The sequence below is a fragment of the Pseudomonas sp. GOM6 genome (genome assembly GCF_029537485.1).
Lineage (GTDB): Bacteria > Pseudomonadota > Gammaproteobacteria > Pseudomonadales > Pseudomonadaceae > Aquipseudomonas.
In genome coordinates this window covers 54,042-281,220 of record NZ_JARPUS010000003.1, presented here as the reverse complement: position 1 = coordinate 281,220, position 227,179 = coordinate 54,042, and the positions used below count along the sequence as shown (strand labels likewise).

207 protein-coding genes, 4 tRNA genes and 1 pseudogene (2 of these 212 only partly in view) are annotated in these 227,179 nt (G+C 62.9%); 140 read left to right on the top strand and 72 right to left on the bottom strand.

Annotated features, from left to right (window positions below):
* Positions 1–576, bottom strand: the beginning of a protein-coding gene (locus tag P7A97_RS05910; protein WP_277689009.1) for a ribonucleoside-diphosphate reductase subunit alpha. Its footprint begins 2,301 nt before the window's first position; 576 of the gene's 2,877 nt are visible here — the first part of the coding sequence; the start codon lies at positions 574–576; the stop codon falls past the left edge of the window.
* A 733-nt stretch (positions 577–1,309) separates the two neighbouring features.
* Here P7A97_RS05910 and P7A97_RS05905 point away from each other — a divergent pair.
* The 3 genes from P7A97_RS05905 to P7A97_RS05895 all read left to right on the top strand — a co-directional run bounded on the left by P7A97_RS05905 (position 1,310) and on the right by P7A97_RS05895 (position 4,774).
* Entirely contained in the window at positions 1,310–2,026 is a 717-nt protein-coding gene (locus P7A97_RS05905; protein WP_277689008.1) for a response regulator, read from the top strand.
* A complete protein-coding gene (locus P7A97_RS05900; protein WP_277689007.1) occupies positions 2,023–3,627 on the top strand; it encodes an ATP-binding protein in 1,605 nt (534 codons plus the stop codon). Before P7A97_RS05905 ends, P7A97_RS05900 begins: the two co-directional genes overlap by 4 nt.
* 121 nt (positions 3,628–3,748) lie before the next feature.
* The gene (locus tag P7A97_RS05895) at positions 3,749–4,774 is read left to right on the top strand and encodes an alpha/beta hydrolase (RefSeq protein WP_277689006.1); all 1,026 of its coding nucleotides are present in this window, start codon (positions 3,749–3,751) and stop codon (positions 4,772–4,774) included.
* Positions 4,775–4,781: 7 nt separating this feature from the next.
* Here P7A97_RS05895 and glpD read toward each other — a convergent pair whose 3' ends face one another.
* Complete coding sequence (glpD, locus tag P7A97_RS05890; protein WP_277689005.1) at positions 4,782–6,317, bottom strand: glycerol-3-phosphate dehydrogenase; 1,536 nt, start codon at positions 6,315–6,317, stop codon at positions 4,782–4,784.
* 225 nt (positions 6,318–6,542) lie between these two features.
* Positions 6,543–7,301, bottom strand: a complete 759-nt coding sequence (locus P7A97_RS05885) for a DeoR family transcriptional regulator (protein ID WP_277689004.1) — start codon at positions 7,299–7,301, stop codon at positions 6,543–6,545.
* Between the two features lie 262 nt (positions 7,302–7,563).
* Here P7A97_RS05885 and ybaK point away from each other — a divergent pair, with 262 nt between their 5' ends.
* From ybaK to P7A97_RS05870, 3 genes are all read left to right on the top strand, one after another.
* Positions 7,564–8,034, top strand: coding sequence for a Cys-tRNA(Pro) deacylase (ybaK, locus tag P7A97_RS05880; protein WP_277689003.1), 471 nt, complete (start codon positions 7,564–7,566; stop codon positions 8,032–8,034).
* Positions 8,035–8,122: 88 nt separating this feature from the next.
* A complete protein-coding gene (gene glpK, locus P7A97_RS05875; RefSeq protein ID WP_277689002.1) occupies positions 8,123–9,610 on the top strand; it encodes a glycerol kinase GlpK in 1,488 nt (495 codons plus the stop codon).
* Between the two features lie 41 nt (positions 9,611–9,651).
* Positions 9,652–10,437, top strand: coding sequence for a transporter substrate-binding domain-containing protein (locus P7A97_RS05870; RefSeq protein WP_277689001.1), 786 nt, complete (start codon positions 9,652–9,654; stop codon positions 10,435–10,437).
* 55 nt (positions 10,438–10,492) lie between these two features.
* Here the strand turns inward: P7A97_RS05870 and P7A97_RS05865 are convergent, their stop codons facing one another.
* A complete protein-coding gene (locus P7A97_RS05865) occupies positions 10,493–11,275 on the bottom strand; it encodes a type IV pili methyl-accepting chemotaxis transducer N-terminal domain-containing protein (RefSeq protein WP_277689000.1) in 783 nt (260 codons plus the stop codon).
* Between the two features lie 93 nt (positions 11,276–11,368).
* Complete coding sequence (locus tag P7A97_RS05860; RefSeq protein WP_277688999.1) at positions 11,369–12,622, bottom strand: hypothetical protein; 1,254 nt, start codon at positions 12,620–12,622, stop codon at positions 11,369–11,371.
* A gap of 339 nt (positions 12,623–12,961) precedes the next feature.
* Between P7A97_RS05860 and P7A97_RS05855 the strand changes: the two genes are divergently transcribed.
* Entirely contained in the window at positions 12,962–13,741 is a 780-nt protein-coding gene (locus tag P7A97_RS05855) for a PhzF family phenazine biosynthesis protein (protein WP_277688998.1), read from the top strand.
* A 24-nt stretch (positions 13,742–13,765) separates the two neighbouring features.
* Here the strand turns inward: P7A97_RS05855 and P7A97_RS05850 are convergent, their stop codons facing one another.
* Both P7A97_RS05850 and argF read right to left on the bottom strand, forming a co-directional pair.
* Positions 13,766–14,869, bottom strand: coding sequence for an ABC transporter ATP-binding protein (locus P7A97_RS05850; protein ID WP_277688997.1), 1,104 nt, complete (start codon positions 14,867–14,869; stop codon positions 13,766–13,768).
* Positions 14,866–15,783: an ornithine carbamoyltransferase gene (argF, locus tag P7A97_RS05845; RefSeq protein WP_277688996.1), complete on the bottom strand. Its 918-nt coding sequence runs from the start codon at positions 15,781–15,783 to the stop codon at positions 14,866–14,868. Before argF ends, P7A97_RS05850 begins: the two co-directional genes overlap by 4 nt.
* A gap of 325 nt (positions 15,784–16,108) precedes the next feature.
* Here argF and P7A97_RS05840 point away from each other — a divergent pair, with 325 nt between their 5' ends.
* Both P7A97_RS05840 and P7A97_RS05835 read left to right on the top strand, forming a co-directional pair.
* The gene (locus P7A97_RS05840; protein WP_277688995.1) at positions 16,109–16,540 is read left to right on the top strand and encodes a hypothetical protein; all 432 of its coding nucleotides are present in this window, start codon (positions 16,109–16,111) and stop codon (positions 16,538–16,540) included.
* Between the two features lie 180 nt (positions 16,541–16,720).
* The gene (locus tag P7A97_RS05835) at positions 16,721–18,829 is read left to right on the top strand and encodes a molybdopterin oxidoreductase family protein (RefSeq protein WP_277688994.1); all 2,109 of its coding nucleotides are present in this window, start codon (positions 16,721–16,723) and stop codon (positions 18,827–18,829) included.
* Here P7A97_RS05835 and P7A97_RS05830 read toward each other — a convergent pair.
* Positions 18,826–19,560, bottom strand: coding sequence for a transporter substrate-binding domain-containing protein (locus tag P7A97_RS05830; RefSeq protein ID WP_277688993.1), 735 nt, complete (start codon positions 19,558–19,560; stop codon positions 18,826–18,828). The genes P7A97_RS05835 and P7A97_RS05830 overlap by 4 nt on opposite strands.
* Before the next feature lie 181 nt (positions 19,561–19,741).
* Here P7A97_RS05830 and grxD point away from each other — a divergent pair, with 181 nt between their 5' ends.
* The 17 genes from grxD (at position 19,742) to P7A97_RS05745 (ending at position 37,707) form a co-directional block, all read left to right on the top strand.
* A complete protein-coding gene (gene grxD, locus P7A97_RS05825) occupies positions 19,742–20,071 on the top strand; it encodes a Grx4 family monothiol glutaredoxin (RefSeq protein ID WP_277688992.1) in 330 nt (109 codons plus the stop codon).
* A 256-nt stretch (positions 20,072–20,327) separates the two neighbouring features.
* Positions 20,328–21,059, top strand: a complete 732-nt coding sequence (locus P7A97_RS05820) for a type 1 glutamine amidotransferase (RefSeq protein WP_277688991.1) — start codon at positions 20,328–20,330, stop codon at positions 21,057–21,059.
* Positions 21,060–21,612: 553 nt separating this feature from the next.
* Positions 21,613–23,022 carry a circularly permuted type 2 ATP-grasp protein gene (locus P7A97_RS05815; RefSeq protein WP_277688990.1) on the top strand — a complete coding sequence of 470 codons (1,410 nt, stop codon included), beginning with the start codon at positions 21,613–21,615 and terminating at the stop codon, positions 23,020–23,022.
* An 11-nt stretch (positions 23,023–23,033) separates the two neighbouring features.
* A complete protein-coding gene (locus tag P7A97_RS05810; RefSeq protein WP_277688989.1) occupies positions 23,034–23,984 on the top strand; it encodes an alpha-E domain-containing protein in 951 nt (316 codons plus the stop codon).
* Complete coding sequence (locus tag P7A97_RS05805; protein WP_277688988.1) at positions 23,981–24,784, top strand: transglutaminase family protein; 804 nt, start codon at positions 23,981–23,983, stop codon at positions 24,782–24,784. The genes P7A97_RS05810 and P7A97_RS05805 overlap by 4 nt, the downstream gene beginning before the upstream one ends.
* Positions 24,785–25,212: 428 nt before the next feature.
* Positions 25,213–26,433 (top strand): aspartate aminotransferase family protein, encoded by a 1,221-nt coding sequence (locus P7A97_RS05800; RefSeq protein ID WP_277688987.1) that lies wholly within the window; start codon positions 25,213–25,215, stop codon positions 26,431–26,433.
* 173 nt (positions 26,434–26,606) lie between these two features.
* Entirely contained in the window at positions 26,607–27,623 is a 1,017-nt protein-coding gene (gene aruF / locus P7A97_RS05795) for an arginine/ornithine succinyltransferase subunit alpha (protein WP_277688986.1), read from the top strand.
* Between the two features lie 96 nt (positions 27,624–27,719).
* Positions 27,720–28,745 (top strand): arginine N-succinyltransferase, encoded by a 1,026-nt coding sequence (gene astA, locus P7A97_RS05790; protein ID WP_277688985.1) that lies wholly within the window; start codon positions 27,720–27,722, stop codon positions 28,743–28,745.
* Positions 28,742–30,205 carry a succinylglutamate-semialdehyde dehydrogenase gene (astD, locus tag P7A97_RS05785; protein ID WP_277688984.1) on the top strand — a complete coding sequence of 488 codons (1,464 nt, stop codon included), beginning with the start codon at positions 28,742–28,744 and terminating at the stop codon, positions 30,203–30,205. The genes astA and astD overlap by 4 nt, the downstream gene beginning before the upstream one ends.
* Complete coding sequence (gene astB / locus P7A97_RS05780; RefSeq protein WP_277688983.1) at positions 30,205–31,551, top strand: N-succinylarginine dihydrolase; 1,347 nt, start codon at positions 30,205–30,207, stop codon at positions 31,549–31,551. The genes astD and astB overlap by 1 nt, the downstream gene beginning before the upstream one ends.
* Before the next feature lie 11 nt (positions 31,552–31,562).
* Positions 31,563–31,847, top strand: a complete 285-nt coding sequence (locus P7A97_RS05775; RefSeq protein WP_277688982.1) for a topoisomerase II — start codon at positions 31,563–31,565, stop codon at positions 31,845–31,847.
* A gap of 9 nt (positions 31,848–31,856) precedes the next feature.
* Positions 31,857–32,849: a succinylglutamate desuccinylase gene (gene astE, locus P7A97_RS05770; RefSeq protein WP_277688981.1), complete on the top strand. Its 993-nt coding sequence runs from the start codon at positions 31,857–31,859 to the stop codon at positions 32,847–32,849.
* A gap of 186 nt (positions 32,850–33,035) precedes the next feature.
* Positions 33,036–35,660, top strand: a complete 2,625-nt coding sequence (gene alaS / locus P7A97_RS05765; RefSeq protein ID WP_277688980.1) for an alanine--tRNA ligase — start codon at positions 33,036–33,038, stop codon at positions 35,658–35,660.
* A 101-nt stretch (positions 35,661–35,761) separates the two neighbouring features.
* Positions 35,762–37,000, top strand: a complete 1,239-nt coding sequence (locus P7A97_RS05760) for an aspartate kinase (RefSeq protein ID WP_277688979.1) — start codon at positions 35,762–35,764, stop codon at positions 36,998–37,000.
* Positions 37,001–37,188: 188 nt separating this feature from the next.
* A complete protein-coding gene (gene csrA, locus P7A97_RS05755) occupies positions 37,189–37,374 on the top strand; it encodes a carbon storage regulator CsrA (RefSeq protein WP_003244478.1) in 186 nt (61 codons plus the stop codon).
* 61 nt (positions 37,375–37,435) lie between these two features.
* A tRNA-Ser gene (locus P7A97_RS05750) sits at positions 37,436–37,526 on the top strand.
* 104 nt (positions 37,527–37,630) lie between these two features.
* Positions 37,631–37,707 (top strand) — tRNA-Arg (locus tag P7A97_RS05745).
* A gap of 39 nt (positions 37,708–37,746) precedes the next feature.
* Here the strand turns inward: P7A97_RS05745 and P7A97_RS05740 are convergent.
* The gene (locus P7A97_RS05740) at positions 37,747–38,247 is read right to left on the bottom strand and encodes a hypothetical protein (RefSeq protein ID WP_277688978.1); all 501 of its coding nucleotides are present in this window, start codon (positions 38,245–38,247) and stop codon (positions 37,747–37,749) included.
* A 306-nt stretch (positions 38,248–38,553) separates the two neighbouring features.
* On the opposite strand from P7A97_RS05740, the gene mgtE reads away from it, so the two are divergent.
* Entirely contained in the window at positions 38,554–39,996 is a 1,443-nt protein-coding gene (gene mgtE / locus P7A97_RS05735) for a magnesium transporter (RefSeq protein ID WP_277688977.1), read from the top strand.
* Between the two features lie 54 nt (positions 39,997–40,050).
* On the opposite strand, the gene P7A97_RS05730 is transcribed toward mgtE, so the two are convergent.
* Positions 40,051–40,380, bottom strand: coding sequence for an Arc family DNA-binding protein (locus P7A97_RS05730; protein WP_277689021.1), 330 nt, complete (start codon positions 40,378–40,380; stop codon positions 40,051–40,053).
* Between the two features lie 356 nt (positions 40,381–40,736).
* Between P7A97_RS05730 and P7A97_RS05725 the strand changes: the two genes are divergently transcribed.
* A tRNA-Arg gene (locus P7A97_RS05725) sits at positions 40,737–40,813 on the top strand.
* 106 nt (positions 40,814–40,919) lie between these two features.
* On the opposite strand, the gene P7A97_RS05720 is transcribed toward P7A97_RS05725, so the two are convergent.
* The 3 genes from P7A97_RS05720 to mobA form a co-directional block, all read right to left on the bottom strand.
* Positions 40,920–40,996: transfer RNA gene (locus P7A97_RS05720), tRNA-Pro, on the bottom strand.
* A gap of 100 nt (positions 40,997–41,096) precedes the next feature.
* Positions 41,097–41,318: a YgdI/YgdR family lipoprotein gene (locus tag P7A97_RS05715; RefSeq protein WP_277688976.1), complete on the bottom strand. Its 222-nt coding sequence runs from the start codon at positions 41,316–41,318 to the stop codon at positions 41,097–41,099.
* Between the two features lie 60 nt (positions 41,319–41,378).
* Positions 41,379–41,978 (bottom strand): molybdenum cofactor guanylyltransferase MobA, encoded by a 600-nt coding sequence (gene mobA, locus P7A97_RS05710; protein WP_277688975.1) that lies wholly within the window; start codon positions 41,976–41,978, stop codon positions 41,379–41,381.
* A gap of 65 nt (positions 41,979–42,043) precedes the next feature.
* Between mobA and moaB the strand changes: the two genes are divergently transcribed.
* Both moaB and glp read left to right on the top strand, forming a co-directional pair.
* Positions 42,044–42,583, top strand: a complete 540-nt coding sequence (gene moaB, locus P7A97_RS05705; RefSeq protein WP_277688974.1) for a molybdenum cofactor biosynthesis protein B — start codon at positions 42,044–42,046, stop codon at positions 42,581–42,583.
* Positions 42,580–43,776, top strand: coding sequence for a gephyrin-like molybdotransferase Glp (gene glp, locus P7A97_RS05700; protein ID WP_277688973.1), 1,197 nt, complete (start codon positions 42,580–42,582; stop codon positions 43,774–43,776). Before moaB ends, glp begins: the two co-directional genes overlap by 4 nt.
* A gap of 9 nt (positions 43,777–43,785) precedes the next feature.
* Here the strand turns inward: glp and P7A97_RS05695 are convergent, their stop codons facing one another.
* Entirely contained in the window at positions 43,786–44,814 is a 1,029-nt protein-coding gene (locus P7A97_RS05695) for an AraC family transcriptional regulator (protein ID WP_277688972.1), read from the bottom strand.
* 123 nt (positions 44,815–44,937) lie between these two features.
* Here P7A97_RS05695 and P7A97_RS05690 point away from each other — a divergent pair, with 123 nt between their 5' ends.
* The 5 genes from P7A97_RS05690 (at position 44,938) to P7A97_RS05670 (ending at position 51,707) form a co-directional block, all read left to right on the top strand.
* Positions 44,938–46,536 carry an FAD-binding oxidoreductase gene (locus P7A97_RS05690; RefSeq protein WP_277688971.1) on the top strand — a complete coding sequence of 533 codons (1,599 nt, stop codon included), beginning with the start codon at positions 44,938–44,940 and terminating at the stop codon, positions 46,534–46,536.
* A 1-nt stretch (position 46,537) separates the two neighbouring features.
* Positions 46,538–48,124, top strand: coding sequence for a glycerol-3-phosphate dehydrogenase/oxidase (locus P7A97_RS05685; protein ID WP_277688970.1), 1,587 nt, complete (start codon positions 46,538–46,540; stop codon positions 48,122–48,124).
* Positions 48,121–49,680 (top strand): FGGY-family carbohydrate kinase, encoded by a 1,560-nt coding sequence (locus P7A97_RS05680; protein ID WP_277688969.1) that lies wholly within the window; start codon positions 48,121–48,123, stop codon positions 49,678–49,680. Before P7A97_RS05685 ends, P7A97_RS05680 begins: the two co-directional genes overlap by 4 nt.
* 71 nt (positions 49,681–49,751) lie before the next feature.
* Positions 49,752–50,651, top strand: a complete 900-nt coding sequence (gene yegS / locus P7A97_RS05675; RefSeq protein ID WP_277688968.1) for a lipid kinase YegS — start codon at positions 49,752–49,754, stop codon at positions 50,649–50,651.
* Between the two features lie 129 nt (positions 50,652–50,780).
* Positions 50,781–51,707, top strand: a complete 927-nt coding sequence (locus tag P7A97_RS05670; RefSeq protein ID WP_277688967.1) for a chemotaxis protein CheV — start codon at positions 50,781–50,783, stop codon at positions 51,705–51,707.
* Between the two features lie 15 nt (positions 51,708–51,722).
* On the opposite strand, the gene P7A97_RS05665 is transcribed toward P7A97_RS05670, so the two are convergent.
* On the bottom strand, positions 51,723–53,414 hold the full coding sequence (locus tag P7A97_RS05665) for a methyl-accepting chemotaxis protein (RefSeq protein WP_277688966.1): 1,692 nt from the start codon (positions 53,412–53,414) through the stop codon (positions 51,723–51,725).
* Between the two features lie 125 nt (positions 53,415–53,539).
* Between P7A97_RS05665 and P7A97_RS05660 the strand changes: the two genes are divergently transcribed.
* A complete protein-coding gene (locus P7A97_RS05660) occupies positions 53,540–54,343 on the top strand; it encodes an MOSC domain-containing protein (protein ID WP_277688965.1) in 804 nt (267 codons plus the stop codon).
* An 81-nt stretch (positions 54,344–54,424) separates the two neighbouring features.
* Here P7A97_RS05660 and P7A97_RS05655 read toward each other — a convergent pair whose 3' ends face one another.
* On the bottom strand, positions 54,425–56,353 hold the full coding sequence (locus P7A97_RS05655) for a transglycosylase SLT domain-containing protein (protein WP_277688964.1): 1,929 nt from the start codon (positions 56,351–56,353) through the stop codon (positions 54,425–54,427).
* A gap of 164 nt (positions 56,354–56,517) precedes the next feature.
* Between P7A97_RS05655 and P7A97_RS05650 the strand changes: the two genes are divergently transcribed.
* Both P7A97_RS05650 and P7A97_RS05645 read left to right on the top strand, forming a co-directional pair.
* Positions 56,518–58,437, top strand: coding sequence for an ATP-binding cassette domain-containing protein (locus P7A97_RS05650; RefSeq protein ID WP_277688963.1), 1,920 nt, complete (start codon positions 56,518–56,520; stop codon positions 58,435–58,437).
* Positions 58,438–58,457: 20 nt separating this feature from the next.
* The gene (locus P7A97_RS05645) at positions 58,458–59,144 is read left to right on the top strand and encodes a hypothetical protein (protein WP_277688962.1); all 687 of its coding nucleotides are present in this window, start codon (positions 58,458–58,460) and stop codon (positions 59,142–59,144) included.
* 4 nt (positions 59,145–59,148) lie between these two features.
* Here P7A97_RS05645 and P7A97_RS05640 read toward each other — a convergent pair whose 3' ends face one another.
* Positions 59,149–59,592, bottom strand: a complete 444-nt coding sequence (locus P7A97_RS05640; protein WP_277688961.1) for a universal stress protein — start codon at positions 59,590–59,592, stop codon at positions 59,149–59,151.
* A gap of 84 nt (positions 59,593–59,676) precedes the next feature.
* Here P7A97_RS05640 and P7A97_RS05635 point away from each other — a divergent pair, with 84 nt between their 5' ends.
* The 7 genes from P7A97_RS05635 to P7A97_RS05605 all read left to right on the top strand — a co-directional run bounded on the left by P7A97_RS05635 (position 59,677) and on the right by P7A97_RS05605 (position 67,736).
* Positions 59,677–60,114 (top strand): hypothetical protein, encoded by a 438-nt coding sequence (locus P7A97_RS05635; RefSeq protein WP_277688960.1) that lies wholly within the window; start codon positions 59,677–59,679, stop codon positions 60,112–60,114.
* A 340-nt stretch (positions 60,115–60,454) separates the two neighbouring features.
* Positions 60,455–62,602 (top strand): fatty acid oxidation complex subunit alpha FadB, encoded by a 2,148-nt coding sequence (gene fadB, locus P7A97_RS05630; protein WP_277688959.1) that lies wholly within the window; start codon positions 60,455–60,457, stop codon positions 62,600–62,602.
* A 30-nt stretch (positions 62,603–62,632) separates the two neighbouring features.
* Positions 62,633–63,808 carry an acetyl-CoA C-acyltransferase FadA gene (gene fadA, locus P7A97_RS05625; RefSeq protein ID WP_068826336.1) on the top strand — a complete coding sequence of 392 codons (1,176 nt, stop codon included), beginning with the start codon at positions 62,633–62,635 and terminating at the stop codon, positions 63,806–63,808.
* A 60-nt stretch (positions 63,809–63,868) separates the two neighbouring features.
* A complete protein-coding gene (locus P7A97_RS05620) occupies positions 63,869–64,123 on the top strand; it encodes a DUF1653 domain-containing protein (protein WP_277688958.1) in 255 nt (84 codons plus the stop codon).
* A gap of 90 nt (positions 64,124–64,213) precedes the next feature.
* Positions 64,214–66,823, top strand: coding sequence for a type I DNA topoisomerase (gene topA, locus P7A97_RS05615; protein ID WP_277688957.1), 2,610 nt, complete (start codon positions 64,214–64,216; stop codon positions 66,821–66,823).
* A 92-nt stretch (positions 66,824–66,915) separates the two neighbouring features.
* On the top strand, positions 66,916–67,434 hold the full coding sequence (locus tag P7A97_RS05610; protein WP_277688956.1) for a DUF6586 family protein: 519 nt from the start codon (positions 66,916–66,918) through the stop codon (positions 67,432–67,434).
* A gap of 68 nt (positions 67,435–67,502) precedes the next feature.
* The gene (locus P7A97_RS05605) at positions 67,503–67,736 is read left to right on the top strand and encodes a hypothetical protein (RefSeq protein ID WP_277688955.1); all 234 of its coding nucleotides are present in this window, start codon (positions 67,503–67,505) and stop codon (positions 67,734–67,736) included.
* A 52-nt stretch (positions 67,737–67,788) separates the two neighbouring features.
* On the opposite strand, the gene sulA is transcribed toward P7A97_RS05605, so the two are convergent.
* Positions 67,789–68,259: an SOS-induced cell division inhibitor SulA gene (sulA, locus tag P7A97_RS05600; protein ID WP_277688954.1), complete on the bottom strand. Its 471-nt coding sequence runs from the start codon at positions 68,257–68,259 to the stop codon at positions 67,789–67,791.
* Between the two features lie 15 nt (positions 68,260–68,274).
* Positions 68,275–68,886 carry a transcriptional repressor LexA gene (lexA, locus tag P7A97_RS05595; protein WP_277688953.1) on the bottom strand — a complete coding sequence of 204 codons (612 nt, stop codon included), beginning with the start codon at positions 68,884–68,886 and terminating at the stop codon, positions 68,275–68,277.
* A gap of 242 nt (positions 68,887–69,128) precedes the next feature.
* Between lexA and P7A97_RS05590 the strand changes: the two genes are divergently transcribed.
* The 4 genes from P7A97_RS05590 to P7A97_RS05575 are packed head-to-tail and all read left to right on the top strand — an operon-like array spanning position 69,129 to position 72,169.
* The gene (locus P7A97_RS05590; RefSeq protein ID WP_277688952.1) at positions 69,129–69,833 is read left to right on the top strand and encodes a TetR/AcrR family transcriptional regulator; all 705 of its coding nucleotides are present in this window, start codon (positions 69,129–69,131) and stop codon (positions 69,831–69,833) included.
* A gap of 40 nt (positions 69,834–69,873) precedes the next feature.
* A complete protein-coding gene (locus P7A97_RS05585; RefSeq protein ID WP_277688951.1) occupies positions 69,874–70,398 on the top strand; it encodes a L,D-transpeptidase in 525 nt (174 codons plus the stop codon).
* 22 nt (positions 70,399–70,420) lie between these two features.
* Positions 70,421–71,419 carry a beta-N-acetylhexosaminidase gene (nagZ, locus tag P7A97_RS05580; RefSeq protein ID WP_277689020.1) on the top strand — a complete coding sequence of 333 codons (999 nt, stop codon included), beginning with the start codon at positions 70,421–70,423 and terminating at the stop codon, positions 71,417–71,419.
* 9 nt (positions 71,420–71,428) lie between these two features.
* Entirely contained in the window at positions 71,429–72,169 is a 741-nt protein-coding gene (locus P7A97_RS05575; protein ID WP_277688950.1) for an S-methyl-5'-thioinosine phosphorylase, read from the top strand.
* A 3-nt stretch (positions 72,170–72,172) separates the two neighbouring features.
* Here the strand turns inward: P7A97_RS05575 and P7A97_RS05570 are convergent, their stop codons facing one another.
* From P7A97_RS05570 to mfd, 3 genes are read right to left on the bottom strand one after another with little or no spacing between them, the layout of a single operon-like run.
* Complete coding sequence (locus tag P7A97_RS05570; protein WP_277688949.1) at positions 72,173–74,779, bottom strand: DEAD/DEAH box helicase; 2,607 nt, start codon at positions 74,777–74,779, stop codon at positions 72,173–72,175.
* A gap of 1 nt (position 74,780) precedes the next feature.
* On the bottom strand, positions 74,781–75,305 hold the full coding sequence (locus P7A97_RS05565; RefSeq protein WP_277688948.1) for a CsiV family protein: 525 nt from the start codon (positions 75,303–75,305) through the stop codon (positions 74,781–74,783).
* A gap of 11 nt (positions 75,306–75,316) precedes the next feature.
* Positions 75,317–78,757, bottom strand: coding sequence for a transcription-repair coupling factor (gene mfd / locus P7A97_RS05560; protein ID WP_277688947.1), 3,441 nt, complete (start codon positions 78,755–78,757; stop codon positions 75,317–75,319).
* Between the two features lie 133 nt (positions 78,758–78,890).
* Here mfd and P7A97_RS05555 point away from each other — a divergent pair, with 133 nt between their 5' ends.
* From P7A97_RS05555 to sthA, 10 genes are all read left to right on the top strand, one after another.
* Complete coding sequence (locus P7A97_RS05555) at positions 78,891–80,357, top strand: glyceraldehyde-3-phosphate dehydrogenase (RefSeq protein ID WP_277689019.1); 1,467 nt, start codon at positions 78,891–78,893, stop codon at positions 80,355–80,357.
* A 344-nt stretch (positions 80,358–80,701) separates the two neighbouring features.
* The gene (locus P7A97_RS05550) at positions 80,702–82,039 is read left to right on the top strand and encodes a Na(+)-translocating NADH-quinone reductase subunit A (RefSeq protein ID WP_277688946.1); all 1,338 of its coding nucleotides are present in this window, start codon (positions 80,702–80,704) and stop codon (positions 82,037–82,039) included.
* 3 nt (positions 82,040–82,042) lie between these two features.
* Positions 82,043–83,251, top strand: a complete 1,209-nt coding sequence (locus tag P7A97_RS05545; RefSeq protein WP_277688945.1) for an NADH:ubiquinone reductase (Na(+)-transporting) subunit B — start codon at positions 82,043–82,045, stop codon at positions 83,249–83,251.
* Positions 83,244–84,029 carry a Na(+)-translocating NADH-quinone reductase subunit C gene (locus P7A97_RS05540; RefSeq protein WP_277688944.1) on the top strand — a complete coding sequence of 262 codons (786 nt, stop codon included), beginning with the start codon at positions 83,244–83,246 and terminating at the stop codon, positions 84,027–84,029. The genes P7A97_RS05545 and P7A97_RS05540 overlap by 8 nt, the downstream gene beginning before the upstream one ends.
* Before the next feature lie 3 nt (positions 84,030–84,032).
* Positions 84,033–84,701, top strand: a complete 669-nt coding sequence (locus tag P7A97_RS05535) for an NADH:ubiquinone reductase (Na(+)-transporting) subunit D (RefSeq protein ID WP_277688943.1) — start codon at positions 84,033–84,035, stop codon at positions 84,699–84,701.
* The gene (gene nqrE, locus P7A97_RS05530) at positions 84,701–85,309 is read left to right on the top strand and encodes an NADH:ubiquinone reductase (Na(+)-transporting) subunit E (protein WP_277688942.1); all 609 of its coding nucleotides are present in this window, start codon (positions 84,701–84,703) and stop codon (positions 85,307–85,309) included. The genes P7A97_RS05535 and nqrE overlap by 1 nt, the downstream gene beginning before the upstream one ends.
* A 7-nt stretch (positions 85,310–85,316) precedes the next feature.
* Entirely contained in the window at positions 85,317–86,543 is a 1,227-nt protein-coding gene (gene nqrF, locus P7A97_RS05525; protein WP_277689018.1) for an NADH:ubiquinone reductase (Na(+)-transporting) subunit F, read from the top strand.
* The gene (locus P7A97_RS05520; protein ID WP_277689017.1) at positions 86,530–87,546 is read left to right on the top strand and encodes an FAD:protein FMN transferase; all 1,017 of its coding nucleotides are present in this window, start codon (positions 86,530–86,532) and stop codon (positions 87,544–87,546) included. The genes nqrF and P7A97_RS05520 overlap by 14 nt, the downstream gene beginning before the upstream one ends.
* Positions 87,543–87,776, top strand: a complete 234-nt coding sequence (nqrM, locus tag P7A97_RS05515) for a (Na+)-NQR maturation NqrM (RefSeq protein WP_277688941.1) — start codon at positions 87,543–87,545, stop codon at positions 87,774–87,776. The genes P7A97_RS05520 and nqrM overlap by 4 nt, the downstream gene beginning before the upstream one ends.
* Before the next feature lie 106 nt (positions 87,777–87,882).
* Positions 87,883–89,277 carry a Si-specific NAD(P)(+) transhydrogenase gene (gene sthA / locus P7A97_RS05510; protein WP_277688940.1) on the top strand — a complete coding sequence of 465 codons (1,395 nt, stop codon included), beginning with the start codon at positions 87,883–87,885 and terminating at the stop codon, positions 89,275–89,277.
* A gap of 222 nt (positions 89,278–89,499) precedes the next feature.
* Here the strand turns inward: sthA and P7A97_RS05505 are convergent, their stop codons facing one another.
* The 3 genes from P7A97_RS05505 to P7A97_RS05495 are packed head-to-tail and all read right to left on the bottom strand — an operon-like array spanning position 89,500 to position 91,087.
* Entirely contained in the window at positions 89,500–90,219 is a 720-nt protein-coding gene (locus P7A97_RS05505) for a glycerophosphodiester phosphodiesterase (RefSeq protein ID WP_277688939.1), read from the bottom strand.
* On the bottom strand, positions 90,216–90,515 hold the full coding sequence (locus tag P7A97_RS05500; RefSeq protein WP_277688938.1) for a phosphodiesterase: 300 nt from the start codon (positions 90,513–90,515) through the stop codon (positions 90,216–90,218). Before P7A97_RS05500 ends, P7A97_RS05505 begins: the two co-directional genes overlap by 4 nt.
* Entirely contained in the window at positions 90,512–91,087 is a 576-nt protein-coding gene (locus P7A97_RS05495; RefSeq protein WP_277688937.1) for a PilZ domain-containing protein, read from the bottom strand. The genes P7A97_RS05500 and P7A97_RS05495 overlap by 4 nt, the downstream gene beginning before the upstream one ends.
* 96 nt (positions 91,088–91,183) lie before the next feature.
* On the opposite strand from P7A97_RS05495, the gene P7A97_RS05490 reads away from it, so the two are divergent.
* From P7A97_RS05490 to P7A97_RS05480, 3 genes are read left to right on the top strand one after another with little or no spacing between them, the layout of a single operon-like run.
* The gene (locus P7A97_RS05490; RefSeq protein ID WP_277688936.1) at positions 91,184–92,440 is read left to right on the top strand and encodes a lipoprotein-releasing ABC transporter permease subunit; all 1,257 of its coding nucleotides are present in this window, start codon (positions 91,184–91,186) and stop codon (positions 92,438–92,440) included.
* The gene (gene lolD / locus P7A97_RS05485; protein ID WP_277688935.1) at positions 92,433–93,116 is read left to right on the top strand and encodes a lipoprotein-releasing ABC transporter ATP-binding protein LolD; all 684 of its coding nucleotides are present in this window, start codon (positions 92,433–92,435) and stop codon (positions 93,114–93,116) included. The genes P7A97_RS05490 and lolD overlap by 8 nt, the downstream gene beginning before the upstream one ends.
* Before the next feature lies 1 nt (position 93,117).
* On the top strand, positions 93,118–94,362 hold the full coding sequence (locus tag P7A97_RS05480) for a lipoprotein-releasing ABC transporter permease subunit (RefSeq protein ID WP_277688934.1): 1,245 nt from the start codon (positions 93,118–93,120) through the stop codon (positions 94,360–94,362).
* A gap of 18 nt (positions 94,363–94,380) precedes the next feature.
* Here the strand turns inward: P7A97_RS05480 and P7A97_RS05475 are convergent, their stop codons facing one another.
* Positions 94,381–94,914, bottom strand: a complete 534-nt coding sequence (locus P7A97_RS05475; RefSeq protein WP_277688933.1) for a DUF2062 domain-containing protein — start codon at positions 94,912–94,914, stop codon at positions 94,381–94,383.
* A gap of 99 nt (positions 94,915–95,013) precedes the next feature.
* Between P7A97_RS05475 and P7A97_RS05470 the strand changes: the two genes are divergently transcribed.
* From P7A97_RS05470 to murB, 8 genes are all read left to right on the top strand, one after another.
* Positions 95,014–97,239: a DNA internalization-related competence protein ComEC/Rec2 gene (locus tag P7A97_RS05470; RefSeq protein ID WP_277688932.1), complete on the top strand. Its 2,226-nt coding sequence runs from the start codon at positions 95,014–95,016 to the stop codon at positions 97,237–97,239.
* A 72-nt stretch (positions 97,240–97,311) separates the two neighbouring features.
* Positions 97,312–97,983, top strand: a complete 672-nt coding sequence (locus P7A97_RS05465; RefSeq protein WP_277688931.1) for a MotA/TolQ/ExbB proton channel family protein — start codon at positions 97,312–97,314, stop codon at positions 97,981–97,983.
* Positions 97,980–98,408 (top strand): biopolymer transporter ExbD, encoded by a 429-nt coding sequence (locus tag P7A97_RS05460; protein WP_277688930.1) that lies wholly within the window; start codon positions 97,980–97,982, stop codon positions 98,406–98,408. The genes P7A97_RS05465 and P7A97_RS05460 overlap by 4 nt, the downstream gene beginning before the upstream one ends.
* Entirely contained in the window at positions 98,405–99,409 is a 1,005-nt protein-coding gene (gene lpxK / locus P7A97_RS05455) for a tetraacyldisaccharide 4'-kinase (protein WP_277688929.1), read from the top strand. The genes P7A97_RS05460 and lpxK overlap by 4 nt, the downstream gene beginning before the upstream one ends.
* Before the next feature lie 38 nt (positions 99,410–99,447).
* Complete coding sequence (locus P7A97_RS05450) at positions 99,448–99,633, top strand: Trm112 family protein (protein ID WP_068826273.1); 186 nt, start codon at positions 99,448–99,450, stop codon at positions 99,631–99,633.
* Positions 99,634–100,398: a 3-deoxy-manno-octulosonate cytidylyltransferase gene (kdsB, locus tag P7A97_RS05445; protein ID WP_277688928.1), complete on the top strand. Its 765-nt coding sequence runs from the start codon at positions 99,634–99,636 to the stop codon at positions 100,396–100,398.
* On the top strand, positions 100,398–100,862 hold the full coding sequence (locus P7A97_RS05440) for a low molecular weight protein-tyrosine-phosphatase (RefSeq protein ID WP_277688927.1): 465 nt from the start codon (positions 100,398–100,400) through the stop codon (positions 100,860–100,862). The genes kdsB and P7A97_RS05440 overlap by 1 nt, the downstream gene beginning before the upstream one ends.
* Complete coding sequence (gene murB / locus P7A97_RS05435) at positions 100,859–101,878, top strand: UDP-N-acetylmuramate dehydrogenase (RefSeq protein WP_277688926.1); 1,020 nt, start codon at positions 100,859–100,861, stop codon at positions 101,876–101,878. Before P7A97_RS05440 ends, murB begins: the two co-directional genes overlap by 4 nt.
* A gap of 121 nt (positions 101,879–101,999) precedes the next feature.
* Here the strand turns inward: murB and acnB are convergent, their stop codons facing one another.
* Positions 102,000–104,609, bottom strand: coding sequence for a bifunctional aconitate hydratase 2/2-methylisocitrate dehydratase (gene acnB / locus P7A97_RS05430; RefSeq protein WP_277688925.1), 2,610 nt, complete (start codon positions 104,607–104,609; stop codon positions 102,000–102,002).
* 428 nt (positions 104,610–105,037) lie between these two features.
* On the opposite strand from acnB, the gene P7A97_RS05425 reads away from it, so the two are divergent.
* Positions 105,038–105,514, top strand: a complete 477-nt coding sequence (locus tag P7A97_RS05425) for a DUF1289 domain-containing protein (protein ID WP_277688924.1) — start codon at positions 105,038–105,040, stop codon at positions 105,512–105,514.
* 54 nt (positions 105,515–105,568) lie between these two features.
* Here P7A97_RS05425 and P7A97_RS05420 read toward each other — a convergent pair whose 3' ends face one another.
* The gene (locus P7A97_RS05420) at positions 105,569–106,432 is read right to left on the bottom strand and encodes a universal stress protein (RefSeq protein ID WP_277688923.1); all 864 of its coding nucleotides are present in this window, start codon (positions 106,430–106,432) and stop codon (positions 105,569–105,571) included.
* A gap of 147 nt (positions 106,433–106,579) precedes the next feature.
* On the opposite strand from P7A97_RS05420, the gene miaE reads away from it, so the two are divergent.
* Entirely contained in the window at positions 106,580–107,188 is a 609-nt protein-coding gene (gene miaE, locus P7A97_RS05415) for a tRNA isopentenyl-2-thiomethyl-A-37 hydroxylase MiaE (protein ID WP_277688922.1), read from the top strand.
* A 61-nt stretch (positions 107,189–107,249) separates the two neighbouring features.
* Here miaE and P7A97_RS05410 read toward each other — a convergent pair whose 3' ends face one another.
* The 3 genes from P7A97_RS05410 to pyrC all read right to left on the bottom strand — a co-directional run bounded on the left by P7A97_RS05410 (position 107,250) and on the right by pyrC (position 109,377).
* Entirely contained in the window at positions 107,250–107,468 is a 219-nt protein-coding gene (locus tag P7A97_RS05410; RefSeq protein ID WP_277688921.1) for a bacterioferritin-associated ferredoxin, read from the bottom strand.
* Between the two features lie 191 nt (positions 107,469–107,659).
* Positions 107,660–108,334 (bottom strand): ribonuclease T, encoded by a 675-nt coding sequence (gene rnt / locus P7A97_RS05405; RefSeq protein WP_277688920.1) that lies wholly within the window; start codon positions 108,332–108,334, stop codon positions 107,660–107,662.
* Positions 108,331–109,377 (bottom strand): dihydroorotase, encoded by a 1,047-nt coding sequence (gene pyrC / locus P7A97_RS05400; protein WP_277688919.1) that lies wholly within the window; start codon positions 109,375–109,377, stop codon positions 108,331–108,333. The genes rnt and pyrC overlap by 4 nt, the downstream gene beginning before the upstream one ends.
* 177 nt (positions 109,378–109,554) lie before the next feature.
* On the opposite strand from pyrC, the gene P7A97_RS05395 reads away from it, so the two are divergent.
* The 4 genes from P7A97_RS05395 (at position 109,555) to gloA (ending at position 112,651) form a co-directional block, all read left to right on the top strand.
* Entirely contained in the window at positions 109,555–110,445 is an 891-nt protein-coding gene (locus tag P7A97_RS05395; RefSeq protein WP_277689016.1) for an OmpA family protein, read from the top strand.
* 116 nt (positions 110,446–110,561) lie between these two features.
* Positions 110,562–111,779, top strand: a complete 1,218-nt coding sequence (locus tag P7A97_RS05390; RefSeq protein WP_277688918.1) for an argininosuccinate synthase — start codon at positions 110,562–110,564, stop codon at positions 111,777–111,779.
* Positions 111,780–111,895: 116 nt separating this feature from the next.
* Positions 111,896–112,183: a hypothetical protein gene (locus P7A97_RS05385; protein ID WP_277688917.1), complete on the top strand. Its 288-nt coding sequence runs from the start codon at positions 111,896–111,898 to the stop codon at positions 112,181–112,183.
* Positions 112,184–112,258: 75 nt separating this feature from the next.
* Positions 112,259–112,651: a lactoylglutathione lyase gene (gene gloA, locus P7A97_RS05380; protein ID WP_277688916.1), complete on the top strand. Its 393-nt coding sequence runs from the start codon at positions 112,259–112,261 to the stop codon at positions 112,649–112,651.
* 48 nt (positions 112,652–112,699) lie between these two features.
* Here the strand turns inward: gloA and P7A97_RS05375 are convergent, their stop codons facing one another.
* The 9 genes from P7A97_RS05375 to metG all read right to left on the bottom strand — a co-directional run bounded on the left by P7A97_RS05375 (position 112,700) and on the right by metG (position 121,870).
* Entirely contained in the window at positions 112,700–112,882 is a 183-nt protein-coding gene (locus tag P7A97_RS05375) for a hypothetical protein (RefSeq protein WP_277688915.1), read from the bottom strand.
* 107 nt (positions 112,883–112,989) lie between these two features.
* Positions 112,990–113,628 (bottom strand): endonuclease III, encoded by a 639-nt coding sequence (gene nth / locus P7A97_RS05370; protein WP_003245598.1) that lies wholly within the window; start codon positions 113,626–113,628, stop codon positions 112,990–112,992.
* Positions 113,625–114,332 carry an electron transport complex subunit E gene (locus P7A97_RS05365; RefSeq protein ID WP_277688914.1) on the bottom strand — a complete coding sequence of 236 codons (708 nt, stop codon included), beginning with the start codon at positions 114,330–114,332 and terminating at the stop codon, positions 113,625–113,627. The genes nth and P7A97_RS05365 overlap by 4 nt, the downstream gene beginning before the upstream one ends.
* Complete coding sequence (gene rsxG, locus P7A97_RS05360; protein WP_277689015.1) at positions 114,325–114,960, bottom strand: electron transport complex subunit RsxG; 636 nt, start codon at positions 114,958–114,960, stop codon at positions 114,325–114,327. Before rsxG ends, P7A97_RS05365 begins: the two co-directional genes overlap by 8 nt.
* A gap of 2 nt (positions 114,961–114,962) precedes the next feature.
* Positions 114,963–115,994, bottom strand: a complete 1,032-nt coding sequence (locus P7A97_RS05355; protein ID WP_277688913.1) for an RnfABCDGE type electron transport complex subunit D — start codon at positions 115,992–115,994, stop codon at positions 114,963–114,965.
* 109 nt (positions 115,995–116,103) lie between these two features.
* The gene (gene rsxC / locus P7A97_RS05350; protein WP_277688912.1) at positions 116,104–118,563 is read right to left on the bottom strand and encodes an electron transport complex subunit RsxC; all 2,460 of its coding nucleotides are present in this window, start codon (positions 118,561–118,563) and stop codon (positions 116,104–116,106) included.
* Positions 118,560–119,135 (bottom strand): electron transport complex subunit RsxB, encoded by a 576-nt coding sequence (rsxB, locus tag P7A97_RS05345; RefSeq protein WP_277688911.1) that lies wholly within the window; start codon positions 119,133–119,135, stop codon positions 118,560–118,562. The genes rsxC and rsxB overlap by 4 nt, the downstream gene beginning before the upstream one ends.
* Entirely contained in the window at positions 119,132–119,716 is a 585-nt protein-coding gene (gene rsxA, locus P7A97_RS05340; protein WP_068826236.1) for an electron transport complex subunit RsxA, read from the bottom strand. Before rsxA ends, rsxB begins: the two co-directional genes overlap by 4 nt.
* Positions 119,717–119,833: 117 nt before the next feature.
* Entirely contained in the window at positions 119,834–121,870 is a 2,037-nt protein-coding gene (gene metG, locus P7A97_RS05335) for a methionine--tRNA ligase (protein ID WP_277688910.1), read from the bottom strand.
* A 130-nt stretch (positions 121,871–122,000) separates the two neighbouring features.
* Here metG and apbC point away from each other — a divergent pair, with 130 nt between their 5' ends.
* Positions 122,001–123,095 carry an iron-sulfur cluster carrier protein ApbC gene (apbC, locus tag P7A97_RS05330; RefSeq protein ID WP_277688909.1) on the top strand — a complete coding sequence of 365 codons (1,095 nt, stop codon included), beginning with the start codon at positions 122,001–122,003 and terminating at the stop codon, positions 123,093–123,095.
* Positions 123,096–123,303: 208 nt separating this feature from the next.
* On the top strand, positions 123,304–123,870 hold the full coding sequence (gene dcd, locus P7A97_RS05325) for a dCTP deaminase (RefSeq protein ID WP_017521037.1): 567 nt from the start codon (positions 123,304–123,306) through the stop codon (positions 123,868–123,870).
* A gap of 76 nt (positions 123,871–123,946) precedes the next feature.
* Here the strand turns inward: dcd and osmE are convergent, their stop codons facing one another.
* From osmE to metH, 5 genes are all read right to left on the bottom strand, one after another.
* Positions 123,947–124,279 (bottom strand): osmotically-inducible lipoprotein OsmE, encoded by a 333-nt coding sequence (gene osmE, locus P7A97_RS05320; protein ID WP_277688908.1) that lies wholly within the window; start codon positions 124,277–124,279, stop codon positions 123,947–123,949.
* Positions 124,280–124,355: 76 nt separating this feature from the next.
* Complete coding sequence (locus P7A97_RS05315; protein WP_277688907.1) at positions 124,356–124,877, bottom strand: AAA family ATPase; 522 nt, start codon at positions 124,875–124,877, stop codon at positions 124,356–124,358.
* On the bottom strand, positions 124,874–125,437 hold the full coding sequence (gene pnuC / locus P7A97_RS05310) for a nicotinamide riboside transporter PnuC (protein WP_277688906.1): 564 nt from the start codon (positions 125,435–125,437) through the stop codon (positions 124,874–124,876). Before pnuC ends, P7A97_RS05315 begins: the two co-directional genes overlap by 4 nt.
* 474 nt (positions 125,438–125,911) lie before the next feature.
* Entirely contained in the window at positions 125,912–126,265 is a 354-nt protein-coding gene (locus tag P7A97_RS05305) for a hypothetical protein (RefSeq protein ID WP_277688905.1), read from the bottom strand.
* A gap of 58 nt (positions 126,266–126,323) precedes the next feature.
* Positions 126,324–130,034: a methionine synthase gene (gene metH / locus P7A97_RS05300; RefSeq protein ID WP_277688904.1), complete on the bottom strand. Its 3,711-nt coding sequence runs from the start codon at positions 130,032–130,034 to the stop codon at positions 126,324–126,326.
* Between the two features lie 155 nt (positions 130,035–130,189).
* Between metH and P7A97_RS05295 the strand changes: the two genes are divergently transcribed.
* Both P7A97_RS05295 and nfuA read left to right on the top strand, forming a co-directional pair.
* Positions 130,190–132,466: a fatty acid cis/trans isomerase gene (locus P7A97_RS05295; protein WP_277688903.1), complete on the top strand. Its 2,277-nt coding sequence runs from the start codon at positions 130,190–130,192 to the stop codon at positions 132,464–132,466.
* A gap of 97 nt (positions 132,467–132,563) precedes the next feature.
* Positions 132,564–133,148: a Fe-S biogenesis protein NfuA gene (gene nfuA / locus P7A97_RS05290; protein WP_277688902.1), complete on the top strand. Its 585-nt coding sequence runs from the start codon at positions 132,564–132,566 to the stop codon at positions 133,146–133,148.
* Between the two features lie 78 nt (positions 133,149–133,226).
* Here nfuA and P7A97_RS05285 read toward each other — a convergent pair whose 3' ends face one another.
* The 4 genes from P7A97_RS05285 to P7A97_RS05270 form a co-directional block, all read right to left on the bottom strand.
* Positions 133,227–134,393: an MFS transporter gene (locus tag P7A97_RS05285; protein ID WP_277689014.1), complete on the bottom strand. Its 1,167-nt coding sequence runs from the start codon at positions 134,391–134,393 to the stop codon at positions 133,227–133,229.
* Positions 134,394–134,406: 13 nt separating this feature from the next.
* Entirely contained in the window at positions 134,407–134,646 is a 240-nt protein-coding gene (locus P7A97_RS05280; RefSeq protein ID WP_277688901.1) for a DUF1272 domain-containing protein, read from the bottom strand.
* Positions 134,647–134,679: 33 nt separating this feature from the next.
* Positions 134,680–135,663: a DJ-1/PfpI family protein gene (locus tag P7A97_RS05275; protein WP_277688900.1), complete on the bottom strand. Its 984-nt coding sequence runs from the start codon at positions 135,661–135,663 to the stop codon at positions 134,680–134,682.
* Positions 135,664–135,824: 161 nt separating this feature from the next.
* Complete coding sequence (locus tag P7A97_RS05270; RefSeq protein ID WP_277688899.1) at positions 135,825–136,088, bottom strand: hypothetical protein; 264 nt, start codon at positions 136,086–136,088, stop codon at positions 135,825–135,827.
* Positions 136,089–136,315: 227 nt separating this feature from the next.
* Between P7A97_RS05270 and P7A97_RS05265 the strand changes: the two genes are divergently transcribed.
* Positions 136,316–136,507: a PLDc N-terminal domain-containing protein gene (locus P7A97_RS05265; protein WP_277688898.1), complete on the top strand. Its 192-nt coding sequence runs from the start codon at positions 136,316–136,318 to the stop codon at positions 136,505–136,507.
* A 62-nt stretch (positions 136,508–136,569) separates the two neighbouring features.
* Here P7A97_RS05265 and P7A97_RS05260 read toward each other — a convergent pair whose 3' ends face one another.
* Together P7A97_RS05260 and P7A97_RS05255 are read right to left on the bottom strand one after the other, a co-directional pair.
* Positions 136,570–137,574: an alpha/beta hydrolase gene (locus P7A97_RS05260; protein WP_277688897.1), complete on the bottom strand. Its 1,005-nt coding sequence runs from the start codon at positions 137,572–137,574 to the stop codon at positions 136,570–136,572.
* A gap of 82 nt (positions 137,575–137,656) precedes the next feature.
* Positions 137,657–139,102, bottom strand: coding sequence for a methyl-accepting chemotaxis protein (locus P7A97_RS05255; protein ID WP_277688896.1), 1,446 nt, complete (start codon positions 139,100–139,102; stop codon positions 137,657–137,659).
* Positions 139,103–139,479: 377 nt separating this feature from the next.
* Here P7A97_RS05255 and P7A97_RS05250 point away from each other — a divergent pair, with 377 nt between their 5' ends.
* The 10 genes from P7A97_RS05250 to P7A97_RS05205 all read left to right on the top strand — a co-directional run bounded on the left by P7A97_RS05250 (position 139,480) and on the right by P7A97_RS05205 (position 150,845).
* A complete protein-coding gene (locus P7A97_RS05250; RefSeq protein WP_277688895.1) occupies positions 139,480–140,460 on the top strand; it encodes a quinone oxidoreductase in 981 nt (326 codons plus the stop codon).
* Between the two features lie 10 nt (positions 140,461–140,470).
* Positions 140,471–141,319 carry a TauD/TfdA family dioxygenase gene (locus P7A97_RS05245; RefSeq protein WP_277688894.1) on the top strand — a complete coding sequence of 283 codons (849 nt, stop codon included), beginning with the start codon at positions 140,471–140,473 and terminating at the stop codon, positions 141,317–141,319.
* A 51-nt stretch (positions 141,320–141,370) separates the two neighbouring features.
* A complete protein-coding gene (locus P7A97_RS05240; protein ID WP_277688893.1) occupies positions 141,371–142,420 on the top strand; it encodes a 3-keto-5-aminohexanoate cleavage protein in 1,050 nt (349 codons plus the stop codon).
* Positions 142,421–142,671: 251 nt separating this feature from the next.
* Positions 142,672–144,000, top strand: coding sequence for an MFS transporter (locus P7A97_RS05235; protein WP_277688892.1), 1,329 nt, complete (start codon positions 142,672–142,674; stop codon positions 143,998–144,000).
* Positions 143,997–144,659, top strand: coding sequence for a DsbA family oxidoreductase (locus P7A97_RS05230; RefSeq protein WP_277688891.1), 663 nt, complete (start codon positions 143,997–143,999; stop codon positions 144,657–144,659). Before P7A97_RS05235 ends, P7A97_RS05230 begins: the two co-directional genes overlap by 4 nt.
* Before the next feature lie 172 nt (positions 144,660–144,831).
* The gene (locus P7A97_RS05225; RefSeq protein ID WP_277688890.1) at positions 144,832–145,842 is read left to right on the top strand and encodes a putative sulfate exporter family transporter; all 1,011 of its coding nucleotides are present in this window, start codon (positions 144,832–144,834) and stop codon (positions 145,840–145,842) included.
* A 34-nt stretch (positions 145,843–145,876) separates the two neighbouring features.
* Positions 145,877–147,772, top strand: a complete 1,896-nt coding sequence (locus tag P7A97_RS05220) for an alpha/beta fold hydrolase (RefSeq protein ID WP_277688889.1) — start codon at positions 145,877–145,879, stop codon at positions 147,770–147,772.
* Positions 147,773–148,017: 245 nt separating this feature from the next.
* Entirely contained in the window at positions 148,018–149,220 is a 1,203-nt protein-coding gene (locus tag P7A97_RS05215) for a multidrug effflux MFS transporter (RefSeq protein WP_277688888.1), read from the top strand.
* A gap of 35 nt (positions 149,221–149,255) precedes the next feature.
* A complete protein-coding gene (locus P7A97_RS05210) occupies positions 149,256–149,996 on the top strand; it encodes a hypothetical protein (protein ID WP_277688887.1) in 741 nt (246 codons plus the stop codon).
* 15 nt (positions 149,997–150,011) lie between these two features.
* The gene (locus P7A97_RS05205; RefSeq protein WP_277688886.1) at positions 150,012–150,845 is read left to right on the top strand and encodes an SDR family oxidoreductase; all 834 of its coding nucleotides are present in this window, start codon (positions 150,012–150,014) and stop codon (positions 150,843–150,845) included.
* Positions 150,846–150,851: 6 nt separating this feature from the next.
* Here P7A97_RS05205 and P7A97_RS05200 read toward each other — a convergent pair whose 3' ends face one another.
* Positions 150,852–151,871, bottom strand: a complete 1,020-nt coding sequence (locus P7A97_RS05200; protein ID WP_277688885.1) for an AraC family transcriptional regulator — start codon at positions 151,869–151,871, stop codon at positions 150,852–150,854.
* A 206-nt stretch (positions 151,872–152,077) separates the two neighbouring features.
* On the opposite strand from P7A97_RS05200, the gene P7A97_RS05195 reads away from it, so the two are divergent.
* From P7A97_RS05195 to P7A97_RS05160, 8 genes are all read left to right on the top strand, one after another.
* A complete protein-coding gene (locus P7A97_RS05195; RefSeq protein ID WP_277688884.1) occupies positions 152,078–153,643 on the top strand; it encodes a methyl-accepting chemotaxis protein in 1,566 nt (521 codons plus the stop codon).
* Between the two features lie 161 nt (positions 153,644–153,804).
* Positions 153,805–154,359 carry an alpha/beta fold hydrolase gene (locus tag P7A97_RS05190; RefSeq protein WP_277688883.1) on the top strand — a complete coding sequence of 185 codons (555 nt, stop codon included), beginning with the start codon at positions 153,805–153,807 and terminating at the stop codon, positions 154,357–154,359.
* A gap of 84 nt (positions 154,360–154,443) precedes the next feature.
* Positions 154,444–156,432: a DUF1302 domain-containing protein gene (locus P7A97_RS05185; RefSeq protein ID WP_277688882.1), complete on the top strand. Its 1,989-nt coding sequence runs from the start codon at positions 154,444–154,446 to the stop codon at positions 156,430–156,432.
* A gap of 37 nt (positions 156,433–156,469) precedes the next feature.
* Complete coding sequence (locus P7A97_RS05180; RefSeq protein ID WP_277688881.1) at positions 156,470–157,828, top strand: DUF1329 domain-containing protein; 1,359 nt, start codon at positions 156,470–156,472, stop codon at positions 157,826–157,828.
* Positions 157,829–157,975: 147 nt separating this feature from the next.
* On the top strand, positions 157,976–159,043 hold the full coding sequence (locus P7A97_RS05175; protein ID WP_277688880.1) for a YCF48-related protein: 1,068 nt from the start codon (positions 157,976–157,978) through the stop codon (positions 159,041–159,043).
* 27 nt (positions 159,044–159,070) lie between these two features.
* On the top strand, positions 159,071–161,590 hold the full coding sequence (locus P7A97_RS05170; protein WP_277688879.1) for an MMPL family transporter: 2,520 nt from the start codon (positions 159,071–159,073) through the stop codon (positions 161,588–161,590).
* A 4-nt stretch (positions 161,591–161,594) separates the two neighbouring features.
* Positions 161,595–163,181, top strand: coding sequence for a SulP family inorganic anion transporter (locus P7A97_RS05165; RefSeq protein ID WP_277688878.1), 1,587 nt, complete (start codon positions 161,595–161,597; stop codon positions 163,179–163,181).
* A 62-nt stretch (positions 163,182–163,243) separates the two neighbouring features.
* Entirely contained in the window at positions 163,244–165,304 is a 2,061-nt protein-coding gene (locus tag P7A97_RS05160; protein ID WP_277688877.1) for an LTA synthase family protein, read from the top strand.
* A gap of 4 nt (positions 165,305–165,308) precedes the next feature.
* On the opposite strand, the gene P7A97_RS05155 is transcribed toward P7A97_RS05160, so the two are convergent.
* Entirely contained in the window at positions 165,309–166,334 is a 1,026-nt protein-coding gene (locus P7A97_RS05155) for an AraC family transcriptional regulator (RefSeq protein WP_277688876.1), read from the bottom strand.
* 110 nt (positions 166,335–166,444) lie between these two features.
* Between P7A97_RS05155 and P7A97_RS05150 the strand changes: the two genes are divergently transcribed.
* From P7A97_RS05150 to P7A97_RS05135, 4 genes are all read left to right on the top strand, one after another.
* Positions 166,445–167,917: an NAD(P)/FAD-dependent oxidoreductase gene (locus tag P7A97_RS05150; protein ID WP_277688875.1), complete on the top strand. Its 1,473-nt coding sequence runs from the start codon at positions 166,445–166,447 to the stop codon at positions 167,915–167,917.
* Entirely contained in the window at positions 167,901–168,836 is a 936-nt protein-coding gene (locus tag P7A97_RS05145) for an alpha/beta hydrolase (RefSeq protein ID WP_277688874.1), read from the top strand. The genes P7A97_RS05150 and P7A97_RS05145 overlap by 17 nt, the downstream gene beginning before the upstream one ends.
* Positions 168,833–169,594 carry an SDR family oxidoreductase gene (locus tag P7A97_RS05140; protein ID WP_277688873.1) on the top strand — a complete coding sequence of 254 codons (762 nt, stop codon included), beginning with the start codon at positions 168,833–168,835 and terminating at the stop codon, positions 169,592–169,594. The genes P7A97_RS05145 and P7A97_RS05140 overlap by 4 nt, the downstream gene beginning before the upstream one ends.
* A gap of 256 nt (positions 169,595–169,850) precedes the next feature.
* Entirely contained in the window at positions 169,851–170,207 is a 357-nt protein-coding gene (locus tag P7A97_RS05135; RefSeq protein WP_277688872.1) for a ribonuclease E inhibitor RraB, read from the top strand.
* Positions 170,208–170,271: 64 nt separating this feature from the next.
* On the opposite strand, the gene P7A97_RS05130 is transcribed toward P7A97_RS05135, so the two are convergent.
* Positions 170,272–171,165, bottom strand: coding sequence for a DUF6685 family protein (locus tag P7A97_RS05130; RefSeq protein ID WP_277688871.1), 894 nt, complete (start codon positions 171,163–171,165; stop codon positions 170,272–170,274).
* 150 nt (positions 171,166–171,315) lie between these two features.
* Between P7A97_RS05130 and P7A97_RS05125 the strand changes: the two genes are divergently transcribed.
* Together P7A97_RS05125 and P7A97_RS05120 are read left to right on the top strand one after the other, a co-directional pair.
* Positions 171,316–171,537, top strand: coding sequence for a DUF2835 domain-containing protein (locus P7A97_RS05125; protein ID WP_277689013.1), 222 nt, complete (start codon positions 171,316–171,318; stop codon positions 171,535–171,537).
* 106 nt (positions 171,538–171,643) lie between these two features.
* Positions 171,644–172,669, top strand: a complete 1,026-nt coding sequence (locus tag P7A97_RS05120) for a quinone-dependent dihydroorotate dehydrogenase (protein WP_277688870.1) — start codon at positions 171,644–171,646, stop codon at positions 172,667–172,669.
* A gap of 96 nt (positions 172,670–172,765) precedes the next feature.
* Here the strand turns inward: P7A97_RS05120 and P7A97_RS05115 are convergent, their stop codons facing one another.
* Positions 172,766–172,981, bottom strand: coding sequence for a ribosome modulation factor (locus P7A97_RS05115; protein ID WP_277688869.1), 216 nt, complete (start codon positions 172,979–172,981; stop codon positions 172,766–172,768).
* Between the two features lie 392 nt (positions 172,982–173,373).
* Here P7A97_RS05115 and rlmKL point away from each other — a divergent pair, with 392 nt between their 5' ends.
* Positions 173,374–175,566 (top strand): bifunctional 23S rRNA (guanine(2069)-N(7))-methyltransferase RlmK/23S rRNA (guanine(2445)-N(2))-methyltransferase RlmL, encoded by a 2,193-nt coding sequence (rlmKL, locus tag P7A97_RS05110; RefSeq protein ID WP_277688868.1) that lies wholly within the window; start codon positions 173,374–173,376, stop codon positions 175,564–175,566.
* Positions 175,567–175,619: 53 nt separating this feature from the next.
* Here rlmKL and dacB read toward each other — a convergent pair whose 3' ends face one another.
* Positions 175,620–177,053 carry a D-alanyl-D-alanine carboxypeptidase/D-alanyl-D-alanine-endopeptidase gene (gene dacB / locus P7A97_RS05105; RefSeq protein ID WP_277688867.1) on the bottom strand — a complete coding sequence of 478 codons (1,434 nt, stop codon included), beginning with the start codon at positions 177,051–177,053 and terminating at the stop codon, positions 175,620–175,622.
* A 168-nt stretch (positions 177,054–177,221) separates the two neighbouring features.
* Between dacB and P7A97_RS05100 the strand changes: the two genes are divergently transcribed.
* Positions 177,222–177,563, top strand: coding sequence for a 50S ribosome-binding protein YggL (locus P7A97_RS05100; protein WP_277688866.1), 342 nt, complete (start codon positions 177,222–177,224; stop codon positions 177,561–177,563).
* 56 nt (positions 177,564–177,619) lie between these two features.
* On the opposite strand, the pseudogene P7A97_RS05095 reads toward P7A97_RS05100, so the two are convergent.
* The 3 genes and pseudogenes from P7A97_RS05095 to P7A97_RS05085 form a co-directional block, all read right to left on the bottom strand.
* Positions 177,620–180,574 (bottom strand): annotated as a pseudogene (locus P7A97_RS05095) (HD domain-containing phosphohydrolase).
* A gap of 81 nt (positions 180,575–180,655) precedes the next feature.
* On the bottom strand, positions 180,656–181,696 hold the full coding sequence (locus P7A97_RS05090) for an FUSC family protein (RefSeq protein ID WP_277688865.1): 1,041 nt from the start codon (positions 181,694–181,696) through the stop codon (positions 180,656–180,658).
* 4 nt (positions 181,697–181,700) lie between these two features.
* The gene (locus tag P7A97_RS05085; protein WP_277688864.1) at positions 181,701–183,032 is read right to left on the bottom strand and encodes a deoxyguanosinetriphosphate triphosphohydrolase; all 1,332 of its coding nucleotides are present in this window, start codon (positions 183,030–183,032) and stop codon (positions 181,701–181,703) included.
* Positions 183,033–183,229: 197 nt separating this feature from the next.
* Between P7A97_RS05085 and P7A97_RS05080 the strand changes: the two genes are divergently transcribed.
* Positions 183,230–184,345, top strand: coding sequence for a GGDEF domain-containing protein (locus P7A97_RS05080; RefSeq protein WP_277688863.1), 1,116 nt, complete (start codon positions 183,230–183,232; stop codon positions 184,343–184,345).
* Here P7A97_RS05080 and P7A97_RS05075 read toward each other — a convergent pair.
* From P7A97_RS05075 to P7A97_RS05060, 4 genes are all read right to left on the bottom strand, one after another.
* Positions 184,342–185,505: an EAL domain-containing protein gene (locus tag P7A97_RS05075; protein ID WP_277688862.1), complete on the bottom strand. Its 1,164-nt coding sequence runs from the start codon at positions 185,503–185,505 to the stop codon at positions 184,342–184,344. The genes P7A97_RS05080 and P7A97_RS05075 overlap by 4 nt on opposite strands.
* Before the next feature lie 87 nt (positions 185,506–185,592).
* On the bottom strand, positions 185,593–185,898 hold the full coding sequence (locus P7A97_RS05070) for a hypothetical protein (RefSeq protein ID WP_277688861.1): 306 nt from the start codon (positions 185,896–185,898) through the stop codon (positions 185,593–185,595).
* The gene (locus P7A97_RS05065) at positions 185,895–186,284 is read right to left on the bottom strand and encodes a phage holin family protein (protein ID WP_277688860.1); all 390 of its coding nucleotides are present in this window, start codon (positions 186,282–186,284) and stop codon (positions 185,895–185,897) included. The genes P7A97_RS05070 and P7A97_RS05065 overlap by 4 nt, the downstream gene beginning before the upstream one ends.
* Before the next feature lie 10 nt (positions 186,285–186,294).
* Entirely contained in the window at positions 186,295–186,651 is a 357-nt protein-coding gene (locus P7A97_RS05060) for a DUF883 family protein (RefSeq protein ID WP_277688859.1), read from the bottom strand.
* Positions 186,652–186,996: 345 nt separating this feature from the next.
* Between P7A97_RS05060 and P7A97_RS05055 the strand changes: the two genes are divergently transcribed.
* On the top strand, positions 186,997–188,205 hold the full coding sequence (locus P7A97_RS05055; RefSeq protein ID WP_277688858.1) for an ammonium transporter: 1,209 nt from the start codon (positions 186,997–186,999) through the stop codon (positions 188,203–188,205).
* 61 nt (positions 188,206–188,266) lie between these two features.
* Here the strand turns inward: P7A97_RS05055 and P7A97_RS05050 are convergent, their stop codons facing one another.
* The 4 genes from P7A97_RS05050 to P7A97_RS05035 form a co-directional block, all read right to left on the bottom strand.
* Positions 188,267–189,538: an OprD family porin gene (locus P7A97_RS05050; protein ID WP_277688857.1), complete on the bottom strand. Its 1,272-nt coding sequence runs from the start codon at positions 189,536–189,538 to the stop codon at positions 188,267–188,269.
* A gap of 113 nt (positions 189,539–189,651) precedes the next feature.
* Positions 189,652–190,506: an MBL fold metallo-hydrolase gene (locus P7A97_RS05045; RefSeq protein ID WP_277688856.1), complete on the bottom strand. Its 855-nt coding sequence runs from the start codon at positions 190,504–190,506 to the stop codon at positions 189,652–189,654.
* Between the two features lie 2 nt (positions 190,507–190,508).
* Complete coding sequence (locus P7A97_RS05040; RefSeq protein WP_277688855.1) at positions 190,509–191,417, bottom strand: pyridoxamine 5'-phosphate oxidase family protein; 909 nt, start codon at positions 191,415–191,417, stop codon at positions 190,509–190,511.
* A 10-nt stretch (positions 191,418–191,427) separates the two neighbouring features.
* Positions 191,428–192,024, bottom strand: a complete 597-nt coding sequence (locus P7A97_RS05035) for a glutathione S-transferase family protein (RefSeq protein WP_277688854.1) — start codon at positions 192,022–192,024, stop codon at positions 191,428–191,430.
* A 127-nt stretch (positions 192,025–192,151) separates the two neighbouring features.
* On the opposite strand from P7A97_RS05035, the gene P7A97_RS05030 reads away from it, so the two are divergent.
* Positions 192,152–192,709 carry a TetR/AcrR family transcriptional regulator gene (locus P7A97_RS05030; protein ID WP_277688853.1) on the top strand — a complete coding sequence of 186 codons (558 nt, stop codon included), beginning with the start codon at positions 192,152–192,154 and terminating at the stop codon, positions 192,707–192,709.
* Here P7A97_RS05030 and P7A97_RS05025 read toward each other — a convergent pair whose 3' ends face one another.
* Positions 192,710–194,668: a monovalent cation:proton antiporter-2 (CPA2) family protein gene (locus tag P7A97_RS05025; protein ID WP_277688852.1), complete on the bottom strand. Its 1,959-nt coding sequence runs from the start codon at positions 194,666–194,668 to the stop codon at positions 192,710–192,712.
* Positions 194,669–194,829: 161 nt separating this feature from the next.
* Here P7A97_RS05025 and P7A97_RS05020 point away from each other — a divergent pair, with 161 nt between their 5' ends.
* The 3 genes from P7A97_RS05020 (at position 194,830) to P7A97_RS05010 (ending at position 197,707) form a co-directional block, all read left to right on the top strand.
* Positions 194,830–195,957, top strand: a complete 1,128-nt coding sequence (locus P7A97_RS05020) for a DUF5610 domain-containing protein (RefSeq protein ID WP_277688851.1) — start codon at positions 194,830–194,832, stop codon at positions 195,955–195,957.
* Between the two features lie 46 nt (positions 195,958–196,003).
* Positions 196,004–196,240, top strand: coding sequence for a glutaredoxin family protein (locus P7A97_RS05015; protein WP_277688850.1), 237 nt, complete (start codon positions 196,004–196,006; stop codon positions 196,238–196,240).
* 225 nt (positions 196,241–196,465) lie between these two features.
* Positions 196,466–197,707, top strand: coding sequence for a glutamine synthetase family protein (locus tag P7A97_RS05010; protein WP_277689012.1), 1,242 nt, complete (start codon positions 196,466–196,468; stop codon positions 197,705–197,707).
* Between the two features lie 32 nt (positions 197,708–197,739).
* Here the strand turns inward: P7A97_RS05010 and P7A97_RS05005 are convergent, their stop codons facing one another.
* The 4 genes from P7A97_RS05005 to flgA all read right to left on the bottom strand — a co-directional run bounded on the left by P7A97_RS05005 (position 197,740) and on the right by flgA (position 200,314).
* A complete protein-coding gene (locus P7A97_RS05005; RefSeq protein WP_277688849.1) occupies positions 197,740–198,480 on the bottom strand; it encodes a flagellar brake protein in 741 nt (246 codons plus the stop codon).
* An 82-nt stretch (positions 198,481–198,562) separates the two neighbouring features.
* The gene (gene flgN / locus P7A97_RS05000; RefSeq protein WP_277688848.1) at positions 198,563–199,030 is read right to left on the bottom strand and encodes a flagellar export chaperone FlgN; all 468 of its coding nucleotides are present in this window, start codon (positions 199,028–199,030) and stop codon (positions 198,563–198,565) included.
* A gap of 50 nt (positions 199,031–199,080) precedes the next feature.
* Complete coding sequence (flgM, locus tag P7A97_RS04995; RefSeq protein ID WP_277688847.1) at positions 199,081–199,422, bottom strand: flagellar biosynthesis anti-sigma factor FlgM; 342 nt, start codon at positions 199,420–199,422, stop codon at positions 199,081–199,083.
* 133 nt (positions 199,423–199,555) lie between these two features.
* On the bottom strand, positions 199,556–200,314 hold the full coding sequence (gene flgA / locus P7A97_RS04990) for a flagellar basal body P-ring formation chaperone FlgA (RefSeq protein ID WP_277688846.1): 759 nt from the start codon (positions 200,312–200,314) through the stop codon (positions 199,556–199,558).
* An 80-nt stretch (positions 200,315–200,394) separates the two neighbouring features.
* On the opposite strand from flgA, the gene P7A97_RS04985 reads away from it, so the two are divergent.
* From P7A97_RS04985 to fliI, 27 genes are all read left to right on the top strand, one after another.
* Positions 200,395–201,327 (top strand): chemotaxis protein CheV, encoded by a 933-nt coding sequence (locus tag P7A97_RS04985; protein WP_277688845.1) that lies wholly within the window; start codon positions 200,395–200,397, stop codon positions 201,325–201,327.
* A gap of 45 nt (positions 201,328–201,372) precedes the next feature.
* Entirely contained in the window at positions 201,373–202,200 is an 828-nt protein-coding gene (cheR, locus tag P7A97_RS04980) for a protein-glutamate O-methyltransferase CheR (RefSeq protein WP_277688844.1), read from the top strand.
* Positions 202,201–202,433: 233 nt separating this feature from the next.
* On the top strand, positions 202,434–202,841 hold the full coding sequence (gene flgB, locus P7A97_RS04975; RefSeq protein WP_277688843.1) for a flagellar basal body rod protein FlgB: 408 nt from the start codon (positions 202,434–202,436) through the stop codon (positions 202,839–202,841).
* 13 nt (positions 202,842–202,854) lie between these two features.
* On the top strand, positions 202,855–203,298 hold the full coding sequence (gene flgC, locus P7A97_RS04970) for a flagellar basal body rod protein FlgC (protein ID WP_277688842.1): 444 nt from the start codon (positions 202,855–202,857) through the stop codon (positions 203,296–203,298).
* 22 nt (positions 203,299–203,320) lie between these two features.
* The gene (gene flgD, locus P7A97_RS04965) at positions 203,321–203,989 is read left to right on the top strand and encodes a flagellar hook assembly protein FlgD (RefSeq protein WP_277688841.1); all 669 of its coding nucleotides are present in this window, start codon (positions 203,321–203,323) and stop codon (positions 203,987–203,989) included.
* A gap of 43 nt (positions 203,990–204,032) precedes the next feature.
* Positions 204,033–205,367: a flagellar hook protein FlgE gene (gene flgE / locus P7A97_RS04960; RefSeq protein ID WP_277688840.1), complete on the top strand. Its 1,335-nt coding sequence runs from the start codon at positions 204,033–204,035 to the stop codon at positions 205,365–205,367.
* 198 nt (positions 205,368–205,565) lie between these two features.
* Positions 205,566–206,309, top strand: coding sequence for a flagellar basal body rod protein FlgF (locus tag P7A97_RS04955; RefSeq protein ID WP_277688839.1), 744 nt, complete (start codon positions 205,566–205,568; stop codon positions 206,307–206,309).
* A gap of 46 nt (positions 206,310–206,355) precedes the next feature.
* Positions 206,356–207,141 (top strand): flagellar basal-body rod protein FlgG, encoded by a 786-nt coding sequence (gene flgG / locus P7A97_RS04950; RefSeq protein ID WP_277688838.1) that lies wholly within the window; start codon positions 206,356–206,358, stop codon positions 207,139–207,141.
* 57 nt (positions 207,142–207,198) lie between these two features.
* Positions 207,199–207,912, top strand: a complete 714-nt coding sequence (gene flgH, locus P7A97_RS04945; RefSeq protein WP_277688837.1) for a flagellar basal body L-ring protein FlgH — start codon at positions 207,199–207,201, stop codon at positions 207,910–207,912.
* 14 nt (positions 207,913–207,926) lie between these two features.
* Entirely contained in the window at positions 207,927–209,027 is a 1,101-nt protein-coding gene (locus tag P7A97_RS04940) for a flagellar basal body P-ring protein FlgI (RefSeq protein ID WP_277688836.1), read from the top strand.
* 11 nt (positions 209,028–209,038) lie between these two features.
* Positions 209,039–210,211, top strand: a complete 1,173-nt coding sequence (flgJ, locus tag P7A97_RS04935) for a flagellar assembly peptidoglycan hydrolase FlgJ (RefSeq protein ID WP_277688835.1) — start codon at positions 209,039–209,041, stop codon at positions 210,209–210,211.
* 10 nt (positions 210,212–210,221) lie between these two features.
* Positions 210,222–212,279 carry a flagellar hook-associated protein FlgK gene (flgK, locus tag P7A97_RS04930; RefSeq protein WP_277688834.1) on the top strand — a complete coding sequence of 686 codons (2,058 nt, stop codon included), beginning with the start codon at positions 210,222–210,224 and terminating at the stop codon, positions 212,277–212,279.
* A 38-nt stretch (positions 212,280–212,317) separates the two neighbouring features.
* Entirely contained in the window at positions 212,318–213,625 is a 1,308-nt protein-coding gene (gene flgL / locus P7A97_RS04925) for a flagellar hook-associated protein FlgL (RefSeq protein ID WP_277688833.1), read from the top strand.
* Between the two features lie 261 nt (positions 213,626–213,886).
* Positions 213,887–215,371, top strand: coding sequence for a flagellin (locus tag P7A97_RS04920; RefSeq protein ID WP_277688832.1), 1,485 nt, complete (start codon positions 213,887–213,889; stop codon positions 215,369–215,371).
* Between the two features lie 77 nt (positions 215,372–215,448).
* Positions 215,449–215,823, top strand: coding sequence for a flagellar protein FlaG (locus tag P7A97_RS04915; RefSeq protein ID WP_277688831.1), 375 nt, complete (start codon positions 215,449–215,451; stop codon positions 215,821–215,823).
* A gap of 67 nt (positions 215,824–215,890) precedes the next feature.
* Positions 215,891–217,318 (top strand): flagellar filament capping protein FliD, encoded by a 1,428-nt coding sequence (fliD, locus tag P7A97_RS04910; protein ID WP_277688830.1) that lies wholly within the window; start codon positions 215,891–215,893, stop codon positions 217,316–217,318.
* A 3-nt stretch (positions 217,319–217,321) separates the two neighbouring features.
* On the top strand, positions 217,322–217,717 hold the full coding sequence (fliS, locus tag P7A97_RS04905) for a flagellar export chaperone FliS (RefSeq protein WP_277688829.1): 396 nt from the start codon (positions 217,322–217,324) through the stop codon (positions 217,715–217,717).
* A gap of 71 nt (positions 217,718–217,788) precedes the next feature.
* Positions 217,789–218,169: a flagellar export chaperone FliS gene (fliS, locus tag P7A97_RS04900; RefSeq protein WP_277688828.1), complete on the top strand. Its 381-nt coding sequence runs from the start codon at positions 217,789–217,791 to the stop codon at positions 218,167–218,169.
* Between the two features lie 28 nt (positions 218,170–218,197).
* Positions 218,198–218,494, top strand: coding sequence for a flagellar protein FliT (locus P7A97_RS04895; RefSeq protein ID WP_277688827.1), 297 nt, complete (start codon positions 218,198–218,200; stop codon positions 218,492–218,494).
* A 170-nt stretch (positions 218,495–218,664) separates the two neighbouring features.
* Positions 218,665–220,140 (top strand): sigma-54 dependent transcriptional regulator, encoded by a 1,476-nt coding sequence (locus tag P7A97_RS04890; protein WP_277688826.1) that lies wholly within the window; start codon positions 218,665–218,667, stop codon positions 220,138–220,140.
* Between the two features lie 158 nt (positions 220,141–220,298).
* Entirely contained in the window at positions 220,299–221,525 is a 1,227-nt protein-coding gene (locus P7A97_RS04885; RefSeq protein ID WP_277688825.1) for an ATP-binding protein, read from the top strand.
* The gene (gene fleR / locus P7A97_RS04880) at positions 221,522–222,931 is read left to right on the top strand and encodes a sigma-54-dependent response regulator transcription factor FleR (RefSeq protein WP_277688824.1); all 1,410 of its coding nucleotides are present in this window, start codon (positions 221,522–221,524) and stop codon (positions 222,929–222,931) included. Before P7A97_RS04885 ends, fleR begins: the two co-directional genes overlap by 4 nt.
* 121 nt (positions 222,932–223,052) lie before the next feature.
* On the top strand, positions 223,053–223,382 hold the full coding sequence (fliE, locus tag P7A97_RS04875; RefSeq protein WP_277688823.1) for a flagellar hook-basal body complex protein FliE: 330 nt from the start codon (positions 223,053–223,055) through the stop codon (positions 223,380–223,382).
* Between the two features lie 17 nt (positions 223,383–223,399).
* Entirely contained in the window at positions 223,400–225,187 is a 1,788-nt protein-coding gene (fliF, locus tag P7A97_RS04870; protein ID WP_277688822.1) for a flagellar basal-body MS-ring/collar protein FliF, read from the top strand.
* Positions 225,180–226,196, top strand: coding sequence for a flagellar motor switch protein FliG (fliG, locus tag P7A97_RS04865; RefSeq protein WP_277688821.1), 1,017 nt, complete (start codon positions 225,180–225,182; stop codon positions 226,194–226,196). Before fliF ends, fliG begins: the two co-directional genes overlap by 8 nt.
* A 13-nt stretch (positions 226,197–226,209) precedes the next feature.
* Positions 226,210–226,989: a flagellar assembly protein FliH gene (fliH, locus tag P7A97_RS04860; protein ID WP_277688820.1), complete on the top strand. Its 780-nt coding sequence runs from the start codon at positions 226,210–226,212 to the stop codon at positions 226,987–226,989.
* A protein-coding gene (gene fliI / locus P7A97_RS04855) for a flagellar protein export ATPase FliI (protein ID WP_277688819.1) crosses the window boundary here: on the top strand, positions 226,979–227,179 show its start. It continues 1,158 nt past the right edge of the window; only the first 201 of its 1,359 coding nucleotides appear in the window; the start codon lies at positions 226,979–226,981; its stop codon lies beyond the right edge, outside the window. The genes fliH and fliI overlap by 11 nt, the downstream gene beginning before the upstream one ends.

The following is a 227,179-nucleotide window of genomic DNA, read 5'->3' as shown; positions in this document are numbered from 1 at the left end:
GTAGAGGTTCTTCAGGGTTTCGCTTTCGATCAGCGCGCCGTCGACTTCGGCCAGGCCTTCGCAGGCTTCGCGGATGATGGTCTGCAGGCGGCCCATGTCCAGCGGCTGCACGCTGCCGTCGGCCAGGGTCACGCGAATGCTCGGGTGCGGCTGGGCCACGTCGCTGCCGGCACTGGCCTTGCGCTTGCTGGCCTGGGCTTCGCGGTAGATCACGTAGTCGCGGGCGACCTTCTGCTCGCCGGCGCGCATCAGGGCGAGTTCGACCTGGTCCTGGATTTCTTCGATGTGGATGGTGCCGCCGGAGGGCATGCGACGCTTGAAGGTCGCGGTGACCTGCTCGGTCAGGCGGGCGACGGTGTCATGGATGCGCGACGAAGCGGCGGCGTTACCGCCTTCAACTGCGAGAAAGGCCTTGGTGATCGCGACGGTGATCTTGTCGTCGGTGTACGGCACCACGGTACCGTTGCGTTTGATCACACGCAGCTGACCGGGGGCCGTGGCGTTCAGCTCCTGGCCGGCATCGGCAGCCTGCGGCGCAACGGCCTGCGGGTTCTCGCGAGTTGTGTCGATCTGCATGGGGGTCTCCCGTCTCCATTTATTAGTAGGGCACTGTTCAACGGAGGGTGTTCCGCCAGACAGTTGGCCACAGCTTTATTTCGAATTTCGTTTCCAATCAGCCACGCCACCGGAACCGGCAGGATCGGTATGCGCGTACTACAACAACAAGGCAGGGGGCGGACTCAAGCGCCTCCGTGGCCTAAGTCAAACATCACGGCAATCTAAGCCGTGACCACAATACCTAGTGGTGTGCCCCTCGTGGGCTACAACCGCTATCGCTCGGGTCGACAACCATTACGACCCTGGTTCGAGGCCCGGCAGACAAGTCCGAGCTGGTGTGAAACGGGTTGCGATACACCGGGTGCGGTCAACGAAAGGACCTTCTCGACATTCATTCTTCTAGTGTCCGGTGATCTGGCTTTAACCCAATATGTAGTGGGTCATCGCTATGGAGATACAAGATAATGCGCTGCTGGGGGCAATGCAAGGTGACGTGTCGAGAATAAGCTGTGGATAAATTGTGGGTCTTTTGTGGGTGAAAGGGCTGAATTCGGCGCAGGCTGCGTGATTGCTGGCTTGTACCGTTCGTCGCCCTTTGCCGGCCCTTCCCAAGGGCGAAAAAGTGTCCGTGGCTTATGGCCATAGCCACAACATATAGTGGTTGGCATGTCCAGTGGAATGGTCGGTGCAGTCGGTTAGAATGCCGGGCCTACCGTAGGGCTGCGGCAGGCGCAGGTTTAAGGAGCCGACGTTGGAACAAGAAGCACAAATTCTCATTGTCGAGGACGATGAGCGGCTGGCCGAGCTGACCCGTGAGTATCTGCAGAGCCACGGCTTGCAGGTGGCGATCGAAGCCAACGGTGCCAATGCGGTGGCGCGCATTCTGCGCGAGCAACCGGATCTGGTGGTGCTCGACCTGATGTTGCCGGGCGAGGATGGCCTGACCATCTGTCGCAAGGTGCGCGGCCCCTACGAGGGGCCGATCCTGATGCTCACTGCACGCACCGACGATATGGACGAGGTGCTTGGTCTGGAGATGGGCGCCGATGACTATGTGTGCAAGCCGGTGCGCCCGCGCGTGCTGCTGGCGCGTATCCGGGCCCTGCTGCGGCGCAGCGAGGGCGGCGATGCACCTGTCGAGGGCCAGCGTCGTCTGGAGTTCGGCCAGCTGGTGATCGACAGTGCCATGCGCGAAGCCTGGTTGCGCGGCGAGGGCATCGAGCTGACCAGCGCCGAATTCGACCTGCTCTGGCTGCTGGCGGCCAATGCCGGGCGGATTCTCTCGCGTGAGGAAATCTTCACGTCTCTGCGTGGCATCGAGTACGACGGCCAGGATCGCTCGATCGACGTGCGCATCTCGCGCATCCGGCCGAAGATCGGCGATGACCCGATGCACCCGCGCCTGATCAAGACGGTGCGCAGCAAGGGTTACCTGTTCGTCGCCGAGGCCGCTGCAGAGCTGCAATGAACACCATCTTTCTGCGCATCTATGGCGGCATTATCGCCGCCCTGGTGCTGGTCGCGCTGCTCGGTGTCGGCGCCCTGCAGCTGACCAACGAGGTGCGCAGCGACCAGTACCGCGAGAAGCTGGCGCGCGGCACCTTTCGCCTGATGGCGGACAACCTGCAGCACATGGACGATCTCGACCGTCGTCGCGCCCTGATCACCTGGACGCGCCTGCTCGGCGTGCCGCTGGAGCTGCAACCGGTTGCCGGCCTGCCGCTGGATGGCCGTGCCCGTGGTCGCCTGCAGCGCGGTCAGGTGCTGGTGGAGCAGACCGGGCCGCATGCCGCGCGGGTCTATGTACAGATTCCCGGGGAAAGTCAGGTGCTGAGCACCGAGGTGGAGCAGATCAGCGAGCAGCTGGCACGGGCTACCGTATTCCTGCTGATGGACGAGCTGGTGCGCTACCCCATTGCCGAGCAGCCCTGGCGTCTGGCGGAGCTGAAGGAAGAGAAGCAGTTCGGTTTTTCCCTGCGCCTGGTGGTGCTGGAGAAGGTCGACCTGGACGAGGACCAGCAGCGTCGGGTGGATGAGGGCGATACCGTGCTGGCGTTGGGCAAGGAGGGCGACTCGATTCGTGTGATCGCCGGTATGGTCAGTACGCCCTGGGTGCTGGAAGTCGGTCCGATCGAGCAGATGAATCCCTACCCGACCGAGCTGTTGGTGCTGATAGGCGCTCTGGGCCTGAGCCTGACCGGGCTGATTCTGTATTTGCTGGTAAGGCGCCTGGAGCGCCGCCTTCAGGGCCTGGAGGATGCGGCGGCACACATTGCCGGCGGCCATCTGGATGCCCGTGCGCCGACCCAGGGCGCCGACTCGGTGGGCCGTCTGGCCACCACCTTCAATGCCATGGCCGAGCAGCTGCAACGCCTGCTCAATGTGCAACGCGAGATGGTGCGGGCGGTGTCCCACGAGCTGCGCACGCCGGTGGCGCGTCTGCGTTTCGGTCTGGAGATGATCGAGGATGCGCAGAGCGACGAGGCGCGACGCAAGTACATGCTGGGCATGGACGGCGACATCCAGGAACTCGACAAACTGGTTGACGAGATGCTGGTCTATGCCCGCCTGGAGCAAGGCTCGCCGGAGCTGAACTACCAGAAGGTCGACCTCTGCGCGCTGGTCGATCAGGTGATTGGCGAGCTGGCGCCGTTGCGTGCGAGCATTCGCGTCGAGCGCGGCCCTTGCCAGGATGGCCCGCATGGCGAGGTGCTGGTCGAGGCCGAGCCGCGCTACCTGCACCGCGCCTTGCAGAACCTGCTGAGTAACGCCATGCGCCACGCCGAGTCGCGGGTACGCCTGAGCTATCACATCGGCCACAAGCGTTGCCGGGTGGATGTCGAGGACGATGGGCCGGGCGTGCCGGAATTGGACTGGGAGCGCATCTTCACGCCCTTCCTGCGCCTGGACGACAGCCGTACCCGCGCCTCGGGCGGGCACGGCCTGGGGCTGTCCATCGTCCGCCGCATCATCTATTGGCACGCCGGCCGTGCCCACGTCGGCCGCAGCGCGGAACTCGGCGGCGCGCAGTTCAGCCTGATCTGGCCACGGCGTCAGACGCCGCACTGAGGCGCCGGTCACGACCGTTCGGCGCGCTTCATCAAATTGTCATCGAACTGTGGCAGCGGCCGCGAACAAACATCCGCAGACTCGCGTTTGACTGGGGTTCTGCGTTTTAGGTGTTTTCGTAATGCGAGCATTCTTGCTGCTGGCCGCGCTGGTGTGCGCCACGCCGTCTTTTGCGGCTTCTCGATGTGATGTCCAGGTACCTACCGCTGTGGCGGAAGTAGGGTCGGTGCGCTTGGCCTACCAGAGCATTGGCCGCGCAGCCGATCCGGCGCTGCTGTTGGTGATGGGGCTCGGCGGACAGCTGATCCACTGGCCCGATGAGGTGGTGGAGAGTCTGTGTCAGCAGGGTTTTCGGGTGGTGCGCTTCGACAACCGCGATGTCGGCCTGTCCAGTTGGCGGGACGAGGCGCCTGCGGTCAGTCTGACCTACGAGCTGTTGCGCTATCGCCTGGGCCTGGCGGTAGAGGCACCCTATGGGCTGCGCGACATGGCGCGCGATGCGCTGGGGCTGATGGATGATCTCGGCATCCAGCGTTTCCATGTCCTGGGCGCCAGCATGGGCGGGATGATTGCCCAGCATCTGGCTGACCTGGCGCCGCAGCGCGTGGAAAGCCTGACCCTGCTGATGACCAGCACCAGTGCACCTGGCCTGCCGGCGCCGGATGCGCGTCTGCTTGAACAGCTGGCGCGCCGCGAGGCGCCAGCGGATCGCACCGCCGCCATCGAGCAGCAGGCTGATCTGCTGGCGGCTCTCGGCAGTCCGAGCCAGGTCAGTGAACGTCAGCAGTTGCTGGAGGAGGCCGCTCACAGCTACGACCGTGCCTACAACCCGCAGGGTGTGCAGCGGCAGATCCTCGCCATCCTGGCCGAGCCGAGCCGGGTGCAGTTGCTCAACCGCCTGCGCGTCCCCACCCTGGTGGTGCACGGTACCGCTGACCCCTTGCTGCCGGTGATGCATGGGGTGCATGTGGCGGCCCATATAAAGGGGAGCGAGTTGCGCCTGATTCCTGGGCTGGCCCATCGCTTTCAGGCTGCGTTCAAGGCGCCCTTGCTCGCTGCCGTACTGCCCTACCTGCGTGAGCAGCGCATGGCCGAGGCACAGCTGGCGCAGCGCGCAGAAGAGGGCGCGGTGCGCTCGCGGTTGTAGGTGCGCTTCAGAGGGCTTGGGCGAGGTCGGCGACGGGAGCGTGGCGCTGCTGCAGATAGTCCCGGAGTCGCGCCTGTTGTGCTGCCGTCATGAACAGGCCCAGTTTGGTGCGGCGCCAGAGAATATCCTCGGCAGTCATTGCCCATTCTTCGCGGCACAGATAGTCCACTTCCCGCTGGTACAGCCCGGCGCCTAGGTGCTCGCCCAGCTCGCTCTGCTGCCGGATGCCGTCGAGCAGGCGCCAGGTGCGGCTGCCGTAGGTGCTGGCCCAGCGACTTGCCAGCTCGCGGTCGAGCCAGCCGAAGCGTGCGGTCAGCTTGTCTACCAGCGCTTCGCGGCTGCCCATGTTCTCGCCGCCTGGCAGTGGCGCCTGGTCGGTCCAGGCCGGGCACAGGTGCGGAAAGTGTGGCGCGAGTAGTTCCAGGGCTGATTCGGCGAGCTTGCGATAGGTCGTCAGCTTGCCACCGAACACCGAGAGCAGCGGCGCTTCGCCGGGGGCGCCAGCCAGGGACAGGGTGTAGTCGCGGGTGATGGCCGAGGGTTGGTCGGATTCGTCGTCGCACAGCGGGCGCACCCCGGAATAGCTGTGCAGGATATCGCCACGACTCAGTTGGCGCGTGAAGTGGGCGTTGACCACACCGAGCAGGTAGTCGGTCTCTTCCTCGCTGATCACAACCTGCGCCGGATCGCCCTGGTATTCACGGTCGGTGGTACCGATCAGGCTGAAGCGTTCCAGCCAGGGAATGACGAAGACGATGCGTTGATCCTCGTTCTGCAGGATATAGGCCTTGTCGCCCTCATGGAGGCGCGGCACAACGATATGGCTGCCCTGGATCAGGCGTATGCCGTAGGGCGATTTCTGCTTCAGGTCGTCCTGCAGGAAGCGCGCGACCCAGGGGCCGGCGGCGTTGACCAGGGCGCGGGCACGGATGGAAAACAGGCTGCCGTCGGCGCGTTCCAGATGCAGGTGCCAGAGCCCCTTGCTGCGCCGCGCACTGACGCAGCGGGTGCGGGGGTGAATGTGCGCATGGCGCTCGTGGGCGGCCATGGCGTTGAGCACCACCAGGCGGGCGTCATCCACCCAGCAGTCGGAGTACTCGAAGCCGCGGCTCATCTGCGCCTTGAGCGGGTTGCCGGCGCCGAAACGCACGCCATGCGAGCCTGGCAATTTCTCGCGCTTGCCCAGATGGTCGTAGAGGAACAGGCCGGCGCGGATCATCCAGGCCGGACGCAGGTGCGGGCGGTGCGGCAGGATGAAGCGCATGGGCTTGACGATGTGTGGCGCCTTGGCCAGCAGCACCTCGCGCTCGGCCAGGGCCTCGCGGACCAGGCGAAATTCATAGTGTTCGAGGTAGCGCAGGCCACCGTGGATCAGCTTGCTGCTGGCCGAGGAGGTGTGGCTGGCCAGGTCGTCGCGTTCGCAGAGGAACACCGAGAGGCCGCGCCCGGCAGCATCCGCCGCGATGCCGACACCGTTGATGCCGCCGCCGACTATGGCCAGGTCGTAGATTTCGGCAAGGCGAGGCGTGTGGCTGAGCGGCATGGCAGGGTCGTCCTGGGTTGCAATGTGAACTTTAATGTTCGAAATCGAAAATATGCTAGCCGAGGATGCGCGATTTCGCCAGTCCGAAACGCTTGGGTGCCGGTAAAGGGAATGCTGAGCAGGGCGTCCCCTCTCCCGCATGCGAGAGAGGGGGCGTCGGCTGTAGCCCGGATGCAATCCGGGATCGGAGCCGTTTGCTTCCCGGATTGCATCCGGGCTACGGGATCAGACCAGGTGCAGCTGGATTTTCTGCTCGTGCAGCAGGCGAGCCAGGGTCGGGGAGGGCGGGGCGTCGGTATAGATATGGTCGACCAGGGCGATGGAGCCCAGGCGTACCACGGCGTTGCGCCCGAACTTGCTGGAGTCGGCGGCCAGCAGCACCTGGCGGGCGTTGTCGATGATGGCCTGGGACACGCGCACTTCCTGATAGTCGAAGTCGAGCAGGCTGCCGTCCTCGTCGATGCCGCTGATGCCCATGATGGCGAAGTCGACCTTGAACTGCTGGATGAAGTCCGCCGCCGCCTGGCCCACCACGCCACCGTCACTGCGCACGCTGCCGCCGGCCACCAGCACTTCGAAGTCGGCCTTGTCGGCCAGGGTCGCGGCCACGTGCAGGTTGTTGGTGATCACCTTGAGGTGCTTGTGGCCAAGCAGGGCGCGGGCGATGGCCTCGGTGGTGGTGCCGATGCTGATGAACAGCGAGGCATGGTCGGGAATGGCCGCGGCGATGGCCTCGGCGATGCGCTGTTTCTCGTCGCGCATCTGTCCCGCGCGCATGGCATAGGCGGTGTTCTGGATGCTGGAGGTCTCGCAGGCCGCGCCGCCGTGGGTGCGCCGCAACAGACCCTGTTTGGCCAGTTGGTTGATGTCGCGGCGAATGGTCTGCGGCGTGACATCGAAGGCCTGGGCCAGTTCTTCGATGCTGACGTAGCCGCGCTCGCGGGCGCGGTCGAGGATACTCTGCTGGCGGGGCGGGAGGCTCATGGGCGTTCCTTGGTAGCGCTGTCCAGACTGGGTGGGCGACTTCAGTCGCGATCAACAGCCTTCGCGGCTGAAGCCGCTCCCACGGAGGCTGATTGCTTGGCTGTTGTTATTTGCTGGCGGAGTATAACGAGATGCTGTTGCGGCGCGCCTTTTATACCTGGCTGGCTGCCTACGGGCCGCTGCGGTGTGACAGTAAGAACTGCTCCTGGCCGCTTTTTCCGTTAAGGTACGCCACTTCGTCAGCTGATTTTCACATTCGAACATGACTCCCGCCATCGATCTGCTGAAAAAAGCCAAGGCCGAGCACAAGGTGCTCAGCTACCACCATGACCCGAAGTCCGCCTCCTATGGCCTGGAGGCAGCGGAAAAGCTGGGCCTGGACCCGGCGCGGGTATTCAAGACACTACTGGCTGCCACCGAAAAAGGTGAGTTGCTGGTGGCCGTGGTGCCGGTGGCTGGCTCGCTCGATCTCAAGGCCCTGGCCCACGCCGCTGGCGCGAAGAAGGCCGACATGGCCGACCCGCAGCAGGCCCAGCGCAGCACCGGCTACCTGGTCGGCGGCATCAGCCCGCTGGGGCAGAAGAAACGCCTGCGTACCTTCATCGATGAGAGTGCCCGGCAGTACCCGACCATCCACGTCAGCGCCGGGCGGCGTGGTCTGGAGGTGGAGCTGGCGGCCGAGGTGCTGGCCGAGCACACCCAGGGCCGCTTCGCGGCCATCGGCCGGGAGTGATGCTCTGACGGTGAGTGCTGCTCGCACATGCTTTCCGTCTGGAACTCGCTCCGTCCTTCACTACACGGCATAACAATAAGGAAGCCACATGTCCCAATACCTGCTTGCCATTGACCAGGGCACCACCAGCTCCCGCGCCATCATCTTTAGTGCTCAGGGCCTGCCGCTGGCCAGCGCCCAGCGCGAGTTCAAGCAGTATTTCCCCAAGGATGGCTGGGTCGAGCACGACGCCGAGGAAATCTGGCTGACCACCCTGGCGGTGTGCCGTGAGGCGCTGGCCAGCAAGGGCCTGAAGGCCGAGGACGTACTGGCCATCGGTATCACCAATCAGCGCGAGACCACCATTGTCTGGGATGCCACCACGGGGGCACCGATCCATCCGGCCATCGTCTGGCAGGATCGGCGCACCGCCGACTACTGCGCCGGCCTCAAGGCGAGCGGGCATGAGGCGAAAGTTTCGGAGAAGACCGGCCTGCTGATCGACCCCTATTTCTCCGCGACCAAACTGCGCTGGACCCTCGACAACGTGCCCGGCGCGCGTGAGCGGGCCGAGCGCGGCGAGCTGCGTTTCGGCACCGTCGACAGTTTCCTGCTGTGGCGCCTGACCGGGGGCAAGGCGCACCGTACCGATGCCAGCAACGCCTCGCGCACCCTGATGTTCAACATCCATGAACAGCAGTGGGACGACGAACTGCTGGCGCTATTCGAGATTCCGCGCAGCCTGTTGCCTGAGGTGCTGGATTGCGCTGCCGAGTTCGGCGTCACCGAGCCTGGGCTGCTTGGCGCCAGCATCCCGGTGCTGGGCATGGCCGGCGACCAGCAGGCCGCGCTGATTGGCCAGGCTTGCTTCCAGGAGGGCATGGTCAAGAGCACCTATGGCACCGGTTGTTTCATGATCCAGAACACCGGCGCCACCCCGGTGGTGTCGCAGAACCGTCTGCTCACCACGGTCGGCTACCGCCTGGACGGCAAGGTCACCTACGCGGTAGAAGGCAGCATCTTCGTCGCCGGCGCCGCCGTGCAGTGGCTACGTGACGGCATCAAGCTGATCAGCGACGCCCGCGACACCGAGTTGCTCGCCGAGCAGACCGGCGATGCCTGCGGCGTCTATCTGGTGCCGGCCTTCACCGGTCTCGGCGCGCCGTATTGGGACCCCAAGGCGCGTGGCGCGATTTTCGGCCTGACCCGCGATACCGGGATCAAGGAAATCGTCACCGCCGGCCTGCAGTCGGTGTGCTACCAGACCCGCGATCTGCTCGAAGCCATGCGCCAGGACGGTGCCGCCGAGCCCAGCGCACTGCGTGTCGATGGCGGCATGGTGGTGAACAACTGGGTCATGCAGTTCCTGGCCGATATCCTCGGTGTGGCGGTGGAGCGTCCGGTAGTCACGGAAACCACCGCCCTCGGCGTGGCTTACCTGGCCGGCTTGCAAGCGGGGCTGTATGCCAGCCTGGAGGAGATCGCTAGTCACTGGCATCGCCAGCAGCGATTCGTGCCACGCATGGCTGACGAGCATCGTGCCAAGCTCTATGCCGGCTGGCTGGATGCCGTGCAGAGGGTGCGCAGCGAAGCTTGAGAGTGGTACAACTGCGGCGATTACTGATTCGAGATCGCCGCATGCAGTTGCGCTGTCGCCTGCTTCGCCCCGCCAAAGCCCTGACCCTGCTGGCCTGCCTGGCCCTGAGCGGCTGGGTGCGGGGTGAAACACTGGTGATCGCGGCCGATCGCTGGTGCCCGATCAACTGCGAGCCGGGGAGTGAGCGGCCGGGCATCTTCGTCGAGCTGGCGCGGGACATCTTTGCCGAGGCTGGCATCGAGGTGCGCTACGAAATGCGCAATTGGGCGCGGGTGCTGCAGGAGGTGCGCCGTGGCGAGATCAACGCCGCGATCGGCGCCGGCATAGGCGATGCTCCGGACTTCCTGTTCACGGAAACACCCGTGGCGATGTCGCGCAACTGCTTCTACACGCTGCCCGATTCCAGCTGGCGTTACGACGGGCTGGACTCGCTGGCCCGTGTGCGCCTGGGTGTCATCAACGACTACAGCTATGGCGTAGAGATCAATGCCTATGTGGCGGCGCACCACCGTCATGTCGACCAGGTGCAGGTGGCGGCTGGCGACAAGGCGCTCGACATCAACCTGAGCAAGCTCGGTCTCCGGCGTATCGACGCCATGATCGAGAACAGCTGGGTGGTGCAGGCCCGCCTGGCTGAGCTGGGTCGCAGCGGCGAGTTGCGCGAGGCGGGCTGTCGTGAACCGGATGTGCCGATCTACCTGGCCTTCTCTCCGGCGCTGAAAGCCAGTTCTCGGCATGTCGAACTGCTCGAACAGGGCCTGCTGCGCTACCGCGCCAGCGGTCGTCTGCAGGCGCTGTTACAGGCCTATGGCGTGGAGAAGCACTGAGGCGTCGGGCGACGGCTGTTTCCAACCTAACCTGCAACCTGGTGCTATCAGGGTTTCAGGTCTTTTGCCGCATCACCTGCTCATAGGCGCTGGTCAGCTCGTTCATTTGCTTGAGCAGGGTCTCGGTGGTGGTGGCGATCACCGTGGGCACATAGTGGGCATCGGCCGACAGATTGAAGCCGGCGCGGGCGAAGCGCCACTGGGCGTCGACCTTCTTCAGGGCCGCGGCGATCTGCGGGGTGTTCTGCTCGGCGGCCAGCAGTTCCTGCTGGGCTGTCTCGAACTCCTCGGTGGCTAGTTGCAGCTGCTGCTCCAGGCCCTCGGCGGGCAGCCCCCAGCTCAGCGCCAGATACAGCTTGGCGATGCGCTGGCTGAGCATGCGCTGGCGCCCACTGCGGTTGACCAGGCGCGCGTCGGCGCTGCCGGTGTGGGCTTCGATCAGACGCACCACCGCTTCGCTCTGCGCCAGGAGCTGGTCGCTGAGCTGCAGCAGGCGCACGGCCTGCTGCCGTTCGGGACGGGACAGGGCCAGTTCGCGGTAGGTCTGCCAGGTCTGCTCGACCTGGCCGAGGGCGGCGCTGATTTCCCCGGCGGGAGCGTATTCGTTCAGCGCCAGGAAGTTGCTCTCGAAGCGCGCCACGCTCTGGTCCAGCTGTTCGATGGCCTGTTCGCTGCGCACCTGCGCGCCGATCATCAGGTAACTCTTGGCGATGCGCTGGCTCAGCATGCGTTGCATGCCGGACAGGTTCATCGCCTCGGCATCGCCGATGGCGGCCGTGGCGGGCGAGCAGAGCAGGGTGAGGGTCAAGCCCAGGAGAAAAATCATCCGACTCAACATGGGAGCTCCAGGGACGCACGGGCTTGCCGCGCGCCGGTAAAGGTGAGGGCAGCAGCGCGGCCCGAGGTCGCGCTACCGTCGGGGTGTCGCGGTTTAGTAGCTGTATTGCAGCTGCAGCCAGAACTTGTCGGTGTCGACGGTGCGGGGCTCGTCTTCCGAGTTGTAGCTGGCGTACTTGACCAGGCCGACCAGGCCCTTCACCCCGGGAATCGGGTGGGCGTAGGACAGGTCGATCTCGCTGCCGTAGTCGTCGCTGCCCTGCTCGGTAGAAAAGTCGTGGTACCAGGCCTGCAGGGTGCCGCCCAGCAGCGGGGCGGTGGCGCCGAAATAGAGGTCTTCGATGCCGTCGGCCGGGGTGGTGAGGAACACGTCGGCCCAGCCCTGGAAGGCGTGTTTGGTGGCCAATGGCGTCTGGAAGGCGCGATTGCCCGGGCCGCTGTCGCCGCCCAACACCTCGTGGCCGGCCTTCAACTGGATGCCCTTGATCGTGTAGCCCAGTTCGAGCAGGAGGTAGTCGCTGCTCAATTCCTGCGGGTTGCTGTCGTAGTCGCTCTGGCGGGCGTATTCCAGCACGTAGCTGAGGCCGGAGAGGTTGCCGTTCAGGCGCAGGCCGTTGGTCTGGCTGGACAGCGTACCTTCGGGGGCGGTGGGGGCGATGGCCAGGTTGTCCAGGCCCAGCAGGTAGCTGTAGGCGGTGGCGGTCAACTCGGGGGCGAAGATGTACTGGGCGTTGATCAGGTGGCTGTGGCCGTCGATGTTGGCCGGGTTGGTGCGGTTGTCGTAGCGGCCGTTTTCCGGGCCGAAGATGGTGTTGACCTGGTCGATGTAGGCGTAGCTCAGGGTCAGACCGTCGACAGGCTTGAGCTGGGCCATGGCGCCGTCGTAGGTCTGCTCGTTCTGCCGCCAGGCCACGCCGCCGACGAAGCGCTGGTTGTCCAGGTTGATGCGCTGGCGGCCGAGCACTGCGCTGCCGTACTGGTGGTCGTAGCGCAGCAGGGCCTGGTTGATCTCGCTGCCGTCCGGGTCGGCGACCACGGCGTAGTTGCCCTGGCCGTTGCGCGTGCTGTTGTAGGCGGCATCGCCAATGCGGCTGACGTTGTCGGCCTCGATCAGGGCCGAGAGGCCGTACCACTTGCCGCTCTGCAGGCCGATACGGGTGCGCAGGGTCTGGGCATGGGCGTCGCGCAGGGCGTTTTCCTGGTCGACGTTCTCGAAGCGGTAGCGGGCGTCGAGGTTGACCTTGCCCTGAGTGAACAGGTTGCTGAAATCCTCGGCTGCGCTGGCGGCGTGGCTGAAGGTGGCGCAGGTCACGGCGAACGACAGCAGGGACAGTTTGGTCATGTGCATGGTGGTCTCCAAAAACGCAAAAAAAAACGCCACGATGCCGGGCTCTTCTGAACGAGAGCGGTGGCTTTCGTGACGTCGTTGTCGGTTGAGTGGCAGACACGCCGTTGTGCTGACCGGGGCCTGCCATAGCAGGCGGCGTGCCAGAATTCTCAAGTGACTGATTTGTTAAGAATTAGTGAAGGTTTAAGAACCTTTCGCGATTTAGCGCTGCACCGAGCTAGCTCGCTGCGCCTTGATACAGTGCAGCTGTAGTGCTGCCTTGCTGCACGACTGTACCGGGTGTGCTGACGGTGTTGCGGGCATGCTGAGCGCCCGATCACCGTTTGGCAGGAGCCTCTCATGCAGCTCGACTTTCATCAGGTGGACGCCTTCAGCGCCCGCCCGTTCGCTGGTAATCCGGCCATGGTCTATCGCCTCGATGCCTGGCTCGATGACGCTTTGATGCAGCGCATTGCCGCCGAGCACAACCTGGCCGAGACGGCGTTCGTCGTGCGTGAGGGGGCAGCCTGGCACATCCGCTGGTTCACCCCGACCTGCGAGGTGCCACTGTGCGGCCACGCGACTCTGGCCAGCGCCCACGTGCTGTTCGCGGTGTATGGCGAGGCCGGCGAGCGCTTGGACTTCACCTGCCAGTCCGGCCCCTTGGCCGTGAGCCGTGAGGGGGAGCGGCTGGTGCTGGATTTTCCCGCGCAGTATCTGCAGCCGGCCGAGCTGGCCGAGGAGGTCGCACAGATTCTCGGACAGCGGGTGCTGAGCGTGCGGGTCGGCAAGGAGCTGTTGGCCGAACTGGAGTCCGAGCAGGCGGTGCGCGCCTGTGCGCCGGATCTGAAGGAGCTGGCGAAGCTGCCGGGGTTGGGCGTGATCGTCACCGCGCGCGGAGAGGGACATGACTTCGTCTCGCGCTACTTCGCCCCAGGTCTGGGCATCGACGAAGACCCGGTAACCGGCTCCGCCCATTGCATCCTCACGCCCTACTGGGCCGAGCGTCTGGGCAAGACCGAGTTGAGTGCCTGCCAGTGTTCGGCGCGTGGTGGCGAACTGCACTGCCGGTTGGAAGGTGAGCGGGTGAAGATTGCCGGCCAGGCGGTGCTGGTGGCCAGCGGTAAGCTGTTTATCTGAGGTTGGCCGTGTTCGCGCGCAGGGTCAGTTGCTGCTGTAGCGGCGCACGCCCGAGTCACCCAGGTTGACCTGCGCGGCCACGCTGCCCGGGGCGGGGAAGACCACCAGGTGGTCGGCGGCGATGCGGATGCCGACCTGCTGCCCCGGCAGATGGTCGGCGTGGCTGGGGAACAGGGCTTCCAGCTGGCTGCCGGTAGGCAGTTGCAGGCGGTACAGGGTGGCGGCGCCGAGGAAGGTCTTGCCGACGATCTGCGCGCGTAGCTCGCTGTCTGGCGCCGGGATGATGTCGTCCGGGCGCAGCAGCACGTCCACCGAGCTGCCCGGCGCCCAGGTGTAGGCGCGGTTGCCGCGGATCACGCCCAGCTCGGTCTGCACCGTGTCCGGGCTGAGCAACTGGCCGCGAATGAAATAGCCCTGGCCGACGAAGCTGGCGACGAAGGGCGTCAGTGGCTCGTGGTACAGGTTGAAGGGTGTGTCCCACTGCTGCAGGCGGCCCTCGTGGAATACGCCGACATGGTCGCTGACGGCGAAGGCTTCTTCCTGGTCGTGGGTGACCAGGATGGCGCTGGTGCCACGGGCCTTGAGAATGTCGCGCACCTCATGGCTGAGTCGCCGACGCAGTTCGCCATCGAGGTTGGAGAAGGGCTCGTCGAGCAGTAGCAGTTGCGGTTGCGGTGCCAGGGCACGGGCCAGGGCCACGCGTTGCTGCTGGCCCCCGGACAGCTCGTGGGGGAAACGCTGGCCCAAATGGGTCAGCTTGACCAACTCCAGCAGCTCGGCGGTGATCTGTTCGCGTTGGGGATGCTTGCGAATGCCGAAGGCCACGTTGTCGGCCACGTTGAGGTGGGGGAACAGCGCGTAGTCCTGGAACACCATGCCGATGCGGCGCTTCTCCGGGGCCAGGGTGAAGCCAGCGCGGGAGATGACTTCGCCGCCCAGTTCGATCTCGCCTTCCAGCACTGGCTCGAAACCGGCGATGGCGCGCAGGGTGGTGGTCTTGCCACAGCCGGAGGGGCCGAGCAGGCAGCCGATGTCACCGGCGTTCAAATGCAGGTTGAGCGTCTGCACCACGCGATGTTGCTGGTAGCCGCACGCCAGCTCACGCAGCGACAGCAGCACCTGGCTCATGCGTGATAGGCCGGCTCGACCAGCATTTCCAGCAGGGCCTTCTGCGCATGCAGGCGGTTTTCGGCCTGCTGCCAGGCCAGCGAGCGCGGGTCGTCGAGCAGGTCCTGGCTGATTTCCTCGCCCCGGTGGGCCGGCAGGCAGTGCAGGAAAATCACATCTTCGGCCGCCGCATCGAGCAGGGCACGGCTGACCTGGTAAGGGGCGAACACGGCCAGGCGCTTGGCGTTCTCTTCTTCCTGGCCCATGGAGGTCCACACGTCGGTGCTGACCAGATGGGCGCCGGCGACGGCTTCTTTCGGGTCGCGCACGATCTTGGCGCGATCACCGGCGGCGGCGAGGAACTCGGCCTTGGGCTCGTAGCCTTCGGGGCACGCGATGCGCAGCTGGAAGTCGAACTGTACGGCGGCTTCCAGGTAGGAGTTGCACATGTTGTTGCCGTCGCCGATCCAGGCCACGGTCTTGCCGGCAATGCTGCCGCGCGCTTCCTGATAGGTCTGCATGTCGGCCAGCAGCTGGCAGGGGTGCAGGTCGTCGGACAGGCCGTTGATCACCGGCACGCTGGAGTTGGCGGCAAAGTCGGTGAGGGTGCTGTGGGCGAAGGTACGGATCATCACCGCATCGAGCATGCTGGACATGACGATGGCGGTGTCGCCGATCGGCTCGCCACGGCCCAGCTGGGTGTCGCGAGGCGAGAGGAAGATGGCCTGGCCGCCGAGCTGGATCATGCCGGCTTCGAAGGACAGGCGGGTACGGGTCGAGGCTTTCTCGAAGATCATGCCCAGCACGCGGTTCTTCAGCGGCTCGAACAGCACACCACGGCGGCGCAGGTCTTTCAGCTCGATGGCTCGACGGATCAGCCCGCCCAGTTCCTGGGGGCTGCAGTCCATCAACGAGAGAAAGTGTCTGGCGCTCATCATTCACTACCTTTAATTCAACAGCTGTCGCGGCCCGGTTTTTCCGGGAAAAAGCAGCCCACACAACGGCTGGAGCCGCGCGGGTGCGACAAAGGGGAAGGGCGCGATCTTATAAGGAAACGACGCGGCGGAGCAAATTGCTCCCGGACCTGGGCTGCGACGAAAGGTTTCAGGGGAAATTGTCCAGGCTGTGGTCGCTGTCACAAAAGTGCAACGCTGGCTTGCCCGTCCCAGAGCGGCGCTCCTACCATGCGCCCCGCCTTGAAAGGCACCCCCGATGCCCCGCAATGGGGCGTTATGGATCTTCTATGCAAAGGAGTCTTGCATGAAACACGTAGCCTATGCCGCCGCTTTTTCCGCTCTGGCCCTGCTGACTGGCTGTGCCAGCCAGAACTACAGCCAGCCGAGCGCTCCGCTGAACGGTGAAGTCGAAACCAACCTGAAAGCAGACGTGAAAGTGGGCGAGTCCATCAGTGGCGAGTCTTCGGTGAACATCCTGTTCGGTATGTTCAAGCTGGGTGGTGATACCCAGTTCGCCGACGGCGTGACCTATGGTGGTGGCGAAGGCGGTTTCGCTCTGGGCCTGGACCCGGTAGCAGCCGCCAAATCCGCAGCAGCCTTCAAAGCGGTGAAAACCTCCGGTGCCGACCTGATCGTCGCGCCGCGCTATGAAGTCAGCGTGCAGGATTATGTGGTGTACAAAGCCGTCAACGTCAAAGTGACCGGCAACAAAGGCACCGTTACCGCAATTCGCTAAGCCTTCCGGGGCGTGCCTCGCGGTGCGCCATGTGATTGCTTTGCTTTGCGTCTGAATCGGCGGGCATGATGCCCGCCGATTCATGAAATGAAGGCCCCTGGCCAACCCTCCCTCCAGCCTCCATAGTCTTGCCATCACGACCCGACCGGTCGTCTCGGACAAGAACAAAGAGGCTAGGCCATGACCAAGACCCTCCATCACCGTGCCTGTCACCTGTGTGAGGCCATCTGCGGCCTGACCATCGAAACCCAGGACCATGAGGACGGCAGCCGCCAGATCCTGTCGATCAAGGGCGATGCCCAGGACAGTTTCAGCCGTGGCCATATCTGCCCCAAGGCAGTGGCCCTGCAGGACATTCAGAACGACCCGGACCGCCTGCGCCAGCCCGTGCGCAAGGTCGACGGCCAGTGGCAAGCGATCGACTGGGACGAGGCGTTTGAGCTGGTTGCCGAGCGCCTGAGCGCGATCCAGGCCGCGCATGGCAAGAATGCCGTGGCCGTGTACCAGGGCAACCCCAGCGTGCATAACTACGGGCTGATGACCCACAGCAACTACTTCCTTGGCCAGCTGAAGACGCGCAACCGTTTCTCCGCCACCTCGGTGGACCAGTTGCCGCACCACCTGACCAGCTACCTGATGTATGGCCATGGCTTGCTGCTGCCGATTCCGGACATCGATCACACCCAGTTCATGCTGATTCTCGGTGGCAACCCGCTGGCCTCCAACGGCAGCATCATGACCGTGCCGGACGTGGAAAAGCGCCTGAAGGCGCTCAAGGCGCGTGGCGGCAAGCTGGTGGTGGTCGACCCGCGGCGCAGCGAGACGGCGGCCATGGCCGACCAGCATCTGTTTGTGCGTCCGGGCAACGACGCGGCGCTGCTGCTGGGGCTGCTCAACACTCTGTTCGAAGAGGGGCTGACGCGGGAGAGCCCGCTGCCGGTCAATGGCCTGGAGCAGGTCAAGCAAGCCATTGCACCCTTTACCGCCGAAAGCATGGCCGCGCGTTGCGGCGTTGCGGCGGTTGAGATCCGCCAGCTGGCCCGTGACTTTGCCGGCGCCGAATCGGCGGTGTGCTACGGGCGCATGGGCGTCTCCACCCAGGCCTACGGCAGCCTGTGCCACTGGCTGATCCAGTTGATCAACCTGGTGACCGGCAACCTCGACCGGGTCGGCGGCACGCTGTGCACCAGCCCGGCCGTGGACCTGGTGGCGAACACCTCCGGCGGCCACTTCAACGTCTGGCAGAGCCGTGTGTCCGGCTTGCCGGAGTACGGCGGCGAGCTGCCGGTGGCGGCCCTGGCCGAGGAAATGCTCACACCCGGCGAAGGGCAGATCAAGGCGCTGATCAGCGTGGCCGGCAACCCGGTGTTGTCCACACCCAACGGCCGCCAGCTGGAGCAGGCGCTTGATGGGCTGGAGTTCATGGTCTCGGTCGATCTCTATATCAACGAGACCACCCGCCACGCCGACCTGATCCTGCCGCCCACTGCACCGCTGGAGCACGATCACTACGACACCACCTTCAATGTGTTTGCCGTGCGCAACGTCACCCGCTTCAACCAGCCGGTGCTGGCCAAGCCCGAGGGGGCGCTGCACGACTGGGAGATCTTCGTCGGCCTGGCCAAGGCGTTCGCTGCGAAGAATGGCACCGAACTCAAGTCGACCATGCCGCCGGCGCAGATGATCGACATGGGCCTGCGCGCCGGTCCCTACGGCGACCAGTCCGAGCACAAGCTCAGCCTGGCCGTGCTCAATGAGGCTCCGCACGGCATCGACCTGGGCCCGCTCAGGCCGAACCTGGCGGCGCGGTTGAAGACCGAGTCCAAGGCCATCGAGGCTGCGCCCCAGCTACTGGTCGCCGATTTGGCCCGTTTTGCCGCCGAGCCACAGCCGGCCGCGGACGAACTGGTGTTGATCGGTCGCCGTCATGTGCGCAGCAACAACTCCTGGATGCACAACTACCAGCGTCTGGTGAAGGGCAAGCCGCGTCATCAGCTGTTGATGCATCCGGACGATATGGCCGGACGCGGCCTGGCCGATGGCCAGCGTGTGCGGGTGCAGTCGCGGGTCGGGATGATCGAGGTTGAGGCGGTGGCCAGCGACGAGATGATGCCCGGCGTGGTCAGCCTGCCGCACGGCTGGGGCCATGCTCGTCCGGGTGTGCAGATGGGGATTGCCAGCGCCCAGCCCGGCGCCAGTGCCAATGACCTGACCGACGAGCGTCAGCTCGATGCGGTGTCCGGCAATGCCGCGCTTAATGGCGTGCCGGTACGGGTCGAGGCGGCCTAGAGATGTACGCCATAGCGGGCATAGATCTTGTCGATGGTGCCTTGTTGCTTGAGTTGCACGATGGCGGCATCCAGCCTGTCCAGCCAGGCAGCGTGCCTGGGGTGCACGCGCATGCTGACATCGTAGGAGCTGACCACGTCGCCGATTTTCAACTGACGGTATTGCGGGATCATTAGCAGGTTGTACTGGGCCACGGCCTTGTTGATCAGAATCTGGTCGAAGCGCGACTTGCTCAGCATGCTAAGCAGCTGCTGCTCGTTGAGTGCGTTGCGCCGGTCGAGCTGCCCCGAACTGATCAGTGGCAGCAGTTCGGGGTAGGCGTAGCCGCGTACCATGCCCAGCGATTTGCCGCGCAGGTCTTCGGGCTGCTTGACCGGAAATGCCTTGTTCGGCGCGAAGACCAGCACATCCACCACCTTGCCGAACGGCACCGAGAAGATGCCTGGCTTTGCCTGGTGCTTGACCCAGCCGGGATAGACCCCAGGTTCGATGTCGAGCTGGCCTTCGTTGAACAGCAGGCTGATGCGAGGGTAGGGGTAGTACTGCACGTTGAAGGTGTCGCCGGTGAGCTTGGCCAGCTCATCGAGGATGTCCTGATAAATGCCGCGTTTGCCGTCTTCGATCATCATCGGCGGGTAGTCATAGAACCCCACCTCAAACGTCTCTGCCTGAGCATGCTGTGCAGCACACACCAGGCAGAGCAGACTCGCCACTTGCTTCAGCCACTTCACCGGATTGCCCTCACCCGCACCATTCCCTGACAGTCTAGTGCCTGACTGGCAAGCAGACTCTCGTCCGCGTCTCAGGCAAGAGACCTGCCGTCTATCCCCGAGCCTTCTGCTGGGTTTTTCGGTTACAATCGCCGCCACCGCGCCCGGCTCAGACCGGGGAAAAGTCCAGATGAGGTGAGTCGTGGATATTATCGATACCATCAAAGAGCAAATCGCCAACAACACCATCCTGCTGTACATGAAGGGCTCGCCGAATGCTCCGCAGTGCGGCTTTTCCTCCCGCGCCGCCCAAGTGGTGATGGCCTGTGGTGAGAAGTTCGCCTACGTGGACATCCTGCAGAACCCGGAAATCCGCGCCAACCTGCCCAAGTACGCCAACTGGCCGACTTTCCCGCAGCTGTGGGTGGCTGGTGAGCTGGTCGGCGGTAGCGACATCCTTACCGAGATGTTCGAGAAGGGTGAGTTGCAGACCCTGATCAAGGACGCCGCCGAGAAAGCCAAGGCCGAATAAGCCCGCGCGCTCTGCCAAAAAAGCCGATGCATCTGCATCGGCTTTTTGGTTTGTACGCTGGCGCTTTTGGCGTGATCCAGTGGGGCATGGCCCTATAAAGAAGGCACGCCGCCACGGCCAATCGGTAGCTGGCGCGTTAGTCTTGGCTGCGCGTACCTACCTCGGTTAGCCTGCTCGAAAAAATAAGTCCGCCAGATCAGGTACTTCGTGTTTCGGCACGGGCCTTGCCTTGGCAAGCGGACAACGGAGAGTAGTCATGACCGACATTCTGATTCTGACCCACGTCGATTATTGTCCTCCGGGCCACCTCGCCACCGTGCTTGAGGCTCAGCGGCTGGATTTCACGGTATTGCGCGCCGACCTTGGCGAGCTTGAAGGCTATGACCTGGATCGCCCGCGGGCGGTGGCGATCATGGGCGGGCCGATGAGCGTCAACGACCCATTGCCTTGGATAGAGGCAGAAGTTGCCGCTATTCGGCACTTCATCCAGCGTGACATCCCCATCATCGGTCACTGCCTGGGCGGCCAGCTGATTGCCCGCGCCCTGGGTGCCAGCGTGCACCGCATGCCTTATACCGAGGCCGGCTGGCAGCCGCTGGTAAGGCGCGACATGCACAGTCCCAGCCCCTGGTTGGCCCACCTGCCACGTGAGTTCCCGGTGTTCCAGTGGCACGGCGACACCTTTGCCTTGCCGGACGGCGCCCAGTGGCTGCTGTCCAGCCCATGGTGCCCGAACCAAGGCTTTTCCTGGGGTGACAAGGTGCTGGCTCTGCAAGGCCATCCCGAGGTCACCGCCGAGGTGGTGGAAAGCTGGCTGCGCGACTGGTCGCATCTGCTCGACGAGACCCAGGCCAGCCAACAGGGTCTGAACCAGATGCTGGCTGACCTGCCCAGCCGGGTCGCTGCCCTCAACCGAGTGGCAGAGGGGCTTTACCGGCACTGGCTCAACCTGGCCTTTGGCGAGCCCGCGATAGCCTGCGCGGTCTAGCCCCACCTCTAGTGGGAGCGGCTTTAGCCGCGATAAGGGCTCGACGCGTCTGCATCGCGGCTGAAGGCCGCTCCCATGAGAATCACCTGCTCGTCGTCTGGGCCCGGCGCCTTTTGTAGGAGGTGCTAGGGGGCACTCCGCCTGGGTCGCGAGGCTTTTGCACGGCCTGAATCCCGTCCAGTCCCTTCTACAGCGCAGTGACAGACCACGCCGGCTTTCCACTCGGCATAAAAAAGCCGCCCGAAGTCGGGCGGCCAGTAGGAGCGACCGGCCAAAGGGGTAGCCGACCTACGAAACAACGGGCCTGATGAGCCACTGCTTCGGTGCGGCGCAGTCTGCCCAAGCGACCTTGCGACGTGAAATCGAAGCTGCCTATACCGCTCATAGAGGCGTCGCCACGCACTGGGGCGCGACCCATTCTGGTGCCTGGCAAATTGCTCCAAGTTGGTGCGGTGTGTTTTCTGAATTTATTTAACTAATTGAAATATAAGAATTAATTTTCGTGGCACGGCCCTTGCGATGGCTGTCTTGTCCGGGTGACAAGGAGCACGGCATGCCCCGCACTTTTTTTGATGAGATGAATGACGCGAGCGGTGAAGTCCGCTCGCACTATCGGGAGTTTGCCCGCTGGCTGGCGGATACGCCGGCCGAGCTGCAGGCACAGCGTCGTCGTGAAGCCGATCTGCTGTTCCACCGGGCCGGCATCACCTTCACCCTCTACGGGGACGAGCAGGGCACCGAGCGCCTGATCCCCTTCGACACCATCCCCCGCAGTATCCCCGCCAGCGAATGGCGCATCGTCGAGGCCGGCTGCATCCAGCGGGTGCAGGCGCTGAACATGTTCCTCGCCGACCTCTACCACGACCAACGCATCCTCAAGGCCGGCATCATTCCGGCCGAACAGGTGCTGGCCAACGAAGGCTACCAACTGGCCATGCAGGGCCTCGACCTGCACCGCGACATCTACGCGCACATCGCCGGGGTCGATCTGGTGCGCGACGGCGACGGTACGTTCTATGTGCTGGAAGACAACCTGCGTACGCCCAGCGGCGTCAGCTATATGCTGGAAGACCGCAAGATGATGATGCGGCTGTTTCCCGAGCTGTTTGCCATGCAGCGTGTGGCGCCCATCGACCATTACCCGAGCCTGCTGCTCGATACCCTGAAAAGCTCCAGTCCGATCGACAACCCCAGCGTGGTGGTGCTGACACCGGGGCGCTTCAACAGCGCCTACTTCGAGCACGCCTTCCTCGCCCGCGAAATGGGAGTGGAGCTGGTGGAGGGCGCCGACCTGTTCGTGCGTGACGACAAGGTGTACATGCGCACCACCGCCGGCCCGCAGCCGGTGGATGTGATTTACCGCCGCCTGGACGATGCCTTCCTCGACCCGCTGGCCTTCAATCCCGACTCCATGCTCGGCGTGCCCGGCCTGCTGGCGGCCTACCGCAGTGGCAACGTGGTGCTGGCCAACGCGGTCGGCACCGGGGTGGCCGATGACAAGTCGATCTACCCCTATGTCGGCGACATGATCCGCTTCTACCTCGACGAAGAGCCGATCCTCAAGAACGTGCCCACCTGGCAGTGCCGCAAGCCCGAGGAGCTGTCCCACGTGCTGGCCAACCTGCCCGAGCTGGTGGTCAAGGAAACCCAGGGCTCCGGTGGCTACGGCATGCTGGTCGGTCCGGCCGCCAGCAAGGCCGAGATCGAGGCTTTCCGCGCCCGCCTCAAGGCCCGCCCCGAGGCCTATATCGCCCAGCCCACCCTGAGCCTGTCGACCTGCCCGACCTTCGTCGAGAACGGCATCGCGCCTCGGCATATCGACCTGCGTCCGTTCGTCCTTTCCGGTCGCGAAACCCGCCTGGTGCCGGGCGGCCTGACCCGCGTGGCGCTGCGCGAGGGCTCGCTGGTGGTCAACTCGTCGCAAGGCGGCGGCACCAAGGACACCTGGGTGGTCGAGGACTAAGGAATATCGCCATGCTTTCGAGAACTGCCTCCGATCTGTACTGGATGTCGCGTTATCTGGAACGCGCCGAGAACCTCGCGCGCATGCTCGACGTCAGCTACTCACTGTCGCTGATGCCGCACGACGGCCGAGGCGATGGCCTCGACGAACTGGCCCTGCCTCTGCTGATCACCGGCACCCTGGACGAATACCTGACCCGCCATGGCCAGCTGCACGCCGAGCGCATGCTGCATTTCTTCGCCCTCGATGCGGAGAACCCGGCGAGCATCTATTGCTGCCTGCAGGCCGCGCGGGCCAACGCCCACGCCGTGCGCGGACGAATCACCGCCGACATGTGGGAGAACATCAACGCCACCTGGCTGGAGATGCGCGGCATCGCCGCCGAAGGCCTGGGGCGCTACGGCATCAGCCGCTTCTGCGAGTGGGTCAAGGAGCGTTCGCACCTGTTCCGTGGCGCCACCTTTGGCACCATCATGCGCGGCGAGGCCTACCGTTTCATCCGCCTGGGCACCTTCATCGAGCGCGCCGACAACACCCTGCGCCTGCTCGATGCGCGCTACGAGATGCTCGGCGAGGCCGCCGACGAGGTCAGCGACACCTCGGCCCGTGGCTACTACGAGTGGAGTGCGCTGCTGCGGGCGCTGTCCTCGTTCGAGGCCTTTACCGAGATCTATCGCGGCTCGCCACGTACCCACAAGATCGCCGAACTGCTGCTGCTGCGCCCCGACGTGCCGCGCTCGCTGCGTGCCTGCATGGAGGAGCTGAACCTGATGCTCTCCGGCTTGCCCGGCGAGAGCGGTCGCCCGGCCCAGCGCCTGGCCGCCGAGCTGGATGCGCGCCTGCGCTACACCAGTGTCGAGGAGGTGCTCGACGAGGGCCTGCATACCTGGCTTACCGATTTCATCCTGCTCGTTCGGCAGTTGGGCAGCGCCATCCACACGTCCTACCTGGAGGTCGTATGAGACTCTCGATCCGCCACGACACCACCTACAACTACGACGATCAGGTGCGCGCCAGCATTCAGTACCTGCGCCTGACCCCACAGGAGAGCGCACGTCAGCGGGTGATCAGCTGGCAGCTCGACCTGCCGCGGCCGGTGCGCGCGCAGCGCGACCCCTACGGCAATATCCTGCATGTGCTGACCCTGGACGAGCCCCACGAGGCGTTGGTGATCGGCGCCCGCGGCCAGGTGGAGATCGACGAGCACTGCGAGTCCGAGCGCGACACTCGCTCACCCCTGCCGTACCTGCGCTTCACGCGCCTGACTCAGCCCGACGATGCCTTGCGGGCTTTCGCCGAAACCAGTAGCGCCGGACGTCGCGATCGTGACGGGCTGGCTGCGCTGATGTATGGCCTGCATGAGCAGATGCCCTACACACCGGGGGCGACCCAGGTGGAAAGTACCGCCGCCGAAGCCTTCGCCGGCCGCGCCGGGGTGTGCCAGGACCATACCCATGCCTTCCTGGCCTGCGCGCGCAGCCTGGGGGTGCCGTCGCGTTATGTGTCGGGCTACCTGTACACCGAGGACAGTGGCCACCTGGCCAGCCATGCCTGGGCTGAGGCCTGGCTGGGGGATGCCTGGTACAGTTTTGATGTAACCAACCAGTTGGTGCGGCCGGAGCGGCATCTGAAATTGGCGGTGGGCCTCGATTACCTGGATGCCTGCCCGGTGCGGGGGATGCGCCGGGGTGGTGGTGGCGAGCAAATGCATGCGCGGGTGAATGTGGCGGCATTGATGCAGACGCAGCAACAACAGCAGTGATGCGTTGTTTTCTCTCTCCCGCGTGAGGCGTGTGGGATGAAGGTCGAGTCGTGCACTGAGCCTTAAAGCCGCTCTGTTCGAGGGCGGGTAACGCGCAAAGCGTTATCCGCCCCTCTCTTTATCTGCGTCGCGGGTCGCGCAGCCTGTTCCCTACCGCCTCGGCCGTACTTGGCTCTGGCGGATGAGCTGTTATCGGCGCTGCAATCACTGGCGAATAAAGTCGCGACCGCAGTGGGGAGAATTACCCGTGCAGCGTTTAAACTGCGCAATTCCGGAGCTTTCTGTCGCATTGCCGAAAGCCCAGGAAATTCGCGGGTTGCCGCTGTAAGAAGTTGTCGCATGGCGGCAATGCGGTCCCCCGGTCAGCCCCTACAATCCTTCCATCACCTGCCATGAGTGCGGTGTTCCTTATTCAGGAGAAAGCTTCGATGTCCGTTCAGCACGATCCGGTGCAACGCGCCGATTTCGACCAGTATCTGGTTCCCAACTACTCTCCCGCCGCCTTCATTCCGGTGCGTGGCCAGGGTTCCCGAGTGTGGGATCAGAGCGGTCGCGAGCTGATCGATTTCGCCGGCGGCATCGCGGTCAACTCGCTGGGCCATTGCCATCCGGCGTTGGTCAAGGCGCTGACCGAGCAGGCCAACACCCTGTGGCACGTTTCCAACGTGTTCACCAACGAGCCGACCCTGCGTCTGGCCCACAAGCTGGTGAATGCCACCTTTGCCGAGCGCGTGTTCTTCTGCAACTCCGGCGCCGAGGCCAACGAGGCCGCCTTCAAGCTGGCCCGTCGCGTCGCCCATGACCGTTTCGGCCCTGAGAAGTGCGAGATCATCGCCGCCCTCAACAGCTTCCATGGTCGCACCCTGTTCACCGTCAGCGTCGGTGGTCAGCCCAAGTACTCCGATGGCTTCGGTCCGAAGATCCAGGGCATCACCCACATCCCCTACAACGATCTGGATGCGCTGAAAGCGGCCATTTCCGACAAGACCTGCGCCGTGGTGCTGGAGCCGATCCAGGGCGAGGGTGGTGTGCTGCCGGCCGACAAGGCCTATCTCGAAGGCGCCCGTAAGCTGTGCGACGAGCACAACGCGCTGCTGGTATTCGATGAAGTGCAGAGCGGCATGGGCCGTACCGGCGAGCTGTTCGCCTACATGAACTACGGTGTGACGCCGGACATCCTGTCCAGCGCCAAGAGCCTGGGCGGTGGTTTCCCCATCGGCGCCATGCTCACCACCACTGAGCTGGCCAAGCACCTGGCTGTCGGTACCCACGGCACCACCTACGGCGGCAATCCGCTGGCCTGCGCCGTCGCCGAAGCCGTGCTGGATGTGGTCAACACCCCGGAAGTGCTGAGCGGCGTCAAGGCCAAGCATGCGCAGTTCAAGCAGCGCCTGCAGGCCATCGGCGAACAGTACGGCGTGTTCAGCGAGGTTCGTGGCCTCGGCCTGCTGCTGGGTTGCGCCCTGAGCGATGCCTGGAAAGGCAAGGCCAAGGTCGTGCTGGATGCCGCCGCCGCCGAAGGCGTGATGGTGCTGCAGGCCGGTCCGGATACCGTGCGCTTCGCCCCCAGCCTGGTGGTCGAGGATGCCGACATCCGTGAAGGCCTGGATCGCTTCGAGCGCGCCGTGGCCAAGGTCGTTCAGGGCTGATGCCCTGCCGGGCGGCGTAGGACGCGCCGCCTCTATTCTCAGGATGAGCAGCTCCATGCGTGATCGGACAGTGGTTCCGGTCTTTCTCCAGATGGGCGTCCCCAAGCCCTCTGGGGCTTTTATTCGAGGTCGCTCCGGTGTGCGGAGCGCGGTTCCGGGAGAGGAGTAACGTCATGCTGGTGATGCGCCCCGCGCAAATGTCCGACCTTGCCGAAGTGCAGCGTCTGGCGGCGGACAGCCCGGTGGGCGTGACGTCGCTGCCGGATGATGCCAATCGCCTGCGCGACAAGATCGCGGCATCGGAGGCTTCCTTTGCCGCCGAGGTCAGCTTCAACGGCGAGGAGAGCTACTTCTTCGTCCTCGAAGACAGCACCAGCGGCAAGCTGGTCGGCTGCTCGGCCATCGTCGCCTCGGCGGGCTACTCGGAGCCTTTCTACAGCTTCCGCAACGAGACCTTCGTGCACGCCGCCCGCGAGCTGAAGATCCACAACAAGATTCACGTCCTCTCGCTGTGCCATGACCTGACCGGCAACAGCCTGCTGACCAGCTTCTACGTGCAGCGCGACCTGGTCGACAGCCCGTACGCCGAGCTCAATTCCCGCGGCCGTCTGCTGTTCATGGCCGGCCAGCCGGAGCGCTTCGCCGATGCGGTGGTGGTGGAGATCGTCGGCCACAGCGACGAGCAGGGTGATTCGCCGTTCTGGGATGCAGTCGGGCGCAATTTCTTCGACATGAACTACGCCGAGGCCGAGCGCCTGTGCGGCCTGAAGAGCCGCACCTTCCTCGCCGAGCTGATGCCGCATTACCCGATCTACGTGCCGCTGCTGCCGGACAGCGCCCAGGAAGCCATGGGCCAGGTGCATCCACGGGCGCAGATCACCTTCGACATCCTGATGCGCGAAGGCTTCGAGACCGATCACTACATCGACATCTTCGACGGTGGCCCGACCCTGCACGCGCGCACGTCCGGTATCCGTTCCATCGCCCAGAGCCGGGTGGTGCCGGTGCGCATCGGTGATCCTACCAAGGGCGGCCGCCAGTACCTGGTGAGTAACGGCCAGCTGCAGGATTTCCGCGCCATCATCGCCGACCTCGACTGGGTGCCCGGCAAGCCGGTGACCCTCAGTGCCGAAGCGGCCGAGGCCCTGAGCGTCGGCGAAGGTGCCAGCGTCCGGTTGGTCGCGGTTTAACGCATTCACGCCTTCTCCCCGGGAGAAGGTGGCCCAGCAGGGCTGCATGAGGGTGCTCCCTCGGTCCCCGCAAGTGGGGATAACTCTGGAGGATTTATGATCGTTCGTCCCGTCCGTAGTACCGATCTGCCGGCGCTGATCGACCTGGCCCGCAGTACTGGCACAGGTCTGACCACGCTGCCGGCCAACGAGGCGCGCCTGACGCACCGGGTCGGCTGGGCGGAAAAGACTTTCAATGGCGACGTCGAGCGCGCCGATGCCGACTACCTGTTCGTGCTGGAAGACGACGACGGCAAGGTCGTCGGCATCTCCGCCGTGGCCGGAGCCGTGGGCCTGCGTGAGCCCTGGTACAACTACCGGGTCGGCCTCACCGTCAGCGCCTCGCAGGAGCTGAAAATCCACCGCGAGATTCCCACCCTGTTCCTGGCCAACGACCTGACCGGCAACTCCGAGCTGTGCTCGTTGTTCCTGCATGCCGATTACCGCACGGGGCTCAATGGCCGTCTGCTGTCCAAGGCGCGCATGCTGTTCATCGCCGAATTCCGCGAGCTGTTCGGCAACAAGGTGATCGCCGAAATGCGCGGCATGTCCGACGCGCAGGGGCGCTCGCCGTTCTGGGACAGCCTGGGCCGGCACTTCTTCAAGATGGAGTTCGGCCAGGCCGATTACCTCACCGGCGTCGGCAACAAGGCCTTCATCGCCGAGCTGATGCCCAAGTTCCCGCTCTATACCTGCTTCCTGTCCGAAGCGGCACGAGCCGTGATCGGTCAGGTGCACCCCGACACCGAGCCAGCGCTGGCCATGCTCAAGGGCGAGGGTTTCAGCTACCAGGGCTATGTCGACATCTTCGATGCCGGTCCGGCCATCGAGGTGGAAACCGACAAGATTCGCGCCGTGCGCGACAGCCAGACCCTGGTGCTGGCCATCGGCACTCCGGGCGAAGACGCCATCCCCTATCTGATTCACAACCGCAAGCGCGAAGACTGCCGCATCACCGCCGCGCCGGCGCGTGCCGCCGCGGGCACCCTGGTGGTCGACCCGCTGACCGCCAAGCGCCTGCAGCTGAGCGCCGGCAGCCAGGTGCGTGCCGTGCCGCTGTCGGCCAAGGAGAGCAAGCAATGACCGCTCATTACATCGCCGGCAGTTGGCAGGCAGGGCAGGGCGAGGCCTTCGATTCGCTCAATCCGGTCTCGCAGGAGGCTGTGTGGACTGGCCAGGGCGCCAGTGCCGCGCAGGTCGAACAGGCCGTGGCTGCCGCCCGCGCCGCCTTCCCGGTCTGGGCGCGCCGTTCGCTGGACGAGCGCATCGCCGTGCTCGAGCAGTTCGCCGCCACCCTCAAGGCACACAGTGACGAGCTGGCCCGCACCATCGGCGAGGAGACCGGCAAGCCGCTGTGGGAGTCCGCCACCGAGGTGACCAGCATGGTCAACAAGGTCGCCATCTCCATCCAGAGCTACCGCGAGCGTACCGGCGAGAAAAGCGGTCCGCTGGCCGACGCCACCGCCGTGCTGCGTCACAAGCCGCATGGCGTGGTCGCCGTGTTCGGCCCCTACAACTTCCCTGGCCACCTGCCCAACGGCCATATCGTGCCGGCACTGCTGGCCGGCAACGCGGTGGTGTTCAAGCCCAGCGAGCTGACCCCCAAGGTTGCCGAGTTGACGGTCAAGTGCTGGATCGAGGCCGGTCTGCCGGCCGGCGTGCTCAACCTGGTGCAGGGTGCCCGTGAAACCGGTGTGGCTCTGGCCGGTAGTGCCGGCATCGATGGCCTGTTCTTCACCGGCTCCAGTCGCACCGGCAATCTGCTGCACAGCCAGTTCGCCGGCCGCCCGGACAAGATCCTGGCGCTGGAGATGGGCGGCAACAACCCGTTGGTGGTGGATGAGGTCAAGGATATCGACGCCGCCGTCTACACCATCATTCAGTCCGCTTTTATTTCTGCCGGTCAGCGTTGCACCTGCGCCCGTCGTCTGCTGGTGCCGGTCGGCGCCTGGGGCGATGCCTTGCTGGCGCGCCTGGTGGCGGTGGCCTCGACCATCAAGGTCGGTGCCTTTGATGAACAGCCGGCGCCCTTCATGGGTTCGGTGATCTCTCTGGACGCCGCCCAGCATCTGCTCAAGGCCCAGCACCACCTGATCGACAAGGGCGCCCAGGTGCTGCTGGAGATGATCCAGCCGGTGCACGGCGCCGCGCTGCTGACCCCGGGCATCCTCGACGTGACTCAGGTTGCCGAACGCATCGACGAGGAGTTCTTCGGGCCGTTGTTGCAGGTGATCCGCTACGACGGCTTCGACGCCGCCATCGCCGAGGCCAACAACACCCAATACGGCCTGGCTGCCGGCCTGCTGTCTGAGTCCGCCGAACGCTACCAGCAGTTCCTGATCGAGAGCCGCGCCGGCATCGTCAACTGGAACAAGCAGCTGACCGGCGCCGCCAGCAGCGCGCCGTTCGGCGGCGTGGGGGCCTCCGGCAACCATCGCGCCAGTGCCTACTACGCGGCCGACTATTGCGCCTATCCGGTCGCCTCACTGGAAAGTGAAACCCTGAGCCTGCCCGCCACCCTGACCCCGGGAGTGAGTCTGTGATGTCCGCCTATGAAATGAACTTCGACGGCCTGGTCGGCCCCACCCACAACTACGGTGGCCTGTCCTACGGCAACGTGGCTTCGCAGAGCAACAGCCAGGCGGTCTCCAACCCCAAGGAAGCGGCCAAGCAGGGCCTGGGCAAGATGAAGGCGCTGATGGACATGGGCTTCAAGCAGGGCGTGTTCGCCCCGCAGGAGCGCCAGGACGTCGCCGCCCTGCGCAGCCTCGGCTTTACCGGTAGCGATGCCGAGGTGGTCGCCAAGGCCGCCAAGGAAGCCATGCCGCTACTGGCTGCCTGCAGCTCTGCGTCGAGCATGTGGACGGCCAACTCCTGCACCGTCAGCCCCAGCGCCGATACGGCGGATGGCCGGGTGCATTTCACCGCCGCCAACCTCAACTGCAAGTTCCACCGCTCGATCGAACATCCGACCACCAGCCGGGTGCTGCGCGCCATGTTCAACAACGAAGCGCATTTCGCCCACCACGCCGCGCTGCCGGCGGTAGGTCAGTTCGGTGACGAGGGGGCGGCCAACCACACGCGCTTCTGCAAGAGCTACGGCGAGGCCGGCGTGGAGTTCTTCGTGTTCGGTCGCAGCGCCTTCGACAGCCGCTTCCCGGCGCCGCAGCGCTACCCGGCGCGGCAGACCCTGGAAGCCTGCCAGGCGGTGGCCCGCCTGCACGGACTGGGTGACGAGGGTGTGGTCTATGCCCAGCAGAACCCGGCGGTGATCGACCAGGGCGTGTTCCACAACGACGTGATCTCGGTGGGCAACGGCGAGGTGCTGTTCTATCACCAGGATGCCTTCCTCGACACCGACAAGGTACTGGCCGAGCTGGGCGACAAGCTGGCCCGTCGCGGCGGCAACTTCCAGGCCGTGCGCGTGCCATCCAGCGCGGTGAGCGTGGAGGATGCGGTGCGCTCCTACCTGTTCAACAGCCAGCTGCTGACCCGCGCCGATGGCAGCATGCTGCTGATCGTGCCGGAGGAGTGCCGTCATAATTCCAACGTGTGGAGCTACCTGAACGAGCTGACCAGCGGTCATGGCCCGATCCGCGAAGTGAAGGTGTTCGATCTCAAGCAGAGCATGCAGAACGGTGGTGGGCCGGCCTGCCTGCGCCTACGCGTGGCGCTCAAGGAAGAGGAGTTCTCGGCGGTCAACCCGGGTGTGGTGATGACCCCTGAGCTGTTCACCACCCTCAACACCTGGGTCGACAAGCACTACCGCGATCGCCTGGCGGAAAGCGACCTGGCCGACCCGCAACTGCTGATTGAGTGCCGGACGGCATTGGATGAACTGACGCAGATCCTTAAACTGGGCTCCGTCTATCCTTTCCAACTCGCCTGAGAGCACTGAACATGTCCGAAGCCCTGCAACTGATTCTCGAAGATACCGACGGCACCCAGCTGGAAACCTCCTGCACCCGCTTTGCCGTGGTTTGGCAGGGCAAGGAAGTGTGGATCCAGGCTGTTGGTGATCAGCTGCTGATTGGCGTCGACGTGGAAGAGGGCGATACCGAATACGCCAATCTGCTGCTGCGCCCGCAAGCAACCAACCTGGTCGGCCTGCAGCTGGAGATGGAGCCGGCCGATCTGGCGGGCGACGACGATGACCATGTGCATGGTCCCGACTGCAAACATTGAGGTGACCCCATGCTCGCCCTCGGCAAACTGCTCGAACTGACCCTGGCCGGCCGCGAGCCGACCGAGAAGATTCAGCTGACCCGCGAGGGCGCGCGCCTGCACTGGCTGGGTGAGGGCGCACTGGAAGTGACGCCCGCCAGCCACGAAGACAGCGGTCTCGACCTGCTGTTGTCGGCCGGTATCCACGGCAACGAAACGGCGCCGATCGAGCTGCTCGATCGCCTGCTACAGGCCATCGCCTCCGGCGAACTGCTGCCCAAGGTGCGCATGCTGTTTCTGTTCGGCAACCCAGAGGCCATGCGCCGCGGCGAGCGTTACGTGGAGCAGGACATCAATCGCCTGTTCGATGGGCGTCATGAGCAGAGCAGCGGTTTCGAGGCGCTGCGCGCCAACGAGCTGGAACGTTATGCGGCGTCTTTCTTCTGCAAGGAAGGCCGGGCGCGTCTGCATTACGACCTGCATACGGCCATTCGTGGCTCGAAGATCGAGCAGTTCGCCCTGTATCCCTATGTCGAAGGCCGCCAGCATTCGCGCGCCGAGCTGGCCCGCCTCAACGCCGCCGGCATCGACGCCGTGCTGCTGCAGCGCAAGACCGGCATCACCTTCAGCTCATACACCTACGCGCGCCTGGGCGCCGAGGCTTTCACCCTGGAGCTGGGCAAGGCGCGACCGTTCGGGCAGAACGAAGCGGTCAACCTCGACCTGCTGGAAGCCCGCCTGCGTCAGCTGGTGGAGCAATGCGAGCCGGAGACCGAGTCGCTGGAGGGGCTGCAGCTGTTCGCCGTGGCCCGCGAGGTGATCAAGCACAGCGACGCCTTCCAGCTGCATCTGCCGGCCGATATCGAGAACTTCACCGAGCTGGAGCCAGGCTTCCTGCTGGCCGAGGACATCGCCGGTACCCGTTGGCTGGTGGAGGAAGAGGGCGCGCGCATCATCTTCCCCAATCCCAAGGTGAAGAACGGCCTGCGCGCCGGCATCCTGATCGTTCCCACCACCCTCTGATCCTTCGCTTTCGCCGGAAGGGGGCGGGCGGGCTGGTTTGATCCACTCGCCCTGTGACCGGCTCATGGTCTGATAGTCGTTTTCTATCCAATTTCCCTGTAAACGGGCTGTCCATGCTGCGCGGGGCCGATATAATGCGGCCCTTTGCCGGTGTTAGCCGTGCGGCCGTTTGCCTGGATGAAATAGATGAAAAGCGCAGAAATCCGTGAAGCCTTCCTCCGCTTCTTCGAAGAGAAGGGGCACACCCGCGTTGCCTCCAGTTCGCTGATTCCGGCGAACGACCCGACCCTGCTGTTCACTAATGCCGGCATGAACCAGTTCAAGGACTGCTTCCTCGGCCTGGAAAAGCGCGCTTACACCCGCGCCACCACCAGCCAAAAGTGTGTGCGTGCCGGTGGCAAGCACAACGACCTGGAAAACGTCGGCTACACCGCGCGCCACCACACCTTCTTCGAAATGCTGGGCAACTTCAGCTTCGGTGACTATTTCAAGCGCGACGCCATTACCTACGCCTGGGAGTTCCTGACCAGCGACAAGTGGCTGAACCTGCCGAAAGAAAAGCTCTGGGTCACCGTCTACGCCACCGATGACGAGGCCTATGACATCTGGCACAAGGAAGTCGGCATCCCGGCCGAGCGCATGATCCGCATCGGCGACAACAAGGGTGCGCCCTACGCCTCTGACAACTTCTGGGCGATGGGCGATACCGGCCCGTGTGGCCCCTGCACCGAGATCTTCTTCGACCACGGCGAGCACATCTGGGGCGGCCCGCCCGGCTCGCCGGAAGAAGACGGCGACCGCTACATCGAGATCTGGAACAACGTGTTCATGCAGTTCAACCGCACTGCGGACGGCGTGTTGCACCCGCTGCCGGCGCCGAGCGTGGACACCGGCATGGGGCTGGAGCGCATCAGTGCCGTGCTGCAGCACGTCAATTCCAACTACGAGATCGACCTGTTCCAGAGCCTGCTCAATGCCGCGGCCAAGGCCATCGGCTGCGCCAACGAAGGCCAGGCCTCGCTGAAAGTCGTCGCCGACCATATCCGTTCCTGCGGTTTCCTCATCGCCGACGGCGTGACGCCGTCCAACGAAGGCCGCGGCTATGTACTGCGCCGCATCGTGCGCCGCGCCTGCCGTCACGGCAACAAGCTGGGCGCCAAGGGCAGCTTCTTCTACCAGATCGTCGCCGCGCTGGTGGCCGAGATGGGCGAAGCCTTCCCCGAACTCAAACAGCAGCAGGCGCATATCGAGCGTGTGCTGAAAACCGAGGAAGAACAGTTCGCCAAGACCCTGGAGCAGGGCCTGAAGATTCTCGAGCAGGATCTGGCCGGCTTGCAGGGTTCGGTGATTCCGGGCGATATCGTGTTCAAGCTGTACGACACCTACGGCTTCCCGGTCGACCTGACCGGCGACATCGCCCGCGAGCGCGAGCTGACCCTCGACGAAGAAGGCTTCGAGCGCGAGATGGAGGCGCAGCGTGAGCGCGCCCGTTCCGCCAGTGCCTTCGGTATGGACTACAACAGCCTGGTCAAGGTCGACGGCGATACCCGTTTCCTCGGCTATGACAGCACCAGTGCCAGCGGCAAGGTCGTTGCCCTGTTCAAGGCCGGAGCTGCCGTCGACAGTCTCGCCGAGGGCGAGGAGGGCGTTGTGGTGCTGGACCAGACCCCGTTCTACGCCGAGTCCGGCGGCCAGGTCGGTGACTGTGGCTACCTGGAAAGCGCCGGCGTGCGCTTCGATGTGCGCGATACCACCAAGGCTGGCGGTGCGTTCCTGCACCACGGCGTGGTCGCCAAGGGTGGTCTGAGTGTGGGGGCTTCGCTGAAGGCCGAAGTGGATGCCTCGGTGCGCCAGGCCACCGCGCTGAACCACTCCGCCACTCACCTGCTGCATGCCGCACTGCGTCAGGTGCTCGGTGAGCACGTACAGCAGAAAGGCTCGCTCGTCGACAGCCAGCGCCTGCGCTTCGACTTCAGTCACTTCGAAGCGATCAAGCCTGAGCAGCTGAAAGCATTGGAGGACCTGGTCAACGCCGAAATTCGCAAGAACTCCATGGTCGAGACCGAGGAAACCGATATCGAGACCGCCAAGGCCAAGGGTGCCATGGCGCTGTTCGGTGAGAAGTATGGCGACGACGTACGCGTGCTGACCATGGGCGGCGGCTTCTCCGTCGAGCTGTGCGGCGGTACGCATGTGTCGCGCACCGGCGACATTGGCCTGCTCAAGATCACCAGTGAAGGTGGTGTGGCGGCGGGTGTGCGTCGTATCGAGGCAGTTACCGGTGCTGCCGCGCTGGCTTGGTTGAACGGTGCCGAAGAGCAGCTCAAGGAAGCGGCCAGCCTGGTCAAGGGCAGTCGCGACAACGTGCTGGACAAGCTGTCCGCACTGATCGAGCGCAACCGTCAGCTGGAGAAGGAGCTGGAGCAGCTCAAGGCCAAGGCTGCCAGTGCGGCGGGCAACGATCTCGCCGGCGCGGCCGTGGACGTCAAGGGCGTCAAGGTGCTCGCTTCGCGTCTCGATGGTTTGGATGGCAAGGCCCTGCTGGCGATGGTCGACCAGCTGAAAAACAAGCTGGGCAGCGCGGTGATCCTGCTGGGCGGTGTGTTCGAAGACAAGGTGGTGCTGGTTGCCGGCGTTACCCAGGACCTGACCGCCAAGCTCAAGGCGGGTGATCTGATGAAGCAGGCGGCAGCGGCCGTGGGCGGCAAGGGCGGTGGTCGCCCGGACATGGCCCAGGGCGGCGGCACCGACGCCGGCAAGCTGGATGAGGCGCTGGCGCTGGCCGCCAGCTCCGTCGACAGCGCGCTGTAAGGTTGATAAGACAAGGCCTGCAGTGCGTCCGGCAGGCCTTGGCAGTGTGACCCGTTGCGGGTCTAATGGGCGCCCTTCGGGGAATCAGGCGGCTTTTTGACATGGCTTTGATCGTACAGAAGTTTGGGGGCACCTCAGTCGGCACCGTCGAGCGTATTCAGCAGGTGGCCGAAAAGGTGAAGAAGTTCCGCGAGAAGGGCGACGACATCGTCGTCGTGGTTTCCGCCATGAGTGGCGAAACCAATCGCCTGATCGATCTGGCCAAGCAGGTCAGCGACGGTCAGCCGGTACCGCGTGAACTGGATGTGATGGTGTCCACAGGGGAGCAGGTGACCATTGCTCTGCTGGCCATGGCGCTGATCAAACTCGATGTGCCGGCGGTCTCCTATACCGGTAATCAGGTGCGCATTCTCACCGACAGCGCGCACAACAAGGCGCGTATTCTGCAGATCGATGACGCCAAGATTCGCGCCGATCTCAAGGCCGGTCGTGTGGTCGTGGTCGCTGGCTTCCAGGGCGTGGACGAGCAAGGCAATATCACCACGCTCGGTCGCGGCGGCTCCGATACGACTGGCGTGGCCCTGGCTGCTGCGCTCAAGGCCGACGAATGCCAGATCTATACCGACGTCGATGGTGTCTATACCACCGACCCGCGCGTAGTGCCCAAGGCCCAGCGCCTGGACAAGATCACCTTCGAAGAGATGCTGGAGATGGCCAGCCTTGGCTCCAAGGTGCTGCAGATCCGCTCGGTGGAGTTCGCCGGCAAGTACAACGTCCCGCTGCGCGTGCTGCACAGCTTCCAGGAGGGTCCGGGTACCCTCATTACCCTTGATGAAGAGGAATCCATGGAACAGCCGATCATCTCCGGCATCGCCTTCAATCGCGACGAAGCCAAGCTGACCATCCGTGGTGTGCCGGATATTCCGGGCGTGGCCTTCAAGATCCTCGGCCCGATCAGTGCCGCGAACATCGAGGTGGACATGATCGTGCAGAACGTGGCGCACGATAACACCACCGACTTTACCTTCACCGTGCACCGCAACGACTACAACAGCGCCATGGGCGTGTTGGAGGACACGGCTCGCGAACTGGGCGCTCGTGAGGTCATCGGCGACATCAATATCGCCAAGGTCTCTATCGTCGGTGTTGGTATGCGCTCCCATGCCGGTGTCGCCAGTCGCATGTTCGAGGCGTTGGCCAAGGAGACCATCAATATCCAGATGATCTCCACGTCCGAGATCAAGGTGTCGGTGGTGATTGAAGAGAAATACCTGGAGCTGGCTGTGCGTGCCTTGCACACTGCCTTCGAGCTGGATGCTCCAGCCCGACAGGTTGAGTAATGGTTGATCCGAAAGGCGCGGCTGATCCGCGCCTTTCGCGTTTTTGAGCGGTTTGGCGGGGAACTTTCCTTTTGCCCGGGCTGGTCAATACTTGGGTGAAGGTCGTGGCTTGAACAGGGCGCGGCTGCCACCATTTTTATTTCTGCAGACTAGTTGTTCTGAACATTGAAATCCGTGAGGAGAAAGGAATGCTGATTCTGACTCGCCGGGTCGGAGAGACCCTGATGGTGGGTGATGATGTCACTGTCACCGTGTTGGGCGTGAAAGGTAACCAGGTACGGATCGGCGTTAACGCTCCGAAGGAAGTTGCCGTGCACCGCGAAGAGATCTACCAGCGCATCCAGAAAGAAAAGGGTGACGAACCAAGCCATTAATTTTTATAAAAATTTTGGTTTGCAAACGGGGAAAACATGGTTATCATGCGCCCCGTGTTGCGGAGAGGTGGCCGAGTGGCCGAAGGCGCTCCCCTGCTAAGGGAGTACACCTCAAAAGGGTGTCGGGGGTTCGAATCCCCCCTTCTCCGCCATATTCACAACCTAGGTTGTGTTGGTGCTAAGTCAGATAAGTTATTGAATTTATTCTGAAAAGTGCTTGACCGAAAAGTTAAGCTCTCTATAATGCGCCACCCACGCACTCATAGCTCAGCTGGATAGAGTACCCGGCTACGAACCGGGCGGTCGGAGGTTCGAATCCTCCTGAGTGCGCCATTAGCCAAAAGGCCCGCATTAATGCGGGCCTTTTGCATTTCAGCGTTTTTTCTTTACGCAGCCTGCCTCGTCGAAGATGACTTGCCGCTTGTTTCCTTGCTGGTCGTCGTAGTGGTAGCGAGTATCGCCGTTCTGTGTGGTGATCTTGTCGGGCTCGCCAAGGGCGCTTTCTATATCGGCCTGGGTCATGCCGCTGCGCACTTGCTTGCGGATCATGGCGGTGCGCCGTTCGGTGCCTGTCACCTGGTTGCCGCATCCGTCTTGCTTGCTGCCAACTATCGTCAATTCCTGGTCGTGGTCGCTCGTTCCCTTATCTTTGGCTGCTTTCTTCTTGGTTTTTGCCATGGGGACGGCTTTTCCTTGTCCTGGGGAAGGGTTGTAAGCGTTGTGCAGGGATTGATTGGTGTGGCTGGGGCAGCCGCTCAGCGTGAAGCTAATACGCCCATTCTCGTCTTCGCAGCGAAATACGGTGGATGCCTGGATTTCGGTGGTCTGTACAAAAAAGAATGCGCAGAGCGTTGCGCAGATTGGTCGCAGCATCATTCGTCCTCCTTGACGTTCGCTTAACAGGCTAGCCGAGCTTCCTTGGGGTGCCAGCGTGCCTTGTGAACTGGCGCAAGCGTCGGAGAAACAAGTTGAAGGCAATGGCGCAAGCGCTTGTTCTAGGCGTCATTTGGTCGCCCTGGATGTGGCTGGCGGTGCTATCATTGTCAAGTCAGCCCCGTCGGGGCTTGTGGAATACCACCATGGACTTACCCAGTAGTTACTCAAAAATTCCCCCGCCCAATCGTGTATTGACTGATTGACCCTCGCGGCGCGCCCTGCTGCTGGGGTGGAGCGTGCCGCATGACTGAAGTAGAAGCCAAAAAGCCGCAAGAAAGCCTGCAGGATCGCCTTGCTCAGGTGATCGAGCTATTGCATCGCCACAAGCTGGTTGAGGGGTTGACCCATCGCCAGGAAGGGCAGCATCAGGATCTTGTTGAAAATCTGGTGCACCGTCAGAACCTCGTTGAGCTCCAGCGTAAGCTGGATGATCTGCACTCTGCCGACGTGGCTCATATTCTCGAAGCGCTCCCGCTTGATGACCGACTGACTGTCTGGCAGTTGGTCAAGGCCGAGCGTGACGGCGATATCCTGCTCGAAGTGTCTGACGCGGTTCGCGAGTCGTTGATCGCCGATATGGATGATCACGAAATCCTCGCCGCGGCCCGGGATATGGATGCGGATGAGCTGGCCGATCTGGCGCCAGAGTTGCCGCGTGACGTGGTCTTCGAGCTCATGGAGAGCCTGGATGCTCAGCAGCGCGAGCGTGTGCGCTCGGCACTCTCCTATGAAGAGGATCAGGTCGGTGCGCTGATGGACTTCGAGATGGTCACCATCCGCGAAGATGTCAGTCTGGAGGTGGTGCTGCGTTATCTGCGCCGTCTCAAGGAGTTGCCGGGGCATACGGACAAACTGTTCGTGGTTGATTACGACGGTGTGCTCAAGGGGGTCCTGCCGATCAAGCGGCTGCTGGTCAATGATCCCGACAAGCAGGTGAGCGAGGTGATGGCCAGTGATCCTGTGAGTTTCCAGCCGGATGAGGATGCTTACGATGCGGCTCAGGCCTTTGAGCGCTACGACCTGATTTCTGCTCCCGTGGTGGAGAAGGATGGCAAGCTGGTTGGGCGTCTGACTATCGATGAAATGGTCGATCTGATTCGCGAGGAAAGTGAAAGCGAAGTGCTGAATATGGCCGGCCTGCGCGAGGAGGAGGATATCTTTGCGTCGGTCTGGAAGTCGGTTGGCAACCGCTGGGCGTGGCTGGCGGTCAACCTGGTCACGGCGTTTCTGGCTTCGCGGGTGATCGGTCTGTTCGAGGGCTCAATTGAGAAGCTGGTAGCGCTGGCGGCGCTGATGCCGATCGTGGCGGGTATCGGTGGAAACTCGGGTAATCAGACAATCACCATGATTGTGCGCGCGATGGCCTTGGATCAGATCAGTACTGGTAATACCTCGCGCCTGTTGCGCAAGGAGCTGGGCGTCGGGTTGATCAACGGGCTGCTTTGGGGGGGGGTAATCGGTGCGGTGGCCTATTGGCTCTACGATAGCTGGTCGCTGGGGCTGGTGATGACCGGTGCGATGACGCTCAATCTGCTGCTTGCGGCGTTGATGGGGGTTCTGATTCCTATGACCTTGATGCGCCTGGGGCGAGATCCGGCCATGGGCGCCAGTGTCATGATCACGGCGATGACCGATAGTGGGGGCTTCTTCATTTTCCTCGGCTTGGCGACACTGTTCCTCCTCTAGGAAAAATCCCCACAAAAAAGCCGGCATTGGCCGGCTTTTTTGTTTCTCTCTGGATCAGGCATCTTCTTCGGTGTTCATGCCTGCATCGTGAGCAATCAGCGCTACGAGGGCGTTCTGCTGGCGATGCGAGAGTTGGCGGAATCGCTGCAGTAGTTCGCGCTCGTGCAGGGAGAGTTCGGGGCTGTCCAGTCGCAAGCTTGGCTCGTCACCCAGGGCACCTTCCTGAAGCAGGCTCTGTTCCAGGCGGGCGATGATTTCCGAGTTCATGCTGCGATGATGATTGCGTGCTACGTCGGAAATGCGCTCGCGCATTCCGTCGGGCAGGCGGACAACGAATTTGTCAGCTGTACGGCTGGAATAAATGGCCTGTTTCATAGGGCGTATATATTAAACCGGTTAGTTCAGGAAAGCGATGCTGGCATTCAGCTATTGAATTATCACTGCTTTGACCATGATAGGCGCTAGCCGTTCAGCCGGTAACCACATCGAATTATTTAGTCGGTCGACTAATTGACGCCAATTACACGACGTATTTTGCATCTGAATGCAGGCGCATTGCCAGCACCAGCTGTCTGAAATGCGCACGGCTAGTCAAAACTGCCTTGTTGGTCAGTTAGTGAGGATTGCTTCAGAGGTTCCTTGGTGCTGGTCGTTTTGTGTTTGGGTGTATTTGGCTGCAGCTAAGAGATTGATGTGCATGACAAATACAGCGCTGCCCGCTACCATTCGGCGCGTCATATGTCCCAGTAGCTCAATTGGATAGAGCATCCCCCTCCTAAGGGGAAGGTTGGAGGTTCGACCCCTCTCTGGGACGCCATAGTGCGATGCTTGGCTCGACGGGGTTGAGTGTGATGAGGTGGCAAAAAAAAACCGGCTATGAGCCGGTTTTTTTATTCAGCCTAGTGCAGGCTGAAATCGGGATTTGGTCGGAGCGACTGGATTCGAACCAGCGACCTTCTCGTCCCGAACGAGACGCGCTACCAAGCTGCGCTACGCTCCGAAGGATGGCGCGCATTTTACCGAAAAAGTTTTGCTGCACAAGGGGTTAGCGAGAAGTTTTTTGTTGCCCCGCATCCAGGCGGGGCATGCATGGGAAATGCCTAAAGCTCTTTGACGGTGATGACCTGGTCTTTATTGATCCGGGCCGGTTTGCCGTCCAGTTGCTCGAATTCGTAGAAGCCCGAGTCTTCATCGAATTCCGGTGTGTCCACGGTCTGAACCTGGCTGCCATCGTTGAGTGTGATCACACTGGGGGTGGCGCAACCGCTCAGGCTGGCGATGCCGAGAAAGGCAAAGCAAAGGTACAGCTTCCGTCGGGTCATGGTTATCTCCTTGATTTCAGTGCAAGTGCTGAATTTCTGACGGAGTTAAGCTAGGTGAGTTCAATCCTTTTTATGCGTCGATGCAGCCTTGAGCAGTTCAGGCGTATTCAGGTTGCTCAATCGAGGATCGTCGGCGGCACATGGGTAGGCCAGGGCATCAAGTCGCTGCAATGCGCGTCTCGGGCTGCGTTCGCCGTCATTCCAGAGCGCCAACAATGCTGGGTACAGGTTTTTAGGCAAGACACAGAACAGCGGTTGCCAGTGCTTATCCTGGCGAACCATCAGCGGTCGCTCTGGCGCCTGCTGCGCAGTCTCCATCAGATCGAGCAACAGTGCCCTGTCCAGGCTTGGTGCGTCGCAGGGTAATACCAGCATCCGGGGGTGCCGGGCCTGGATCAGGCCGGCGAGGATGCCAGCCAACGGTCCCTGAAAGCCTGTTTCAACATCGCTGACCAGATGGTCCGCATAGCTGGCATAGCGCTCGTGATTGCGATTGCAGGAGATGATCAGGTCATCGGTGAGGGCGCGCACCTGCTCATGCAAATGAGCAATCAGGGGCTGTCCACGCCACTCTATCAGGCCCTTATCTTGGCCGCCCATGCGCTGTCCGCGGCCACCGGCCAGCAACAGGATGGAGCAGGGGGCGCGGTGATCGGTCATGGCGGTCTCGGGGTTGGGGCCTGTGATATAACACCGGCCTGTTTTCGCCACAACCGGACCCTGCCATGAGTCACAAGGCCGAGGCGGCTTTCGTGCCGCTGAACATTGCCGTTCTCACTGTAAGCGATACCCGCACTCTACAAACCGATACCTCCGGGCAACTGTTCGTTGACCGGCTTACCGATGCAGGTCACCACCTCGCTGCCCGCGTGTTGTTGAAGGACGATCTGTATCGCATTCGCGCCCAGGTGGCGCAGTGGATTGCCGAGGATGAGGTTCAGGTGGTGCTGATCACCGGTGGAACGGGCTTTACCGGGCGAGACAGCACACCCGAAGCCGTGGCTTGTCTGCTGGACAAGCAGGTCGATGGATTTGGGGAGTATTTCCGGCAGATATCGGTGGGCGACATTGGCACCTCCACCATGCAGTCGCGCGCCCTGGCAGGCCTGGCTAATGGCACGCTGGTCTGTTGTCTGCCTGGCTCCACCAATGCCTGTCGCACGGCCTGGGATGGCATCCTCGCCGAGCAACTGGACAACCGCCACCGTCCCTGCAATTTCGTCGCGCATCTCAAGCCCGTTGATCCCTGTGAGAGTCGTGGATGAGTCTGCTGCCCGTTGAGGATGCGCTTGAACGCCTGCTGACGCTGGCCGAGCAGGCACCGATTCGTGAGCTGCAGGTGTTGCCGCTGGCGGCAGCGGATGGTCGAGTACTGGCGACCGAACTGGTCGCAGGGCTGGATCTACCTCCTTGGCCGAACAGTGCCATGGATGGTTATGCCCTGTGTCTGAGCGATTACAGTGGTGAGGCCTTGCCGGTGAGCCAGCGCATCTTCGCCGGCCACGCGCCGCAGGCGCTGCAGCCAGGCAGCTGTGCGCGAATCTTTACCGGCGCGCCACTGCCACCGGGGGCCGATACGGTGGAGATGCAGGAGAATTGCGAGGTGCTGGCCGACGGTCGTGTGCGTTTCCTTGAGCCGCTGCGCGCAGGGCAAAACGTCCGTGCCCAGGGGCAGGAGACGCGTCGAGGCGAGCTGGTGCTCAATGCAGGTACGCGCCTTGGTCCTGTGGAGCTGGGGTTGGCTGCTTCGCTCGGCTGTGCCCAGCTGCCGGTTCGTCGCAAGCCTCGGGTTGCGGTGCTTTCCACGGGCGACGAGTTGCTCGAGCCAGGCCTGCCGCTTGGTCCCGGTCAGATATACAACAGCAATCGTCGCGTACTGTGCACCTGGCTTCAGCGTTTGGGCTGCGAAGTGGTGGATGCCGGTATTATGCCGGATGACCTAGAGCAAACCCGTCTGGCTCTGGGGGCTCTGGATGAGGTTGATCTGATTCTTTCCACAGGTGGTGTTTCCGTCGGCGAGGCTGATTTTCTCGGCCAGGTACTGCGTGAGGAAGGCGATCTGGCTCTGTGGAAGCTGGCTATCAAGCCAGGTAAGCCGCTGACCTGTGGCCATTACCGCGGCGTTCCGGTGCTGGGTTTGCCTGGCAATCCAGCCTCGACACTGGTGACCTTTGGCCTGTTGGCGCGGCCCTATCTACTGCGACGCCTGGGTGTGGCCGAGGTTGAGCCACTGGCTTTTACGTTGCCGGCAGGTTTTACCTGGGACAAGCCAGGCAGTCGCCGTGAATACCTGCGCGCACGTGTAGAGCATGGGCGTGCTGTGCTCTATACCAATCAGAGCTCTGGCGTGCTGCGCAGCGTTGCCTGGGCCGATGGCCTGGTCGAGGTGATGGAGGGGAGCACCTACGGCGAAGGCGACGCGCTGCGCTTTATTCCGCTGAGCGAATTGCTCGGCTAGGACGTCAGCTCAGAGCGGCGCGCCCTTGCGCTGCTCGCGATATTCGCCCGGTGTCATGCCAGTCCAGGCCTTGAAACTGCGGTGGAAGGAGCGCGACTCGGTGAAACCCAGATAGCTGGCGATATCCTGGATCGCCAGCTCGCTACGCAGCAGGTAGTGCTCGGCCAGCTCCTGGCGCAGCTGGTCGAGAATTTCCTGGTAGCTGGTACCGGCCTGCTGCAGGTGGCGCTGCAGGGTGCGTACGGTCATGTGGAACTTCTCCGCCACCTTCTCCTTGCGCGGCAGGCCATCCTTGAGCAACAGGCGCAGGGCGTTCTTCACTCGCTGCGGCAGCGGCTCGCCGTCATCCAGCCCGGCCATCATGGTCAGCGCATGCTCTTCCAGGGTGCGCAGCAGGTTGGGGTCGGCCTGGCGCAATGGGATGGCCAGGTAGTCCAGCGGCACCAGCAGGGCGCTGTAGGGCTGGTCGAAACGCACGGGGCAGCCGAACACCGCTTCATAGTCCTCCAGGGCTGCGGCGGCGGGGCGCTGATGTTCCAGCCACACTTCGCTCGGCGACCTGTCCATTTCAGCAATCCAGCGAGCGTAGAGAATCCATGAGGCCAGCACATTTTCCACCATGTGGCGGCGGATCTCCGGATCCTGGTGGCGACAGTTCCAGATCAGTCGTACATGGTCGCCGGCCGGCTCTACGCGGCTGGTGCCCATGTCGCCGACCAGCTTCTCGTAAGGCACGATACGTCCCATCGCCTCGCCCAGGGTGGCACAGTTCATGGTGATGTAGCCGAGCACGCTCCATGACCCGGGTTGTACGTAGCGCGCCGAGTGCAGGCCGAATAGCGGGTCATTGGAGACCTGCAGCAGGTGCGCCAGCAGGCGTTCGTGCATTTCGCTGGGAATGCGCCGGCCATTGTCGGCCAGGTCCTCCTGAGTCACTCCGGCCGCGGCACGCGCGGCGGCCAGGTCCAGGCCGAGTGCTTCGGCATGGCGCAGATATTTGAGCAGGGCGGGGACTGAGGTATAGCCGAGGGTCAGCATCGTTTCTTGTTGTTCTGCTTGTCTTGATTGGCGACAGGCGCTGGCTCGATTCGACAGTGACCGAGCCGGGCGGCTGGCTAGTATAGGCAGCCATTGAGAATGACCGGAATACTGGGAGCACGCATGCGACGTTGGAATGGATGGGGCGACGAGGCCACTGTGGTGGAGCTGCCGGCGCATGGCGCGGCTTTCCTGGAGCAGCGGGTCGGCACCGGGCAGCGCCTGAAGGATGCCACGCTCGAACAGGTACTGGCGCAGGTGCCCGAATCGCGCCTGAGCCTGCGCCACCCGCTGATCAGCGTCGATGCCGAAGTGCGCGTGCGCCACGCCCGCGGCCAGAGCCTGCCGGACTGGCTGGCCATGCGCTCCGGCGAGTTCGGCGTGTTCCCCGACGGCGTTGCCCTGCCGGAAACCGCGGCGCAGATCCGCGAGCTGCTGGCCTGGGCCAGGGAGCAGGACGCCATCGTTATCCCCTACGGCGGCGGCACTTCGGTGGCCGGGCATATCAACCCTGTCGAATCGGCCAAGCCGGTGCTGACCCTGTCGCTGGAGCGCATGACCCAGCTGCTCGACCTCGACGAGCAGAGCCAGATCGCCACCTTCGGCCCTGGCGCCAACGGCCCGCAGGTAGAGGCGCAGCTGCGCGCGCGCGGCTATACCCTCGGCCACTTCCCGCAGTCCTGGGAACTGTCCACCCTCGGCGGCTGGGTCGCCAGCCGCTCCAGTGGCCAGCAGTCGCTGCGCTACGGGCGCATCGAGCAGCTGTTTGCCGGCGGCAAGGTCGAGACCTTCTCCGGCACCCTGGACATCCCGACCTTCCCGGCCTCGGCCGCCGGGCCGGACCTGCGCGAGCTGATCCTCGGCAGCGAAGGCCGCTTCGGCGTGATCTCCGAGGTCAAGGTGCGCGTCACCAAGCTGGCCGAGCAGGAGAAGTTCTTCGCCGTGTTCCTGCCCAGCTGGCGGCAGGCCCTGGCCGGCATCCGCGCGCTGGTGCAGGCGCGCATTCCGCTGTCCATGCTGCGCCTGTCCAACGCCATCGAGACCGAGACCCAGCTAGCCCTGGCTGGCCACCCGGAGCAGATCGCCCTGCTGGAAAAGTACCTGGCCCTGCGCGGCGCCCGCGCCGGCAAATGCATGCTGACCTTCGGCGTTACCGGCAACCGCGGCCAGAATTGGCTGTCGGTGAAGCAGGCGAAAAAGCTGCTGAAGGGCTTTGGCGGCGTATTCACCGGCACCCTGCTGGGCAAGAAATGGGCGGAGAACCGCTTCCGCTTCCCCTACCTGCGCCACGGCCTGTGGGAGGCCGGCTACGCGGTGGATACCCTGGAGACGGCCACCGACTGGAACAACGTCGACCACCTGCTGAACCAGGTCGAGGCCAGTCTGCGCCAGGGCCTGGCGGAGGAGGGCGAGCGGGTCCACGTGTTCACCCACCTGTCGCACGTCTATGGCCAGGGTTCGAGCATCTACACCACCTACGTGTTCCGTCCGGGCGACAGCTACGCGGCAACGCTGGCACGCTGGGCCAAGCTCAAGCGGGCAGCCAGCCAGACCATCGCTGACAACCGCGGCACCATCAGCCACCAGCACGGCGTCGGCCGCGACCACGCGCCGTACCTGGCGGCGGAGAAGGGCGAGCTGGGCATTGCAGCACTCAAGGCCATGGCGCAGCACTTCGATCCGGAGCGGCGTCTGGCTCCGGGCGTGCTGCTGGAGGACTGAGATGAGCTGGAACGCGCCGTGGCGCGCGGCGGCGCTGCCCGAGCTGGCGGCGCGCGACTGGGACCTGATAGTTATCGGCGGCGGAATCAGCGGCACCGGCATCCTGCGTGAAGCGGCGCGGCGTGGTTGGAGCTGTCTGCTGCTGGAGCAGCGCGACTTCGCCTGGGGCACCTCCAGTCGTTCTTCGAAAATGGTCCACGGCGGCCTGCGCTATATCGCCAAGGGCCAGCTGGGCCTGACCCGCGACTCGGTGCGCGAGCGCCAGCGCCTGCTCGGCGAGGCGCCGGGGCTGGTCGATGCGCTGCCGTTCCTGTTCCCGCACTACCGTGGCAAGTTCCCCGGGCCCCGGGTGTTCGGCGGCCTGCTCGGCGTTTATGACGCCCTGGCCGGCCAGCGCCTGCACCGCTATCACCCGGCCGCCGAGCTGCGCTACCTGGCGCCGGGGCTGAATGACGCCGAGCTGCTCGGCGGCACCCTGTTCACCGATGCCGTCACCGATGATGCGCGCCTGGTGATGCGTGTGCTGGGCGAGGCGCGGGCCGAGGGCGGCGAGGCGCTCAACGGTATGCGCGTGATCGAGCTGAGCCGCGATGGCGAACGGGTGAACGGCCTGGTCGCCGAGGACAGCGAAAGCGGCCGGCGTTTCGGTTTCCGCGCACGCGCCGTGGCCCAGGCCACCGGTGCCTGGGCTGACGAGCTGCGCCAGAAGAGCGGCCTGGAACATATCCGCCCGCTGCGCGGCAGCCACCTGCTGCTGCCGGCCTGGCGCCTGCCGGTGGCTCAGGCCATCAGCTTTATGCACCCCGAGGACCAGCGCCCGGTGTTCGTCTTCCCCTGGGAAGGCGCCACGGTGATCGGCACCACCGATCTGGACCATGGCGAGGCGCTGAACCGCGATGCACGGATCACGGAAGCAGAGGTGGAGTATCTGCTGGCGGCCTGCGCCAGCGTATTCCCGCATGCCGGCATCGGACGTACCGATGTGCTATCCACCTGGGCTGGTGTGCGCCCGGTGGTCAGCGAGGGTGAAAGCTCCGGCAAGAAGCCGTCAGACGAGAAGCGCGAGCACGCCCTTTGGGTCGAGCCCGGCTGCGTGACCCTGGCCGGCGGCAAGCTGACCACCTTCCGCCTGCTGGCCCTGGAAGTGCTGCGCGCCTGCGCGCCCATGCTCGGGCGCGAGGTCGCCGATAGTGGTCAGCCGGTATTCCGTGCGCAGCCTGAACAGGCACTGCCGGGGCTGTGTCTGAGCCAGCAGCGGCGTCTGGCCGGTCGTCATGGCCAGGCGCTGCCGCGTCTGGCCGAGCTGATTGGCGAGCTGGGCAGCGAATGCATCGGCGCCAGCACCACGCTGTGGGCCGAGCTGGCCCTGGCCTGTGACGACGAACTGGTGTTGCAGCTGGACGACCTGCTGCTGCGCCGCACCCGCATCGGCCTGCTGCTGGCGGGTGGCGCGGCGGCCGAGCTGCCGCGCATCCGCGCCCTGTGCCAGCCGCGCCTGGGCTGGAGCGATGCGCGCTGGGACGAACAACAACAACGCTATCTGGCGCTCTGGCGCCAGTGCTACAGCCTGCCGGGTGAATCTTCGTGAGCGAACAACGCTATCTGCTGGCCATCGACAACGGCACCCAGAGCGTGCGCGCGCTGCTCTTCGACCTGGCCGGCAACCTGGTCGGCAAGGGCAAGGTGGAGCTGGAACCCTACTATTCCGAGCATCCCGGCTGGGCCGAGCAGGACCCGGAGTACTACTGGCGCAGCCTCGGCGAGGCCTGTCGGCAGCTGTGGGCCAGCGTCGACATCGATAAAAGCCAGATTGCCGGTGTGTCGCTGACCACCCAGCGCGGCACCCTGATCAATGTCGATGCGGCCGGCCAGCCGCTGCGCCCGGCCATTCTCTGGCTGGACCAGCGCCGTGCCGAGGTGGAGGGAAGCATCAAGGGGCCCTGGGGCTGGCTGTTCAAGCTGATCCGCGAAGAGGAAACCATCGACTACTTCCGCAGCCAGGCCGAGGCCAACTGGATCACCCAGCAGCAGCCGGAGATCTGGGCGCGCACGTACAAGTTCCTGCTGCTCTCGGGCTTTCTCACCCATCGCCTGTGCGGCCGCTTCGCCGACTCGGTGGGCAGCTGCGTGGCCTACCTGCCGTTCGACTACAAGCGCCTGTGCTGGGCCAAGCCCAGCGACTGGAAGTGGCAGGCCATTCCGGTGCGCCCGGAGATGCTGCCGGAGCTGGTCAAGCCGGGCGAGCGCCTCGGTGCGATCAGCGCCGAGGCCAGTGCCCACACCGGCATTCCTGCAGGCCTGCCGCTGATCGCCGCCGCCTCGGACAAGGCCTGCGAGGTGATCGGCGCCGGCGGCGTGGAGCCGAGCACGGCCTGCCTGTCCTACGGCACCACGGCGACCATCAACACCACACGCGCCCAGTACCTGGAGACCATCCCGCTGATCCCGCCGTACCCGGCGGCGATTCCCGACCACTACAACACCGAGGTCATGGTTTTTCGCGGCTTCTGGATGGTCAGCTGGTTCAAGGAACAGTTCGGCCACGCCGAGCGCCAGCGCGGCCTGGAACTGGGGGTGGAGGCCGAGACCCTGTTCGACGAGCTGGTCGAGAGCGTGCCGCCCGGCTCTATGGGCCTGATGCTGCAGCCGTTCTGGTCGCCGGGCATCCGCGAGCCGGGGCTGGAGGCCAAGGGCTCGATCATCGGCTTCGGCGACGTGCATACCCGCGCGCACCTGTACCGCGCCATCCTCGAGGGCCTGGCCTACGCTCTGCGCCAGGGCCGCGAGAAGATCGAGCGGCGCTCCGGCACGCGCATCCAGCGCCTGCGCATTTCCGGCGGCGGCTCGCAGAGCGACGCGGCCATGCAGCTGACTGCCGATATCTTCAACCTGCCGGCCGAGCGCCCGCACCTGTACGAGACTTCCGGCCTCGGCGCGGCCATCGACTGCGCCGTCGGCCTCGGCCTGCACCCGGATTTCCCCACCGCCATCGCCGCCATGACCCGGGTCGGCAAGGTGTTCCAGCCCAATCCGCAGGCGGTGGCGGTGTACGAGCGCCTGTACCGCGAGGTCTACCTGCGCATGTATCAGCAGCTGAGGCCTTTGTACCGCAGCATTCGCGAGATCACCGGCTACCCGGCGTAGCGCCTGTTGGCACTTTCACGCATTGCCTGTGGTCTGCTGTACTCGGATAAACGTGCGACGGAGAGCAGCTTATGGGCGAGCGCAAGGCGCTTTTGATTCTGCATGGCAAGCAGGCGCAGAACGAGGAGGTACGTAGCGCCGTGAGGGCACTGCGGGCGGATGGCTGGGAGTTGGCGGTGCGCCTGACCTGGGAGGGCGGCGATGCTGCGCGCCTGGTGCAGGAGGCCCTGGCTGCGGGCTACCCGACACTGATCGCCGGAGGCGGCGACGGCACCCTGCGCGAGGTGGCCGAGGCACTGGTGTTGGCGGACGGTACTGCCAGCCTGGCGTTGCTGCCACTAGGCACCGCCAATGACTTCGCCCACGCTGCCGATATTCCGCTGATCCCCGCGGAGGCGCTGAGCCTGCTGGAGTTCGAGCCGCAGCCAATCGACCTGGGCGAAGTGGATGGCCAGTTGTTTCTCAACATGGCTACCGGTGGCTTCGGCTCCAAGGTCACGGCCAATACTTCGGAAGAGCTGAAGAGCCTGCTCGGCGGTGCGGCTTACCTGCTGACCGGTCTGAGCCGCTTTGCCGAAGTACACTCGTCTTTCGGCCGTTTCCGTGGTCCGGATTTCACCTGGGAAGGCGAGTTTCTCGCGCTGGGCATCGGCAACGGCAGGCAGGCCGGTGGCGGCCATGTACTGTGCCCGCACGCGCGCATCGATGACGGCCTGTTGGACATCTGCATCGTGCCGGCCTCGCCGGATGTGGTCGGCACTCTCGGCACGCTCCTTTCCGGCGGCATGCTTGGTGTGGAGTCGGTATCGGTCAGTGCTCGTCTGCCCTGGCTGGAAGTAGAGACGCCGGAAGGGCTGGACATCAACCTGGACGGCGAGCCGCTAGAGGGTAAGCGCCTGCGTTTCGCCGCACGTGCCGGCGCCCTGCGTCTGCATCTGCCGAGAGATTCGGGGTTGTTGGGCTGTCGGTGACGCGCTTCTGGCTTCGAGTCTATGCCTGCGGCATGATGGCGAACGGCCATGGCTCTGCAGTTTCCGTCATAGCGGCCGATACTACACAAGGCGCTGGGCTAGACTCGGTACAGATAACAGGAGCGCATGATGGCCGGCATTCTCGACACAGTGGATCAACGCACGCAGCTGGTGGGTGAGAACCGCCTGGAGATCCTCATGTTCCGGCTGACGGGCCGGCAGCTGTTCGCCATCAATGTATTCAAGGTGCAGGAGGTTCTGCAGCTGCCCAAGCTGACGCTGATGCCGCACCGCCACCCCTACGTCTGCGGGGTCGTCAACCTGCGGGGCCAGACCCTGCCGGTGATCGACCTGTCCCAGGCCATCGGCATGCGGCCGATCACCCCGAACGAGAACAGCACCATCATCGTCACCGAATACAACCGCTCGGTACAGGCCTTCCTGGTGGGTGGCGTGGACCGCATCCTCAACCTCAACTGGGAATCCATCCTGCCGCCGCCGGGCGGAGCAGGGCGCCAGCACTACCTGACGGCCATCACCAAGGTTGAGGATCAGATCGTCGAGATCATCGATGTGGAGAAGGTGCTGGCGGAAATTGCGCCGATGAGTACCAAGGTCTCCGAGGAAAAGCTGGCCGATCCGCTGCTGGCCAAGGCGGTTGGGCGTGAGGTGCTGCTGGTGGATGACTCCAGCGTAGCCCTGAATCAATTGCGCGAAACCCTGGCTCAGCTGGGCATTCGTACCCACAGCGCCAGTGATGGGCTCAAGGGCCTGCAACTGCTGAAGAAGTGGGCTGACAGCGGCGAGGTGATGACCGATAAGCTGCTGATGATCTTCACCGATGCCGAGATGCCGGAGATGGACGGCTACCGCCTGACCACCGAGATCCGCAATGACCCACGCCTGCGCGATCTGTACGTGGTGCTGCACACCTCCTTGTCCGGCAGCTTCAATGAAGCCATGGTGAAGAAGGTTGGTTGCGACAACTTTCTCTCCAAGTTCCAGCCGGACAAGCTGGTCGATGTAATCGCCGACCGCCTGCGCCGCGACGCCTGAACGTCGCGGCGGCTCTCAGATGCCGAGTGCGGCGGGCACGATGCCTGCGCTGATGGTGCCCCAGCGGCGGCCGCCGACGTGCACCGGGGTGTAAATCACGAAAACGATAGTGCTGGTGCCGGGGATGACGAAGGTTCCCATGCTCAGGTGCTGGCACTGGCGCACACTGTTCGCTTCGCTTTCCGTCACCGGAATGAAACGCTGATGCATGCTCTTGGCGGCATCGATCTGCGGGTTGCCGGTCGGCGGCTGTGACGCTGTGCTACGTGCAGCCGGCAGGTAGCCGCGCTCGGTCATCGGCACCAGATAGAGCACGCCATCCTTACCGCCCTGATCCCATTCATCGAGCAATGGTTGGATACGCTTGCGGTAGGGCTCGACCCAGCTGACATCATGTTTCTGCGGGTTGGTGTTGGGAATGGCTCGATAGTTCTGATCGAACAGGTCGACACCGGAGGCCTTCAGTTCCTCCAGGTGCGCCTCAATCACATTGCGGCGCTGGAACAGCATGTCGGTGATGGCTTCCAGGCGACCGCTGCCCAGTCGGAAGTTGCACAGCTGCTGCACCAGTTGGTTGGTGTTGTCGCGCAATGTATCGGCCTGGGCGAAGTTTTGTTGCATGCGCTGGCCAATGCCCAGGCTGAGTTCGCGGATACGGCTGCTGTGCTGGTGGGTTTCCTGGTTGGTGGCGTTGAGCTCCTCCAGGGCACTGCTGACCATCAGCAGGTCGTCATTGGCCTGCTGGAAGTCATTGACCATCAGCTCGAACTGTTCGGTAGCGGTGTTGACCACGACGCTGGTAGAGGCGCTCTGCTCGATCATGCGCAGGGTCTGGGCATCTGCGCCGGCCATCGCATTGGTCATTTCCTCCATGAGAACGCCAATTTGCTGAGCGGCACTTCCGACCTTCTGCGACAGGTTGCGTACCTCGTCGGCCACCACGGCAAAGCCACGCCCGGCTTCACCTGCACGGGCCGCTTCGATAGCGGCGTTGAGCGCCAGCATATTGGTCTGGGTGGAGAAGTCCTGCACGGTGACCAGGATTTCGCGCACCTTGCCGGTGGTTGCGCTGAGGGCCTCGATGTTGTGGCGGAAGCCGTCCATGGTCTGATTGACGTCCTGCATCTGCTGGCGTGCCTCGCCCAGCTGCTGCTGCGACTGATGTGCCATGTCCAGATTGCGGCTGTTCATCTCGGTGATGCCGCCGGCGCGGGCGGAAATATCCTGCAGTGCTGCGCTGGTCTGCTCGCTGGCATGGAAAATCAGCTCGGACAGGCTCTGCTGTTCGCCGGCTTCCTTGGCGGCCTGTTCGGATTGCAGACGGGTTGCTGCAGAGGTCAGGGCGATCTGCAGGCTACTGTGCTGCAGGCTGGTGATGCTGTCGCGCAGGCGTGCCGTCAGTTTTTGCAGGTGGGTGCTGCCTTCCAGGTCGTCCTCGGCCGCACTTTCGGTGAGATCGATCAGCTTGCCGTTGATGGCGTCGAGGCGCGTGGCCAGCGGATTGCGCTGGGTCCCCTTGCCCAGCTGCCAGGTCAGTAACAGGAGTGGCAGGGCCAGAAGCCCGGCAACCAGACGCAGGCTGTTGTCAGCCTGGATTAGCACGGCGGCGAGCAGTATGGCCTGACATATAAGAAGCAGATAGACGGGGGTGGGGAGTGAGAGGCGGGTGGCTTGAAAGGGCGTAGCAGTGGACTGGATGTCTTGCATGGGGTACACCGGACTTGTTTTTTATTTGAACTTATTTGTCGCTCAATCTAGCAATATCGTGAACACGGTCACGTCGCTCGAAAGTGCTAATGATCGGCTCATACTTTCTGTCTACAGAGGATTTCATGCAGCTTTCTGCCCTATATCGTTACCCGTTGAAGTCCGCGCGCTACGAGAGTCTGCAGAGCGCACCAGTCGACTCTCTGGGCTTGCAGGGCGATCGCCGCTGGATGTTGGTGGACGAGAGCAGTGGCCGCTTCCTGACCCAGCGTTTACTGCCGCAGATGGGGCGTATCGAGGCACGTTACAACGGCGAGGGTGGTTTGCGCCTGAGTGCCCCAGGCTACGACAGCATCGAGGTGGCGCTGCCTGATCCCGATGCCGCGCTGCGTGGCGTCATCGTCTGGAGTGACAGCTTGAGGGTGCCGGATGCCGGGGATGCTGCCGCTGCCTGGTTCAGTGCTTTTCTCGGGCGCCCGTGCCGTCTGGTGCAGGTGCCGCAGAGCCGGGCGCGCCAGGTCGATACCGGCTACGCCGAACCGGGGGAAAAGGTCGGCTTTGCCGATGGTTTTCCGCTGCTGCTGATCGGGCAGGGTTCCCTGGATGATCTGTCTGCACGTGTGGGGCGCTCGCTGGAGATGCTGCGCTTTCGTCCCAACCTTGTGATTGCGGGTGCTGAACCCTATGCCGAAGACCGCTGGAAACGCATCTGTATTGGCGGGATAGAGTTCAAGGTGGCCAAGGGCTGCAGTCGCTGCATCGTCACTACCCTTGATCCGCACACCGGCGAGCGTAGTGCCGACCGCGAGCCGCTGGCCACCTTGAAGACCTATCGCGAGCGCGAAGGGCAGGTGTACTTTGGCCAGAACCTGTTGCCGCGTGGCGTCGGTGAGTTGCGTGTCGGTATGCCGGTGGAAGTGCTGGAGTAGGTTTAACCTCATCAGCAGGCATGGCTTCGCATGCAGGCCGCGCATGAAATGAAAAGGGCGCCGAAGGCGCCCTTTTTGTGTTCACTGATCGTCAAAGAAGCGCTCGTGCCAGTCCACCAGGGGTGTAGGTGAGCCCAGTTTCTGGCCGTAGATCACTGCGTAGGCGAGAACGTTCTGTACGTATTGGCGGGTTTCGTCGAACGGAATGTTTTCTACCCAGACATCGAATGACAGGTGGTCTGCTCCCCGTAGCCATTGGCGCACGCGACCAGGCCCTGCGTTGTAGGCAGCCGAAGCCAGCACACGGTTGCCGTTGAACTGGCCGTGTACCTGGCTCAGGTAGGCCGCGCCGAGCTGGATGTTCTTGTCCGGTACCAGAGCCTGCTGTGGGTTGCTCAAGGGGATACTGAACTTGCGTGCGGTTTCCTTGGCGGTAGCCGGCATCAGTTGCATAAGCCCCATGGCGCCGACCGGCGAACGGGCGTCGGCCATGAAGGCGCTTTCCTGGCGGGTGATGGCAAACACCCAGCTCGAATGCAGGCCGCGCAGCTTGGCCTGGCTGATCAGGCTGTTCTTGTAGGGCATGGGGAAGCGGATATCCAGGTCATCCCAGTATTTGGCCTGGCTGATAGTGCGGATGGCCGGGAAGTACCATTGCTTGTCGTAGGCCAGCTTGGCCTGAGCCACCAGTTCCTCGGTACTGAAAAGGCGACTGACGTGGTACCACTCGCGGCGCCCGTCGACGATCTGGCCGCGGTCATGGAACTCCAGGGCACGTCGGATTCCAGCCGTATTGCGAACTTTCTGCATCACCTGCGGGGCGATGGCCATTGGCTTGTGGTTGAGACTGTAGGGGGCCTTTACCCGATCGGCGGCGAGAAAGCCATAGAAGTCGCGTTCCTTGGCCAGTTGCTGGTAGAGGGCCGCAGCCTGCTGATCCTGCGGCTTGGCCAGTTGCAGGCTGCGCGCATGCCAGTAGCGCCAGCGGCTGGTGGTGGCCAGGTCTGCCGGCATGCGACTGGTCAGCTGATAAGCCTCGTCCCAGCGGCCATGGCGAAGTAGCAGGCGGGCATGCCATTCGGAGACGGTGTTGTCGCGCAGCTCCGGATCGTACTGAGCCATGACCTGCAGGGCGCGTACGTCGAAGCGCTTGGCCAGGGTCAGGCCGACCTCACGGGCGATGGCGACTTTTTCCTCGGCTGAGAAGGGCAGCTTGCGGGCGTAAACGTCGAGCAGACTCAGCGCCTTTTCCGGGTCCTGGCGCGCCAGGCGGCGCAGGCCGAGGCCGGCGGCGTCTGCCATATGCCGGTCGGCGGGGACGAAGCGGGCGGTCTGGCTCATGACCTGGGGCTTCTGCGCGGCCTCCAGCAGCATCTTGCCCTGCATGTCGAGGGTCGGCAGGCCCTTGACCAAGTAGCTGGCCAATCCGTAGTTGCGGTTTTCTGCCGCCAGTTTGGCGCGCTTCCAACGCAGCTCCTCGGTCAGTTGTCCGTCGCTGCGCCAGGTGCTGAACAGGGCATCGCAGGCCTCAGGCTGTGACTTGCCCACCAGCCAGAGCTTTTCCGCGGCGGCCCGTGCCTCGGCTTTCATGTTGTGTCGGTACAGGTACTGGCCGTACAGGCAATCCAGTTCGGTGAAGTTGAGTTGCGGGTCGTAATGGTTGGCGAAGGTTTGCCATTCGCCGCGCTCGGCCAGCCAGCGCAACCAGCGCAGCTTCATCCAGCCGGCCTGGGGCAGGTCGCCGTGCTCGGTAAGAAAGGCTTCTATCTCGTCATTGCTGGCAGACTTCAGGCGTGCGGTCAGCTCGTCGTAGGCTAGATAAGGCTCCAGTGGATAGTCGCGCAGGGCGCTGGCGTACTGCCGGTAGGGACCGCTGTCACCCTTGGCCAGGGCTCGCTTGGCCTGGTCATACATCTGGCGTTGCTGGGCCAGGTTCGCAGCGTGGGCGTTGGCCAGGGCGAGGGAACAGGTGACGAGCGAGGACAGCAGATAGAGCAGAGGGCGGCGCATGACACATCCGTGATGAGAGCTAATCGAAGCGGGGTGCTTCCAATGGGCCTAGCTTAGCTTGTTGGGCCAGGCCGGAAAAACCCGCCATTGATGATGGGCAGAGGCCAGTATGGTAGCCCCGTAACTCGGTTAGAATGCGCGCCCCGTTTTTCAAGGTGTTTCCCATGACCCTGCTCAAGTTCGCCGATGTATCCCTGGCCTACGGTGCCATGCCGCTGCTGGACCGCGTGTCCTGGCAAATTGCTCGCGGCGAACGGGTGTGCATCATCGGGCGCAATGGCACGGGCAAGTCGAGCATGCTGCGCCTGGTCAAGGGCGAGCAGATGCCCGATGACGGCGAGATCTGGCGTGCGCCGGCGCTGAAAATTGGTGAGTTGCCGCAGGAATTACCGCGTGCCGACGAACGGACTGTATTCGATGTGGTCGCCGAGGGACTGGCAGGCGTTGGTGAGTTGCTGGCTCGCTATCACCATCTCAGTCAGCACATCCACAGCGATGATGACCTCAATCAGCTCATGCATGTTCAGCAGGAGCTGGAGGCAAAGGATGGCTGGCGCCTGCAGCAGCTGGTGGAAAGCACCCTGAGTCGTCTGCAGCTGCCGGCCGACAAGACCCTGGCCGAGCTGTCCGGTGGCTGGCGCCGCCGTGTGTTGCTGGCCCAGGCGCTGGTTTCCGAACCCGATTTACTGCTGCTGGACGAGCCAACCAACCACCTTGATATCGGCGCCATCGCCTGGCTGGAAGAGGCGCTGAAGGATTTTGGCGGCGCCGTACTGTTCATCACCCACGACCGTTCCTTCCTGCAGAACCTGGCCACGCGCATCCTCGAGTTGGATCGCGGCGGGCTGATCGACTGGAACGGCGATTACGCCAGCTTCCTGGTGCACAAGGAGCAGCAACTGGCAGCCGAAGAGACTGCCAATGCGCTGTTCGACAAGCGTCTGGCCCAGGAAGAAGTGTGGATTCGCCAGGGCATCAAGGCTCGCCGTACCCGTAACGAGGGCCGTGTGCGTGCGCTCAAGGCCATGCGCCAGGAGCGCAGCGAGCGGCGCGAGCGTCAGGGTAAGGCGAGCATCCAGCTGGACGCGGCGGAGAAGTCCGGCAAGCAGGTGATAGTGGCGGAAAATGTCAGTTTTGCGCACCCAGGGGGAGCCGCGCTGGTACACGACTTCTCCATGGTGCTGCAGCGCGGCGACCGCATCGGTCTGCTCGGGGCCAACGGAACCGGCAAGACCACGCTGCTGAAACTGTTGCTGGGCGACCTGAATCCGACTAGTGGCACGATAGTGGCAGGGACCAAGATCGAAGTGGCTTATTTCGATCAGCTACGCCATCAGTTGGACCCTGAAAAGACTGTGATAGACAACCTCGCCGAAGGTCGCGACTTCATCAGCATCGACGGTCAGAGCCGCCATGTGCTGAGTTACCTTGGAGACTTCCTGTTCAGCCCGCAGCGTGCGCGTACGCCGGTCAAGGCGCTGTCCGGTGGTGAGCGCGCGCGCTTGTTGCTGGCCAAGTTGTTCAGCAAGCCCGCCAACTTGCTGGTGCTGGACGAACCGACCAATGATCTGGATGTGGAAACCCTGGAGTTGTTGGAAGAGGTTCTACTGAATTTCCCGGGCACCGTACTGATGGTCAGCCACGACCGGGCCTTCCTCGACAACGTGGTGACCAGCACCCTGGTTTTCGAAGGCGAGGGGCGGGTTCGCGAGTACGTCGGCGGTTATCAGGACTGGCTGCGCCAGGGTGGTTCGCCGCGCCTGCTGGGCGTCGGTGAGAGCAAATCGGGTAAGGCCGAACTGGCTGCGGTGGCACCCGCCGCGGCCCCCGTTACCCCGGTGGTGGAGGACGCTCCGGCCGCCAACAAGAAGAAGCTCAGCTACAAGCTGCAGCGTGAGCTGGAAGCCATTCCTGGGCAGATCGATGCCCTGGAGGCCCAGCTGGCAGAGCTGCAGGCGCAGATCGCCGATCCGGCGTTCTACCAGCAGGCCGTGGCTATCACCGGGCCTGCGCTGGAGCGCTTGCAAAGCCTGCAAGAGGAACTGGACCAGTTGCTGGAGCGCTGGGCCGAATTGGAAGCCTGAAACGCTTGTCGGAGACATGCATGGCGATTGAGTACCGCGTCACGCTGGATGACAACCATCAGTTCAGCTACAGGATCGAGCTGGACCGTCAGTACGATGCCCAGAGTGCCGAGGCTGCGCCCAAATGGACGCGCCTGGAACATCATCAGTGCAGCAATTGCCCGCTGAGTCGGGATCAATTCAGTCGATGTCCGGCAGCGGTTGATCTGCACCGGGTCATCGAAGACTTTCAGGGCTTACCGGCCTTCAAGAAGGCTCAGGTCTGGGTGCGTACTCCGGAGCGCGAGTACAGCAAGCTGGTGGGCCTGGAAGAGGGGCTGCGCTCGTTGCTGGGCGTGATTATGGCCACCAGTGCCTGTCCGGTGCTGGCGCGCCTCAAGCCGATGGCCCACAACCATCTGCCTTTTGCCAGTAGTCAGGAGTTCATCCTGCGCACCATTTCTCTCTATCTGGCGCGGCAGTATTTCCATTTCCGCGAAGGCCGTCGGGCCGACTGGGAGCTGAAGGGGCTGGTCAAGCAGTTCCAGCAGTTGCAACTGGTCAATCAGGCGTTCTGGCAGCGCATCCTCGATGTTTGTGAGGGGGACTCCAACCTCAAGGCCTTCCTCACCTTCTTTTCCATGTCGTCGAGCATGACGGTGTCGCTGGAAACCCAGTTGCAGAAGATTCGCCCGCTGGTGATGAGCGCGGGCGAGACTCAGGACTAGCGCGCTAGTCCTTGGGCTTCTTCAGGCGTACGGCCAGGACGTCGCAGGGGGCGCCGTGCAACAGGTCATTGGCGGTGGAGCCAAGCAACAGGGCTAAGCCGTGGCGGCCATGGCTGCCGACCACGATCAGGTCGCAGCCCTGTTCATCGGCCAGACGATGGATTTCCTGGCGAGGCTGACCGTAGGCAAGGTGGCGCTGTTCGCTGCCGAGTTGCGGGTATTTGCCGGCAAAGCTGTCCAGCCGCTCGCGGGCCTGGTCGAATTGCTGCTGCTGGAGCATGGACAGGTCCATCGGTACGTCGCCACCGAAGGCCATGGCCATGGGCTCGACGATGTGCACCAGGGAGGTCTTGGCGCCCCTGCTGGCGGCGATGGCCAGGGCGCGCTCTACCACGGGATGGCACTCGTCGGTGAGGTCGACGGCAATCAGGATGTGCTGGTAAGGCATCGAGGTTTCCTCCATTGAATGGGCATGCTTGCAGTATGGCGTCGCCCTCTTCATAACACAGGCTTTAGTTTTCAAGTGGCAGATATGACGTGGTGGGTAGTGCTTTTGCTGATCGGGGCGGCGCTCAGTCCGCTGGTTTGGTTGCGTCCTTCGCCGCGTCAGCGCGGGCAGATGGCGCTGCGCCTGGCGGCTCGTCGTTTGGGCTTGGGTATGCAACTTAGCCAGCAGGACTGGCCGCACTGGTTTGAAGGTCATCCGCCAGCCAGTTGCGCGCAATACCACCGTGGCCGGCGACGCGGCGTTAGCGACACCTGGAGTTATTGGCAGACAGCGCCTGGGCAATGGTGCAATCAATGGCGCGAGCCATGCGTCGATGCGGGGTTGCTGGAGAAGCTGCAGCGTTTGCCGGTGGATGTCTACAAGGTCGAGGCTGGACCGCAAATGGTGGCGCTGTACTGGGGGGAGCGCGGCGAAGAGGCTGAATTGCAGCGAGTCGCCGAGTTTCTGGCGGCGGTGGCCTAATAGCGGCGCTACGCTTGCAAGCCGCTCTGGGGCTGCGTTCTTCATTGTTTTATGAATGAAATGCCATTCATGGTCATTTGGTGACGCTGCTCTCACGGGAGGCGCCTGTGACGGGCAATTGACAATTGCCCGGTTTTCACTGAATGTACGCCCACCCAAATCAAACGGGCGTATGAATTGAGCGTCTGCCGCTGTAGGTAGCGCCTTTACAGCCCGATTATCGCGTCGGCGGGTGTGTCGGATCGAATGGGACTATGCTCGACGGCTCTATGCCACGAGCGGCCCCGGCCGGTTGGCTCCGATGTGTACCGTTCAGCTTCCATACCGTGGAGATCAGTTGATGATTTACGAAGGTAAAGCCATCACGGTTAAGGCTCTTGAGGGCGGCATCGTCGAATTGAATTTCGACCTCAAGGGTGAGTCCGTTAACAAGTTCAACCGTCTGACCCTGAGCGAACTGCGCCAGTCGGTCGATGCCATCAAGGCCGACGGTTCGATCAAGGGCGTAATCGTCACCAGCGGCAAAGACGTATTCATCGTCGGCGCCGACATCACCGAGTTCGTCGAGAACTTCAAACTGCCCGACGAAGAGCTGGTTGCCGGCAACCTCGAAGCCAACAAGATCTTCAGTGATTTCGAAGACCTGGCCGTTCCGACCGTCGTCGCCATCAACGGCATCGCCCTGGGTGGCGGTTTCGAAATGTGCCTGGCGGGTGACTACCGTGTTGCCTCCGAGAGCGCCAAGATCGGCCTGCCGGAAGTCAAGCTGGGTATCTACCCGGGCTTCGGCGGCACCGTGCGTCTGCCGCGTGTGATCGGTACCGACAACGCCATCGAGTGGATCGCATCCGGTAAGGAAAACAAAGCTGCCGACGCCCTGAAAGTAGGCGCCGTCGATGCAGTAGTTGCTCCGGCCAAGCTCAAGGACGCCGCTCTGGATCTGGTCAAGCGCGCCATCTCCGGCGAGTTGGACTACAAGGCCAAGCGTCAGCCCAAGCTGGAAAAGATCAAGCTCAACGCCATCGAGCAGATGATGGCCTTCGAAACCGCCAAAGGTTTCGTCGCTGGCCAGGCTGGCCCGAACTACCCGGCTCCGGTCGAGGCGATCAAGACCATCCAGAAAGCCGCCAACTTCGGTCGTGACAAGGCGCTGGAAGTGGAAGCCGCTGGCTTCGTCAAGCTGGCCAAGACCTCGGTTGCCGAGAGCCTGGTTGGCCTGTTCCTGAACGATCAGGATCTGAAGAAGAAGGCCAAGCAGCATGACGAGATCGCTCGCGACGTGAAACTGGCCGCCGTACTCGGCGCCGGCATCATGGGTGGCGGTATCGCCTACCAGTCCGCCTCCAAAGGCACCCCGATCCTGATGAAGGATATCCGTGAAGAGGGTATTCAGCTGGGTCTGAGCGAGGCTGCCAAGCTGCTCGGCAAGCGCGTCGAGAAGGGCCGTCTGGCCCCGGCCAAGATGGCCGAAGCCCTCAACGCCATTCGCCCGACCATGTCCTACGGTGATTTCGGCAACGTCGACATCGTTGTCGAAGCTGTGGTCGAGAACCCGAAGGTCAAGCAGATCGTTCTGGCCGAAGTGGAAGATGCGGTGAAGGAAGACGCCATCCTGGCCTCCAACACATCGACCATCTCCATCAGCCTGCTGGCCAAGGCTCTGAAGCGCCCGGAAAACTTCGTCGGCATGCACTTCTTCAACCCGGTGCACATGATGCCGCTGGTTGAGGTCATTCGTGGCGAGAAGTCCAGCGATGTGGCGGTTGCTACTACCGTGGCTTACGCCAAGAAAATGGGCAAGAACCCGATCGTGGTCAACGACTGCCCGGGCTTCCTGGTCAACCGCGTGCTGTTCCCGTACTTCGGTGGCTTCGGCAAGCTCCTTGAGTTCGGTGTCGACTTCGTGCGCATCGACAAGGTCATGGAGAAGTTCGGCTGGCCCATGGGCCCGGCCTATCTGTCCGACGTCGTCGGTATCGATACCGGCCACCACGGCCGTGACGTAATGGCTGAAGGTTTCCCGGATCGCATGGCTGTCGAAGGCAAGACTGCTGTCGACGTGATGTACGACGCCAATCGTCTGGGCCAGAAGAACGGCAAGGGCTTCTACGCCTACGAAACCGACAAGCGTGGCAAGCCGAAGAAGGTTCAGGATCCGGAGGCTTACGAGCTCCTCAAGGCTATCGTCAAGGAGCAGCGTGAGCTGACCGACGAAGACATCATCAACTTCATGATGATCCCGCTGTGCATGGAAACCGTTCGTTGCCTGGAAGACGGCATCGTCGAAACCGCAGCTGAGGCCGATATGGGCCTGATCTACGGCATCGGCTTCCCGCCCTTCCGCGGTGGTGCCCTGCGCTACATCGACTCCATCGGTGTAGCTGAATTCGTGGCCCTGGCTGACAAGTATGCCGAGCTGGGCGCGCTGTACCACCCGACCGCCAAACTTCGCGAAATGGCCGCCAAGGGCCAGAAGTTCTTCGGTTAATCGCGCAGCGAACAGAGCGAGAGTAGAAATATGAGCCTGAATCCGAGAGATGCAGTCATTGTCGACTTCGGTCGTACCCCGATGGGTCGTTCCAAGGGCGGCATGCACCGCAACACCCGTGCCGAGACCATGTCGGCACACCTGATCAGTGGCGTACTGGCCCGCAACACCAAGCTGGACCCGGCTGAAGTCGAAGACGTGATCTGGGGCTGCGTCAACCAGACCCTGGAGCAGGGCTGGAACATCGCGCGCATGGCGTCGCTGATGACCCAGATTCCGCACACCAGTGCCGGCCAGACCGTCAGCCGTCTGTGCGGTTCCTCCATGAGCGCCCTGCACACTGCCGTGCAGGCCATCCAGACCGGCAACGGCGACGTCTTCGTCGTTGGTGGTGTGGAGCACATGGGCCACGTCGGCATGATGCACGGTGTCGATCCGAACCCGCACCTGTCCCTGTACGCTGCCAAGGCGTCGGGCATGATGGGTCTGACCGCCGAGATGCTGGGCAAGATGCACGGCATCAGCCGTGAGCAGCAGGATGCCTTCGGTGAGCGTTCTCACCGCCTGGCGCACAAAGCCACTGTCGAAGGCAAGTTCAAGGATGAAATCATCCCGATGCAAGGCTACGACGAGAATGGTTTCCTGAAAGTTTTCGACTTCGACGAAACCATTCGTCCGGAAACCACCCTCGAGAGCCTGGCTGCCCTGAAGCCGGCGTTCAACCCGAAAGGCGGCACCGTGACTGCAGGTACTTCCTCGCAGATCACCGACGGCGCTTCTTGCATGATCGTCATGAGCGCTCAGCGCGCTCAGGATCTGGGTATCCAGCCGATGGCCGTGGTTCGCGCCATGGCGGTGGCCGGTGTCGATCCGGCGATCATGGGTTACGGCCCGGTGCCGTCCACCCAGAAAGCTCTCAAGCGCGCTGGTCTGAGCATGGACGACATTGACTTCGTCGAGCTGAACGAAGCCTTCGCAGCCCAGGCTCTGCCGGTGCTGAAAGACCTGAAACTCCTCGACAAGATGGAGCAGAAGGTTAACCTGCACGGCGGCGCCATCGCTCTGGGCCACCCGTTCGGTTGCTCCGGTGCGCGTATCTCCGGCACCCTGCTGAACGTGATGAAGCAGAACGGCGGTACGCTGGGCGTGTCCACTATGTGCGTGGGCCTCGGCCAGGGCATCACCACCATCTTCGAGCGCGTCTAAGCGTCAGTCGATGTGAAGACCGGGGCCTTGTGCCCCGGTTTTGCTTTTTAGGAGTCCTTCATGCAACTTCAACCCGGCTTGTACCGTCACTACAAGGGGCCGCAGTACCGCGTGTTCGCCGTTGCCCAGCACTCCGAGACCGAGGAGTGGCTGGTGGTCTATCAAGCCCTGTATGGTGATTTCGGCCTCTGGGTCAGGCCGTTGGAAATGTTCTGCGGCACTGTCGAACTGGACGGTGAAACAGTGCCGCGCTTCGCGCTGATCGAGGCAGAAACCGCGCTGATTGGCCCGGGAGTGAACGGCAGTCGCCCTTGACCTGAGCTCGACGGCCACTATATATAGCGGTGCCTCTATAGGCGCTGGCCGCTTATTCTTTTCTTTTTGTATTCAGGAATTCTCCAATCCATGGGCAAATCGCTGGTCATCGTGGAATCCCCGGCCAAGGCCAAGACCATCAACAAGTATCTGGGCAACCAGTTCGTGGTGAAGTCGAGCATCGGCCATATTCGTGACCTGCCCACCAGCGGTTCCGCCAGCGCCAGCAAGGAGCCGGCCAAGCGCGGCAAGGCTGCGGCTGCCGAGGCGCCTGCGCTGTCGCCCAAGGAAAAAGCCAAGCGTCAGCTGTTCAACCGCATGGGTGTCGACCCCGAGCATGGCTGGAAAGCCAAATACGAGATCCTTCCCGGCAAGGAGAAGGTGATTGAAGAGCTGCGTCGCCTGGCCAAGGATGCTGACACCATCTATCTCGCAACCGACTTGGATCGCGAGGGAGAGGCCATCGCCTGGCACCTGCGTGAAGCCATCGGTGGCGATGACAGCCGCTACAAGCGCGTGGTGTTCAACGAAATCACCAAGAAGGCCATCCAGGAGGCCTTCTCCCAGCCCGGTGAGCTGGACATCAACCGAGTCAACGCGCAGCAGGCCCGTCGTTTCCTGGATCGCGTAGTGGGTTACATGGTTTCGCCACTGCTGTGGGCGAAGATCGCTCGTGGCCTGTCTGCCGGCCGCGTGCAGTCGGTAGCGGTAAAACTGGTGGTGGAGCGCGAGAAGGAAATCCGTGCCTTCGTGCCCGAAGAGTATTGGGAAGTGCATGCGGACCTGGGCACCGCCAAGGACGCCAAGGTGCGCTTCGAGGTGGCTCGTGAGAATGGCGAGGCTTTCAAGCCGCTCAATGAAGCCCAGGCCATGGCTGCGCTGGAGAAGCTCAAGGCTTCGAGCTATAGCGTCAGCAAGCGCGAAGACAAGCCTACCTCCAGCAAGCCTTCCGCGCCCTTCATTACCTCCACCCTGCAGCAGGCGGCGAGCAATCGCCTGGGCTTCGGTGTGAAGAAGACCATGATGATGGCCCAGCGTCTCTATGAGGCCGGCTACATCACCTATATGCGTACCGACTCGACCAACCTGTCGAATGATGCCATCGACATGGTGCGCGGTTTCATCGACAGCGAGTTCGGCCAAAAGTACCTGCCTGCCAAGCCGAACTTCTATTCGAGCAAGGAGGGGGCTCAGGAGGCGCACGAGGCGATTCGCCCGTCCGACGTCAACCTGCGCCCGACCCAGCTCTCTGGCATGGAGCGTGACGCCGAGCGTCTTTACGAGCTGATATGGCGTCAGTTCGTGGCCTGCCAGATGCCGCCCGCCGAATACCTGTCTACTTCGGTAACCGCCAAGGCCGGCGATTTCGAGCTACGTGCCAAGGGTCGTATTCTCAAGTTCGACGGCTATACCCGCGTACTGCCGCAGCAGAGCAAGCCTGGTGAGGATGATGTCCTGCCAGATATGAAGGAAGGCGAGGCGCTTAAGCTGATCAAGCTTGACCCGAGCCAGCACTTCACCAAGCCGCCGGCGCGTTTCTCCGAGGCCAGCCTGGTCAAGGAACTGGAAAAACGTGGCATCGGTCGTCCTTCGACCTATGCGGCGATTATTTCCACTATTCAGGATCGCGGTTACGTCACCGTTCACAATCGCCGCTTCTACGCGGAGAAGATGGGCGACATCGTCACCGAGCGGCTCAACGAGAGCTTCGCCAACCTGATGGATTACGGCTTCACTGCTGGTATGGAAGAGCATCTGGATGACGTTGCCCAGGGTGAACGGGACTGGAAGCACCTGCTCGACGAGTTCTATGGCGACTTCAGGAAGAAGCTTGAAGTGGCCGAAGTCGCTGACACGGGGATGCGTGCCAATCAACCGACGCCGACCGACATCGCCTGCCGTGACTGTGGTCGACCGATGATGATCCGTACCGCATCCACCGGTGTGTTTCTCGGTTGCTCTGGTTATGCATTGCCGCCAAAAGAGCGTTGCAAGGCCACCATCAATCTGATTCCGGGCGATGAAATCGCCGCGGACGACGAAGGCGAGTCCGAATCACGCGTGCTGTTGGGCAAGCATCGCTGCCCGATATGCGCCACGGCGATGGATGCCTACTTGCTGGACGAGACCCGCAAGCTGCACATCTGCGGCAACAACCCGGACTGTGCCGGCTACGAGATCGAGCAGGGCCAATATCGCATCAAAGGCTACGAAGGGCCGAGCCTTGAGTGTGACAAGTGCGGTAGCGAGATGCAGCTCAAGACCGGGCGTTTCGGCAAGTTCTTCGGGTGTACCAACAGCAGCTGCAAGAACACCCGCAAGCTGCTCAAGAGTGGTGAGGCGGCGCCGCCGAAGATGGATGCGGTACCGATGCCGGAGCTCAAGTGCGAAAAGGTCGACGACACTTACGTACTACGTGATGGCGCCTCCGGGCTGTTCCTCGCCGCCAGTGGCTTCCCCAAGAACCGTGAAACCCGTGCGCCACTGGTTCTGGAGTTGATTCCGCACAAGAGCGAGATCGATCCCAAGTACCACTTCCTGCTGGATGCGCCGGCTAAGGACCCAGAAGGCCGTCCGGCGGTGATCCGCTACAGTCGCAAGACCAAGGAGCAGTATGTGCAGAGCGAGGTGGACGGCAAGCCCACTGGCTGGCGCGCCTTCTTCGATGGCGGCAAGTGGAAGGTGGAAGACAAGCGCTGAACCCTTCGCTATCGGGTGGGGCGCCAATAGGTGCTCCGCCAGTGTCTGTTTCGTTCTCGATGCGGTGATTGGTTGCCGCTCAGGAGTTGGTCATGGCCCATGAGCCTTACACCCGTACCAATCAGAAGATATTTTTCGCCGGGCTGGCGCTGGAAAGCCTGCGAAAGGCCGAGGATGGTGCCGTGGCCAATGCGCCTGCCTTGCAGCAGGCGGAGCGTGAGGCAGTCCTCTTTCACCTCTACGGTGCAGTGCTGGGGCTTTGTCACGAAATAACGGATTACTACAAGCTGGCGTTGGCTGCGGCACCACGTGTCGATCTGATACTCAATCAGCAGGTATTGCGGGATTCACCGACACCGGAGCTGTCCGAGTTGCTCGAAATTGCCCAGCAGCCGGAAAGCTGGCTGGCGCAGTTGCTGGCGGCACACGCAGCGCTTCATCGTCCTCCGCAAGCACTGAAAAAAGCCAAGGTCGATCCGACGCTACCTCTGATCGAAGCAATCAGTGTCGAGGAGCAGGCTGCGCCGTTGAGTAGTGCCGATCTTGAAGGTTGGCGACAGGATCTCAAGCAGCTGGTGTTGCGTTACCGTGAGTCGCTCAGCGAGTGCTGATAGGATCGACGGGCTAGGGTAGGGCCGTTCTGGCTGTTACACTGGCCCTCTTGTCTGGAGAGTACCTTATGACCACATCCTTCCTTGAAATCGTCGAAATGCCCGATGGCCGCATTATTTTGCGTCGTGCTGAAGACGAGGAAGTATTGGTAACGCTGGACTTCTCTGCAGATGCGCGGGCTTTCATGCAGGGACACCATGTCGAGGTCGCCAAAGCCATGCTCAACGTTGGCGTGCAGATGGCCGGCCGACTGGCTGAGGGTGATATCGAGCAGGAAGAGCAGCCGCGCGTGCTGCATTGAGTATCGATGCCCGCAACGGGCATCGGTTTGGAGCGAATGCTCCGTCTTCGAGTTAATCCAGTCGAATATTCAGGCTTTGGGCGCTGCCTACTCGTGCGGCGCCGCTTAGCTGCGCGCGCTGAGTGCCCTGCAAATCAAGCCAGCTGACCACGGTGTGGCTGCGTCCCAGTCTCAGGGCCTCCTTGGTCAGCTCCAGTGCATCCTGACCTGCGCGTGGTTGCAGCAGGAGAAGACGATCCAGGTTGAGGCCCACGCTGCGCAGCCAGGCGTTGGTGATCGAGGCGGGCGGGGCGACCAGGGTTAGCCAGCGTGCATCCTGGTGTTGGCTGAGCTCGCGCAGCATCGGGCCGAGCAGGTGACGGCAGTTACCTGGGGAGCCGGAAAGGCGCAGTTCGCTGAAAGGTTCCGGCTCTTCGATCCAAGGTGCTTCGACCAGTTCGTCGAGCAATTGGGGGATCGAGTTGCCAATGAAGGCTTCAAACAGAGGGAGTTGTGAACGATTCAGCGACTGCGGGAACTGCATGAAGCTCTCCTTAACTCAGCGGCGGATGACGCCGACACTCAAGCCTTCGATGACCAGATCTTGTTCTTCCAGATTCACCTCTATGGGCGCGAACTCCGGGTTTTCTGCGATCAGCAGCACCTTGTTGCCGCTGCGCTGAAAGCGTTTGACGGTGACTTCATCGTCGATGCGCGCCACCACGATCTGACCATTGCGTGCCTCACGGGTGGTGTGCACCGCCAGCAGGTCACCGTCGAGGATGCCGATGTCCTTCATGCTCATGCCGCGTACGCGAAGCAGATAGTCCGCTTTGGGATGAAAGAACTCGGGGTTGATCTTGCAGGAGTCCTCGACGTTCTGCTGCGCCAGGATCGGCGCGCCTGCAGCCACACGGCCGATGACGGGCAGCCCTTCTTCTTCGTTGCTTGTGGGCTCGAAGCCGGGAATGCGAATGCCGCGCGATGCGCCCGGGGTCATCTCGATGGCACCTTTACGCGCGAGAGCTTTGAGGTGTTCCTCCGCGGCGTTAGGTGATTTGAAGCCCAGCTCCTGGGCGATTTCCGCCCGAGTGGGGGGATAACCGTTGTCTTCCAGGCAGCGTTTGATAAAGGAGAGAATTTCAGTTTGACGCGGCGTCAGTTTGAGCATGCTGGCGGTCTGTCTGTTTATACAGGTGCTGTGATTATATACAGTGATCTGTCGCTGGCAACTGCTGTTTCTGATCCAAGGCTAAATCGCCTAATAAGCTGCTTGCCAGGTGGCGGCGATGTTGCGCTCATTGCTCTATGGTTTAATGCGTGACCGGTCAGCCATGAAAGGGCCTTTCAGGCTTGACAGGGCGTCTGCCTGATACGTATGTTTCAAACAAGTGTTTGTCAGGTGAGAGTGTCATGGCTCAATCAGAAACCGTTGAGCGCATCCTGGATGCAGCTGAACAGCTGTTTGCCGAGAAAGGTTTTGCTGAAACTTCTTTGCGTCTGATCACTAGCAAGGCTGGAGTCAATCTGGCGGCGGTGAATTACCACTTCGGTTCCAAGAAAGCGCTGATTCAGGCAGTGTTTTCGCGATTTCTTGGGCCGTTCTGCATCAGCCTGGAGCGTGAATTGGATCGGCGTCAGGCGCGTGCGGGTGAGAAGGCGAGCTTAGAAGACTTGCTCAATATGCTGGTGGAGCAGGCACTGGCGGTTAAGCCGCGCAGTGGCAACGACCTGTCGATCTTCATGCGTCTGCTCGGTCTGGCTTTCAGTCAAAGCCAGGGCCATTTGCGCAAGTACCTGGAAGAGGTATACGGCAAGGTTTTCCGTCGCTACATGCTGCTGCTCAACGAAGTCGCACCGAAGTTGCCGCCGCTGGAGATCTTCTGGCGTGTTCACTTCATGCTCGGTGCCGCAGCCTTCAGCATGTCGGGTATCAAGGCGTTGCGCGGCATGGCCGAGAATGACTTCGGTGTCGATACCTCGCTGGAGCAGGTGATGCGCCTGATGGTGCCGTTTCTCGCGGCGGGGATGCGCGCCGAGAGCGGTGTCAGCGATGAAGCGCTGGCCAACGCCCAGTTCAAGCCGCGTAGCAAGCCGGTTGCCGCCAAGGCCGGCTGACCCTGTGCCCGAGCGGGTCGATGGGCTAAGCTAGCGGCCCATGTATCTGCTCGATTTCCTGCATATCTCCATTGCCGACCAGCGCCTGTATGGCTTCGCCGACGGGCAGCTGCGTCTGCGTTTGTCGGTTTCCACGGCGCTGAATGGGCCGGGTGAACGCAGCGGCTCCAACTGCACGCCACGTGGTCGCCATCAGGTGCGCGCGAAGATTGGTGAAGGTCTGCCAGAGGGCGCGGTGCTGCGAGGTCGACGCTGGACGGGGGAGGTCTGGTCTGCTGCCCTGGCTGAACAGTTTCCCGGGCGCGACTGGATTCTGACCCGCATTCTTTGGCTCAGCGGCTGCGAGCCCGGTATCAACCGCCTGGGGGCGGTCGACACCTTTCGCCGCTACATCTATCTGCATGGCACGCCTGATACGGAACCCATGGGTGTGCCGCTGTCTCATGGCTGTGTGCGCCTGCGCAACAGCGATTTGCTGGACCTCTTTCCCCGTGTACCGCCGCACTGTGCGGTATTGATCGACGAGGCGGCGTGCCCTGAGTGGGCGGCAGCCGATCTCGTCTAAGGACTTTGTTGTGACGACTCCTCTGTACGGCTCCCTGATGTTGGATATCCAAGGCACCTGGCTGACGGCCGAGGATCGCTGGATACTGCGCCAGCCCGAGGTGGGTGGTTTGATTCTGTTTGCCCGCAATATTGAAGAGCCGCGTCAGGTGCGTGAGCTGTGTGCGGCTATCCGCGCAATACGCCCCGATCTACTGCTGGCAGTGGATCAGGAGGGCGGGCGGGTGCAGCGTCTGCGCAATGGTTTCGTCCGGCTGCCGGCCATGCGCGCGCTCGCAGACAATCCGGCTGCCGAGTACCTGGCGGAGCAGTGCGGCTGGCTGATGGCTACCGAGGTGCTCGCGGTGGGACTTGACCTCAGTTTTGCCCCGGTGCTGGACCTGGATCACCAGCGCAGCGCGGTGGTCGGAAGTCGCAGCTTCGAGGGTGACCCCGAGCTGGCGACGCGCATGGCCGGTGCATTTATTCGCGGCATGAACGCTGCCGGCATGGCGGCGTGCGGCAAGCACTTTCCCGGTCACGGTTGGGCCGAAGCGGACTCCCATGTAGCGATTCCGGTGGATGAGCGCAGTCTGGACGAGATCCGCGGCAAGGATCTGGTGCCGTTCCGTCAACTCAGTCGCCAACTGGCGGCGGTGATGCCGGCCCACGTGATCTATCCGCAGGTTGATGAGGGGCCGGCCGGCTTCTCGCGCCGCTGGCTGCAGGAGATCCTGCGTGGGGAGCTGGGCTTCGAGGGTGTGATCTTCAGCGATGACCTGTCGATGGCTGGCGCTCATGTAGTGGGCGACGCGGCCAGCCGAATCGAGGCGGCGTTGACGGCCGGGTGCGACATGGGCCTGGTATGCAACGACCGCGCGGCAGCCGAGCTGGCGCTGAGCGCCTTGCAGCGCCTCCAGGTGCTACCGCCCAGGGGCTTGGCGCGCATGCGTGGTCAGGGTTATGCGCGCACCGACTACCGCGAGCAGCCGCGTTGGCTGCAGGCGGTGACGGCGCTGCGTGATGCGCAGCTGATTGATTAAGGAGGAGTCATGACGACCTACGCGATCATCGGTGGTACCGGCCTGACCCAGCTGGAAGGTCTGAGCATCAAGCAGATGCACAATCTGGACACGCCCTTTGGTTCACCATCGGCCGCCGTTCTGCGGGGCGAGTATGGCGGTCATGAGGTGCTGTTTCTGGCTCGTCATGGCCATCCGCACCGCATCCCGCCACATCAAATCAACTATCGCGCCAATCTCTGGGCGCTGAAGCAGGCGGGCGCCGAGGCGATCCTCGCGGTCAATGCGGTGGGAGGCATTCATCCGGCCATGGGCAGCGGCCATCTGTGCGTCGCGCATCAGCTGGTCGACTACACCTGGGGTCGGGCACATACCTTTTTCGAGGGCGAGATCGAGCACGTCACCCACGTCGATTTCAGTTATCCCTATGACGAAGCGCTGCGCCAGCGTCTGATCGAGGCGCTGCAGGTGCTGGGTTATCCGCACAGCAGTCATGGTGTGTATGCCGCGACTCAGGGGCCACGTCTGGAAACGGCTGCCGAGATCGTGCGCCTGGAGCGCGATGGCTGTGACATCGTCGGTATGACCGGGATGCCCGAGGCGGCGCTCGCGCGCGAGCTGGATCTGCCGTATGCCTGTCTGGCGCTGGTGGTCAATCCGGCCGCGGGCAAGGCTGCGGGTCTGATCACCATGGCCGATATTGAGCGCGAGCTGGCTCAGGGGATCGACAAGGTCTGTGCCGTGCTGGGGCGGGTGCTGGCCCAGCCCTGAGGGCTACTTCGGCAGTGGGGCGAACAGGGCGTCGATGTCTTCGGCGCGCAGCTGCCAGTCGCCCTGGTTGCCACCTTCCAGCAAGCCGGCGCTCAGTGCGGCCTTGCGCTGCTGCAGTTGCTGGATCTTCTCTTCCACCGTGCCGCGCGCAATCAGGCGGTAGACGAACACCGGCTTGTCCTGGCCGATGCGATAGGCGCGGTCGGTGGCCTGATTCTCCGCCGCCGGGTTCCACCAGGGGTCGTAGTGGATCACCGTGTCCGCCGCGGTGAGGTTCAGGCCTGTGCCGCCGGCCTTGAGGCTGATCAGAAACAGCGGCACTTCACCGTTCTGGAAGCGCTGTACCGGTTCGCGCCGGTCGCGGGTGGCGCCGGTCAGCAGGACATAGGCGATGTTGCGCCGCTGCAGTTCCGCTTCGATCAGGGCGAGCATCGAGGTGAACTGGGAGAACAGCAGTACCCTTCGCCCCTCGGCCAGTAGCTCTTCGAGCATCAGCAACAGGCTATCCAGCTTGGCCGAGTGGGCGGCGCCATCGTGTCGCAGCAGGCGGGTATCGCAGCATACCTGGCGCAGTTTGAGCAGGGCCTCAAGGATGACGATCTGGCTGCTGGCCAGGCCCTTGCGGCCAATTTCCTCGCGCACTTTGCGGTCCATGGCCAGGCGTACCGTTTCGTAGAGGTCGCGCTGCCCCTGGCCGAGGTCGACCCAGTGGACGATCTCGCTCTTGGCGGGCAGCTCCTTGGCCACCTGATCCTTGCGCCTTCTGAGCAGGAAGGGTTTGACCCGCGCCTTGAGATGCTCCAGGCGGGCCTGGTCGCCCTGCTTCTCGATAGGGGTGCGGTAGTCTTGAGTGAAGCGTTTGGCGTCGCCCAGCCAGCCGGGCATGAGGAAGTGGAACAGCGACCACAGCTCGCCCAGGTGGTTTTCCAGTGGCGTGCCGGTGAGGCACAGGCGTTGGCGGGCCTCCAGTTGGCAGGCCGCCTGAGTGGCCTTGCTGGTGGGGTTCTTGATGTACTGGGCTTCGTCGAGGAGCAGTACATGCAGGGGTTGCTTGCGCCAGTGCGGCAGGTCGCGCGGCAGCAGTGCGTAGCTGGTCAGTAGCAGGTCGTACTGGTCGAGGCGGGCGAAGTCGGCAGCACGCTTCGGACCATGCAGGGCCAGCACGCGCAGCTCGGGGGCGAAGCGGGCGGCTTCATCCAGCCAGTTGGGGATCAGGCTGGTGGGCATCACCGCCAGGGCTGGGCGATCCAGGCGGCCGGCGTGCTTTTCGCAGAGCAGGTGGGCGAGGCTCTGCAGGGTCTTGCCCAGCCCCATGTCGTCGCCGAGCACGCCGCCGACCTGCAGTTCGCGCAGGGTTTGCATCCAGCGCAGGCCGTCGAGCTGGTAGGGGCGCAGTTCGGCCTGCAGGCCTGGAGGCGCCGCGTGTGGCTGTGCTTGATCCTGCTGCAGGCGCTGGGCGAAATCGCGCAGGCGCTGGCCACCTTGCCACTGCAGGGGCAGCTCATTGAGTTGGCTCAGTCGCGCGGCATCGGGGGCGGACAGGCGCAGGCTCGGGCTGGGGTCCGGTTCGCGCAGGTACAGCTCGCCCAGGGTGGCCAGCACTGGCTTGAGGCGGGCGAAGGGCAGGGCGACCTGCAGGGGTTGGCCATCGCTGCTGCGCTTGTGCTCCAGCTGCACGGGCAGCAGTTCGTCGTCGCCGCGTTTGGCCAGATTGCCGGGTGCGAGCAGTTCGGGGCGGCTGCGGATCAGGCGCAGTAGCACCGGCAGCAGGCTGATGCGCTGACCGTCGACCAGAATGCCCAACTCCAGATCGAACCAGTCCTGGCTCGGTGCTTCCTCGATCTCGGCGTACCAGCCCTGCAGTGGACTGAGGTCGAAGTGAAAACCCGGTTTGACCTCGATCTGCCAGCCCTGGGCGCGTAGCTCGGGCAGGGCCTGTTGGACGAAATGCAGCCAGGTGCCGTCGCTGGGTAGTTCGTACATCTCCCCGCTGCCTTCCGGCAGGGCCAGACTCTGACGCATGGCGGGGCGCAGGCCGAGGCTCTCCAGTTGCTGGCGCAGGCGCTGTTCGCTATCGGCCTGACGGGCGATGCTGACAGGCAGGTTGTCCACGGTCTGGCGAATACGCTCGCCATTGGCGATACGCTTGCCGTGCACCTGGCGCCCGGCGTAGTCGAAGCTCAGGCCAGCGCGGTGCTGCCATTGCTGTACCGTGCGCCGATTGCCCGGCTGATAGGTGCTCAGCAGGTGACTGCCCAGGGCCAGATGAGCGACCGGCTGCAGGTCGTCAATGTGGCGCGGGGGCTGCGTGTTATCCGGGCTGAAGGCATTCATGTCGAGCTGGAACAGCACTGCTGCGCAGTGCTTGCAGTTGTGTCCGACCGGGCAGCTGCAGCGGGTGAGCAGGGCTATGCCGGCATCGCCAGGACGGATCCATTGCTGGTAGCGGTGGTCGGCGCTGCCCTGGCAGCTGGCGTGAATCTGTCGTGCTTGCTGGCTGATGACTCGTACCCGTCCCTGCGCGGCATAGCGGCGGCCGCGCTCCAGGGCGCCCGGGTCGAAGTTCGTTTGCCAGGCGTCGTGCTGCAGCAGTTCCTGCAGCGTGGCCATATCAGGGCTGGGTGACCTTGACCAGCAGGCCGAGGCTGCCGTTGTCGAGGTAGGTCAGCTCGCCCAGGCGCAGGCGAGTGCGCTGGCGAACTCGCTCGCTGCCGCTGAGCAGGCCATCGGCGTCGAAGCGGTTGATCCAGATGTTGGCTTCCAGATCGACCAGGCGCTCCTGTTCGCTGAGGCTGACCGAGCCCTCGACCGGGTAGTGGCCAAACTGCTCGTTGCCGGTGCTGACAGCCGCAGCGCTCGGCACGGCGGACAGGTTCTGCGCCCAGGCTTTGTGCAGCAGCACTTCGTAGCCGTTGCCCGGGTTGAGCTTGGCGGCTTCGTCGTTTAGCGCCGTGCCGCGTTCGTTGCTGCTGATCGGCGTTGCGCCCACGGCCCAGTCGTCCGGCGCTGGCTGAGTGCTGCTGAGTGCTTCGCCAGCCTGGCGGAAGACGATGAGTTCGATCTGGTACAGACCATCGGCGAAAGCGGCCGGGGCCAGCAGGCAGAGCAGCAGGGGGATAAGGCGTAACGCGCGCATGGGTCAGTCCTTTAGGCGGATTGCGGGGCGAGGCGCTCCAGCAGCGCCTCCAGGGTATTGAAGCGTTCTTCCGGGCGCTCCATGGGCACCTGGAATTTGAAGACGGTGGCGCCTTCGAACTTGTAGCGCGTGGGTGCGCTCTGGATCAGCTTGATCAGCGTCAGCGGGTCAACGCAGGTATCGCCGGCGAACTCGATTCGCCCGCCCTGCGGGCCGGCGTCGACCTTGGTGATGCCGAGCTTTTCCGCCTGCAGCTTGAGCAGGGTCAGGCGGATCAGGTTCTTGCTCGGCTCGGGCAGCAGGCCGAAGCGGTCGATCATCTCCACCTGCAGCTCCTTCAAGCCTTCCTCGTCGGTGGCGTTGGCGATGCGCTTGTAGAGGATCAGGCGGGCGTGCACGTCCGGCAGGTAGTCGTCGGGGATCAGCGCAGGCACCCGCAGGTTGACCTCCGGACCGCCGCCCAGCGGTTGCTCCAGATTCGGTTGCTCGCCTTTGCGGATGGCCTTGACCGCGCGCTCCAGCATCTCCATGTAGAGAGTGAAGCCGACGGCCTGGATCTGTCCGCTCTGGCCGTCGCCGAGCAGCTCGCCGGCACCACGGATTTCCAGGTCGTGGGTGGCCAGGACGAAGCCGGCGCCGAGATCCTGGGCATTGGCGATGGCCTCCAGACGCTTCTGCGCGTCGTCGGTCATGCCCTTGCGCGGCGGGGTGAGCAAGTAGGCGTAGGCCTGGTGGTGGCTGCGGCCGACGCGGCCACGCAACTGGTGCAGCTGGGCCAGGCCGAACTTGTCGGCGCGTTCGATGAGGATGGTGTTGGCGCTGGGCACGTCGATGCCGGTCTCGATGATGGTCGAGGCCACCAGCACGTTGAAGCGCTTGTGGTAGAAGTCGCTCATCACCCGTTCCAGGTCGCGCTCGTGCATCTGCCCGTGGCCGACGGCGATGCGCGCTTCCGGCACCAGTTCGGCCAGGTCGGCAGCGCATTTCTCGATGGTCTTCACATCGTTGTGCAGGTAGTACACCTGACCACCACGCAGCAGCTCGCGCAGCAGCGCTTCCTTGATGGTCGGATTGTTCTGCTCCATGACGAAGGTGCGCACCGACAGGCGCCGCGCCGGCGGGGTGGCGATGATCGACAAATCGCGCATGCCCGACACGGCCATGTTCAGCGTGCGCGGGATCGGCGTGGCGGTGAGGGTGAGGATGTCCACCTCACTGCGCAGGGCCTTGAGCTGCTCCTTCTGGCGTACGCCGAAGCGGTGTTCCTCGTCGATGATCACCAGGCCGAGGTTCTGGAACTTGACGTCGTCCTGCAGCAGCTTGTGGGTGCCGATGACGATATCGACCTTGCCCTCGGCCAGCTTGCCGACGGCTTCGCTCACTTCCTTGGCGGTCTTGAAGCGGCTCATCACCTCGACCGTTACCGGCCAGTCGGCGAAGCGGTCGCGGAAGCTGTTGTAGTGCTGCTGGGCGAGCAGGGTGGTCGGCACCAGCACGGCCACCTGCTTGCCGCTGTGTACGGCGATAAAGGCGGCGCGCATGGCCACCTCGGTCTTGCCGAAGCCGACGTCGCCGCAGACCAGGCGATCCATCGGCTTGGCGGCGAGCATGTCCTCGCGCACCGCGTCGATGGCGGCCTGCTGGTCCGGGGTTTCCTCGAAGGGGAAGCCGGCGCTGAAGGTGGCGTAGTCGGCGGCTGGGTCCTTGAACGCATAACCTTCGCGGGCGGCGCGGCGGGCGTAGATGTCCAGTAGCTCGGCGGCCACGTCGCGCACCTGCTCGGCGGCCTTGCGCTTGGCCTTCTGCCAGGTCTCTGAGCCGAGGCGGTGCAGCGGCGCCAGGGCATCGTCGCTGCCGGTGTAGCGGGCGATCAGGTGCAGGCTGGCGACCGGCACGTAGAGCTTGGCCTCGTCGGCGTACTGCAGGGCGAGAAATTCGGCGGCCTGGCCATCGAACTCCATGGTGATCAGGCCCAGGTAGCGGCCGACGCCGTGGTCGATATGCACCACCGGCGCGCCTTCACGCAGCTCGGTGAGGTTCTTGATCACGTTGTCGCCGCCATCGCGCGATTTTTCGCGGCGGCGGCGTTGCATCACGCGCTGGCCGAACAGCGGGCTTTCGGCGACCAGGGCGATCTCGTCGAGCAGCAGGCCTTCGTCCAGCGGCGCGATGCAGATGGCCAGGCGCTCTTTGCTGGCGGTGAACTCGTGCCAGTCGGCGACTTCACGCGGCTTGAGCTTGAGGCGCGCCAGCAGCTCCAGCAGCACCTCGCGGCGGCCGGCGGACTCAGCGCTGAACAACACGCGGCCCGGGTATTCCTCGATAAAGCGGCGTAGCGCCGCCAACGGCTCGCTGGCCTTGGCCTGGATGGCCAGGTCGGGCAGGGCGCGGGCGCTGAAACGTTCGCGGCCGACGCCGGTTTCGATATCGTTCTGGTCGACCACCACACGCGGCCAGTTCTTCAGACGGGCGAAGCAGTCTTCGACCGGCAGGAAGATGTCGGCGGGAGGCAGGATCGGGCGCTCCGGGTCGACGCGGCGGTCTTCGTAGCGGTTGCGCGCGTCCTGCCAGAACTGCTCGGCGGCCTTCTCGATGCCGGGCAGGGAGAACACCTGGGTGTCCTGTGGCAGGTAGTCGAACAGGGTGGCGCTTTCCTCGAAGAACAGCGGCAGGTAGTACTCGATGCCGGCCGGAGTGATGCCGGTGGAGAGATCCTGGTAGATCGGGCAGCGGCGGAAGTCGACATCGAAGCGCTCGCGAAAGCGCCCGCGAAAATCAGTGACAGCCTTCTTCTCCAGCGGGAACTCGCGGGCCGGCAGCAGGCGGATGGACTCCACCTTGTCAATCGAGCGCTGGGTTTCCGGGTCGAAGGTGCGCAGGGTTTCGATTTCGTCATCGAACAGGTCGATGCGGTAGGGCGTTTCGCTGCCCATCGGGAACAGGTCGATCAGCGCGCCGCGTACAGCGAATTCACCGTGCTCGTAGACAGTGTCGACGCAGCGGTAGCCGGCGGCTTCCAGGCGCGCGCGCATTTCCTCGACATCGAGCTTCTGGCCGACATCCAGCAACAGGCCGCTGCCGAGCAGGAAACGGGTCGGCGCCAGGCGGTGCAGGGCGGTGGCGATCGGCACTACCAGCACGCCGTGCTTGATCTCCGGCAGGCGGTACAGGGTGGCGATGCGCTGGGAGATGATGTCCTGGTGCGGCGAAAACACGTCGTAGGGTAGGGTTTCCCAGTCCGGGAAGTGCAGCACCGGCAGGTCCGGGGCGAAGAAGGCCAGCTCTTCCTGCAGGCGCTCGGCGCTCTGGCTGTCGGCGGTCAGCAGCAGTGTGAAGCGTTTGGCGGCGCTGGCGGCCTCGGCGACGGCCAGGCTCAGTGCGGCACCGGGCAGGTTGCCCCAGTGCTGTTTGCCGGATGCGGCCGGCAGTTTCGGCAAGTGCAGTACGGACACAGGTGTCGTGGCCCCAGGCGAAATGAAGGGGGCGATTGTAACGAGGGGAGGTGGTAACTGTCAGTGGCGACAGGCGCGCATTGCTCCGGCTAGCGCTCGTCGTCATAATGTAGCCCCTTTTTTCAGCCCCTACATTTGGAAGGTATTGCCCGTGACCCAGAAGCCCGACCAGTGTCTCGGTGAGTGGATTGATCGTGAAGCCATCGCGGAAGCGATGATTCCCATGATTGGTCAGCTGTACCGCAACAACAGCGTGGTGACCTCGATCTACGGCCGTGGTCTGATCAACCGTTCGGTGATCGACATTCTCAAAGCCCACCGTTTCGCCCGTCACCGCCTGGACGGCGAGGTCGAACTGTCGGTTCACGATACTTTCCCGATCCTCAAGACCATGAGCGAGCTCAAGCTGGGCGCTGCTTCCGTAGACCTGGGCAAGCTGGTTGCCAAGTTCAAGAGTGAAGGCGCTGGTCGCAGCATCGAGCAATTCACCAAGGATGAGCTGGCCGACGTGGCCGGTAAGCAGAATGGTGCCGCTCGCGAAGGTACTGATGTGGTGCTGTACGGTTTCGGTCGTATTGGTCGCCTGCTGGCGCGCATCCTGATCGAGAAGACCGGTGGTGGTGACGGCCTGCGTCTGCGTGCCATCGTTGTGCGCAAGGGCGCCGAGAACGACCTGGTCAAGCGCGCCAGCCTGCTGCGTCGTGACTCGGTACATGGCAAGTTCGATGGCACCATCACCATCGACGAGGAAAACAGCACCCTCACCGCCAATGGCAACCTGATTCAGATCATCTACTCCAACGATCCGGCGTCGATTGACTACACCCAGTACGGCATCAAGGACGCACTGCTGGTCGACAACACCGGCAAATGGCGTGACGCCGAAGGCCTGGGCCAGCACCTGAAGTGCCCGGGTATTGATCGTGTTGTCCTCACCGCCCCGGGCAAGGGTGCACTGAAGAACATCGTGCACGGCATCAATCACAGCGAAATCACCGCTGACGACAAGATCATCTCCGCAGCATCCTGCACCACCAACGCCATCGTGCCGGTGCTGAAGGCGGTGAATGACCAGTACGGCATCGTCAACGGCCACGTCGAAACCGTTCACTCGTATACCAACGACCAGAACCTGATCGACAACTTCCACAAGGGCAGCCGTCGTGGCCGCAGCGCAGCGCTGAACATGGTGATCACCGAGACCGGTGCTGCCACTGCCGCGGCCAAGGCTCTGCCGGTACTGAAGGGCAAGCTGACCGGCAACGCCATTCGCGTACCGACGCCGAACGTGTCCATGGCCATCCTCAATCTGAACCTGGAAAAGGCCACCACTCGCGAAGAGATCAACGAGTACCTGCGCCAGATGGCCATGCACTCTGATCTGCAGAAGCAGATCGACTTCGTGCAGTCGCAGGAAGTGGTGTCCACCGACTTCGTCGGCTCCCGCCACGCGGGTGTAGTCGATGCCGAGGCCACCATCTGCAACGACAATCGCGTTGTGCTGTACGTGTGGTACGACAATGAATTTGGCTACAGCTGCCAGGTCGTGCGTGTGATGGAAGACATGGCTGGGGTCAACCCGCCGGCCTTCCCGCAGTAAGCGAAGGCAGCAAACAAAACGGGAGCTTCGGCTCCCGTTTTTCGTTTCTGCACCCGTGCGACTTTGGTCTAGTAGACGGATGGTTCACTTCATTTTGGCGCGAGAGCAGAGCGGCTGCTTAGCTTCGGGCCGGGGGTGCTCTGTTGCTTGTTGTTACGACTGGCAGGTCGCAGACAACACCCGTGGGTGTGCAGTTCGTTTATATCTCCTTATAATCGTTGCGATTTTTTGCCCCGGAATAGCGCGAGATTGAGTGACTGCAAGGCTGCTGCAGTCGCTCTTTATTGTCTTTCCGGTCGTGTTGAAGCCTGCGGAAACACTGCCTTCAGTGTTTGGGATAAAGAATGATAAAGATCAAACGAGGGCTGGATCTGCCCATTAGCGGCGCCCCGGAGCAGCGTATCGATGCTGCTCGTGCGGTGCGCAGCGTGGCCTTATTGGGCTGCGACTATCAAGGCATGAAGCCGACCATGGCGGTACAGGTGGGTGACCGAGTCAAGCTGGGTCAGGTCCTGTTTTCCGATAAGAAGAACCCGGGGGTGCATTTCACTGCACCGGGTGCCGGCGTGGTCAGCGCCATCCATCGCGGCGAGCAGAGGGTGCTGCAGTCGGTGGTGATCGACCTGGATGGCGATGAGGCCGTCGAGTTCGCCCGCTACGAAGCCGCTCAGCTCGATAGCCTGGAGCCCCAGGCTGTGCGTGACAATCTGCAACAGTCCGGTCTGTGGGCCGCGCTGCGCAGCCGTCCGTTCAGCAAGGTGCCGGCTGTCGATGCTGTGCCCAGCTCGATCTTCGTCACCGCCATCGACACCCATCCGTTGGCGGCCGACCCGGCCGTGATCATCGCTGACAAAGCCGGTGACTTCGAGAGCGGTCTCAAGGTGCTGGCCCGCCTGGGCAAGATCTTCCTGTGTAAGGCCGAGGGCGTGAGTCTGCCTGGCGAGAGCCTGGCTGGCGTGCAGGGCGAGAGCTTCGCCGGCCCGCATCCGGCGGGTCTGCCGGGTACACACATCCACTTCCTCGACCCGGTCAGTGCCAGCAAGAGTGTGTGGCAGATCGGCTATCAGGACGTGATCGCCATTGGCGCGCTGTTTACCAGCGGCAAACTGAGTGTCGAGCGCGTCGTTGCGTTGGCCGGCCCGGTGGTTGACAAGCCGCGCCTGCTGCGCACCCGTCTGGGCGCCAGCCTCGACGAGCTGAGCGCCGGTGAGCTGCAGCCTGGCAATAATCGAGTCATTTCCGGCTCGGTGTTCGGTGGGCGCAGTGCGCGCGGGGCCTACGCCTTCCTCGGTCGCTACCACGTGCAGGTCTCCTGCCTGCATGAGGGCCGCGAGCGTGAGCTGCTGCACTACCTGCGTGCCGGGGTGAACAAGCACTCGGTGCTGAACATCTTTGTGTCCAAGTTGATGGGTGGCAAGAAGCTGGCCATGGACACCAGCACCAACGGCAGTCCGCGTGCCATGGTGCCGGTGGGTAACTATGAGGCTGTCATGCCGCTGGACATCCTTGCTACCCAGCTGCTGCGCTATCTGATCGTCGGTGATACCGACATGGCGCAGAAGCTCGGCTGCCTGGAGCTGGACGAAGAAGACCTGGCCTTGTGCACCTACGTGTGCGCCGGCAAGTACGAGTACGGCCCGATCCTGCGGGACAACCTGGCTCGCATCGAGAAGGAGGGCTGATCCATGGCTTTGCGTAAATTCCTCGACAAGATCGAGCACAACTTCGAACAGGGCGGCAAGTACGAGAAGTGGTATGCCCTGTACGAGGCGATCGATACCTTCTTCTACCGCCCAGGCAGCGTGACCAAGAGCACGGCTCACGTGCGCGACGGTATCGACCTCAAGCGCATGATGATCACCGTGTGGTTGTGCACCTTCCCGGCGATGTTCTTCGGCATGTGGAACATCGGCTATCAGGCCAACAGCATCTTCGCCGGTAACGCCGAGCTGCTGGCGGCCCAGGAAGGCTGGCGCTTCGGTCTGATCGGCGCGCTGGCGGGCTTTGACCCGAGCAGCGTGTGGGACAACTTCATCCAGGGCGCGGCGTTCTTTCTGCCGATCTACCTGACCACCTTCATCGTCGGCGGTTTCTGGGAGGTGCTGTTCGCTTCCATCCGTCGCCACGAAGTCAACGAAGGCTTCTTCGTCACCTCCGTGCTGTTCGCCCTGACGTTGCCGCCGGATATCCCGCTGTGGCAAGTGGCGCTGGGTATCAGCTTCGGCGTGGTGATCGGCAAGGAAGTGTTCGGTGGTACCGGCAAGAACTTCCTCAACCCTGCGCTGACTGGCCGCGCCTTTCTGTTCTTCGCCTACCCGGCGGATATGTCCGGTGACATGGTGTGGACTGCGGTGGACGGCTATGCCGGTGCTACGACCCTGTCCGTAGCCGCTGCCAGCGGCATGGAGCAGGTCGCGGCCAGCGGTCTGAGCTGGTGGAATGCCTTCGTCGGCCTTGAGCGGGGCTCCATCGGCGAGACCAGTGCATTGGCCATCTTCATTGGCGGCGCTTTCCTGCTGCTGACCAAGATTGCCTCCTGGCGCATCGTTGCCGGTGTCATGCTGGGCATGATTGCCACCAGCACACTGTTCAATGCCATAGGCTCGGACAGCAACCCGATGTTTGCCATGCCCTGGTACTGGCATCTGGTGGTCGGCGGTTTTGCCTTTGCCATGATCTTCATGGCCACCGACCCGGTGTCGGCGTCCATGACCAATACCGGCAAGTGGATCTTCGGCGCGCTGATCGGCCTGATGGTGGTGCTGATTCGCGTGGTCAACCCGGCCTTCCCGGAAGGCATGATGCTGGCGATTCTGTTCGCCAACCTCTGTGCACCGCTGATCGACCATTTCGTGGTGCAGGCCAACATCAAGCGGAGGCTCGCACGTGGCTAACAAAGAATCGACTGTACGTACCCTCACCGTCGCGGTGCTGGTGTGCTTGGTCTGCTCGGTGTTCGTCGCCGGTGCTGCCGTAGCGCTCAAGCCCACCCAGGTGGAAAACCGTCAGCTGGACAAGCAGCGCAGCATCCTGGCCATTGCTGGTCTGGGTGAGGCAGGCATGAGCGCCAAAGAGGTCAAAGCACTGTTCGGCGAGCGTATCCAGGCCAAGGTCGTGGATCTGCAGGACGGCACTTTCTCCGATGCGCAGAACCCGGCCACCTTCGACCCGCTCAAGGCGTCCAAGGACCCTCAGTTGTCCATGGTGCTGTCCGGCGAGCAGGACATTGCCTCGATCAAGCGCCGTGAGCAGTTCACGACCGTGTACATGGTGGAGCAGGACGGCGAGTTGCAGACCCTGATCCTTCCGGTGCGTGGCTATGGTCTGTGGTCGACCTTGCACGGTTTCATCGCGGTCAAAGGCGATCTGAACACTGTGGTTGGCTTCGGCTTCTACCAGCACGGCGAGACCCCGGGCCTTGGCGGCGAGGTGGACAATCCGAAGTGGAAAGGCCTGTGGGTCGGCAAGACCCTGTTCGATGACAACGGTGCCTTGGCGGTGGAAATCATCAAGGGCAGTGTCGATCCGCAATCGCCGAAGGCTGAGCATCAGGTGGACGGCTTGGCCGGTGCCACGCTGACCAGCAACGGCGTGAACAATCTGCTGCATTTCTGGCTTGGTGAGAATGGCTTCGGCCCGTTCCTGGCCAAGCTGAGCAAAGGGGAGGCATAAGCGATGTCGCAACCGACCTATAAAGAAGTTCTGTTGAATCCGCTGTTCAACAACAACCCCATCGGTCTGCAGATCCTCGGCATCTGCTCGGCCCTGGCAGTGACTTCGAACCTCAAGACCGCCCTGGTGATGTCTGTCGCATTGACCCTGGTGTGTGCTTTCTCAAACCTGTTCGTCTCGATGATTCGCAGCCAGATTCCGAGCAGCATCCGCATGATCGTGCAGATGGTGATCATCGCCTCGCTGGTGATCGTGGTCGATCAGGTGCTCAAGGCATTCGCCTACTCGCTGTCCAAGCAACTGTCGGTGTTCGTCGGCCTGATTATCACCAACTGCATCGTGATGGGGCGTGCCGAGGCCTTCGCCATGCAGAATCCGCCGCTGCTGTCGTTCTTCGATGGTATCGGCAACGGCCTGGGCTATAGCGCGTTTCTGGTTGCTCTGGGTGTGATTCGTGAGCTGTTCGGTGCCGGCAAGCTGTTTGGCTACACCATCCTGCCGACCGTCAATGACGGCGGCTGGTACCAACCCAACGGCATGCTGCTGTTGCCACCTTCGGCGTTCTTCCTGATCGGCCTGTTCATCTGGGCTGTGCGTAGCTGGAAGAAAGATCAGGTGGAAGCACCGAGCTTCAAGATGGCACCGCAGGTGTCCAACAAGGAGGCCTACTGATGGAGCATTACCTCAGCCTGTTTGTGAAGGCGGTGTTCGTCGAGAACATGGCGCTGGCCTTCTTCCTCGGCATGTGTACCTTCATTGCGATTTCGAAGAAGGTGGAAACCGCCATCGGCCTCGGCATCGCCGTGATCGTGGTGCAGACCATCACCGTGCCGGCCAACAACCTGATCTACGCCTACCTGCTCAAGGACGGTGCGCTGGCCTGGGCTGGCCTGCCGGACGTTGATCTGTCGTTCCTCGGCCTGCTCAGCTATATCGGTGTGATCGCCGCCATCGTGCAGATCCTCGAGATGCTGCTCGATAAGTACGTGCCCAGCCTGTACAACGCCCTCGGCGTGTTCCTGCCGCTGATCACCGTGAACTGCGCCATCATGGGTGGCACCCTGTTCATGGTCGAACGTGACTACAACCTCTCCGAGAGCGTGGTCTACGGCGTTGGTTCCGGCTTTTCCTGGGCCCTGGCCATCGCACTGCTGGCCGGCATCCGCGAGAAGCTCAAGTACAGCGATGTGCCGGATGGCCTGCAGGGCCTGGGCATCACCTTCATCACCATCGGTCTGATGTCGCTCGGCTTCATGTCGTTCGGCGGTATTCAGCTGTAAGGAGCACCTGATGGGTTTTGAAATCGTATTGGCCATCGGCATGTTCACCGCCATCGTTCTGGCGCTGGTGGTGATCATCCTGGTGGCGCGCGCCAAGCTGGTGTCCAGCGGCGACGTCAACATCGTCATCAATGGTGAGCGCACCCTCACCGTGCCGGCCGGCGGCAAGCTGCTGCAGACCCTGGCGGCGAACAACGTGTTCCTGTCCTCGGCCTGTGGTGGTGGCGGCACCTGCGCCCAGTGCAAGTGCATCGTCGAGAGCGGCGGCGGCGAGATGCTGCCGACCGAGGAGTCGCACTTCACCAAGCGCGAGGCCCGCGAAGGCTGGCGCCTGTCCTGCCAGACCCCGGTCAAGCAGGATATGCACATCGAGGTGGAAGAATCGGTCTTCGGCGTGAAGAAGTGGGAGTGCACGGTGGAGTCCAACCCCAACGTCGCCACCTTCATCAAGGAGCTGACCCTGCGCCTGCCGGAAGGCGAGAGCGTGGACTTCCGCGCCGGTGGCTACGTGCAGCTGGAGTGCCCGCCGCACGTGGTCAACTACAAGGACTTCGACATCCAGCCCGAGTACCGTGGCGACTGGGACAAGTTCAACCAGTGGAAGTACGTGTCCAAGGTCGACGAGACCGTGATCCGCGCCTACTCCATGGCCAACTACCCGGAAGAGAAGGGCATCGTCAAATTCAACATCCGTATTGCCTCGCCGCCTCCAGGCAAGGATCATCTGCCGCCAGGCCAGATGTCATCCTGGGTGTTCAACCTCAAGCCGGGCGACAAGGTCACCGTGTACGGCCCCTTCGGTGAGTTCTTCGCCAAGGAAACCGAGGCCGAAATGGTCTTCATCGGTGGTGGTGCCGGTATGGCGCCGATGCGTTCGCATATCTTCGACCAGCTCAAGCGTCTGGGCTCCAAGCGCAAGATCAGCTTCTGGTACGGTGCGCGCTCGCTGCGTGAAGCCTTCTATGTTGAAGAGTACGATCAGCTGGCCGCGGAGAATCCCAACTTTGAGTGGCACCTGGCACTCTCCGACCCGCAGCCGGAAGACAACTGGACCGGTTTGACTGGTTTCATCCATAACGTGTTGTACGAACAGTACCTGAAGGATCATCCGGCGCCTGAAGACTGCGAGTTCTACATGTGCGGCCCGCCCATGATGAACGCCGCCGTGATCAAGATGTTGCTGGACCTGGGCGTCGAGCGCGAGAACATCCTGCTGGACGATTTCGGTGGTTAAACCTGCGTTGTTCGCCCTGCTGGCCAGCGTTCTGCTGGTCGGCTGCGGCGAGAAGATCGAGCAGTTCGGTGGTCCGACCATGGGCAGCCATTACTCGCTCAAGTACGTGGCGGGCGAGGGTACTCCCGAGCCCACCGCGCTCAAGGCCGAAGTCGATGGCCTGCTGGCTGAGGTGGATAAGCAGATGTCCACCTGGCGCAGCGATTCCGACTTATCCGAATTCAATCGCCTGCCGGCCAAAAGTTGCCGTGCCATGCCCGCTGCGGTACTGGAGCTGGTGCGTGCGGGCGACGCGCTGAGCGCCGAAAGCAATGGCGCTTTCGACCTGACCCTGGAACCGTTGCTCGATCTCTGGGGCTTTGGCCCGCAGGCCCGCGGCGAGAAAGTGCCCAGTGCCGAGCAGATCGCCGAAGTGCGTGCCCGTGTGGGGCATGCGCATCTGCAGATTGGTGAGCGACGCCTGTGCAAGGATGCGGCCGTGCAGGTCGATCTCAACAGCATCGCCGCCGGCTACACGGTCGACCGTATTGCCGCGCGCCTGGGCGAGCTGGGCGTGAAGAGCTACTTGCTGGATGTGACGGGCGAGGTTCGCGCTGCCGGACACAAGCCCGATGGCTCGCCCTGGCGTATCGCCATCGAGGCGCCGCGCGATGATCATCAGGTGGCGCAGAAGGTGTTGCCGCTCGATGGGCTGGGGGTTTCCACTTCCGGCGATTACCGTAATTACTTCGAAGAAGACGGCAAACGTTACTCGCATACCCTCGACCCGCAGACCGGCGCGCCGATCGATCATCGTCTGGCTTCGGTCACCGTGGTCGATCCATCGACCCTGCGTGCCGACGGGCTGTCTACTCTATTGATGGTGCTGGGGCCTGAGCGCGGCTACGCCTATGCCGAGGGCAAGGACATCGCCGCTTTCTTCGTCACCCGTACCGACCAGGGCTTCGCCACCCGTGCGACGCCCGCATTCACTCGCCGTTTCGGCGAAGGAGAGTCCCCATGACCTGGCTTCTGGTCTTCGCTTTCATGTTGCTGGTGGTGCTGGGTATGGCCATCGGTGTGATTTTCGGGCGCAAGCCCATCGCCGGCTCCTGCGGCGGTATCGCCAATCTGGGTATCGAGAAGGAGTGCTCGATCTGTGGCGGTAGTCGCGAGAAGTGTGAAGAGGTCAATCGCGACAAGAACGCTGATGTAGTGGATGCAACGCTCGCCTACGACGCTACCAAGCGCTAATGTGCCGGGCAAAACGCCCCGGCTAAGCTGGGGCGATGACAAAAAGTGCCGTGAAGGCATCTGCAGGGCGCCACGGGCGCCCTGAGCAGTTCTGAAAGGAGTAAGCATGGCGGTCTACAACTACGACGTGGTGGTGCTCGGTTCCGGTCCGGCGGGCGAGGGCGCGGCGATGAACGCCGTCAAGGCCGGACGCAAGGTGGCAGTGGTCGACAACCGCCCACTGGTCGGCGGTAACTGCACCCACCTGGGCACCATCCCGTCCAAGGCCCTGCGTCACTCGGTGCGCCAGATCATGCAATACAACACCAATCCGTTGTTCCGCCAGATCGGTGAGCCGCGTTGGTTTTCCTTCCCGGACGTGCTGAAGAGCGCCGAGCGCGTGATTGCCAAGCAGGTCACTTCGCGCACTGGCTATTACGCGCGCAATCGCGTCGATGTCTTCTTCGGCACTGCCAGCTTTCACGATGAGCACACCGTGGAAGTGGTCTGCGCCAGCGGTGTGGTTGAGCGTTTGGTGGCCAAGCAGGTGATCGTCGCCACCGGCTCGCGGCCATACCGTCCTGCCGATGTTGACTTCAATCACCCGCGTATCTATGACAGCGACACCATCCTTAGCCTGACCCATACCCCGCGCCGCCTCATCATCTACGGTGCCGGTGTGATCGGCTCCGAATACGCCTCGATTTTCAGTGGTCTGGGTGTGCTGGTCGACCTGATCGATAACCGCGACCAGCTGCTCAGCTTCCTCGATGACGAGATTTCCGATGCGCTGAGCTACCACCTGCGAACCAACAACGTGCTGATCCGTCACAACGAGGAGTACGAGCGCATCGAGGGCCTCGAGAACGGCGTGATCCTGCACCTCAAGTCGGGCAAGAAGATCAAGGCCGATTGCCTGTTGTGGTGCAACGGCCGTACCGGCAACACCGACAAGCTGGGCCTGGAGAACATCGGTCTTAAGGCCAACGGCCGTGGCCAGATCGAAGTCGATCAGCATTACCGCACCGCGGTGCCGAACATTTACGCCGCCGGTGACGTGATCGGCTGGCCGAGTCTGGCCAGCGCGGCGGCCGACCAAGGGCGCTCGGCCGCCGGCAGTGCGGTGGAAAATGATAGCTGGCGCTTCGTCGATGACGTACCGACCGGCATTTACACCATTCCGGAGATCAGCTCGATCGGCAAGACCGAGAAGGAGCTGACCCAGGCCAAGATCCCGTATGAAGTCGGCAAGGCGTTCTTCAAGGGCATGGCGCGGGCGCAGATCTCCCATGAGCCGGTGGGCATGCTGAAGATCCTGTTTCACCGTGAAACCCTGGAAGTTCTCGGCGTGCACTGCTTCGGCTACCAGGCTTCGGAGATCGTCCATATCGGTCAGGCGATCATGAACCAGAAGGGTGAAGCGAACAGTATCAAGTACTTCATCAACACCACCTTCAATTACCCAACCATGGCCGAGGCCTATCGGGTGGCGGCGTTCGACGGGCTCAACCGGCTTTTTTGAGGGGCTCCGACCGGTGGCCTGAGCCGGTCGGGGAGAGTCCGTTCAGCTACTCCCGCGACTGGCGCTGGCCGAACCGGGAAAGCTTCTGACCAGGCGCGATGTAGCAAAAAACCGGCCTCTGGGCCGGTTTTCTTTTCCACCATTCCTGACGCAGCCTAGGTGATGTCCGGGAGCGGAGCTGTCTGTTTCCCGGATTTCATCCGGGCTGCAAGGGGCTGCTAGCTAGCGCTTGAGCGTATCCACTGCCAGGCCAGGGAAATCGGTGATGATGCTGTCTACGCCGAAGTCGGCCAGACGCCGCATCAGCGAAGGTTCATTCACCGTCCATACCGAGACATGCAACCCGGCTCTCTGGGCCTTGAGCAGGCGTTCCGGCGTGCACAGCGTCCAGTTCAACGCCAGCATGGAGCAGCCGTGATGAGCGGCTACCTTTAGCGGGTCGAGCCAGTTGTACTCGGCGACCAAGCCGCGGGAAAGCTCCGGGGTCAGGCGACGGAGCGCACGCAGCACCTCTCGGGAGCTGCTGGTGACGGTCACCTTGTCCTGAATGCCAAAGCGCTTGGTCAGCGCCTGGATGGCCAGCACCGTGCGCGCAGCGCGCACCCGCGAGGCGATCTTCACTTCCAGTTGCCAGTGCTCGAACGGACAGTGTTCGAACAGGGTTTCCAGTTTGGGGATAGGGCAGGGGGTCTTCCAGCCCGGTCCGCCCTGGCGGGCATCCAGCGTTATCAGTTCCTCTGCGTCGTGCTGCACCACTTTGCCGCGGCGGCCGGTGGTGCGTTTGAGGGTCGGGTCGTGGATGACCATCAGCTCGCCGTCACGCGACAGGTGCAGATCCAGTTCACAGCGGTTGACGCCGTTGTCCAGGCAGCGCTGGAAGCTGGCGAGGGTGTTTTCTGGGGCTTCGCCCTTGGCGCCGCGGTGTCCGTAGATGAGGGTCACTGTTGCTCCTTGGCGACTGGGTGGCGCGGCTGATGGTGCAGCACGCTGTTGATGACATGGTCGTATTCGAAATAGACGCTGAAGGTGCGGTAGTCCCAGCGGGTGATGGGGGGCTGGCCTACGGCAGGATGCTCCTGGTCGGCCAGGCCGAAACGTTCGAGCACCGAGCGCCTGGATTCGCCTTTGTGCGGTAGTCCTGCAACAGCGGCGCCCTGCTGGCCAACGGGAATCTCGATGGTTTGGGCTTGCGCGGACAGGGGTAGAAGCGCTGCGACTAGCAGAAGGGGCCATTTCATAACTGTTGTTCCCTGGCCTGGCGGCGTTCCAGCGCCTGTTTCTGCAGGATGTGGCGAGCTACCAGTTGACGCTGGGTATCGGTCAGTGCTTCGAATTCGGTGCCGATTTCGAACTGGCCATCTTCACGGCGCTGACAGTGCACCACCTGGGCGCGCAACAGCAGTCCGAGCGCCTGGGGCATCAGCACCATCTTGAGCGCCAAGTGGCTGCCCGCCGGCACAGCCTTGTGGTGGCTGAAGCTGATACCTCCCTCGGAAATGGAAACCCTGCGTGGCGCGCCGATGTCACGCAACAGGCTTTGGGCCACGGCCTGGCCGAGCAGGTCGATGCGTTTGTTCATGACCTTGAGGTAATTGGCCAGGGTGCGGTCGCGTTCACTGATATGGCGCAGCAGGTGCTGTGATTCGAAATCCATCAGGTGCAATTCGTTGAGCAGGTTGAACAGCGGCGAATTGTCGTGAAGCGGCTCGCTGGCATGCGCTTCGGCAGTGGAAATCAGGCTGAAATCCAGTGCGATCGTATCCTCGATCCGGTAGTATTCGCGGCGGTCATCGACGTCTTGATTCGACATGGCGAACCCATGGCTGCAGTGGTGGTCTGAGTGTAAAGCCGCACGCCGAGCCCTGCCACAAGGACGTTTTCCCATTCGCCAGCGAACCCCGTACTGATGCTCAGACCCCTGTCTCTGTTCCTCGGCCTGCGCTATACGCGCGCCAAACGCCGCAGTCACTTCGTCTCCTTTATCTCTCTCACGTCGATCATTGGCCTGGCTCTGGGCGTGCTGGTGATGATTGTGGTGCTGTCGGTGATGAATGGCTTCGATCGCGAAATGCGCAATCGCGTGCTCGGCATGGTGCCGCATGCCACGCTGGATAGTGCCACGCCCATCGACGACTGGCGCACCATCGGCGAAGGTTTGGCGCGTCACCCACAGGTGGCGGCGTTGGCGCCCTTCACCCAGATGCAGGGGTTGTTGACCCATAACGGTCAGGTGCAAAAGGTGCTGGTCAATGCCATCGACCCTGCCGAAGAGGGCAAGGTGTCGATCATTGGTGATTACTTCCTCAAGGATCAGGGGGCGCTGGCGTCACTCAAGGCCGGTGAATTCGGCATTCTCATCGGTGATCTGGCGGCGAAGAAGCTGGGCCTGTCGATGGGCGATAAGGTTACCTTTGTGGCGCCGGAGGTGACGGTCACGCCGGCTGGCATGTTCCCGCGCATGAAGCGCTTCACCGTGGTCGGCATCTTCCATGTCGGTGCTGGCGAGGTCGATGGTCATGTGGCCATGGCCCATCTGCAAGACGCCGGACGCCTGTTGCGCCTTAAACCCGGTCAGGTGCAGGGCATTCGCCTCAAGTTGCACGACCTGTTCCAGGCGCCGCAGGTCGCCTGGGAGCTGGCCACGCTGCTGCGCGACCAGGATTTCTACGCCCGCGACTGGACCCGTACCCACGGCGGTTTGTACCAGGCCATCCGCATGGAGAAGGCGATCATCGGCCTGTTGCTGTTGCTGATCGTCGCCGTGGCCGCCTTCAACATCATCTCCACTCTGGTGATGGTGGTGACCGACAAGAAGGCCGACATTGCCATCCTGCGCACCCTGGGCGCCACGCCACGCCAGATCATGCTGACCTTCATGGTGCAGGGTACGGTGATCGGCGTGTTCGGCACGCTCATCGGCGGCGTGCTCGGCGTGCTGGCCGCACTCAACGTCAGTGCCGCGATCAAGTGGCTGGAGGGGGCGCTGGGTATCCACTTCCTCAATGCCGAGGTGTATTTCATCGACTATCTGCCGTCGCAGGTGGTGATGAGCGATGTGGTGCTGGTCTGCGCCGCTGCGCTAATTCTGAGTTTCCTCGCCACCCTTTACCCGGCCTGGCGTGCTGCGCGCACCCAGCCAGCGGAGGCTTTGCGTTATGAGTGACAAGTCCGTCCTGAGTTGCCGCAACCTGGGCAAAAGCTACGAGGAAGGCCCGCAGACGGTCGAGGTGTTGGCTGGCGTGGAGCTGGAGTTGCTGCCTGGCGAGCGCGTGGCCATCGTCGGTTCCTCCGGCTCGGGTAAGAGTACTCTGCTGAATATGCTGGGCGGGCTGGATACACCGAGCCAGGGCAGTGTCTGGTTGGCCGGCGAGGAGCTCTCGGCGTTGAACGAGAAGGCCCGCGGCCTGCTGCGCAACCGGGCGCTGGGCTTTGTTTATCAGTTCCATCATCTGCTGCCCGAGTTCACTGCGCTGGAAAACGTGTGCATGCCATTGTTGATCGGCAAGACACCGATCCCTGAGGCGCGTCAGCGCGCCACGGCCTTGCTGGAACGAGTGGGGCTCGGCCATCGCCTGTCGCACAAGCCGGCCGAACTGTCTGGCGGCGAACGCCAGCGCGTGGCCATCGCTCGTGCCTTGGTCAATCAGCCAGCCCTGGTGCTGCTCGATGAGCCCACCGGTAACCTCGACCAGCATACCGCTCACGGCATTCAGGAATTGATGCGCGAGCTGAGCCGTGATTCGCGCACGGCCTTTCTGGTAGTGACTCACGATCCGCAGCTGGCCGGGCAGATGGATCGCGTGCTGCGCCTGGAAGACGGCAAGCTGGTGGCGGCCTGAGATGTTCAGACCCCTTTCGCTTTTCGTCGGCACCCGCTACACCCGGGCCAAGCGGCGCAATCATTACATCTCCTTCATCTCTCTGACCTCGATGATCGGTCTGGCCCTCGGCGTGCTGGCGATGATCGTGGTGCTGTCGGTCATGAACGGCTTCCAGAAGGAAATGAGTTCACGCATCCTCGGCCTGGTGCCCCATGCCACGCTGGCGGCGGACAAGCCGCTGGATGACTGGCAGGCCGTAGCGGCTGTTGCCATGCGCAACAAGCAGGTAACCGGTGCAGCGCCCTTTGCCGAGCTGGAGGGCATGTTCTCCTACAAAGGCTCGATGCAACCGGTGCAGATCAACGGCATCGACCCGCAGCAGGAGCAGAAAGTCTCCAATATCGCCAAGCACATTACCCAGGGCAGCCTGGATGATCTGCGTGCGGGCGAGTTCGGGGTGGTGATCGGTGAGATCACGGCGCGGCGTTTTCGCCTGAATGTTGGCGATAAGCTGACGCTGATCGTGCCGGAACCGAGCAACAGCGCTTCGGGCATCACTCCGCGCATGTTGCGCCTGACGGTGGCCGGTGTATTCAAGGTTGGCGCCGAGCTGGACGGCAGCCTCGCGCTGATCAACGTCGCGGACGCCAGCAGCATGCTGCGCGCCGAGCCGGGGCAGGTACAGAGTGTGCGCATTGCCCTGAAAGATCTGTACCAGGCGCCCCAGGTGGCGACAGCTATCGTTCAGGAGTTGGGTGTCGGCTACCGTGCCAACGACTGGACGCGCACCCAGGGCAGTCTGTTCAGTGCCATGAAGATGGAGAAGACCATGATCGGTCTGCTGCTGCTGCTGATCATTGCCGTGGCGGCTTTCAACATCATCGCCACACTGATCATGGTGGTGGCCGACAAGCGCGCCGATATCGCCATCCTGCGTACCCTTGGTGCCACGCCGGGGCAGATCATGACGGTGTTCATGGTTCAGGGGACGGTGATTGGTTCCATCGGCACGCTGATTGGTGGCGTGCTGGGTGTGCTGGTTGCGCTCAATGTCAGCGCCTGGATGGCCTGGTTGGAGCGCATCAGCGGCATGCACATCTTTAGTTCCGACGTGTATTTCATCAGCAGTCTGCCGTCGGACCTGCAGGTGACGGATGTGGTGCTGATCTGCGGGGCGGCTTTGCTGATGAGCTTTCTCGCGACGCTCTACCCGGCCTGGCGGGCAGCACAGACCCAGCCAGCCGAGGCGCTGCGCTACGAGTAAAACAAAAAACGCCGCTATTCAGCGGCGTTTTTCATTCAGCGCCCGGCTTTCCACGCGTTTGCGCCAATTGTGGGCTACCCACCAACGCCAGTAAGCCATGGTCAGCCCGTAGGCACTGATGGAGAGCACGCTACCGGTGAGCAGGGAGCCAAACAGAAAGGGCTTCCACAAGGTGGCGAGTTCGCCGGTGATCCAGTCCCAGGTCAGCTCATCGGGTAGCGCGACCGGTGGAATGCCCATCAGCATCGCGCCTAGCTTGTAGGTGCAGTAGAAGATCGGCGGCATGGTGATGGGGTTGGTCAGCCAGACCAGTCCCACCGAGATCGGCATGTTGGCGCGGACCACTATGGCAATAGCGGCGGCGAGCAGCATCTGCATCGGAATCGGCACGAAGGCGGCGAACAGGCCCACGGCCATGGCTCGGGCCACCGAGTGACGGTTCAGGTGCCAGAGGTTGGGATCGTGCAGCAATTTGCCGAGAAAGCGCAGGGATTTGTGCTCCCGGACAAACTGCGGATCGGGCATGTAGCGCTTGAATAGACGACGCGGCATTGAGGCTCTCGGGAAGCTGAGGCGGCGCTATTATGCACGTATGCTGGCGCGTCGGCTCGCCCGCTTTTGTGACACCGATTGACCCAGGATGGGACACTGATGCGTACAGGGATGCTCGCACTGGCGGCAGGCCTTGCCTGCCTGCCGTTTCTTCCGGCCCTGCCACCTGGCTGGCTGCTCGCTGCGTTACTGCCCATCGGTCTGATGCTGTTGCCCTGGCGCACCTATCCTCTGGCGCTGTTCCTGTTTGGCCTGGCGTGGGCCTGTTTTTCCGCGCAACGTGCGCTGGATGATCGGCTTGCCGTCGAGTTGGATGGTCGCACCCTGTGGCTGGAGGGGCGCATCGTCGGATTGCCGGAGAAGGGTGATGGCGTGGTGCGTTTTCAACTAGAGCAGGTCCATGCTCGTCGCCATGACCTACCGCAGCGGTTGCGCCTGTCCTGGTATGACGGTCCCGGGGTACAGGCTGGCGAGCGCTGGCGGCTGGCGGTCAAGCTCAAGCGTCCGCGAGGCCTGGTCAATCCGCAAGGCTTCGACTACGAGGCCTGGCTGCTGGCGCAGCGCATTGGCGCCACGGGAACGGTCAAACAGGGCGAGCGGCTACAGATGGCGGGTGGCTTTGCCTCCTGGCGCGATGATTTGCGCCAGCGCTTGCTGAAGGTCGATGCCCATGGTCGCGAAGGCGCGCTCGCGGCATTGGTGCTGGGCGATGATTCGGGATTGTCACGCGAGGACTGGCGGGTGTTGCAGGACACCGGCACGGTGCATCTGCTGGTGATCTCAGGGCAGCATGTGGCGTTGCTGGCGGCTTTGCTTTATGGCCTGGTTGCCGGGATGGCCCGTCTCGGCTGGTGGCCGCGGCGCCTACCCTGGCTGCCTTGGGCCTGTGGTCTGGCATTTGCTGGCGCCTTGCTGTACGGCCTGCTGGCCGGTTTCGAGGTGCCGGTGCGGCGCGCTTGTGTGATGGTGGCGTTGGTGCTGCTATGGCGTCTGCGCTTTCGCCATCTCGGCGTCTGGCTGCCGTTGCTCATGGCCTGGATTCTGGTGCTGCTGGTGGAGCCACTGGCGACTTTGCAGCCCGGCTTCTGGCTGTCTTTCGGGGCGGTTGCACTGCTGATCCTGGCATTCGCCGGCCGGCTCGGTGCCTGGTCATGGTGGCAGGCCTGGTGGCGGGCGCAGTGGGTGATGGCGCTGGGGCTGATGCCGCTGTTCTTCGCTCTGGCACTACCAATAAGCGTCAGTGCGCCGTTGTGCAACTTGCTGGCGGTGCCCTGGGTGAGCCTGCTGGTGGTGCCGCTGGCATTGCTTGGCACTCTGCTCTTACCTATCCCTGTTGTCGGCGAGGTGCTGCTGGCTGTTGCTGGCGGTCTGTTGGCCTTGTTGTTCCATTTGCTCGCCTGGCTGGCTGCGTGGATGCCGGCTTGGCTGCCCACAGCGGTGCCACTGTGGGCCTGGCTGCTAGGCACGCTGGGTGCTGTGTTATGTCTGCTGCCCGCCGGGTTAACGGTGCGCCTGCCGGGTCTGTTGCTGCTGTCGGCTTTTTTTCTTGCGCCTCAGCCTCAGGTAGCGCTCGGGCAAGCTGAAGTCTGGCAGTTCGATGTCGGCCAGGGGCTGGCGGTGCTGGTGCGCACGCGGGAACACGCGTTGCTGTATGACGCCGGGCCGCGTTTCGCTGATTTCGATCTGGGCGAGCGGGTAGTGTTGCCGTCATTGCGGCAGCTGGGTGTGACCCGGATTGATCAGATGTTGCTGAGCCATGCCGACAGCGATCACGCCGGTGGAGCTCTGGCCATTGCTCATGGCTTGCCAGTCGCTACTGTGCTTAGTGGTGAGGCGCGGGATCTGCCCGCCGAACTGAATGCGCAGCCGTGCAGCGATGGTGCCAGTTGGAGCTGGGATGGCGTGCGCTTTACCACCTGGCGCTGGGCGGCGGCCAAGGAGGGCAATGCGGCCTCCTGCCTGCTCAAGGTTGAGGCCGAGGGAGAGTCCTTGCTGTTGACGGGGGATATCGACAGTTCGACCGAAAGGGCGTTGCTACAAGCGGGGCGGGACGTCAGGGCGGATTGGCTGCAGGTCCCGCATCACGGCAGTCGCAGTTCGTCTTCCGCAGGCTTTCTGGATGCAGTAGGCGCGCATTCGGCGCTGCTTTCACGTGGTTGGCACAACCCCTTCGGGCATCCCGCTCAGCAGGTGCTGGCACGTTACCAAGCGCGCAATATCAGTCTCTATGACAGTGCTGAACGGGGCGCGGTACGGCTGTTATTGGGAGCGGGTGCCGATGCCGATAGCTGGCGCCAGCGTGCGCGTTTCTGGCGGGAAAAATGAGAACCCGAGTGGTCTGCGCCTACGCGACCCTATGCTAGAGTGGCGCCACTTTTCCGAGGGGGATGTACAACCGTGTGGGAACTGGTCAAAGCGGGCGGCTGGATGATGCTGCCGATCATTCTGTGTTCCATCGCTGCTGCCGGCATCATCGCCGAGCGTCTCTGGACCCTGCGGCCGAGCCGCGTCACGCCGTCTCATCTGCTGGGGCAGGTGTGGAAGTGGATCAAGGAGAAGAAGCTCAATAACGAAAAGCTCAAGGAGCTGCGTGCCAACTCTCCCCTCGGACAGATCCTCGCCGCCGGCCTGGCCAACTCCAAGCATGGCCGCGAGATCATGAAGGAGTGCATCGAGGAGGCCGCTGCTCGCGTCATCCACGAGCTGGAACGCTACCTCAATGCCCTCGGCACCATTGCCGGCATCGCGCCGCTGCTGGGCCTGCTCGGCACCGTACTGGGCATGATCGACATCTTCAGTGCCTTCATGGGCGCCAACATGGCCAACGCCGCGGTGCTCGCCGGCGGCATTTCCAAGGCGCTGATCACCACCGCGGCTGGCTTGATGGTGGCGATTCCGGCCCTGTTCTTCCACCGTTTCCTGCAGCGTCGTGTCGACGAGCTGGTCGTGGGTATGGAGCAGGAGGCGATCAAGCTGGTGGAAGTGGTGCAGGGCGATCGTGACGTCGACCTGGGCAGTGTTCCGGGGGGGGGCGTCAAGGAAGCCCGCAAAGAGGGCAAGAAGGCGTGAAATTTCGGCGCAAACCCCGGGAAAACGTCGAGATCAACCTGGCATCGCTAATCGATGTGGTGTTTATCCTGCTGTTGTTCTTCGTGGTCACCACTACGTTCACTCGCGAAACCCAGCTCAAGGTCGACCTGCCGGAGGCAGCCAGTGGTTCGCCTCCCGAGGAAACCCAGCTGAAGCAGCTGGAAGTACTAATCGGCGCGGACGGTAGCTACTCGCTGAATGGCCAAGCGCTGATGAACAACGATCTCGCGGGCCTGATGGCGGCGCTGGGCAAAGAGTCCGGAGGCGACAACAGCCTGCCGCTGGTGATCAGTGCCGATGCCAAGACGCCGCACCAGGCCGTGATTACCGCGATGGATGCTGCCGGCAAGCTGGGCTTCGCTCACCTGCGCATCACCACGGTCGAGGCCGAGGCGCAGCCTTGAGTCTCGCCGACCGCCTGGTCGAGGCCTGGTATACCGGCCATCCGGCGCTGATGCTGTTGCGTCCGCTGGAATGGCTCTACCGCAGCGTGGTGCGGCGTAAACGCCGCGCTTTTGTGGCTTGCGAGGGTGAGATCTACCGGGCGCCAGTGCCGGTGCTGGTGGTCGGTAATGTCACCGTTGGCGGTACCGGTAAAACGCCGATGATTCTCTGGTTGATTGAGCACTGTCGGGCTCGCGGTCTGCGTGTCGGGGTGGTCAGTCGCGGCTATGGTGCGACCCCACCGCAGTTACCTTGGCGCGTGCGCGCCGGGCAGTCGGCTGCCGAAGCGGGGGACGAGCCGCTGTTGATCGTGCAGCGCAGCAGCGTACCGCTGGTGATTGATCCGCAGCGCGCTCGTGCCGTGCAGGCGTTGCTGCAGGAGGAAGCGCTGGATCTGATTCTCTGTGATGACGGACTGCAGCATTATCGTCTCGCCCGTGATCTGGAGCTGGTATTGATCGATGCGGCTCGTGGCCTGGGTAATCGACGCTGTCTGCCCGCCGGCCCATTGCGTGAGCCGGTGGAGCGGCTTGCCGAGGTGGATGCCGTGCTGTGCAACGGCGCCGACAGTGACGATGACCGGGGCTTCGCTTTCCAGCTGCAGCCTTCTGCTCTGATCAATCTTCGCAGCGGCGAGCGAGTCGGGCTCGATTACTTTGCCGCCGGCCAGCAACTGCATGCCGTCGCCGGCATCGGTAACCCGCAGCGTTTCTTCCGTACCCTCGAAGCGCTAAACTGGCGGCCAGTCGCGCATCCCTTCGCCGATCACGCCAGTTACAGCCCGGAAGCGTTGCAGTTCAGCCCTGAGCTGCCGCTGGTGATGACCGAGAAGGATGCAGTGAAATGCCGGGCTTTTGCCGCCGACAACTGGTGGTATTTGGCCGTGGATGCGGCGCCATCGCCGGCCTTCGTTGCCTGGCTCGACCGCGAACTGACCCGTCTACTGCCGGCACAGGCCTGAGTCCCGCCGGCATCTTCAATGCCAGCAAGGACATTCCGATGGACACCAAACTGCTCGATATCCTGGCCTGCCCGGTCTGCAAGGGCCCGTTGCAGCTTTCCGAAGACAAGACCGAGTTGATCAGCAAGGGCGCTGGCCTGGCCTATCCGATCCGCGACGGCATTCCGGTGATGCTGGAGAGCGAAGCCCGTACCCTGACCGTCGACGAGCGCCTGGACAAGTAAATGAGCACTGCCTTCACCGTTGTCATCCCGGCCCGTTTCGCCTCCAGTCGACTGCCCGGCAAGCCGCTGCAGGACATCGCAGGCAAGCCCATGGTTCAGCATGTCTGGGAACAGGCCAAGAAAAGCTCCGCGAGCCGTGTCGTTGTGGCCACCGACGATGCGCGCATCCTCGAAGCCTGTCAGGGCTTCGGCGCGGAAGTGCTGATCACTCGCGTCGATCACAATTCCGGTACCGACCGCCTGGCCGAAGTAGCCAGCCAGCTGGGTCTGGAGAACGATGCGATTGTGGTCAATGTGCAGGGCGACGAACCACTGGTTCCGCCAAGTATCATCGACCAGGTAGCCGCCAACTTGGCTGCCAATCCGCAGGCCGGCATCGCTACCCTGGCGGAGCCGATCGAGGATGTGCAGGCGCTGTTCAACCCCAATGTGGTCAAGGTCGTGACCGACAAGAATGGCCTCGCCTTGACCTTCAGTCGCGCACCGCTGGCCTGGGCTCGTGATGCCTTCGCCAAGAGTCGCGAGGTGTTGCCGGAAGGCGTGCCCTACCGCCGCCATATCGGCATCTACGCGTACCGCGCTGGCTTCCTGCATGACTTCGTGGCCTGGGGGCCGTGTTGGCTGGAAGACACCGAGTGCCTGGAGCAGCTGCGTGCCCTGTGGCATGGCGTGCGCATCCACGTCGCCGACGCGCTGGAGGCTCCGGCGGCGGGCGTCGATACGCCGGAAGACCTGGAGCGGGTACGTCGCCTGCTGGGGGCCTGATGCGCGTTCTGTTCGTCTGCATGGGCAATATCTGCCGCTCGCCTACCGCCGAGGGTGTCTTTCGCCAGCGCCTGCAGCAGGCTGGATTGCTGGAGCAGGTAACGGTGGACTCCGCCGGTACTGGCGACTGGCATGTGGGTAAGGCACCTGACAGTCGCTCCAGCCAGGCCGCGTTGCGTCGCGGATATGACCTGTCCAGTCTGCGGGCGCGACAAGTGACGGCTGCGGATTTCGATCGATTTGATCTGATCCTGGCCATGGATCAGGACAACCTGGCCCGTCTGCAAGCCCTGCGTCCCCAGGGGCGAGGTGCGGAGCTGGATCTGTTCTTGCGTCGTTACGACGTGGCGCTGGACGAGGTGCCTGACCCTTACTACGGCGGTGCCGATGGTTTCGAGCAGGTGCTGGATCTAATCGAGCAGGCCAGCGATGGTTTACTGGCGGAAATACGGGGGCGCTTGTGAGCCTGACTCTGCAGGAAGCGGTTTCCCTCAAGCCATTCAACACCTTTGGCGTCGAGGTGCAGGCGCGATGGTTTGCTGAGGCGCGCACCGATGATGAGGTGCGTACCGCGTTGGCGGAGGCCGAGCGGCGCGGCATTTCGTTGCTGCCGGTCGGAGGGGGCAGCAATCTGCTGCTGACAGCTGATGTCGATGCCTTGGTGCTGCGCATGGCCAGTCGCGGCCTGCGCATACTCGAAGATGACGGCGAGCGCGTTGTGGTGGAGGCGGAGGCGGGTGAGCCCTGGCATCCCTTCGTGCAGTGGAGTCTGGCCCAGGGACTTTGTGGGCTAGAGAACCTTAGCCTGATTCCCGGCACTGTCGGTGCCGCGCCGATGCAGAACATCGGTGCCTACGGTGTCGAGATCAAGGACGTGTTCGTCGGGCTGACTGCGCTGGATCGCCAGACTGGCGAGTTGCGCGAGTTTGCTCTGGAGGAGTGCGCCTTCGCCTATCGCGATAGCCTGTTCAAGCAGCAGCCGGGGCGCTGGCTGATCCTGCGTGTGCGTTTTGCTCTAAGCCGCAAGATGGCACTGCATCTGGATTACGGCCCGGTGCGCCAGCGTCTGCAGGCCGAAGGTATCGAGGTGCCAAGTGCGGCGGATGTCAGTCGAGCCATCTGCGCCATCCGCAGCGAGAAGCTGCCAGACCCGGTCGTGCTGGGCAATGCCGGCAGCTTCTTCAAGAATCCGCTGGTGCCAGTCGAGCTGGCCGAACGCATTCGTGCCGAGCACGCCGACCTGGTCAGCTATCCGGCGGGCGAGGGGCAGGTGAAGCTCGCCGCTGGCTGGCTGATCGAGCGCGCCGGCTGGAAAGGCTTTCGCGAGGGTGACGCCGGCGTGCATCGCCTGCAGGCGCTGGTGCTGGTCAACTACGGCTCAGCCACAGGCGCTCAGTTGCTGGCGCTGGCGCGGCGTATCCAGGCGGATATCCTGGCGAGATTTGGTATAGCGCTGGAAATTGAGCCGAATATTTTCTGAGCTGCTCTGTTTCAGTGGGAGTGGCTTAAGCCGCGATATGCTGATCTAAAGCTGTTCCCGCCGCATATCCCAGGCATAAAAAAGCCCCGCACCAGGCGGGGCTTTTCATTGCAGCTAACGCTTAGACCTGAACAGCAGGGATCTTGGCGTTGGCGGCGGCTTCGCGGTACTCGGCGATCTGGTCGAAGCTCAGGTAGCGGTAAACGTCGGCAGCCATGCTGTCGATGTTCTTCGCGTACTCCATGTACTCCTCGACGGTCGGCAGCTTGCCGATGATCGAAGCGACCGCTGCCAGTTCGGCGGAGGCCAGGTACACGTTGGTGGCGTCGCCTAGACGGTTCGGGAAGTTACGGGTGGAGGTGGAAACCACGGTCGCACCAGTCTTCACGCGTGCCTGGTTACCCATGCACAGCGAGCAGCCTGGCATTTCCATGCGCGCACCGGCCTTGCCGTAGATGCCGTAGTAGCCTTCCTCGACCAGCTGATGCTGGTCCATTTTGGTCGGCGGAGCCAGCCACAGGGTGGTCGGAATGCCGCCCTTGACCTTTTCCAGCAGCTTGCCGGCAGCACGGAAGTGACCGATGTTGGTCATGCACGAACCGATGAACACTTCGTCGATCTTCTCGCCCTGTACGGTGGACAGCAGGCGAGCGTCGTCCGGGTCGTTCGGGGCGCACAGAACCGGCTCCTTGACGTCGGCCAGATCGATTTCGATCACGGCAGCGTACTCGGCGTCCTTGTCGGCTTCCAGCAGTTGCGGGTTGGCCAGCCAGGCTTCCATGGCCTGGGCGCGACGCTCCAGGGTACGGGCATCGCCGTAACCTTCGCCGATCATCCAGCGCAGCATGGTGATGTTGGACTTCAGGTACTCGGCGATGGCGCTTTCCGGCAGCTTGATGGTGCAGCCAGCCGCGGAGCGCTCGGCGGAGGCGTCGGACAGCTCGAAGGCTTGTTCAACGGTCAGCTCGTCCAGACCTTCGATTTCGAGGATGCGGCCGGAGAAGATGTTCTTCTTGCCTTTCTTCTCGACGGTCAGCAGGCCGGCCTGGATGGCGTAGTAGGGAATGGCATGGACCAGGTCACGCAGGGTGATGCCCGGCTGCAGCTTGCCCTTGAAGCGCACCAGAACGGATTCCGGCATGTCCAGCGGCATGACGCCGGTGGCAGCGGCGAAGGCGACCAGACCGGAACCGGCCGGGAAGGAGATGCCCATCGGGAAGCGGGTGTGCGAGTCACCACCGGTACCCACGGTGTCCGGCAGCAGCATGCGGTTCAGCCAGCTGTGGATGATGCCGTCGCCCGGACGCAGGGACACGCCGCCGCGGGTCATGATGAAGTCCGGCAGGGTGTGGTGGGTGTTGACGTCGATCGGCTTCGGATAAGCCGCGGTGTGGCAGAAGGACTGCATGACCAGGTCGGCGGAGAAGCCCAGGCACGCCAGGTCTTTCAGCTCGTCGCGGGTCATCGGGCCGGTGGTGTCCTGCGAACCAACGGTGGTCATCTTCGGCTCGCAGTAGGTGCCCGGGCGTACGCCTTGACCTTCCTGCAGGCCGCAGGCGCGACCGACCATTTTCTGAGCGAGGGTGAAACCCTTGCCGCTGTCGGCCGGAGCAACCGGCTTCTTGAACAGAGTGGACGGAGCCAGACCCAGCTCGGCGCGGGCTTTCTCGGTCAGGCCGCGGCCGACGATCAGCGGGATGCGGCCGCCAGCGCGGACTTCGTCCAGCAGCACGTCGGTCTTCAGCTGGAAGCTGGTGACCAGTTCGTCGCTGCCGTTGCGGCGTACTTCACCTTTGTACGGGTACACGTCGATGACGTCGCCCATGGCCAGGTTGGTGCAGTCGAATTCGATCGGTAGGGCGCCGGCATCTTCCATGGTGTTGTAGAAGATCGGGGCGATCTTGGTACCGAAGCAGAAGCCGCCAGCGCGCTTGTTCGGCACGTTCGGGATGTCGTCGCCGAAGAACCACAGCACCGAGTTGGTGGCGGACTTACGGGAGGAACCGGTACCGACCACGTCACCGACGTAGGCAACCGGGAAGCCTTTGGCTTTCAGTGCTTCCATCTGCTGGATGGGGCCGACGGAGCCCGGCTGATCCGGGTTGATGCCGTCGCGGGCCATTTTCAGCATGGCCAGGGCGTGCAGCGGGATGTCCGGACGGGACCAGGCATCCGGAGCCGGCGACAGGTCGTCGGTGTTGGTTTCGCCGGTGACCTTGAACACGGTCAGGGTGACTTTTTCCGGAACGGCTGGGCGGTTGACGAACCACTCGCCATCCGCCCAGGACTGCATGACAGCCTTGGCGTGGGCATTGCCGGCCTTGGCTTTCTCGGCGACGTCGTGGAAAGCGTCGAACATCAGCAGGGTGTGCTTGAGTTGCGCGGCGGCGACTTCAGCCAGTTCGGCGCTGTCCAGCAGCTCGACTAGGGTGGCGATGTTGTAGCCGCCCTGCATGGTGCCCAGCAGCTCTACGGCGAGCTTCTTGTCGACCAGCGGGGAGGTGGCTTCGCCCTTGGCGACAGCGGAGAGGAAACCGGCCTTGACGTAGGCAGCCTCGTCAACGCCCGGCGGTACACGGTTGGTCAGCAGGTCAACCAGGAAGGCTTCTTCGCCGGCGGGAGGATTCTTCAGCAGCTCGACCAGGCCTGCGGTTTGCTCGGCGTTCAGCGGCTGGGGGACGATACCCAGCGCGGCGCGCTCTTCTACGTGTTTGCGATAGGCTTCAAGCACAGTTATACCCTCATCAGTGGTCGCGGTGACCCGCAACGCTTATCCACAAAACCATCGCACATCGCGCCGCTACGCTTTGTGGGCGTACTGGCCGGTGTGTCGAAAGCCTCATACTAGAAGCTGTTTTCAAAGTTTTACGCCGCAGGAAGCGGGTGGATGAGGGCTGGCGCAGGGCTGCTGCGCCAACGACGTTCCTGGCGGATCAACTGTGCTCGTGACGCTTTGAAAACAGCTTCTGACGGACATCGGCGCCTAAAAAGGCGGTCCGATTCTACTGGATGCCTGCGGCAAAGTTAAGCGCAAACCCCGATCCTGTCGGCTGCTCGTCGCTTGGTCGAGAGGTCTATAAGCGTCTTATCAGTCATGATGACCCTGTCCGGGGGAGTCGCTATCATGGGCAGCCTGTATCACTGCGCCCCGTTTTCCCCATGCCCAATCAACGCATCAAGACGCCTTGCGTCGGCCTCTGCTCCACGGTTTACGGTGACCAGGTGTGCCGCGGTTGCAAGCGCTTTCATCATGAGGTGGTGAACTGGAACGCATACAACGATGAGGAGAAGCGAGCGGTCTGGCGGCGTTTGGAGGTGCTGCTGGTGCAGGTGATGCAGGGCAAGGTCGAAGTCTTCGATCCTGCGTTGCTACGGGCGCAGCTGGAACAACGGCAGGTGCGCTTTGTGCCTGAGCAGTCGGAGTACTGCTGGGCCTATCAGCTCATTGCCCGAGCGTCGCGTCTGATCAATCGCCTGGATGCCTATGGCATGGCACTGTTGCCGGAGTTTCGCGACTGGCCTCTGCCAGAGCTGCGCGAGGCCATTGATCGGGAGTTTTTCCTGCTCTCGGAGGCGCATTACGAGCGCTACATCGCGCCACGCTTTCTGCGCGAAGGTGTTGAAAGTCGCGTCTGAGTCCGGTTGTTACATTAAAAAGCCGCCCTCAGGCGGCTTTTTCTTTTTGCCGGCTCAGCGCTGAGCAACGAGCTCTTCGAGGTGGGCGATGATGTCATCTGGCTTGAGTACTAGTACGTCGCTTTCCAGTGCATCCAGTACGACTTCCGCAGTGTTGCCGATCAAGGCGCCGGATAGCCCCGTGCGGGCGACAGTACCAATCACGGTCACTGCTGCGCCGAGTTTCTGAGCGGTGTAGGGGATCAGTACGTCAGCGGGGCCTTCTGCCACATGCAGACGCTCATCGTCGACATCGAACTCAGCCTGGAAGGATTTGCACTGCTCGCGGTAGCGCGCTTCGATGGTTTCCTTGAGCTGGAAGGTCGGATCCGCCGCCGAGAGCATGGGCGAGGGGTGAGCGCTGATCACGTGCAGGGTGCCATTGGCCAGGCGGGCGATGTCGTAGCCGTGGCTGACGATACCGGAGTGCAGGGTGCGATGTTCAGCGTCGCTATTGCCCACATCAACCGCGGCGAGAATGATGCCGCCGTTCCACGGGGTGGAGGTTTTCACCATGAGCACCGGGCTCGGGCAATAACGCAGCAGTTTCCAATCCTCGGGGGTGAGTAGTGCTTTCTTCAGTGGGTTGTCGGGTACGTGCTGTTTGACCACCAGGCCGCACCCTGACGATTGCTGGGCGGCAACGATGGTCTGGTAGATGCCATCATTCCAGGCCTGCTGGGTGCTGACGCTAAAGCCTTCTTCCTGCAGATGGGCTCGTTGTTCATCGAGGTAGGCGCTGTGATCGGCTTTCTTGTCACAGACCAGTAGATGCAGATGCGACTGGGTCACGCCGGCGATCAATTTGGCGCGTTTGAGTGCGAGCCCTTCGGGCTGCTGCGGATCCATCACCACCAGAATGCTGCGTATGGCTTGCATGTGCCTCTCCCTTTGAAGTGCTTGGATGCAGCCCACTATAGAGGTGGCCGCGGGCGGCGCTATTGACCTGCATCACGGCATCGCTGGCCCTGTGCGCCCTCATCCGTATAATGGCCCGCCTCATCCCTGCCTGCCAGCATTCGCCCCGTGAATACCGCTCTCGATATCCATGAGTTTCTCGCCTGTCCAACCCCGACAGCCTGGGTCGAAGCCGCCCTGGCTGACCAGGAAACCTTGCTGATCGACCACAAGAACAACGAGTTCAAGGCGGCCTCCACGGCCATGGCACTGATCGCCAAGTACAACCAGTCGCTGGATCTGGTCAATTTCATGTCGCGCCTGGCTCGTGAGGAGTTGGTGCACCATGAACAGGTACTGCGCATCATGAAGAAGCGTCGTATCGAAGCGCGCCCGATTTCGGCGTCCCGCTACGCTTCCGGCTTGCGCAAGCAGGTGCGTAACCATGAGCCGCAGAAGCTGGTGGATACCCTAGTGGTAGGGGCTTTTATCGAAGCGCGCAGCTGTGAACGTTTTGAAGCCTTGGTGCCGCACCTGGATGAAGAGTTGGGCAAGTTCTATGGGGGGCTGCTGAAGTCAGAGTCCCGGCATTTTCAGGGTTACCTGAAGCTGGCTTATCAGTATGGCGAAGCAACCGATGTTGAGCGAACTGTGGAGCGGGTTCGTGAGGCCGAGCGCGAGCTGATCGAGTCTCCTGACCAGGAATTTCGTTTCCACAGTGGCGTGCCGCAGTCCTGAGCTTTTGTTGCGGGCATAAAAAAGCCGGACCAAGGTCCGGCTTTTTCGTTTTCGGGCTGAATCAGGCTGCGACGAAGCTGGCCTGGCAGGCGAGAGCCGCGTGGCCACTCTGTACTTCGCTCAGTGTGTCGCGCACTACCTGCTTGGCCAGGCATGCGCACTTGCCGCACTGGGTTGCCACACCGAGGCTTTCGCGTACGTCACGGTAGCTGCAGCAGCCTTCGTAAATGGCTTCGCGAATTTGACCGTCGGTGACACCCTGGCAGAGGCAGACGTACATGTGGCGATCTCGAATGAGAGTGAGTTGCTGTTGCGGAAGGATACTAATGTTAATGAGAATGCTTGTCAAAGCTTGATATGCATTCTTCCTATTGGCCGGATAGACGGCGCCCTCGGTGGTGGCGTCAGTTTGGTCGGTAAGTAACGAGCATAAAAAAACCGGCCGAAGCCGGTTTTACGGGGATGTCGCAATTACTGATCGAATTCGTCCCAACCGCCCATTTCCTTCCAGCGGTTGACGATGCCACAGAACAGCTCAGCGGTTTTCTCGGTGTCGTAGCGCGCGGAGTGCGCTTCCTTGCCGTCGAAGTCGATGCCGGCGGCCTGACAGGCCTTGGCCAGCACGGTCTGGCCATAGGCCAAGCCGGCCAGTGTCGCGGTATCGAAGCTGGAGAAGGGGTGGAACGGGTTGCGCTTGATATCGCAGCGGGCCACGGCGGCATTGAGAAAGCCGAGGTCGAAGCTGCTGTTGTGGCCGACCAGAATGGCGCGTTTGCAGCCATTGCTTTTGATCGACTTGCGCAGGCCGCGGAAAATTTCGGTCAGCGCGTGCTCTTCGCTCACGGCCATGCGCAGCGGGTGATCCAGCTTGATGCCGGTGAACTCCAATGCCGCCTGTTCGATGTTGGCGCCTTCGAAAGGCTCGATGCGGAAGAAGTGCGTGTGGTCCGGGTAAAGGAAACCACCTTCGTCCATGGCAATGGTGGTGGCCGCGATCTCCAGCAAGGCGTCGGTGGCGGCGTTGAAGCCGCCGGTTTCCACATCCACGACCACCGGCAGGTAGCCGCGAAAGCGCGCGGCCATCGGGTGGCGTGGGCCGGAGGGAAGGCTGCCGTCGAGTTCGTCGTCGAAATGTTCTTCGCTCACGCGTGTTCCTCCAGCAGGCGCCAGCGCAGCTTCTCGCCAGCGCGCAGCGGGATCACCAGGTTATCGCCCAGCGGCAGTTCGCTTGGGCCGACCCAGTCTTCGCGTACCAGGGTGATGTGGTCGGTATTGCGCGGCAGCCCATAGAAGTCAGGACCGTGCAGGCTGGCGAAGCCTTCCAGCTTGTCCAGTGCGCCGCGTTGTTCGAAGGCTTCGGCGTAGAGTTCGATGGCGGCATGCGCGGTGTAGCAGCCGGCGCAGCCGCAGGCCGCTTCCTTGGCGTGTTTGGCGTGCGGTGCCGAGTCGGTGCCTAGGAAGAACTTCACATTGCCGCTGGTGGCGGCATCCAGCAGGGCGTCCTGATGGGTGTTGCGCTTGAGGATCGGCAAGCAATAGAAGTGTGGGCGAATGCCGCCGACCAGCATGTGGTTGCGGTTGTACAGCAGATGGTGGGCGGTGATGGTGGCGCCAACGTTTGCCGGAGCGGCTTTGACGAAGGCGGCTGCATCGCCGGTAGTGATGTGCTCGAACACCACCTTTAGGCTGGGGAAGCGCTCGACCACGCGTACCAGGTGCTCGTCGATGAAGCGCTTCTCGCGATCGAACACGTCGACATCGGCATGGGTCACTTCGCCGTGTACGAGCAGCGGTAGGCCGACCTCGGCCATGGCTTCCAGCACAGGGAAGATGTTGTCGATGCTGGTCACGCCGGAGTCGGAGTTGGTGGTGGCGCCGGCCGGATACAGTTTGGCGGCGTGCACGAAACCACTGGCCTTGGCGGTGCGTACGTCCTCGGCAGTGGTCTTGTCGGTGAGATAGAGCACCATCAGTGGCTCGAAGCGGTTCCCGGCCGGGCGAGCGGCCAGGATGCGCTGGCGGTAGGCGTCGGCCTCGGTGCTGTTGCGAACCGGCGGCACCAGATTGGGCATGATGATGGCGCGGGCGAAGGTTCGCGCGACGTCGCGGACGGTGTGCTGCAGGACAGCACCATCGCGCAGATGGATGTGCCAGTCGTCGGGGCGCAGCAAGGTAATGCGGTCAGACATGGGGATTCCCAGCAGGTAAAACGTGGAGAAATGCTACCAGCTTATCCTCAGTGCGGCCTATCAAGTTTCCTTGGTGAGGGCCGATAAGGGCATGTAAGCCGTATCTCCCGAGAGGGGCCGATCTTGTTTCAGCGCCGTTTTTTCCTGCTCAGTCTGCTCGCCTGCCTGCCTTGGTGCATGCCGGCCGCGGCAATCACGTTCCAGACCCGCATGGAAAAAGTGGAGTGGAAGGTCGAGGGCGATAAGTTCGAGTGTCGGTTGATCCAACCCATTGCCGATTTCGGCAGTGGTGAGTTTGTCCGTCGTGCTGGCGAACAGGCCACGTTCCGCCTCAAGGTGCGCGAACGCTGGATGGGGTCGGGCTCTGCGACCTTGCTCGCGGCCGCTGCGCCTTGGCAGCCGGGACGAGGCGATATCAACCTGGGTGCGCTTAAAGTCAGCAGTGGCGAGGTGCCGTTCAACAGCAATGCTGAGCAGGGCGGGCGATTGTTGACGGGCCTTATGGAGGGGCGCAGTCCCGTGGTGCGTCATCGCACCCTGCAAGGCGGCGAGTTGCTGGAAGTGCGCCTGCTACCGATTCGCTTCAACCAGGCCTACAACGAGTACCTGAAGTGCACGGCAGGGCTGTTGCCAGTCAATTTCGAGCAGATCCGCCAGGTGCAGATCGGTTTTCCCGGCGGCGGCTATGCGTTGGACCCCATGGCGCAGGCCAGGCTGGACATCATTCTCGACTTCCTCAAGGAAGACCCCAGCGTCAATCGCATCCAGCTCGACGGCCACTCCGATAACAGTGGCAATCGCCTGACCAATCGGGATCTGTCCCGGCGTCGGGCGGTGGCGGTCGAAGAGTACCTCAAGGCGCAGGGTGTACCCGCCGAGCAGATCATCGTGCGCTTCCATGGCGAGCGTTATCCGCTGGTGAGGAACACGAATGAAGCCAGTCGGGCGAAGAACCGCCGTGTGACGCTGACGCTGTCGCGCGAGCCGGTGCTTGAAGCCGAGCCTGCAGCCCCCGATACGCCTGCCGAGCCTGCAGCTTCCGAGGCCGCGCCGGCTGCCAAAAGCTGACCTGCTTTCCCATTATTTCTGTCGCTTTGTCGCCCGTGACTGTCGCGCCCCTGTAAATCGAGCGTCTCGCTCGGTAGAATCCCCGGTTTTCCGTACAACCCGTGGAGTTGATTGGCATGGCGGACGTTAAGAAGGTAGTTCTGGCCTATTCCGGTGGCCTGGATACCTCGGTGATCCTCAAGTGGCTGCAAGACACCTATAACTGCGAAGTGGTGACCTTCACCGCCGACCTCGGTCAGGGCGAGGAGGTCGAGCCGGCCCGTGCCAAGGCCCAGGCCATGGGCGTCAAGGAGATCTACATCGACGACCTGCGCGAAGAGTTTGTTCGCGACTTCGTCTTCCCGATGTTCCGCGCCAACACCATCTACGAAGGCGAGTACCTGCTGGGTACTTCCATCGCTCGCCCGCTGATCGCCAAGCGCCTGATCGAAATTGCCAACGAGACTGGTGCCGACGCCATCTCCCATGGCGCTACCGGCAAGGGTAACGACCAGGTGCGCTTCGAACTGGGTGCCTACGCGCTGAAGCCGGGCGTGAAAGTGATCGCTCCGTGGCGCGAGTGGGATCTGCTGTCCCGCGAGAAGCTGATGGACTATGCCGAGAAGCACGGCATTCCGATCGAGCGTCACGGCAAGAAGAAGTCGCCGTACTCCATGGACGCCAACCTGCTGCACATCTCCTACGAGGGTGGCGTGCTGGAAGACACCTGGACCGAGCACGAAGAGGACATGTGGAAATGGAGCGTTTCCCCGGAAGCGGCTCCGGACACTCCGACCTACATCGAGCTGACCTACCGCGCCGGTGACATCGTCGCCATCGACGGCAAGGAGATGACTCCGGCCCAGGTACTCACCGAACTGAACCGCATCGGCGGTGCCAACGGTATCGGCCGCCTCGACATCGTCGAGAACCGCTATGTCGGCATGAAGTCTCGTGGCTGCTACGAGACCCCCGGTGGCACCATCATGCTCAAAGGTCACCGCGCCATCGAGTCGATCACCCTGGACCGCGAAGTGGCCCACCTGAAAGATGAGCTGATGCCCAAGTACGCCAGCCTCATCTACACCGGCTACTGGTGGAGCCCTGAGCGTCTGATGCTGCAGCAGATGATCGACGCCTCGCAGACCAATGTGAACGGTGTGGTGCGCCTGAAGCTGTACAAGGGCAACGTCATCGTGGTGGGCCGCAAGTCCGACGACTCGCTGTTCGACGCCAACATCGCCACCTTCGAGGAAGATGGCGGCGCCTACAACCAGGCTGATGCCGCGGGCTTCATCAAGCTCAACGCGCTGCGCATGCGCATCGCCGCCGGCAAGGGCCGCAAGCTGTTCTAAGCGCTTCGTCGCGCCTCAAAAAGCCCGTGCATCTGCGCGGGCTTTTTCATTCTGGCCGCAGGCCCAATGTCGGGCCACACTGATCCTCTCGAAGCAATGCTTGTTGGAGGCCAGAGATGCGCAATTTTTTAGTGGTTCTGTTATTGGGGCTGTTTGGTCTGAATGCCCAGGCGGGTGTGTTAGACCCGGACTGTACGGCAGAGAAAGCCGCCAAGAGCGCGGCGATGAAGGCCACGGTAGGTGTTGGTGGCCGCTGTACGGCTAAGGAGGCGGTAGGCGACAGCCTGGATGTCGATGACAAGAAGGATTCAGTTTCCGACGCCAAGGACAAGGTCGGGGATAAAGTCGATGGCGCTTCCGATCACCTCGAACGTAAGGCGATCAAGAAGGCGGTCACCAATTGAGTGCTTGAAAGTCACTCTAGACGTGGATTTCTAAAGGGCCTGTCAGGCCCTTTTGTTTTGGAGTGAGGAGGCAATATGCGTTTGCTACATACCATGCTGCGTGTCGGCGATATGGACAGATCCATCGCGTTCTATACCGAAGTGCTGGGCATGACCCTCTTGCGTCGCAAGGACTATCCGGATGGCCAGTTCACCCTGGCGTTCGTTGGCTACGGCAACGAGGCTGAGAACAGCGTAATCGAACTGACCCACAACTGGGGCGTGGATCAGTATGAGCTTGGCACGGGTTATGGCCATATCGCCTTGGAGGTGGAAGACGTCTACAAGGCTTGCGAGGACATTCGCTCGCGTGGTGGGCAAATCACTCGTGAGCCGGGGCCGATGAAGCATGGCAACAGCATACTGGCGTTCGTGGCCGATCCTGACGGCTACAAGATCGAACTGCTGTCGCCCCAGCGGGCTGATTGACGTCCGCCACAATGAAAAAGCCCCGCATTTGCGGGGCTTTTACCTGTTTCAGAAGTCGTAGTCGTAGTCGTTCAACTGTTTCTGCAGGCGGCGCTCGTCGAGCAGGTTGTCGATGATGCGGCGCTTGGTCAGGTTGGTCTTGGCCACATCGACGCTGCGTTCAGCGCTGTCGTCGTTGTCGTCATCGACCAGATCGTCTTCGAGTTCGAGATCTTCTTTGTCAGTGCTCATGGCTTCACTCCAGCTTTCGGGGTGCCGATGGCGCTCCTTATAGCGACAAAGCTTGAGGCGGTAAAAAAGATTTTCTCAATCGAAAGCGTGAGCGAATCAATGACTGCTCAATCGTCTGAGGTCTTGGCCTTGTATTCGCACAGGTCTTCGATGCGGCAGGCGCCGCAGCGCGGCTTGCGCGCGGTGCAGACGTAGCGGCCATGCAGGATCAGCCAGTGGTGGGCGTCCAGCAGATAGTCCTTGGGCACGAACTTGAGCAGCTTTTTTTCGACTTCCACCACGTTCTTGCCGGGGGCGATGCCGGTGCGGTTGCTGACGCGGAAGATGTGCGTGTCCACCGCCATGGCCAGCTGGCGGAAGGCGGTGTTGAGCACCACGTTGGCGGTCTTGCGGCCGACGCCGGGCAGGGCTTCCAGGTCTTCGCGGTTGTCCGGCACCTGGCTGCCATGCTTCTCGATAAGGATGCGGCAGGCCTCGATGACGTTCTTCGCCTTGCTGTTGTACAGGCCGATGGTCTTGATGTACTCGGACAGGCCCTCGACGCCAAGGGCGTAGATCGCTTCCGGTGTGTTGGCCACCGGGAACAGCTTGGCCGTGGCCTTGTTGACGCTGACGTCGGTGGCCTGGGCCGATAGGGTCACCGCCACCAGCAGCTCAAAGGGCGTGCTGTAGGCCAGCTCGGTCTTCGGCTCGGGGTTGTCTTCATGCAGGCGGCGGAAGATCTCCAGGCGCTTGGCGGCGTTCATTCGATCACCCCGGTGACCCGCACGCGACGGCTGGTAGCGGGTGCTGCCGGCTCCTCGGCCTTGGCGCGCTCGGCCAGGCGCTCGTCGATGCGGTTCTTCAGCGCGATCAGCAGGCCCAGCACAAGGAAAGCGCCGGGCGGCAGGATGGCCAGCAGGAAGCCCTGGTAGCCAGGGAACAGGGTCAGCTGCCAGTTGGCGGCGATCGGGCCGAACAGCAACTGCATGTTGCTGAACAGCACGCCGGTGCCGAGCAGCTCGCGCACCGCGCCGATGGCCAGCAGTACGCCGCCGAAGCCGATGCCCATCATCAGACCGTCGAAGCTGGCGTGGGCAACACTGTTCTTCGCTGCGAAGGCTTCGGCGCGGCCGAGGATCACGCAGTTGGTGGTGATCAGCGGGATGAAGATGCCGAGGATCTGGTACAGCTCGTAGGTGAAGGCCTGCATCAGCAGCTCGATGCAGGTGGTCAGCGCGGCGATGATCATGACGAAGGCCGGCAGGCGCACGGCGTCGGTGACCTGGCGACGGATCAGTGCCACGGCGGCGTTGGAGCAGGTCAGCACCACGGCGGTGGCGATGGCCATGCCTAGGGCGTTGACCACCGAGTTGCTCACCCCCAGCAGCGGACACAGGCCGAGCAGCTGGACCAGGGCGGGGTTGTTCTTCCACAGGCCGCCTACGGCGATTTCGCGGTAATTAGCCATGGGAAGCCTCCGGGGCCAGCAGCTCGGCCTTGTGCTTGTCGAAATACTGCAGCGCCTTGTGCACGGCCTTGACCACGGCGCGCGGGGTGATAGTGGCGCCGGCGAACTGGTCGAACTGGCCGCCGTCCTTCTTCACCGCCCAGCCGGCTTCGTCGGGCTGGATCAGCGACTTGCCGTCGAAGCCGAGAATCCAGCGGCTCTTGGCTAGCTCGATCTTGTCGCCCAGACCGGGGGTTTCACGGTGATGCAGGGCGCGTACGCCGGCCAGGCGGCCGTCGGCGAGAATGCCCACGAGCAGCTTGATCGAGCCGCTATAGCCGTCCGGCGCGGTGACCTGCAGGATCACCGCGCTGGGCTGGCCGCCGAGGGTGGCCAGATAGGCGGGGGCCGGGTTTCTGTTGCCGAGCAGCTCGTCCTGCACCAGGCGGCTGTTGTCGAGCAGATGGTTGTCGTAGCTGCCGGCCGGCAGGATCTGCGCCAGCGCCTGCACCTGGGCTTCGCGTTCGGCAGCGGCGATGCGCGGCGCGGTGCCTTGCTGAATGGCGGCCACCACGCCGACCGTGGCGATAGCGAACAGGCCCAGCACGATGGCGTTCTTCAGCATGGAGCGGGAGATTTCCGGCAGCACGCTCATTCTCCCAGCTTGAAGCCGCGCTCGGCCTTGCGATGGCCGTAGGTGCGCGGGCGGGTGTAGTAGTCGATGGTTGGCGCGGCCAGGTTCATTAGCAGCACGGCAAAGGCCACGCCGTCGGGGTAGCCGCCCCAGGTGCGGATCACGTAAACCAGGATGCCGACCCCGGCGCCGAAGATGATTCGGCCGAGGTTGCTGGTGGCGCCGCTGACCGGGTCGGTGACGATGAAGAAGGCGCCGAGCATGGTGGCGCCGGTCAGCAGGTGAAACAGCGGCGAGCCGTTGGAGTCCGAGCCCGAGCCGTTCCAGAACAGCAGGCTCATGACGAACAGGGCGCCGAGCATGCCCGCTGGTGCGTGCCAGGTGATGACTTTCTTGTAGATCAGGAACAGGCCGCCGAGCAGGAAGGCCAGGTTGACCCATTCCACCGCCTTGCCGCCGAAGCTGCCGAAGGCCGGGTTCTGCGCCCACAGCTCATCGATGGTCAGGCTCTTGTTGACCTTCAGCGCATCCAGGGCTGTGGCCTGGCTCCAGCCATCCGGCAGGGCGGCCAGGCCGAGAATCTGCTGGATGCCCTCGGCGATTCCGACGCTGTGCGGCGCCGGCCAGCTGGTCATGGGGATGGGGAAGGAGATCAGCACTACCACGTAGCCGAGCATGGCCGGGTTGAACGGGTTCTGCCCCAGGCCGCCATACAGCTGCTTGCCGAAGACGATGGCGAAGCCCACGGCGACCAGGGTCAGCCACCAGGGCGCATAGGGCGGCAGGGCCAGGGCCAGCAGCACGGCGGTGACCAGCGCGCTGCCGTCCTTGAGGAAAAACGCCAGTGGGCGCTTGCGCACAGCGAGGATGGCCGCCTCGCAGGCGATGGCCACCAGGCTGGCCCAGAGCAGGTTGACCAGGGTGCCGACGCCGAACAGCCAGGTCAGCGCCAGTGCGCCTGGCGCGCAGGCGGCTGCGACCAACAGCATGACGCGCTGGGTCTTGTTGGCGCCCCTGGCGTGGGGCGAGGTGATGCGGGGCAGGGCCATCGGCGCTCCGTCGTCGTGTTGCTGTGTGCCGCTAGAGCGGCAAACTCATGTTCGGTAGCCCGGATGCAATCCGGGGTGTTTTGGGCCATTCACCCGGATTGCATCCGGGCTACGGGCTTTGGTGTTCCGCCAGTTTCTGTTCGGCTGCGCTGAGGCGTGTCCTTGCGGCGTCGAGTGCCTCCGCTGATGTGTTCTCATCGCGCTCCAGCTTGCGCAGGTCGGCGCGGGCGAAGGCGACTTCGGTCTTCAACGCCTTGAGCGCGGCGTCGATGCCGGGCTTCTCGGTGCGGACCAAGTCAGGCGCCGGTTTGCCGGAACTGTCTTCGGCGGCATGCAGGGCCTGTTCGGCGGCGGACAGGGCCTGGCGTAGGCGCTCCAGCTCGCTTTCCTCTGCACCAGCTTTCTCGGCCTTCTTCAGCTCGGCGCGCTTCATCGCCAGCTCGACCTTGGCCTTTTTCAGCTCGCTGTCGTCGACAGTCTTGGCGGCAGGCGCTGGCGCGGCGGATTGCAGCTGTTCCAGGGCTTTCTCGGCCTCGGTCAGCTTGGCGCGGGCCTGTTCCAGTTCGGCCTGCTGCTCGGCGCTGGGCGCTTCGAGTTTTTCCAGCTTGCGTAGCTGGGCCTTGAGCATGGCGGCTTCGATCTTGGCTTTCTTCAGCGCGTCGTCGTTAGCCGGTGCGGCGGCAGGGGCTGGCGCGGCGGATTGCAGCTGTTCCAGTGCTTTCTCGGCTTCGGCCAGCTTGCTGCGGGCCTGCTCCAGTTCGGCCTGCTGCTCGGCGCTGGGCGCTTCGAGTTTCTCCAGCTTGCGTAGCTGGGCCTTGAGCATGGCGGCTTCGACCTTGGCTTTTTTCAGCGCGTCGTCGTTGGCTGGCGCTGCTGTGGTCGGAGCTGGTGCGCTGGCCTGGGCGGCTTCGAGAGCCTTCTGCGCGGCCTCGGCGGCGCTGCGCAGTTCGGCGACCTGGGCCTTGAGCTCGTCGGTGTCGTGCTGGGCCAGCTGCTTCTCGGCTTTCTTCAGCGCGACCTGTGCCATGCTGGCTTCGATCTTCAGGCGCTTGAGCTGCTCGTCGGCGGCGCTTGGCGCCGCGCTGGCCGGTGCTGCCGCGGCCTCGGCTTGCGCCGCCTTGGCTTTGGCGGCGCGCTCGGCGCGGGCCACGCGTTCGGCTTCCTTGCGTTCTTCCTCGCGGCGCAGGCGCTCCTGGCGCAGTTCGAAGCGCTGCTTGGAGTGTTCGGCCTTCTGCTGCTTCTGCTCCAGCTCGCGGATTTCGCCCTTGGCGGCGCGGTAGTACTGCACCAGCGGAATGCTGGAGGGGCAGACATAGGCGCAGGCGCCGCATTCGATGCAGTCGAACAGGTTGTGCGCCTTGAGCTGCTCGTGCTGCTGGCCGAGGGCGAAGAAGTGCAACTGCTGCGGCAGCAGGCTGGCCGGGCAGGCCTCGGCGCATTCGCCGCAGCGGATGCAGGGCATGGCCGGTGGCGGCGCGGGCAGCTCGCTGGCAGTGCCAGCCAGCAGGCAGTTGGCGGTCTTGACCACGGGCACATCGAGCGAGGGCAGGGTGAAGCCCATCATCGGGCCTCCCATGACCAGGCGATTGAGTTTGGCTTGATCCAGCCCGGCGAAGGCCAGCAGCTCACCGACCGGCGTGCCGAGCAGGGCCTCGACATTGCCCGGCCGCACCAGGGCTTCGCCGGTCAGGGTGGTGATGCGCGAGATCAGTGGCTTGCCCAGCAGCACGGCATCGTGGATGGCCACGCAGGTGCCGACGTTCTGGCAGAGCATGCCGATATCCGCTGGCAGGCCGCCGCTGGGTACCTCCACGCCGGTGAGGATCTGAATCAGCTGTTTCTCGCCGCCGGACGGGTACTTGGTGGGGAACACCTTGAGGGTATAGCTGCGCTCGCTCAGGGCAGCACGCACGGCAGCGATGGCCTCGGGCTTGTTGTCCTCGATGCCGATCAGCACTTCGTCCGGCTGGATCAGCTGCACCAGGATGTCGATACCGGATACCAGCTCGGCGGCGCGCTCGCGCATCAGCACGTCATCGGCGGTGATATAGGGCTCGCACTCGGTGCCGTTGATGATCAGGGTGTGAATCTTCTGCGTCGGTCGCGCGGTGAGCTTGACCGCGGTGGGGAAGCCGGCGCCGCCGAGGCCGTTGATGCCGGCTTCGCGGATCAGCTCCAGTAGCGCGCTGGACTCCATGTGCCGGTAGTCGGGCTGTGGCGTCAGTTTGATCCATTGGTCCAGGCCGTCGCTGTCGAGCACGATGGCCGGTGCGAGCATGCCGGACACATGCGGGTAGGGCTGCGGGCCGATGAAGCTGACGGTGCCGGAGGTCGGCGCATGCAGCGGCGCGCTGACGAAGCCGATGGCCTCGGCGATCTTCTGGCCCTTGAGCACGCGCTCGCCGACCGCCACGCAGGGCTCGGCAGCGGCGCCGATATGCTGGCCCAGCGGCAGGATCAGGCGCTTGGGCAGCGGTGCCTGTTGGATCGGCGTGCGATTGGACAGCTCCTTGCGCTCGGCCGGGTGGATGCCGCCGGGAATGTCCCAGATGCGTTCGTGGGCACTCATGCGGCTTGCTCCCGGTCACTGGCGATCAACTGGCCGGGGGCCAGCGGCAGCTGCCACTTCCAGCTCTGCACGTTGCTGCCGACTTCCACCATGTCGATGCAGTCCACCGGACACGGCTCGACGCACAGGTCGCAGCCGGTGCATTCGCTGGCGATCACCGTGTGCATCTGCTTGGCCGCACCGACGATGGCGTCCACCGGACAGGCCTGGATGCACTTGGTGCAGCCGATGCACTCGGCCTCGCGGATGACTGCGACCATCTGCGGCTTCTCGCCTTCGACGGCGTCCAGCGGCTCCGGTTCGACGTCGAGCAGGTCGGCCAGGGCCTGGATCGTGGCTTCGCCACCGGGTGGGCATTTGTTGATCTTGTCGCCGCCGGCGATGGCCTCGGCGTAGGGCTTGCAGCCCGGGTAGCCGCACTGGCCGCACTGGGTCTGCGGCAGCAGGGCATTGATCTGTTCGGCGATGGGGTCGCCCTCGACCTTGAAACGCACCGCGGCGAAACCAAGGATGGCGCCGCCGAGCAGGCACAGGCCGAGGATGGCGAGAACCGCGATCAGCACCAGGCTCATAACTTGATCAACCCGGCGAAGCCCATGAACGCCAGGGACATCAGCCCGGCGGTGATCATGCCGATGGAGGCGCCCTGGAATGGCTTGGGCACGTCGGCGATGGCGATGCGCTCACGCATGGCGGCAAACAGCACCAGCACCAGGGAGAAGCCCAGACCGGCGGCGAAACCGTTGGCGGTGGCGGTAATGAAGGTGAACTCGGCTTTGTTGGCGTTGAGCAGGGCCACGCCGAGGACGATGCAGTTGGTGGTGATCAGCGGCAGGAAGATGCCCAGCACGCGGTAGAGCAGGGGACTGGTCTTGTTCACCACCATCTCGGTGAACTGCACGGTGACGGCGATCACCAGGATGAAGCTGATGGTGCGCAGGAACTCCAGGCCCAGGGGTTCCAGCACGTATTCCTGCACCAGGTAGCTGCACATGGCGGCCAGGGTGAGGACGAAGGTGGTGGCCAGCGACAGGCCGATGGCGGTCTCGATCTTCTTCGACACGCCCATGAACGGGCACAGGCCGAGGAACTGCACCAGCACGAAATTGTTGACCAGGATGGCACTGACCATGATCAAGGCGAGTTCGGTCATCGAGACGTCCGTCTTGGGGCAAAGGCCGTAGAAAAAGGGCGGCTATTATCGGAAAGCGCGCCATTGCAAACAAGCCGGCATAAGCCGGCTTGTTGTCCATCGATAAGCCTAGACGGCTTATTTGACCCGCTGGCCCGGCTTGGCGCCGCTGTCCGGGCTGAGCAGGTAGATTTCCTCGCCGCCCGGGCCGGCGGCCAGAACCATGCCTTCGCTGATGCCAAACTTCATCTTGCGCGGGGCCAGGTTGGCCACGTACAGGGTCAGGCGGCCTTCCAGCTTGCTTGGGTCCGGGTAGGCGGACTTGATGCCGGAGAACACGTTGCGCTTCTCGTCGCCGATATCCAGCGACAGGCGCAGCAGCTTGTCGGCACCCTCGACAAATTCGCACTTCTCGATCAGGGCGATGCGCAGATCGACGGCGGCAAAAGCATCGAAGTTGATCTCGGCGGCCAGCGGGTCCTTGGTCAGCTCGCCATTGCCTTGCGGCTTGGGCGCTTCGGCGGCGAGGTCTTCTTTGGAGGCTTCGGTCATGGCTTCGATCTTCGCGGGTTCAATACGGGTCAGCAGCGGGTTGAACGGGTTGAGCTGGTGATTGGCCAGCGGGGTGGCCAGATCATTCCAGGTCAGCGGGGCGACGTTGAGGAAGGCCTCGGCATCGGCCGCCAGCTTCGGCAGCACCGGCTTGAGCATGATCACCAGCTGGCGGAACAGGTTGACGCCCAGGGCGCAGAGTTCCTGAACCTCGGCCTGCTTGCCCTCGACCTTGTTCAGCGCCCACGGCGCCTTGTCGGCGATCCAGGCATTGGCGCGGTCGGCCAGGGCCATGATTTCGCGCATGGCGCGGGAGAAATCGCGGGCTTCATAAGCGTCGGCGATGCTCGGCGCGGCGGCCTGGAAGGCGGCCCACAGCTCTGGCTCGGGGTTGGCATCGACCAGCACGCCGGCGTTGCCTTTGTGGATGAAGCCGGCGCAGCGGCTGGCAATGTTGACGACCTTGCCGACCAGGTCGGAGTTGACCTTCTGCACGAAATCTTCGAGGTTCAGGTCCAGATCGTCCACGCCGCGGCCGAGCTTGGAGGCGTAGTAGTAGCGCAGGTATTCCGGGTTCAGGTGATCCAGGTAGGTGCGTGCCTTGATGAAGGTGCCGCGCGATTTGGACATCTTCTGGCCGTTGACTGTCAGGTAGCCGTGCACGTTGACCGCGGTCGGCTTGCGGTAGCCGGCGCCTTCGAGCATGGCCGGCCAGAACAGGGCGTGGAAGTTGACGATGTCCTTGCCGATGAAGTGGTACAGCTCGGTCGTCGAGTCCTTGTTCCAGAACGCGTCGAAGTCCAGCTCCGGGCGCTTGCTGCACAGGTTCTTGAAGCTGGCCATATAGCCGATCGGCGCGTCCAGCCAGACGTAGAAGTACTTGCCCGGCTCGTCCGGTATCTCGAAGCCGAAGTAGGGCGCGTCGCGAGAGATGTCCCATTCCTGCAGGCCGCCATCGAGCCATTCGGCGATCTTGTTGGCCACGGCGTCCTGCAGGGTGCCGGAGCGGGTCCATTCTTTCAGCATGGCCTCGAAGTCGGGCAGCTTGAAGAAGAAGTGCTTGGAGTCCTTGAGCACCGGCACGGCACCGGAGATGGCTGAGCGCGGGTTCTTCAGCTCGGTCGGCGCGTAGGTGGCGCCGCATTTCTCGCAGTTGTCGCCGTATTGATCCTCGGCCGCGCATTTCGGGCAGGTGCCCTTGATGAAGCGGTCGGCAAGGAACATGCCTTTCTCGGGATCGAAATACTGGGTCACCGAGCGGGTGGCTATATGCCCGGCGTCGCGCAGCTTGAGGTAGATGGCGGCGGACAGCTCGCGATTCTCTTCCGAGTGGGTCGAGTGGTAGTTGTCGAAGTCGACGCCGAAGTCGGCGAAGTCGGCCATGTGCTCGGCACGCACGCCGTCGATCAGCTGTTCGGCGGTGATGCCCTCTTTCTCGGCGCGCAGCATGATGGCCGAGCCGTGGGCATCGTCGGCGCAGACGTAGATGGCCTGGTGGCCGCGCAGTTTCTGGAAGCGCACCCACATGTCGGTCTGGATGTATTCGAGCATATGGCCGAGGTGGATCGAGCCGTTGGCGTAGGGCAGAGCGCTGGTAACGAGAATCTTGCGGGCTTCGGACATGGGAATCGGGCCATCGGGTGTTTCGAAGGAAGTCCGCCACTATATAGGCGCGGCGGTTTTTTTTCATCCGCGCCGGCCGCGCAGCGGGGTAAGATGCCGGCCTGTTTTACCCAGACTTCGGAGTTGTTCCATGAGCCTTGTGACCCGCGAAGCGGTCGAAGCCCGCCTGCGTCAGTTCACCGACCCGCATCTGAACCAGGACCCGGTCAGCGCCGGTTGCCTGCGTGAAGTCGATATCCAGGGTGACAAGGTCACCGTGCGCCTGGAGCTGGGCTATGCGGCCGATCTGTTCAAGAGCGGCTGGGCGCAGATGCTGCAGATGGCCCTGGAAAACCTCGATGGCGTGGCGTCGGCCAAGGTGCAGGTTGATGTGGTGATCGAGCCGCACAAGGCGCAGGAACAGGTGCCGGCGCTGGCCAATGTGAAGAACATCATCGCCGTGGCCTCCGGCAAGGGTGGGGTGGGCAAGTCCACCACCGCGGCCAACCTGGCCCTGGCGCTGGCTCGTGAAGGCGCCCGCGTCGGTATTCTCGACGCCGATATCTACGGCCCCAGCCAGGGCATCATGTTCGGCATCGCCGAAGGCACCCGGCCCAAGGTGCGTGACCAGAAGTACTTCGTACCCATCGAGGCCCATGGCGTGCAGGTGATGTCCATGGCCTTCCTCACCGACGACAACACCCCGGTGGTGTGGCGCGGGCCGATGGTTTCCGGCGCCTTGCTACAGCTGGTGACCCAGACCGCCTGGGACGATCTCGATTACCTGGTTATCGACATGCCGCCGGGCACCGGTGACATCCAGCTGACCCTGGCGCAGAAGGTGCCGGTGGCCGGCTCTGTCGTCGTCACCACCCCGCAGGACCTGGCTCTGCTTGACGCCAAGAAGGGCGTGGAGATGTTCCGCAAGGTCAATATTCCGGTGCTCGGCGTGGTCGAAAACATGGCCGTGCACATCTGCTCCAACTGCGGCCACAGTGAGCACCTGTTCGGCGAGGGCGGTGGCGAGAAGCTGGCGGCCCAGTACGGTGTCGACCTGCTGGCCTCGCTGCCGCTGTCGATGGCCATCCGCATGCAGGCCGACGGCGGCAAGCCGACCGTGGTGGCCGACACCGAGAGCCAGCTGGCGATGATCTATCAGGAAATGGCCCGCTGCGTGGGCGCGCGTATTTCCCAGGCCGGGCTCGGTGTGCAGGCGATGCCGACCATCGAGATCAGCGACGACTGACGACCAGGCTGCGCGTCGGCCAGGCGTTGTTGGCAAAAGACCTCGGGCTGCTCATTTACTGCAGTAAACTCCGCGCCCTCGGTCCTTTGCCGCCTAGCCTGGCTCTAGCTCCCCGGGTCGTGGATTTATTGAGGGGCCTTTGAACCGCACCCTGCCTCCCGGTAAGATGCGCGATCATTTTTCAACCACCAGCTTCAGGACGCCCGCCATGAGCATCAAATCGGACAAGTGGATTCGCCGCATGGCCCAGGAACACGGGATGATCGAGCCCTTCGTCGAGCGCCAGATCCGTGGCGCCGACGACAGCCGGGTGATCTCCTACGGCGTTTCCAGCTACGGCTACGACGTGCGCTGCGCTGCCGAATTCAAGGTGTTCACCAATATCCACTCGGCGGTGGTCGACCCGAAGAACTTCGACGAGAAGAGCTTCGTCGACATCAACAGCGATGTCTGCATCATCCCGCCGAACTCCTTCGCCCTGGCCCGCACTGTCGAGTACTTCCGCATTCCGCGTGACGTGCTGACCATCTGCCTGGGCAAGAGCACCTACGCGCGCTGCGGCATCATCGTCAACGTCACCCCGCTGGAGCCGGAGTGGGAGGGCCACGTGACCCTGGAGTTCTCCAACACCACCAACCTGCCGGCGAAGATCTATGCCCACGAGGGTGTGGCGCAGATGCTGTTCCTGCAGTCCGACGAAGCCTGCGAAGTGTCTTATCGCGACCGTGGCGGCAAGTACCAGGGCCAGACCGGCGTTACCCTGCCGAAAGCCTGATCGCGGTTCAGATCTGAAAAGGCCATCCCTCTCTTGGGGGATGGCCTTTTTCTTTGGGCGAGGTTAAAGCGCGTGCTTAGAGCCGGCGCTTGTTGTTCTGGTGATCCTCGCAGGTCATGAAGCCCTTGCCTTTGACCAGACCGTCGCTGCCGAAGTTGACGTAGTAGGGCTGCTGCTTGCCTTCCTCGGTCAGGATGTAGTTGTTGCAGGTGCCCGGCTCGACGGTGTTTTGGACTTCCGAGGAGGGCGGGCCGGCAATGGTGAGCACGTCTTCCTTGGTCATGCCGTCGCGCACGTTCTGCACCAGCGGCTCTTCGCTGTAGATCACGTAGTCAACGGGGTTTTCCATGGTCGAGCAGGCGGCGAGGGTGCCCATCAGCGCCAGTACTGCGAGTCTGTGCGTATACATGTGGTAGCTCCGTGGCATGAGCCGGATCGGCTCCGTAAGCCTTCGAGCACGACGCTGATGCAGGAGTTCGATGTTTTTAGTCGAGCAGACGGCCTACCGCGGCCAGAGCAGCAGCTTCGCGCTCGCGCCAATCCCCGCCGATCTCCAGCCAGTGCCGGCTGTGCTGCTGTAACCAGGCCTGGCAACTGTGGTGAAAGTGCAGGCGCTCGGCCAGATCCGGCTGGCAGCGTTGGCCATCGTCATCCCACGCTACGCCTTCCGGCGACAGCAGCAGGTGCAGGTCGTAATGGCGCTGTTGCAGTGCGGGTTCCAACCAGTCAGGGCAGGTGCCGAACAGGGTGCGGCTCCAGAGGATATTGCTCAGCAGGTGGGTATCGAGGATCAGCAGTTCGGGCGCCCGGGCGCGGGCGGCGTCTTCCCATTCGAGCTGGCCACGGGCGATGGCGGGGATATCGGCCAGGCAGGTGTCACGCTGCTCGCGGTCGATAAAGTGGCGCACATATTCGCCCACCACCAGGCCGCCGAAGCGCCGCTGCAGGCGTTCGGCGAGGAAGGTCTTGCCGCTCGACTCGGGGCCGGTCAGCACCACGACCTTCATGCGTTCGCCGTCCGCGAGGCCCGCCATTCGCGCAGGCCGAGCAGGGCCAGGGCGATGAATACGCCGTACAGGCCGGCGGTCAGCCAGTAGCTCTGGAAGGCGAAGAAGGCGACATAGAGCACGTCGACCACGACCCACAGCAGCCAGCACTGCCAGCGCTTGAGCGCCATCCACAGCTGGGCGAGCAGGCTGAAGGCGGTGAGCTGGGCATCCATCCAGGGATAGGCAGCCTCGGTCAGGCTGGACATGGTCAGTCCCAGGGCCAGGCCAACGCATGCCGCAGCACTCAGGCCGACGCTGATTTCCAGGCGCGTGGCCGAGCTGACCGGGCGTTGGCCGCTGTCGTCCACGCCCTGGTTCCACTGCCACCAGCCATACAGCTGCATGGCGGCGAACACGCCGTGCAGCAGCACCAGCGAGTAGAGCTTGGCATCGAAGAAGAACCAGGCATAAAGCAGCACCATGACCAGGCCGATGGGCCAGCACAGCTTGTTCTGCCGCACGGTGAGCCACACGGAGGTGATGCCAAGGGCGGAGGCGATGATTTCAATAGGAGACATTCAACGGCTCAGAATGGTATTTCGTCGTCGAAGGAGTCATAGGAAGGTGCCGTTGATGGAGCGGTCTTATTTCTGACTACTAGGGAGTCTTTGTTCTTGTGGATCCATTGAATTCCAAGGTTTGTTATGAAGTAGGCCTTGTACTCTTCTCCGTTGTATGAGTGGTCTACTCGAAGTTCTTCGGTAATTAGCCCTTTCTCTATAAGGCTGGTAACTCCAAGAGGAAGTGCTATTTCAGTGAATCCTAAGCTCTTTAGACTATTTCCTAGCTGCCAGTGGCTGATGCAGCCATCTGCAGTTGGCCAGAACTCAAATGTTGAAGATAAGATCGCAACTTCGTAGTCTTCTAGGTCGGTCTGTGCTTCGGCGCCTTCTTTTAGAAGTTTTGTTGCGCCTGTTCGTGCAGACGATGCAAGCTCATTTTGAATCCATTTAATTATGCTTTGTTCTAGTTCTTCGAATCCGCTTTTTGAATCAGTACGATAGAAGATTATTGGTCTGTGTTGGATGTCGAAAAGGCAGTCTTGAACGCTTGGACTTGTCGCAAAGAATTACTGTGGGTCTGTTGAGTGCTAGAGCGTAGCCCAACTCTAGCCAGACATTGGGGTTATCTTCGCTAACTTCGGCTATGCATATTGATGCAAGCTCTATAGCGCTTTCGATCTTCTCAATTATGGGATTCAAGCCGAGAATTTCATCGGCTCTTTGAGGCTCCACACCTGCTTTTATGAGGGCGGGTTTTATTGTCTCGCTATATCTGCGGTCATAGGTGCCGCTGTCGAAGGCCTGGATAACAAAACAAGTAGGTTGTGCAGTCCTATCAGTCATCTGTAATGGCCTTCTTTGAAGCGAGTAAGAGATTTATCTACTTGCAACGTGTACAGAGTCAGTCGTCGTAACCCAGGTTCGGCGCCAGCCAGCGTTCGGTCACGGACAGTTCCTGACCCTTGCGCTTGCTGTACTGCTCGACCTGGTCCTGATCGACCTTGCCGACGGCGAAGTATTGCGCCTCGGGGTGGGCGAAGTACCAGCCGGACACTGCCGCCGCCGGGAACATGGCGTAGTGCTCGGTGAGGAATACACCGCTCTTGCCAGCCTGGTTGTAGTCGGCCTCGGGGTCGAGCAGCTTGAATAGGGTGGCCTTCTCGGTGTGGTCCGGGCAGGCCGGGTAGCCTGGCGCGGGGCGGATGCCGACGTACTGCTCGCGGATCAGCGCCTCGTTGTCCAGGGTCTCGTCCTTGGCATAGCCCCAGTAGTCCTTGCGCACGCGCTCGTGCAGCCACTCGGCGCAGGCCTCGGCCAGGCGATCGGCGAGGGCCTTGACCATGATCGAGCTGTAGTCGTCGCCCTTGGCCTCGTAGGCCTTGGCCACTTCCTCGGCGCCGATGCCGGCGGTGGTGATAAAGCCGCCGACGTAGTCGGTCTTGCCGCTTTCCTTGGGCGCGACGAAGTCGGCCAGCGACAGGTTTGGCTTGCTGTCCGCCTTGATGGTCTGCTGGCGCAGGTGGTGCAGGGTGGCCAGGGGTTTGCCGTCGTCGCCGTAGACTTCGATGTCGTCGTGGCGCACCTGGTTGGCCGGCCAGAAGCCGAAGACGGCGCGGGCCTTGATCAGCTTCTCGTCGATCAGCTTGTTGAGCATCGCCTGGGCATCGTTGAACAGGCTGGTGGCGGCCTCGCCGACGATCTCGTCGGTGAGGATGCGCGGGTACTTGCCGGCCAGGTCCCAGGAGATGAAGAACGGCGTCCAGTCGATGTACTCGGCCAGTTCGCGCAGGTCGATGTCGTCCAGCACCTGCGCGCCGGTGAAGCTCGGCTTGGGCGCCACGTAGCCGGACCAGTCGAAGTCCAGCTTGTTGGCGATGGCTTCGGCATACGACAGGCGCTCGGTGCGCGAGGCGCGGGCGGCGGTACGTTCGCGCACCACTACGTATTCGTCGCGGGTCTTCTGCACGAAGTCCGCTTTGAGTTCTTTCGACAGCAGCTGGGTGGCCACGCCCACGGCGCGCGAGGCGTCGGTAACGTAGACCACCGCGTCGTTGCTGTACTGCGGTTCGATCTTCACCGCGGTGTGTGCCTTGGATGTGGTGGCGCCGCCGATCATCAGCGGCAGGGTAAAGCCCTGACGCTGCATCTCCTTGGCCACGTGCACCATCTCGTCCAGCGACGGCGTGATCAGCCCGGACAGGCCGATGATGTCGCACTTTTCCTCGATGGCGGTCTTGAGAATCTTCTCCGCCGGCACCATCACGCCCAGATCGACGATGTCGTAGCCGTTGCAACCCAGCACCACGCCGACGATGTTTTTGCCGATGTCGTGCACGTCGCCCTTCACGGTGGCCATGAGGATCTTGCCCTTGGCTTCCGGCTTGTCGCCTTTTTCCGCCTCGATGAAGGGGATCAGGTGGGCCACGGCCTGTTTCATCACGCGGGCGGACTTGACCACCTGGGGGAGGAACATCTTGCCCGAGCCGAACAGGTCGCCGACCACGTTCATGCCGCTCATCAGCGGGCCTTCGATCACCTCGATGGGGCGCGCGCACTGCTGGCGGCACTCCTCGGTGTCTTCGACGATGAAGGCGGTGATGCCCTTGACCAGCGCGTGTTCCAGGCGCTTGGCTACCGGGTAGCTACGCCATTCCTCGTCCTCGGCCTCTTTGACGGCGCCACCACCCCGGTAGTTGTCGGCGATGGCCAGCAGGGCGTCGGTGCCACCCGGCGTGCGGTTGAGCACCACGTCCTCGACCTTGTCGCGCAGCTCCTTGGGAATCTCGTCGTAGATCTCCAGCTGGCCGGCGTTGACGATGCCCATGGAGAGACCGTTCTGGATGGCGTAGTAGAGGAACACCGAGTGGATCGCTTCGCGGACCGGGTTGTTGCCACGGAACGAGAAGGACACGTTGGACACGCCACCGGACGACAGCGCGTAGGGCAACTCGTCACGGATGAAGGCGCAGGCCTCGATAAAGTCCACCGCGTAGTTGTTGTGTTCCTCGATGCCGGTGGCCACGGCGAAGATGTTCGGGTCGAAGATGATGTCTTCCGGCGGGAAGCCCACTTCGTTGACCAGGATGTCGTAGGAACGCTTACAGATTTCCTTCTTGCGCGCGGCGGTGTCGGCCTGGCCGACTTCGTCGAAGGCCATCACCACCACGGCGGCGCCGTAGCGCTTGCACAGCTTGGCGTGGTGCTTGAATTGCTCGACGCCTTCCTTCATGGAGATCGAGTTGACGATGCCCTTGCCCTGGATGCACTTGAGGCCGGCCTCGATCACTTCCCACTTGGAGGAGTCGATCATGATCGGCACGCGCGAGATGTCCGGCTCGGAGGCGATCAGGTTGAGGAACTTCACCATGGCCGCCTGGGAGTCGAGCATCCCTTCGTCCATGTTGATGTCGATCACCTGGGCGCCGGCTTCCACCTGCTGCAGGGCGACTTCCAAGGCTTCGGTGTAGTTTTCCTCGCGGATCAGGCGGGCGAACTTGGCGCTACCGGTGATGTTGGTGCGCTCGCCGACGTTCACGAACAGCGAGTTGCGGTCGATGGTGAACGGCTCCAGGCCGGACAGGCGGCAGGCCTTGGGGATGTCCGGGATTGCGCGCGGCGGGTACTTGGCCACGGCCTCGGCGATCGCCTGGATATGCGGCGGGGTGGTGCCGCAGCAGCCGCCGATGATGTTCAAGAGGCCCGATGCGGCGAATTCTTCGACCACCTCGGCCATCTGCGCCGGGGTTTCATCGTATTCGCCGAAGGCGTTGGGCAGGCCGGCGTTGGGGTGGGCGGACACATGAGTGCCGGCCTTGGCCGAAAGCTCCGCCAGGTACGGGCGCAGTTCCTTGGCGCCGAGGGCGCAGTTGAGGCCCACGGAGATCGGCTTGGCATGCGCCACCGAGTTCCAGAAGGCCTCGGTGGTCTGGCCGGACAGGGTACGGCCGGAGGCGTCGGTGATGGTGCCGGAGATCATGATCGGCAGCTCGACGTTGTCCTCGTCGAACACCTGTTGCACGGCGAAGATCGCCGCCTTGGCGTTGAGGGTGTCGAAGATGGTCTCGATCAGGATCAGGTCGGCGCCGCCCTCGATCAGGCCGCGAGTGGCCTCCGTGTAGTTCTCCACCAGTTCGTCGAAGGTGACGTTGCGGAAACCGGGATCGTTGACGTCCGGGGAGATCGAGCAGGTGCGGCTGGTCGGGCCGAGCACGCCGGCAACGAAGCGCGGACGGTCCGGGGTTTCCAGACTCTTGGCATCGGCTACCTGGCGGGCGACACGGGCGCCGGCCACGTTCAGCTCGTAGGTCAGTTCTTCCATGCCGTAGTCGGCCTGGGACACGCGGGTGGCGTTGAAGGTGTTGGTTTCCAGGATGTCGGCGCCGGCATCCAGGTAGGCCTTCTCGATCTCGGCGATGATCTGCGGCTGGGTCAGCAGCAGCAGGTCGTTGTTGCCCTTGACGTCGCTCGGCCAGTCGGCGAAGCGCTCGCCACGGTAGTGCTCTTCCTCCAGCTTGTAGCTCTGGATCATGGTGCCCATGCCGCCGTCGAGGATCAGGATGCGTTCTTTCAGGGCTTGCTGAAGGGCCTGGAGGCGGGCGCTGCGGTCGGACATGGGGACTACCTGGGTTGAGCATGTAGAAAGGGCGCGAATAATAGCAAAGCTGCAAGCCTTTCAGACGTTTGCGGTCTGTGCATGAAAATGGCTCATATTGGGCCCTTTCGCTGTCATAGCCTTACAATGCCCCGTCGTTGCATAAGGACTTTGCCATGCCCCGTCGTTTCCTCGCCCCGTTGACGCTGCTGTGTGCGCCGTTGTTCGCTGCCGAGCCGGTCTCTTACACTCGTGACGTTCAGCCGATCCTGACCGACAAGTGCGTGGCCTGCCATGCCTGCTATGACTCGCCTTGTCAGCTCAACCTGGGCAGTGGTGAAGGTGTGCTGCGCGGCGCCAGCAAGGCGCCGGTGTACGACGGTACGCGCACCCAGGCGCAGCCGACCACGCAGTTGTTCATGGATGCCCATGGCGAAGCGGCCTGGCGCAACAAGGGCTTTTTCTCCGTGCTGGAGCCGCAGGCCGGGCAGGCTGCGCTGCTGGCGCGCATGCTTGAGCTGGGGCGCAGCAATCCACCGGCCGCCAACGCCAAGTTGCCGGATGAGCTGGACATCGATATCGCTCGCGAAAACCAGTGCCCGTTGCCCGGTGAGTTCGACGCCTACGCCAGGAAGTTCGCCCACGCCGGCATGCCCTTTGCCGTCGCCGGCCTCAGCGACACCGAATACGCCACCCTGCAGCGCTGGCTGCAACAGGGCGCTGCGGTGGACGAGCAGGCGCTGCAGCCGTCGCCCGCTGAGCAGAGGCAAGTGGCTGACTGGGAGACCTTTCTCAATGCGCCTGGCTCGCGGGAGAGCCTGGTCAATCGCTGGCTGTATGAGCATCTGTTCCTTGCTCATCTGTACTTCGAGGGTGGCGAGGCAGGGCACTTCTTCCAGCTGGTGCGCTCGCGTACGCCCAGCGGCCAGCCGGTCGATCCGATTGCCACGCGCCGGCCCAACGACGATCCGGGCAGCGACTTCTATTACCGCCTGCGGCCGATCCAGGGCGTGATCGTGCACAAGACGCACATCACCTATCCGCTCAGTGCGCAGAAGCTCAAGCGTACCCGCGAGCTGTTCTACGCCAGTGACTGGACGGCGGACGCCGTGCCCGGTTACGGCGCCCAGCGCCGCGCCAACCCCTTCGAGACCTTCCAGGCCATTCCGGCAAAGGCGCGCTACCAGTTCATGCTGGATAACGCCGAATACTTCGTGCGCACCTTCATCCGAGGCCCGGTGTGCCGTGGGCAAATCGCCACCGACGTGATCCGCGACAATTTCTGGGCGCTGTTCCAGGACCCCCAGCACGACCTCTACATCACCGATGCCGAGTACCGCGCCCAGGCCACGCCGCTGCTGGCCATGCCCGGGCAGTTCGACGATATCGGCGATCTGCTGGGCCTGTGGACTTCCTACCGCGACAAGCGCAACGAGTACGAGGATCTGCGCCGCGAGACCTATGCGCAGGCGCCGCTGCCGGGCTGGTCGACGCTGTGGAGCGGCAACGACAACGCGCTACTGTCGATCTTCCGCCACCACGACAGCGCCATGGTGCGCAAAGGCCTGATCGGCGAGGTGCCGCAGACCTTGTGGCTGATGGACTACCCGCTGCTGGAGCGCACCTACTATCAGTTGGTGGTCAATTTCGATGTCTACGGCAACGTGTCGCATCAGGCGCAGACGCGTTTGTATTTCGACCTGATCCGCAACGGCGCCGAACTGAACTTCCTGCGCCTGTTGCCGGCGGACTCGCGTCAGGCCTACCTGGACGACTGGTATCAGAACAGCGGCAAGCTGAAGATGTGGCTGGACTACACCGAGGCCGACTTCGACACGCCGAGCGGCATCGACCTGCCGGAGCAGGGCGCCAAGGGGGCCTTTGCCCAGGTGCTGCTGGCACGCTATGCCAGCCTCAATGCACGGCCCGATCCGATCAATCGCTGCAGGGATGCCGAGTGCCATCGGGCGGATTTGCCGAGCGACCTGGCGAATGCCGAGCAGGCGCTTAGCCGGCTGAGCAGTCGCCCGGCCAGCGGTTTCAAGGTGGTCGAGCAGCTGCCTGAAGCTACCCTGCTGCGCGTCGAGCGAGCCGATGGCCGGCGCGAGGTCTACAGCCTGCTGCGCAACCGTGCGCACAGCAACGTGGCCTTCATGACGGGCGAGTCGCTGCGCTACCAGCCTGGCCTGGACACCCTGACGGTCTATCCGGGTGTGCTCACCAGCTACCCGAACTTCATGTTCAGCCTCAGGGCCGACGAGGTGCCGGCATTCGTCGCGGCGATGGAACGGGTGCGTGACCAGGCTGCCTTCGACAAGGTTGTGGAGCGCTGGGGCATTCGCCGCAGTCATCCGGAATTCTGGCGCTACTTCCACGATCTGTCGGCCTATATCCGCGAAACCGAGCCGGTGGAGGCGGGTGTGCTGGACATGAACCGCTATCGCAATCTATGAGGCGGGCGAAGGTGGGAAATATTCCTACTAAAATGCTAGGACTTTATCCCGCCCAGCCGATTGGCGTACACTGGCGGCACGTTTGCGAGGAGTTGCCATGAGCGCCATCACCATTACCGACGCGGCCCACGATTACCTGGCTGATCTGCTGAGCAAGCAGAGCACAGCGGGCATCGGCATTCGCGTCTTTATCACCCAGCCGGGTACGCCTTACGCGGAAACCTGCATCGCCTACTGCAAGCCGGGTGAGCAGAAGCCGGAAGACACCGCCCTGGGCCTGGCCAAGTTCACCGCCTGGATCGATGCCGTCAGCGAGCCTTTCCTGGAAGACGCCGTCGTCGACTACGCCACCGACCGCATGGGCGGCCAACTGACCATCAAGGCGCCGAACGCCAAGGTGCCGATGGTCAACGAGGACAGCCCGCTCAACGAGCGCATCAACTATTACCTGCAGACCGAAATCAATCCGGGTCTGGCCAGCCATGGCGGCCAGGTGAGCCTGGTCGACGTGGTCGAGGAAGGCATTGCCGTGCTGCGTTTCGGCGGTGGTTGCCAGGGCTGCGGCCAGGCCGACTACACCCTCAAGGAAGGCATCGAGAAAACCCTGCTGGAGCGTATTCCCGAACTCAAGGGCGTGCGCGATGTGACCGACCACAGCAACCGCGAGAACGCCTACTACTGAGTTCTCTGCGATTGATGAAAAAGGCGCCTTTGGGCGCCTTTTTGTTGTCTGCAAAAACTACTTGGTTTGCTCGGGCCCTCAGGCCGGCTGCAACTGGCGCCGGCTCTGGCTCAGGGCCAGAAGGGCGATGGCCAAAAGGGGCAACATGGCCAGGTTCAACGGATTCCAGCCCAGGCCACTGATCAGCGCTCCGGAAGCGAAGGATGCGCAGGTGGCCACCGCGCCGTTGCCCAGTTCCATCAGGCCCTGGGCCTGGCCACGCTCATCCGGTGCATGGCCTTCACCGAGCAGGGTCGTGCCGGCGACCAGCATCAGGTTCCAGCCCATGCCCAGCAGCAGGGACGAGATCAGGAAATGCATCTGCAACTGGCCGGCCAGGGCAATGATGGCGCTGGCGACCAGCAGACCGATGCCGAGCAAGGCCACGCGGCGCGCGCCCAGGCGATCGACCAGCGGTCCGGCAACGAAGGCCGGCAGGAACATGCCGACCATGTGCCAGCGGATCACTTCGGCGCCGGCCTCCAGGGACAGTCCGCAGAAGCTCATGGCCAGCGGTGTGGCGTTCATCACCAGGATCATCAGCCCGTGGCCGATTGCCGTGGTGGCGATGGCGGCGCGTACCACCGGACGGCTTAGCAGGAGGCGCATGTTCGCCAGACCTCCCCGGCTGGCCGGCGGCAGGGCGCCCTGGCGCAGGCCGGCCAACAGTGGCAGGGCCAGTGCGGCAAGGGCGGCGAGGGCCAGGTAGGCGCCGACAAAGGGCGTCGCCAGCGCATTGCGTGCCCACAGGGTCAGTTCCGGTGCCAGCAGGGCGGCCAGCAGCCCGCCGCCGATCACCCAGGCAGTGGCGCGCCCCTTGTGCGCCTCGTCCACCGCCTCCAGAGCGGCGAAACGGTAATACATGGCCGAGGCCTGATACACGCCAAGGGGCAGGGCGCCCAGGCAGAACAGCCAGAAATCGGCCAGCCACACGCCGAGCGCGCTGAGCAGGCCGCCGCCAATACCAGCCGTGGCGCCCAGCAGCAAACCGGCGCGACGCCCGTGGCGTTGCATGAAACTCGACAGTGGCTGGGTGGCGAGCAGGTAACCGAGCACCAGTAATGCCAGTGGCAGGCTGGCCAGGGCATTGACGGGGGCGATTTGCAGGCCGACCAGGGTGGTCAGCGTCACGCCAATCAGGGTGCAGCTCCAGTACAGGGCCTGGGCCAGGAACAGGCGCAGCAGGGCCGGATTGTTCAGCAACAGCATGATGATGTCCTCAGGCGCAGCCGGCCGGTTTATGGATGCGTGCATGTGAAGCCGGGTGGCGGGCCAGTGCCACGACCGGGCGGATGGGGCGGCGTACCAGCTCGCCCGCGCAGTTCGGGCAACGGCCGTGCAGCTTGTGCTCGGCGCAGTCGCGGCAGAAGGTGCACTCGAACGAGCAGATCATCGCGTCCGGCGAGTCGGCGGGCAGGTCGCGGTCGCAGCATTCGCAGCCGGGGCGCAGTTGCAGCATGGTGGTTCTCCTTGGCGCGGTATCTGAGATAAATCAGGCGAAGCGCTCGGCGTAATCCTGCGGGCTGACCGACAGGTGCTTGTGAAAGGTGCGGCGCAGGTTTTCCGGGTGGCGAAAGCCGGTCAGGCGCGCCACCGTGCCGATCGAGGCGCCACTGCCTTGCAGCAGGTTGCGAGCGGCCTCCAGGCGCAGCTGCTCGACATAGCGGCCCGGGCCTGTGCCCAGCTCCTGAACGAACAGGCGCGACAGGCTGCGGCTGGACAGGTTGGCGCGCTGGGCCAGGGCCTCCAGCGACAGATCGGCGGCGAGGTTCTGGGCGATCCATTCCAGCAGCCCCAGCAGTCGCGGCGTGCAGTTGGCGTCCGGGGCGAGCAGGGCGCTGAACTGGGCCTGCCCGCCTGGGCGGCGCAGAAACATCACCAGGCGCCGGGCCACGGCCAGCGCCAGCGGGCGGCCGAGATCGGCTTCCACCAATGCCAGGGCCAGGTCGATGCCGGCGGTGACTCCGGCCGAGGTGAAGACATGGGCATCGCCATCCTGGCCTTCGGGGTCGTAGGTGTGCAGGCGATCGCCGTCCACCTCGATGCTGTTGTGGGCGCGCAAAGCCGCGACATCGGCCCAGTGGGTAGTGGCGCGGCGGCCATCGAGCAGCCCGGCGGCGGCCAGGATCAGGGCGCCGGAGCACACCGAGCCGAGGCGACGGACCTGGGGCTCGGCACTGCGCAGCCAGGTCAGCAGCGGCTGGTTGGCAGACTGCGCGGCCTCGCCGAGGCCGCCCGGAATCAGCAGGGTATCCAGCTCTGCAGGGGCACATTCAGCCCAGGCCTGTTCGGCGACCAGCTGAAAACCGGCTGAGGTCGCCACGGGGCCGGCCTGCTCGGCCAGCACGCGCAACTGATATGCAATGGGCAGCCCCTGGCGCTGGCATTCGACATTGGCCGAGGCGAATACCTGCAGGGGGCCGGTGACATCCAGGCTCATGACGTCGGGGTAGATCAGGCAGGCGATGGTGCGCATAAACATTCTCCAGAGCGTGGAGACAGTCTGCGCTCAGCTCAGCGTGGCAACAATGACAATAAGCCCACAGATATGGACATCGCTGTCGGCGGGCCTAAACAAAAGCCCCCTCGCCTTGCGGCAGAGGGGGCTTGGGGTGGCGGCAGGCCGGGGCTAGTGAATCAGGGCATGCTCCACGGCTCCAGGGCGTAGCCCTGGCGGCTGATCTGCTCACGTGACTGGGCCAGCGCATCGGCCAGCTGAGCCGGGTCGGCGTAGGTGTGCAGGTCCAGGTTGGCCTGGCTCAGGCGCTTGTTGGTGCGGTCGATCACGGTCAGGGTGAGCGAGCCGGTGCCGTCCTGGGGTTGCCAGGCCACGCACTGGAAAGGTTGAAAGGCGCGACCGGCGATAAGCAGAGCTTCGTTGACGCGGAGCGAGGTGTTCATGGGTCTGTTTCTCCAATAGTGCCCAATGTGCGTTGGCCAGCGAAAGCACCTATTGCCGTGGCCTGTGAACAATGGATGTCAAAACCTGACCTTAGAGTCACAGGCTGTCGTAAAAACGTAGGAATATGTCGCATGTCAGCGTTATTTCAGGGGTTATTTCCGTGTTTGAACGAATGGCCGCTATTCCTATCCTATAAAGGAAGCCCCATCACACAGGAGTGTCAGCCATGGGTTCCACCCTCAGCGGCCTTGTCGGCCTGGTCATCCTTGCCCTGGATATCTGGGCCATCATCAATGTGATCAAAAGCAATGCGGAAACGGGGATGAAAATCCTCTGGGTGCTGCTGATCGTTCTGCTGCCGCTGATCGGCCTGATCATCTGGGCCCTGATGGGGCCACGTGGCAACGTGCGGATCTGAATCCAGGCAGACATGCCTGAGCTGCAAACAACAAGGCCGGCATTTGCCGGCCTTGTTGCGTCTTACAGGCTGATCAGGCCTTTCAGTAGCGCCTGATGGAAGCGCTCCGGCGCCTCGACCTGCGGCGAATGGCCCAGTTCGGGGAATTCCACCAGGGTGCTGTTGGGCAATGCCGCGGCCGCTTTGCGCCCCAGTTCCGGGTAGTTGCCAAGGCGCGCGGCGATCTCCTTGGGGGCCCGTGCGGCGCCGGGTGCGGTGCGATCCTTGCCGCCGATCAGCAGCAGGGTGGGCGCCTGGATACGGCCAAACTCGTGGATCACCGGCTGGTTGAACAGCATGTTGGCGGTCTGTGCCTGGTTCCAGGCCACGATTTCGCGGCCCTTGCCGTGGTACAGGCCTACCTGCATGTCTACCCAGCGATCGTATTCAGGCTTCCACTGGCCGTTGTAGTAGAACTTCAGCTGGTAGTTCTTGATGCTTTCAAAACTGGTCTTCAGCTCGTTCTGGTTCAGCTGATCAAGGCTGGCATAGGGCACGCCCTCGGCCTGCCAGTCTTCCAGGCCGATGGGATTGACCAGTACCAGTTGCTCGACTGTCTGCGGGTGGTTGATGGCGAAGCGTGCGGCGAGCATGCCGCCCATGGAGTGGCCAGCCACGATGGCCTGTTTAACCCCGAGTCGATCCAGCAGCGCCTGGGTGTTAAGTGCCAGTTGGCTGAAGCTGAACTGATAAGCGCGGGGTTTGCTGGAGGCGCAGAAACCGACCTGATCCGGAGCAATCACCCGGTAACCGGCTTCACTCAGGACGGCGATGGTCTGCTCCCAGGTGGCGCTGCAGAAGTTCTTGCCATGTAGCAGCACCACGCTATGGCCGTTGGCCTGGCCCTGAGCGGGCACATCCATGTAGGCCATGGACAATGTCTGGCCCTGGGACTGCAATTCGAAGCGTTGCTGCGGATAGGGGTAGGCGAAGCCTTCCAGCTGCTCGCCGTAGCTCGGGGTGGCGGCCTGGGCGCTGGTTCCTAGAAGCAGTGAGGTCAGCAGCAGGGCTGGGGTGATCCTGATCATGGTCGGGCTCCTATGGCAAAGCGGCACTTGTAGGCCAACTGCCGGCCCAGGCGGAAGCCTGGTTCTGTGCCTGAATATTTCCTCAGCCGCGCTCGATGACGCGTTGGTGTAGTTGCTGAGATAGCCGATCCAGGCGCTCCCCCAGCGCTACCAGCGACTCCTGTGCACTGAGCAGCTCGGCGCTGGCCTCGCGTTGACGCTGGCTGGCTTCTCGCTGAGCTGCGCTGTGTTCGCGAACCTGGGCCAGCTGGCGATGCGCCTGATCGAGCGCCTGGCTGTGTTCACGGATGGCATCGGAGAGGTTGGCGGTCAGCGAGGCGTTTTCGGCCAGGGCCTCGCCCACGTCGCTCACCTGGCTGGCTCCGGTATTGACGATCTGCTCCGACTCGCCCAGCACGCTCTGTACGGTGTCGGCGGTCTGGTTGCTGCGTTGCGACAGGTTGCGTACTTCATCGGCCACCACCGCAAAGCCGCGGCCATGCTGACCGGCGCGGGCCGCTTCGATAGCGGCGTTGAGCGCCAGCAGATTGGTCTGCTGGGCGATGGCGCTGATCATCTGCATGGATTCGGCGATGCGCTGATTGCTGCTCTGGATTGCCTGCATGCTGCCTTGGGCCTGCTGCATGCGTGTGGCGCAGGTATTGACCTGGACGCTGCTGTGCTGAGTGTCCTGGCTCAGGCGCTGCATGTGCTCGGTGCTCTGCGCCAGGCCGTCGAGTACTTCGTGGACGGCCAGATCGAGCTGGTGCATGGCCTCGGCCTGCTGCTGCACGTCGCCATCGATGCTTTGGCAGCGCTGGCGCATGCTGTCCAGGGTGCGATACAGCTGCTGCGAGAGCTGGTGCAGGCCGGCGGCGCCATGGCGCACTTCGCCCAGCACTTCGCTCAGCTGCTGGCGGCCCGTGGTGGCGGCCTGGTTCACCCGCTCGGCCTCCTGCAGGTGCTGCTGGGCATTATCCAGGGCCTGCTGGCGCACCCGCGAGCTGTACCACTGCGCCAGCCACATGGTGATGACCGGCAGCAGGTAGCCGGAATACTCGTTGAGCATGGCGTCGCGTGGGCTCAGCTCGAACTGGGGCAGGGCGGCGTCGGCGCGCTCCAGGCGGATCAGCCAGAACACGAATAGCAGCTGCACCACGGTCCAGAGGGCCGCGCTGCGTCCGCCGAGCAGCAGGTAGGCGAAGCCGATCACCACCAGCGGCCAGAAGATATGCGCCGAGTGCAGGCCGCCCAGGTGGTAGATGAGGATCATGGCGTAGCTGCTTATTAGCGCCATGGAGAAGTTGCCCACACCGCGTACGGGTAGCCAGGCCTTGCGCAACGTCAGCAGCACCAGCGGCATGCCGATGATCAGCAGAAAGGAACCCTGCATCAGCGCATCGTTACCCAGGCGTCCCCACTTGATGCCGCTGTACAGGCCGATGGCCAGGCCGCAGTAGGCAAAGAAGTTCAGCATGCGGCTGAGCAACTGGTCGCTGTGGCTGCTTTCGGCCGGGGGCAGGGCTGTGGAGAGGAAGCTCTGTTGCATGACGGTGGGTTCCGTTCTTGTGCGGTGCCGGTCTAGCGCCACCGAGGTTATCGTCTTCAATGCTGGCCATTGGCCTGCGCAGAGCTTAACGAGTCAAAAGCTCGGCGGCGATCCATTGACGACGAAGCGCACGAGACCACGCCCTCTTCACTGGTGGCTCTGGCAGGGGGTGGCCGAATAGCCGGTAAAAATGGCGGGAAAATCCAGCTGCTACTTCGACTGGCTGTGTCGCTGATCTGCACATCAATGCTGAGGTGGTCAGTGTCATGAAATGAAAAGTTGCTGTCGTTCGATGAGAAGCACGCGCTGTGCCACGGCCCTACAGTCGATCCACGCTGCTACAGGCGCCTACAAGAATCTGAGACTGGAGAACAGGCATGGCCAAAGCCGTCCGCTTCTATGAGACCGGGGGACCGGAAGTGCTGCGCTACGAGGATGTCGAGGTCGGCGACCCCGGTCCCGGCCAGGTGCGCATCCGCCATGTCGCCGTGGGTCTGAACTACGCCGACACCTACTTCCGCAACGGCACCTACCCGATCCCGCTGCCTAATGGCATCGGCGTGGAGGCGGCCGGCGTGGTGGTGGCCCTCGGCGCGGGCGTGGATAACGTCGCGGTCGGCGACCGGGTGACCTACACCGGTTTCGTCAACACCCTCGGCGCCTACAGCACCGAGCGCCTGGTGCCGGCCGCGCCGCTGATCCGGATTCCCGACTCGATCGCTTTCGAGACCGCCGCGGCCATGACCATGCGCGGCCTGACGTCCTCCTACCTGATGCGCCGCATCCATGACTTCAAGGAAGGCGACAGCATCCTCCTGCACGCCGCCGCCGGCGGGGTCGGCCTTATTGTCTCGCAGTGGGCCAAGCTGCTTGGCCTGACTGTGATTGGCACCGTCTCCAGCGATGCCAAGGCGGATGTCGCCCGTGCCCATGGCTGCGATCACACCATCAATTACAGCCACGAGGATGTCGCGGGGCGCGTGCGTGAGCTGACCGACGGCGTCGGCGTCAACGTAGTGTTCGACAGCGTCGGCAAGGACACCTTCATGGGCTCGCTGGATTCGCTCAAGCGCCGCGGCCTGCTGGTCTGCGTCGGTACAGCCTCCGGTCCGATCGAAGGCTTCAATCCGCAGTTGCTGGCGATGAAGGGCTCGCTGTACATGACCCGTCCGGCGCTGGCCGACTATATCGCCGACCCGGCCGAGAAGGCTGCCCTGGCCGGCGAGCTGTTCGATCATGTCGGCAGCGGCCGGATCAAGATCGAAATCAACCAGCACTACGCCCTGCAGGATGCGGTGCAGGCGCATCGCGACCTGGAGTCGCGCAAGACCACCGGTTCGTCGATCTTCGTCATCTGAGGAGGCCGCCATGCAAGTCGAACAACTGACCTGCGCCATCGGCGCGGAAATCAGCGGCATCAACCTGGCCGACGCCGCCCGCGACGAACAGCTGTTCGCCGAGATCCGCCAGTTGCTGCTCAGGCACAAGGTGCTGTTCCTGCGTGACCAGGACATCAGCCGCGCCGACCACGTGGCCTTCGCCCGCCGTTTCGGCGAGCTGGAGGACCACCCGGTGGCCGGCAGCGACCCGGATCATCCTGGCCTGGTGCGCATCTACAAGAGCCCCGAGCAGCCCAACGACCGCTACGAGAACGCCTGGCATACCGATGCCACCTGGCGCGACATCCCGCCCATGGGTTGCGTGCTGCGCTGCGTGGAGTGTCCGCCGGTGGGCGGCGACACCATGTGGGCGAACATGGCGCTGGCCTACGAGATGCTGCCGGACGAAGTTAAGGCCAAGATCGCCAACCTGCGCGCACGCCACAGCATCGAGGCCAGCTTCGGCGCCGCCATGCCCATTGAAAAGCGCCTGGCGCTCAAGGCGCAGTTCCCGGATGCCGAGCACCCCGTGGTGCGTACTCATCCGGAAACCGGCGAGAAGGTGTTGTTCGTCAACGCCTTCACCACCCACTTCAGCAACTTCCACACGCCCGAGCACGTGCGCTACGGCCAGGACTTCAGCATGGGCGGCAGCGACCTGCTGCGCTACCTGATCGGCCAGGCCTACATCCCGGAATACCAGGTGCGCTGGCGCTGGAAGCCCAACAGCGTGGCGATCTGGGACAACCGCAGTACCCAGCATTACGCCGTCATGGACTACCCACCGTGCCATCGCAAGATGGAGCGCGCGGGGATCATCGGCGACAAGCCCTTCTGAGTCGGAGCGCTCTGGCGGAGCACTCACTTCCAATCATTCGAGGTAACAGAATTGAACTTCCTAGACGGTTCGCTCTTCCCTGAAAACCAGGACAAGCTGGTCATCACCGCTGCGCCCTATGGCCCGGAATGGTTCCCCTCCGACTTCCCGGAAGACATTCCGGTGACCATGGAGGAGCAGATCCAGAAGGCCGTCGACTGCTACGAAGCCGGCGCTTCCGTACTGCACCTGCACGTTCGCGAGCTGGACGGCAAGGGTTCCAAGCGCCTGTCCAAGTTCAACGAGCTGATCGCCGGCGTGCGCGAAGCCGTGCCGGACATGGTCATCCAAGTGGGCGGCTCGATCTCCTTCGCGCCCCCGGAAGATGGTGCGGCGGCCAAGTGGCTGCACGACGACACCCGCCACATGCTGGCCGAGCTGGACCCCAAGCCCGATCAGGTGACCGTGACCGTCAACACCACCCAGATGAACGTCTGCGAGCAGATGGATGTGCGCGATATCGCCGGCACCTCCATGGCTCATGAGACCCATGAGGCCTACCGCGAGATGATCGTGCCCTCAGGCCCGGGCTTTATCGAGGAGCACGTTCGGCGTCTCTCCGCAGCCGGCATCCAGAGTGCCTTCCAGTTCTACAACATCAACAGCTACGAGTCGGTCGAGCGCCTGATCCGTCGCGGTGGCTACAAGGGCCCGCTGGTCTGTAACTGGGTGGCCATCGGCGGGGGCATGGATCAGCCGCATATCTACAGCCTGGCCAACTTCCTGCGCGCCATCCCGGACGGCACCATGCTGACCGTGGAGAGCACCATGCTCAACGTGCTGCCGATCAACATGATAGGGATGGCCATGGGCCTGCACGTGCGCTGCGGGATCGAGGACAACATCTGGACCCAGGATCGCTCGCGCAAGATGACCACGGTCGAGCAGATCCAGCAGCTGGTGCGTATCGCCAAGGAGTTCGGCCGCCCGGTGGCTAACGGCCAGGAGGCCCGCGAGATCCTCAAGATCGGCGTGTTCTACGACACCGTCGAGGAGACTCTGGCCGCCAATGGTTTCGCACCTAACCCCAAGGGCCGCCAGCAGGGCTTCCTGCACAAGTGATTGACCTCCTGGCGTGGGGTGGGCGTGCCTTGGTACGCCCGTTCCGAGCTTTCCGGCGATCCCCGCAGGTCAGGTCGTGGATCGCCCTACGCCGCTGGGCAAAGGTCTCTGCCGCGTGCGGCGCCCGGGCCACGAACCGGGGCATCGCACGCGGTGCCGGCGGCCCTACCGGGCTGGCCAGAGGCCTTTGCCGAGCGTCGATGACGACCTACAACAATAACAAGCACTAGCTGTACAACGAGGAGGCTGCCGTGGCCGCACATCATATTGATGACGATATCGAGGACACGTCCAAGGGCATAGCGCGGCGCTATGCCTGGATTGTCTTCGCCCTGACTTTCGGCCTGCTGATCTCCGACTACATGTCGCGGCAGGTGCTCAATGCCGTGTTCCCAAGCCTCAAGGCCGAGTGGGCGCTCTCCGACACCCAACTGGGACTGCTCAGTGGCATCGTCGCGTTGATGGTTGGCCTGCTGACTTTCCCGCTGTCGCTGCTGGCCGACCGCTTCGGGCGGATCAGAAGTCTGACCATCATGGCCGTGATCTGGAGTCTGGCAACCCTGGGCTGCGCCCTGGCTGAGAGCTACGAACAGATGTTCTGGGCACGCTTCATGGTCGGTGTCGGTGAGGCTGCTTACGGTAGCGTTGGCATCGCCGTGGTGGTCTCGGTATTCCCGCGCGAGATGCGCGCCACCCTGTCCGGCGCCTTCATCTCTGGTGGTATGTTCGGCTCGGTGCTGGGCATGGCCCTGGGTGGCGCTATGGCCCAGTATTTCGGCTGGCGCTGGGCCTTCGCCGGCATGGCCTTTTTCGGCCTGGCCCTGGCTGTGCTCTACCCGATCGTGGTGCGCGAGGCGAAGATCGCCCCACAGCGCGTGGCCAAGGCCGCCAGTGCGGCGGCGGACAAGGTTGGTCGCCCGCTGCGCACCCTGTACTCCAGCCGCTCTGTACTCTGCGCCTATGTCGCCAGCGGCTTGCAGCTGTTTGTCGGCGGCACCGTAATCGTCTGGATGCCCAGCTACCTGAACCGCTTCTACGGCATGAGCACCGACAAGGCCGGCGCCGTGGCCGCCATCATCGTACTGTGCAGCGGTGCCGGGATGATCCTCTGCGGCATGCTTTGCGACCGCATCAGTCGAAACAAGGCTGAGCGCAAGATCGGTTTGTGCATGGCCTATTGCCTGGGCAGCTGTCTGATGCTGTCGCTGGCCTTCGCTCTGCCGTTTGGCATGCTGCAGCTGGCGCTGATCTGCCTGGGCATGTTCGTTGCCGCCGGCACCACTGGTCCGGCAAGCGCGATGGTCGCCAACCTGACCCACTACAAAGTGCACGGCACGGCCTTCGCTACCTTAACGCTGGCCAATAACCTGCTGGGCCTGGCCACCGGCCCGTTGCTGACTGGCAAGGTTTCCGACCTGATCGGTCTGGACAATGCCTTCCAGCTGGTGCCGCTGGTGAGCATCGGTGCCGCTGCGGTTTTCCTCCTGGCGGGGCGCAGCTACTTGGCCGATATGGCCCGTCTCAAGGGCGAGGGTGTCGAGGAAAAGGCCGTTACCGCAGCACTGGAGGCCCAGTCGTGAGCCAGGCCGTGCGCATCGATGTCGCCTTTGACTTTATCTGCCCCTGGTGTCTGATTGCCAAGCGTCAGCTAAAACGGGCGACGTTGCAGTTGCAGCAGTTCCTGCCGGAGCAGGTTGTGAGCGTCAACTGGCAGGGCGTGCAGTTGTTGCCGCAATTACCCGCTGGGGGGGTGCCGTTCCACGAGTTTTACCTGAAGCGTCTGGGGAGCGAATCGGCTGTGCGCCTGCGTCAGGCGCAAGTGCAGGAGGCTGCTGCGACGGTCGATCTCAGTTTCGACTTCAGCCGTATTACTCACATGCCCAATACTGCAGATGCACATCGCCTGCTGCGCTATTCCATTGATCTGGGCACTCCGGAGCAGCGTGATCGCCTGCTGGAGCGCTTGTTCGCTGCGCATTTTTTCTCCGGTGAAAACATCGGGGATGCCAATACGCTACTGGCTATCGCTGTGTCCTGTGGTTATCCGCGCGAGATCATGGCGCGGGCCCTCTATCGCGATGGACGTCCCTTCACCGGTAGCGCCTGTCCCTCAGACAGCGTGCCGCACTTCATCTTCGACGGTCAGTTGGCATTGTCCGGTGCCCATCCGGCGAAGGTGTTGTTGGGCGGGATGCGTGAGGCTCTCAAATTACGCGAGCGTGAGACCCAGCCGTCATGAGTCATTGGTTCCCTGTGGCAGCTGAGAGGCTGCCAATGGACGCTTTGTGCTGCTTGCTCAAACCTGGCGTGCGGCTCTCCGCTATCGCCGACATGTTCAGCATCGCTACCTGTTCTGTCGAGAAAGAGAGCGCTCAGATGTTTATCCTCATCGACTGCGAGGTTCCCGCGCCATGAGCACTCTTGCTCTCAGTCAGCTCAATCTACGCGCCCGCGAACTGGCGCCGGGCATCAGCGTCAGCCTGGTGGCCGCCGCGGCAGCCACTTTCCTCTCCGAACATTACGGTGCGCCGGTGATGCTGTTCGCCCTGTTGCTGGGGCTGTCGCTGAACTTTCTCGCCAGCGAGGGCAAGTGCAAGGCCGGCATCGAGTTCACCGCGCGCACCGTGCTGCGTCTGGGTGTGTGCCTGCTGGGCATGCGCATCACCCTGGAGCAGATCGTCGGCCTCGGCTGGAAGCCGCTGGCGCTGGTGGTGATCCTGGTGGTGGTCACTATCTCGCTGTCGGTGCTGGCGGCCAAGGCGCTGGGTTTCCAGCGCCTGTTCGGCATGCTGACCGGCGGCGCTACTGCTATTTGTGGGGCATCGGCAGCACTGGCGCTGGCCGCCGCGTTGCCCAACCACCCGCAGAAGGAACGCGCCACCCTGTTCACCGTGATCGGTGTGTCGGCGCTGTCGACCCTGGCGATGATTCTCTATCCGATGATCGCCAACGGGTTCGCACTGTCGCCCGAACTGGCCGGAGTGTTCCTCGGCGCCACCATCCACGATGTGGCCCAGGTGGTCGGCGCCGGTTACAGCATGTCGGCGGAGACCGGCGACACCGCCACCGTGGTCAAGCTGATGCGCGTGGCCATGCTGCTGCCGGTCATCGTAGTGGCCGCCATGATCACCCGCATGCAGGGCGCCGAGACCGGCGGCCAGCGTCCGCCGCTGCTGCCCTGGTTCGCCGTCGGCTTCTTGATCCTGGCCTGCATCAACAGCACCGGCTGGGTGCCGAGCCTGGTGCAAGGCGGCATAAACGAGCTGTCGCGCTGGTGCCTGGTGGTGTCCATCGCCGCCCTGGGCATGAAGACCCAGCTCAAGGAGCTGGCCACCGTGGGCATCAAGCCGATCCTGCTGATGATCGGCGAAACCGCCTTCCTCGCCGCGCTGGTCCTGGTGCTGTTGCACTGGGGCTGGTGATGCGCCTTCCGAGCCTGCCGAGCCGAGACTTGTCATGAAGCAGAACCCTGAATCCACCGCGACAGAGGCGTCCGCGGCGCCGGCCACTGCTGCCGTGCGCAAGCCACGTGTTAGTCGCGCCAAGGTCGCCCAGCAGAGCGCTAAGCAATCCCCTAACAAGGCGCTGCAGCCGTTAAGCAAGCCTGCGCCGAAGAAGGTCGTGACCAAGGTCGCCAAGCCGACCGCCAGGTCCCTGGTCCTGGAGACGGCTGCCGAGCTGGCCGAGGCTGCCGAGAAGCACACTCTGGCGGTGACACCGCTGATCGGCCTGCGCTCACGCGACGTGCTGGGCGCTGCTGGCAGTCTGCTCAAGGCGGTAGCGAGTACCCCGTTCAAGGCCGGCATGCACACCGGCAACTACCTGCGCGAGTTGTACCGCATCGCCAGCGGCGAGTCGCAGCTGGCGCCGGCGCCGAAGGACAAGCGTTTCGCCGACCCGGCCTGGCAGAGCAACCCCTTTCTGCGTCGCTTGGTGCAGAGCTACCTGGCAGGCGAGCGCGAACTCAATGCCTTCATCGATACCGCCGAGCTGCCTGGGGCGGACAAGGGGCGTGCGCGCTTCGTCGCCGCACTACTGGTCGATGCCCTGGCGCCGAGCAACCTGTTACTGACCAACCCTACGGCGCTGCGCAAGGTGGTCGACACCGGCGGCGCCAGTCTGCTGCAGGGCGGCCGCCAACTGGCCCGCGACCTGCTGCACAACCGTGGCCTGCCGTCGCAGGTCGATAGCGAGCCGTTCAGGCTGGGCGAGAACATCGCCAGTGCCAAGGGCGAGGTGGTGTTCCGCAACAAGATGTTTGAGCTGCTGCAGTTCGCACCGACCACCCCAAGCGTGTTCAGCCGCCCGCTGGTGATGTCGCCGCCGCAGATCAACAAGTACTACGCCGTCGACCTGTCGCCGGAGAAAAGCCTGATCAAGTGGATCCAGGACAGCGGCGTGCAGCTGTTCGTCATCAGCTGGCGCAACCCCACGGCCAAGCAGCGCGACTGGGGCCTGTCGCAATACGTGCAGTGCCTGGACCAGGCGGTGGACGTGGCGCGGCAGATCACCGGCAGCCCCGACGTGAACATGTGGGGCTCCTGCTCCGGCGGTATCACTCTGGCCGCCTACCTGGGCTGGCTGGCGGCGGTGGGCGAGAGCGCCAAGGTGGCCAATACCAGCTGGGCGGTGTGCGTGCTGGACATGCCCTCCGTGATGGACGACACCGGCATCGGCATGATCGCCACCCCGGCCGCGCTGGCCGCGGCCAAGGCCAACTCGCGGCGCAAGGGCGTGCTCAGCGGCCAGGAGATGGCGCGCATGTTCGCCTGGTTGCGGCCCAACGACCTGATCTGGAACTACTGGGTCAACAACTACCTGCTCGGCAACAAGCCGCCGGCTTTCGACATCCTGGCCTGGAACAGCGACACCACGCGCCTGCCGGCCCAGCTGCATGCCGACTACCTGGACCTGATCGAGAAGAACCCCTTCAGCCATCCGAACCGGCTGTGGATCGCCGGCCAGCCGATCGACATGACCCAGGTGCGTGTCGGCGCCTATGTGGTCGGCGGCACCACCGACCACATCACCCCCTGGCAGGGCTGCTACGGCACCGCCCGGCTGTTCGGCGAGGACAGCACCTTCGTCCTGTCCAACTCCGGCCACCTGCAGAGCCTGGTGAATCCGCCGGGCAACCCCAAGTCGTATTTTTACAGCGCCAGTGCCATCCAGGCCGACGCTGAAGACTGGCTGAAGGTCGCCGGCGAACGTCAGCCTGGCAGCTGGTGGCCGCACTGGCGGCAGTGGATCGGCGCGCGCTCCGGCGACAGTCGCATAGCACCCACGTCGCTCGGCTCGAAGAAGCACCCACCGCTTTGTGCCGCGCCCGGCACCTACGTGCTGGAGCGCTGAAGCCAATGCCCAATCCAGCCATGCTAGCGCGCCATGTGGGAGTCCTCATCCCCTTGGCCGTTCAACCCTTTGTGGGCATGGACTTCGAACAACCGCAGGCGTGCAGCCTGTCATGAACGGACGGCCTCGCTTACTCCATGGCGGGGCCTATCCTGGGCCGCTGGCGTCCCCCCGCTGTCGGTTTGCTTTCGGCGTCTGCCCAGGCAGCATGCCGTTTTTTATTAAATGCGCGGTCGCCGGCCAGCATGGTTGAGTCGACCCGTTTCCTGCTGCTGGTGGCTTGCCTCGTTTCGCTGGGCCAGTTCGCCGTCGCCACCTACCTGCCAGCCTTTGCCGCGATCGCTGCCGACCTCGGTGCGAGCGCCGCGCAGGTGCAGCAGAGCCTGACCGCCTACTTATTGCCCTTCGCCCTAGCGCTGCTGGGCCACGGGGCGATTGCCGATGCCTGCGGCCGGCGCCGCTACGTGCTGCTGGGGCTGGCGCTGTTTGTGCTGGGGTCGGCACTCTGCGCCCTGGCGTCGAACATCCACTGGCTGTACCTGGGGCGTGCGCTCCAGGGACTGGCGGCCGGCGTCGGCATTGTGGTGGGGCGGGCCATGGTGCGCGATCGTTTCGACGGCGAGCAGGCACAGCGCCAGCTGGCGCTGGTGGCCATGCTGTTCTGCCTGGCGCCGGCGCTGGCACCGTTGTGCGGCGGCTGGCTGTTGCCATTTGCGGGTTGGCGCGGGGTATTCGTGTTTCTCACCGTGCTGGGCGTCTTGCTGCTGGCCGGCTGCTGGCGCTACCTGGCGGAGACCCTGCCGCCGCAGCGCCGCCAGTCGCTGCGGCCGCGTGCGCTGACGGTTGGCTACCTGGAGCTGCTGCACGATGGCCGCTTCCTGCTGATCTGCCTGGCCAATGCAGGCGTCAACATGGCCATCTACCTCTATGTGTTGGCGGCGCCTGCCTTCGTCGTGCGCCATCTGGGCCTGGGCGAGCAGTCCTTCGCCTGGCTGTTCCTGCCGTTGGTAGCAGGGTTGCTGCTGGGGGCCCTGGCGGCACACCGGCTGGTCGGGCGTGTGACCCTCGGTCATGGTGTATTGCTCGGGCATGCAGTGATGTTGCCCGCCGCTCTGCTGAATATCGGCCTGGTGCTGTGGCTGCCGCTGGCGCTGCCTTGGGCGGTACTGGCCCTGCCGTTGTTCGGCCTGGGCCTGATGCTGACGCAGCCGGGCTTGCAGCTGCTGGCCATGGATTGCTTCGCGCAGCGCCGCGGCCTGGCCTCCAGCGCGTTCGTCACCCTGCAGCAACTCGGCAACGCATTGTCTGCGGCGCTGCTGGTGCCGCTGCTGCTGGACAGCCCCCTGTATTTGGCGCTCGGCATGGCCGGCCTGCAGGTGCTCGGCCTGCTGGCTTTTGTCCTGGTGCTGCGCGGTGGTACTCGTCCGCTAGCGGCCGGCAGTGCCTGACGGAGTTCCATCACAACAAGAACAAGGAGAGCCCGATGCGCCGTTACTCCCTCTGTGTACTGCTGTGCCTGCTGCCTTTGCTGTCCCCGGCGCAGTCCAGCGAGCGGCTGCGCGCCCAGCAGCTGAGCGAGATCGCCAGCCGCAGCCGGCTGCTCTGTGCCAGTGCGCTGCTGTACTTCGACCCGCAGCAGCGCACCCTCGATCCACGGGGCCTGACGGCCGCCTACTATCACCTCAACAGCCTCGAGACCCTGGTGCTGCAGCTGGGCCAGCCAGCGGCCCTGCAACAGCCGCTGCTGGCGCTCAAGGACAGCTTCAACCGTCTCGACCGCCTGCCGCCTAGCGAGAGGGCGCGTTATCCGCAGCTGCTGGAGCCGTTGCTGAGTCAGCAGCGCTCGCTGCTGCAGGCCCTGGAAGGCGAGGAGGGTGCAGTGCAGGGTTCGCCACCTGTCGTCAACCTGTTGCAGCGGCAGAGCCTCGACCTGGCGCGCCTGCTGCTGGACTACCAGATGCGCCATTACCCCTGGCCGCAGACCCGCAGCGATCTGTTGACGGCCGCGCAGCGACAGCAGGTCGACCAGGCCGTCGGGCAGCGTTTCGGGCGCCTGGAGCAGGCGCTGCCGGAGCAGGCCGCGGCGCTGCGCAGCATCCGCCGTCACTACCAGTTCGTGCGCAACCCTCTGCAGAGCAACGTGCGCAGTACCAGTGGCGGGGCGGAGTTCTATCTCAGTCGCGCGGTGCTGGACCTGAACGAACTGGCTGCGAATCTGCCCTGAACCAAGGAAAATCAAGTGAGCGAAACCGTACTGATCACCGGCGTATCCTCCGGCATTGGCCTGGAATGCGCACACCAACTGACCGAGCGGGGCTACCGGGTGATCGGCACCCTGCGCCGGGCCGACGAGGCCGAGCGCCTGCGCCTGGTCCTGGGGCCCAACTTCCAGCCGCTGCTGCTGGATGTCACCGACCAGGCCGCCCTGCCGGGGGCCGTGTGCCAGGTGCAGGAATGGCTCGCCGGGGCGCCGCTGCGCGCGCTGGTCAACAACGCCGGCATCGCCTCGCCCAGCGGCCCGCTGCTGCTGCAGCCTCTCGACGAGATGCGCGCGATGTTCGAGGTCAACCTGTTCGGCGCCATCGCCCTGACCCAGGCCTTCGCTCCGCTGTTGCGCTCGCGCCCGGGCCAGCCGGCGCGGCTGATCAACATCGGCTCGGTGTCCGGGCGCGTGACTACCCCCCTGACCGGCTGCTATGCCGCCACCAAGCACGCGCTGGAGGCGGTCAGCGATGCGCTGCGCCTTGAGCTGAGGCCCAGCGCTATTGATGTGGTGCTGATCGAACCGGGGCCCATCCGCACGCCGATCTGGAGCAAGGCGGGGGGCGATCCACGCTACGCCGACGGCCCTTATGCCGAATCCATGCAGGCCTTGCAGCGGTTGGTGGCGAAGAATGCCGAGCGCGGCGCGCCGGTCGAGCGCGTCGGCCAGGCGGTGTTGGCGGCGATCGAGGCGCGGCGGGTCAGGGCCCGCTATCCGCTGCATGCCATGTGGCACCTGGCTCGTTGGCTGCCGACCGGGCTGCTCGATCGCCTGCTGGCCCGGCGCCTGGCCCTCGGGCAGAGGCCATGAGCGGGTTCAGACGCCCTTGCGCGGGACGATCTTGTGCTCGGCGCGCCAGGCCGCCGGCGGCATGCCGAACTGGGCGATGAACCAGCGGGTGAAGGAGCTGGGCATGGAGTAGCCGAGCATGTCGGCGATCCGGCTCAGCGAGTAGCCCGGGTTCTCCAGGTAGCGCATCACCAGGTCGCGGCGCACGTCGTTGATTAGCTCGCTGAAGCTGGCGCCGCCTTCCTCCAGGCGGCGCTGCAGAGTGCGCACGTTCATGCCCTGGGCCTGGGCGATCTGTTCAATGGTGGCACGGCCCATCGGCAGTAGCAGGTAGATGGCCTTGCGTACGTCGAATACCAGCGAGTGCTCGGCCGTGCGCTGCAGCGAGTCGAGGTAGCGCTGGGCGTGGCGTGCCATGGCCTCGTTGGCCAGCGGGTTGGAGGCGTCGAGGTCGGCGGCCTGGCAGACGATGCCATTGAACTCGCTACCGAACTCCAGCTTGCAGCCGAAGATGCGCCGGTGCACGGTCAGGTCGGCGGGCGCCTCGTGGCTGAAGTTGACGCTGATCGGGTGCCAGTGGGCGCCGAGCAGGGCCGCGCAGAAGCGATGCATCACGCCAATCGCCAGTTCGATCGCCTGACGGCTATGTCCAGGCAGGTCGGTAATGACCTCCTCGCGGATGATCACCGTCTTGCCGGATTCTTCGATATGGATTGCCAGTGAGTCGTTGAGCAGGTGGCGGTACTGCACGATGACCTGCAGCGCGTCGCGCAGGCTGCGTTGATGACTAAGCAGCAGGCTGACCTCGCCGAAATCCGATAGCTGGCGTAGTTCGGCCATGCGCAGGCCGAAGGTCTCGCAGCCACTCAGGCGGGCCGACTCCTCGATGGTGGCGATGGCCGCGGCGACCGAGATGCGCTGGTTGGGATCGCTGATCAGCGCCGCATTGAGACCTGCCTCGGCGAGCAGCTTGGGGCCGTTGAGGCCAAAGTGGCGTGCCACTTCGAGGTAGTTCGTCAGTATCGCGGCGCGGGCCAGGGCAGTCATGGGTTTTCCTTATCAGTCAAATTCACCCGCTTCGCTGGCGAGCTATCTCTTTATAGGGGCTGAGTCGTGAAATGAAAAGCTGCTGACAGGCAAAGCGAAGCGGTCGCAGACAGCTGCTTCCTAGAATTCCAGGCTTTCCGGCTGCTGCCGCAGGGCCCGGTGGCCGGAATCCTGTGCGAATTCATTCGGCCGTCAGAGGACTCCCAATGCGCCTGAACATGCCCATCAGCGAGCGCGAGCGCAGCTTCCCCGCCGACCAGCGCCTGGTTTCCGCCACCGACACGCGTGGCATCATCACCTACTGCAACGACCTGTTCGTCGAGGTCAGTGGATACAGCCGTGAGGAACTCATCGGCAGTCCGCACAACCTGGTGCGTCATCCGCACATGCCGGCACAAGTCTTCGCCCACATGTGGGACTACCTCCAGGCCGGCAAGAGCTGGATGGGCATCGTGCAGAACCGCTGCAAGAACGGCGACCACTACTGGGTCAATGCCTATATCACGCCTATTCTCGATGGTGGCCGGGTGGTCGGCTACGAATCGGTTCGTATGCGCGCCGCGCCCGAGCAGCTGCGTCGTGCCCAGGCGCTTTATGCCCGGCTCAATCGTGGTCAGCCGGCGGCCCCGTTGAGCGAGACGCTGGGGGTGCTGGCGCGCTTCCTGTTGCTGCCGATACTGGCCGCCGTGCTGGGGCCGGTGCTGTGGCTGGCCGGCCATGGCGGTGCGGGCATCGCCCTGCTGGCGCTGCTCGGCCTGGGGCAGGCTCTGGTGACCATGGCCTTCGTCAGGCGCGCCATGCTCAAGGTGGCCATGGCCGCACCCAAGGCCTTCGCCAGTGAGCTGGTGGCGCGTACTTACACCGACGACAGCGGCGCGGTGGCGCGGTTGCAGCTGGCACTGATCAGTGAGGAGGCGCGCATTCGCACCGCCCTCGGCCTGCTCGGCGACTATGCCGACCTGACTGCTAGCCAGGCCTCGCAGAACGGCCAGTTAGTGCAGCAGGCCGAGCAGGCCCTGCAGGCGCAGCGCGTGGAGGCCGAGATGGCGGCCACCGCCATGCAGCAGATGGCAGCCTCCATCACCCAGGTCGCCGGTCATGTGCAACTGACCGCCGCGGAGGCGCGCCAGGTCAACCGCTTGGCCCAGGATGGCAGCACCCAGGCGCGGCAGAGTCGCAGCGTAGTGGAGAAGCTGGCGCAGACGGTGGAGGGCATCAGCGTCTCGGTCGAGGGCCTGGCCGGTGAGGCCCAGTCCATCCAGCAGGCCGCCAACATGATCCGCGCGATCGCCGAGCAGACCAACCTGCTGGCGCTCAATGCCGCCATCGAGGCGGCGCGCGCCGGCGAACAGGGCAGGGGCTTCGCCGTGGTGGCCGACGAGGTGCGCGCCCTGGCCTCCAAGACCCAGGAGTCCACCGAGGCCATCCAGCGCATCATCAGTGGCCTGCAGAGCGTGGCCGAGCAGGCGGTGGCTATCGCCCGGCAGGGCAGCGACGAGGCGCACAGCGGTGTGCAGCGGGTAGTGGAAACCGAGGCGGCGCTGGGCGGTATCGGCCAGGCGGTCGAGCGTATCCACCAGATGGCCGAGCAGATGGCCGCCGCCGCCACGCAGCAGAATCAGGTGGCCGAGGACATCTCCCGGCAGATCGCCAATATCTCCCAGGCCTCCGAGCACAACGCCCAAATCACTAGCCGCTCGGCGCAGTTGGGCGGTGAGCTGGAGTCCACGGCCCACGCCCTGCATGCACTGGTCGCCCGTTTCGAGCGCTGAGGCGGGCGGTGCACTGTGTCGACACTCGACCGGCTTGTCACCAAATGAAAAGTCACTGACGTGCAATGTGAAGCACCCCGGCCAGCCGAAATCTACTGTCATGACCCAGGGTGACCGCAGCACGGTTCAGCCCGAATCGATCACAACAGGCGAGTAGCGCGATGAGTGAGACCACCGTACTGATAGTCCCGGGACTGCGTGACCATGTGCCGAGCCACTGGCAGACCTTGCTCGAAGCCAGACTGCCCAGAGTGCGCTCGGTGCCGCCGCTGGAAGACAACAAGCTGAGCCTGGCCGGGCGCGTTGCCGCCATCCAGCATGAGCTGGAGCAGATCGATGGCCCGGTGATCCTGGTCGCCCACAGCGCCGGCGTACTGATGGTGGTGCACTGGGCCGCTCGCCATAAGCGCCCGATCAAAGGCGCGCTGTTAGCCGCGCCGCCGGACATGGCCGCGCAATGGCCAGAACATTACCCAACCCCGGACAGCCTGCGCGCCCATGGCTGGGAGCCGCTGCCCGAGGGACGGCTGCCGTTCCCCAGCATCCTGGCGGCCAGCAGCAACGACTACCTGGCCAGCTTCGCAGCTGCCGCCGCGATGGCCGATGCCTGGGGCAGCGAGTTGCTGAACCTGGGCGACGTCGGTCACCTGAACCCGGCTTCCGGCTACGGCGAATGGCCGCTGGCCGAGGCATTGATCCGCCGCCTGGACGCCTGAACCCCTGTCGCCCTGGCCGGGGTCTGTGTTCCGGCCAGGGTGGCACCTCACCACCCACCACTGCACGAGCGTGGAGAAAGCTAGATGCACAATAACAACAAGCATCACCTTGCCTGCCTGCCGAAAAGCCTGCTGGCCTCGGCCATCCTGATGGGGCTTGGTCTCAACGGCGCCCAGGCGCTGGAGCTGGATACCGGCAGCGAGGACTGGAACGTCCGCTTCGACAACACCGTCAAGTACAACTACGGTGTGCGCACCGAGAGCGCAGACACGCGCATGCTGGCCACGCCGAACAACAATGACGGCGATTACAACTTCCGCAAGGCCGGTACCAACATCACCAACCGCGTCGACCTGCTCACCGAGCTGGACGTGGTGTACCAGAACAGCATGGGCTTCCGCGTCAGCGCCGCCTCCTGGTACGACAAGGCCTACGACAACACTGGCTCCAACTCCAATCCTTTCGTCAATGGCAATGGCTCGGCCAGTGGCATGGTCGATGAGCATTTCCAGGTTGGCCCGCTGGCCAGTGGCGACGGCCTCGGCAACGGCAATCCGCACCTGAGCCGCTATGCCCAGCGCTATTACAGCGGCCCCTCCGGCGAGATCCTCGATGCCTTCGTTTTCTACAGCACCGAAGTGGGCGAGGAGTCGCTGCTGAGCGTCAAGGCCGGCCAGCACAACGTGTTCTGGGGCGAGACCATCCTCAACCCGGTGCATTCGCTGAGCTACGGTCAGTCCGGTCTGGACCTGGCCAAGCTGGCCGCCTCGCCGGGCACCGAGGCCAAGGAGCTGTTCGTGCCGCGTGAGCAGATTTCCACCAGTTTCACCCTGAATTCCGAGTGGACCTTCGGCGCCCAGTACTTCTTCAACTGGGATGCCGCCCGCCTGCCAGAGGCCGGCACCTACTACGGCACTTCCGACCTGCTGGGAGAGGGCGCGCAGTCCTTCCTGCTCGGCCACACCGCCAACCCGGCCGGATTCCTCGGCCCGAACGCGCTGACCAATGTGCGTCGCGGCGACGACAACACCCCGGACGACAGCGGCGACTGGGGCCTGATGGCCAAGTGGTCGCCGGAGTGGCTGAACGGCACCCTGGGCCTCTACTACCGCAACACCTCCGATATTCTGCCGCAGGCCGTGCTCGATGCCCGCTCACTGTCGCTGACCCAGGGCAGCTGCGTGGTGGCGCCGGGTGGCGTGCTCAGCGTGCCGGGTACCGGCGTCTGCCGCCTGGTCGACTCACTGGCGGGCACCAGTTACAACTTCTCCTACGGCGATGACATCGACATCTACGGCCTGAGTCTGTCCAAGGAGTTTGCCGGAGTCAGCGTCGGCAGCGACCTGAACCTGCGCAGCAATATGCCGCTGGCCAGCATCCCGGCCATTATCAGCGCTACCGGCCCGGGTGGTCTGGCGGCGGGACTGGGACATCCGGCGCTGGCGCCGCGCACTGCCGGCACCGGCGTGGTCACCGAGCTACCGGGCGAGGGCGACAGCCTGGCCGCCACCGGCGACACCCTGCACTGGACCATCAACGGCCTGGTGGCCATCGCCGAGACCCCGTTGTTCGATTCGGCCAGCCTGCTCGGCGAGCTGTACTACAGCAACCTGCTGTCGCTCGATAGCAAGAACGAGGCGCTGTACAAGGGCAAGGACACCTATCGCGGCATCGACAAGCCTACCCGCGACAACTGGGGTCTCGCCGTCAACTTCACCCCGACCTGGTACCAGGTGTTTCCGGGCGTGGACCTTTCCGCGCCGATGTCGATCAACGTCGGTCTCGACGGCGTCTCGCCGGTCGCCGCCGGCGGCGCCGAGGACACCGGCAACTACGCGTTGGGCCTGTCGGCGGCCATCTACAACCAGTACTACGTTGACCTCAAGTACGTGGATTCCTTCGGCGACTCGGCCAAGTGTGATGACGGCGCCACCGACGGTTCCACCCCCAACGCCCTGGACGGCACCGAGCGCTACACCTGCTACGGCGGTGGCTACTCGTCCTTCTCCGGCGGCGGCGCCACCGGCGAAGACCGTGGCGCGGTCTACCTGACCTTCAAAACCACTTTTTAATCCACGAATTGCCCAGCCTCTGAGCAGGAGTACCCCCATGAAATTCGTGCAAACCCTATTGGCTGCATCCCTCGCCCTGGCCGTTGCCGGCCAGGCCCATGCCGCAGTCTCCGCCGCCGAAGCGGCCAAACTCGGCCAGTCGCTGACCCTGGTCGGCGCCGACATGGCCGGCAACGCTGATGGTTCCATCCCGGCCTTCACCGGTGGCCTGACCAGCGCCCCGGCCGACTTCAAGGCCGGCGACACCGTGCGCCCCGACCCGTTCGCCGGCGAGCAGCCGCTGCTGACTATCGACGGCAAGAACGCTGGCCAGTATCAGGAACAGCTGACTGCGGTGACCTATGAGCTGGCCAAGCGTTATCCGAGCTTTCGCATTGACGTCTACCCGACTCACCGCACCGCGACCATGCCCAAGGCGCTGCTGGACAACACCGTGAAGAACGCCACCGGGGCCAGCTCGAAGGAGGGCGGCAACGCCATCGAGAACGTGCTGCCGGGCATTCCCTTCCCGATTCCGCAGTCTGGTGCTGAGGCCATGTGGAACCACCTGCTGCGTTTCCAGGGGGCCGGCTATACCACCAAGTACGACTCCTGGAACGTTGATGCCGCCGGCGTGGCCACCCTGGCCACCACCGGCACCGCGTTCAATGCCTTCCCTATCTATGAAGACGTAAACAAAGTCATCGACGCCAAGGACATCTACTTCCAGACCAAGTTGTACTACAGCGGGCCTGCTCGCCGTGCCGGCGAGTCGCTGATGCTGAAGGACGCCGCCAACCCGTTGGCCCAGCCGCGTCGTGCCTGGCAGTACCTGCCTGGTGTGCGTCGGGTGAAGCTGGCGCCGAACCTGGCCTACGACACACCGAACCCGGGCACCGCCGGCTCCGGCACCTACGACGACATTTATGTGTTCAACGGCGCGCTGGACCGCTACGACTGGAAGCTGGTCGGCAAGCAGGAAATGTTCGTGCCCTACAACACCTACAAGCTCACCTACATCAAGGACCCCAAGCCACTGACCACGGCGAACCACCTGGCGCCGGAATTCGTGCGCTGGGAGAAGCACCGCGTGTGGGTGGTGGAGGGCACGCTGAAGCCCGGCTCCCGCCATATCTACGCCAAGCGCCGCTTCTACCTCGACGAGGACAGCTGGAACGCCCTGGCCTCGGACCAGTACGACGCCGCTGGCAAGCTGTACCGCGGCTCCTACAGCTTCCTCACCCAGAGTTACGACGTCGACACGCCGAACACCGCGCCACACGTGATCTACGACCTGGTCGGCGGCAGCTACAACATCAACGGCGTGGTCGGCCCGTATGGTGGCATCAAGTACATCGAGCCGCTGTCCAAGGCCCAGTGGTCGCCCGAGGCCCTGGCCGGGGCGGGTATTCGCTGACCGTCTGCGGCGCCGGGCAGGTTCCGGCGCCGCAGTTTGCCGCCCGCGGTTTGTGCCGCGGACATGTTTCCTACCCCGTACCCAGGTGGCCGGTTGTGTGTCCGGCGCTTCACCCGTGCGGGGCTTTTTCTCAGAAGAGGACGCACTATGTGTGCTTTGCGACGGTACGTCCGGCTCGCTGTGGCCGCCCTGCTGGCGCTGCAGGGCAGTGCCTGGGCCGCCGGCTATGTCGATGTACTGGAACTGCCGGCAAAATCCAGTGCCTTGGCCGTACGCAGTCCGTTACTGGACGTTGCCCTTGCCGGTGATCGGCTGGTGGCGGTCGGCCAGCGTGGTCACATTGTCTATTCCGATGACGTCGGGCAGAGCTGGCAACAGGCCCAGGTGCCGGTGAGCGTCGATCTCAACGCCGTGCACTTCGCCAACCCGAGCCAGGGCTGGGTGGTGGGCAATGATGGTGTGATCCTGCACAGCGACGACGGCGGGCGCAGCTGGCGCAAGCAGCTCGACGGCCGACAGATTGGCACCCTGCTGGTAGAGCGCTACAAGACCCTGGCCCAGCTGGAGCCGGACAACGAGCAGTGGCCGACGCTGATCGCCGAAGGCGAGCGCCTGAAGACCGAGGGCGCCGACAAGCCTTTCCTAGACGTGTGGTTCGCCGATGCGCAGAACGGCTTTGCCGTGGGCGTGTTCAACCTGATCCTCGGTACCCACGACGGAGGGCAGACCTGGGTACCGCTGCAGGATCGCAGCGATAACGCCATGGGTCTGCACCTGACGGCGCTGAACAGTACCGGCGATGCCCTTTACCTGGTTGGCGAGCAAGGCCTGATCCGCCGCTGGGACGCCACCGGCCAGCGTTTTGTCGCGCTGCCCAGCCCCTACGAAGGTACCTTCTTCGGTGTCATCGGCCGCCCTGGAGAGGTGCTGCTCTACGGTTTGCGTGGCCATGTCTTCCTCAGCCGCGACGGCGCGCAGAGCTGGCAGCAACTGGACAGCGGCCTAGAGGTCAGCGTCACAGCTGCCACCCAGAACCGCGGCGGACGCTACCAGCTATTCACCCAGGCTGGTCATCGCATGCAGGTGGAGAACGATCTGAGCCTCAGCCTGGTGCCACAAAAAAGCCAGTCGCCGGTCGCCGGCGTTGTGTTGTCGGCCCGTGGCGATCTGGTGCTGGTGGGCAGCCGCGGCGTGCGCACCCTGGCCAGCGAATAACGACAAGAATCGGAGCGAGTACCCGCGATGGGCAAAATCCAACAAGACATCTGGCCGGTGGTGCGCGATCTGCGTGACTTCGATGCACGCAGCGGCAACCGCCTCGAACGCCTGGTGTTCAATCACCGCGGGCTGTTCGTCCTGTTCATGCTCGTGGCTACCCTGGTGCTCGGCTACATGGCGTCGACCCGCCTGGAGCTGCGGCCCAGCTTCGAGAAGATGATTCCGCAGAGCCAGCCCTACATCAAAAACTACCTGGACAACCGCGCCTCGCTGCGCGGCCTGGGCAACTCGGTGCGGGTGGTGGTGGAGAACACCCAGGGTGACATCTTCGACCCCGAGTACCTGGAGACGCTCAAGCAGATCAACGACAAGCTGTTCCTTAGTCCCGGCGTCGACCGCGCCTGGATGAAGTCGCTGTGGAGCCCGGCCGTGCGCTGGACTGAAGTGACCGAGGAGGGCTTTCAGGGCGGCCCGGTGATGCCCGACAGCTACGCCGGCGCCTCCGCCGACATCGAGCAACTGCGGCAGAACATCACCCGCGCCGGCATCGTCGGCAGCCTGGTGGCCAGCGACTTCAAGTCGAGCATGATCATCGTGCCGCTGCTCGATCGCGACACCGCCACCGGCCAGGGCATCGACTACCACCAGTTTTCGCGCATGCTCGAAGAGCAGCTGCGCGACCACTACGAGTTCGCCGGCGACAGCGCCGCGCGTACCGCCGGCGAGGAGGGCAGCGGCCAGTACAAGGTGCGGGTGATCGGTTTCGCCAAGCTGGTCGGCGACCTGATCGACGGCCTGATCCAGGTGATGCTGTTCTTCGCCCTGGCGGTGCTCACCTCGATCGTCATCATCTACCTGTACACCCGCTGCATCCGCAGCACCCTGCTGGTGATCGGCTGCTCGCTGATGGCGGTGGTCTGGCAGCTCGGCATCGTCGCCTGGCTCGGCTATGCCATCGACCCGTATTCGATCCTGGTGCCCTTCCTGATCTTCGCCATCGGCGTGTCGCACGCGGCGCAGAAGATGAACGGCATCATGCAGGACATTGGTCGTGGCACCCACAAGCTGGTGGCGGCGCGCTACACCTTCCGCCGCCTGTTCATCGCCGGAGTCACCGCGCTGCTGGCCGATGCCGTGGGCTTCGCCGTGCTGATGCTGATCGACATTCCGGTGATCCAGGACCTGGCCATCACCGCCAGCATCGGCGTGGCCGTGCTGATCTTCACCTCGCTGCTGATGATGCCGGTGGCGCTGTCCTACGTCGGCGTCGGTGCCAAGGCCGCCGAGCGCGCCCTGCGCATCGACAATCGCGCTGCCCAACACCGCGGTTTCGGCAAGCTGTGGGACCTGCTTGACCGCTTCACCACCCGCAGCTGGGCCACTGGCGCGGTAGTGATTGGCCTGCTGATGGGTGTCGGCGGCTTCATGGTCAGCCTGCAGCTACAGATCGGTGACCTCGACAGTGGCGCACCGGAGCTGCGCTCCGACTCGCGCTACAACCGCGACAACGCCTACATTACCAGCCACTACGCGCTGTCCAGCGACCTGTTTGCGGTGATGATCAAGACCGGCCCCGAGGGTTGCCTGAACTACGACACCTTGATCCTCGCCGATCGCCTGGCCTGGGAGCTGCAGCAGCATCCCTCGGTGCAAACCACGGTATCGCTGGTCAATGCCGTGCGCCAGATCACCGCGGGTTCCTTCGAGGGCAACCCCAAGCTGGCCAGCATCCAGCGCAATCAGGACATGCTCAACTACGCGGCGCAGCAGGCCTCGGTCAACGCCCCCGAGCTGTTCAACACGGATTGCTCGCTGATGCCGGTCATCGCCTACCTCAAGGACCACAAGGCCGAGACCCTGGACCAGGTGGTGGCCATTGCCGACCAGTTCGCCCGCGAGAACAGCACGCCGGAGCGTCAGTTCCTGCTGGCCGCCGGCAGCGCCGGCATTGAGGCAGCCACCAATATCGTGGTGCGCGAGGCCAATCGCACCATGCTGCTGTACGTCTACCTGGCGGTGGCGCTGTTCTGCCTCTTCACCTTCCGCAGCTGGCGCGCCATGCTGGTGGCTCTGCTGCCGTTGGTGTTGACCTCGATCCTCTGCGAGGCGTTGATGGTGGTCATGGGCATCGGCGTGAAGGTCGCCACCCTGCCGGTGATCGCCCTCGGTGTGGGCATCGGCGTGGACTATGCGCTGTACCTGCTCAGCGTGCAGCTGCATTACCAACGCCAGGGTATGTCGCTGTCCGACGCCTACAAGAATGCCATCGCCTTCACCGGGCGAGTGGTCGGGCTGGTCGGCATCACCCTAGCCGCCGGCGTGGTGTGCTGGGTTTGGTCGCCGATCAAGTTCCAGGCCGATATGGGTATCCTGCTGACCTTCATGTTCCTGTGGAACATGCTTGGTGCGCTGATCCTCATTCCGGCGCTGTCGTACTTCCTGCTGGGCAATGTGGGGCAGAAGGAGCGCAGTGCTGTTGCCGGTTTGCCGTTGGATGAAAAGCAGAAGAACAAGCCACTGCAGCGCCAGATAGCCGGACAATAGATGCATGCCCAACTGGTGGAGACATTACCACCGGGACATGCTCGGCGGTGACCTTGGTGCTGGCGTGGTTGTGGCGCTGATGCTGTTGCCGCAAGGTATGGCCTACGCCCTGGTGGCCGGGTTGCCGGCGGTGGTGGGGCTGTACGCGAGTATCTTGCCCGCGTTGGCCTACGCCTTGGTCGGAAGCAGTGCCAGCCTGTCGGTGGGGCCGATGGCATTGACTTCGCTGATGACCGCGCAGGCAGTGGCTGAGCTGGCGCCCGTTACGGGGCTCACCGCTGTCGAACTGGCAGCGCAACTGGCCTTGCTGTGTGGAGCCGTTCTGCTGCTCTGTGCCGTGCTGCGCCTGGGTTTTCTTTGTGCATTGCTTAGCCGCCCGGTACTGGGTGGCTTCACTGGCGGGGTTGCATTGTTGGTTGTCACCGGCCAGGTCGAGACGCTACTCGGCTCAACTGCTAGCTCGACGGCGCTGGGGGTCGGCACGCTGCTGGCTTTGTACGGTGCTCGGCTCTGCCTGCCTCCGCGTTGGGGACGCCTGGCCCCGGCCTTGGTGCTGGCACTGGCAACTTGTCTGGTAGCCTGGGGCAATCTGCAACAGTCCGGGGTTCAGGTGCTGGGTGCCATACCTGCAGGCCTGCCGCCGTTGGGCTTGAGCCTGCAACCGAGTTTATGGCCTGAGTTATTGCCCTCGGCCTTGCTACTGGCCTTCGTGATATTCGTTTCTGGTCACTCCTCAGCGATGGTGCTGGCGCAGCGTCGGGGTGAGCGGGTCGACGATGGCCGTGAGCTGTTGGGTCAGGGGCTGGCCAATCTGGTCAGCGCCGTGTCGTCTGGTTTTCCGGTCGCGGGTGGTCTGTCTCGTTCGGCCCTCAATCATGTGGCCGGCGCACGCAGCCAGTTGGCTGGGGTGATCACGGCGCTGTTGCTGGGGCTGGCTCTGTTGCTGCCTACCGGCTGGTTGAGCCTGCTGCCTTTGCCGGCCCTGGCCGCCACGATCATCTTTGCCGTCCTCGGCATGCTCGACCTTAATGGTTTGCGTCAGGCCTGGCGATATGACCCTCGCGATGCCGGGGTGTGGTTGGCGACGCTGCTCAGTGTGGTGACGCTGGGCGTTGAGGAGGGCGTGCTGGTCGGCGTGCTGCTTTCACTCGCCGGCCATCTGGCGCGTAGCAGCCGACCGCATATCGCCGTGCTTGGGCGCATGGCCGATGGCGAGAGCTTTCGCAATGTGCGCCGGCATGTCGTGGAAACCCGGGAGCATCTGCTGCTGCTGAGAATTGATGCCAGTCTGTTCTTTGGTAATGCGACAGCCATTGCCGGACGCGTTGATGCCATGCTGACGCCGGCGGTGCGTGAGTTGGTGCTGGATATGTCTGCCGTCAATGGCGTGGACTTTTCAGCACTGTTCGCCCTCGGGGAGCTGAATGCCACTCTGGCCAGGCGTGGCGTTCGACTGCATCTGGCGGCGGTCAAGGGGCCGATACTCGATCGTCTGTGTCGAAGCAGCTTGCTCGACGAGCTGGACGGGCAGCTGTTTGCGACGACTGCCGAGGCCTATCGCTGCCTGTGTTCAGCAGAACTTGCCGAGTAGACGAAATTTTCACCTGTCACAGCAGACAATTTCCGGCTTCATAGCCATCGGACCTTTTTGTCATGCCGCCAGCGGAAGTCTTCCTTCGACCTAGTCTGCGTAGCCACTTCGCCTTCACCTTGCTCAGTGCGCTGTTACTGATGCTGATGTTCGCCGCCCTGCGCCTGGCGTTGATGAACCACAACGCCGAGTTGATCGGCGAAACCTCCACCGGCGACCTGCTGGAAGCCTTCTTCAACGGTGCGCGCTTCGACCTGCGCGTGGTGGTCTACATCGTCGCGCCGCTGCTCCTGTCGCTGCTCAGCCTGCGCGCCATGGCTGCGCGCCGCGCGCATGTGGCGTGGCTGAGCGTGGCCGCCAGCATTGCGCTGCTGCTCGGCATCACCGAGATGGACTTCTACCGCGAGTTTCATCAGCGCCTGAACAGCCTGGTATTCCAGTACATGGAAGAGGATCTGGGCACCGTCTCCAGCATGCTGTGGAATGGCTTCCCGGTGGCCCGCTATCTGCTGGCCTGGGCCTTGGGCACCCTGGCCATGGCCATGCTGTTCAACTGGCTCGAACACCTCACCCGGCCGCGTCAGGTGCGCCCGGCCATGGCCTGGTACAAGCGTTTCGCGGTGTTCTTCGCCTGCCTGCTGCTGGCGGTGCTGGCGGCCCGTGGCACGCTCAAGCAGGGCCCGCCGTTGCGCTGGGGCGATGCCTATACCACCGATTCGATCTTCGCCAATCACCTGGGCCTGAACGGCATCCTGACCCTGGTCGATGCCGCCGAGAACAGCTTCTCCGACCATCGCGACAATGCCTGGAAATCGACCATGGCGGACGCCGAGGCGCTTCCGGTGGTGCGCCAGATGCTACTCGGCGAGCACGACGTGTTGGTGGATGCCGAGAGTGCGGCGGTACGCCGCGACTTCACTCCGCCAGCCGAAGGCGTGCTGCCGATCAAGCATGTGGTGGTGATCCTGATGGAGAGCTTCGCCGGGCGCTGGGTCGGCGCGCTGGGCAGCGATGCCGACATCACGCCGAACTTCGACCGTCTGAGCCGGGAGGGGCTGCTGTTCACCCGTTTCTTCTCCAACGGCACACACACTCACCAAGGCATGTTTGCCACCATGGCCTGCTTCCCCAACCTGCCGAGCTTCGAGTACCTGATGCGCATGCCCGAGGGCAGCCACCAGTTCTCCGGTCTGCCGCAGCAGCTCAGTGCCCGTGGCTACGACGACCTGTACGTCTACAACGGCAATTTTCAGTGGGACAACCAGTCCGGCTTCTTCAGCAACCAGGGCATGCGTAACTTCATCGGCCGCGAGGACTTCGTTGACCCGGTGTTCCTCGATCCGACCTGGGGCGTGTCCGACCAGGACATGTTCGACCGCGCCGCTGTCGAGCTGAACAAACTGGACCCGGACAAGCCCTTCTATGCGTTGCTGCAAACCCTGTCCAATCACACCCCGTATGCGCTGCCGAAGCAGTTGCCGGTGGCGCCGGTCACGGACCGTGGCTCGAACAACGAGCATCTCACCGCCATGCGCTATTCGGACTGGGCCCTGGGGCAGTTCTTCGAGAAGGCCAAACAGTCGCCGTACTACAAGGACACCCTGTTCGTGATCGTCGGTGACCACGGCTTCGGCAGCCCGGAGCAGCTCACCGAAATGGATCTGTACCGCCATAACGTGCCGCTGCTGCTGATCGGCCCGGGCGTGCGCGAGACCTTCGGCGAGCGCCGCGACACCGTCGGCACGCAGGTTGACGTGGTGCCGACCATCATGGGCCGCCTCGGCGGCGAAACCCGCAACCAGTGCTGGGGGCGCGACCTGCTCAGCCTGCCGCAAGGCGATGCGGGCATCGGCGTGATAAAGCCTTCGGGCAGCGATCAGACCGTGGCGATCATCAGCGGCGACAAGGTCCTGGTGCAGCCCAAGGACATGCCGGCCAAGCTCTATCGCTACCAGCTCGCCGAGCGCAAGGTCGAGGTGCTGCAGGGCGATGCGCAGCAGCCGGCGTTGCAGAAGCGCCTGGAAGCCTTCCTGCAGGTGGCTACCCAGAGCCTGCTGCGCAACACCGCCGGGGTGCGCGATGCGCCGGGTGCGGTGGCGCGCAAGGCGCCGGTCGGCGAGTAGGGCGTTAGTTCAGGGCGCCGCGCTGGAACTGGCGCGGCGCCACGCCTTTCCAGCGCTTGAAGGCATGGATGAAGTTGGACACTTCGCCATAACCCAGGCGTTCGGCGATCTCTTCCAATGTCAGCCCGCCGGTGGCCAGGAGCTCCTCGGCCAGGGCCTGGCGCACTTCTTCGAGCAACTGACGAAAGCTGCTGCCTTCGCTGTCGAGGCGGCGGCGCAGGGTACGCGAGCTCATGTGCAGGTTGGCTGCGATCTGCTCCATGGTGGGCAGCTGACCAGGACGGCTGAGCAGCAGTGAGCGAATCTGCCCGGCCAGCCCGCTGCGGTGCCGGCGTTTATCCAGCAGCTCCTGACACTGCGCTTCACATAGCGCCACCATCTGTGGATTGGCGCCGGGCAAGGGCCGGTCGAGCCAGTGGTTGTCGATCACCAGTCGATTATCGGCTTGCGCGAAGCGTGGCAGAAAGCCCAGTTCCTGCTCATACAGGCGGGTGTCTGCAGGTTCTGCCAGGCGCAAATCGATGCGTTTGAGGACGTGAGGCTGTTCGGTCAGCACGCGCTGCACACAGAGCATGCCGGCCAGGTCGCGTTCGAGCAGGAAGCTGCGCAAGTCTTCAGGCACGGCGCTGTCGTCGAACAGCAGGTGGGTTTCCTCGGCGTATTCCTCCAGGCGCATGCCGTGGAAGGCATAGGTCAGGTCCAGGTAGCGCAGGCCGAGATGCGCCGCTTCGCGGCCGGTGCGGCAGCTGAGCAGGGCAAAGCTCCAGATGCCATAGACATTGAGCGGGTAGCGGCGACCCGCCAGCAGACCAATGCCCGGGCGTTGCCCCAGGTGCCGTACCAGATTGCGCACCAGCTGCAGCTCTTGCTCGGCGTCCACTTCGGCGCCGGGTTCGCCGAGTATCTGCCAGTTGAGGTCGGTGGCGTGCAGGCAGAGATCCAGCGACAGGCCGTGATCGAGGCCGAACTGGGTGAGCAGTTGCACGCTGATGGCGCTGCGGCGTACAGGGTCGATGGTTTTTACAGGCATGCGAACATGTCCGAAAGTCACAATTTATTGGCCGACTATGCCATAAACCTGCGCCGCGAGAGCACCTAGCATTCGTTCATCCGCGATACTCGTGGGAGACGGAGAGAACAATGCATAACAAGACTCCACACCAACCGCCTCTGCAGGTGTTGATCATCGGCGCCGGCTTCGCTGGGCTGGGCCTGGCCATGCGCCTGCGACAGCAGGGTCAGGAGCACTTCCTGATTCTCGAAAAAGCGGGCGAGCCCGGCGGCACCTGGCGCGATAACAGCTACCCGGGGGCGGCCTGTGACGTGCCTTCGCACCTGTATTCCTTTTCTTTTGAGCCCAAGACCGACTGGAGCCGGCGTTACGCGCCGCAGCCGGAGATCTTCGCCTACGTGCGCCAGTGCATCGACAACCATGGGCTGCAGCCGAAAATCCGCTGCAACAGCGAGGTTGCTGAGGCCTGGTTCGACGAGGAGGCTGCGCTGTGGCGGGTGACCACCACGGATGGCGCCAGCTTCAGCGCGCGGGCTCTGGTCAGTGCTTGCGGCCAGCTCAATCGGCCGCTGTATCCGCATATTCCCGGCGTGGAACGCTTCGCCGGGGCAAGCTTCCACTCGGCGCGCTGGCGCCATGACATCGACCTCACGGGCAAGCGCGTGGCGGTGATCGGCACTGGCGCCAGCGCTATCCAGTTCGTGCCGGCCATAGTGCCGAAGGTCAAGCAACTGACCCTGTTCCAGCGTACACCGGCCTATGTGCTGGCCAAGCCGGATCGCGCCTACAGCCGTTTCGAGCTGGCGTTGATGCAGCGCTGGCCGTGGATGCAGAAGCTCGATCGTGGTCTGCAATACCTCTATCACGAGGCTCGCGGCGTGGCTTTCTTCGTGCTGCCGGGGTTGATGAAGCTGATGCGCGGCAGCTTTCTGCGCTATCTCGCACGCCAGGTTAGCGATGCCGGCTTGCGCGCCAAGCTGACCCCGGATTACCCGATGGGCTGCAAGCGCATCCTGATCAGCAACGACTACTACCCGGCGCTGGCGCAGCCACAGGTGGCGGTGGTCAGCGAGGCCATTCGCGAAGTCAGCGAGCACGGGGTGATCACCGCCGACGGCCGCGAGCATGCTGCCGACGTGCTGATCTACGGCACCGGCTTCACCGCCAGCGACTTCCTGGCGCCCATGCAGATTCGCGGGCTCGGCGGGCTGGAGCTGAACCAGGCCTGGAAGGATGGCGCCGAGGCCTACAAGGGCATCAGCGTCAACGGCTTCCCCAACCTGTTCATTCTCTATGGGCCGAACACCAACCTGGGGCACAACTCGATCATCTACATGCTGGAAAGCCAGTTCCCCTACGTGCTGGCCTGCCTGGACAAACTGGAGCAGGGCGTGCGCTACCTGGATGTGCGCAAGCCAGTGCAGGACGCCTGGAACCAGCGGGTGCAGCACGCCATCGAGCATTCGGTGTGGGAGCAGGGCTGCAACAGCTGGTACAAGAATGCCGCCGGCAAGCACACCAACAACTGGTCCGGCTTCACCTTCAGCTACCGCCGACATACCCGGCATCCGGACTGGAGCGCCTATGACCTGGTCCGTTGAGCTCTCTGCTCCCTCCGGGCCTGGGCAGCGCCTGCTCAGCAGCGTAATGCGCGGGGCGGTCTGGCTGCTGGCACGGGGCGGGCTGCGCCCAGGCGTCAGCGTCAGGGCCCAGCGCCGCCTGCTCTGGCTGGGCACGCGGCTGGGCAAAGTGGCCGCCGGGGTAAGGGTCGAGCCCGGCGTGCTGGGGGGCGTGCCATGTGAATGGCTGTGGCCGGCCACGGACAACGGCTGGGTGATGCTCTACCTGCACGGTGGGGCGTTTATTGCCGGCTCGCCACAGACCCACCGCAGCCTGACCAGTCACCTGGCTCGCGCGGCGGGGCTGAGCCTGTGCGCGCTGGATTACCGCCTGGCCCCGGAACAGCCATTCCCGGCCGCCCGCGACGATGCGCTGGCGGCCTATCGCGCCTTGCTGGCGCAGGGCCTGGCGGCCGAGCGCATCGTCATCGCCGGCGATTCGGCCGGTGGCAACCTGACCCTGACCTGCGCACTGCGCTTGCGCGAACTGGGGCTGCCGCTGCCGGCTGCGTTGGTGTGCTTCTCGCCGCTCACCGACCTCAGTGGTGACAACCTGCATCAGCCCCCCGGCGGCGACCCGCTGATTCAACCTGCGTGGCTGCGCCAGGGCGCGCAGGCGTATTGCCCGCCAGGCAGGGATTGTCGTGCCCCCGAGCTGTCGCCGCAGTATGCCGAGCTGCACGGTTTGCCGCCCTTGCTGGTGCAGGTCGGCGAGGACGAGGTGCTGCTGCGCCAGAGCCAGTTGCTGGCTGAGCGGGCGCGGGCTGCGGGCGTGGATTGCCGCCTGGAGCTGTATCGCCGGCAGTGGCATGTGTTCCAGATCAACTGCGGCCTGCTGGCCAGCGCCGATCTGGCGTTGCAGCGGGTCGTCGAGTTCCTTCGTCAACGAGGTTGTCCATGAACACCATTCTGATTACGGGGGCGGCTTCCGGTATCGGTGCGGCCACGGCGCGGCTGTTCCATGCGCGCGGCTGGCAAGTCGGCTTGCTGGATATCAACCACAGTGCCCTGGCCGAGCTGGCTGCCGAACTGGGCGGGGTCTGGCACGCGGAGCTGGATGTGGGCGATGCCGGCGCGGTGCGCGAGGCGTTGCAGGACTTTTGCAGCCTGCACGGCGGGCGCCTGCGCCTGCTTTTCAACTGCGCCGGGATTTTGCGTTTCGGTCATTTCGAGGACATCGCCCTGGAGGAGCACGCACGCATCCTGCAGATCAACGTGCTGGGCCTGCTGCAGGTCACCCATGCGGCCTTTCCCTACCTCAAGGGCACGCCGGGCGCCCAGGTGATCAATATGGGCTCTGCTTCCGGGCTGTACGGCACACCGCACATGGTCAGCTACTCGGCTTCCAAGTTCGCCGTGCGCGGTCTGACCGAGGCGCTGGAACTGGAGTGGCGGCGCCACGGCATACACGTGGGCGATCTGATGCCACCTTTCGTGCGCACGCCGATGGTCGCCCAGCAGCACTTCGAACCGCCGGCGCTGCGTCGTATGGGCGTCAAGCTGGCGGCCGAGGACATCGCTGCGGCCGCGTGGTTGCAGGCGCGGCACGCCAAGGTGCACAGGCCGATTCAGTGGCTGTTTACCCTGATGTTCTGGGCCGGGCAGGTCTCGCCGCCGGCCGTGAGCCGGATGCTGATGGGGTGGCTGAGTCGCGACTAGCCGGTAGGCCTGACTGCGCGGCCGCCTGTCGCCGCCGACAACGCCGGTGGTCAGAGTGCCAGCAAGCTCGTGCATCAGCCGCTAACCTGAAGAGACGGTCGCTCGACCCGGCGTTCGCCGGTCTGGCTGCCCACGGGCCTGGCCCGTTGATGACAAACCAGGCAGCTGCCTGGTTCTCGGGCGGCACCGCAGGGTGCCGCGAGGCCGCTATCGTTGGCGGTCGCGGTTGATCCATCGCCTGAGAGGAGGTCGCAACATGAGCACAGCCTTCCAAGATGATGTCAGCAGTACTGTTCTGCGCCGCATGAAAGAGGGCGGATTCGATTTCGCCCGTGTGCACCCCATCGAGTTCTACGCCATCTTCCCGGATGAGGCCCGGGCCAGAGTGGCAGCCGCGAAATTTCGCGGTGAATCGCTGAATGCTCAGGTAAGTGTGCGTGATGATGGTGCCTGGCACCTGCAGGTGAGCAAGGTGATGTATGCCACTTATGCGGGTATCGGCAGTTTCGAGCAGGATCTGGAAGCCCTGGTCGGGCCGCTCGGCGGAGTGCTGGACGGCTGGGGCGTGACCCAGGAAGTGCGACTCGGGGCGCAGCAGGCTGTCGCGAGCTGAAGCCTTTTCGGTAGACGCCGACCAATCCGTGCATTCGGGATTGGTCGGCACCCATCCCTTCGAATCAGGAGTCGGTGCGCTGTTGCAGCGCTTCGAGGTAGCTGATCATGTCCGGCGCGCCGGCCAGGCGTAGGCCTTCGCCCAGGGCATTGGCCGCGGGGGAGTCCTTGGGCAGCAGGAGAAACTCCGGGGCATCCGGATAGCGCAGCAGCGACAGCCGGGCATAGGGCAGGCCGTGATCCAGCAACAGGCTCATGAACGCCGGTTCGCTCCAGGCTTGCACCGGCATGGCCAGCATGTGGTAGCGCTGGCGCAGTTCGGCCAGACCGCTGGCGCTCAGGCGGTAGCGTGTCAACTCCGCGGGCAGGGTGACTTCCAGGCCTCGCAGGCGGGCATAGGCGATGGCGCAGGCGAACGCTTCGCCATGCTGCTCGCCGGCCCAGAAAAACCGCTCGCCGTACCAGCTGGCCTGGCGCAACTCCACTGCCTCGGCGGCGAGAAAACGCGGCATGGCCTGGCTGATGGTCTTGAGGAAATCCTTGTAGCTGATGATGCGCACGCTGCGCCCCAGTGGGCAGGCGGCCACTTCCTCGAACGTTGCCAGGCTACTGTCGAGGCAGGGGGGAGTGCTGCACAGGCCGTCGATTCGGCGCAGGTCGAAGTCATCGAGGTGCAGGGTTTCGCGTTCTACTACGCCCATCAGGATGGCGCGGGCAGCGGCCTTGTCTTCCTGTACCGGGCCTGACAGCGCGTCGCGTGGCAGATCCACCAGACGGTGCAGTGGCGGTCCGGCCTGCCACCAGACATTGGCCGCTGGTTCAGGCAGTACCCTGAACGGCAAGCGCAGGTGGCGCGCCCGCTCGAACACCAGTTTGGCCACACGACCGCTCAGGCCCAGGCGCTGAGCGAGGGCAGAGAGGCGTGACGCCAGACTGGAAGGAGATTCGGAAAAACTCATGACCTGCAGGACACTCCCGGCACTACCGCGTCAGTGTGGCAGAGCCGTAGCCACCTCGCATGCGAATGGGTGCAGGTTGTCGCTGTGAGCCTGGCCGGCTGCGCCGTGGTCTGTGGCAAAATGCTGCCATTCATTGTCGAGGGTGCCTCCATGCCCAGCCTGGTGCTGGATATTGCGCTGCCTGCGGAGCGTTTCCTGGCGGTTTACCAGGGGCGCGCCAACCGGGTTCTGTTGTATAGCCGTGACGGCCGCAAGGTTAGCTTGCCGGCCCATCATCTGCGTCCTTTCTTGCGCCATGACGGCATATATGGCGTGTTCGAGCTGGAATTCAGCACGGCCGGAGAGCTGCTTGGCCTGCGCCAGCTGCAATGAGTGCGCGAACGGCTCCCTTATTACTCCCTTGCCTCGCCGCCGGCTAGTGCTGGCGGCTATAATCGCGGCCTATTTGCCACTGCCACCCATTCGAGCCGACTAGCCCATGTACGACCTGGCCCGCGCGCTGCTGTTCCGTCTTGAACCCGAAACTTCTCACGAACTGTCCATCGACCTGATCGGCGCAGGTGGCCGCCTGGGCCTCAACGGTTTGCTGTGCAAGGCGCCGACCAAGCTGCCGGTGCAGGTGATGGGGCTGGAATTCCCTAATCCGGTGGGCCTGGCTGCCGGCCTGGACAAGAACGGTGACGCCATCGACGGTTTCGCTCAACTGGGTTTCGGTTTCGTCGAGATCGGCACCGTGACCCCGCGCCCGCAGCCGGGCAATCCCAAGCCGCGGCTGTTCCGCCTGCCGGAAGCGACCGCAGTGATCAACCGCATGGGCTTCAACAATCACGGCGTCGATCACCTGTTGGCCCGCGTTGCCGCGGCCAAGTACAAGGGCGTGCTGGGCATCAATATCGGCAAGAACTTCGACACCCCGGTCGAGCGGGCCGTGGATGACTACCTGATCGGCCTGGACAAGGTCTACGCCCACGCCAGCTACGTGACCGTCAACGTCAGCTCGCCGAATACCCCTGGCCTGCGCAGCCTGCAGTTCGGTGATCAACTCAAGCAGCTGCTGGAAGCGCTGCGGCAGCGCCAGGAAGACCTGGCTGCCCAGCACGGCAAGCGTGTACCGCTGGCAATCAAGATCGCCCCGGACATGAGCGACGAGGAAACCGTGCAGGTCGCTCAGGCGCTGGTCGAAACCGGCATGGATGCGGTCATCGCTACCAACACCACCCTGGGCCGCGAAGGTGTGGAGAACCTGCCGTTCGGCAACGAGGCCGGCGGCCTTTCCGGTGCGCCGGTGCGTGACAAGAGCACCCATACCGTGCGGGTACTGGCTGGCGAGCTCAAGGGCCGCCTACCGATCATTGCCGTTGGAGGTATTACCGAAGGGGCGCATGCAGCCGAGAAGATCGCGGCAGGTGCCAGTCTGGTGCAGATCTATTCGGGCTTTATCTACAAGGGACCGGCGCTGATTCGCGAGGCGGTGGACGCCATTGCGGCACTGCCGAAGCACTGAATAGCGGCAAGTAGGCAATAAAAAGGGCCCCTGAGGGGCCCTGGGCTCTCGCCCACCGTCCGGATGGGACGGTCTGGTGAAGTCTGTGGGTCGGGCTCAGCCGACAGCGTGAAGTTCGTTGAGTCTATGGATACCGGCAGTGCCGGTCAGTCCGTCCCAGTTGTCGCCGCGCCCTTCGCGCCAGCCATTGATCCAGGCTTGCCGAACGGACGGGTGGGTGAAAGGACACAGATCGCGGGATTTGCCATGAATGCCGTGCTGATAACCGCGTAGAAAAGCTCGTTCCAACGGATCACGCTTAAGTCTTCTCATCGGGTGTTGCCCTCACTGTTGACTGTTATGTCCCGTTGGCCCCTTGCCGGGACCAGGCAGAAAAGCTTCTGCCAGTGCGGCCCGCTGCCGGCGTGGCGGGCCACCTGCCAGCACCATTGCGGTGTCGGCCTGAGATGATTTCTAACCAATGCCTTACCCCCTGTGAATGATCGTTTTGTCATAAGGGCGTAACGCAAATAGGGCAGGAGCCATAAGCTAATGTGGATGAGTAGGCCTTAATCGGCTGTGATCCAGCATTGGTGCAGGGCTTCGCCCGGATGTCATTGCGAATGTCTCGCAGCTGCGAGTTTTGTTTATTCCGACGAAGGGTCATCTTGCGACCCTCTGTCATATCAGGTGGCTGATTTGTCACCCTTACAGATGGAATGCCCATGTCTGACCGTTACGAACTGATCCTGACCTGCCCCAAGAGTCTGGAAGGCCTGCTGCTTGAAGAAGCCACTGGTCTGGGCCTGGAAGAGGCCCGCGAGCAGACGGCTGCCGTGCGGGGTTTCGCCGCCATTGAGGTGGGCTACCGTCTGTGCCTGTGGTCGCGCCTGGCCAACCGCGTGCTGCTGGTGTTGCGCCGTTTCCCGGTGAGCAACGCCGAGGATCTCTACCAGGGCGTGTTGGCTGTTGATTGGGCCGAACATCTTGATCCAGCCGGGACTCTAGCCGTGGAGTTCAGTGGCCATGGCGCCGGCATCGACAACACGCACTTTGGCGCCTTGAAGGTCAAGGACGCTATCGTCGACAAGCTGCGCACTCCGGCCGGTACGCGCCCGTCGATCGACAAGGTCGACCCGCACCTGCGCGTGCACCTGCGCCTGGACAAGGGCGAGGCGGTGCTCTCGCTGGATCTATCCGGGCACAGCCTGCACCAGCGTGGCTATCGCCTGCAGCAGGGCGCTGCGCCGCTCAAGGAAAACCTGGCTGCAGCCATCCTGATCCGCGCCGGCTGGCCGCGCATTGCCGCCGAGGGTGGCGCGTTGGCCGACCCTATGTGCGGTGTCGGTACCTTCCTGGTCGAGGCGGCGATGATCGCCACCGACATGGCGCCGAACCTCAAGCGTGAACGCTGGGGCTTCTCCAACTGGCTGGGCCATGTCCCGGCGATCTGGAAGAAGCTGCATGCGGAGGCCGAAGAGCGCGCCGCTGCGGGCCTGGCCAAGCCGCCGCTGTGGATTCGTGGTTACGAGGCCGACCCACGGCTGATCCAGCCTGCGCGTAACAACATCGAGCGTGCCGGCCTGGGCGAGTGGGTCAAGCTGTACCAGGGCGAGCTGGCGACCTTCGAGCCGCGCCCGGACAAGAACCAGACCGGCCTGATCGTCAGCAACCCGCCCTATGGCGAGCGCCTGGGCGACGAAGCGAGCCTGCTCTACCTCTATCAGAACCTCGGCGAGCGCCTGCGCCAGAGTTGCCTGAACTGGGAGGCGGCGGTGTTCACCGGCGCGCCGGAACTGGGCAAGCGCATGGGCCTGCGTAGCCACAAGCAGTATTCGTTCTGGAACGGCGCGCTGCCGTGCAAGCTGCTGCTGTTCAAGGTGCTGCCCGAGCAGTTCGTCACTGGTGAGCGCAGCGAGCGGCGTCAGGCCAGTGAGGAAGGCGCGGCGGCTCCAGTGGCCAGTGAGCCTGCGCGTTTGTCCGAGGGCGGGCAGATGTTCGCCAACCGTCTGCAAAAGAACCTCAAGACCCTCGGCAAGTGGGCAAAGAAGGCTGGTATCGAGTGCTACCGCCTGTACGACGCCGACATGCCCGAGTACGCCCTGGCCATCGACCTGTACCGCGACTGGGTGCACGTGCAGGAATACGCGCCGCCTCGCTCCATTGACCCGGACAGGGCGCAGGCGCGCCTGCTCGACGCCCTGGCTGCCATTCCGGTGGCGCTGGGTATCTCGCCGGACAAAGTGGTGATCAAGCGCCGCGAGCGGCAGAGCGGCACCAAGCAGTACGAGCGCCAGGCCAGCCAGGGCCAGTTCATGGAAGTGAGCGAAGGCGGTGTGCGCCTGCTGGTCAACCTGACCGATTACCTGGACACCGGCCTGTTCCTCGACCACCGTCCGCTGCGCCTGCGCATCCAGAAAGAGGCGGCCGGCAAGCGCTTCCTCAACCTGTTCTGCTACACCGCCACGGCTACCGTGCACGCGGCCAAGGGCGGCGCGCGCAGCACCACCAGCATCGACCTGTCAAAGACCTACCTGGACTGGGCGCGGCGCAACCTGGCGCTCAACGGATACTCGGACAAGCAGAAGCTGGAGCAGGGTGACGTGATGGCCTGGCTGGAGGCCGACCGTGGCGAGTACGATCTGGTCTTCATCGATCCGCCGACCTTTTCCAACTCCAAGCGCATGGAGGGCGTGTTCGATGTGCAGCGCGATCACGTGCGCCTGCTCGACCTGGCCATGGCCCGTCTGGGCAAGGGCGGCGTGCTGTACTTCTCCAACAACTTCCGCAAGTTCCAGCTCGACGAGGGCCTGGCCGAGCGTTACGCGGTGGAGGAGATCAGCGCACAGACCGTCGATCAGGACTTTGCCCGCAACAGCAAGATTCATCGTGCCTGGCGTTTGACGGCCAAGATCTGAGGTCGGCATATGAGAAAGCCCGCCGAATGGCGGGCTTTTTCGTTGCTACGGACTTATCGGCGGTAGATGTCCAGCAGTACCTGATCGAGGATCGCCGAGGCGCCCCAAGGCCGCTGGTCGTTGAGGATGGCCACCACCACCCAGTTCTTGCCTTTGGCCGTGCGGGTAAAACCCGCGATGGCGCGCACATTGTTCAAGGTGCCGGTCTTGATATGACCTTGTCCCTGCATGCCGGTGTTTTTCAGGCGCTTGCGCATGGTGCCGTCCATGCCCACCAGCGGCATCGAGGCGATGAACTCGGCGGCGTATGGGCTATGCCAGGCGGCTTGCAGCATGCCGGCCATCTCGCGGGCGCTGATGCGTTCCGCGCGGGAGAGTCCCGAGCCGTTCTCGATCACCAGGCGTGGTGCGGTGATGCCTTTTTTCGCCAGCCAGCCGCGGATGACGCGTTGCGCGGCCTTGGCATCGTCGCCATCGGCGCTGGTGCGGAAGCGCTGCCCTAGACTGAGGAACAGCTGTCTGGCCATGGTGTTGTTGCTGTACTTGTTGATGTCGCGGATGACCTCGGTGAGGTCCGGCGAGAAGGTACGCGCCAGCAGCTTGGCATTCTTCGGCACATCGCCCAGGCGATCCTTGCCGAGGATGCTGCCGCCCAGCTCCTGCCAGATGGCGCGTACGGCGCCGGCGGCGTAGCCCGGGTGGTCCAGCAGGGCCAGGTAGCTCTGGGCGCTGCAGCCTTCGGCCAGCTTGCCGGTGACCACCAGGGTGGTGCCATCGAACTGGGTCACCGGGTTGTAGCGTACATCCGGCCAAGCCGGGCATTTGGCGGCGGGGAGCGCCTTGACCTGATTGTCGATGCGGACGTTGGTCAGTGGCGGCTCCATCACCACACTGACCTTGCCGCCGGCGGTGCGACTGATCATGCGAACTGATTTGAGGTTGACCAGCAGCGAATCGGGGCCGACCAGGAAGGGTTTGTTGGGGTCGCCGCCGTCATCGTTGAATACGGGCAGCTGCGGCAGATTGAAGTGGCTGCGATCCAGCACCAGATCGCCGGTGATGCGCTGTACGCCATTGGTGCGCAGATCGCGCATCATCAGCCAGAGTCTCTCCATGTTGAGCTTGGGGTCACCGCCGCCCTTGAGGTAGAGGTTGCCGTTAAGTACGCCATCCTGCAGCGGGCCATCACCGTAGAACTCGGTTTGCCACTGATGGGTAGGGCCGAGCAACTCAAGCGCGGCGTAGGTATTGACCAGCTTCATGGTCGAGGCCGGGTTCATCGAGACATCGGCGTTGTAGATGATGCCGGTACTGCTGCTATCCAATGGCAGGGCGACAAGTGACAGGCTATTGGGCGAGATCTTGTTGGCCTTTAGGGCTTGCGCAACCTTGTTCGGCAGTACGCTGCTGGTTTGAGCAGCCTGAATGGGCAGCGACAAAGGCAGAAGAAGAGAGGCGAGCAGTAAATTTCGTAGCGAATGGATCATTGGCAGGGCCCAGGTTGGAGAGGGGGCAAAAACTGCCGCGCATTATGCCCGAGGCGTTTATGGCTGGCGCCTGGGCTGCACGAGCATTTTTTCTGAACGGACGGGCAAGTGGGGCGGCAATTTGCTAGAGTGCCGTCCGTGCAAATCATTGAGTATCTAGGAGCATCTATGGCCACTAACCGTTCCCGTCGTCTGCGCAAGAAACTTTGCGTCGATGAATTCCAGGAGCTGGGCTGCGAACTGACCATGAACTTTCGCGAGAGCCTGACCGAGGCTGAGGCGGATCAGTTCGTCGACCAGTTTCTGGTCGAGGCCATCGACGGCAACGGCCTGGGCTATGTCGGCGGCGAGGACTATGGTTTCGTTTGCCTGTCCAAGCGCGGCTCGGTCACCGAAGAGCAGCGCAGCCAGCTGGAAGCCTGGCTCAAGGGGCGCAACGAGCTGGTCGACTTCACTCTGAGCCCGCTGCTCGATGTGTGGTATCCGGAGAACCCGGTCAACAAGGCCTAACCGCTGCGTTGCGATAGAAGAGCCCGGCTTGATGCCGGGCTTTTTTGTGCCTGGCATCAGGCCAGGCCTGCTTTATTCAGGATGGCATCGGTGTCTACTGCATCATTCTGGTCGGGGCGCAGGTAACGTTCGGCATAGGCCTGAGGGATACCGCTGCGCACAAACAGACCAAACAGATCGGGGTCGACATGGGCGCCCCGGCACATGCCGACCATGATGTTGAGTGACTCGGTAAGCGTCTTGCCCTTCTTGTAGGGGCGATCCACTGCAGTCAGGGCCTCGAAAATGTCTGCAATCGCCATCATCCGTGCCGGCAGGCTCATTTCATCGCGCTTGAGGCGTTTCGGGTAGCCGCTGCCATCCATCTTCTCGTGGTGCCCACCGGCGATCTCGGCCACATTGGCCAGGTGTTTGGGGAAGGGCAGGTGCTCGAGCATGAGAATGGTCTGCACGATGTGGTTGTTGATGATGTAGCGTTCTTCGGCAGTCAGGGTGCCGCGGACTATCCCCAGGTTGTATAGCTCGCCACGATTATGTTTGTAATGCGGTACGTCGAGGCGGAAGCCCCAGGGGTTGTCCGCGGCGATGAGCTCGCTGCTCGGGCGCTCGATCAGGTGCTCGGGCTTGTCAGCAAGCAGGGGTTCCTGCACCGGCAGTTCGGTGGCCGGGCTACGCGACTGGCGCTGGTTTTCCTCCCAGGAAACGCCCAGTCTGTCGTCCAGTGTGCGCGTCCAGCGGCGCTCGGCGATGGTTTTCAGGCGCTCCTGGTCAGCATCGGCCATGGCTTCGCCACCGAGGTTGCAACGGGCGACAAAGGCGAACTCTTCGTCCAGGGTGCTCAGCGTCTCGTCGCGCAGCCGGCTCAGAACGGCTTCGTCGCCACCGCTGGCCAATGCTTGCCAGTAGGCGACCCAGGCGTCGCGCTTGAGCACCTCGAAACGCATGCGCACTTCGTGGATACGGTCGTAGAGGGTTTCCAGCTTGGTCGCCTTGTCCACCACATATTCTGGCGTGGTGACTTTGCCGCAATCGTGAAGCCAGGCGGCGATGTGCAGGGCCTCCCAGTCTTCTTCACCGGGCTGGTAGTCGCGGAAAGGCTCCTCGTGGCTGCCGGCTGCGGCTTTGGCCAGCATCACAGTCAGTTCCGGTACCCGCTGACAATGGCCGCCGGTGTAGGGGCTTTTGGCGTCGATGGCGCCCGCGATTAGTTGAATAAAGGCGTCCAGTAGTTTCTTTTGTTGCTCCAGCAGTCGCTGGCTCTCGATACACAGGGCGGCGACCCCGGACACGGCCTCGACATAGGCGATGCGCTGCGGGCCGATCATGGCCAGGTCGGCCTCCTCGCCGTTGTCTCGGTGCAGCAGGAGCAACACGCCTAGCGTTTCGCCCTGGCGATTGTGCAGGCCGGTGCTCAGCAGGTGCGCACGCGGGCTGTCGAGGGTGTGCAGCAGGCTTTGCAGCCCTTCGGCCTGATCAAAGCCGATGGCGGTCACAACGCTGCTGCCGCCTTCTGCCGGCTGGCGTATCCACTCGGGTATCTCGGATTGACCGGGGATGTAGGTGGGGATGCGGTGTTCTTCCAGGCTGTGCTGCTGGTCGTTGATGAACAGCCCGTGGGGCTCCAGGCGCCCGTTGTCGGCGTCACGCAGGTAGAGCAGGCCGCAGCTGGCCTCGCTGAGTTCAACGGTTTCCCGCAGTACCCGGCGCAGCAGGGCGTCAAAGCGGGTTTCGGCTGACAGGCTGGCGGTGATGTCGAGGAATCCGGACAGGGTGTCCTTCATCTTGGCCATGGCCACCGCCAACTGATCGACTTCCAATACCGGGGAGCGGCCACTGGCCGGATGGTTGAAGTTGAAGCTGCGGATGGCTTCGGCCTCATCCACCAGAGCGCGCAGTGGCTTGACCAGTACACGAGACATCAGCCAGCCGAGCGGGACGCACAGCAGCAGGATAGCGATGGTGAGTACGGCGCCCTGCCAGCGGATCCGGTAGGCGTCGGCGAGCAACTCTTCTTCTGGTGCCAGCAGGGCTAGGCGCAAGCCGTTGGGGCCGCCTTCCTCGAGTTGGCTGTAGGACACCTGCCAGCGCTTGCCTGCCAGCTCCATGGCGCTCTGGCGATCCTTGTCCAGGCCGCGCTGGAATAGCTCACCCAACGCTGGGCTGAGTTGGGCCACCTGGGCCAGCTGCGTTTCGCCATTGCGTATCAGCAAGCGGGCCACATCTGGGTAGGCGACGGCGGAGCCATCGGGCCGGTACAGCACCACTTCGGTCGATGGCGTGACCCGGTGACGTGCCAGCGTGGCTGAGAGGTCGGCGAGCGTCAGGTCGGCTGCGAGCACGGTCTGGTCATGGCTGATACGGGCCAGCGTCGTGCCGACATCGCCAGTGGAAAAGAACACGTAAGGTTCGGTGGTGATCTGCTCGCCGTTTTCGAGGGCGCTCTTGTACCAGGGGCGGCTGCGGGGGTCGTAGGTTTCCTTGAGGTTCTGCCGGCGGCTGATCAGGTTCAGCTCGGCATCGAAATATTGCGATTCGGAAACGGGCCGGGCACTGCCGTTGCGGTCGATGGTCCAGACCTGGAAGGCGGCGTTGGCGGGAGCATTGAATCGCTCCTTGAGTGCAGCGTTACGCAGCGGTCGCACCATGAAGAAATCGCCATCGCCATAACCGAGATACAGCGAGGCAAGCTTGGGATTGTCGCGCAGGGCCTAGGCCAGTGATGGCATGAGGTCCATGCGCTGATAGCGATCGGCGGCCTGATTCTTTTCCTGCAGGGTGAGCAGGCTGAGCAGATGGCGAATGGGTTGGTAGGTGTGGCGCAGGTCGGCGTCCACCTCCTCGCGTATTTGCGTAAACAGCTGTTTGCTGCTGGACAGGATGACCTGGGTGGTCTGGTGATAGTTGAACAGGCCGAGCAGTGCGCCACTGCCGAGCAGAAGCAGGGTGAACAGTACGCTGATGTGGACGTGGAGCGGAAAGCGACGTTCCTTGCCTAGCGCTTTACCCTGCATGAGCTCGCTCCGTTGACAGGCGTAATGGGATAGAGCCAAAGCATAGTGAAGCGCTGACAACATCGCCGCCTGTCGGCGGGACTATTTTTCCTGTTTTGCCTGGCCAAATCGCCGTGCCAGAGCATGTATCAGCATGGCCACCAACATCGCCAGCACCACGCCGACCAGGCTGTTGAGCAGGCGCTGTTGGGGATCCTGCCAGTCCTGCGCCAGGCATTCGCTCAGCAGCATGAAACTGACGATCACCTGCAAGACGTACAGGCCATAGCGATGGGCCTGCAGTGCTCGGCCCAGCACAATCACGGGCAAGGTAATGGCCACCATGGCGGCCGGGCTTTGCAAACTGTAGCCGAGCCCCAGCAGCAGTACGGCGCTGGCCAGGCTCACCATGCACAGTTGCAGGGCCCTGGCTAGATTGCTGCGGGCTCTCAGCTGCAGGGTGCCGAGCAGAGCCAGGGTGAGCCAGTGGCCTCGTGGCAGGTCGGCTAGCTCGACTATCAGCCCGGCACTGCCCAGGGCGAGGGCGCAGCCTAGTGCGTGCAGACGCCAGCGGCGCTCCGGCAGGCGCTTGGCCTGGCGGCGCAGCACGCGCAATACGGCCATCAGGCGGGGCATGTGCGGCCAGGTGCGCAAACCATGCAGGCCGCGCAGGCCGAAAGCGAGGAGGGCAACCCACAGACCGCCGAGAATGAACAGTGCTGCGACCGCGTCGGCATTGTGCAACCCTCCGACCTCAGTATGCCCTTGCCCCAGGCACAGGCAGATCGCCAGGTTCATACCCAGCTTGCCGGCCTCTTTGCCGAAGCGCTGCAACCAGGCGAGCAGTAGACCGAAGGCGCCGAACAGCAGCATGCTGGCCCAGGCGTGCCCCGTCGCCCAGAAGCCCAGGCCGGCGCTGCAGGCGCCGAGCAGGGTGAGCATTAACAGTCGCAGCATGCCATAGCGATGCAGCGGGCTGACCTGGGAGGCTTGAAAGGCACCGGCCGAGGCCCAGAGAAAACCCGGATGGCCGCTGAGCAGGCCAAGCAGCAGGGGCAGGGCACACCCCAGGCCGGCAATCACGGCCACACCCAGTTCGGGGGGGCCGGCGTGCCAGCCGATCCATCTGCGTCTGCGAGTCATGGGCCTACACCGGGCTGGAGCGCCCGGTCATCTCCCGGGCCATTTCGGTCGCGTAGCTGTCCGTCATCCCGGCGATGAAGTCGATCATGCGCAGGAACGACATATACAGGGACCAGTCCGGTGCCGGAGCGTAATGGGCAAGCAGGTCGAGGATACGCCGGTTCTTGAACGACAGCTCGCGCCCGGAGTGCTGCTCCAGGGCCGCGCCGCAGAAGGCATTGAGCAGGATCTCCAGGGTGGTGTAGGCGCCGATTTCATGCAGGGTCTTGCGCTTGTCCTGAAAGATGCGTTCGCGTGCCACGGCCTTGGCCCGCAGCACGCAGCGCTTGGCAGGGCCATGCATATGCTCGACCAGGTCACCCTCGAGGGTGCCGAGCAGCAGGGCTGGCTGTTGTTCGACGAAGGCACGGGCGGCGGCGTTGGTCAGGTGTTCGATCGCCTTGCCACGCAGGATCGCCAGCTTGCGCCGGCGCGAATCATGGGGGCCGAGCTGGCGGTAGGTTTCCGGCAGGTCGTCACCGACCAGGTCGAACAGCAAGGCTTCAACCTCGGCATAGTCGAGCAACTCCATTTCCACCCCGTCTTCCAGGTCGATCAGGGCGTAGCAGATGTCGTCGGCTGCCTCCATCAGGAAGACCAGCGGATGGCGTGCCCAGCGCTGTTCGTCCAGCCGTGGCAGGCCCAGCTTGGTGGCAATCTGCTCCAGGCGCGGCAGTTCGTTCTGGTAGCAGCCGAACTTGTGCTTCTTGTAGCCCAGCGCCTCGGCGTGGCGTGCTGTCCACGGGTATTTCAGGTAGGTGCCGAGGGTGGCGTAGGTCAGGCGCATGCCGCCGTCGAACTGGTGGTATTCCAGCTGGGTGAGTACGCGAAAGCCCTGGGCGTTGCCCTCGAAACTGAGGAAGTCGGCGCGTTCGGCATCGCTCATGTCGTCCAGCCAGCCGCGCCCGGCGGCCTGGCGGAACCAGTGGCGGATGGCGTCTTCGCCGGAGTGACCGAACGGCGGGTTGCCGATGTCGTGAGCCAGGCAGGCGGACTGCACGATTACACCCAGGTCGCTCGGTGTACACCAGTTCGGCAGTTCGTCACGCAGCATCTCGCCGACGCGCATGCCCAGGGAGCGGCCGACGCAGCCGACTTCGAGGGAGTGGGTCAGGCGAGTGTGAATGTGGTCGTTGCTGGACACCGGGTGCACCTGGGTTTTGCGCCCCAGGCGGCGGAAGGCGCCGGAGAAGATGATGCGGTCGTGGTCTTTGTGGAACGGACTGCGGCCCAGCTCGTCGGAGCTATGTACGGGTTTGCCGAGGCGTTCGCGGGTGAGCAGGGTTTGCCAATCCAAGGGCTGTCCTCGCCTGTGGGTGTGCCCGGCTCCTCCGGGCGATGTGTTCTTAGCTTCGGTGTTTGCGCGGATGCCTGCAAGTATCGGTGCATCGGGTCTGCTGCGGCGACGAGCGGTTACTGGTGCCCGTGGGCACGGTGCTATCGTCGCCCCATCGTGTCTTGATCTATAGCCATAACAACAAGAGTAGTAAGCACGTGATTTCCGAAGCTGCCTCATCCAGGGACTCGCAGCAGCAATTGCGCATTCGCCGCTTCATGATGAGTGTGGCGATGTACTTTCTGGCCAGCGTTCCCCAGCTCGTCTCTGTCTACAACGGTATTTCCCCGGCCTGGGTGACTCAGGTTTGGGTGCTGGTGGCCGTGATCACCAATCTGCTGTTTTACCTGCTGCTGCGCTACGACCTCAACCTGCGCTTGCGCGACCCGAGCATGACCATGGCGCAGATGGTCGCCGCCATCGTGATGGTGATGGGGACTCAGATCTATGCTGGCGAGGCACGCGGAGCCTACCTGGTGGTGTTGCTGATCATCAGCATGTTCGGTTGCTTCAAGCTCAATACCCGTGAGTTGCTGTGGTTGAGCCTGGGCACCATAGTCGCTTACGCCCTGACTCTGCCGCTGATCCAGCGTATCGAAGGCGAGCGTTTCAACCTGGCGGTGGAGATGGTGTTGTGGTGCAGTTTCTCGGTGTTCCTGCCGTTCATTTCCATTCTCGGCGGTAGCATCAGTGCTCTGCGCAAGAAGCTGATGGCCAGCAACGCCCAGCTGCAGGTGGTATTGAACCAGGTCACCGAGCTGGCTACCCACGATGAGCTGACCGGGGCCTATAACCGCCGCTATCTATTGGAGATGCTCGGTCACGAGAAGAACCGAACCGATCGTGGTGGCGCCGGTTTTTGCGTGTGCATCCTTGATCTCGACCACTTCAAGCACATCAATGACAACTATGGCCACCCGGCGGGGGATGAGGTGCTAAAAACCTTTGCTGACGTGGTGCAGCCCTTGCTGCGCAGTACCGACTTCTTCGCCCGCTACGGTGGTGAGGAGTTTCTTCTGTTCCTGCCCCAGACCTCGCTGGACATGGCCCAGCACTGCATCGTGCGCATTCAAGAGGCGTTGGCGCAGGCGAGCTATCCCGGTTTACCCGAGGGGCTGCGGGTGACCGCTTCCATCGGGGTGGCGCAGTATTTCCTGCAGGAAAGCGTTGCGGCCTTGATCAAGCGCGCTGACAAGGCGCTCTATCGCGCCAAGCAGAACGGACGAAACCGCATGGAAGTAGCGCCTCTCCATCAGCCGATCATCCTGACCTAAAAGGCGCTTGCGTCGATATCGAGCAGCAGCAGGCTGCGGCCGTTGTCGATGAACTGGCCGGCGGTCAGGCAGTACTGGTTGCTGGTAGCGTCGCGGTAGGTGCTCGACAGGGTCAGTCGGCGTTCTTCCCAGCCCTCCGCCAATAGCTGATAGAAGTAAGGGCGCCAAGACCAGTTATGGCCCAGGTAGCGAGAATCCTCGTACCAGCGCTTGCCATCCCACTGCAGGTTCGGACTGAGCTGGGTGCCGTGGCGATCGCACTGATAAATGCGCAGGAGCCAGGGGTAGGCGGCGGGGTTGAGCAGCGAATCCAACTTGTCGCCACGTTCTACCCAGTGGCGCACCAGCCCCATCAGTTCTGTCAGTTGCTGGCGCAGGGTCATCAGGTGTGCCCGTTCTGCCAGTTTGCTCTTTACATACTGGTCGCGCAGGTGAGCGAAGCGGGAAACAAAGGTGTCACTGGTGAAAAACGCCTGTTCGGCCTGGGCGAAGAGATAGCCCTGCACATAGCGGGCGCCGCACTCCAGGGCGAAATGCAATTCGGCTTCGGTTTCGACCCCTTCGGCGATGATCCAGCAGCCGGTCTTCTCGGCCATCAGGGCCAGGGCCTTGACCACTTCGCCACTGGGACCGCCGCGGGCGGCTTCCTGGAACAGGCGCATGTCCAGCTTGAGAATGTCCGGCTGCAAGGCCAGCACGCGGTCCAGTTGTGAGTAGCCGGCACCAAAGTCATCGATGGCGATGCGTGCACCGGCTTCACGGTAGCGGCTGACCACTTCACTGAGCTTCTGATTGCCACCGCCCAGCTCGGTGATTTCGAACACGACCCGCCGCGGGTCTATCCGATGCTTCTCCAGTTGCTTGAGACTGGGCAGTGGCTGGTTGGGACGCAGGCGACTGATCCAGCGGGGCGAGATGTTGAGGCTGAGAAACCAGTCCTGCGGTGCGCCGTGCAATCGTGCCAGGGCATCTTCACGGATTTGCCGGTCCAGCCTGCGCAGGCTGGCCGGTGAGACCTTGGGGTCGCAGAACAACGGACCGACCGAATGCAGCGAGCCATCGGCCTGACGCAGACGACCAAGCGCTTCGATGCCGGCGATACGGCCTGTGGCGGTGTCGATAAAGGGCTGGAAGACTGCTAGCGGCTGCCCGTCGATCACGAACCGGTTCCTTGAGCTGATGGAAAACTTGACCGCTGGGGTAGCGGCCACGGAGCCATCACGTCTGCAAGAATGCGGCCATTTTTCTCAGCGCTCTTGCTGTTCCTCGCGGCCCAGTACTTTGCCCCCGGCGCGCAGTAGCGGGTAGAGCACGATCGCTCCACGTGCCAGTTTGCCAAAGGTGCCCAGGCGACTGGCAAACAGGCTCAGAAACACGCCGGCCGTCAGCAGTATCGGTTTCTCCAATGCGGCTGGGTTGCCAATCCTCAGTTGGCGCAGGTGCTGCAGCGGGTGCGTCAACGGTTGGGCATGGTGGCGCAGGTGCTGGCGATGCATCTCAAGGCGCAAACGCACCAGTTCCTTGCGCAGATCGCGCTGTGTCGGGGGGGTCATGGCAGTAAGCGCTCCTTGTCGCGGGCAAGCTCTTCGAGGGTTGCCTGGAAGGGCGATTGACCGGCACGGGCCAGACTCTTGGCCTTGCCAACGCACAGCGCCAGAGCCACCAGGAACAACAGGCTCAGACCTATTGCAGCATGCAGCCGGTAGTCGTCCCAGAAGGCAATCAACACCACGGCGGAAAGGCCAAGCAGCACCAGCAATCCGAAAATCAGGCTGAGCCCGGAAAAGAGCAGCAAGCGAAAGGAACGAGACTTCTCTTCCTGCAGTTCGATGGCGATCAGTTCCAGATGGCCCTGAGCAAGACCGAACAGGGCGCCACCGAGCTTTTTCAGCGAGGGCTTGCCTGGCTCGGTGGCGGATTGAGCGTGCTGTTCATCCATGCGCTTGTGCCTATCGACGGCTAGCCAGCAGGCCGAGCAGAAAGCCCACGCCGGCCGCGATACCTATGGTCTGCCAGGGGTGTTGCTGGACGTATTCCTCGGTTTTCTCGACGGCAATCCGACCCTGGGCTTCAAGGCTCTGCTCGGTGTTTTTGAGCATGTCCTTGGCGCGGTCGAGGTTGTCACTGATACGTGCGCGCAGTTCCTGAACCTGGATGCCGGCCACTTCGGAGGTCTGTTTCAGCAGGCTTTCCGTATCGCCGATCAGGGTCTGGAATTCTGCGGAGAGGGCGTTCTGGGCCTCGCGCAGCTGGCGGCGCTGTGCGTCCTTGTCCTGTGCACTGTTGCTTTTGGCAGAGGTGGGCATGGTGCTCTCCTGTGTGCAATGGATTCATCAGGTTCGATGCCGGCCTCGGGCGCAGGGTTCAAGTTTTTTCATGCCCCACAGTGGTACGTCTTTTGCTTTTTGATGGTGCGCCTTGTGTTTTTGGTGGTCGATATTGGGGCTTTCGATGTTATGGCGGTCTACTTCGATCTCTCGTATCCCTCTGAAAATAAAGACTAAAAAATACCTGGATGCTTTTTTGATCCCTTATGCGCTCTTGATTGGGGCATGTCGGCAGTGTTGAGCCGGTCTTGATTGTTCCTGTTTGGTGCGCGGCGAGGTGGTTGTGGGCATTTATGGTGCTCGTCCTGTTGGGGAAATGACTCGATGGAAAATATCAATAGCGCCGTGGAGACCTTGATTCACGGCTCAAACACTCTGTTCATTCTGATGGGCGCCATCATGGTGCTGGCCATGCATGCCGGCTTTGCCTTTCTTGAAGTGGGCACGGTACGACACAAGAATCAGGTCAATGCCCTGTCGAAGATTCTCTCGGACTTTGCCGTTTCGGCGTTGGCCTATTTCTTCGTCGGCTACTGGGTAGCTTACGGCGTGACCTTTTTCGAACCGGCGGCGGTACTGACCGAGGGTAATGGCTATGCGCTGGTCAAGTTCTTTTTCCTGCTGACCTTTGCTGCAGCCATTCCGGCGATCATTTCCGGTGGTATCGCCGAGCGCGCCAAGTTTGGTCCGCAGCTGTGCGCCACGCTGCTGATCGTGGCTTTTGTTTACCCCTTCTTCGAAGGCCTGATCTGGAATGGCAACTTGGGCCTGCAGGCCTGGCTGACCGAGCAGTTCGGTGCGGCCTTCCATGACTTTGCCGGCTCGGTGGTCGTGCATGCGGTAGGCGGCTGGCTGGCCTTCGGGGCTGTGGTGTTGCTGGGCCGCCGTGATGGCCGTTACCGCGACGGCCGCTTGGTGGCTTTCGCGCCTTCCAATATTCCGTTCCTGGCCCTGGGCTCGTGGATCCTGATCATTGGCTGGTTCGGCTTCAACGTGATGAGCGCGCAGACGCTGGGCAGTATCAGCGGACTGGTGGCGGTCAACTCACTGATGGCCATGGTCGGCGGCACTGTCGCCGCGCTGCTGGTCGGCCGTAACGACCCGGGCTTCCTGCACAACGGCCCGTTGGCCGGCCTGGTGGCGGTGTGCGCGGGCTCCGACCTGATGCACCCGCTCGGCGCTCTGGCGACCGGTGCTATCGCCGGCGCCCTGTTCGTCTGGGCCTTCACCGCGACCCAGGTGAAGTGGAAGATCGACGATGTGCTCGGCGTTTGGCCGTTGCACGGTCTGTGTGGGGTGTGGGGCGGTATAGCCTGCGGAATTTTTGGCCTGGAGGCTCTGGGTGGCCTGGGCGGGGTCAGCCTGGTCAGCCAGTTGATCGGTACGGCACTGGGTGTGCTGGTGGCGCTGGCGGGTGGTTTTCTGGTGTATGGCTTGCTGAAGGCCGCAACGGGCATCCGTTTGAGCCAGGAGCAGGAGTACTACGGTGCCGACCTGTCGATTCACAAGATCGGCGCCAACAGTCAGGATTGATCGAGATCCGAGCAAAAAAGAACCCGCCATGTGGCGGGTTCTTTGTTTCATGCGCCTGTGGTTACCACAGCGACAGGGTGTAACTGACGATCAGGCGGTTCTCGTCCAGGTCATTGGTGAAGTTGGTGCGGGTCGTGGCGTTGCGCCACTTCACGCCCAGGTTCTTCAGCGGACCTTCCTGGAAGACGTAGGCGATGTCGGTGTTGCGCTCCCACTCTTTGCCTTCGGGAGCTGCTGCGCCTCTGTCGATGTTGTCGCCGGAGATGTAGCGGGTCATGAAGGTCAGGCCGGGGATGCCGACGGACGCGAAGTTGAAGTCGTAGCGGGCTTGCCAGGACTTCTCATCCTTGTTGGCGAAGTCGCCGATTTGCACGTAGTTGACCAGGAAGGGGTCGGTCCCGCCGATGTAGGCGTAGCCGGTATCGCCATCCATCTGCTGGTAGCCGAGACCGAAGGAGTGGCCGCTCAGGGCGTAGGTGAACATGGCACCGTAGGCCTTGTTGTCGACATTGGTGTCGCCATCGTCGGTGGAGCGGGCGAAGCGCAGATCGGTCTTGAAGCTCTGCTTGTCGGCAATCGGCAGCACATGCACCAGGCTGACGATGTGCTGCTTGTACAGGTCTTCCAGGCCACCGTAGTTGTAACCGGTGGTGAGCTGGTCGTTCCACTTGTAGCTCAGGCCGGCGAAGTTGAATTCGTCGCTGTCGCCATTGGCCAGGGCAAAGCCGCGTGAGCCTGGGGCCGCGGTACCGCCATTGAGCACCATGGTCTGGTTGTTGGAGGAATCGCGGTTATTGACCCGGTTGATCTGGCCGGCATCGAAGGTCAGGCCGGAGATTTCCTGGGAATTCAGCCAGCCACCCTGGAAGGTTTGCGGCAGCAGGCGCGAGTCGTTGGCGGCGATGGCCGGCAGCTTCGGCATCAGGGTGCCGATCTTCAGCGTGCTGTTGGAAATCTTGGCTTTGGCGGTGGCGCCAAACTCGCTGTAGTCATCCGCCGCCTTGCCGCTGTCGCCGACAGGCAGCAAACCTGTGCCGCTACGATCCGGGCTGGAGTCCAGTTTCAGGCCCAGGGTGCCGATAGCATCCACGCCGAAACCGACAGTGCCTTCGGTGTAGCCAGACTCGAAACGCAGCAGAAAGCCTTGGGCCCATTCCTCTGCCTTGCTCTTGGTCGCGGTTTCCTGGCGGAAGTCGCGGTTCATGTAGAAGTTGCGCAGTTCCACGCTGGCTTTGCTGTCTTCGATGAAGGCGGCCTGGCTGAGGGTGGGCAGGGTGAGGCTGGTGCCCAGCGCGGCGAGTGCCACGCCCCGGGCGATAGGGGACTTGCTCATTGTTATAGTTTCCTCGGCTGTTAGTGGCAGACCGATGGGCGGTCTGGTTGCAGCTTTGTGACTAAAACATGGCTCAAGGCCTGGCGCTTCTAGACTTTGGTCTAGACCTTGGCTCATTGCACCCAGTGAGGGTAGTAGCCGATTGCACGCTGTACCGCTTCGTCGTGTGCCGGTATCACACGCAGTTCGGGCTCCTGTTGCATCAATGCATGAACGTTTTCCAGTTGCTGGCGTGTCGCATCGCGGTCGTTGTCGACCATATTGCGGCTGATCCAGAACTTCTCCTTCGGCCCGCTGAAACCTTCCAGGCGCCAGCTCGCATCACCGGTAAAGAAGAAACGCCGCCCATCGTCCAGCGTCAGGAACAGGCCCAGCGAGCCCGGGGTATGGCCGTGCAGCGGTACCAGCACCAGGCTGGCGTCACCGAACAGGTCGAGGCTGCGCGCGAAGCCCATGAAGGGCCCGGCGTCGAAGGTGAAGGGTACCCAGCGGATGGCATGTTTGAACTGGCTGGGCAGTACGGCCGGTGGTGTGGCGATGCGGCTGAACTCGATTTCCTCGTAGGGTGCCCAGACCGGAACATCGGCAAAATCGGCCAAGCCGGAGGCATGATCCCAGTGGCTGTGGCTCAGCAGTATGCGGTCGACGCGGATACCGTCACGGTCGAGCTGGTTGCGTACCGGGGTGACCTTGCCGTAGCGCAGCAGGGGCTTGTCGTACCAGGGCATTTCGGACTCGAACTGCCTATCGACCTGGCGCCCCAAGGAAGTGTCCAGCAGCAGGGTGGCGGCGTGATGCTCAATCAGTATGGCGACATGGTTGGCGATCGCCTTGTCCGTCCACGAGCCGCCTTGCACGGTAAAGGCATCGAGGGTTTCGGTTTCTGCGGTCTTGACCAGGGCGAAGCGCAGTCCGGCGGCCTGAATGCTGGTGCTCAGGAGCAACAGGATGAAGAGAAGTACGCGCATATTCAGCTTCCTTGCACGGGCAGGTAGGGGGAAGGCTCAGCCGGGCCAAAGCTGAGGGGCAGGCGGTTTTTGCGCAAACGCCAGCGCCCTGGCGTCAAGGCGAGCTGGCGTTCGGCGCCCGGCGCGGCAGGTTGCGGGTAGTGCTCGGGCCAGACCAGTTCGGCCTCGGCCTCCAGATGCAGCAGGTCACCGTTGGTGAAGTCGATCCACAGCAACGCGCAGCGTGGCTCCAGCAACAGATTGCCCAGCGTGTTGAACATCAGGTTGCCGCTGTAGTCCGGGAGCCAGAGGCGTCCGTCCGGGCCGAGGCGAAGGAAGCCTGGAGGGCCGCCTCGGTGGGAGATGTCCACGTCTTGCACATGGCGGCTGGCAATAAACAGGGTGTCGCTGGCCAGCACCAGTGTCAGCCAGCGTGTGTCCAGTCCTTCGCCCTGGTACAGCGGACCTGGCTGGCGAGGCAGATGCTGCCAATGGCGCCGCTGGATGTACTTGGGGCAGTTGCCGAACGATTCGCGCACTGCGACGGCAAAACTGTCCTTGTGCAGGGCTGTGATGCGGCCATTCAGGCGGTTGCGGCGCCTGGTCGGCAGTTCGATACCGAGCAGGCCGAGGCTGGCGCCTTCTCGCAGATTGACCGCGAGCGGGTCGTCTGCCTCGGGCTGGGCATTGATGCCTAGGCGTTGAGGGTGTGGGGAGTGCAGGAAGCCGGCCTCGCCCCACAACACTGAGGCGTGGGGCTGACCGTCAGCATCGAGGCTGCCGACCAGTAGCCAGGGCAGGGTGGCGAAGAACTCGCGGTGCTGCTCGGGCATATGGTCACGGATCACCCGCTGGCCTATCGCTTCCAGTTTGTCGCGAACGCCCAGGCGCTGCTGGATCTGCTGTTCGCCGGGATGAAAGGGGCTGGTCACGGTGTTTGCCTCAGAGACCGGGCATGCCGGTATAGCCGGGTAGGGCGCGGATGCGGGCGAACCAGGCGGCGAGGTTGGCGTAGGGCGCCAGGTCGACGTCGCCATCGCCGGCGAGGGCGACATAGGGGTAGACCGCCAGATCGGCGATGGTCGGTGCAGCACCTTCGGCCAGCCAGGCGTGTTGCGCCAGATGGGCGTCGAGCAGCTCCAACACCTGTCTGGCGGCTTCCTGGGCTCGCTGTAGATCACCGGGGAAGCGGAACAGTACGTGCAGGCGCGCCTGCCCAGGACCCTTGGCAGCTTCATTGGCGGCGAAGCTCAACCAGCTGCTGATGCGTGCCTGGCTCAGTGCGTCGCGCGGATACCAGCTGGTGTTGGCATAGCGGCAGGCCAGGTAGACCAGGATCGCCTGGGAGTCGAACAGCGCCTGGCCTTCATCCACCAGTACCGGAACCTGTCCGCGTGGATTAAGGGCGAGGAACTCGGCGCTTTTCTGTGCGCGGCCTTGCAGATCGACCGGCAGCAGCTCCGCTTCGAGTCGCAGCAGGGAGAGGAACAGGCGGATCTTGTAGCAGTTGCCGGAGAGGGTGAAGTCATGAAGTTGCATGGCGCAGGCCTCGCTGGGGGTGGGTAAATGGATATTAGACAGACAGGTCTGTATATTTCAAGCGCGACATTCAAACTGGAGTGTCGGCTGCCGGCCCACGCATAATGCGCCGCAGAGGGAGGGCCAGATGGCATCGAACAAGCGCGAACAACTGATCAGTACGGCCCAGGGCCTGTTTGCCCGTGAGGGCTACCACGCCACGGGCATCGACCGCATCCTGGCGGAGTCCGGGGTTGCCAAGATGACGCTGTACAAGCACTTCCGCTCTAAGGACGAACTGATCCTGGCGGTGCTGGAGCAGCGCGGGCAGGCGACGCTGGAGGGCCTGCGCCAGCTCCGTGCGGCCTTGCCGCCGCGAGAGGCGTTACTGAAGAGTTTCGATGGCCTGCATGAATGGATTCACCAGGACGACTTCTGCGGCTGCAGTTTCATCAATGCCGCCGCTGAGTTTCATGACCACGATCACCCGATCCATCGCCAGGCGGCTGCCTTCAAGGCCGCATTTGCCGAGCACTTTCGCGAGTTGTTGCAGGCGCTGGGCGTTGCCCAGGCGCAGGCACTGGCGGCGCAGCTGCAGTTTCTGCTCGAAGGTGCGCTGAGCATGGCCCACATTCAGGGGCCTGGAGATCAGGCCCTGCAAGCCAGGGCGGCGGCCAAAGTGCTGCTGGAAGCCGCGGGCGCCTGATCAGTCGCCACTCAGCAAGCGAGCTTCACCGGCTTCGATGGCCTGTAGCGGCCCGGAGAGCAGCACCGTATCGCCGGGATGCAGGGCTGGCCGGCCTTCCAGCGGCAGGTCGATACCGTCGCGGCGTACTGCCTGGATTTCCAGACCCAGCTCTTCCAGGCCCAGCTCGTTGGCACAGTGGCCGCAGGCATGTGCCTCATCCGGCAGATTGACCGCATGCAGCAGGCGCCGCTCCTGGCCCTGGGCGCTGAGCAGGTTGGCCTGGGCGCCATGATAGAAACCATGCAGCAGGCGATAGCGGTTGCTGCGCACTTCATCCAGATGAGCCTGCACCTGGCTCTGCGGGATGCCGAGCATGACCAGTGCATGGGAGGCCAGCATCAGGCTGGACTCCAGTAACTCCGGTACCACTTCGTTGGCGCCGGCGGCCTGCAGTTCAGCCAGGCGGCTGTCATCGCGGGTGCGCACCAGAATCTGCAGCTGCGGACATTGCTGGCGTGCTTCGGTGATGATCGCCAGGGCAATATCGGTCTTGTCCACGGCTATCACCAGCAGGCGAGCACGGGCGATACCGACAGCGATCAGCAGATCGCGACGACGCGAGTCGCCGAAATGCACGTTGTTTTCACCGGCACTGGCCTCTTCGACACGTACGGGGTCGTCATCCAGGGCGATAAATGCTTGCCCTTCACGTTGCAGGAAACGGCCTATGGACTGGCCGACGCGGCCATAGCCACAGATCACCGTATGGTCATGCAACTCGGCGCTGCGGCTGCTGATTTCTTCCAGTCGGCTTTCGGCGCTCGGCGCGCGTCGCAGGCGTGCCGCCAGCCGTGGGGCAGCGCGCAGCAGCAGTGGTGTCAGGGCCATGGAGCAGAAGGCCGCAGCCAGTAACAGGCCGGCAACATGTGGATCCAGCAGCGCGTGCTGACGCATCAGGGCGACCAGAGCGAAGAAGAATTCGCCAGCCTGCGCGAGCGCCAGGCCCGTGCGCCAGGCGGTTTCGCCCGAGTCGCCGCGTAGGCGTACGATCAAGGCGACCAGGCCGCCCTTGATGCCCAGCAGCATTAGGGTGATCAGGGCAATGCTCAGGCCTTGTTCGGCAAACAGGCGCAGGTCGATCAGCATGCCGACGCTGACGAAAAACAAGCCGAGCAGGATGTCCCGGAAGGGGCGGATGTCCGCTTCGATCTGGTGTCGATAGTGGCTTTCCCCCAGCAGCATGCCGGCAAGAAAGGCGCCCAGGGCCATGGACAGACCGAGCAGGTGCGTCAACCAGGCGGTGAGCAGGACAATGACCAGAGCGAGCATGACAAACAGTTCTGCCGAGTGGGCCTGAGCCACTTCATGGAAGAGCTTGGGCAGCAGCCAGCGACTGGCGAGCAACAAACCGAAAAAGAGCAGCAGGGCTTTGCCCAGTGTCCATGGAATGCTCCAGTACCAAGGGGCTTCGTTGCCGCCGGCCAGCGTGGGTACCAGTGTCAGCAGCATGACGGCAACCAGGTCCTGCAGCAGCAAAACGCCCATGGCGTTCTGCCCGTGGTCGCTGAACACCTCGCCGAGGCTGACCAGTTCCTTGCCGACGATGGCGGTGGACGACAAGGCCAGCCCCAGGCCCAGCAGAGCTGCGGTTGTTGGCGCGATGCCGCTCAACCACAGCGCACCACCCAGCGCTGCGCCACACAGTGCGACTTGCGCGCTGCCCAGGCCGAATACCGTGTTACGCAGGGCAAGCATGCGCGGCAGGGAGAATTCCAGGCCCAGGGTGAACAGCAGGAACACGACACCCAGCTCGGCGAGGTGGGGCAGGTCTTTGCTGGAGCTGATCCAGTCCAACGCTGCGGGCCCGACCAGCAGGCCGACGCACAGATAGCCCAGGACGGCGGGCAGGCTTAGGCGCCGGAACAGGGCAATGATCAGCAGGGAACAGGCGAGGATGATCAGCAGGTCGGTGAACAAGGGCTTTCTCCTGAGGCCGGGGCGAGCATGCCTAACCTGAGGGGGATCGTCCATGATCTTGGGCAATTGCTATTGGCAAAGATGGCCGTTGGTCAGGCCAGGCTCAAGTTTTTCGGCCGTAGGCCGTCAATCGAGTTGATGTCCTGCTCAGGTATGCCGCTATGAACCCACTGGCCTCTCTAACCCCATCACTCTCTCGCTCCGCGTTGCCGACGAATCCGACCGTCGCTCGTACCCTGGCGGACGCGCAGAATACGTTGGCCAACCGCCTGGCGGAGCGGCTGGGCATGGAGCCGGGCACACTGAATGGCAAGGGCGAAGACTTCACTCCGGACAAGGTTGCGGACCGGGTTCTGGGTTTTATCGAGCAGCGCCTGCAGAGTGAGGCAGCTTCCGGTGCGGCCCCGGCCAAGCTGGAAAGCCTGCTGGCGCAGGCCCGTCAGGGGGTGGAAAAGGGGTTTGCCGAGGCACGCAAGATCCTCGACGGCATGGGCGTGCTCAAGGGCAAGGTGGCGGATGATATCGACACCACCTATGACAAGATCCAGAAAGGTTTTCAGGGGCTGGAGCGTAGCTACGGTGGTCAGCCTCAGGCTGCTGAGTCCGGTCTCCTTGCTGCGGCAGCTTATAGCGAGCGTGTTGCCGCACGCGCGGAAACCTTCGATTTGCAGGTAACGACACGCGACGGTGATCGCCTGCGTATTTCGGTGGCCGCCGCTTCGGCCAGTTGGTCGCAGAGCAGCGCTGTCGTTGCCAGTGACGGCAGCACCACGCTGGCGGCTTCCTCCCGTTCCTCCGGCAGCTTGCAGATCGGTGGTTTCCAGGTCCAGGTCGAAGGTGAGCTGGACGCAGAAGAGCGTGCGGCGCTGGAAGATCTGTTCGGCCAGGTACGCGAGCTGTCCGATCAATTCTATGCCGGTGATCTGGCGGGCGCTTTCGACCGTGCCCTGCAACTGGACATGGATGGTTCCCAGTTGGCCTCGATGTCCCTGCGCCTGACCCAGACCACGGTGCGCCAGGCTACCGATGCATACAGCACCGTCGCTCAGCAGGGCGGCCAGGCCGCCAGTGCAGTCAACGACAGCCTGGTGGACTATGCCCGTGGCCTGCTGGATGCACTGCGCAGCGCAGACGCCGTGGCCGAAGATGGCAAAGACATGCTGGAGCAACTGTTGGAGGGCGGTTTTGCTCTGGACGAGCGCTTTAGCGAAGGCATGCTGGACAAGGCCCAGAAGCTTAACCAGCGTCTGCTCGACGGCCTGCAGGGGTTGCTGCCGGCTGGTGAATAAGGCCGGTGTTAGACTGCGTCTCTACGTTTAGCCTGAGACCCTTGTGATGCTGCCGGAATGCCAACTCTATGGAACCCTGGGCTGCCACCTCTGCGAGGTGGCGGAGTCATTGCTCATGCCCTTCGTCGAGCACGGCCTGCTGGTCGAGTTGGTGGATATTGCCGAGCGTGAGGACTGGGTCGAGCAATACGGTTTGCGTATTCCCGTGCTGCGTCGTTGCGACACTGGAGCCGAGCTCGGTTGGCCCTTTGACGCCGATCAAGTAGTGGCTTTCCTGCGCTGAGCCTGCGGTTTTCTTCTGTCTTTTCAATAGTCCTCTCTGCCTGCTTGATATTTCGAACGGCCGATGCGTATTTTGTACGGATCGCCGCGCTGCGGCATACGCGCTAACAAGGATAAAAATTCAATGAGCAACGACGGCCGCAGTACGCTAGCCGAGCGCCTGATCGGAATAGATGAAGTCGAATGTGTCACCGCCGACCTCAATGGCGTGCCGCGGGGCAAGGTGATGACTGCCGCGGGCTTTCTCGAAGGGCGGCGCCTGCAACTGGCGCGTGGCGTATTGCTGCAGTGCATCATGGGGGGCTATCCGGAGTCACGGTTCTACGGCAGCGACGATGGCGACTTGGCGCTGACCACGACGGATGAACGCGTCTTCATTTTGCCCTGGAGCGAGCCGCGCCGGGCCTTGGCGATCTGTGATGCCGATGAACTGGATGGCCGCAGCTCCGGATTGTCGACCCGAGGCCTGCTCAAGCGTGTAGTGGGTGCTTATGCCGAGCGAGGCTGGCAGCCCGTTGTGGCAACTGAGCTGGAGTTTTTCGTCTTCGAGCGTCCGCAGGACCCGCAACAACCATTTCGCCCACCGCTGGGACTGGACGGCAGCCGCGAAAGTGGCTGCTCGGCGTTCAGTGTCTCTTCGGGTAATGGCCTGCGACCGTTCTTCAGCGAGGTCTACAAGTGCATGGAGGCGCTGGGTTTGCCGCGCGATACCTTCATGCACGAAATGGGGGTCAGCCAGTTCGAGATCAATCTGCTGCATGGCGATCCACTGCTGGTCGCCGATCAGACCTTCCTGTTCAAACACATGCTCAAGGAAATTGGTCTCAAGCATGGTCTGGCCGTGGTTTGCATGGCCAAGCCGCTGCCGCATACGGCGGGCAGCTCCATGCATATCCACCAGAGCGTGGTAGAGCAGGGCAGTGGGCGCAATATCTTTACGGCCGCCGGTGGTGAGGCTTCGCCAGCGTTCTTCCACTTCCTGGGCGGTCAGCAAGCGGCTCTCGCCGACTTCACGCTGCTATTCGCCCCGCATGTGAATTCCTATCAGCGTCTTTGCCATCCCTATGCTTCGCCGAACAATGCCTGCTGGTCGCATGACAACCGTGCTGCCGGTCTACGTATTCCGGCCAGCGGGCCTGCGGCAAGGCGGGTTGAGAATCGCCTGCCGGGTGCCGATGCAAACCCCTATCTGGCCATTGCGGCCAGCCTGGCCGCAGGTCTGCATGGCCTGTTGAACGAGCTGCAGCCCTCTGCCGCCATTCAGGGTGATTTTGCCGTACCAGATGAGCTCAGTCTGCCCTGCACCTTGCACGCGGCATTGCAGCGTTTGCGCAGTAGTACGCTGGCTCGCCAGTGGTTTGGCGAGGAGTTCATCCAGGGCTATTGCGCGGTCAAGGAAATGGAGTTGATGAGCTACCTGGACGAAATCACACCCTGGGAGCGGCGGGTTCTGGGTAGTCAGGCCTGAGATGAAGAAGCCACCTTGCGGTGGCTTCCTGGTCATAACGGATCGTCGCGTCTGGCTTCACGTTGTAGTTGGTACACGTAGCGTTCGACGTGGCGTTGCTCCAGGCCGTTCATACGGTGGAAGCGCAGGCCCACAAAGGTCACGTCGACCTTCTCATCGTAGTGGGCGTGGCGCATTTCCACGGCGGTGGTCAACGGGCCGATCGGCAGCTGGGCGCTAAAGCGCTCATAGACCTGACCGGCCTGCAGGCGGCCGCTGACATTGCCAGCAAAACGCAGGCGGCAGCCCGTGGCGGAAATATCCAGCAGGTGGCCGCTGAGTGCTGGTGTAAGGCGGTTGCCCGATAGCTCGACCGTCACCGGCTGGCCTGCGCCCAGCGTGGCGCGGAAAGCGTTGCGGCGCTGGTGGTAGATAACCCGCTCGGGCATGTGCCCCCAGTAGCAGCGTGCACCTCCAAGCTCACCGATGCTCACCGGGTCTTCGCAATCCCAAGCGATGCGTACGCCATCATGGAAGCCCTCGACGCGGAAGGGCTCGTCATTTTGCAGGTAGCGCTCGCCATCGCTGGGCATCATTTCGTCCAGAGCGATCAGGCCGCGTTCGCGATTGACCTCTACCAGATAGGTTTGAAAGCGTTGATTACGATCCTTGAATGTAATCAGCAGCGGGTCTCTGCTCTGTTGCAACAGGCGCAGGTTGGCGAAGATTTCCAAGGGTGCGGTTAGAACCTTGGGCGGCTGTGGGCCATCTTCCTCTTGAAATGGGTTGGACACGGTCCGGAAGTCTCCAGGGCACAAAATACTGCGGCACTAGCATACTGGCAGAATGCCTGTATGTCCCTGTGCTTGTTATATCTCAGGCTTGGCTGAGTGGGCGTTGCTGGCCGATTCTAGCGGCGCCGCCTCGGCTGTCATAGAGCCCGGGTGTTTCGCCGCCACGAAGAATGCCGAGCACGCTTTGTAATGAGGCCTGGTTGGCACGAATCAGGCGGCCGTTGCGCTGGTTGGCTTCACGGCACTGTTCAAGCAAAAGGCTGAGCTCATTGCTGCGTGTCAGAATCTCGTCGCCATCACTGCGACGGCTGGCGAACGTCTCCAAGCCAGCCTTGTCGGCGCTGAGCTCTTGCTGGCGTAACAGAGTGCTGCGTGCGGTGCCGTGCTGATCCAGCAGGTTGAGGAGGGGGAGTTTCTCGCCGAGAATCTTTTCCAGGCTGGGCAGATCGCGCGCTTCGAGCGCCTGGAACTCGGCATTGATCAGTTCAAGCAGTTGCTTGGCGGTGCCAATGTCGTCGTTGAAAAGCTGTAGCAGATCGTTGTCTTGCATCTTTGGGCTCTGGGGATTGGGCGTCCAACACCCCCAGCGCAGCCCGGAAACTAGCGCTGGGATTCGAAATCGAGCAGCTTGCTGGCTACACGCTGGCTGTCGACCTGATAGCTGCCATCGGCGATGGCTTGCTTCAGTTTGGCGACACGCTCTTTGTCTACGGTTGGCAGGTCGCGCAGCTTGTCGCTGGCTTTCTGCAATTGTTGGGCCTCACGGCTGAGCTGCACTGACTCTCCGCTCTTGCCGGTTGCGGCTTGCTCGCCGGCAACCTTGGCCGCATTGGGCTGGGTATTGCTGACGGCTTCATTCTGGCTGCTGGCCTGGGCATTGCCGGTACGCCCGCTATTGGCGGCGTTGTTGGCATTGTTCAGCCGGTTGAAGTCGATAACCATGTTGAAAACCTCGGACGGTATCTGGACGCTTGACCGGGTTTTCGGCCAGTTCCGTCGAAACTTTAGGGCGTTATTGTGTGTGTTGTTTCACAGTGTAGGGAATCGTCGCCAGATTGCACTACAAGAATCATGCCTACAGTCGTACCTCTACTTGGCCTGGCCCTGTTACGCGGGCTCTGACCACGCGCTGAGAGCTCAGATTACGCACGCTGATCTGTTGTCCCAGGGCCCCGTCCGACAGGGCTTCGCCCTGCATGCGCACACTGATGCCGGCGCTGCTGGCCAGGATAACAACTTGGTCGCCGCGGCGAACACTTTCTGCCAGCTGCAGTTGCGACGGCGTCAGCACCTGATCGGCCTGGGCTGGGCGCGTCAGTTTTTTGCCGATGGCCTGAGCTGGATCGACGATGTAGCCACGATTGAGCAATCCGACATCCTGCTCGATCATGGCCACATCGTCTGGACCAATGATGCTGTTGCGCTTGAGCGGGTTCTTCATTACCGCGACAGGACGAAAAATGCGTACCTGGGCAGGGATGTATACGCTCCACGGCGAACTACCCTCGCAGCTGACCTTCACGGTGACGCGCCCTACAGGCTGCTCCGGGCTTTCCAGTCGTTGTGTCAGATCACTGTCGCAGTCCGCCAGTCGTAACCGTGGGTCGATAGGTTTGACGTGAATCTCATGACGCGCCCGGATTTCGCTACGCTCTAAATAGTCTTCGACCATAAACTCAAGAAAGCCCTCTGTGGCGCCGATAAGCTCCTCGGGCGGAGTCTGTGTGGCCGCATACGGCGAGTGGTAGCCGAGTAGCCCCAAAGCAGGTAAAACAGCTGCAGTGATGAAGCGTTTTGCCATCATGCGTCGGGAAAATGTCGAAAGTGCGTTCATGTACTCGACGAAGCAAGGCCCGTGCCGCCTGCTAGGCTTAGCAGAACGCGCGGCGAACAGAACGAATAAGGAGTCTGGGCATGGCCGGAGTATTGGACTCGGTTAACCAGCGTACCCAACTGGTGGGTCAGAACCGTCTGGAACTATTGCTGTTCAGGCTGGATGGGCCGCAGCTGTATGGCATCAACGTGTTCAAGGTGAAGGAGGTGCTGCAGTGCCCCAAGCTCACCATCATGCCCAAGTCCAGCCAGGTTGTGCGTGGCGTGGCGAACATCCGTGGGGGCACCATCCCGATTCTCGATCTGGCGCTGGCTACCGGCCGCTCGGCCCTGGATGACATCAGCAACAGCTTTGTGATCATCACCGAGTACAACACCAAGGTGCAGGGTTTTCTGGTGCGCTCGGTGGAGCGCATCGTCAATATGAACTGGGGTGAAATTCACCCGCCACCCAAGGGCACCGGTCGCGACCACTATCTGACGGCTGTCACGCGCGTTGACAACCGTTTGGTTGAAGTCATCGATGTCGAGAAGATCCTCGCCGAGGTGGCTCCCATGTCCGAGGCCATCTCGGAAGGCGTGGTGGATGTCGAGACCAAGGCCAAGGCCGTTTCCAAGCGTGTTTTGATCTGCGACGACTCCTCGGTGGCACGCAAGCAGGTGTCGCGTTGCCTGGAGAGCGTTGGTGTCGAGGTCGTGGCGCTGAACGATGGTCGCGAGGCTTATGAGTATCTGCATAAGCTGGTCGAGGAGGGTAAGAGTCCGGCTGAAGAGTTTCTAATGTTGATCTCCGATATCGAAATGCCGGAGATGGACGGCTATACCCTTACTGCGGAGATTCGCTCCGATCCGAGGATGCAGAATCTCCATGTGATTCTGCATACTTCGCTCTCCGGTGTGTTTAACCAGGCGATGGTCAAGAAAGTGGGCGCGGATGACTTCCTGGCGAAGTTCCGTCCCGACGAGCTTGCTTCGCGTGTTGTTGAGCGTATCCGTGTGGCTGATGGGGGCTAAAGGCCTAAGCCTTTAGTAAGGACTATGTATGGTGAGGCGGCATTAGTGTCTTCAGGTAATTTGGATTTCGAGCAGTTCCGGGTCTTTCTGGAGAAGGCATGCGGCATTCTGCTGGGGAGCAACAAGCAGTACCTGGTGTCTAGCCGCCTCAATAAGCTGATGGAGCAGCAGGGCATCAAGTCGCTTGGCGAACTGGTGCAGAAAATGCAGGCGCAGCCGCGAGGTGGTTTGCGCGAGCAGGTGGTGGATGCCATGACCACCAACGAAACCCTGTGGTTCCGCGATACCTACCCTTTCGAAGTGATGAAGAGCCGGGTGTTGCCTGAGTTGATTAAGGCCAACCCCAACCAGCGCTTGCGCATCTGGTCGGCGGCCTGTTCTTCGGGGCAGGAGCCTTACTCATTGTCGATGACCATCGACGAGTTCGAGAAAAGCAACCTGGGGCAGCTCAAGGCTGGTGTGCAGATCGTTGCGACTGACCTGTCACCTTCGATGCTGATCAACTGCAAATCCGGCGAGTATGACAGCCTGGCCATGGGGCGCGGCCTGTCGCAGGAGCGCCTGCAGCGCTACTTCGATCCCAAGGGGCCGGGGCGCTGGGTGGTCAAGGCTCCTATCAAGAGCCGTGTCGAGTTCCGTCCACTGAACCTGCTGGAAAGCTATGCAGCGCTTGGTAAGTTCGACGTGGTGTTCTGTCGCAACGTGCTGATCTACTTCTCGGCTGAAGTGAAGAAGGACATCCTCACCCGTATCCACGCCACGTTGAAGCCGGGTGGATATCTGTTCCTGGGTGCGTCTGAGGCCCTAAACGCATTGCCGGATCTTTATCAGATGGTTCAGTGCAGCCCAGGGATCATTTACAAGGTTAAGTGATCCTTATCGAGGTTCAGTAACGGGAGGCCAATGTGCCTCCCGTTTTTATTTAGGGCGGCAAACCCTTTGCCGGCCTTGCCGCTTGCGATGTTCTGGAGCGGAAAAGCTTTGCCGCTTGCCGTTTATCACTGTGCGGATAAAAAGATAAGCCATTGATCTATAAAGAAAATTAAAAATGGCACAGCCTTTGCTGTGTGTCTTGCACGACGCAACGGCGGCAAAGGTTCCAGACCATGAGCATCAGTTTCGACAGAGCACTCGGCATCCACGAAGAGGCGCTGGCATTTCGCGCCCAGCGCGCCGAGGTGCTGGCCAACAACATCGCCAACGCCGATACCCCGCACTACAAGGCTCGTGACCTGGACTTCTCTGCCGTGCTCGCCGAACAGAACGAGAAGCAAAGCGGCAAGCAATTCTCCATGAGCCGTACCGATAGCCAGCACATTGCCGCCGACGGCATCCAGTTGGCCGATCCGGCACTGCGTTTCCGTACACCGTTCCATCCGTCCATCGACCAGAACAGTGTTGACATGCAGCAGGAGCAGGCCAACTACGCCGAGAACGCGGTGCAGTTCCAGGCCAGCTTCACCCTGCTCAACAGCAAGTTCAAAGGGCTGGTCAACGCCCTGCGCGGCGATTAAGGGAGATCAAGTCATGTCACTCGCCAGTGTCTTCAATATCGCCGGTACCGGCATGAGCGCCCAGAGCACTCGTCTGAACACCATCTCCAGCAACATCGCCAATGCCGAGACCGTTTCCTCGAGCATCGATCAAACCTACCGTGCCCGCCACCCGGTATTCGCTACCGTGTTCGAGTCGAGCATGAACGGTGACCGTGGCTCGCTGTTTGCTGACCAGGATCAGGCTGGCCGTGGCGTACAGGTACTGGGTGTGGTCGAGGATCAGAGCAGCCTGATGCCGCGCTATGAGCCGAATCACCCGGCGGCCGACGAGCAGGGTTATGTGTACTACCCGAACGTCAACGTGGTCGAGGAGATGGCGGACATGATCTCTGCCAGTCGTGCGTTCCAGACCAACGTCGAAATGATGAACACCGCCAAGCAGATGATGCAGCGTGTGCTGACCCTGGGCCAGTAAGCGGCGAACGAGGAGCGAGACAATGAGTGTCAGTGGCGTCAGTTCCGTACTGGACCAGTACCAGATCCAGCAGGACACCACCCAGAACAAGGATCTCGGCAAGAACGAGTTCCTTGAATTGCTGGTGGCCCAGTTGAATAACCAGAACCCGCTGGAGCCTCAGGAGAACGGCGAGTTCATCGCTCAGTTGGCGCAGTTCAGTCAGGTTGAGGGTATCGAGAAGCTCAACTCCAGCATGGAGTCGCTGCTCTCTGGCTACCAGTCATCTCAGGCGCTGCAAGCCTCTTCCCTGGTCGGGCGCAAGGTGATAGTGCCAACCGAGAAGGCGGTAGTGGATACCAGCGAAACCTTTAAAGGCAGCCTGGTATTGCCGGTCACCAGTAGCAACGTCTACGTCAACATCTACGACAACACCGGCTCGGTAGTGAACCGCGTCAACCTCGGCCAGCAGGCCGCTGGCAATGTCAGCTTCATGTGGGATGGCAAGGACTCAGGCGGCAATCTGTTGCCGCCTGGTACTTACAAGTTCGAAGCGCAGGCCACCTACGCCGACGGTACCAAGGGGCTCTACACCTTGCTGCCGGCTAACGTCGACAGTGTCACGCTCGGCCAGAACGGTGGCGAGATGATGCTCAATCTCGCGGGGTTGGGTGGCGTTGCGCTATCCCAAGTCCAGATCATCGGTCAGTAATCCCCAGACTGCAGCGCCGGCAGTAACGGCAAAGGAGTATTCCATGGCTTTCAATATCGGTCTCAGCGGTCTGCGGGCAGCCACTAATGACCTCAACGTCACCGGCAACAACATTGCCAACGCAGGCACTGCGGGCTTCAAACAGTCGCGTGCGGAGTTTGCCGATGTCTACGCCGCTTCGGTGCTGGGGACTGGCGCTAATGCGCAGGGCAGCGGTGTTTTGCTGGCGGATGTGTCTCAGCTGTTCAATCAGGGCAACATCAATTACACCCAGAATGCTCTGGATCTGGCCATCAATGGCAACGGTTTCTTCGTGACCAGTAACAACGGAGAAATCAGTTATACCCGTGCTGGTTATTTTGGCACTGATCGTGACGGCTACATGGTCAACAACTTTGGTTATCGTCTGCAGGGTTATGCGGTAGACAATGCAGGCAACCTGCAGAACGGTATCGTCGATGATATTCAGATTCGTACCGCCGCCCAGTCGCCGCGCGCCACGGAGAACCTGACGCAGACGTTCAACCTGAATTCGAACAACACGGTGCCGACCACCACGCCGTTCGACCCATCTGACCCGACCACCTACAACTCGTCGACCTCGACAAATATCTATGACACACAGGGCAATGCCCATGTGTTTACCCAGTACTTCGTCAAGACGGGGGCGAATACCTGGGAGATGAATGTTCTGATCGATGGGCGGAACCCCGCATCACCGGCGACTAACCTTCCGGGGCCGGTGCCGAACCCAAGCGCTACTACGCCTTTCACTGCGACGTTGAACTTTGATGCGTCCGGGCAGCTGTTAAGTACTGCTTCTACGGACTTCACAGTTAACCTAGATGGCTCTATCACCATGACAAACTGGGTTCCGGCTGAGTCTGATGGCGGCACCCCGCCGATCTGGACCGCCAACTTAACCAATATTCCAGCTGTGCCCTTGGACATCGATTTTCGAACTGCCACTCAGTTTGCCAGCGCCTTCGCCGTGACGGCGGTCAGCCAGGATGGCTACACCACCGGCGAGCTATCCGGCCTGGAAATCGACGATACCGGAGTCATCTTCGCCCGCTATACCAACGGCCAATCATTGGTGCAGGGCCAGGTGGTGCTGGCCAACTTCGCCAATGTGCAGGGTTTGACGCCCATCGGCAAAACCGCCTGGGTGCAGTCCTTCCAGTCTGGCGAGCCGGTAGTGGGGACGCCGCGCTCTGGCACGCTCGGCGCTCTGCAGGCGGGGGCCCTGGAGGACTCCAACGTGGAGCTTTCGGACCAGCTGGTGAACCTGATCGTTGCGCAGCGCAACTACCAGGCCAACGCCAAGACCATCGAGACCGAAAGCGCCATCACGCAGACCATCATCAACCTGCGGTAATGCTGGGGGAGGGGCCTTGCCACCGGCGGCAAGGCCTCGCCGTTCATTGCCTGAAAAAGCTCCTTGCGGGGCTTTTTCTGTTTATAAAGTCTTTATAAAACAACTGCTTAGTCTTTTTTATTGGTTCTGGCACGGGGCTTGCTGAATAACTGGCAACAGAAGCTAGAGCGGCAGATTGCCGACCCCGCGGAGCAGACCATGGACAAGATGCTGTACATCTCCATGACCGGAGCCAGCCAGAACACCCTGGCTCAGCGTGCCCACGCCAACAACCTGGCGAACATCTCGACTACCGGTTTCCATCGGGATTACGAGCAGGCGCGTTCCATGCCGGTATTCGGCGACAGTTACCCGGCGCGTGTGTATGCCATGACCGAGCGCCCGGCCACCGACTTCACGCCAGGCTCGCTGCAGGAAACCGGGCGCGAGCTGGATGTGGCCATCGAGGGGCAAGGTTGGATTGCCGTGCAGGCCGCCGATGGCAGCGAAGCCTATGTGCGTACCGCCAGCCTGCAGATTGATGCCCTGGGGCAGTTGCGTACCGGCAATGGTTTGCCGGTGCTGGGTAACGGCGGGCCGATTGCCATTCCGCCAGAGCAGAAGGTCGAGATCGGTCAGGACGGCACCATCAGCATCCGCGCGCTTGGCGAGGCGCCGAGCGTGATGGCCGAGGTCGATCGCATCAAGCTGGTCAATCCGGATCTGAAAACGATGGAGAAGGGCACTGATGGCCTGATCCGTGTGAAGGCTGGCGAAGCGCCGGCGTTGGTGGATGCCAATGTGCGCCTGACCTCGGGCTTCCTCGAATCAAGCAATGTCAACGCCGTCGAGGAGATGACCGCGATCCTCTCCCTGTCCCGCCAGTTCGAACTGCACGTGAAGATGATGCGCACTGCAGAAGACGGTGCGACAGCCATGGCACGGGTCATGCAGATCAGCTAATCAGCAACGCGAAGCGCCATGAAACTGGCGCTCGAGGAGAAAGAATATGCTTCCGGCTCTGTGGGTCGCCAAGACTGGCCTGTCCGCTCAGGACATGAACCTGACCACGATTTCCAACAACCTGGCCAACGTTTCGACCACGGGCTTCAAGCGTGATCGTGCCGAGTTCGAGGACTTGCTGTATCAAATTCGGCGCCAACCGGGTGGCCAGTCGACTCAGGACAGCGAGCTGCCAACGGGCTTGCAGCTGGGTACGGGTGTTCGTATCACCGGCACCCAGAAAATCTTTACTGCCGGTAGCCTGCAGACCACCGAGCAGCCACTGGATATGGCCATCAACGGTCGTGGTTTCTTTCAGGTGCTGCTGCCGGACGGCACCGTCGGCTACAGCCGTGACGGTAGCTTCCACCTGGACTCCGATGGCCAGATCGTCACGTCCCAAGGCTTTGCCCTGGAGCCCGCCATTGTCCTGCCGGCCGAGGTGCAGACCTTCACCGTGGGTGAGGACGGCACTGTTTCCGTGACCACTGCCGGCAACCCGGCCTCGCAGGTGATCGGCAACATCCAGACGGCCGACTTCGTCAATCCGGCCGGCCTGCAGGCCATCGGCAACAACCTGTTCCTCGAAACCGCTTCCAGCGGCGCGCCGCAGGTTGGTACGCCCGGCCTGACCGGACTTGGCACCGTACTGCAGAACACCCTGGAAAACTCCAACGTCAGCGTGGTGGAAGAGCTGGTCAACATGATCACCACCCAGCGTGCCTATGAGATGAACTCCAAGGTGATCTCCACTTCGGACCAGATGCTCTCGTTCATCACGCAGAACCTTTAATGTCGCGGGCGCCCAGGCGCCGGCCAGTAGCAACAAGAACGCCGTGAGGTAGTGGTTATGAACCGGCTGATGATTCTTCTTCCCCTGTTGGGGAGCGTGGTCCTGAGCGGCTGCGTGACGCCCCCGCCGAAGCCGGACGACCCCTATTACGCCCCCGTTCTGCCGCGCACCCCGCTGCCGGCTGCGCAGAATAACGGCGCGATCTACCAGGCCGGCTTCGAGACCAATCTGTACGACGACCGCAAGGCTTACCGGGTGGGGGATATCATTACCATCACCCTCAGCGAGCGCACCCAGGCCAGCAAGAAAGCCGGCTCGAGCATGTCCAAGGACAGCTCGGCCAATATCGGTCTGACGTCACTGTTTGGCGGCGCGGTATCTCTCAACAACCCGAATGGCAGTCTCAATCCGCTGCAGACCGATGACCTGAGTCTGGATGTGGGCTACAGCGGTAGCCGCGATACCGATGGCGAGTCCGATGCCAGCCAGAGCAATAGCCTGACCGGCTCGGTGACCGTGACCGTGGCCGAGGTGCTGCCCAATGGGATTCTTGCCGTGCGCGGCGAGAAGTGGATGACCCTGAACACCGGTGACGAGTTGGTACGCATTGCCGGCCTGGTACGGGCTGATGACATCGCCACCGACAACACCGTGTCTTCGACCCGTATCGCCAATGCCCGCATCACCTATTCGGGTACCGGCGCCTTTGCCGATGCCAGTCAGCCGGGTTGGCTCGATCGCTTCTTCTTCAGCCCGCTGTTCCCGTTCTGAGTAGGTAGCCGATGATGAAACGACTGATTTCCATACTCTGCCTGCTGTTGGCCGCTGGCGCCGCGCAAGCCGAGCGCATCAAGGACCTGGCCAGTATCCAGGGCGTACGCGCCAACCAATTGATCGGCTACGGCCTGGTAGTCGGCCTTAATGGGACCGGCGACCAGACCACGCAGACGCCTTTCACCCTGCAGACCTTCAATAACATGCTGGCGCAGTTCGGCATCAAGGTGCCGGCCAACTCCGGCAACGTTCAGTTGAAGAACGTTGCGGCGGTGTCGATTCATGCCGAACTACCGCCTTTCGCCAAACCGGGGCAGGTGCTTGACGTGACGATCTCATCCATCGGCAACGCCAAGAGCCTGCGTGGCGGCAGCCTGTTGATGACCCCGCTCAAAGGTATTGACGGCAATGTTTACGCCATCGCCCAGGGCAACCTGGTGGTGGGCGGTTTCGACGCCAGCGGTAGCGACGGTTCGCGCATTACCGTCAACGTGCCTTCGGCCGGCCGCATTCCCGCAGGCGCTACCGTCGAGCGCCCGGTGCCGAGTGGTTTCGACCAGGGCAACAGCTTGACGCTTAACCTCAATCGTCCGGATTTCACCACGGCGAAGAATATCGTTGACCAGATCAACGGACTTCTAGGCCCTGGCGTGGCGCAGGCCATCGACGGTGGCTCGATCCGTGTCAGCGCTCCGCTGGATCCCAATCAGCGTGTCGATTACCTGGCGGTACTGGAGAATATCGAGATCGAGGCCGGTCAGGCGGCGGCCAAGGTCATCATCAATTCGCGTACCGGCACCATTGTGATTGGCCAGAACGTGCGGGTGCAGCCGGCCGCCGTGACCCACGGCAGCCTCACCGTGACCATTACCGAAGATCCCATCGTCAGCCAGCCGGAAGCCTTCTCCGGTGGTGAGACCGCCGTGGTGCCGCGCTCGCGGGTAGATGCCGAGCAGGAAGCCAAGCCGATGTTCAAGTTCGGCCCGGGCACCACCCTGGATGAAATCGTGCGTGCGGTTAACCAGGTGGGGGCGGCGCCCTCGGATCTGATGGCCATTCTCGAAGCGCTCAAGCAGGCGGGAGCCCTGCAAGCCGATCTGATCGTGATCTGAAGGAGGCGACCATGGAATCCAGACTCGCAGCCGGCCTCGACAGCGGCGCCTACACCGACCTGAACCGTCTCAACCAGTTCAAGGTTGGCGGCGACAGTGAAGGCAACATCAAGAAGGTGGCCCAGGAGTTCGAGTCGCTGTTCCTCAACGAAATGATGAAGGCCATGCGCAAGGCGAACGAAGTGTTCGGCGAAGGCAACTTCATGAACAGCAACGAGAGCAAGACTTACCAGGATATGCACGATCAACAGTTGGCCGTGACCCTCTCCAAGAATAACGGGGGCATTGGCTTGGCCACCGTGCTGGAGCGTCAACTGAGCCAGCTGAAAAGCGGGCCCAAGCGGGTCAACCCCTTTGCTCAGGTCGAGATGCCGGCCAGCAGTGCCCGCGCTGGAGCATTCAAGCCAGCAGGCGAGGGCAGTGTGGTACGTGACGACTCGGCGCTTCTCAATCAGCGTCGTCTGGCTCTGCCCAGCAAGCTAAACGATCGCATGCTCGCTGGCATTACGCCGCCAGCTACAGGTGAGGGCCAGGCGCTGGCGGCTGTCGATTGGGTGCCGGCCCCGCCCAAGGCCGCAATCCAAGTCGGTGTGACTGATGCTGGCAAAACGGCCGGCGGCTTGAGGGCCGAAGTCGCTGCGGAGCAGGCTGCTCCGCAACCTCATGCCAAGGGCAAATCGGCATTCGCTTCGGCAGCTGACTTTATCGAAACCATGCTGCCGATGGCGGAAGAGGCTGCGAAGAAAATCGGCGTCGATGCGCGCTACCTGGTGGCCCAGGCTGCCCTCGAGACCGGTTGGGGTAAATCGATCATTCGCCACTCCGACGGCTCCAGCAGCCATAACCTGTTTGGCATCAAGGCCCATCGGGGGTGGGATGGCGAGGCGGCAAGGGTGCTGACCACCGAGTACAAGGGCGGCAAAGCGGTCAAGGAAGCAGCGGCATTTCGCACTTACGATTCCTATCAGCAGAGCTTCAACGATTACGTGAACTTCCTGCAGGGCAATGGTCGTTACCAGGAAGCGTTGGCCGCTACCGACAATCCCGAGCGTTTTGTACGTGAGCTGCAGGCGGCCGGGTATGCCACTGATCCCAACTATGCCCGCAAGATCGGACAGATCGCCCGCAAGATGCAGACCTATCAAGCCATCGCTGCCGTCGATAGCCCGACCACAAGGACCTGAGAGCTGAATCATGGCTGACCTACTGAGCATTGGCCTGTCGGGCCTGTCGGCGAACAAGACCTCGCTGGCGGTTACCGGCCACAACATCACCAACGTCAACACGCCGGGCTATACCCGGCAGGACACGGTGCAGGCCACGCGCGTTCCACAGTTCAGCGGCGCTGGTTATATCGGATCGGGTACCACTCTGGTGGAAATCCGGCGCAGCTACAGTGAGTTTCTGACCGCTCAGTTGCGCAGCACCACGGCGCTCAATAGTGATGTTTCCGCATATAAAAGCCAGATCGATCAGCTCGACTCACTCTTAGCAGGTTCGACCACCGGTATCACTCCGGTGCTGCAGAACTTCTTTTCCTCGCTGCAGACCGCGGCGGAAGATCCCGCCAACATTCCGGCACGGCAGTTGGTGCTGTCCGAGGCCGAGGGGCTGGCTCGCCGTTTCAACACCATCCATGACCGCCTGGATGCTCAGAACGAGTTCCTCAACAAGCAGATGACGGCGGTCACGGACCAGATCAATCGTCTGTCTTCGGGCATTGGGCGGCTCAACGAGGCTATCGCCGTAGCAGCTGCAAATGGAAGCGCCCCCAACGATTTGCTCGACGCTCGAGAAGAGTCGATCCGTCAGCTTGCCGAATACATAGGTGTCACTGTCGTTCCCCAGGATGACAATACTCTCAACCTTTTCATTGGCAGTGGCCAGCCACTGGTGGTGGGCAGTCAGGTCAGTCGGTTGGAGGCGGTTCCGGGCACTGCTGACCCAACCCGTTTCGAGATTCAGTTCGTCAGTGGCAACTCCAGGCAGACAGTAACCACCCAGTTGTCGGGAGGGGAATTGGGCGGCCTGATCCGTTATCGCGGCGATGCTCTTGACTCCACCTTCAACGCTTTGGGGCGTTTGGCTCTGGCACTCAGTTCCGAAGTCAACGAACGACTGGGGCAGGGCCTCGATCTCAAGGGGCAGGTAGGGGCTGCCTTGTTCGGCGATTTCAATGATCCTCAGCTGGCCGACCTGCGCGCGCGAGCGTTCTCCGACAACCCATCAATCAGTGCCACGCCTCCCGGAGTGGATGCCTCGTTGCGGATCACCGACACCTCAGTGCTCTCGGCCAGCGACTATCGCCTGGAGTACGACGGGGTGACCGCGCCCAGTGGCTACAGCGCCAGGCGCCTGAGTGACAATGCCGTCATCACTGTCACCGATACGGCTGGAACCCTCACATTTAGTGACTCGGCGGGGCGCGATCAGGGCTTCAGTGTCACCCTGAGTGCTGCGCCCGCTGTTGGTGATCGCTTCATGCTTGAACCAACTCGTCGAGGCGCTTCGGATATCAATACGGTACTCGACCAGCCGGATCAGCTGGCCTTCGCGGCTCCGGTGCGGGCAGGGGCGACCCTGCAGAATCGTGGCACCGGGGTGATTTCCCAGCCCGACTTGGTGGCTAGTGGAAGCAGCCCGCTCAACGCTGCGGCATTGGCGGCTGCTCTGCCGGTGACATTGACTTATAGCGGCACTGCGCCTGGTGACTTTACCGCCAGCGCAGGTACCTTGGTTCGTATTAATCCTGCTACTACGCCTGCAACTCCGGCCGTTCCTGCGGACTTCCAGGAAGGAGAGCTCAACACCTACGAGCTGGATCTGGGCGCAGGCAATATCGTGCGCTTCACCTTGAGTGGTCGCCCGCAGGACACAGATAGCTTTACCCTGAATTTCAATGCTAATGGCGTGTCGGACAACCGCAATGCACTCAAGCTGGTTGATCTGCAGAGTGCCCAGATCGTCGGTGTTGACCCCAGTGTAACCAGCATCCAGACCGGCACCAGTTTGACCGATGGTTATGGCGATCTGGTGGAGCGAGTGGGCACACTGACCGCCCAGACCCGATTGGACAGCGAGGCCACGGGCGCCATCCTCAAGCAGGCCACCGACAACCGGGATTCACTCTCGGCGGTCAACCTCGACGAGGAGGCGGCCAATCTGATCAAGTTCGAGCAGTACTACCAGGCATCGGCGCAGATCATTCAAGTTGCCCGCAGCCTGTTCGATACCCTGATCAATACATTCTGACGTGAAGGCGCAATCGGGCGCCGACGAGGTATAAGGCCATGCGGATTTCCTCCGTTCAGGCATTCAATAACGGTGTTCAGGGGCTGCAGCGTAACTACTCGAATGTCACGCGCACCCAGGAGCAGATCAGTACCGGCAACCGCATCCTGACGCCGGCCGACGATCCGGTGGCCTCAGTGCGCCTGCTTCAGCTCGAGCAGCAGCAGAATGTGTTGAACCAGTATGCGGATAACCTGACGGCGGCCACCAACAGCCTGACCCAGGAAGAATCGACGCTGAACGCGGTCAACAACATTCTCCAGCGAGTTCGCGAGCTCGCCGTGCAATCGGGTGACGGGGCGCTGAGTCAGGCTGACCGCCAGTCCATGGCGCTGGAGCTGCGCGAGCGCGAAGACGAGCTGTTTGCCCTGTTCAACTCACGCAATGCTCGCGGGGAATATTTGTTCGCAGGGCACCAGGGCAAGACCCAGCCCTTCGTCCGCGATGCTGCTGGCAACTACAGCTATGTAGGCGACGAGGGGCAGCGTGAACTGCAGATCGCCAGTTCGCTGAGCCTACCGATCAATGACAACGGCAAAAAACTGTTCGAGAACATCATCAATGCCGGTCGCCTGAACAGCCTCCAGGTCGCCCCGCCGGCGCCCCTACCGCCGTTGCCGCCGGGCTCTACACTGAGCGCGTCGGCGCCGCTGGTGCAGGATGAGGTGGCCTTTTCTGCTGCCCCTCCGAACAATTTTCCGGGTGCGGGTATCGGCATCCACTTCACTTCGGCGACCGACTACATCGTCTACGACCTGGCCGCTACGCCGGTCTTCCCCGTGGCCGGGCCGCCCTTTGTTGACCCCAATGTACTGGCCAGTGGACAACTCGACGACGACCCTGACAGCAGCGACCAGTTGGTGTTCCGTGGCGTGAGCGTACAGCTCGACGGTGTGCCGCTGGGCACCGAGACCTTCGCGGTAACGCTCGACCCCACTCAGCAGAAGCAGGGCATCCTGAGCACCATCAAGAACCTGCGCACGGCGCTTGAGTCCACTGCGGATACGCCGGCCGGTAACCTCGCGATGCGCGATGCGGTGGCAGAGGTGCTTACCAACCTGGATCATGGTATGACGGCGGTAGACCTGGTGCGTGGCGAAATTGGTGCGCGCCTCAACGTCATCGAATCGACCCAGACCGATAACGAAGAGGTCAGCCTGGTCAACAAGGCCGTACAGGCCGACCTGCGCGAGCTGGACTATGCCGAGGCGCTGTCGCGCCTGTCCTTCCAGTCGATCATCCTTGAGGCGGCGCAGCAGAGCTTCGTCAAGATCAGTGGGCTGAACCTGTTCAACCAGCTGCGCTGACCCCGATACGCGTCCGGGATGCTGCGGTTTGCTGGCGAAATACCGGCGAAACGCCTCTCCGGCACTTCTCAAGGCTGCTAAACCATTGCTTGTAAAGGCAAAAAAAAAATCACAAAAAACTCTGAAAAAACCTAAAGCCAGCTTCTTCAGCGCCGATAAAAAGGACGAATGCGAAGTAACTGGGTGCCTGAGCAAGGCTGAACGCCCAAACGCTCGCAGTACCTGGTTCTCTTTAGTACCCGCCCTCTGGAGGCAAGCATCATGGCTCTTACTGTCAACACTAACGTTGCTTCTCTGAATACTCAGCGCAACCTGAACACCTCGTCCAAGGGGCTGGATACTTCGCTGCAGCGTTTGTCCACCGGCTTCCGTATCAACAGCGCGAAGGATGATGCCGCCGGCCTGCAGATTTCCAACCGTTTGACCAGTCAGGTCAATGGCCTGAACGTGGCCGTACGCAACGCCAACGACGGCATCTCCCTGGCGCAGACCGCTGAGGGCGCTCTGCAGCAGTCCACTAATCTCCTCCAGCGCATGCGCGATCTGGCGCTGCAGTCGGCCAACGGATCTAATTCAGCCTCCGAGCGTCGTGCGCTGCAGGATGAGGTGACTCAGCTGCAGGGCGAGTTCAACCGCATCGCCGATACTACGAGTTTTGGTGGTCGGAAGATTCTGGATGGCACTTTTGGTTCTCAACAGTTTCAGGTAGGCGCAAATGCGTTCGAAACAATTGATGTGACATTGGGCAATTTCCGGGCCAGCAGTGTCGGTAACAACACCCGTACTCTGGCTGGTAACGCCGCTAACACTGGTTTGGGGCGCGCAACTGTTGCAGCCGCTGCTGCTGCTGCGAATAACGTGGCAGGCACCGTTACCATTGCGGGTTCTTCGGGTACCAGTACTGCTATAAGTGTCGCAACCTCTAGTGCCAAGGTCGCAGCAGATGCTATCAACTCTGCAACAGGCACAACCAATGTCAGTGCTGATGCTCGCACTGTTGTTGGCCTTAGTGGTCTCAGCGCCAGTGGCACAGTCAATTTTAATCTGACCGGCTCCAACGCATCGGCAATTAACATTCGAGCCACTGTTACCACCACCGATTTGAGTGCTTTGGCTGCTGAGATCAATACCAAGAGTGGTCAGACGGGTATCACTGCGGAAATTTCTAGCGGCGTACTGAAAATGACCAGTGAGCGCGGTGATGATATCGTCATTGGCGACTTCGCCAACGATGCTGGCGGCACGGCGAACTTCACTACCTATGGCTATGACGGCACTGGCGCTGCAGTTGATACTGTGGCTCTTACAAGTGGCGGTGATGACTCGTCCCGTGGCATGGGTGTTGTGAAGCTTAACAGCAGCAAAGCGTTTACTTCGACAAGTAGCGATACCTCCACTGCCTCCGCCACGACTGCTTTGGTTTCCTCGCTGGATGCGGTGGACAAGATTGACATTACTACCGCAATCGGCGCGCAGAAAGCGCTGGACGTGGTCGACTCTGCCATGACCTTTATCGACAGCGCGCGTGCGGAGTTGGGTGCCAAGCAGAACCGTTTCGAAAACACCATTTCCAACCTGCAGAACATTTCCGAAAACGCTGCCGCTGCCCGTAGCCGGATTCGCGATACCGACTTCGCTGCCGAGACTTCGGAGCTGACCAAGAACCAGATCCTGCAGCAGGCTGGTACTTCGATCCTGGCCCAGGCCAACCAGTTGCCGCAGGCAGTGCTCAGCCTGCTGGGTTAACGGGTTCCGGCTTGAGTTAGACTACGGGGGAAAGCGCTGGTCGCTTTCCCCCGTCTTGCCATGTGAGGTAAGCCATTATGGATGTCGGTTCCATCAAGAATTCCGCCCTCGGCAGCATGCCGACAGTCCGCTTGGCGGCATCCGCCGAAAAGAGCGCCACAGTTGCAGGCGAGCAGGGAAATACGCAGCAAGGCGTTCAAGCGGTGTCGGCTGCGGAAGACGAGTCTGCACGCACTCAGGTTGAAGATGCCGTATCCACTATCCAGGGTTTTGTCCAGTCGGTACGCCGCAATCTGGATTTCCAGCTGGATGACTCCACCGGGCGCGTGGTGGTCAAGGTCACCGACAGCGAATCCGGCGATGTGATTCGTCAGATTCCCTCCGAGGAGGCGCTGAAGCTGGCGGAGAGCCTGGAGGAAGTGCGCAGCCTGCTGTTCAAGGCCGAAGCTTAGTTTCGGCATGTTTCTTGACTGCTGAAACGCCAAGGCGTTTTAGCGTCAACCTATTGGCGAGGTGTGTATGGCGGGTATTTCAGGAATCGGTTCGGGCATCGATATCGACAGCATTGTCGGTGCACTGGTCAATGCCCAGAAAGCGCCCAAGGAGGCGCAGCTGGCGCGCCTGGAAAAGGCCACCACCTCGCGTTTCAGCGCGCTGGGGCAGCTGAAGGGGGCTCTGAGTGAGCTGCAAAGTTCCCTTAAGAGTCTCAATGATGCTTCCCTGTTTCAGAAGCGCAGTGCCACCTCTGCCGATACCACGCGACTGACCGCCACGGCGACCAAGGATGCAGCTGCGGGTACTTATCAGGTTCAGGTCAAGAGCCTGGCCAGCAGCAGCAAGGTTGCCAGCGCCGAAATTGCTGGTGCATCCAGTGCCACGTTCAACGCAGGTCAGCTGACCATCAGCGTCGGCGGTGAGGCACTGGAGGCGGTTGATATAACCCAGGACGCCAAGCTGGAGGATGTTGCTGCGGCCATCAATACCAAGCTCGGTAGCAAGGGGGTGGGCGCTACTGTGGTTAGCGATCCCGACACTGGTACTGCTCGCCTGGTGCTGAGTTCCAACAAGACGGGTGATGGGCAGGCTGTTACGTTGCAGGCTTCGGCCCCGAGTGCGGCAGGTGCGACTTTCGAGCTTGAGTCTCTAAACGTCGCGGCGGGTGTTGGTAGCCTCTCTGCTGCAGGTGCAGGTGCTGGTTTTATCACTGAAGCCAGTAATGCCGAGGTCGAAATCGATGGAATCGCTCTTCGCCCCACCAGTAACTCGGTCAGTGATGCGATCTCCGGCGTTACCCTTAATCTGCTCAAGGCGGAGTTGGGAGTAACGACCAAGGTGACCGTGGCCGAGGACAAATCTTCAGTCACAGCTGGCCTGAAGAAATTTGTCGAGAGCTATAACAAACTGATTTCAACCTCAAATGAATTGACTGCCGTTGTGCAGGTCGGCGAGGGCAAGGCGCCGGTTACTGGCGGTCTGGTAGGCGACTCCTCGGTACGTTCAGTGCTCTCGGGCTTGCGTAGCGAGCTGGTTGAGTATGCCGACCAGGATGGCATCCGCGTGCTGGCTGATTTGGGGATAACCACCCAGAAGGACGGCACCCTCAAAATCGACGATGCCAAGCTGAGTACGGCGCTCAGTGACAACTATGATTCTGTGGCCAGCTTTCTGACGGGCGAATCGGGGCTGATGGCCAGGCTCGACTCAAAGGTCGAGGGTTTCGTTAAAAGTGGCGGCATTCTTGAGCAGCGCATGAATGGGCTGCAGGGCACTCTCAAATCCGTAGATGAGCAGCGTGAAGATCTCACTAGGCGTGTGGAGCAGCTGCAGACGCGCTTGTACGCTCAATACAATGCGATGGACTCTCTGGTCAGTCAGCTTAATCAGACCAGCGAGCGTCTGACGCAGTCATTGGCGAGTCTGCCCGGTTTCGTGAAGAAGGATAAGTAAGCGATGAGCAAGAAACCCATCGACACCTACAAGCAGGTCAAGACTGCCCAGGAGGTCAGTCCGTACCGTGTTGTGCAGATGCTGCTGGATGGGGCTCTGGAGCGTGTCATGCTGGCGCGTCGGGCGCAGCTGGAAGGGGATGTCGAGATTCGTGGCCTTGCCGTGGGCAGTACCATCACTATTCTTGGTGTGCTGCAGTCCAGTCTGGACAAGCAGCTGGGTGGCGAGATCGCTGAGAACCTCGATGCCCTCTACGACTACATGACCCGACGCCTCGCCGGCGTTGCTCTGGACGACACGCCGCGTAGCCTGGACGAGGTGCAACAGCTGCTTGTGCAGATCAAGGATGCCTGGGACGGAATAGGCCCGGAAGTCGAGCCGGCCGCCGTTTCGGAGTGAATCTCCGCTAAAGCCGCGCCGCTGTTTGCCGATACAGGAAGTGTATTTAGGCAATCTTCAGCGGAGCGATCATGAACGCAATGGCGGCCCTCAGGCAGTATCAAACCGTCAACACCCAAGCCCAGGTGGCCGACGCCAGCCCGCATCGGTTGATCCAGATGCTGATGGAAGGCGGTCTCTCCCGGCTTGCTCAGGCCAAGGGCGCAATGCTGCATGGCCAGAGTGCCCAGAAGGGTGAGCTGATCAGCAAAGCCATTGGGATCATCGGTGGCCTGCGTGAGGGGCTAGACCTGAATCGGGGTGGTGAAATTGCCGCTAACCTTGATCGTCTCTACGAATACATGGTGTCACGTCTGGTTGAGGCGAATATCGCCAACGATGCGGATATGCTTGATGAAGTTGCAGACCTGCTGCGTAATGTGAAATCCGGCTGGGACGCCATCAGCCACTGATGGTCGCTGTGGCCCTGAGGAAATCTCCATGAGTTCATCTGTTCAGCTTCTCGAAACCACTGGCTTTGCCTTACGTGATGCTCTGGCTCGTCGCGATTGGGCGGCGATTGGTGAGCTGGATATGCAGTGCCGTCAGGCTGTCGATGAGGCAATGGTCGAAGCCGTTCACGATGAAGGCCAATTGCGGCAGCGGATGCAGGAGTTGCTCGAACTGTATCGCGAGCTGGTCGTTACCTGTCAGGCCGAGCAGCGCCGTCTGGCGGGCGAGTTGGTTCAGCTCAATCAATCCCAGCAAGGTGCCAAGGTCTACCAGCTATTCACCTGACTGTCTGGTGGTGCCTTCCTGGCATCATCAGTCAGATCAGCTTCCTTAGTAACCGTAGAAAAATTACGCCATAAAATTGACTCTAGTCTGTTTTTTGACTTTACTAGTGGCCAATTGCCGTTGCCGCTTGGCGACCTCTCTTCCCAGCCTGCGAGCCAGACCAGAACAAGATGTGGCGCGAAACCAAAATTCTGCTGATTGATGATAATGCTGAGCGCCGCCGCGATCTGTCGGTGATTCTCAATTTCCTCGGCGAAGATCACCTTTCCTGTGGCAGTAGTGATTGGCGTGAGGCGGTTGATGCGCTTGAGTCCAGCCGCGAAGTGCTAAATGTTCTGCTGGGTGATGTCATCGCCAAAGGCGGCGCTTTGGAGCTGATCAAGCACATAGGGGCCTGGGACGAGAATCTTCCGCTGCTGCTGATCGGTGAGCCGATTCCGCAGGACTGGACTGACGACCTGCGTCGTCGCGTGCTGGCCAGCCTGGAGATGCCGCCCAGTTACAACAAGCTGCTCGACTCCCTGCACCGTGCCCAGGTCTACCGCGAGATGTATGACCAGGCCCGTGAGCGCGGGCGCCAGCGCGAGCCCAACCTGTTTCGCAGCCTGGTCGGAACCAGCCGTGCCATTCATCAAGTGCGCCAGATGATGCAGCAGGTGGCCGATACCGAGGCCAGCGTGTTGATCCTCGGCGAGTCCGGCACTGGCAAGGAGGTGGTGGCGCGCAACCTGCACTACCACTCCAAGCGTCGTGAGGCGCCTTTCGTGCCGGTCAACTGCGGCGCGATTCCGGCCGAGCTGCTGGAAAGCGAGCTGTTCGGTCACGAGAAGGGTGCCTTCACGGGTGCGATCACCAGCCGAGCCGGGCGCTTCGAGCTGGCCAACGGTGGCACCCTGTTCCTCGACGAAATTGGCGACATGCCACTGCCGATGCAGGTCAAACTGCTGCGCGTGCTGCAGGAGCGCACGTTCGAGCGGGTCGGCAGTAACAAGACCCAGAGCGTGGATGTACGCATCATCGCTGCAACCCACAAGAACCTGGAGAAGATGATCGAGGAGGGTACCTTCCGCGAGGATCTCTACTATCGCCTGAATGTCTTCCCGATCGAGATGGCTCCGCTGCGTGAACGCGTGGAGGACATCCCGCTGCTGATGAACGAGTTGATCTCGCGTATGGAGTTCGAGAAGCGTGGCTCCATTCGTTTCAACTCGGCGGCCATCATGTCGTTGTGTCGCCATGACTGGCCTGGCAACGTGCGCGAGCTGGCCAACCTGGTAGAACGCATGGCGATCATGCACCCCTACGGAGTGATCGGCGTGGGCGAGCTGCCGAAGAAGTTCCGCCATGTCGATGACGAAGACGAGCAGTTGGCGATCAGCTTGCGTGAGGAGTTGGACGAGCGCGCGGCGATCGGCGCGAGTCTGCCGGGCATTTCCAACACCGCGATGCTGCCGCCGGAAGGGCTGGACTTGAAGGACTACCTGGGTAATCTCGAGCAAGGGCTCATCCAGCAGGCGCTGGACGATGCCAATGGCGTGGTGGCGCGTGCCGCAGAGCGTTTGCGGATTCGCCGCACGACACTGGTGGAGAAGATGCGTAAGTACGGTATGAGTCGTCGTGATGACGAGGCTGCCGACGAGGACTGATCCCGCTTGGCACCTCACCAATAAAGCCGGAGCTTTGACGCAAGCTCCGGCTTTATTTTTTAAGTATTTGAATTTAAAGAATTATTTTTTAGGCACGGCTATTGCTATGTCTCTTCCAACCGACCGTTTGCTGACGGTTCGACAGGCGAGAGAAGAGCATGAATCCAATAGCCCCCCAGCTGCACGACATTCCTGACGCCAGTACTGCCGCACCGGTAGAGCAGGCCAGCCGCGCTAGCCTGGAGCAGGCATTCGCCCTGTTCAACCAGATGTCCAGCCAGCTGAGCAGTTCCTACAGCATGCTTGAGGCTCGTGTGAGCGAGCTCAAGGGGCAGCTGGCCCTGGTCAGTGCCCAGCGCATGCAGGAGCTGGCAGAGAAGGAGCGCCTGGCCAATCGTCTGCAGAGCCTGCTCGATCTGCTGCCTGGGGGGGTGATCGTCATCGACGGTCAGGGCGTGGTGCGCGAGGCCAACCCGGTAGCCCGTAGCCTGCTGGCCAGGCCTTTGGTGGGCATGCTCTGGCGCGAGGTGATTGCGCGCAATTTTGCCCCCCGTGAAGACGATGGTCATGAGATTTCCCTAAAGGACGGGCGTCGCCTGTCCATTGCCACCCGTTCGTTACAGGGCGAGCCTGGGCAATTGGTGCTGTTGACTGACCTGACGGAAACCCGCCGCTTGCAAGACCAGCTTGCCCGTCACGAGCGCCTGTCTGCGCTGGGGCGCATGGTCGCTTCGCTGGCTCATCAGGTACGCACGCCGCTGTCTGCCGCATTGCTCTATGCCAGTCACTTGAGCGAGCAGGAGTTGCCGTTCGAGCAGCAGCAGCGCTTTGCCGGGCGAATCAAGGAGCGTTTGCACGAGTTGGAGCATCAGGTGCGCGACATGCTGATTTTTGCCCGCGGCGAGTTGCCGTTGCCCGATCACATCACCCCTGCTGCGCTGTTCAGTGCGTTGCGCAGTGCCGCCGAGCCGCATGTGCAGGGCATGAATGTGCGCTGGCAGTGCGACGCGCGCGTGGGTGAGCTGCTGTGCAACCGTGACACGCTGGTCGGCACCGTGCTCAATCTGATTGAGAATGCCATCCAGGCCGGCGGTCGCGAAGCGGGTCTGAAAATCCATCTGTATACCCGTGATCACAACCTGTTCCTCTGTGTCAGCGACAACGGGCCGGGAATCGACAAGGTCACGTTGGCACGCCTTGGCGAGCCATTCTTTACCACCAAAACAACGGGTACCGGCCTCGGTCTGGCTGTGGTTCAGGCTGTGGTTCGGGCGCACCAGGGCGAGTTGCGTCTGCGCTCGCGACCGGGGCGTGGTACCTGCGCCATTCTCGTGTTGCCGTTGACTCAGGCGCGGCAGGCACTTGTTTCAGGAGTACACCCATGACAGCCAAAGTTCTGCTGGTCGAAGATGACCGCGCCTTGCGCGAGGCCTTGTCCGACACGCTACAGCTCGGTGGCCATGAGTTCCGAGCAGTGGCTTGTGCCGAGGATGCCGTGGCGGCCTTGGGCGAGGAGGTTTTCGGTCTGGTGATCAGCGATGTCAACATGCCGGGCATGGATGGTCATCAGTTGCTCGCACTGATTCGCTCCCGTTATCCGCAGTTGCCGGTGTTGTTGATGACGGCCTATGGCGCCGTTGAACGTGCGGTGGAGGCCATGCGGCAGGGGGCGGCGGATTATCTGGTCAAGCCCTTCGAGCCGCGCACCTTGCTGGAGTTGGTAGGGCGGCATGCCCTTGGGCGTGTGTCCGCAGGAGCGGGTGAGGGGCCTGTGGCCTGTGAACCGGCCAGTCAGCAACTGCTGGAACTGGCCGCACGCGTTGCGCGTAGCGACTCCACTGTGCTGATTTCCGGCGAATCCGGCACGGGTAAGGAGGTGCTGGCGCGCTACATTCATGAGCAGTCGAATCGTGCCGAAGGCCCGTTTATTGCCATCAACTGCGCGGCGATTCCGGACAACATGCTGGAAGCGACCCTGTTCGGCCATGAAAAGGGTGCCTTTACCGGCGCCATCGCTGCTCAGCCTGGCAAGTTCGAGCTGGCCGATGGCGGCACCATTCTGCTCGACGAGATTTCCGAGATGCCTCTGGGCTTGCAGGCCAAGCTGCTGCGGGTCTTGCAGGAGCGCGAGGTGGAGCGTGTGGGCGCGCGCAAGCCGATCAACCTGGACATTCGCGTGCTGGCCACCACCAACCGCGATCTCGCGGGAGAAGTGGCGGCGGGGCGTTTCCGCGAGGACCTCTACTATCGGCTGTCGGTTTTCCCGCTGGCCTGGCGCGCGCTGCGCGAGCGACCTGCCGACATCCTGCCGCTGGCCGAGCGCCTGCTGAGCAAGCACGTCAAAAAAATGAACCACAGCCCTGTGCAGCTATCTGCGCAGGCGCGCGCTGCCCTGGTGGCGCACGCCTGGCCGGGGAATGTGCGGGAGCTGGATAACGCTATCCAGCGGGCCCTGATCCTGCAGCAGGGCGGGCTGATCCAGCCGCATGACCTGTGTCTGACGGCGCCGATAGGAATGGCGCCCCCTCCTGCAATGGCGCCGGTAAGTCTGGTGTCGAGCGTTCCTGTGCCGCGCGAAGAGTCCGGGGGCGCGAGTGAAGCCAGTGGCGTGCTCGGTGAGGACATGCGCCGGCATGAGTTCCAGATGATCATCGATACCCTGCGCGCCGAGCGTGGTCGCCGCAAGGAGGCCGCCGAGCGTCTCGGCATCAGTCCGCGCACCCTGCGCTACAAGCTGGCCCAGATGCGCGATGCCGGCATGGATGTCGAAGCCTATTTGTACGCCAGCTGAGCGTCAGCCCGAACCCTCTCTTGGCCCGCCTTGTGCGGGCCTTCTTTTTTGGCACTGTGCTTGCAGATACCCAGGAAAAGCCGCGTAGCGTCAAAAAACTGCGGCAGCTGGAGGAAAGAATATGAGCCAGGGTGTCGAATTCAATCGCCTGATGTTGGAAATGCGCTCCATGCAGATGGAAGCCATGGCCAAGCAGAAGCCTGTGGCCGAGGCGCCGCAACCCGGTGCGCCGAGTTTTTCGGACATGCTGGGGCAGGCGGTGAACAAGGTGAACGAAACCCAGCAGGCTTCGACCCAGTTGGCGACTGCCTTCGAAATGGGACAGAAGGGCGTCGATATCACCGATGTGATGATCGCCTCGCAAAAGGCCAGTGTTTCCTTCCAAGCCATGACTCAGGTGCGCAACAAGCTGGTTCAGGCCTACCAAGACATCATGCAGATGCCGGTTTAACAGGGCGGATTTGAGACATGGCTGAAGCAGTCGCAGCAAACGTACCCGCCACCACGGGCGCTCAGGAGGACAAGAAGCCGCTGTTCGGGCTGTCCTTTCTGGAAAACCTATCCGACATGTCCATGCTGCGCCAAATCGGCCTGCTGGTCGGCCTGGCTGCCAGTGTGGCCATTGGTTTTGCCGTGGTGCTGTGGTCGCAGCAGCCGGATTACAAGCCATTGCTGGGTAACCTGGCCGGCATGGACAGCAATCAGGTGATGGAGGTGCTCAATGCCGCCGACATCACCTACACCGTGGAGCCGAACTCCGGCGCGCTGCTGGTCAAGTCAGAAGATTTGGGGCGTGCCCGGATGAAGCTGGCCGCTGCGGGTGTAGCACCGAGCGATGGCAATATCGGTTTCGAGATTCTCGACCAGGAGCAGAGCCTGGGCACCAGCCAGTTCATGGAGGCTACCCGTTATCGTCGCGGGCTGGAGGGTGAGCTGGCGCGTACTGTATCCAGCCTGAATAACGTCAAGGCCGCTCGCGTGCATTTGGCCATTCCGAAGAGTTCGGTGTTCGTGCGTGATGAGCGCAAGCCCACCGCCTCGGTACTGGTCGAGCTGTATCCCGGGCGTGCCCTGGAGCCGAGCCAGGTGATGGCCATTGTCAATCTGGTGGCGACTTCGGTGCCGGAACTGACCAAGTCGCAGGTCACCGTGGTTGATCAGAAAGGCAATCTGCTCTCCGATCAGCAGGAACTGTCCGAGCTGACCATGGCCGGTAAACAGTTCGACTACACCCGGCGCATGGAAAGCCTGTTCACCCAGCGCGTGCACAACATCCTGCAGCCGGTCCTGGGCAATGGCCGCTACAAGGCCGAAGTGTCTGCCGACGTTGACTTCAGTGCGGTAGAGTCCACTTCCGAGATGTTCAACCCGGATCAGCCGGCCCTGCGCAGCGAACAGCAGGTTAATGAACAGCGCTCCAGCAGTCTGCCGCCGCAAGGCGTGCCGGGCGCGCTGAGCAATCAGCCGCCGGGAGCTGCCGCCGCGCCCGAGCAGGCCAATGCGCAAGCCGCGCCACCTGGCCCGGTACAGCCTGGCCAGCCGTTGCTGGATGCCAATGGCGCACAGATCACGGACCCTGCCACCGGTCAGCCGATGCTGGCGCCATATCCGGCGGACAAGCGTGAGCAGTCGACCCGCAACTTCGAGCTGGACCGTTCGATCAGCTACACCAAGCAGCAGCAGGGCCGTCTCAAGCGCCTTTCGGTGGCTGTGGTGCTGGACGACAAGGTCAACATCAATGCCGAAACCGGCGAGGTCACTCGTACCCCCTGGGGCGCGGAGGATCTGGCTCGCTTCACCCGCCTGGTGCAGGACTCGGTGGGCTTCGACGCCAGCCGCGGCGACAGCGTCAGCGTGATCAACGCACCGTTCTCCACGGAGTTGGGTGACGAGGTCATTGAAACGCCGTTCTACACGCAACCCTGGTTCTGGGACATCGTCAAACAGGTACTGGGCGTGCTGTTCATCCTCGTGCTGGTGTTCGGCGTGCTGCGTCCGGTGCTCAACAACATCACCAACCCGACGCGTGCTGCTGGGGGTGCCGGCGCTGATGGTGATGTCGAGCTGGGCGACATGGGTGGCCTGGACGGTGAGCTCTCCGCCGATCGTGTCAGCCTCGGTGGCCCGCAGAGCATCCTGCTGCCGAGTCCTTCCGAGGGGTATGATGCACAACTGAATGCCATCAAGAGTCTGGTGGCGGAAGATCCGGGCCGCGTGGCCCAGGTAGTCAAAGAGTGGATCAACGCCGATGAGTGACAATCGCCCCGTTGCCAAGATGAGCAAGGTCGAGAAGGCCGCCATCCTCCTGCTGTCGCTCGGCGAGACCGACGCCGCTCAGGTGTTACGCCACCTCGGGCCAAAGGAGGTGCAGCGGGTCGGCGTGGCCATGGCCAGCATGCGCAATGTGCAGCGCGAGCAGGTCGAACAGGTGATGGGCGAGTTCGTCGACATCGTCGGTGACCAGACCAGCCTGGGGGTGGGCTCCGATGCCTATATCCGCAAGATGCTCACCGCTGCGCTGGGTGAGGATAAGGCCGGCAACCTGATCGATCGCATCCTGCTCGGCGGCAGCACCAGTGGCCTGGACAGCCTGAAGTGGATGGAGCCGCGCGCCGTGGCGGATGTGATCCGCTACGAGCACCCGCAGATTCAGGCCATCGTGGTGGCCTATCTGGATCCGGACCAGGCGGGCGAAGTGCTCAGTCACTTCGATCACAAGGTACGGCTGGACATCATCCTGCGCGTGTCTTCGCTCAACACTGTGCAGCCGGCCGCGCTGAAGGAACTCAACCAGATTCTCGAGAAACAGTTCTCCGGCAGCTCCAACACCACTCGCGCCAACCTGGGCGGCGTGAAGCGTGCGGCCGACATCATGAACTTCCTCGACAGCTCGGTAGAGGGCCAGTTGATGGACTCCATCCGCGAGGTGGACGAAGACCTCTCCAGCCAGATCGAGGACCTGATGTTCGTCTTCGACAACCTGGCCGATGTCGACGACCGCGGCATCCAGGCGCTGATGCGCGAGGTATCGTCAGATGTGCTGGTGCTGGCGTTGAAGGGCGCCGACGACGGCATCAAGGAAAAGGTCTTCAAGAACATGTCCAAGCGTGCCGCCGAGTTGCTGCGCGACGATCTGGAGGCCAAAGGCCCGGTGCGCGTCAGCGAAGTGGAAACGGCGCAGAAGGAAATCCTCACCATCGCCCGGCGTATGGCCGAGTCGGGCGAAATCGTCCTCGGCGGTGCCGGTGGCGAGGCAATGATCTAAGAGGCGTGCAGGCATGGTTCCCAAGGAGGCTTCCAGCGAGCTGATTCGCGCCAAGGACGTCAGCGGCTTCGATCGTTGGGCGTTGCCCAGCTTCGATCCTCAGGTGGAGCCTCCGGCAGAGCCGGAGCCTGAACCTGAAGCCGTCCCTGAGGAGGCGTCGACCCAGGTTGAGGAAGTGGCAGCTGAAGACGTCAAGCCACTGACGCTGGACGAGCTCGAAGCGATTCGTCAGGACGCCTACAACGAAGGTTTTGCCACCGGCGAAAAGGATGGTTTTCGCGCCGGCCAACTCAAGGCCAAGCAAGAGGCCGACGCAGCTCTGGCGGACAAGCTCGCCGCGCTGGAGCAGCTGATGGGGCATCTGCTGGACCCTATTGCTGAGCAGGATCAAGCGCTGGAGCAGGGCATGGTCCAACTGGTCAGCCAGGTGGCGCGGCAGGTCATCCAGCGCGAATTGACCAGCGATTCCACGCAAATCCGCCATGTGCTGCGTGAAGCACTCAAGCTGCTGCCAATGGGCGCCAGCAACGTACGCATACATGTCAATCCGCAAGACTTCGAGGTCATCAAGGCGCTGCGTGAGCGGCATGAGGAGAGCTGGCGCATTCTTGAAGACGACTCGCTGCTGCCTGGTGGTTGCCGGGTGGAAAGTGAGAGCAGTCGCATTGATGCCAGCATCGAAACGCGCATGGCGCAGGCGCTGAAGCAGCTCTTCGAACAGCAGCGGGCGCAAGCCACGACTCCTCCAGAGGCTGATATACAGGTCGACCTGGGGGACGCCGATGCGCCTTGAACGCACCAGTTTCGCCAAGCGCCTGAGCGGCTATGCCGAGGCGATCAAGCTGCCTGCCCAGCCGATAGTGGAAGGGCGTTTGTTGCGCATGGTGGGCCTGACTCTCGAGGCTGAAGGACTGCGCGCTGCATTGGGGAGTCGCTGCCTGGTCATCAATGACGACAGTTACCACCCGGTGCAAGTAGAGGCC

Excerpts from the sequence above, each read along its gene's own strand:
- P7A97_RS05900 (WP_277689007.1), top strand. The coding sequence starts at position 2,023 with ATGAACACCATCTTTCTGCGCATCTATGGCGGCATTATCGCCGCCCTG.
- P7A97_RS05895 (WP_277689006.1), top strand. The coding sequence starts at position 3,749 with ATGCGAGCATTCTTGCTGCTGGCCGCGCTGGTGTGCGCCACGCCGTCT.
- glpD (WP_277689005.1), bottom strand. The coding sequence starts at position 6,317 with ATGCCGCTCAGCCACACGCCTCGCCTTGCCGAAATCTACGACCTGGCC.
- P7A97_RS05885 (WP_277689004.1), bottom strand. The coding sequence starts at position 7,301 with ATGAGCCTCCCGCCCCGCCAGCAGAGTATCCTCGACCGCGCCCGCGAG.
- ybaK (WP_277689003.1), top strand. The coding sequence starts at position 7,564 with ATGACTCCCGCCATCGATCTGCTGAAAAAAGCCAAGGCCGAGCACAAG.
- glpK (WP_277689002.1), top strand. The coding sequence starts at position 8,123 with ATGTCCCAATACCTGCTTGCCATTGACCAGGGCACCACCAGCTCCCGC.
- P7A97_RS05870 (WP_277689001.1), top strand. The coding sequence starts at position 9,652 with ATGCAGTTGCGCTGTCGCCTGCTTCGCCCCGCCAAAGCCCTGACCCTG.
- P7A97_RS05865 (WP_277689000.1), bottom strand. The coding sequence starts at position 11,275 with ATGTTGAGTCGGATGATTTTTCTCCTGGGCTTGACCCTCACCCTGCTC.
- P7A97_RS05860 (WP_277688999.1), bottom strand. The coding sequence starts at position 12,622 with ATGCACATGACCAAACTGTCCCTGCTGTCGTTCGCCGTGACCTGCGCC.
- P7A97_RS05855 (WP_277688998.1), top strand. The coding sequence starts at position 12,962 with ATGCAGCTCGACTTTCATCAGGTGGACGCCTTCAGCGCCCGCCCGTTC.
- P7A97_RS05850 (WP_277688997.1), bottom strand. The coding sequence starts at position 14,869 with ATGAGCCAGGTGCTGCTGTCGCTGCGTGAGCTGGCGTGCGGCTACCAG.
- argF (WP_277688996.1), bottom strand. The coding sequence starts at position 15,783 with ATGAGCGCCAGACACTTTCTCTCGTTGATGGACTGCAGCCCCCAGGAA.
- P7A97_RS05840 (WP_277688995.1), top strand. The coding sequence starts at position 16,109 with ATGAAACACGTAGCCTATGCCGCCGCTTTTTCCGCTCTGGCCCTGCTG.
- P7A97_RS05835 (WP_277688994.1), top strand. The coding sequence starts at position 16,721 with ATGACCAAGACCCTCCATCACCGTGCCTGTCACCTGTGTGAGGCCATC.
- P7A97_RS05820 (WP_277688991.1), top strand. The coding sequence starts at position 20,328 with ATGACCGACATTCTGATTCTGACCCACGTCGATTATTGTCCTCCGGGC.
- P7A97_RS05815 (WP_277688990.1), top strand. The coding sequence starts at position 21,613 with ATGCCCCGCACTTTTTTTGATGAGATGAATGACGCGAGCGGTGAAGTC.
- P7A97_RS05810 (WP_277688989.1), top strand. The coding sequence starts at position 23,034 with ATGCTTTCGAGAACTGCCTCCGATCTGTACTGGATGTCGCGTTATCTG.
- P7A97_RS05805 (WP_277688988.1), top strand. The coding sequence starts at position 23,981 with ATGAGACTCTCGATCCGCCACGACACCACCTACAACTACGACGATCAG.
- P7A97_RS05800 (WP_277688987.1), top strand. The coding sequence starts at position 25,213 with ATGTCCGTTCAGCACGATCCGGTGCAACGCGCCGATTTCGACCAGTAT.
- aruF (WP_277688986.1), top strand. The coding sequence starts at position 26,607 with ATGCTGGTGATGCGCCCCGCGCAAATGTCCGACCTTGCCGAAGTGCAG.
- astA (WP_277688985.1), top strand. The coding sequence starts at position 27,720 with ATGATCGTTCGTCCCGTCCGTAGTACCGATCTGCCGGCGCTGATCGAC.
- astD (WP_277688984.1), top strand. The coding sequence starts at position 28,742 with ATGACCGCTCATTACATCGCCGGCAGTTGGCAGGCAGGGCAGGGCGAG.
- astB (WP_277688983.1), top strand. The coding sequence starts at position 30,205 with ATGTCCGCCTATGAAATGAACTTCGACGGCCTGGTCGGCCCCACCCAC.
- P7A97_RS05775 (WP_277688982.1), top strand. The coding sequence starts at position 31,563 with ATGTCCGAAGCCCTGCAACTGATTCTCGAAGATACCGACGGCACCCAG.
- astE (WP_277688981.1), top strand. The coding sequence starts at position 31,857 with ATGCTCGCCCTCGGCAAACTGCTCGAACTGACCCTGGCCGGCCGCGAG.
- alaS (WP_277688980.1), top strand. The coding sequence starts at position 33,036 with ATGAAAAGCGCAGAAATCCGTGAAGCCTTCCTCCGCTTCTTCGAAGAG.
- P7A97_RS05760 (WP_277688979.1), top strand. The coding sequence starts at position 35,762 with ATGGCTTTGATCGTACAGAAGTTTGGGGGCACCTCAGTCGGCACCGTC.
- csrA (WP_003244478.1), top strand. The coding sequence starts at position 37,189 with ATGCTGATTCTGACTCGCCGGGTCGGAGAGACCCTGATGGTGGGTGAT.
- P7A97_RS05740 (WP_277688978.1), bottom strand. The coding sequence starts at position 38,247 with ATGCTGCGACCAATCTGCGCAACGCTCTGCGCATTCTTTTTTGTACAG.
- mgtE (WP_277688977.1), top strand. The coding sequence starts at position 38,554 with ATGACTGAAGTAGAAGCCAAAAAGCCGCAAGAAAGCCTGCAGGATCGC.
- P7A97_RS05715 (WP_277688976.1), bottom strand. The coding sequence starts at position 41,318 with ATGACCCGACGGAAGCTGTACCTTTGCTTTGCCTTTCTCGGCATCGCC.
- mobA (WP_277688975.1), bottom strand. The coding sequence starts at position 41,978 with ATGACCGATCACCGCGCCCCCTGCTCCATCCTGTTGCTGGCCGGTGGC.
- moaB (WP_277688974.1), top strand. The coding sequence starts at position 42,044 with ATGAGTCACAAGGCCGAGGCGGCTTTCGTGCCGCTGAACATTGCCGTT.
- glp (WP_277688973.1), top strand. The coding sequence starts at position 42,580 with ATGAGTCTGCTGCCCGTTGAGGATGCGCTTGAACGCCTGCTGACGCTG.
- P7A97_RS05695 (WP_277688972.1), bottom strand. The coding sequence starts at position 44,814 with ATGCTGACCCTCGGCTATACCTCAGTCCCCGCCCTGCTCAAATATCTG.
- P7A97_RS05690 (WP_277688971.1), top strand. The coding sequence starts at position 44,938 with ATGCGACGTTGGAATGGATGGGGCGACGAGGCCACTGTGGTGGAGCTG.
- P7A97_RS05685 (WP_277688970.1), top strand. The coding sequence starts at position 46,538 with ATGAGCTGGAACGCGCCGTGGCGCGCGGCGGCGCTGCCCGAGCTGGCG.
- yegS (WP_277688968.1), top strand. The coding sequence starts at position 49,752 with ATGGGCGAGCGCAAGGCGCTTTTGATTCTGCATGGCAAGCAGGCGCAG.
- P7A97_RS05670 (WP_277688967.1), top strand. The coding sequence starts at position 50,781 with ATGGCCGGCATTCTCGACACAGTGGATCAACGCACGCAGCTGGTGGGT.
- P7A97_RS05665 (WP_277688966.1), bottom strand. The coding sequence starts at position 53,414 with ATGCAAGACATCCAGTCCACTGCTACGCCCTTTCAAGCCACCCGCCTC.
- P7A97_RS05660 (WP_277688965.1), top strand. The coding sequence starts at position 53,540 with ATGCAGCTTTCTGCCCTATATCGTTACCCGTTGAAGTCCGCGCGCTAC.
- P7A97_RS05655 (WP_277688964.1), bottom strand. The coding sequence starts at position 56,353 with ATGCGCCGCCCTCTGCTCTATCTGCTGTCCTCGCTCGTCACCTGTTCC.
- P7A97_RS05650 (WP_277688963.1), top strand. The coding sequence starts at position 56,518 with ATGACCCTGCTCAAGTTCGCCGATGTATCCCTGGCCTACGGTGCCATG.
- P7A97_RS05645 (WP_277688962.1), top strand. The coding sequence starts at position 58,458 with ATGGCGATTGAGTACCGCGTCACGCTGGATGACAACCATCAGTTCAGC.
- P7A97_RS05640 (WP_277688961.1), bottom strand. The coding sequence starts at position 59,592 with ATGCCTTACCAGCACATCCTGATTGCCGTCGACCTCACCGACGAGTGC.
- P7A97_RS05635 (WP_277688960.1), top strand. The coding sequence starts at position 59,677 with ATGACGTGGTGGGTAGTGCTTTTGCTGATCGGGGCGGCGCTCAGTCCG.
- fadB (WP_277688959.1), top strand. The coding sequence starts at position 60,455 with ATGATTTACGAAGGTAAAGCCATCACGGTTAAGGCTCTTGAGGGCGGC.
- fadA (WP_068826336.1), top strand. The coding sequence starts at position 62,633 with ATGAGCCTGAATCCGAGAGATGCAGTCATTGTCGACTTCGGTCGTACC.
- P7A97_RS05620 (WP_277688958.1), top strand. The coding sequence starts at position 63,869 with ATGCAACTTCAACCCGGCTTGTACCGTCACTACAAGGGGCCGCAGTAC.
- topA (WP_277688957.1), top strand. The coding sequence starts at position 64,214 with ATGGGCAAATCGCTGGTCATCGTGGAATCCCCGGCCAAGGCCAAGACC.
- P7A97_RS05610 (WP_277688956.1), top strand. The coding sequence starts at position 66,916 with ATGGCCCATGAGCCTTACACCCGTACCAATCAGAAGATATTTTTCGCC.
- P7A97_RS05605 (WP_277688955.1), top strand. The coding sequence starts at position 67,503 with ATGACCACATCCTTCCTTGAAATCGTCGAAATGCCCGATGGCCGCATT.
- sulA (WP_277688954.1), bottom strand. The coding sequence starts at position 68,259 with ATGCAGTTCCCGCAGTCGCTGAATCGTTCACAACTCCCTCTGTTTGAA.
- lexA (WP_277688953.1), bottom strand. The coding sequence starts at position 68,886 with ATGCTCAAACTGACGCCGCGTCAAACTGAAATTCTCTCCTTTATCAAA.
- P7A97_RS05590 (WP_277688952.1), top strand. The coding sequence starts at position 69,129 with ATGGCTCAATCAGAAACCGTTGAGCGCATCCTGGATGCAGCTGAACAG.
- P7A97_RS05585 (WP_277688951.1), top strand. The coding sequence starts at position 69,874 with ATGTATCTGCTCGATTTCCTGCATATCTCCATTGCCGACCAGCGCCTG.
- P7A97_RS05575 (WP_277688950.1), top strand. The coding sequence starts at position 71,429 with ATGACGACCTACGCGATCATCGGTGGTACCGGCCTGACCCAGCTGGAA.
- P7A97_RS05570 (WP_277688949.1), bottom strand. The coding sequence starts at position 74,779 with ATGGCCACGCTGCAGGAACTGCTGCAGCACGACGCCTGGCAAACGAAC.
- P7A97_RS05565 (WP_277688948.1), bottom strand. The coding sequence starts at position 75,305 with ATGCGCGCGTTACGCCTTATCCCCCTGCTGCTCTGCCTGCTGGCCCCG.
- P7A97_RS05550 (WP_277688946.1), top strand. The coding sequence starts at position 80,702 with ATGATAAAGATCAAACGAGGGCTGGATCTGCCCATTAGCGGCGCCCCG.
- P7A97_RS05545 (WP_277688945.1), top strand. The coding sequence starts at position 82,043 with ATGGCTTTGCGTAAATTCCTCGACAAGATCGAGCACAACTTCGAACAG.
- P7A97_RS05535 (WP_277688943.1), top strand. The coding sequence starts at position 84,033 with ATGTCGCAACCGACCTATAAAGAAGTTCTGTTGAATCCGCTGTTCAAC.
- nqrE (WP_277688942.1), top strand. The coding sequence starts at position 84,701 with ATGGAGCATTACCTCAGCCTGTTTGTGAAGGCGGTGTTCGTCGAGAAC.
- nqrM (WP_277688941.1), top strand. The coding sequence starts at position 87,543 with ATGACCTGGCTTCTGGTCTTCGCTTTCATGTTGCTGGTGGTGCTGGGT.
- sthA (WP_277688940.1), top strand. The coding sequence starts at position 87,883 with ATGGCGGTCTACAACTACGACGTGGTGGTGCTCGGTTCCGGTCCGGCG.
- P7A97_RS05500 (WP_277688938.1), bottom strand. The coding sequence starts at position 90,515 with ATGAAATGGCCCCTTCTGCTAGTCGCAGCGCTTCTACCCCTGTCCGCG.
- P7A97_RS05495 (WP_277688937.1), bottom strand. The coding sequence starts at position 91,087 with ATGTCGAATCAAGACGTCGATGACCGCCGCGAATACTACCGGATCGAG.
- P7A97_RS05490 (WP_277688936.1), top strand. The coding sequence starts at position 91,184 with ATGCTCAGACCCCTGTCTCTGTTCCTCGGCCTGCGCTATACGCGCGCC.
- lolD (WP_277688935.1), top strand. The coding sequence starts at position 92,433 with ATGAGTGACAAGTCCGTCCTGAGTTGCCGCAACCTGGGCAAAAGCTAC.
- P7A97_RS05480 (WP_277688934.1), top strand. The coding sequence starts at position 93,118 with ATGTTCAGACCCCTTTCGCTTTTCGTCGGCACCCGCTACACCCGGGCC.
- P7A97_RS05475 (WP_277688933.1), bottom strand. The coding sequence starts at position 94,914 with ATGCCGCGTCGTCTATTCAAGCGCTACATGCCCGATCCGCAGTTTGTC.
- P7A97_RS05470 (WP_277688932.1), top strand. The coding sequence starts at position 95,014 with ATGCGTACAGGGATGCTCGCACTGGCGGCAGGCCTTGCCTGCCTGCCG.
- P7A97_RS05450 (WP_068826273.1), top strand. The coding sequence starts at position 99,448 with ATGGACACCAAACTGCTCGATATCCTGGCCTGCCCGGTCTGCAAGGGC.
- kdsB (WP_277688928.1), top strand. The coding sequence starts at position 99,634 with ATGAGCACTGCCTTCACCGTTGTCATCCCGGCCCGTTTCGCCTCCAGT.
- P7A97_RS05440 (WP_277688927.1), top strand. The coding sequence starts at position 100,398 with ATGCGCGTTCTGTTCGTCTGCATGGGCAATATCTGCCGCTCGCCTACC.
- P7A97_RS05425 (WP_277688924.1), top strand. The coding sequence starts at position 105,038 with ATGCCCAATCAACGCATCAAGACGCCTTGCGTCGGCCTCTGCTCCACG.
- P7A97_RS05420 (WP_277688923.1), bottom strand. The coding sequence starts at position 106,432 with ATGCAAGCCATACGCAGCATTCTGGTGGTGATGGATCCGCAGCAGCCC.
- P7A97_RS05410 (WP_277688921.1), bottom strand. The coding sequence starts at position 107,468 with ATGTACGTCTGCCTCTGCCAGGGTGTCACCGACGGTCAAATTCGCGAA.
- pyrC (WP_277688919.1), bottom strand. The coding sequence starts at position 109,377 with ATGTCTGACCGCATTACCTTGCTGCGCCCCGACGACTGGCACATCCAT.
- P7A97_RS05395 (WP_277689016.1), top strand. The coding sequence starts at position 109,555 with ATGCCGGCCGCGGCAATCACGTTCCAGACCCGCATGGAAAAAGTGGAG.
- P7A97_RS05390 (WP_277688918.1), top strand. The coding sequence starts at position 110,562 with ATGGCGGACGTTAAGAAGGTAGTTCTGGCCTATTCCGGTGGCCTGGAT.
- P7A97_RS05385 (WP_277688917.1), top strand. The coding sequence starts at position 111,896 with ATGCGCAATTTTTTAGTGGTTCTGTTATTGGGGCTGTTTGGTCTGAAT.
- gloA (WP_277688916.1), top strand. The coding sequence starts at position 112,259 with ATGCGTTTGCTACATACCATGCTGCGTGTCGGCGATATGGACAGATCC.
- P7A97_RS05375 (WP_277688915.1), bottom strand. The coding sequence starts at position 112,882 with ATGAGCACTGACAAAGAAGATCTCGAACTCGAAGACGATCTGGTCGAT.
- nth (WP_003245598.1), bottom strand. The coding sequence starts at position 113,628 with ATGAACGCCGCCAAGCGCCTGGAGATCTTCCGCCGCCTGCATGAAGAC.
- P7A97_RS05365 (WP_277688914.1), bottom strand. The coding sequence starts at position 114,332 with ATGGCTAATTACCGCGAAATCGCCGTAGGCGGCCTGTGGAAGAACAAC.
- P7A97_RS05355 (WP_277688913.1), bottom strand. The coding sequence starts at position 115,994 with ATGGCCCTGCCCCGCATCACCTCGCCCCACGCCAGGGGCGCCAACAAG.
- rsxC (WP_277688912.1), bottom strand. The coding sequence starts at position 118,563 with ATGAGTGCCCACGAACGCATCTGGGACATTCCCGGCGGCATCCACCCG.
- rsxB (WP_277688911.1), bottom strand. The coding sequence starts at position 119,135 with ATGAGCCTGGTGCTGATCGCGGTTCTCGCCATCCTCGGCCTGTGCCTG.
- rsxA (WP_068826236.1), bottom strand. The coding sequence starts at position 119,716 with ATGACCGAACTCGCCTTGATCATGGTCAGTGCCATCCTGGTCAACAAT.
- metG (WP_277688910.1), bottom strand. The coding sequence starts at position 121,870 with ATGTCCGAAGCCCGCAAGATTCTCGTTACCAGCGCTCTGCCCTACGCC.
- apbC (WP_277688909.1), top strand. The coding sequence starts at position 122,001 with ATGAGCCTTGTGACCCGCGAAGCGGTCGAAGCCCGCCTGCGTCAGTTC.
- dcd (WP_017521037.1), top strand. The coding sequence starts at position 123,304 with ATGAGCATCAAATCGGACAAGTGGATTCGCCGCATGGCCCAGGAACAC.
- osmE (WP_277688908.1), bottom strand. The coding sequence starts at position 124,279 with ATGTATACGCACAGACTCGCAGTACTGGCGCTGATGGGCACCCTCGCC.
- P7A97_RS05315 (WP_277688907.1), bottom strand. The coding sequence starts at position 124,877 with ATGAAGGTCGTGGTGCTGACCGGCCCCGAGTCGAGCGGCAAGACCTTC.
- pnuC (WP_277688906.1), bottom strand. The coding sequence starts at position 125,437 with ATGTCTCCTATTGAAATCATCGCCTCCGCCCTTGGCATCACCTCCGTG.
- P7A97_RS05305 (WP_277688905.1), bottom strand. The coding sequence starts at position 126,265 with ATGACTGATAGGACTGCACAACCTACTTGTTTTGTTATCCAGGCCTTC.
- metH (WP_277688904.1), bottom strand. The coding sequence starts at position 130,034 with ATGTCCGACCGCAGCGCCCGCCTCCAGGCCCTTCAGCAAGCCCTGAAA.
- P7A97_RS05295 (WP_277688903.1), top strand. The coding sequence starts at position 130,190 with ATGCCCCGTCGTTTCCTCGCCCCGTTGACGCTGCTGTGTGCGCCGTTG.
- nfuA (WP_277688902.1), top strand. The coding sequence starts at position 132,564 with ATGAGCGCCATCACCATTACCGACGCGGCCCACGATTACCTGGCTGAT.
- P7A97_RS05280 (WP_277688901.1), bottom strand. The coding sequence starts at position 134,646 with ATGCTGCAACTGCGCCCCGGCTGCGAATGCTGCGACCGCGACCTGCCC.
- P7A97_RS05275 (WP_277688900.1), bottom strand. The coding sequence starts at position 135,663 with ATGCGCACCATCGCCTGCCTGATCTACCCCGACGTCATGAGCCTGGAT.
- P7A97_RS05270 (WP_277688899.1), bottom strand. The coding sequence starts at position 136,088 with ATGAACACCTCGCTCCGCGTCAACGAAGCTCTGCTTATCGCCGGTCGC.
- P7A97_RS05265 (WP_277688898.1), top strand. The coding sequence starts at position 136,316 with ATGGGTTCCACCCTCAGCGGCCTTGTCGGCCTGGTCATCCTTGCCCTG.
- P7A97_RS05260 (WP_277688897.1), bottom strand. The coding sequence starts at position 137,574 with ATGATCAGGATCACCCCAGCCCTGCTGCTGACCTCACTGCTTCTAGGA.
- P7A97_RS05255 (WP_277688896.1), bottom strand. The coding sequence starts at position 139,102 with ATGCAACAGAGCTTCCTCTCCACAGCCCTGCCCCCGGCCGAAAGCAGC.
- P7A97_RS05250 (WP_277688895.1), top strand. The coding sequence starts at position 139,480 with ATGGCCAAAGCCGTCCGCTTCTATGAGACCGGGGGACCGGAAGTGCTG.
- P7A97_RS05245 (WP_277688894.1), top strand. The coding sequence starts at position 140,471 with ATGCAAGTCGAACAACTGACCTGCGCCATCGGCGCGGAAATCAGCGGC.
- P7A97_RS05225 (WP_277688890.1), top strand. The coding sequence starts at position 144,832 with ATGAGCACTCTTGCTCTCAGTCAGCTCAATCTACGCGCCCGCGAACTG.
- P7A97_RS05220 (WP_277688889.1), top strand. The coding sequence starts at position 145,877 with ATGAAGCAGAACCCTGAATCCACCGCGACAGAGGCGTCCGCGGCGCCG.
- P7A97_RS05215 (WP_277688888.1), top strand. The coding sequence starts at position 148,018 with ATGGTTGAGTCGACCCGTTTCCTGCTGCTGGTGGCTTGCCTCGTTTCG.
- P7A97_RS05210 (WP_277688887.1), top strand. The coding sequence starts at position 149,256 with ATGCGCCGTTACTCCCTCTGTGTACTGCTGTGCCTGCTGCCTTTGCTG.
- P7A97_RS05200 (WP_277688885.1), bottom strand. The coding sequence starts at position 151,871 with ATGACTGCCCTGGCCCGCGCCGCGATACTGACGAACTACCTCGAAGTG.
- P7A97_RS05195 (WP_277688884.1), top strand. The coding sequence starts at position 152,078 with ATGCGCCTGAACATGCCCATCAGCGAGCGCGAGCGCAGCTTCCCCGCC.
- P7A97_RS05190 (WP_277688883.1), top strand. The coding sequence starts at position 153,805 with ATGAGTGAGACCACCGTACTGATAGTCCCGGGACTGCGTGACCATGTG.
- P7A97_RS05185 (WP_277688882.1), top strand. The coding sequence starts at position 154,444 with ATGCACAATAACAACAAGCATCACCTTGCCTGCCTGCCGAAAAGCCTG.
- P7A97_RS05180 (WP_277688881.1), top strand. The coding sequence starts at position 156,470 with ATGAAATTCGTGCAAACCCTATTGGCTGCATCCCTCGCCCTGGCCGTT.
- P7A97_RS05175 (WP_277688880.1), top strand. The coding sequence starts at position 157,976 with ATGTGTGCTTTGCGACGGTACGTCCGGCTCGCTGTGGCCGCCCTGCTG.
- P7A97_RS05170 (WP_277688879.1), top strand. The coding sequence starts at position 159,071 with ATGGGCAAAATCCAACAAGACATCTGGCCGGTGGTGCGCGATCTGCGT.
- P7A97_RS05165 (WP_277688878.1), top strand. The coding sequence starts at position 161,595 with ATGCCCAACTGGTGGAGACATTACCACCGGGACATGCTCGGCGGTGAC.
- P7A97_RS05160 (WP_277688877.1), top strand. The coding sequence starts at position 163,244 with ATGCCGCCAGCGGAAGTCTTCCTTCGACCTAGTCTGCGTAGCCACTTC.
- P7A97_RS05155 (WP_277688876.1), bottom strand. The coding sequence starts at position 166,334 with ATGCCTGTAAAAACCATCGACCCTGTACGCCGCAGCGCCATCAGCGTG.
- P7A97_RS05150 (WP_277688875.1), top strand. The coding sequence starts at position 166,445 with ATGCATAACAAGACTCCACACCAACCGCCTCTGCAGGTGTTGATCATC.
- P7A97_RS05145 (WP_277688874.1), top strand. The coding sequence starts at position 167,901 with ATGACCTGGTCCGTTGAGCTCTCTGCTCCCTCCGGGCCTGGGCAGCGC.
- P7A97_RS05140 (WP_277688873.1), top strand. The coding sequence starts at position 168,833 with ATGAACACCATTCTGATTACGGGGGCGGCTTCCGGTATCGGTGCGGCC.
- P7A97_RS05135 (WP_277688872.1), top strand. The coding sequence starts at position 169,851 with ATGAGCACAGCCTTCCAAGATGATGTCAGCAGTACTGTTCTGCGCCGC.
- P7A97_RS05130 (WP_277688871.1), bottom strand. The coding sequence starts at position 171,165 with ATGAGTTTTTCCGAATCTCCTTCCAGTCTGGCGTCACGCCTCTCTGCC.
- P7A97_RS05125 (WP_277689013.1), top strand. The coding sequence starts at position 171,316 with ATGCCCAGCCTGGTGCTGGATATTGCGCTGCCTGCGGAGCGTTTCCTG.
- P7A97_RS05120 (WP_277688870.1), top strand. The coding sequence starts at position 171,644 with ATGTACGACCTGGCCCGCGCGCTGCTGTTCCGTCTTGAACCCGAAACT.
- P7A97_RS05115 (WP_277688869.1), bottom strand. The coding sequence starts at position 172,981 with ATGAGAAGACTTAAGCGTGATCCGTTGGAACGAGCTTTTCTACGCGGT.
- rlmKL (WP_277688868.1), top strand. The coding sequence starts at position 173,374 with ATGTCTGACCGTTACGAACTGATCCTGACCTGCCCCAAGAGTCTGGAA.
- dacB (WP_277688867.1), bottom strand. The coding sequence starts at position 177,053 with ATGATCCATTCGCTACGAAATTTACTGCTCGCCTCTCTTCTTCTGCCT.
- P7A97_RS05100 (WP_277688866.1), top strand. The coding sequence starts at position 177,222 with ATGGCCACTAACCGTTCCCGTCGTCTGCGCAAGAAACTTTGCGTCGAT.
- P7A97_RS05090 (WP_277688865.1), bottom strand. The coding sequence starts at position 181,696 with ATGACTCGCAGACGCAGATGGATCGGCTGGCACGCCGGCCCCCCCGAA.
- P7A97_RS05070 (WP_277688861.1), bottom strand. The coding sequence starts at position 185,898 with ATGACCCCCCCGACACAGCGCGATCTGCGCAAGGAACTGGTGCGTTTG.
- P7A97_RS05065 (WP_277688860.1), bottom strand. The coding sequence starts at position 186,284 with ATGGATGAACAGCACGCTCAATCCGCCACCGAGCCAGGCAAGCCCTCG.
- P7A97_RS05060 (WP_277688859.1), bottom strand. The coding sequence starts at position 186,651 with ATGCCCACCTCTGCCAAAAGCAACAGTGCACAGGACAAGGACGCACAG.
- P7A97_RS05055 (WP_277688858.1), top strand. The coding sequence starts at position 186,997 with ATGGAAAATATCAATAGCGCCGTGGAGACCTTGATTCACGGCTCAAAC.
- P7A97_RS05050 (WP_277688857.1), bottom strand. The coding sequence starts at position 189,538 with ATGAGCAAGTCCCCTATCGCCCGGGGCGTGGCACTCGCCGCGCTGGGC.
- P7A97_RS05045 (WP_277688856.1), bottom strand. The coding sequence starts at position 190,506 with ATGCGCGTACTTCTCTTCATCCTGTTGCTCCTGAGCACCAGCATTCAG.
- P7A97_RS05035 (WP_277688854.1), bottom strand. The coding sequence starts at position 192,024 with ATGCAACTTCATGACTTCACCCTCTCCGGCAACTGCTACAAGATCCGC.
- P7A97_RS05030 (WP_277688853.1), top strand. The coding sequence starts at position 192,152 with ATGGCATCGAACAAGCGCGAACAACTGATCAGTACGGCCCAGGGCCTG.
- P7A97_RS05020 (WP_277688851.1), top strand. The coding sequence starts at position 194,830 with ATGAACCCACTGGCCTCTCTAACCCCATCACTCTCTCGCTCCGCGTTG.
- P7A97_RS05015 (WP_277688850.1), top strand. The coding sequence starts at position 196,004 with ATGCTGCCGGAATGCCAACTCTATGGAACCCTGGGCTGCCACCTCTGC.
- P7A97_RS05010 (WP_277689012.1), top strand. The coding sequence starts at position 196,466 with ATGACTGCCGCGGGCTTTCTCGAAGGGCGGCGCCTGCAACTGGCGCGT.
- flgN (WP_277688848.1), bottom strand. The coding sequence starts at position 199,030 with ATGCAAGACAACGATCTGCTACAGCTTTTCAACGACGACATTGGCACC.
- flgM (WP_277688847.1), bottom strand. The coding sequence starts at position 199,422 with ATGGTTATCGACTTCAACCGGCTGAACAATGCCAACAACGCCGCCAAT.
- flgA (WP_277688846.1), bottom strand. The coding sequence starts at position 200,314 with ATGAACGCACTTTCGACATTTTCCCGACGCATGATGGCAAAACGCTTC.
- P7A97_RS04985 (WP_277688845.1), top strand. The coding sequence starts at position 200,395 with ATGGCCGGAGTATTGGACTCGGTTAACCAGCGTACCCAACTGGTGGGT.
- flgB (WP_277688843.1), top strand. The coding sequence starts at position 202,434 with ATGAGCATCAGTTTCGACAGAGCACTCGGCATCCACGAAGAGGCGCTG.
- flgC (WP_277688842.1), top strand. The coding sequence starts at position 202,855 with ATGTCACTCGCCAGTGTCTTCAATATCGCCGGTACCGGCATGAGCGCC.
- flgD (WP_277688841.1), top strand. The coding sequence starts at position 203,321 with ATGAGTGTCAGTGGCGTCAGTTCCGTACTGGACCAGTACCAGATCCAG.
- flgE (WP_277688840.1), top strand. The coding sequence starts at position 204,033 with ATGGCTTTCAATATCGGTCTCAGCGGTCTGCGGGCAGCCACTAATGAC.
- P7A97_RS04955 (WP_277688839.1), top strand. The coding sequence starts at position 205,566 with ATGGACAAGATGCTGTACATCTCCATGACCGGAGCCAGCCAGAACACC.
- flgG (WP_277688838.1), top strand. The coding sequence starts at position 206,356 with ATGCTTCCGGCTCTGTGGGTCGCCAAGACTGGCCTGTCCGCTCAGGAC.
- flgH (WP_277688837.1), top strand. The coding sequence starts at position 207,199 with ATGAACCGGCTGATGATTCTTCTTCCCCTGTTGGGGAGCGTGGTCCTG.
- P7A97_RS04940 (WP_277688836.1), top strand. The coding sequence starts at position 207,927 with ATGAAACGACTGATTTCCATACTCTGCCTGCTGTTGGCCGCTGGCGCC.
- flgJ (WP_277688835.1), top strand. The coding sequence starts at position 209,039 with ATGGAATCCAGACTCGCAGCCGGCCTCGACAGCGGCGCCTACACCGAC.
- flgK (WP_277688834.1), top strand. The coding sequence starts at position 210,222 with ATGGCTGACCTACTGAGCATTGGCCTGTCGGGCCTGTCGGCGAACAAG.
- flgL (WP_277688833.1), top strand. The coding sequence starts at position 212,318 with ATGCGGATTTCCTCCGTTCAGGCATTCAATAACGGTGTTCAGGGGCTG.
- P7A97_RS04920 (WP_277688832.1), top strand. The coding sequence starts at position 213,887 with ATGGCTCTTACTGTCAACACTAACGTTGCTTCTCTGAATACTCAGCGC.
- P7A97_RS04915 (WP_277688831.1), top strand. The coding sequence starts at position 215,449 with ATGGATGTCGGTTCCATCAAGAATTCCGCCCTCGGCAGCATGCCGACA.
- fliD (WP_277688830.1), top strand. The coding sequence starts at position 215,891 with ATGGCGGGTATTTCAGGAATCGGTTCGGGCATCGATATCGACAGCATT.
- fliS (WP_277688829.1), top strand. The coding sequence starts at position 217,322 with ATGAGCAAGAAACCCATCGACACCTACAAGCAGGTCAAGACTGCCCAG.
- fliS (WP_277688828.1), top strand. The coding sequence starts at position 217,789 with ATGAACGCAATGGCGGCCCTCAGGCAGTATCAAACCGTCAACACCCAA.
- P7A97_RS04895 (WP_277688827.1), top strand. The coding sequence starts at position 218,198 with ATGAGTTCATCTGTTCAGCTTCTCGAAACCACTGGCTTTGCCTTACGT.
- P7A97_RS04890 (WP_277688826.1), top strand. The coding sequence starts at position 218,665 with ATGTGGCGCGAAACCAAAATTCTGCTGATTGATGATAATGCTGAGCGC.
- P7A97_RS04885 (WP_277688825.1), top strand. The coding sequence starts at position 220,299 with ATGAATCCAATAGCCCCCCAGCTGCACGACATTCCTGACGCCAGTACT.
- fleR (WP_277688824.1), top strand. The coding sequence starts at position 221,522 with ATGACAGCCAAAGTTCTGCTGGTCGAAGATGACCGCGCCTTGCGCGAG.
- fliE (WP_277688823.1), top strand. The coding sequence starts at position 223,053 with ATGAGCCAGGGTGTCGAATTCAATCGCCTGATGTTGGAAATGCGCTCC.
- fliF (WP_277688822.1), top strand. The coding sequence starts at position 223,400 with ATGGCTGAAGCAGTCGCAGCAAACGTACCCGCCACCACGGGCGCTCAG.
- fliG (WP_277688821.1), top strand. The coding sequence starts at position 225,180 with ATGAGTGACAATCGCCCCGTTGCCAAGATGAGCAAGGTCGAGAAGGCC.
- fliH (WP_277688820.1), top strand. The coding sequence starts at position 226,210 with ATGGTTCCCAAGGAGGCTTCCAGCGAGCTGATTCGCGCCAAGGACGTC.